This is a genomic window from Nicoliella sp. ESL1149 (genome assembly GCF_058107265.1).
Window position 1 is genome coordinate 461,372 of the sequence record NZ_JBYLUE010000002.1, and the last position, 230,686, is coordinate 692,057.

General features: G+C 36.5%; 170 protein-coding genes, 12 tRNA genes, 3 pseudogenes and 1 other annotated feature (2 of these 186 cut by a window edge). Of the genes and pseudogenes, 49 read left to right on the forward strand and 136 right to left on the reverse strand.

What is annotated here, in order from left to right; all coding sequences use genetic code 11:
* Nucleotides 1-587 carry the end of a M13 family metallopeptidase gene (locus AC3B6G_RS02460; RefSeq protein ID WP_489848850.1) on the forward strand. It extends 1,336 nt beyond the left edge of the window, so the window shows 587 of its 1,923 coding nt (coding positions 1,337-1,923); its start codon lies off the left edge, out of view; its stop codon occupies nucleotides 585-587.
* Nucleotides 588-638: 51 nt separating this feature from the next.
* Here the strand turns inward: AC3B6G_RS02460 and AC3B6G_RS02465 are convergent, their stop codons facing one another.
* The 3 genes from AC3B6G_RS02465 to AC3B6G_RS02475 all read right to left on the reverse strand — a co-directional run bounded on the left by AC3B6G_RS02465 (nucleotide 639) and on the right by AC3B6G_RS02475 (nucleotide 3,256).
* The gene (locus tag AC3B6G_RS02465; RefSeq protein WP_489848851.1) at nucleotides 639-860 is read right to left on the reverse strand and encodes a hypothetical protein; all 222 of its coding nucleotides are present in this window, start codon (nucleotides 858-860) and stop codon (nucleotides 639-641) included.
* Nucleotides 861-873: 13 nt separating this feature from the next.
* Complete coding sequence (locus tag AC3B6G_RS02470) at nucleotides 874-2,301, reverse strand: MFS transporter (protein ID WP_489848852.1); 1,428 nt, start codon at nucleotides 2,299-2,301, stop codon at nucleotides 874-876.
* A 76-nt stretch (nucleotides 2,302-2,377) separates the two neighbouring features.
* Nucleotides 2,378-3,256, reverse strand: coding sequence for an alpha/beta hydrolase (locus AC3B6G_RS02475; RefSeq protein WP_489848853.1), 879 nt, complete (start codon nucleotides 3,254-3,256; stop codon nucleotides 2,378-2,380).
* Nucleotides 3,257-3,401: 145 nt separating this feature from the next.
* Here AC3B6G_RS02475 and map point away from each other — a divergent pair, with 145 nt between their 5' ends.
* Entirely contained in the window at nucleotides 3,402-4,211 is an 810-nt protein-coding gene (map, locus tag AC3B6G_RS02480; protein ID WP_489848854.1) for a type I methionyl aminopeptidase, read from the forward strand.
* 57 nt (nucleotides 4,212-4,268) lie between these two features.
* Here the strand turns inward: map and AC3B6G_RS02485 are convergent, their stop codons facing one another.
* From AC3B6G_RS02485 to AC3B6G_RS02520, 8 genes and pseudogenes are all read right to left on the reverse strand, one after another.
* Nucleotides 4,269-4,883 (reverse strand): helix-turn-helix domain-containing protein, encoded by a 615-nt coding sequence (locus tag AC3B6G_RS02485; RefSeq protein WP_489848855.1) that lies wholly within the window; start codon nucleotides 4,881-4,883, stop codon nucleotides 4,269-4,271.
* A gap of 114 nt (nucleotides 4,884-4,997) precedes the next feature.
* Nucleotides 4,998-5,348, reverse strand: a complete 351-nt coding sequence (locus AC3B6G_RS02490) for a hypothetical protein (protein ID WP_489848856.1) — start codon at nucleotides 5,346-5,348, stop codon at nucleotides 4,998-5,000.
* Between the two features lie 160 nt (nucleotides 5,349-5,508).
* Nucleotides 5,509-6,162 carry a helix-turn-helix domain-containing protein gene (locus AC3B6G_RS02495; RefSeq protein WP_489848857.1) on the reverse strand — a complete coding sequence of 218 codons (654 nt, stop codon included), beginning with the start codon at nucleotides 6,160-6,162 and terminating at the stop codon, nucleotides 5,509-5,511.
* Between the two features lie 151 nt (nucleotides 6,163-6,313).
* Entirely contained in the window at nucleotides 6,314-7,252 is a 939-nt protein-coding gene (locus AC3B6G_RS02500) for a phosphoglycerate dehydrogenase (protein WP_489848858.1), read from the reverse strand.
* Nucleotides 7,218-8,909, reverse strand: a complete 1,692-nt coding sequence (locus AC3B6G_RS02505) for a BCCT family transporter (RefSeq protein ID WP_489849557.1) — start codon at nucleotides 8,907-8,909, stop codon at nucleotides 7,218-7,220. The genes AC3B6G_RS02500 and AC3B6G_RS02505 overlap by 35 nt, the downstream gene beginning before the upstream one ends.
* Nucleotides 8,910-9,121: 212 nt before the next feature.
* Nucleotides 9,122-9,679, reverse strand: coding sequence for a sugar O-acetyltransferase (locus AC3B6G_RS02510; protein WP_489848859.1), 558 nt, complete (start codon nucleotides 9,677-9,679; stop codon nucleotides 9,122-9,124).
* Between the two features lies 1 nt (nucleotide 9,680).
* Nucleotides 9,681-10,385 carry a ribonuclease H family protein gene (locus AC3B6G_RS02515; RefSeq protein ID WP_489848860.1) on the reverse strand — a complete coding sequence of 235 codons (705 nt, stop codon included), beginning with the start codon at nucleotides 10,383-10,385 and terminating at the stop codon, nucleotides 9,681-9,683.
* 63 nt (nucleotides 10,386-10,448) lie between these two features.
* A pseudogene (locus tag AC3B6G_RS02520) lies at nucleotides 10,449-10,598 on the reverse strand (ribonuclease H1 domain-containing protein); the annotation flags it as partial.
* Nucleotides 10,599-10,664: 66 nt separating this feature from the next.
* Here AC3B6G_RS02520 and AC3B6G_RS02525 point away from each other — a divergent pair.
* Nucleotides 10,665-11,099, forward strand: coding sequence for a hypothetical protein (locus tag AC3B6G_RS02525; RefSeq protein WP_489848861.1), 435 nt, complete (start codon nucleotides 10,665-10,667; stop codon nucleotides 11,097-11,099).
* Between the two features lie 30 nt (nucleotides 11,100-11,129).
* Here AC3B6G_RS02525 and AC3B6G_RS02530 read toward each other — a convergent pair whose 3' ends face one another.
* The 4 genes from AC3B6G_RS02530 to AC3B6G_RS02545 form a co-directional block, all read right to left on the reverse strand.
* Nucleotides 11,130-11,252, reverse strand: coding sequence for a hypothetical protein (locus AC3B6G_RS02530; RefSeq protein ID WP_489848862.1), 123 nt, complete (start codon nucleotides 11,250-11,252; stop codon nucleotides 11,130-11,132).
* Nucleotides 11,253-11,328: 76 nt separating this feature from the next.
* The gene (locus AC3B6G_RS02535; RefSeq protein ID WP_489848863.1) at nucleotides 11,329-11,508 is read right to left on the reverse strand and encodes a hypothetical protein; all 180 of its coding nucleotides are present in this window, start codon (nucleotides 11,506-11,508) and stop codon (nucleotides 11,329-11,331) included.
* Between the two features lies 1 nt (nucleotide 11,509).
* The gene (locus AC3B6G_RS02540; protein WP_489848864.1) at nucleotides 11,510-12,199 is read right to left on the reverse strand and encodes an NAD(P)H-dependent oxidoreductase; all 690 of its coding nucleotides are present in this window, start codon (nucleotides 12,197-12,199) and stop codon (nucleotides 11,510-11,512) included.
* 48 nt (nucleotides 12,200-12,247) lie between these two features.
* Nucleotides 12,248-13,018 carry a gamma-glutamyl-gamma-aminobutyrate hydrolase family protein gene (locus AC3B6G_RS02545; RefSeq protein ID WP_489848865.1) on the reverse strand — a complete coding sequence of 257 codons (771 nt, stop codon included), beginning with the start codon at nucleotides 13,016-13,018 and terminating at the stop codon, nucleotides 12,248-12,250.
* Between the two features lie 519 nt (nucleotides 13,019-13,537).
* On the opposite strand from AC3B6G_RS02545, the gene AC3B6G_RS02550 reads away from it, so the two are divergent.
* On the forward strand, nucleotides 13,538-13,741 hold the full coding sequence (locus AC3B6G_RS02550) for a cold-shock protein (protein WP_489848866.1): 204 nt from the start codon (nucleotides 13,538-13,540) through the stop codon (nucleotides 13,739-13,741).
* A 70-nt stretch (nucleotides 13,742-13,811) separates the two neighbouring features.
* On the opposite strand, the gene AC3B6G_RS02555 is transcribed toward AC3B6G_RS02550, so the two are convergent.
* Nucleotides 13,812-14,330, reverse strand: coding sequence for a TetR/AcrR family transcriptional regulator (locus AC3B6G_RS02555; protein ID WP_489848867.1), 519 nt, complete (start codon nucleotides 14,328-14,330; stop codon nucleotides 13,812-13,814).
* A 158-nt stretch (nucleotides 14,331-14,488) separates the two neighbouring features.
* On the opposite strand from AC3B6G_RS02555, the gene AC3B6G_RS02560 reads away from it, so the two are divergent.
* Entirely contained in the window at nucleotides 14,489-14,704 is a 216-nt protein-coding gene (locus tag AC3B6G_RS02560; protein ID WP_489848868.1) for a P8 family protein, read from the forward strand.
* Between the two features lie 50 nt (nucleotides 14,705-14,754).
* Here the strand turns inward: AC3B6G_RS02560 and AC3B6G_RS02565 are convergent, their stop codons facing one another.
* Nucleotides 14,755-15,066, reverse strand: coding sequence for a DUF7671 family protein (locus AC3B6G_RS02565; RefSeq protein ID WP_489848869.1), 312 nt, complete (start codon nucleotides 15,064-15,066; stop codon nucleotides 14,755-14,757).
* 74 nt (nucleotides 15,067-15,140) lie between these two features.
* Between AC3B6G_RS02565 and AC3B6G_RS02570 the strand changes: the two genes are divergently transcribed.
* Nucleotides 15,141-15,785: a DUF6198 family protein gene (locus AC3B6G_RS02570; RefSeq protein ID WP_489848870.1), complete on the forward strand. Its 645-nt coding sequence runs from the start codon at nucleotides 15,141-15,143 to the stop codon at nucleotides 15,783-15,785.
* Nucleotides 15,786-15,805: 20 nt separating this feature from the next.
* On the opposite strand, the gene AC3B6G_RS02575 is transcribed toward AC3B6G_RS02570, so the two are convergent.
* From AC3B6G_RS02575 to galE, 7 genes are all read right to left on the reverse strand, one after another.
* Nucleotides 15,806-17,542, reverse strand: a complete 1,737-nt coding sequence (locus tag AC3B6G_RS02575; RefSeq protein WP_489848871.1) for a hypothetical protein — start codon at nucleotides 17,540-17,542, stop codon at nucleotides 15,806-15,808.
* Nucleotides 17,539-19,296 carry a hypothetical protein gene (locus AC3B6G_RS02580; protein ID WP_489848872.1) on the reverse strand — a complete coding sequence of 586 codons (1,758 nt, stop codon included), beginning with the start codon at nucleotides 19,294-19,296 and terminating at the stop codon, nucleotides 17,539-17,541. The genes AC3B6G_RS02575 and AC3B6G_RS02580 overlap by 4 nt, the downstream gene beginning before the upstream one ends.
* A gap of 86 nt (nucleotides 19,297-19,382) precedes the next feature.
* A complete protein-coding gene (locus AC3B6G_RS02585) occupies nucleotides 19,383-20,324 on the reverse strand; it encodes a DMT family transporter (protein WP_489848873.1) in 942 nt (313 codons plus the stop codon).
* Nucleotides 20,325-20,444: 120 nt separating this feature from the next.
* Nucleotides 20,445-21,377 carry a DMT family transporter gene (locus AC3B6G_RS02590; protein WP_489848874.1) on the reverse strand — a complete coding sequence of 311 codons (933 nt, stop codon included), beginning with the start codon at nucleotides 21,375-21,377 and terminating at the stop codon, nucleotides 20,445-20,447.
* A gap of 67 nt (nucleotides 21,378-21,444) precedes the next feature.
* Nucleotides 21,445-22,830, reverse strand: coding sequence for an amino acid permease (locus tag AC3B6G_RS02595; RefSeq protein ID WP_489848875.1), 1,386 nt, complete (start codon nucleotides 22,828-22,830; stop codon nucleotides 21,445-21,447).
* A 268-nt stretch (nucleotides 22,831-23,098) separates the two neighbouring features.
* Nucleotides 23,099-23,998 carry an aldo/keto reductase gene (locus tag AC3B6G_RS02600; RefSeq protein ID WP_489848876.1) on the reverse strand — a complete coding sequence of 300 codons (900 nt, stop codon included), beginning with the start codon at nucleotides 23,996-23,998 and terminating at the stop codon, nucleotides 23,099-23,101.
* Nucleotides 23,999-24,076: 78 nt separating this feature from the next.
* Nucleotides 24,077-25,060 carry a UDP-glucose 4-epimerase GalE gene (gene galE, locus AC3B6G_RS02605; protein WP_489848877.1) on the reverse strand — a complete coding sequence of 328 codons (984 nt, stop codon included), beginning with the start codon at nucleotides 25,058-25,060 and terminating at the stop codon, nucleotides 24,077-24,079.
* A gap of 148 nt (nucleotides 25,061-25,208) precedes the next feature.
* On the opposite strand from galE, the gene AC3B6G_RS02610 reads away from it, so the two are divergent.
* Nucleotides 25,209-26,198 (forward strand): D-2-hydroxyacid dehydrogenase, encoded by a 990-nt coding sequence (locus AC3B6G_RS02610; RefSeq protein ID WP_489848878.1) that lies wholly within the window; start codon nucleotides 25,209-25,211, stop codon nucleotides 26,196-26,198.
* A 41-nt stretch (nucleotides 26,199-26,239) separates the two neighbouring features.
* Here AC3B6G_RS02610 and AC3B6G_RS02615 read toward each other — a convergent pair whose 3' ends face one another.
* The 18 genes from AC3B6G_RS02615 to AC3B6G_RS02700 all read right to left on the reverse strand — a co-directional run bounded on the left by AC3B6G_RS02615 (nucleotide 26,240) and on the right by AC3B6G_RS02700 (nucleotide 41,112).
* Nucleotides 26,240-26,983 carry a sulfite exporter TauE/SafE family protein gene (locus AC3B6G_RS02615; RefSeq protein WP_489848879.1) on the reverse strand — a complete coding sequence of 248 codons (744 nt, stop codon included), beginning with the start codon at nucleotides 26,981-26,983 and terminating at the stop codon, nucleotides 26,240-26,242.
* 104 nt (nucleotides 26,984-27,087) lie between these two features.
* Complete coding sequence (locus AC3B6G_RS02620; RefSeq protein WP_489848880.1) at nucleotides 27,088-27,915, reverse strand: energy-coupling factor transporter transmembrane component T family protein; 828 nt, start codon at nucleotides 27,913-27,915, stop codon at nucleotides 27,088-27,090.
* Nucleotides 27,908-29,611, reverse strand: coding sequence for an ABC transporter ATP-binding protein (locus AC3B6G_RS02625; RefSeq protein WP_489848881.1), 1,704 nt, complete (start codon nucleotides 29,609-29,611; stop codon nucleotides 27,908-27,910). Before AC3B6G_RS02625 ends, AC3B6G_RS02620 begins: the two co-directional genes overlap by 8 nt.
* A complete protein-coding gene (locus AC3B6G_RS02630; protein ID WP_489848882.1) occupies nucleotides 29,611-30,168 on the reverse strand; it encodes an ECF-type riboflavin transporter substrate-binding protein in 558 nt (185 codons plus the stop codon). The genes AC3B6G_RS02625 and AC3B6G_RS02630 overlap by 1 nt, the downstream gene beginning before the upstream one ends.
* A 60-nt stretch (nucleotides 30,169-30,228) precedes the next feature.
* The gene (locus AC3B6G_RS02635) at nucleotides 30,229-31,182 is read right to left on the reverse strand and encodes a DUF4097 family beta strand repeat-containing protein (protein ID WP_489848883.1); all 954 of its coding nucleotides are present in this window, start codon (nucleotides 31,180-31,182) and stop codon (nucleotides 30,229-30,231) included.
* A 79-nt stretch (nucleotides 31,183-31,261) separates the two neighbouring features.
* Nucleotides 31,262-32,500 carry a beta-ketoacyl-ACP synthase II gene (gene fabF / locus AC3B6G_RS02640; protein WP_489848884.1) on the reverse strand — a complete coding sequence of 413 codons (1,239 nt, stop codon included), beginning with the start codon at nucleotides 32,498-32,500 and terminating at the stop codon, nucleotides 31,262-31,264.
* A gap of 11 nt (nucleotides 32,501-32,511) precedes the next feature.
* Complete coding sequence (fabZ, locus tag AC3B6G_RS02645; RefSeq protein ID WP_489848885.1) at nucleotides 32,512-32,955, reverse strand: 3-hydroxyacyl-ACP dehydratase FabZ; 444 nt, start codon at nucleotides 32,953-32,955, stop codon at nucleotides 32,512-32,514.
* 14 nt (nucleotides 32,956-32,969) lie between these two features.
* Nucleotides 32,970-33,560, reverse strand: a complete 591-nt coding sequence (locus tag AC3B6G_RS02650) for a 4'-phosphopantetheinyl transferase family protein (protein WP_489848886.1) — start codon at nucleotides 33,558-33,560, stop codon at nucleotides 32,970-32,972.
* Nucleotides 33,561-33,562: 2 nt separating this feature from the next.
* On the reverse strand, nucleotides 33,563-34,327 hold the full coding sequence (gene fabI / locus AC3B6G_RS02655; protein ID WP_489848887.1) for an enoyl-ACP reductase FabI: 765 nt from the start codon (nucleotides 34,325-34,327) through the stop codon (nucleotides 33,563-33,565).
* 12 nt (nucleotides 34,328-34,339) lie between these two features.
* Complete coding sequence (gene accA, locus AC3B6G_RS02660; protein WP_489848888.1) at nucleotides 34,340-35,116, reverse strand: carboxyltransferase subunit alpha; 777 nt, start codon at nucleotides 35,114-35,116, stop codon at nucleotides 34,340-34,342.
* Complete coding sequence (locus AC3B6G_RS02665; RefSeq protein ID WP_489848889.1) at nucleotides 35,109-35,942, reverse strand: acetyl-CoA carboxylase carboxyltransferase subunit beta; 834 nt, start codon at nucleotides 35,940-35,942, stop codon at nucleotides 35,109-35,111. The genes accA and AC3B6G_RS02665 overlap by 8 nt, the downstream gene beginning before the upstream one ends.
* Nucleotides 35,929-37,308 (reverse strand): acetyl-CoA carboxylase biotin carboxylase subunit, encoded by a 1,380-nt coding sequence (locus tag AC3B6G_RS02670; protein ID WP_489848890.1) that lies wholly within the window; start codon nucleotides 37,306-37,308, stop codon nucleotides 35,929-35,931. Before AC3B6G_RS02670 ends, AC3B6G_RS02665 begins: the two co-directional genes overlap by 14 nt.
* 16 nt (nucleotides 37,309-37,324) lie before the next feature.
* Nucleotides 37,325-37,738, reverse strand: coding sequence for a 3-hydroxyacyl-ACP dehydratase FabZ family protein (locus AC3B6G_RS02675; RefSeq protein ID WP_489848891.1), 414 nt, complete (start codon nucleotides 37,736-37,738; stop codon nucleotides 37,325-37,327).
* Between the two features lie 2 nt (nucleotides 37,739-37,740).
* The gene (locus AC3B6G_RS02680) at nucleotides 37,741-38,169 is read right to left on the reverse strand and encodes an acetyl-CoA carboxylase biotin carboxyl carrier protein (RefSeq protein ID WP_489848892.1); all 429 of its coding nucleotides are present in this window, start codon (nucleotides 38,167-38,169) and stop codon (nucleotides 37,741-37,743) included.
* A gap of 25 nt (nucleotides 38,170-38,194) precedes the next feature.
* Complete coding sequence (fabG, locus tag AC3B6G_RS02685) at nucleotides 38,195-38,929, reverse strand: 3-oxoacyl-ACP reductase FabG (protein ID WP_489848893.1); 735 nt, start codon at nucleotides 38,927-38,929, stop codon at nucleotides 38,195-38,197.
* Complete coding sequence (locus AC3B6G_RS02690; protein WP_489848894.1) at nucleotides 38,929-39,837, reverse strand: ACP S-malonyltransferase; 909 nt, start codon at nucleotides 39,835-39,837, stop codon at nucleotides 38,929-38,931. The genes fabG and AC3B6G_RS02690 overlap by 1 nt, the downstream gene beginning before the upstream one ends.
* Before the next feature lie 24 nt (nucleotides 39,838-39,861).
* On the reverse strand, nucleotides 39,862-40,110 hold the full coding sequence (locus AC3B6G_RS02695) for an acyl carrier protein (RefSeq protein WP_489848895.1): 249 nt from the start codon (nucleotides 40,108-40,110) through the stop codon (nucleotides 39,862-39,864).
* Between the two features lie 27 nt (nucleotides 40,111-40,137).
* On the reverse strand, nucleotides 40,138-41,112 hold the full coding sequence (locus AC3B6G_RS02700; RefSeq protein ID WP_489848896.1) for a beta-ketoacyl-ACP synthase III: 975 nt from the start codon (nucleotides 41,110-41,112) through the stop codon (nucleotides 40,138-40,140).
* Nucleotides 41,113-41,416: 304 nt separating this feature from the next.
* Here AC3B6G_RS02700 and AC3B6G_RS02705 point away from each other — a divergent pair, with 304 nt between their 5' ends.
* Both AC3B6G_RS02705 and AC3B6G_RS02710 read left to right on the forward strand, forming a co-directional pair.
* Nucleotides 41,417-43,162, forward strand: coding sequence for a phospho-sugar mutase (locus AC3B6G_RS02705; protein ID WP_489848897.1), 1,746 nt, complete (start codon nucleotides 41,417-41,419; stop codon nucleotides 43,160-43,162).
* Nucleotides 43,163-43,217: 55 nt separating this feature from the next.
* Entirely contained in the window at nucleotides 43,218-44,429 is a 1,212-nt protein-coding gene (locus AC3B6G_RS02710; protein WP_489849558.1) for a DUF2075 domain-containing protein, read from the forward strand.
* A 33-nt stretch (nucleotides 44,430-44,462) separates the two neighbouring features.
* Here AC3B6G_RS02710 and AC3B6G_RS02715 read toward each other — a convergent pair whose 3' ends face one another.
* Complete coding sequence (locus AC3B6G_RS02715) at nucleotides 44,463-45,113, reverse strand: SDR family oxidoreductase (protein WP_489848898.1); 651 nt, start codon at nucleotides 45,111-45,113, stop codon at nucleotides 44,463-44,465.
* Nucleotides 45,114-45,277: 164 nt separating this feature from the next.
* Here AC3B6G_RS02715 and AC3B6G_RS02720 point away from each other — a divergent pair, with 164 nt between their 5' ends.
* Nucleotides 45,278-45,970 carry a GH25 family lysozyme gene (locus AC3B6G_RS02720; RefSeq protein WP_489848899.1) on the forward strand — a complete coding sequence of 231 codons (693 nt, stop codon included), beginning with the start codon at nucleotides 45,278-45,280 and terminating at the stop codon, nucleotides 45,968-45,970.
* A gap of 49 nt (nucleotides 45,971-46,019) precedes the next feature.
* Here AC3B6G_RS02720 and AC3B6G_RS02725 read toward each other — a convergent pair whose 3' ends face one another.
* Complete coding sequence (locus tag AC3B6G_RS02725; protein ID WP_489848900.1) at nucleotides 46,020-46,364, reverse strand: iron-sulfur cluster biosynthesis family protein; 345 nt, start codon at nucleotides 46,362-46,364, stop codon at nucleotides 46,020-46,022.
* A gap of 81 nt (nucleotides 46,365-46,445) precedes the next feature.
* Nucleotides 46,446-46,958 (reverse strand): methylated-DNA--[protein]-cysteine S-methyltransferase, encoded by a 513-nt coding sequence (locus AC3B6G_RS02730; protein WP_489848901.1) that lies wholly within the window; start codon nucleotides 46,956-46,958, stop codon nucleotides 46,446-46,448.
* 141 nt (nucleotides 46,959-47,099) lie between these two features.
* Between AC3B6G_RS02730 and AC3B6G_RS02735 the strand changes: the two genes are divergently transcribed.
* Nucleotides 47,100-48,251, forward strand: a complete 1,152-nt coding sequence (locus tag AC3B6G_RS02735) for a DUF3290 family protein (RefSeq protein ID WP_489848902.1) — start codon at nucleotides 47,100-47,102, stop codon at nucleotides 48,249-48,251.
* Between the two features lie 37 nt (nucleotides 48,252-48,288).
* Here the strand turns inward: AC3B6G_RS02735 and trhA are convergent, their stop codons facing one another.
* Nucleotides 48,289-48,933: a PAQR family membrane homeostasis protein TrhA gene (trhA, locus tag AC3B6G_RS02740; protein WP_489848903.1), complete on the reverse strand. Its 645-nt coding sequence runs from the start codon at nucleotides 48,931-48,933 to the stop codon at nucleotides 48,289-48,291.
* Between the two features lie 84 nt (nucleotides 48,934-49,017).
* Complete coding sequence (locus tag AC3B6G_RS02745) at nucleotides 49,018-49,434, reverse strand: aggregation-promoting factor C-terminal-like domain-containing protein (RefSeq protein ID WP_489848904.1); 417 nt, start codon at nucleotides 49,432-49,434, stop codon at nucleotides 49,018-49,020.
* Nucleotides 49,435-49,624: 190 nt separating this feature from the next.
* On the opposite strand from AC3B6G_RS02745, the gene AC3B6G_RS02750 reads away from it, so the two are divergent.
* The 6 genes from AC3B6G_RS02750 to AC3B6G_RS02775 all read left to right on the forward strand — a co-directional run bounded on the left by AC3B6G_RS02750 (nucleotide 49,625) and on the right by AC3B6G_RS02775 (nucleotide 55,786).
* The gene (locus AC3B6G_RS02750; protein ID WP_489848905.1) at nucleotides 49,625-50,530 is read left to right on the forward strand and encodes an ABC transporter ATP-binding protein; all 906 of its coding nucleotides are present in this window, start codon (nucleotides 49,625-49,627) and stop codon (nucleotides 50,528-50,530) included.
* Entirely contained in the window at nucleotides 50,530-51,282 is a 753-nt protein-coding gene (locus tag AC3B6G_RS02755) for a DUF2705 family protein (protein ID WP_489848906.1), read from the forward strand. Before AC3B6G_RS02750 ends, AC3B6G_RS02755 begins: the two co-directional genes overlap by 1 nt.
* A gap of 131 nt (nucleotides 51,283-51,413) precedes the next feature.
* The gene (locus AC3B6G_RS02760; RefSeq protein WP_489848907.1) at nucleotides 51,414-52,175 is read left to right on the forward strand and encodes a hypothetical protein; all 762 of its coding nucleotides are present in this window, start codon (nucleotides 51,414-51,416) and stop codon (nucleotides 52,173-52,175) included.
* Nucleotides 52,176-52,239: 64 nt separating this feature from the next.
* Entirely contained in the window at nucleotides 52,240-52,686 is a 447-nt protein-coding gene (locus tag AC3B6G_RS02765) for a MarR family winged helix-turn-helix transcriptional regulator (protein ID WP_489848908.1), read from the forward strand.
* Between the two features lie 162 nt (nucleotides 52,687-52,848).
* Nucleotides 52,849-54,267 carry an amino acid permease gene (locus AC3B6G_RS02770; protein ID WP_489848909.1) on the forward strand — a complete coding sequence of 473 codons (1,419 nt, stop codon included), beginning with the start codon at nucleotides 52,849-52,851 and terminating at the stop codon, nucleotides 54,265-54,267.
* Nucleotides 54,268-54,406: 139 nt separating this feature from the next.
* Nucleotides 54,407-55,786, forward strand: a complete 1,380-nt coding sequence (locus AC3B6G_RS02775; RefSeq protein ID WP_489848910.1) for an amino acid permease — start codon at nucleotides 54,407-54,409, stop codon at nucleotides 55,784-55,786.
* Between the two features lie 46 nt (nucleotides 55,787-55,832).
* On the opposite strand, the gene AC3B6G_RS02780 is transcribed toward AC3B6G_RS02775, so the two are convergent.
* From AC3B6G_RS02780 to AC3B6G_RS02840, 13 genes are all read right to left on the reverse strand, one after another.
* Nucleotides 55,833-56,399 (reverse strand): Fic/DOC family protein, encoded by a 567-nt coding sequence (locus AC3B6G_RS02780; RefSeq protein ID WP_489848911.1) that lies wholly within the window; start codon nucleotides 56,397-56,399, stop codon nucleotides 55,833-55,835.
* Between the two features lies 1 nt (nucleotide 56,400).
* Complete coding sequence (locus AC3B6G_RS02785; RefSeq protein WP_489848912.1) at nucleotides 56,401-56,853, reverse strand: hypothetical protein; 453 nt, start codon at nucleotides 56,851-56,853, stop codon at nucleotides 56,401-56,403.
* A 41-nt stretch (nucleotides 56,854-56,894) separates the two neighbouring features.
* Nucleotides 56,895-58,097, reverse strand: a complete 1,203-nt coding sequence (locus AC3B6G_RS02790; RefSeq protein WP_489848913.1) for an MFS transporter — start codon at nucleotides 58,095-58,097, stop codon at nucleotides 56,895-56,897.
* Nucleotides 58,098-58,167: 70 nt separating this feature from the next.
* Nucleotides 58,168-58,581: a hypothetical protein gene (locus tag AC3B6G_RS02795; protein WP_489848914.1), complete on the reverse strand. Its 414-nt coding sequence runs from the start codon at nucleotides 58,579-58,581 to the stop codon at nucleotides 58,168-58,170.
* Nucleotides 58,581-59,810, reverse strand: coding sequence for an MFS transporter (locus tag AC3B6G_RS02800; RefSeq protein ID WP_489849559.1), 1,230 nt, complete (start codon nucleotides 59,808-59,810; stop codon nucleotides 58,581-58,583). The genes AC3B6G_RS02795 and AC3B6G_RS02800 overlap by 1 nt, the downstream gene beginning before the upstream one ends.
* Before the next feature lie 98 nt (nucleotides 59,811-59,908).
* A complete protein-coding gene (locus tag AC3B6G_RS02805; protein ID WP_489848915.1) occupies nucleotides 59,909-82,567 on the reverse strand; it encodes a DUF5776 domain-containing protein in 22,659 nt (7,552 codons plus the stop codon).
* Between the two features lie 237 nt (nucleotides 82,568-82,804).
* The gene (locus AC3B6G_RS02810; protein WP_489849560.1) at nucleotides 82,805-83,011 is read right to left on the reverse strand and encodes a DUF5776 domain-containing protein; all 207 of its coding nucleotides are present in this window, start codon (nucleotides 83,009-83,011) and stop codon (nucleotides 82,805-82,807) included.
* Between the two features lie 195 nt (nucleotides 83,012-83,206).
* On the reverse strand, nucleotides 83,207-85,123 hold the full coding sequence (locus AC3B6G_RS02815) for a KxYKxGKxW signal peptide domain-containing protein (protein WP_489848916.1): 1,917 nt from the start codon (nucleotides 85,121-85,123) through the stop codon (nucleotides 83,207-83,209).
* Between the two features lie 255 nt (nucleotides 85,124-85,378).
* Nucleotides 85,379-101,674: a DUF5776 domain-containing protein gene (locus AC3B6G_RS02820; protein ID WP_489848917.1), complete on the reverse strand. Its 16,296-nt coding sequence runs from the start codon at nucleotides 101,672-101,674 to the stop codon at nucleotides 85,379-85,381.
* A 215-nt stretch (nucleotides 101,675-101,889) separates the two neighbouring features.
* Nucleotides 101,890-103,017, reverse strand: a complete 1,128-nt coding sequence (locus AC3B6G_RS02825; RefSeq protein ID WP_489848918.1) for a hypothetical protein — start codon at nucleotides 103,015-103,017, stop codon at nucleotides 101,890-101,892.
* An 18-nt stretch (nucleotides 103,018-103,035) separates the two neighbouring features.
* Nucleotides 103,036-104,124: a hypothetical protein gene (locus tag AC3B6G_RS02830; RefSeq protein WP_489848919.1), complete on the reverse strand. Its 1,089-nt coding sequence runs from the start codon at nucleotides 104,122-104,124 to the stop codon at nucleotides 103,036-103,038.
* Nucleotides 104,125-104,225: 101 nt separating this feature from the next.
* Nucleotides 104,226-105,902, reverse strand: a complete 1,677-nt coding sequence (ade, locus tag AC3B6G_RS02835) for an adenine deaminase (RefSeq protein ID WP_489848920.1) — start codon at nucleotides 105,900-105,902, stop codon at nucleotides 104,226-104,228.
* A gap of 71 nt (nucleotides 105,903-105,973) precedes the next feature.
* Nucleotides 105,974-106,870: a LysR family transcriptional regulator gene (locus tag AC3B6G_RS02840; protein ID WP_489848921.1), complete on the reverse strand. Its 897-nt coding sequence runs from the start codon at nucleotides 106,868-106,870 to the stop codon at nucleotides 105,974-105,976.
* Nucleotides 106,871-106,998: 128 nt separating this feature from the next.
* Here AC3B6G_RS02840 and AC3B6G_RS02845 point away from each other — a divergent pair, with 128 nt between their 5' ends.
* Nucleotides 106,999-108,621 carry a malolactic enzyme gene (locus AC3B6G_RS02845; protein ID WP_489848922.1) on the forward strand — a complete coding sequence of 541 codons (1,623 nt, stop codon included), beginning with the start codon at nucleotides 106,999-107,001 and terminating at the stop codon, nucleotides 108,619-108,621.
* A 60-nt stretch (nucleotides 108,622-108,681) separates the two neighbouring features.
* On the opposite strand, the gene AC3B6G_RS02850 is transcribed toward AC3B6G_RS02845, so the two are convergent.
* From AC3B6G_RS02850 to AC3B6G_RS02870, 5 genes are all read right to left on the reverse strand, one after another.
* A complete protein-coding gene (locus AC3B6G_RS02850) occupies nucleotides 108,682-117,483 on the reverse strand; it encodes a BspA family leucine-rich repeat surface protein (RefSeq protein ID WP_489848923.1) in 8,802 nt (2,933 codons plus the stop codon).
* 257 nt (nucleotides 117,484-117,740) lie between these two features.
* Entirely contained in the window at nucleotides 117,741-123,590 is a 5,850-nt protein-coding gene (locus tag AC3B6G_RS02855; RefSeq protein ID WP_489848924.1) for a BspA family leucine-rich repeat surface protein, read from the reverse strand.
* A 202-nt stretch (nucleotides 123,591-123,792) separates the two neighbouring features.
* On the reverse strand, nucleotides 123,793-125,415 hold the full coding sequence (locus AC3B6G_RS02860) for an ABC-F family ATP-binding cassette domain-containing protein (RefSeq protein WP_489848925.1): 1,623 nt from the start codon (nucleotides 125,413-125,415) through the stop codon (nucleotides 123,793-123,795).
* A gap of 197 nt (nucleotides 125,416-125,612) precedes the next feature.
* Nucleotides 125,613-126,911 (reverse strand): MFS transporter, encoded by a 1,299-nt coding sequence (locus tag AC3B6G_RS02865; RefSeq protein ID WP_489848926.1) that lies wholly within the window; start codon nucleotides 126,909-126,911, stop codon nucleotides 125,613-125,615.
* Nucleotides 126,912-127,317: 406 nt separating this feature from the next.
* Nucleotides 127,318-127,815 (reverse strand): hypothetical protein, encoded by a 498-nt coding sequence (locus AC3B6G_RS02870; RefSeq protein WP_489848927.1) that lies wholly within the window; start codon nucleotides 127,813-127,815, stop codon nucleotides 127,318-127,320.
* A 237-nt stretch (nucleotides 127,816-128,052) separates the two neighbouring features.
* On the opposite strand from AC3B6G_RS02870, the gene AC3B6G_RS02875 reads away from it, so the two are divergent.
* From AC3B6G_RS02875 to AC3B6G_RS02890, 4 genes are all read left to right on the forward strand, one after another.
* Nucleotides 128,053-129,390 carry a dihydrolipoyl dehydrogenase family protein gene (locus AC3B6G_RS02875; protein ID WP_489848928.1) on the forward strand — a complete coding sequence of 446 codons (1,338 nt, stop codon included), beginning with the start codon at nucleotides 128,053-128,055 and terminating at the stop codon, nucleotides 129,388-129,390.
* A 75-nt stretch (nucleotides 129,391-129,465) separates the two neighbouring features.
* Entirely contained in the window at nucleotides 129,466-130,809 is a 1,344-nt protein-coding gene (locus tag AC3B6G_RS02880) for a dihydrolipoyl dehydrogenase family protein (protein WP_489848929.1), read from the forward strand.
* 172 nt (nucleotides 130,810-130,981) lie between these two features.
* The gene (locus tag AC3B6G_RS02885) at nucleotides 130,982-131,407 is read left to right on the forward strand and encodes an Hsp20/alpha crystallin family protein (protein WP_489848930.1); all 426 of its coding nucleotides are present in this window, start codon (nucleotides 130,982-130,984) and stop codon (nucleotides 131,405-131,407) included.
* Nucleotides 131,408-131,493: 86 nt separating this feature from the next.
* Nucleotides 131,494-132,201 carry a DUF975 family protein gene (locus AC3B6G_RS02890; RefSeq protein ID WP_489848931.1) on the forward strand — a complete coding sequence of 236 codons (708 nt, stop codon included), beginning with the start codon at nucleotides 131,494-131,496 and terminating at the stop codon, nucleotides 132,199-132,201.
* A 76-nt stretch (nucleotides 132,202-132,277) separates the two neighbouring features.
* Here the strand turns inward: AC3B6G_RS02890 and AC3B6G_RS02895 are convergent, their stop codons facing one another.
* The 5 genes and pseudogenes from AC3B6G_RS02895 to AC3B6G_RS02915 form a co-directional block, all read right to left on the reverse strand.
* Nucleotides 132,278-132,583, reverse strand: coding sequence for a hypothetical protein (locus AC3B6G_RS02895; protein WP_489848932.1), 306 nt, complete (start codon nucleotides 132,581-132,583; stop codon nucleotides 132,278-132,280).
* A 280-nt stretch (nucleotides 132,584-132,863) separates the two neighbouring features.
* A pseudogene (locus tag AC3B6G_RS02900) lies at nucleotides 132,864-133,208 on the reverse strand (DUF488 domain-containing protein); the annotation flags it as partial.
* Nucleotides 133,209-133,511, reverse strand: coding sequence for a hypothetical protein (locus AC3B6G_RS02905; RefSeq protein ID WP_489848933.1), 303 nt, complete (start codon nucleotides 133,509-133,511; stop codon nucleotides 133,209-133,211).
* Nucleotides 133,512-133,592: 81 nt separating this feature from the next.
* Entirely contained in the window at nucleotides 133,593-134,033 is a 441-nt protein-coding gene (locus AC3B6G_RS02910) for a universal stress protein (RefSeq protein WP_489848934.1), read from the reverse strand.
* A gap of 13 nt (nucleotides 134,034-134,046) precedes the next feature.
* The gene (locus AC3B6G_RS02915) at nucleotides 134,047-135,624 is read right to left on the reverse strand and encodes an Nramp family divalent metal transporter (RefSeq protein ID WP_489849561.1); all 1,578 of its coding nucleotides are present in this window, start codon (nucleotides 135,622-135,624) and stop codon (nucleotides 134,047-134,049) included.
* Between the two features lie 265 nt (nucleotides 135,625-135,889).
* On the opposite strand from AC3B6G_RS02915, the gene AC3B6G_RS02920 reads away from it, so the two are divergent.
* Together AC3B6G_RS02920 and AC3B6G_RS02925 are read left to right on the forward strand one after the other, a co-directional pair.
* Nucleotides 135,890-137,266 (forward strand): class II fumarate hydratase, encoded by a 1,377-nt coding sequence (locus AC3B6G_RS02920; protein ID WP_489848935.1) that lies wholly within the window; start codon nucleotides 135,890-135,892, stop codon nucleotides 137,264-137,266.
* Nucleotides 137,267-137,508: 242 nt separating this feature from the next.
* Nucleotides 137,509-138,384: a metal ABC transporter solute-binding protein, Zn/Mn family gene (locus tag AC3B6G_RS02925; RefSeq protein ID WP_489848936.1), complete on the forward strand. Its 876-nt coding sequence runs from the start codon at nucleotides 137,509-137,511 to the stop codon at nucleotides 138,382-138,384.
* Between the two features lie 72 nt (nucleotides 138,385-138,456).
* On the opposite strand, the gene AC3B6G_RS02930 is transcribed toward AC3B6G_RS02925, so the two are convergent.
* The 4 genes from AC3B6G_RS02930 to AC3B6G_RS02945 all read right to left on the reverse strand — a co-directional run bounded on the left by AC3B6G_RS02930 (nucleotide 138,457) and on the right by AC3B6G_RS02945 (nucleotide 142,282).
* Nucleotides 138,457-139,821: a glutamate--cysteine ligase gene (locus tag AC3B6G_RS02930; protein ID WP_489848937.1), complete on the reverse strand. Its 1,365-nt coding sequence runs from the start codon at nucleotides 139,819-139,821 to the stop codon at nucleotides 138,457-138,459.
* A 358-nt stretch (nucleotides 139,822-140,179) separates the two neighbouring features.
* Nucleotides 140,180-140,857 (reverse strand): CPBP family intramembrane glutamic endopeptidase, encoded by a 678-nt coding sequence (locus AC3B6G_RS02935; RefSeq protein ID WP_489848938.1) that lies wholly within the window; start codon nucleotides 140,855-140,857, stop codon nucleotides 140,180-140,182.
* A 117-nt stretch (nucleotides 140,858-140,974) separates the two neighbouring features.
* Nucleotides 140,975-141,487, reverse strand: a complete 513-nt coding sequence (locus tag AC3B6G_RS02940) for a type 1 glutamine amidotransferase domain-containing protein (RefSeq protein WP_489848939.1) — start codon at nucleotides 141,485-141,487, stop codon at nucleotides 140,975-140,977.
* Between the two features lie 81 nt (nucleotides 141,488-141,568).
* Entirely contained in the window at nucleotides 141,569-142,282 is a 714-nt protein-coding gene (locus AC3B6G_RS02945) for a class I SAM-dependent methyltransferase (protein WP_489848940.1), read from the reverse strand.
* A 181-nt stretch (nucleotides 142,283-142,463) separates the two neighbouring features.
* On the opposite strand from AC3B6G_RS02945, the gene AC3B6G_RS02950 reads away from it, so the two are divergent.
* Nucleotides 142,464-143,426, forward strand: a complete 963-nt coding sequence (locus AC3B6G_RS02950; protein ID WP_489848941.1) for a biotin--[acetyl-CoA-carboxylase] ligase — start codon at nucleotides 142,464-142,466, stop codon at nucleotides 143,424-143,426.
* A gap of 40 nt (nucleotides 143,427-143,466) precedes the next feature.
* Here the strand turns inward: AC3B6G_RS02950 and thiD are convergent, their stop codons facing one another.
* Nucleotides 143,467-144,279: a bifunctional hydroxymethylpyrimidine kinase/phosphomethylpyrimidine kinase gene (thiD, locus tag AC3B6G_RS02955; RefSeq protein WP_489848942.1), complete on the reverse strand. Its 813-nt coding sequence runs from the start codon at nucleotides 144,277-144,279 to the stop codon at nucleotides 143,467-143,469.
* A 140-nt stretch (nucleotides 144,280-144,419) separates the two neighbouring features.
* On the opposite strand from thiD, the gene AC3B6G_RS02960 reads away from it, so the two are divergent.
* Nucleotides 144,420-144,971: a biotin transporter BioY gene (locus tag AC3B6G_RS02960; RefSeq protein WP_489848943.1), complete on the forward strand. Its 552-nt coding sequence runs from the start codon at nucleotides 144,420-144,422 to the stop codon at nucleotides 144,969-144,971.
* Nucleotides 144,972-145,013: 42 nt separating this feature from the next.
* On the opposite strand, the gene AC3B6G_RS02965 is transcribed toward AC3B6G_RS02960, so the two are convergent.
* Nucleotides 145,014-145,634, reverse strand: a complete 621-nt coding sequence (locus tag AC3B6G_RS02965; RefSeq protein WP_489848944.1) for a YdhK family protein — start codon at nucleotides 145,632-145,634, stop codon at nucleotides 145,014-145,016.
* 138 nt (nucleotides 145,635-145,772) lie between these two features.
* Between AC3B6G_RS02965 and AC3B6G_RS02970 the strand changes: the two genes are divergently transcribed.
* Nucleotides 145,773-146,642: a hypothetical protein gene (locus AC3B6G_RS02970; protein ID WP_489848945.1), complete on the forward strand. Its 870-nt coding sequence runs from the start codon at nucleotides 145,773-145,775 to the stop codon at nucleotides 146,640-146,642.
* Between the two features lie 71 nt (nucleotides 146,643-146,713).
* On the opposite strand, the gene budA is transcribed toward AC3B6G_RS02970, so the two are convergent.
* The 3 genes from budA to AC3B6G_RS02985 form a co-directional block, all read right to left on the reverse strand.
* Nucleotides 146,714-147,424 (reverse strand): acetolactate decarboxylase, encoded by a 711-nt coding sequence (gene budA, locus AC3B6G_RS02975; protein ID WP_489848946.1) that lies wholly within the window; start codon nucleotides 147,422-147,424, stop codon nucleotides 146,714-146,716.
* Nucleotides 147,425-147,555: 131 nt separating this feature from the next.
* Entirely contained in the window at nucleotides 147,556-148,116 is a 561-nt protein-coding gene (locus tag AC3B6G_RS02980) for an ECF transporter S component (protein WP_489848947.1), read from the reverse strand.
* Nucleotides 148,117-148,185: 69 nt separating this feature from the next.
* Entirely contained in the window at nucleotides 148,186-149,259 is a 1,074-nt protein-coding gene (locus tag AC3B6G_RS02985) for an NlpC/P60 family protein (RefSeq protein WP_489848948.1), read from the reverse strand.
* 432 nt (nucleotides 149,260-149,691) lie between these two features.
* On the opposite strand from AC3B6G_RS02985, the gene AC3B6G_RS02990 reads away from it, so the two are divergent.
* From AC3B6G_RS02990 to AC3B6G_RS03040, 11 genes are all read left to right on the forward strand, one after another.
* A tRNA-Asn gene (locus AC3B6G_RS02990) sits at nucleotides 149,692-149,763 on the forward strand.
* 35 nt (nucleotides 149,764-149,798) lie between these two features.
* Nucleotides 149,799-149,870 (forward strand) — tRNA-Asn (locus tag AC3B6G_RS02995).
* Nucleotides 149,871-149,904: 34 nt separating this feature from the next.
* A tRNA-Asn gene (locus AC3B6G_RS03000) sits at nucleotides 149,905-149,976 on the forward strand.
* Nucleotides 149,977-150,016: 40 nt separating this feature from the next.
* A tRNA-Asn gene (locus tag AC3B6G_RS03005) sits at nucleotides 150,017-150,088 on the forward strand.
* A 40-nt stretch (nucleotides 150,089-150,128) separates the two neighbouring features.
* Nucleotides 150,129-150,200 (forward strand) — tRNA-Asn (locus tag AC3B6G_RS03010).
* A gap of 36 nt (nucleotides 150,201-150,236) precedes the next feature.
* A tRNA-Asn gene (locus AC3B6G_RS03015) sits at nucleotides 150,237-150,308 on the forward strand.
* Nucleotides 150,309-150,348: 40 nt separating this feature from the next.
* A tRNA-Asn gene (locus tag AC3B6G_RS03020) sits at nucleotides 150,349-150,420 on the forward strand.
* A 36-nt stretch (nucleotides 150,421-150,456) separates the two neighbouring features.
* A tRNA-Asn gene (locus AC3B6G_RS03025) sits at nucleotides 150,457-150,528 on the forward strand.
* Between the two features lie 40 nt (nucleotides 150,529-150,568).
* Nucleotides 150,569-150,640: transfer RNA gene (locus AC3B6G_RS03030), tRNA-Asn, on the forward strand.
* Between the two features lie 36 nt (nucleotides 150,641-150,676).
* Nucleotides 150,677-150,748: transfer RNA gene (locus tag AC3B6G_RS03035), tRNA-Asn, on the forward strand.
* Nucleotides 150,749-150,786: 38 nt separating this feature from the next.
* Nucleotides 150,787-150,858: transfer RNA gene (locus AC3B6G_RS03040), tRNA-Asn, on the forward strand.
* 145 nt (nucleotides 150,859-151,003) lie between these two features.
* Here AC3B6G_RS03040 and AC3B6G_RS03045 read toward each other — a convergent pair.
* Nucleotides 151,004-151,258 carry a hypothetical protein gene (locus tag AC3B6G_RS03045; protein WP_489848949.1) on the reverse strand — a complete coding sequence of 85 codons (255 nt, stop codon included), beginning with the start codon at nucleotides 151,256-151,258 and terminating at the stop codon, nucleotides 151,004-151,006.
* A 140-nt stretch (nucleotides 151,259-151,398) separates the two neighbouring features.
* Here AC3B6G_RS03045 and AC3B6G_RS03050 point away from each other — a divergent pair, with 140 nt between their 5' ends.
* The 3 genes from AC3B6G_RS03050 (at nucleotide 151,399) to AC3B6G_RS03060 (ending at nucleotide 154,469) form a co-directional block, all read left to right on the forward strand.
* A complete protein-coding gene (locus AC3B6G_RS03050) occupies nucleotides 151,399-152,319 on the forward strand; it encodes a serine hydrolase (RefSeq protein ID WP_489848950.1) in 921 nt (306 codons plus the stop codon).
* Nucleotides 152,320-152,368: 49 nt separating this feature from the next.
* Nucleotides 152,369-152,600 (forward strand) — a binding site (T-box leader).
* A gap of 104 nt (nucleotides 152,601-152,704) precedes the next feature.
* Nucleotides 152,705-153,784 carry a methionine ABC transporter ATP-binding protein gene (locus AC3B6G_RS03055; protein WP_489848951.1) on the forward strand — a complete coding sequence of 360 codons (1,080 nt, stop codon included), beginning with the start codon at nucleotides 152,705-152,707 and terminating at the stop codon, nucleotides 153,782-153,784.
* Complete coding sequence (locus AC3B6G_RS03060; protein ID WP_489848952.1) at nucleotides 153,777-154,469, forward strand: methionine ABC transporter permease; 693 nt, start codon at nucleotides 153,777-153,779, stop codon at nucleotides 154,467-154,469. Before AC3B6G_RS03055 ends, AC3B6G_RS03060 begins: the two co-directional genes overlap by 8 nt.
* 53 nt (nucleotides 154,470-154,522) lie before the next feature.
* On the opposite strand, the gene AC3B6G_RS03065 is transcribed toward AC3B6G_RS03060, so the two are convergent.
* The 15 genes from AC3B6G_RS03065 to AC3B6G_RS03135 form a co-directional block, all read right to left on the reverse strand.
* Nucleotides 154,523-155,896, reverse strand: coding sequence for an amino acid permease (locus AC3B6G_RS03065; RefSeq protein ID WP_489848953.1), 1,374 nt, complete (start codon nucleotides 155,894-155,896; stop codon nucleotides 154,523-154,525).
* A 210-nt stretch (nucleotides 155,897-156,106) separates the two neighbouring features.
* Complete coding sequence (locus tag AC3B6G_RS03070) at nucleotides 156,107-157,480, reverse strand: amino acid permease (protein WP_489848954.1); 1,374 nt, start codon at nucleotides 157,478-157,480, stop codon at nucleotides 156,107-156,109.
* 170 nt (nucleotides 157,481-157,650) lie between these two features.
* Nucleotides 157,651-159,102 carry an ABC transporter substrate-binding protein/permease gene (locus tag AC3B6G_RS03075; RefSeq protein WP_489848955.1) on the reverse strand — a complete coding sequence of 484 codons (1,452 nt, stop codon included), beginning with the start codon at nucleotides 159,100-159,102 and terminating at the stop codon, nucleotides 157,651-157,653.
* A gap of 96 nt (nucleotides 159,103-159,198) precedes the next feature.
* On the reverse strand, nucleotides 159,199-160,335 hold the full coding sequence (gene argD, locus AC3B6G_RS03080) for an acetylornithine transaminase (RefSeq protein WP_489848956.1): 1,137 nt from the start codon (nucleotides 160,333-160,335) through the stop codon (nucleotides 159,199-159,201).
* An 11-nt stretch (nucleotides 160,336-160,346) separates the two neighbouring features.
* Nucleotides 160,347-161,072, reverse strand: coding sequence for an acetylglutamate kinase (gene argB, locus AC3B6G_RS03085; protein ID WP_489848957.1), 726 nt, complete (start codon nucleotides 161,070-161,072; stop codon nucleotides 160,347-160,349).
* A 5-nt stretch (nucleotides 161,073-161,077) separates the two neighbouring features.
* Complete coding sequence (gene argJ, locus AC3B6G_RS03090) at nucleotides 161,078-162,265, reverse strand: bifunctional glutamate N-acetyltransferase/amino-acid acetyltransferase ArgJ (protein WP_489848958.1); 1,188 nt, start codon at nucleotides 162,263-162,265, stop codon at nucleotides 161,078-161,080.
* Nucleotides 162,266-162,277: 12 nt separating this feature from the next.
* Nucleotides 162,278-163,306 carry an N-acetyl-gamma-glutamyl-phosphate reductase gene (argC, locus tag AC3B6G_RS03095; RefSeq protein WP_489848959.1) on the reverse strand — a complete coding sequence of 343 codons (1,029 nt, stop codon included), beginning with the start codon at nucleotides 163,304-163,306 and terminating at the stop codon, nucleotides 162,278-162,280.
* A 15-nt stretch (nucleotides 163,307-163,321) separates the two neighbouring features.
* On the reverse strand, nucleotides 163,322-164,359 hold the full coding sequence (gene argF / locus AC3B6G_RS03100; protein WP_489848960.1) for an ornithine carbamoyltransferase: 1,038 nt from the start codon (nucleotides 164,357-164,359) through the stop codon (nucleotides 163,322-163,324).
* Nucleotides 164,360-164,373: 14 nt separating this feature from the next.
* Complete coding sequence (gene carB, locus AC3B6G_RS03105) at nucleotides 164,374-167,532, reverse strand: carbamoyl-phosphate synthase large subunit (RefSeq protein WP_489848961.1); 3,159 nt, start codon at nucleotides 167,530-167,532, stop codon at nucleotides 164,374-164,376.
* Complete coding sequence (locus tag AC3B6G_RS03110; RefSeq protein ID WP_489848962.1) at nucleotides 167,532-168,620, reverse strand: carbamoyl phosphate synthase small subunit; 1,089 nt, start codon at nucleotides 168,618-168,620, stop codon at nucleotides 167,532-167,534. Before AC3B6G_RS03110 ends, carB begins: the two co-directional genes overlap by 1 nt.
* Nucleotides 168,621-168,764: 144 nt before the next feature.
* The gene (locus tag AC3B6G_RS03115) at nucleotides 168,765-169,499 is read right to left on the reverse strand and encodes an amino acid ABC transporter ATP-binding protein (protein WP_489848963.1); all 735 of its coding nucleotides are present in this window, start codon (nucleotides 169,497-169,499) and stop codon (nucleotides 168,765-168,767) included.
* Complete coding sequence (locus AC3B6G_RS03120) at nucleotides 169,483-170,961, reverse strand: ABC transporter substrate-binding protein/permease (protein WP_489848964.1); 1,479 nt, start codon at nucleotides 170,959-170,961, stop codon at nucleotides 169,483-169,485. Before AC3B6G_RS03120 ends, AC3B6G_RS03115 begins: the two co-directional genes overlap by 17 nt.
* The gene (argH, locus tag AC3B6G_RS03125; RefSeq protein ID WP_489848965.1) at nucleotides 170,954-172,354 is read right to left on the reverse strand and encodes an argininosuccinate lyase; all 1,401 of its coding nucleotides are present in this window, start codon (nucleotides 172,352-172,354) and stop codon (nucleotides 170,954-170,956) included. The genes AC3B6G_RS03120 and argH overlap by 8 nt, the downstream gene beginning before the upstream one ends.
* A complete protein-coding gene (locus AC3B6G_RS03130; RefSeq protein ID WP_489848966.1) occupies nucleotides 172,344-173,633 on the reverse strand; it encodes an argininosuccinate synthase in 1,290 nt (429 codons plus the stop codon). Before AC3B6G_RS03130 ends, argH begins: the two co-directional genes overlap by 11 nt.
* Before the next feature lie 671 nt (nucleotides 173,634-174,304).
* Nucleotides 174,305-175,720: a C69 family dipeptidase gene (locus AC3B6G_RS03135; RefSeq protein WP_489848967.1), complete on the reverse strand. Its 1,416-nt coding sequence runs from the start codon at nucleotides 175,718-175,720 to the stop codon at nucleotides 174,305-174,307.
* 131 nt (nucleotides 175,721-175,851) lie between these two features.
* On the opposite strand from AC3B6G_RS03135, the gene AC3B6G_RS03140 reads away from it, so the two are divergent.
* The 5 genes from AC3B6G_RS03140 (at nucleotide 175,852) to AC3B6G_RS03160 (ending at nucleotide 181,490) form a co-directional block, all read left to right on the forward strand.
* Nucleotides 175,852-176,889: an oxidoreductase gene (locus tag AC3B6G_RS03140; RefSeq protein WP_489848968.1), complete on the forward strand. Its 1,038-nt coding sequence runs from the start codon at nucleotides 175,852-175,854 to the stop codon at nucleotides 176,887-176,889.
* Entirely contained in the window at nucleotides 176,883-177,347 is a 465-nt protein-coding gene (locus AC3B6G_RS03145; protein ID WP_489848969.1) for a hypothetical protein, read from the forward strand. Before AC3B6G_RS03140 ends, AC3B6G_RS03145 begins: the two co-directional genes overlap by 7 nt.
* Before the next feature lie 235 nt (nucleotides 177,348-177,582).
* A complete protein-coding gene (locus AC3B6G_RS03150; RefSeq protein ID WP_489848970.1) occupies nucleotides 177,583-177,789 on the forward strand; it encodes a hypothetical protein in 207 nt (68 codons plus the stop codon).
* Between the two features lie 35 nt (nucleotides 177,790-177,824).
* Nucleotides 177,825-179,234, forward strand: a complete 1,410-nt coding sequence (locus AC3B6G_RS03155; protein WP_489848971.1) for an adhesin — start codon at nucleotides 177,825-177,827, stop codon at nucleotides 179,232-179,234.
* 153 nt (nucleotides 179,235-179,387) lie between these two features.
* Complete coding sequence (locus AC3B6G_RS03160; RefSeq protein ID WP_489848972.1) at nucleotides 179,388-181,490, forward strand: Cna B-type domain-containing protein; 2,103 nt, start codon at nucleotides 179,388-179,390, stop codon at nucleotides 181,488-181,490.
* A gap of 232 nt (nucleotides 181,491-181,722) precedes the next feature.
* Here AC3B6G_RS03160 and AC3B6G_RS03165 read toward each other — a convergent pair.
* The 8 genes and pseudogenes from AC3B6G_RS03165 to AC3B6G_RS03200 form a co-directional block, all read right to left on the reverse strand.
* Nucleotides 181,723-181,905, reverse strand: a pseudogene (locus AC3B6G_RS03165) (IS5/IS1182 family transposase); the annotation flags it as partial.
* A 249-nt stretch (nucleotides 181,906-182,154) separates the two neighbouring features.
* The gene (locus AC3B6G_RS03170) at nucleotides 182,155-182,352 is read right to left on the reverse strand and encodes a hypothetical protein (RefSeq protein ID WP_489848973.1); all 198 of its coding nucleotides are present in this window, start codon (nucleotides 182,350-182,352) and stop codon (nucleotides 182,155-182,157) included.
* Nucleotides 182,353-182,982: 630 nt separating this feature from the next.
* Nucleotides 182,983-184,215 carry an MFS transporter gene (locus AC3B6G_RS03175; protein ID WP_489848974.1) on the reverse strand — a complete coding sequence of 411 codons (1,233 nt, stop codon included), beginning with the start codon at nucleotides 184,213-184,215 and terminating at the stop codon, nucleotides 182,983-182,985.
* A 406-nt stretch (nucleotides 184,216-184,621) separates the two neighbouring features.
* Nucleotides 184,622-184,984 (reverse strand): TIGR02328 family protein, encoded by a 363-nt coding sequence (locus AC3B6G_RS03180; protein WP_489848975.1) that lies wholly within the window; start codon nucleotides 184,982-184,984, stop codon nucleotides 184,622-184,624.
* Between the two features lie 11 nt (nucleotides 184,985-184,995).
* Complete coding sequence (locus AC3B6G_RS03185; protein ID WP_489848976.1) at nucleotides 184,996-185,592, reverse strand: hypothetical protein; 597 nt, start codon at nucleotides 185,590-185,592, stop codon at nucleotides 184,996-184,998.
* Between the two features lie 15 nt (nucleotides 185,593-185,607).
* Nucleotides 185,608-186,999 carry a flavocytochrome c gene (locus AC3B6G_RS03190; RefSeq protein ID WP_489848977.1) on the reverse strand — a complete coding sequence of 464 codons (1,392 nt, stop codon included), beginning with the start codon at nucleotides 186,997-186,999 and terminating at the stop codon, nucleotides 185,608-185,610.
* A gap of 21 nt (nucleotides 187,000-187,020) precedes the next feature.
* A complete protein-coding gene (locus AC3B6G_RS03195) occupies nucleotides 187,021-187,722 on the reverse strand; it encodes a class A sortase (RefSeq protein ID WP_489848978.1) in 702 nt (233 codons plus the stop codon).
* Nucleotides 187,723-187,727: 5 nt separating this feature from the next.
* Nucleotides 187,728-188,351 (reverse strand): FadR/GntR family transcriptional regulator, encoded by a 624-nt coding sequence (locus AC3B6G_RS03200; RefSeq protein WP_489848979.1) that lies wholly within the window; start codon nucleotides 188,349-188,351, stop codon nucleotides 187,728-187,730.
* Nucleotides 188,352-188,457: 106 nt separating this feature from the next.
* Between AC3B6G_RS03200 and AC3B6G_RS03205 the strand changes: the two genes are divergently transcribed.
* On the forward strand, nucleotides 188,458-189,420 hold the full coding sequence (locus tag AC3B6G_RS03205) for a DMT family transporter (RefSeq protein ID WP_489848980.1): 963 nt from the start codon (nucleotides 188,458-188,460) through the stop codon (nucleotides 189,418-189,420).
* Between the two features lie 41 nt (nucleotides 189,421-189,461).
* On the opposite strand, the gene AC3B6G_RS03210 is transcribed toward AC3B6G_RS03205, so the two are convergent.
* The 10 genes from AC3B6G_RS03210 to yycF all read right to left on the reverse strand — a co-directional run bounded on the left by AC3B6G_RS03210 (nucleotide 189,462) and on the right by yycF (nucleotide 204,012).
* The gene (locus AC3B6G_RS03210; RefSeq protein WP_489848981.1) at nucleotides 189,462-193,367 is read right to left on the reverse strand and encodes an LPXTG cell wall anchor domain-containing protein; all 3,906 of its coding nucleotides are present in this window, start codon (nucleotides 193,365-193,367) and stop codon (nucleotides 189,462-189,464) included.
* A gap of 146 nt (nucleotides 193,368-193,513) precedes the next feature.
* Nucleotides 193,514-194,944, reverse strand: a complete 1,431-nt coding sequence (locus AC3B6G_RS03215) for an APC family permease (RefSeq protein WP_489848982.1) — start codon at nucleotides 194,942-194,944, stop codon at nucleotides 193,514-193,516.
* A gap of 14 nt (nucleotides 194,945-194,958) precedes the next feature.
* Entirely contained in the window at nucleotides 194,959-196,296 is a 1,338-nt protein-coding gene (locus AC3B6G_RS03220; protein ID WP_489848983.1) for an aspartate aminotransferase family protein, read from the reverse strand.
* A 186-nt stretch (nucleotides 196,297-196,482) separates the two neighbouring features.
* Complete coding sequence (gene rlmH / locus AC3B6G_RS03225; protein ID WP_489848984.1) at nucleotides 196,483-196,962, reverse strand: 23S rRNA (pseudouridine(1915)-N(3))-methyltransferase RlmH; 480 nt, start codon at nucleotides 196,960-196,962, stop codon at nucleotides 196,483-196,485.
* A 159-nt stretch (nucleotides 196,963-197,121) separates the two neighbouring features.
* A complete protein-coding gene (locus tag AC3B6G_RS03230) occupies nucleotides 197,122-198,366 on the reverse strand; it encodes a S1C family serine protease (protein ID WP_489848985.1) in 1,245 nt (414 codons plus the stop codon).
* 90 nt (nucleotides 198,367-198,456) lie between these two features.
* On the reverse strand, nucleotides 198,457-199,263 hold the full coding sequence (locus AC3B6G_RS03235; RefSeq protein WP_489848986.1) for an MBL fold metallo-hydrolase: 807 nt from the start codon (nucleotides 199,261-199,263) through the stop codon (nucleotides 198,457-198,459).
* A gap of 16 nt (nucleotides 199,264-199,279) precedes the next feature.
* Nucleotides 199,280-200,107, reverse strand: coding sequence for a two-component system regulatory protein YycI (locus AC3B6G_RS03240; RefSeq protein WP_489848987.1), 828 nt, complete (start codon nucleotides 200,105-200,107; stop codon nucleotides 199,280-199,282).
* 10 nt (nucleotides 200,108-200,117) lie between these two features.
* Nucleotides 200,118-201,422, reverse strand: coding sequence for a YycH family regulatory protein (locus tag AC3B6G_RS03245; protein ID WP_489848988.1), 1,305 nt, complete (start codon nucleotides 201,420-201,422; stop codon nucleotides 200,118-200,120).
* Entirely contained in the window at nucleotides 201,412-203,274 is a 1,863-nt protein-coding gene (gene walK, locus AC3B6G_RS03250; protein WP_489848989.1) for a cell wall metabolism sensor histidine kinase WalK, read from the reverse strand. Before walK ends, AC3B6G_RS03245 begins: the two co-directional genes overlap by 11 nt.
* A 30-nt stretch (nucleotides 203,275-203,304) precedes the next feature.
* A complete protein-coding gene (yycF, locus tag AC3B6G_RS03255; protein WP_489848990.1) occupies nucleotides 203,305-204,012 on the reverse strand; it encodes a response regulator YycF in 708 nt (235 codons plus the stop codon).
* 242 nt (nucleotides 204,013-204,254) lie between these two features.
* Between yycF and AC3B6G_RS03260 the strand changes: the two genes are divergently transcribed.
* Together AC3B6G_RS03260 and AC3B6G_RS03265 are read left to right on the forward strand one after the other, a co-directional pair.
* Nucleotides 204,255-204,327, forward strand: a tRNA-Lys gene (locus AC3B6G_RS03260).
* Nucleotides 204,328-204,585: 258 nt separating this feature from the next.
* Nucleotides 204,586-204,762, forward strand: coding sequence for a hypothetical protein (locus tag AC3B6G_RS03265; protein WP_489848991.1), 177 nt, complete (start codon nucleotides 204,586-204,588; stop codon nucleotides 204,760-204,762).
* 33 nt (nucleotides 204,763-204,795) lie between these two features.
* Here AC3B6G_RS03265 and purD read toward each other — a convergent pair whose 3' ends face one another.
* The 23 genes from purD to dnaN form a co-directional block, all read right to left on the reverse strand.
* Nucleotides 204,796-206,046, reverse strand: coding sequence for a phosphoribosylamine--glycine ligase (gene purD / locus AC3B6G_RS03270; RefSeq protein WP_489848992.1), 1,251 nt, complete (start codon nucleotides 206,044-206,046; stop codon nucleotides 204,796-204,798).
* Between the two features lie 17 nt (nucleotides 206,047-206,063).
* Nucleotides 206,064-207,596: a bifunctional phosphoribosylaminoimidazolecarboxamide formyltransferase/IMP cyclohydrolase gene (gene purH, locus AC3B6G_RS03275; protein WP_489848993.1), complete on the reverse strand. Its 1,533-nt coding sequence runs from the start codon at nucleotides 207,594-207,596 to the stop codon at nucleotides 206,064-206,066.
* Between the two features lies 1 nt (nucleotide 207,597).
* Nucleotides 207,598-208,173, reverse strand: a complete 576-nt coding sequence (gene purN / locus AC3B6G_RS03280; protein WP_489848994.1) for a phosphoribosylglycinamide formyltransferase — start codon at nucleotides 208,171-208,173, stop codon at nucleotides 207,598-207,600.
* Nucleotides 208,160-209,212, reverse strand: a complete 1,053-nt coding sequence (gene purM / locus AC3B6G_RS03285) for a phosphoribosylformylglycinamidine cyclo-ligase (protein ID WP_489848995.1) — start codon at nucleotides 209,210-209,212, stop codon at nucleotides 208,160-208,162. The genes purN and purM overlap by 14 nt, the downstream gene beginning before the upstream one ends.
* Nucleotides 209,205-210,653, reverse strand: coding sequence for an amidophosphoribosyltransferase (gene purF, locus AC3B6G_RS03290; protein ID WP_489848996.1), 1,449 nt, complete (start codon nucleotides 210,651-210,653; stop codon nucleotides 209,205-209,207). Before purF ends, purM begins: the two co-directional genes overlap by 8 nt.
* Nucleotides 210,629-212,854, reverse strand: a complete 2,226-nt coding sequence (gene purL, locus AC3B6G_RS03295; RefSeq protein WP_489848997.1) for a phosphoribosylformylglycinamidine synthase subunit PurL — start codon at nucleotides 212,852-212,854, stop codon at nucleotides 210,629-210,631. The genes purF and purL overlap by 25 nt, the downstream gene beginning before the upstream one ends.
* 4 nt (nucleotides 212,855-212,858) lie before the next feature.
* Entirely contained in the window at nucleotides 212,859-213,524 is a 666-nt protein-coding gene (gene purQ, locus AC3B6G_RS03300; RefSeq protein WP_489848998.1) for a phosphoribosylformylglycinamidine synthase subunit PurQ, read from the reverse strand.
* A 6-nt stretch (nucleotides 213,525-213,530) separates the two neighbouring features.
* Nucleotides 213,531-213,779: a phosphoribosylformylglycinamidine synthase subunit PurS gene (gene purS / locus AC3B6G_RS03305; RefSeq protein ID WP_489848999.1), complete on the reverse strand. Its 249-nt coding sequence runs from the start codon at nucleotides 213,777-213,779 to the stop codon at nucleotides 213,531-213,533.
* Nucleotides 213,780-213,793: 14 nt separating this feature from the next.
* Nucleotides 213,794-214,510 (reverse strand): phosphoribosylaminoimidazolesuccinocarboxamide synthase, encoded by a 717-nt coding sequence (gene purC, locus AC3B6G_RS03310; protein ID WP_489849562.1) that lies wholly within the window; start codon nucleotides 214,508-214,510, stop codon nucleotides 213,794-213,796.
* A gap of 11 nt (nucleotides 214,511-214,521) precedes the next feature.
* Nucleotides 214,522-215,643: a 5-(carboxyamino)imidazole ribonucleotide synthase gene (gene purK, locus AC3B6G_RS03315; RefSeq protein WP_489849000.1), complete on the reverse strand. Its 1,122-nt coding sequence runs from the start codon at nucleotides 215,641-215,643 to the stop codon at nucleotides 214,522-214,524.
* Nucleotides 215,627-216,109, reverse strand: coding sequence for a 5-(carboxyamino)imidazole ribonucleotide mutase (gene purE / locus AC3B6G_RS03320; RefSeq protein WP_489849001.1), 483 nt, complete (start codon nucleotides 216,107-216,109; stop codon nucleotides 215,627-215,629). The genes purK and purE overlap by 17 nt, the downstream gene beginning before the upstream one ends.
* A gap of 157 nt (nucleotides 216,110-216,266) precedes the next feature.
* On the reverse strand, nucleotides 216,267-217,649 hold the full coding sequence (gene dnaB / locus AC3B6G_RS03325) for a replicative DNA helicase (RefSeq protein ID WP_489849002.1): 1,383 nt from the start codon (nucleotides 217,647-217,649) through the stop codon (nucleotides 216,267-216,269).
* Nucleotides 217,650-217,715: 66 nt separating this feature from the next.
* Entirely contained in the window at nucleotides 217,716-218,168 is a 453-nt protein-coding gene (rplI, locus tag AC3B6G_RS03330) for a 50S ribosomal protein L9 (protein WP_489849003.1), read from the reverse strand.
* A 62-nt stretch (nucleotides 218,169-218,230) separates the two neighbouring features.
* On the reverse strand, nucleotides 218,231-220,276 hold the full coding sequence (locus tag AC3B6G_RS03335) for a DHH family phosphoesterase (protein WP_489849004.1): 2,046 nt from the start codon (nucleotides 220,274-220,276) through the stop codon (nucleotides 218,231-218,233).
* Between the two features lie 151 nt (nucleotides 220,277-220,427).
* A complete protein-coding gene (locus AC3B6G_RS03340) occupies nucleotides 220,428-222,167 on the reverse strand; it encodes a nuclease-related domain-containing protein (RefSeq protein WP_489849005.1) in 1,740 nt (579 codons plus the stop codon).
* Between the two features lie 230 nt (nucleotides 222,168-222,397).
* Nucleotides 222,398-222,631 carry a 30S ribosomal protein S18 gene (rpsR, locus tag AC3B6G_RS03345; RefSeq protein ID WP_489849006.1) on the reverse strand — a complete coding sequence of 78 codons (234 nt, stop codon included), beginning with the start codon at nucleotides 222,629-222,631 and terminating at the stop codon, nucleotides 222,398-222,400.
* Nucleotides 222,632-222,681: 50 nt separating this feature from the next.
* Nucleotides 222,682-223,317, reverse strand: coding sequence for a single-stranded DNA-binding protein (locus AC3B6G_RS03350; protein ID WP_489849007.1), 636 nt, complete (start codon nucleotides 223,315-223,317; stop codon nucleotides 222,682-222,684).
* Between the two features lie 44 nt (nucleotides 223,318-223,361).
* The gene (gene rpsF / locus AC3B6G_RS03355) at nucleotides 223,362-223,652 is read right to left on the reverse strand and encodes a 30S ribosomal protein S6 (RefSeq protein ID WP_489849008.1); all 291 of its coding nucleotides are present in this window, start codon (nucleotides 223,650-223,652) and stop codon (nucleotides 223,362-223,364) included.
* A 213-nt stretch (nucleotides 223,653-223,865) separates the two neighbouring features.
* Nucleotides 223,866-226,352 (reverse strand): DNA gyrase subunit A, encoded by a 2,487-nt coding sequence (gyrA, locus tag AC3B6G_RS03360; RefSeq protein ID WP_489849009.1) that lies wholly within the window; start codon nucleotides 226,350-226,352, stop codon nucleotides 223,866-223,868.
* 51 nt (nucleotides 226,353-226,403) lie between these two features.
* The gene (gene gyrB / locus AC3B6G_RS03365) at nucleotides 226,404-228,347 is read right to left on the reverse strand and encodes a DNA topoisomerase (ATP-hydrolyzing) subunit B (protein WP_489849010.1); all 1,944 of its coding nucleotides are present in this window, start codon (nucleotides 228,345-228,347) and stop codon (nucleotides 226,404-226,406) included.
* A 13-nt stretch (nucleotides 228,348-228,360) separates the two neighbouring features.
* Nucleotides 228,361-229,488: a DNA replication/repair protein RecF gene (gene recF, locus AC3B6G_RS03370; RefSeq protein WP_489849011.1), complete on the reverse strand. Its 1,128-nt coding sequence runs from the start codon at nucleotides 229,486-229,488 to the stop codon at nucleotides 228,361-228,363.
* Nucleotides 229,489-229,493: 5 nt separating this feature from the next.
* Nucleotides 229,494-229,718 (reverse strand): S4 domain-containing protein YaaA, encoded by a 225-nt coding sequence (gene yaaA / locus AC3B6G_RS03375; RefSeq protein ID WP_489849012.1) that lies wholly within the window; start codon nucleotides 229,716-229,718, stop codon nucleotides 229,494-229,496.
* Between the two features lie 219 nt (nucleotides 229,719-229,937).
* Nucleotides 229,938-230,686, reverse strand: the 3' portion of a protein-coding gene (gene dnaN, locus AC3B6G_RS03380) for a DNA polymerase III subunit beta (protein WP_489849013.1). Its footprint extends 388 nt past the window's final position; 749 of the gene's 1,137 nt are visible here — the last part of the coding sequence; its start codon lies off the right edge, out of view — the gene reads right to left on this strand; it ends in the stop codon at nucleotides 229,938-229,940.

Here is a 230,686-nt window from a genome sequence, read left to right on the forward strand (position 1 = left end):
TTAATGCTTATTACCATCCCTTCAAAAATATCATTGTCTTTCCTGCCGCTATTTTACAAGCTCCATTCTATAGTTTAAAGCAATCTTCTAGTCAAAATTATGGTGGGATTGGCGCCGTTATCGCTCATGAAATTTCCCATGCTTTTGATAATAATGGAGCCCAATTCGATGAATTTGGTAATCTTCATAACTGGTGGACTGAAGAAGACCATAAGCATTTTAAAGAACTAGCTCAAGATATGATCAATGAATTTGATGGCATCCCATTTGCCGGTGGAAAAGTTAATGGTAAACTGACTGTATCTGAAAACATTGCTGATGATGGTGGACTTAGTTGTGCTGAAGAAGCTGCTAAGGGTGAAAATGATGTTGATCTAGAAGCATTCTTTATCAATTGGGCCACAATTTGGCGGACAAAATCAACTGAACAAATCAAACAATTGTTACTATCAATTGATGTTCATGCCCCTGCTGAATTAAGAGCTAATGTGCAAGTTAAGAATTTAGACGATTTCTTCACTACTTTCAATATTAAAGATGGCGATGGTATGTACCTCGCTCCTGAATCAAGAGTTAAGATTTGGTAATTCAGTTCTACAAAATAAAAACAGCTTGGCGAATTAACGCCAAGCTGTTTTTTACATATCACAATGTTCATCTTTATTATTTTTCATTCGATGATGATCACGGAAATTAGTATAAACGTTAATTCCGGCTTCAATCACCATTCCACCACCCATGATTTTCATTGCAATCGCCATGTTATTCATATTCATTAAATCAGTACAAAATAAGAAATAAGCCATAACGATGTATAAAATCAAAAATAGTGAAGAAATAATTCTTGACTTACAACACATTTAAACCCCGTCCTTAGTCGTTTGATTTTGTATTCTTAATCATCAATGACATGATCAATCCGATGATCTGAAGAATTAAGAAGGTCACAAATACAACATGATAACTGTTTTGATGAGCTAATGCAATCGAAATGCCACTGCTTCTTTCACCGTCAAAGATATTTGTTAATAACAATGCGGCAACTGAAACTCCAGCAGAACCAAGGATTTGACGAACAGTCGTTGTAACAGCAGTTCCATCTGAAATGATATCTTTTGGCAATGAATTAGCTCCCATTGTCACAGCAGGCATCATAACAAAGGCATTTCCACCTTCGATCAGCATCGCTAATAAAATCATGATTGGTAAACTCAAGTTACTAGTAAATGATAGAACTAGCCACCCAAGAACAATCATTGACATCCCTGTTAATAATGTCTTCTTAAAACCAATCTTATCAGCTAATTTTCCAGTCCAGGGATTTAAAATACTTAAAAAGGCTGCTCCAGGAACTAACGCCATTCCAGAAATGAATGGTGACACCCCTAAAACGTCTTGATAATATAGTGGAAAAACAATCGTGGTTACAATTAAAGCAACGTATGAAATTCCAGTTAAAAGAACAGATAAATCATAGTTAAAGACCTTCAATACCCGTAATTGAAGCAATGGTTGTTTTAAATTGAATTGACGAATTACGAAAATGGCAATAAAAAGTAAACTAACGATTAAAATAATCGTTCCCATCGTCCAGTTAACGTTCTTCTTCCCAATCATGTTCACAACATAAAGCAATCCAATAAAGCCGACTAATAAGAATGTTGAAACATAATCTAACTTAGCTGGTTCATTAGGCATAACATCTTTGATTGCAAAGAAACTTAAAATCAAGATAATCGTTGCTGTAACAATAAAGAACACAAAGAGTCCGTGCCAGTCTGTCCACTTTAAGACAATTCCAGAGATAATTGGACCAAAGGCAAGTGCAGAACCCATTACCAAACCAGCTTTCCCCATTACACTACCACGATCTTTTTTAGGCGTAATATAGAGCAGAACTGATTGATATGATGGGAACAAGATTCCAACAGCAATCGCCTTTAAAATCCGTCCAAACATCATAATTGGAAACGATGGCGAAAATAAAATTATGATCGATCCAATATCAAATAAAGCTACCACCATGATGAACAACGTCTTAAAACTCATGTTCTTCAATAACCAAGGACTAATTGGCATCATGATACACATTACTAACATAAATGCAGTTGTTAACCATTGAACCGTTGTCGCTGAAATATGGAAATAACGCATAAACGTTGGATAAACAGTCGATAACGAAGATTGACTGATTGACATCGTAAAACTACCTAGTAATAAAATGAAGATGAACCAAGTTCGATTATATGGTTTCCCATGTAAATCGTAACTGACATGCTTATTTTCGGTATCATTACTCAAATTAATCATTCCTTTTTTGTAATCATTATAAATTAATAGTCGATTTAATTTTATAACTAATTTTCAAAAAAGTAAATTAATAGTTATCAAAAAGATATCTAGTTGCTTCTCTGTCAACGATTTGATTGTTTGGTAATTGACGATGAGCAGCATCATGGCCTGTTACTTCTAAATGTTGATAATAGCCATTCGATTTTTTACTAACAAGGTATTTTAATGATTCTGCAGAATTAGTAGTTACAATTCCATCTGAATTCGTCTTGTTCTTTAGATTACCGTAAATGTTTAAAAAGCCAACTCCATTGGGCATTTTTTTAGCATCACTTAGTAAAGATCGGTACCCAGGATAAAATGGATTAGCCTCACGCATAATCAATGGTTTCCCATTGGAATAGATTTTATTAGCGTTCGGCTTATCATCCATGTGTAAAATCCCATTGAATGGTGCCGCAATTGTTACCATTCGTTTTGGTTGTGGCATTGATTTACACTTAGTATTATTTGAAGCCGCGATAAAAAATACAACTGCTCCGCTTGATAAACCGACCGTATTGTAATGACGATAGTTATATTTTTGATGTAGGTGTTTTAGAATTTGATTGACCCAACTTGCTTGTTGATTCATAGGCGCTTCACTATTTGCCATTTCAATTTGAATCAACGGTTGATTATCATCTGAATGTAACTTTCCATGATAAGTAATCGTCCCATTTTTACTAATAATAACTTTTAAATACCCATTACCACCATTACGTTTAGCAACTGTTATCAGCCCATTTAAATCTTTTCCAGTTCCGTGAATTCCATGTAAATATAATGTTGGTAGATCCTTATTATTTTTCTTATTACTTGTTGTATTAGTTGATTGACTACCCCGGGCCAAATAAAATGCACACCCTAGTAGAATTACCACTAATAAAATCAGTACCGTCGTAACCTTATCTCTTCTTTTCAAGACTGTTCCCCCAAATTCACGTTTATAAACTTTTATAATTTTAACATTACTTCAAAAAAAATAAAAACTAAACCAACGTTATCATTAGCCAAAGCGTTCAAAAAGGAGTAAATTAGAAGAGAATAAATAAAAAGGAGTCGATATTTTGATTACTTTAAAATCACCACGCGAAATTAGAATGATGGAAAAATCTGGAGCAGTTTTAGCTGCTACCCACAAAGCTTTACGTAAAATCATTAAACCAGGAGTTGATACTTGGGAAATCGAGGAATTTGCTGACAAGTTCATCAAGGAACACAATGCATATCCTTCTGAAAAAGGATTCGATGGTTATAAGTTTGCTACTTGTATCTCAATTAACGATGAAGTTGCCCATGGAATTCCCCGAAAGGGACTAAAGTTAAAAGATGGCGACATCGTTAAAGTTGATATGTGTGTTAACAAGGATGGTTTTGAAAGTGATTCTTGTTGGTCATATGCTGTTGGTAAAGTTTCTCCTGAAGTTAAGAAGTTAATGGAAGTTACTAAAAAAGCACTATACTTAGGGATTGATCAAGCAGTCATTGGTAACCGAATTGGTGACATTGGGGCTGCAATTCAACATTATGTAGAAGATGAAAATCACATGGGTGATGTCAAAGAATTGATTGGCCATGGTATCCAACCATCCATCCACGAACAACCAAATGTTCCTAACTACGGTGAAGCTGGTCATGGACTCCGATTACGTGAAGGAATGACCATTACTGTTGAACCAATGGTTATCCTTGGTGGAACCTGGAAGATCAAGGATCGTTACGACAAGAAAGACGATTGGACTTACTACGTTTCTGCTGATGGTACTCCTGCTGCTCAATATGAACATACCTTTGCTATTACAAAGGACGGTCCAAAGATTTTAACTTCACAAGACCATGAAGCAGATAAGAAATACTTATTACCAGATGAAGATTAATACTAAATAAATAAGCCTGTTAACATTTAATACGAAAATGTTAACAGGCTTATTTACCTATGATTTTCTCTTCAAAACTGAAACCGGTAAAATTAAACTACCAATGAACATACCTAACGCAAATTCATAATTATTTTTATTAACTAATAAAACAATTATAAAAAGAATAAAAAAGAATAATGAAATTAAAATTGCCATCTTCATGTTAATTTTATTTAATAAGAAGTATTGCCAATTAAATTTCATTTTCAAAGAATTATCTTTATCGAATTTATCGAGTGAACTCATTGAAACAACATTTATCATCATTATCATAAATAAAATAAACGATTCAAAAGCTGAATTTGAAATGACAGGAAAAATTTCTTTTGTAAAAAAGAAAATCACTAATAAAACATCAATAATAAATAAACTCATTTTAACTGACTTCAATCCATTTTTTACATTTTTCTTTTCCATATATTCTCGCATTCCAGTATCCTCCTTTAGTAATGTATCTAATGAAACCCCATAAAAGTCACTAATTTTAATTAGACTTGCAATATCCGGATAACTCTTCTCATTCTCCCAACTGGAAACCGTTTGCCTTGTAATCAAAAATTTGTCTGCCACTTGATCCTGAGTTAATCCATGTTTTGTTCTTTGTTGTTTTAATCGTTCTCCAAATCTCATTGTAATAACCTCCTAAGATACTTTAATTATTACTTATCTTAAGGATTAAAAACAAGCAAAGAATCATTGCGTGTTGATATAATAACGTTTATATAATAAACAAATGTTTAATTATCATTTTATTTTACGAAGTAAAAATGCAAGAAGTGGAAGCACTAATAAAGAAACAAACATCCCAAACATAAACATTGCAAAATCTAAATATCCTAGTATCAGTGAAACAATAGCTACTATTAAAAAAGTAATTGGAATCAAAAAAGCGATTTTAACCATGTCCGTCCCTAATATAAATTTTTGCAGACGTGATGGGCGTTTCATAAAATTTAAAACTTCAAAGTTAGTCAATGCAAATATAGAAAAAGCGTTTATAATCATAACAATAAGCAAAACCCAACTCACTAGGTGTTCATTTGATAACTGGGTAATGAACTGTTTTAATATAAAAAAGATCACTAAATGGTCCAAAGATTCTAACTTCACAAGGCCATGAAGCAGATAAGAAATACTTATTACCAGACGAAAAATAAATTAAAAAACGACCCACTAACATTTAATTTGATGTTAACGGGTCGTTTTGTGTCTCAATTAATTTATGAATGAAATTTAATTTAATTATGATACTTAATTAGTTTTTATTAGATGATATACCTTTAAAAAGAGCTGTTACTGGTAAAGATAAAACCACAACTAGCGATAATAAAGTTCCCGTTTCATATCCTAATCGGAAAAAGAATGCAGGGGAAAAATTAAAAAGTGATATGAAAATAATTCCAGCAATTACAATAAAAATTAAAAGAACGAACAAATATTTTAAAGAACTAATCATAGCGAAAAGTCGTTGTCCATAAACCTTAATTGATAAAGCATTACTTTGTTCAAAATTACTTAATTTCAAAATTAAATATGCATTTAACCACATGACGATAATCAAAACGAGGTTAATCAAAGCCCCACCTGTTTGGATAGTAAATCTATCACCAAAATAAAACATTATTAACAATGCATCAATAATCAATAACCCCTTTTTGATTGGCTTTAATCCTTGTTGAACGTTATTTTTCTCCATGTATTCTCTCATTCCCGTATCCTCCTTTAATAATGTATCCAATGAAATTCCATAAAAATCACTAATTTTAATTAAGCTATTTATATCAGGATAGCTTTTTTCATTTTCCCAACTAGAAACTGTTTGTTGGGTAATCGAAAGCTTCTTTGCAATCTGTCCTTGGGTTAAATTATGTTCATTTCTTTGCTGTTTTAATCTTTCACCAAATCTCATAGTTTCCTCCTTTAAATATGTATCCATTATTACTATTATTAATCAATAAAAACAAACAAAGTTTCATTGTACGTTGATATAACAACGTTTCTTTGCTGAAATTTTACAAAAAGAAACCTCGTTAATTAAAAATTAACGAGGTTTTATAATGTTATTTAACTTCATTTACAGGGGTTAGTGGATTCTTACCATCCAACACTGCAAAGATATTATCGATTGCTTGATTTGAAATAACGTGTTGAGATTCAACAGAATCACCAGAACTATGTGGCGTCATAAAGACGTTATCTAATTTCCGAAGTTCACTATCCATTGGAAGTGGCTCCTTATCAAAGACATCGAGACCAGCACCGGCAATCTTATGATCCTTCAAAGCTTTGATCATCGCTGGTTCATCGACAACTGGACCTCGAGCAACGTTAATTAGATAAGCACTATCCTTCATCATTTCAAATTCTTTTTCACCAACGGCACCAATCGTACCATTAGTTGCTGGTAAATGAAGACTGATGTAATCAGATTCCTTAAACAAGGTATCCCAATCGACCATCTTACCATACTTAGTTTCACGAGGAGTCCGATTATAAATTAAGATGTTCCCGTCAAAACCGGAAAGCATTTGTTCAACCTTCTTACCGATATGACCGTAACCAACAATTCCAAAAGTCTTTCCACTAATTTCATGCGAAGGATTATGATTAGGATAATCATTATCACCTTCACGCATCTTCTTACTAGTAGTGTAAAGATGTTTGGATAGAATCAAGATGTCAGCAACCGTACTTTCAGCAACTGAGTTTTCATTTCCACCAGGAGTGTTGGTTACCCAAACTCCTTTTTTAGCAGCAAAATCTGCATCAATGTTGTTATAACCAACCCCAAAACGGGCAATAATTTTTAAATTAGGCATCTTATCATAAAGGTCATTTGGAAATTGGTCTACCATCATTACGATTCCATAAGCATCAGGACAAACCTTCAAAATGTTTTCAGCACTTTGGTCTCCCATTACAACTGGTTCGTAACCCTTTGCAATAATTTTATCTTTAATATAATTAATCGCTTTCGGATGGACGATTATTTTTTTCATGTTTTTCAGCTCGCTTTCTATTTCGTTTTGTTCTATATTGACGTTCCTTCTTTAACTTCTTTCGTTCAATTCGTGCCTCTCGTTTAATTCTTTCTCGATCAGAATTAAGCTCTTTTTTCTGTTTTCGCATAACACGCTTAGCTTCTTTTAAATCTGCAGATTGAACCCGTAATGTCTTTGCTGATTCATCACTACGCATCATTTTAACTAATGTATACATAATCAATGGCACTACGAACATTAAAGGAAATCCGGCTAATGTACAAAAAGTTTGAACGGTACTATAACCACCAACTAGAACTAAACTATATGAAAAAATCATAAAAATAACGACCCACGTCATTCTAGTAAATCGGCTTGGTTGTTCTTTTCTAGCAAGTGGTAAGCTTGTAAAAGATGATAACACAAAAGTCGATGAAGAGACAGTGGTTGCTAAAAAGACAAAACAAGAAACACAATAGATAAAGAACATTACATATTTAAATGGTAATGTCGAAATAACAGATGAAATGACAGCTGGTTGCCCTAATCCGGGCGTACTTAGAATATGAACTAAGTTCAAACGACCGGTTTTTTGCAACCAAAGTGAATAGCCACCAAAGATGGCACAAAAAGCAACACAGCCACCACAACCGTAAAGTAACATTCCACCAACAACTTGACGAATCGTTCTTCCACGTGAAATCCGTGCAATGAACAATCCCATGAATGGCATGTATGATAGCCACCATCCCCAATAAAAAATAATGTTTTGTTGGGTTAAGTCCGGTTTTCCATTTGGGACCGTATCGGTAGCCAGGGGAATAAATTTTTGAATTAACAAACCAACACTGTTGGTTTCGGAATTTAAGATATAAACAGTGGGCCCAACTAATAAAACGATCAATAGTAAAATAACGGCCGTCCAAATATGAGCACTACTTAGTTTATCAATTCCACCATTTAATCCCTTGAAAACAGTTAAAGCAAAGATAACGAACAAGATTGCAAATAACGCCGTTCTAAGCATCATATTATCAGGAATTCCCGTCAAACGACTTAAAACATTTGAGGTAATTGGAATTTCCAAACTAACGGAAGCTCCAACTCCTCCCATAATTCCAAAAACAACTAAGATGTTAACAATGTTCGATCCTATTTTTTGCCAAAGTTTATCACCATTGAATGCAACGATCGCATCACTCAATGATTGTATTTTTCCTTTTTTTACATACAAAATATAGGCAATTGCAATCGTGGGAGCTGCAAACATAATCCATGCCATTGGTCCCCAATTAAATTGATCCAACATATGGGCCATATTGTAAGCCTGGTTACTATATGGTTTCACCCCAAATGGCGGTTGTTGAATATAAGAAATAGGATCAGTTAAACTTAACATTAAAATACTGGCATCAATCGCAGTTGCAAAGACCATGCTTCCCCATGCAAAATTACTGTAAGCTGGTTTTTCATCTCGATCTCCCAGTTTAATTCGCCCAAAACGACTAAATAAAATATACATAAAGAAAACAAAGTTAATGACATAAATCCATAAATATGCCCATCCCATGCTCCCGCTGACGGTCTTTAATATGTAAGCTAGAAATCCCCGTAACGATGAACCACCAATCATTAATAGGATAGAAACAACAAAAAACAATACAACGGTAGGAATGAAAACTACCTTATCAATTCGATTACGTTTAAAAATGGTAAATCCTCCTCAGAAGATTTGAAATCGGATCAAAAGATCCTACAGAACACTCAAAAGTGTTTATGCGGCTATCCTAAGCCATTTCATCATGATCTGTTATTTTTTATCATGAGTCTTAGCACCTAAATGGCACTCATTTTTATTATACTAAATTTTTCTTAAATTCCAACAAACTATTCTTCGGGGAGTTCTTTTAAAACTTTTGCTGGATTTCCAACTAACACTACATTATCACCAAATGATTTTGTGACAACGGACCCCGCACCTACAACAACATTATTCCCTAAGGTTACTCCTGGTAAAATTGTAACGTGACCACCAAACCAACAGTCATTTCCAACCTTAATTGGAGCCCCATATTCAACATCTTGAGCCCGTTGTTTAGCTGATAATGGATGAATTGGTGTATACAATCCAACATCCGGACCAAAATAACAGTGGTTCCCAATCGTAATTGGACAAGTATCCAATAACGTTAAATTATAGTTCGCATAAAAATCATCACCAACATGGATATTATAACCATAATCAAAGTTAATCCCGTTCTCCACAAATAATCGTTTGCCTGCATCACCAAACCATTTAGCTAACTCTTGGTTAAAAACTTTATTATCAGTAATTTGATGAAGTTCTCCTAATCCATCTCTGACTAAACGACGTCTTTCTTGTAATTCTGGATCAAATTGTTGATAATTTTCTCCAGCCGTCATTTTTTCACGTTCAGTTGCCATTTTAATCATTCTCCTTTTCATTCATATTTAGTTTAACATCGTAATGCAATTTCTTTAATCCATTTGCAATTGATCTAACTGAGCTTCTAAATTCTGGAGCAACATCCAAGATTGATTTCTTTTTTAAGCTATCTGATGATTCCTGTTGAGTAGTTTTCTTCAAAGGTGGTTCTTTTTTAATTTCACTGTTTGAAGTTACCCTAGAAGTCGTTTTTTTTTGCCCAGATTTCATTTGATCCATTTCTTTGTTCAATAGTTCATCAACAAAGACATTTCCTTTATTATCAGCATGACCTTTCGTCCATTTCCAATGAATGTTAGTAAATTGAGGCAGTAGGTGAATTATGTCTTGCCACAGTTCAACGTTTTTAACATCCCCACCACTACTAGTTTTCCAACCACGTTTTTGCCAACCAAAAAGCCATTTTTTACTAATTGAATCTAAAACATAATGAGAATCACTTATCACAGTAATTTTTTCACGATTCAATTGATCGTCCAGTAATGATTGAAGAGCTGATAATAACGCCATAATTTCCATTCGATTATTGGTTGCTCCCCATTCACTTCCTGAATTACTTGTTTCTTGACCATTCCTGATAATCAAATAAGCCCAAGCAGCTTTATCATTCTTATGGACATGTTGGTTTTTCTTATTCCCCGTATTCCGAGATCCACCATCGGTATAAACAATAATTCCATTCATTTCATTGAAAAAATCTAACTGTTGAACCGTATTAGTTGAAGATTCTCCGTTTAAATAGGCTTCTGCGTCTTTTTTTATTGAAAAGCTTTTGAATTTAGCACCTTGAAAAGACTGAACCTGTTCTTTCGCCTCATCCCAAGTGTTGAAAATTCCCGTTTTTCGACCCTTTTTAACTGCGTAATATTTAGTGATTGTTAAAACACTCCTTAAAATATAGTAACATTGCTTTTATTAATTCCCTTAATATGCGAAAATAAAAATAAAAAGGGGAAGACTAACATGGCAAAACTAAACGTAAAATTAATCACTGTCAAACAAGCATGGGCAATGTTAAAAGATAAAAAAGCACAACGTAATGAACGGTTCCCCAATCTTGAAATGCAAGGTAAATATATCTTAGCTGATCACAAATTAACCCGTAAAAGAGAAGCTTTTAAAATCAGACGGCATACCTTTCTAAAACGTCAAGTTAAATCATACGTTGCATTTGATTCTGACAATGGTCAAACGTTATGGTTACATAATTTTGCCAGCCTTTCTGAAGCTTTGTTCTGGTTAGATACCGGTTTAAAAATCAATGATTCCGATAGTCATTCATCATATCATCAATGGAAGGTCCAACATGAAACGGAAATCAATATGATGAAGGATCAATTACGACAAATTTCTCACCATAAACATGTCCGAGCAGGGAACCATCAATTAAATAAATAAAAAAGTCCAGCACTTAGCTGGACTTTTTATTTATTTAGCAGGACTTTGCTTTAAGAATTTTTGTAACTTAGAAACTTCATCACGTTTTTGTTTACGTTTATTCTTGTTAATTGGACGACGGCCTTGAACACCGTTTGGATGTGCGATACGCATAATGTATTACTCCTTTATAAATAGAATTATTAATTATCTGTTTAATTATAATACAAATAACTGTTAGAAATCAAATTCACCATTTCATAGGGCTCCAACTTCGGCCATCAAGCTCATCTTCAGCCTGTTCAATTCGTTTTTGTTGTTCTTTAACAATTTGACGAGCCTGGACTAAAGTTGCTTTTTCAATGAAGCCGATTTTTTGAGTACTTAAACGACTTAATTCGTTGATAGCCCATTCATTATTATCAACCATTTTAATCCTCCTGTCGTTTTATTAATTTTAATTGCGCTTTTAAATCAGATAAGTGCGTTTGATTCTGCTTAATTTGATCAGCAACTAATCTTAGGATCATTTGATCATTATCGTTGGGGAATTTTATTTCTTTCAATTCTTGTAAAATAAAATCTTGGGCATTTTTAAACCCAATGGCATTCCCCGTCAATAAATATTGACGATAGCTTACCGTTAACCGTTGTTTTTCAATAGGCGTTTGATAAGCAAATTGATCAACTATGAACGGAGTTAAATATATCATTTGAGCTCGCTTAGCAAGGGCTTGAAATGGAAGTAATAGCGAACTTAAAGGGTAAGTTTCTCTTTGGCCAGGTGCATATTGTTTTTCTGGCACCCCAATCGAAGTAACAATTCCAAACTGTTTTTCCATTAAACAACCATCCTCTTCAGGATATGTAAATGCTCTAGTTAAAACTTTGTCTTCCCATTCTTTTAGAATTGCTGGCGCACTATACCAATATAATGGAAATTGAAAAATAATTCGATCATGCACCATTAATAATTGTTGTTCTTTTTTTTCATCAAATTCCATATTTTGATTCAAAACGTGCCAAGTGACATCAGCTAAATTTACTTGACTATCATGTAAAAATTTTTGTGTTCCAGAATCTTCTATTTCTGGATGAGCAACTATAATTAGTGTTTTCAATGTTAACCCTCTTTCAAATAAAAAAGCCAAACGACTTTTCATTTGGCTTTAATTATTAGCGTATTTAATTTTATTTTCATTTCTTTCGCAACGTTTGAAGAAACTCTTAAAGATATCCATTGATTTTTCATCTTTAGATGCAAGTTGTTCTGGATGCCATTGCACTGCTTGAATCGAACCATCAGCAGTTTCAATTCCCTCAATCAATCCATCTGTAGCTTTAGCACTGACTTTCAAACCAGTCCCCACTCGTTTGATTGCTTGGTGGTGATATGAATTAACACCCACATGATTAGAATTAACTGCTTGATACAACTTACTATTTGGTGCAATTTCAACTTCATGAGTAGCTTTTTCAGACTTACCAACTTGAAAATGAGCAATTGCATCATCGGAATATTTTTCATACTGAGTAGCCAAATTTTGATAAAGGCTTCCCCCAAATACAACATTAATGATTTGCAAGCCACGACAGATTCCAAGGATTGGTTTTTTACTTCTAAAAGCAGCTCGAATCAATTTAGTTTCAAATTGATCGCGCAATGGCGACTTACCAGGCATACAGCTAATTTTCTCATATTGAAGTGGTTTTTCACCATACAAACGTGTATCAACATCTCCGCCACCGGTAATAATAACTCCATCAACCATGTCAAGCATACTTTGAATTAAATCCTCAGAGTTAGTTTCTGGTAAAATTACCGGTGTAATCCCATTTAACATACAAATGTTCAATACGGATTCTGGTAATTCAAATTCATCCATCTTAAAACTAGCAACATTCTTATTACTTTTCTGAGTGGTTATTCCAATTCTCATATACTTGATCTCCTTTATCGTTTTCACTTGTTTAATTCATCATTAAACTCCTTCAAAATATTTATTAGTTGATACTATTTTAATAGATTTTCTAATAAAAGCAAGTATCGTTTCTTCATACATCTAGCCTTAAAATGATTGGAGCGCTACTATCCATAAAGAATATCAATGCTTTTATTTCTTGAATTAACATTACTAATGCTAACAGTTAATTTTCCGATTAGAAAAAATTTATATTCTCTTTTTAGATCTAAAATTTTAAAAAAGCTTTTACATCAATGTTACAACTTATTAAACTTCCTATTTTTAATTAAATGTCGTTATTTTCAGTTCTTCAGCGTACTTTTTACTTTGACATCTATCTTCTTTCATGCTAATATGTATCTAACGTGTTACAAAGGTTTCGAGTTATTAAGGTCAATTGTTTTATAATATAATGAACGATTTATTACTCCTTATTAGATTCAAGCTTTATAGGAACATGTAAAAATATATTTTTATATAGGAGGTTTCATTATTATGGAACAAGGTACTGTTAAATGGTTCAACGCAGATAAGGGTTACGGATTTATTACTACTGACAACGGTGACGTTTTCGTTCACTACTCAGCTATCAACAAAGACGGCTTCAAGACTTTAGACGAAGGTCAAAAAGTTACTTTAGATGTTGAACAAGGTGACCGTGGCCCACAAGCTGCTAACGTTACTCCAGTTGAAGACTAATTATTAGTTTAAACTAAAATAAAAAAACTCTTTAGCAAATGCTAAAGAGTTTTTTTATGTCTAAATTTAATTATTTAAAACGCATATATTTAGAAATGAATAAAACGACTGAATCAACGTCTTCTTTCATTCCCTCTCGACTCCATTCGATCAATAAATCAGAAATCCCTCCAGCAAACATTGCTGCTAATAAATTTGTAGAATGATGACGAACCGGAACTACCCCTTCTTCAATCAACTGTTGAACAAAATATCTTAAACGTTCCCGCATTAAATCGGTTAAATTGTTTTTAACGATAGCATCCAATGAATCTTTATCGTCTCTTATCAACTGAAAAAAAATGTTTAAAATATCATACATCTGATGTGTAGGATTTGTTAAGAGTTGTTGCAAAAAAGAAGTGTACATAATATCAAAATGATAACGAACTAAATCTTCTTTTGTATGAAAATTACGATAAAAAGTCATTCGCGATGTATTTGTCTTTTTACAAATCTCTTTAACTGTTATTTTATCGTAGCTCTTTGTTTGCATTAATTTAAAAAAGCATATAACAATATTACTTTTCGTCGCTACTTTATCTCGCATCTTCACTTCTCCGTTCTATTAACAAAATCGTTTAATATCATTATAATACAAAAAACACAAAAAACCTTAAGCAAAAATGAGTCAAATCACTATACAAAAATAACAAAAATGATATAATATTCAATGAGTTTTATATAAACATTTAGGAGGAATTCATTATGGCAAGTTTTGAAGAAGACACTGCACTTGATAGAAAGATGAGTGAATTATTTGATTGGAGCGACAGTAATACACCTGTTCGTGACGCCCTTTGGGATCACTTTATGGAAAATAACAACCATAGTACAGATGAAACTGAAAAGCAAATGGCTCCATTCGAAGACATGTCCGATGATGAAATTAAGTCTAAGGCTGAAGAATTATTAAAGAAATAATTTGAGCTCCGTTTATTATTAAGAAACTCAAACAAAAGACACTTAATTTTTTAATTAAGTGCCTTTTTTAGTTTTGCTACGATTTCTTCATCTAAATACGCACTCGTGAACCTTTGCATTGGGGTATATTGATGACGTTTATTAAATCTAACTGGTTCAGTTGCAATTACCGCAACCATTAAATCGTTCTCCGTCAAAAAAATTTGTCCATCTTTTTTAAACTTTCCTCTTGAATGTTTACCAGTTCGCCAATCATGAAATTTAACTGTTCCTGTTGGATCCTTCTTGACTACATATTGCCCTGAAGCATCAGCCTCGACAGGCACTCCAATATATCTAGTTACTTTATATTGCCCTTTCACCTTTATCAACCCCATTTTTTTATTTTATCATTATTATATGAAGGGAATGATTAATCATTCAAAAAAATAATTCAATGTCGACAAGAATTATTGCATTAATTGTTGGCCTACTAATCAATGCCCTTGGAAATGGTTTTACAATTACTTCTAAATGTGGATCTGGAATTTGGACTGCTGCTGCCGTAAATTTAAACCACATCTTCCATTGGCAACTAGGCTTTATCATTTTTGGATTTGGCTTATTTAACATCATTGCTAATCAATTATTAATTAAACACCTTGATTGGTTCCGTTTAATTGGTGAATTAATATATGTCCTTTTTTTTAGCTACTTAATTAATTTTTTTACTAATCTTCTTACAACATTAGGATTAGGTCAATTATCGCTTCCTTGGCGAATATTTATGGCATTATTAGGGGTAACGATGTTTTGTACTGCAATTTCATTATACCAAAGAGCAAACATTTTTATGCATCCCAATGATGATATGAGTAATCTTTTAAGATTCAAGTGGGTTCACGGAAGTGCGATCTTATCACAATTTATCGATATGATAATTCCAATTGTCATTATAATTGTTTGTTTTATAGCCACTAACCAAATTGAATCTGTTGGAATTGGAACTATTTATTCTGTTCTTTGTAATGGAATTCTTATTAAATTTGCTGATGACCACGTTTGTCCCCGATTAATTCATAACTTTAGTGCCAGAGATTAAAAATGTTGATTAGCAATTAACTAATCAACATTTTTTCTTTTTCTTATAAAAATAATCAAAAGCACAACCCAACTAACATTTGCAATCAACATTAACAATTTGAACCACCAACTAGGTACATATCTAACAACTAACTCATTCTTACCAGGTTTAGCGTTCACGTTTACGACGCCAATTTGCGAGGTCTTAGGATGATTAATAGTACTGCCATTTAACATTACATGTGTATGCGCATATTTAATAATTGGAATAGCTGTTCTTTTATAACTGATTGAATTATTATTCCAACTAATGTGAAGCCCATCGTTATTGACCCATTTTTTCACATTATTTTGAGATGGTCGTAAATTAAATTGATTTCTAACAATTTGGCTTCCATATGCATGATAGGGATGAAATGGAAAGTATTGATCTGGTTTCAAATAATGTTTAACTGGAAGATAATCAGGAGTACTTTTAGTAATATCTTTGAGTGCTAACGATAAATTAGCGGAATTTAAATCATGACGAAGTTGAGTTCCACTTGTAATGTGAAAATCAACATTATAATCGTTTTGAACGGCTTCGTTAGACTTCCAACCATTTTGAATCCCATCATTTATGGTTAAATAAGTTGTCGTTAAAGATCCCAGAATAAATATCCCAGCAATCCACGGTTTTAACCGCTCAAAATCAGGAAATGGGGTTCGATCTCTCATGATCATACCAACACTCAATGCTAATAAAATAAAAGCTACTACATCCAAACGTTTAGGCATTTGAAGATAATAATTTAGCCCCGGAAAAATTTGTCCAATCACTTTCCAAGGAATTAAATTTGATGAAATAATCAAAAAGCCCAATCCGGTAAGTGAAACAATTCTAAAATCACGTTTTAAATTCTTCCAGAAAAAAACAACGTATAATAAAATCAAAGCAAACATGATGCTGTCTAATACATTTAATGTATCCGGACTTGCATTTCCAAATAATCTTAATGCATCTTCACTTAATGGAGTAGCAGGCGCAACAGATAAGAGGTGATTAGAAGTCATTACTTCTAACATTCCTCCCCATACGTTGGCTGATAATACCACGAACCACAAAAATGCTTTTCCAGTATTAATCAGCATTGAACGACGTTTATCGGCAAATTTGTGAAACCCACTAATCCAAAACGGTAATATTGCCAAACTTCCGATCAAGGCACTTAACATATGCACCTGGAAAATAATTACAATTCCAAATGCCAAACTAATATAATCAACTTTTCCATTGATAAGACCACTACAACTCATAAATACCAATGGTAAAATTGCAGCACCCCATCCAGTAAATTGTTGACCAACTAACCAAACTAAGATTGGCGTGGAAAACATGTAAATCAATCCAACAATCAAACTTCCCCGTTGACTAACAGAAAATTTTCGAGAAAGATGATACATCGTACTACCACTAATTAATAAAATTAAAAAAGAATTTAAAATCTGAAAATTAATCCAATTGTGGGTAAGTAGTAATAATAACCCATTTAAATAAGCAAAGTTTGCCCCATAGAGTGGGTTTACAATCCTTCCAGATGAACTAAAACCAAAAAATGACTGAAAGTAATTAAAATGCCCAGTTTTTATCTGCATTGCTGTATCATAAAAACGATTCATGTGAAAAATGGAGTCTACCCCAATAATATCAGCATGGTTGAGGATTTGGGGCATTACGATTATTAATGAAATAATCGCAATCAGTAGATAGGGCCTCCATAATTGGTGCTTTTTCATATTTCTTTTACTCCATTAAAAAATACCTTAACAAAAATTACGACGATTAAACTAAGCCAGGTAAACATTGTGATTAACATCAACAGCTTAAAGTATCGGCTAGGATGATAAATCAACTCTAACCGATTAATCCCCGGTTTAGAACGGACTTGCACTTTACCGACTTTGGTCAATCGATACTTTTTTGCACGTTTTCCATTAACTAAAATTTCCGTATGATAATATTTAACAACTGGAATAGAATCTAATGCAGTTTTCTTTTGATGATTATTCCACTTGACCATTAAATGACCCTTATCATTTACCCATTTAGTCACCTTTCGTTTCTGAGCAATCAATTGATCATTGGTTAAGTGATATGGATGTAAATCATTGTAATTATCAGCCGTTACGGGTTGCTTAGTTGGTAAATAATCCGGAGTTGCCTTTGTAATCATATTCAAACCTAATTCTAAATTTTTACTGTGATAAGAATCCCGAATTTGGTTAGCATCGTCACTATGATAATGTAACAACCAAATCGGTTGACTAATTACATGATTAGAATAGTAATTTGCAATCCGATGTTCCAACTGACCATTTACATTTCGCCAACCAACAAACAACATGATTAGCAAAATCAACACTTTTACAGTTGTATCTAGCTGTGAATTTTCAAGTTTAAAACTCGTGTGACTCAAAATCATTCCTAAGGACAAAAGCAATAAAATAACCGCAACAACAATAAATCTTTTTGGCATTTGAATCGTATATGTAATACTTGGAAAACGATTTGCTAATTGGTTCCATGGAAATAATTTAGAAGAGATAAATAGTAATAATAGTCCTGAAATTGTAAATGCTTTAATTTGATAACTGGTCTTCTTCCAATACAAAAGTAGATAAACCAACACGATCAGAAAAACAAACAAGTAAACAAAACTAATTCGATCAATCATTCGATTTGAAGTTATTCCCACCGCATTCAACCTCATATTCGTTTGGGGAAATACAGGGATCAAATTATTATGATAAAATGCTTCTAACATTCCACCCCATACGTTGCCGGTCAACAATAATGTTAATCCAGCAGCGATAATTAAATGAAAAATCATTTTTATTTTTTGATTGGAACGAATCCACGCAAATAAAAAGAGCGGAATCAAAGCAGTAACCCCAATTACACTACTCATTAAATGAGTTTGTAAGATTGCTGTCATTGCAAGCGCTAATGGAATAATCCTAATATTAAAATGATTTACCATGTGGCTTCCTGACATAATTACAAACGGTAAAACTGCTGCTCCCCAACCAGTGAATTGTTCATCCAATACCCATACCATAATTGGCGTTGAAAGCATATAAAGCCCCGCCACAGGTAATGCAATCCCAACTTTAACTTTATTGATTCGGCAAAGATGATACATTCCACCTCCACCAATGATCAATACGATTAAAGCATCCAAAATTTCAAAGCGGAACCAGGTTCCCGATAGTAGTAAAATAAAACCATTGAAATAAGCAATTGCTGGTCCATACAATGCATTTACAATTCGCCCGGTTTGGTTAAAACCAAATACTGAAGCGAAATAGCTATAGTGACCAGTTTTAATTTGCATTGCTGTATCGTAAAAGCGATTCATATGAAAAAGTGAGTCAACACCTGGAATAAAAGCGCCACTCATCATTTGAGGTAATAAAATAAAGATTGCCATTGCTAAAATTACGATATATGGCAATGATAATAAGCCGAAGTTCTTTAACTGTTTTGGCATTTACAAACACCCTTTTTACACAAAAATAGTACCATATTGAAATGGTACTACTTTTTCAATTTTTTAGATAGTAATCTAATCATTTTTTAATTTATTTTAGAATCAATTCCATAATCAATTTTGCGGTGGAAATATTGAAGAAGATAAATCGCAATAATAACCAAAACCGCTCCAATAACTTCAATCAAGTTCACCTTTAAACTAAAGAAGACAATACTTAAAATGAAAGTTACAACTGGTTGCGTCGCATCAACTAAACTAACTACCTCAGAACTAGCAAACTTAGATGCATGCAAAAGTAAGCTAAATGGTAAAATTGTTCCTAACAAAATAATGGCAGCCAAACCTAATACAATTCCAGTATTCAGTTTAGGAGCAGCAACCCAAATCGGATGATTGATATTAAAGAAGATTCCAGCAATTAAAGAACCCCAACCTAACACGATCATTGGTGGGTTCTTGCTAGCAATTTTTCGTGGTAATACAACGTATAAAGCAGCTGTAATTCCTGAACCAATCCCCCATAATAATGAATCTAATGGGATGGATAACTTAGAAAAGTCTCCCTTTGTAATTGCTAGGAAAACACCAACTAATGCAATTCCAAACACTAATAAGTCACTAGGGTGTGGGCGTTTGTGTTGGAAAATAATTCCACCAATTACAATAAATATTGGTGATAGATATTGTAAAATCGTTGAAGCAGAAGCATTCCCGTTTTGAACACTCATATAGAATGTTAATAGGTTCGCACCTAATCCAAAAATTCCATAAGCTACTAGCCAAATAATTGAATTTCTAGATTTAAACACGTCAAAGATCTGTTTCTTATACATACAAGCCGAAATGACCAATAATACAATTCCGGCAATAATCGTTCTAGTTGATAAGAACCATGCAGCAGGTAAATCTTCATCTTGCGAAACGAACTGAAGTACCGCTCCAGAAACTCCCCATAACGCTGAAGCTAAGATTGCCCATAAAATACCCTTTGTTGCATCAACACTAGTTGATCCTTCTTGATTCATAATTACACTCCTAAATTGAAATATTACTTAAAAACATACAGTTATAATTTTACCACATGTTAACTTTACTCACATTAAGAAATAAAAAATAAGTATCCTTTCGGATACTTATTTTTTAAATTATTCTAAGAATGTTTTGTTTTTCTTTCGGTGACTTCTTTGTAAGAGGTAAATTGAGAAAATAACTAGGACTGCTCCAAATGCTTCAACCCAATCTAATGCAAGACCTAAGAAAATAACACTAATAACAAAGGTCATAACTGGTTCAACGGCATCAACAATACTTAACACTTCTGAACTAGCAAATCTTAAACTATAAATCATTGATGAAAATGCACCAATGGTCCCAATCAAGATAACTCCACCAATCCCTAAAACAATTGTTGAGTTGATTTCTGGGGCCCCGCTCCAGAATGGTTGATAACTATTGAAAAGAATTCCAGCAATTAATGTTCCCCAACCTAAAACAACAAATGGTGAATGTTTTTCACTCAATGCCTTAGGAACAGAGTAGTAAACCCCTGCCGAAACAGCAGATAAAAGTCCCCAGATAATAGAGGCAAGCGGAATCGATAACTCGTTCAAATCACCCTTAGTAACGGATAAGAAAATTCCAACTAAGGCAATCAAGAAGACGATAATATCATCCTTCATTGGTTTTCTGTGTAAAAATAAAATTCCAAATAAAACAATGAACAATGGTGCTAGGTATTGCAAAATGGTAGCTGCAGCAGCGTTACCAGTTTGAATACTCATGTAAAATGTTGACATGTTCATTGCTAACCCAAAGATACTATATATCAAAAGTAACATGACTTGTCGTTTTGATTTAAAAATATCAAAAATATGAGAACGAACTTGAATCGCTCCAATAATCAAAAGTAAAACTCCGGCAAACAATGTCCGAACTGATAAGAACCAGATGGCAGGAACATTTTCGTTCTTGGCAACTAATTGCATTAATGCTCCAGAAACCGCCCATAATGTCGAAGCGATTGCAGACCACATGATTCCCTTAAGGACTGTGGATTTACCTTGTGTTGATTTTTCCATAACTTACTTAACAACTCCATTTTATTTATTAATTCTATCTTAAAACAATTTTTTTAGCTTGTATAGTCTACTTATCCGCCAAACTGTGCTTCATTCCATAACTTAAGTATAGGCAGATTCCAATTAGGAACCAAATTCCAGCAGCGATCCAAGTTGTTTTTGGTAATTGGGTTGAAATAAACGCAATTAGAACTGCTGAGATAATTGGCAGTACCGGATAAAGAGGGACTTTGAACCCATCGTGAGCCAAATCAGTTCGTTTTCTAAGTGGTAATACCCCAAGTGAAACAAAGAAGAAAGCAATTAAAGTTCCAATATTAACTAAACTAGCTAATTCATCAAGCGAGATCAATCCACTCATAATACAAATAACAATTGTTACTAAGACTAAAGCATTTTTGGGAACGTTGTGTCGGTTAGTTTTCCAAAGAAAATGAGGTAGTAAACCATCCCGACCCATGGAATAAATTAATCTTGAACCACCATAAATCATGTTCAACATCATTGTGAACATTCCAATCAAAGCTCCAACTGCGATTATGCCCGAAATTGAATTCAAATTAGCAATGTTCAAAGCAAATGAAACTGGATCTGGGACGTTTAAATGGGTATACTTAACCATTCCCGTTAATACCAATGAAACAGCGATGTATAGGGCAGTACAAACAACTAACGTTCCAATAATTCCAATTGGCATCGAACGTTGTGGGTTCTTTGCTTCCCCAGCAGAAGATGACACACAATCAAATCCAAGGTATGCAAAGAAAACTAGTGACGCTCCGTGAAAGACTCCGCTTGCCCCAAATGGCATAAATGGTGACCAATTAGCTGGTTTAACGTAAAAGGCACCAACAACAACGAATAAAATAACAATGGCAACTTTTATTAAAACAATAATATTGTTCAAACGAACCGAAGTTGTATTTCCAGCCATCAATAAGAAAGCAATGACTAACACGATTATGACAGCAAATAAATTAAAGTAGGTCCCATGACTTGGATCATAAAATCCACTTAGCGAATGCGGAATGGTAATTCCAAATCCCTTTAAAAGAGCTTGGAAGTACGCAGACCATCCGGTCGCAACAGTGGCAACCGATAAAATATATTCAAGCAATAAACTCCAACCAAGAACCCAACCAATTCCTTCACCGAAGATTACACTTCCGTATGAATAAGCACTCCCTGAAACTGGTAAAGCAGAAGAGAACTCAGCATAGCACATCGCACTTAATAAACAAATGATCGTGGCAACGATAAATGATAAACTAATTGCCGGACCTGCAGTTTCAGCCGCAACCGTTCCTGGAAGAATAAAAATTCCTGCTCCAATTACCGTTCCAATTCCCATTAACACTAAATCTTTTGCATTTAATGTTCGCTCAAGTTGATTCTCTGGATTTGTATACCGAGCAATCGATTCTTTTCTCGTTATATTCCCAATTAAACTCATATTTAGACCTCCTTAACTTACAAAAAAAAGGGAAACCACATCTAATGCGGTTTCCCTACCACACTAGAAAATAACTTGAAGCTACCTTCTAGTGTTTGAAGTAATTATCATGAAAGCGATATTTCTCCCTAAACTAGTAAATAGCTGCTAGCATTATTAAAGAAGAAATTATTATTCAAACGCATTTTCATGATGACTACCTCTCTCCGTTTTTGTTGTTTCCAATTTTACAGGAAAAGAAAAGTTAATGCAAGATTTACTTTCTTTACTAATCCTTATAGTTTGCTGGAGAATCATCCCACTTATCAACATCATCAGGAGCACCCTTAGGGTTATTCCATTTGAACATATCATAAGTTAAGGTTCTTTTATCTTGATCTAAACTATCAATTTTTTTAACATCATCAGAACTTAATTCAAAGTCAAAAATATCACTATTTTGAATGATTCTCTTTTCATGAGCAGACTTTGGAATTGTAATGATATGATTTTGCCAATCCCAACGTAAAATAATTTGAGCTGCGGATTTGTTATACTTATTGGCAATTTCATTAATTGTAGGATCGTTCAAAGCAGCTCCGCCACCAAGTGGAGACCAGGCTTCAACTTGAATTCCGTAATGATTATCGAATTTAATAATATCCTTATCTTGGCAAAGTGGATTGTATTCCATTTGATTTACAGCTGGCGTTACCGTTGCATGATCTAATAGATTCTTCATCCGTTTATTATTAAAGTTAGAAACCCCAATTGCTCGAACTAACCCTTCATGATACAAATGTTCCATGGCTTTCCAAGTATCAATGTACTTATCATCAACTGGCCAATGCATCAAATAAAGATCAAAGTATGATTGGTCCAAACGTTTCAATTGCCCCTTAATGGCATGAATCGTAGAATCATATCCTTGATCTCCATTGAATACTTTCGTTGTTAAAAAAATATCCTTTCGATTTAAGTTATTTTCTTCAAGTGCTTCTTTAAGTCCGGCACCAACACCGGCTTCATTTCCATATTGTTTAGCAGTATCAATTAAACGATAACCATTTTTGATTGCTGCCTTTACAGATTCCTTTGCGGAATTATTATCCGTCTTCCATACCCCTAAACCTAAGCGAGGCATTTCAACACCGTTATTTAACTTTGTGGTTGTTCTTAATCCGTCCATCAATAAAAACCTCCTTAATGTTAATCTACAATTGCCATTATAGAAAACATTTCCAGGAGGTTTCAAGTAATCTGCTTATTAATATCCGTTGGGATGCTTTTTTGTCCATTGCCATGCATCAGCAATAATTTTATCCATATCATCATATTTTGGCTGCCAATTAAGTTCTTTTCTTGCTTTTGTAGAATCAGCAACTAATTTAGCCGGATCTCCAGGTCGACGGGGAGCAAACTTACTAGGAATTGGTTTCCCAGTTACTTTACGAGCTGCTTTTAAAATGTCTAAATTTGAAAAACCAGTCGAAGAACCAATATTATAAGCATCGGACTTATTAGTGCTTAATAGTTTTTCCATCGCTAAAATATGAGCATCGGCTAAATCAACAACATGCACATAATCACGAACGTTGGTCCCATCATTAGTTGGATAGTCATCACCATAAATTTGGAGCTCTTTTCTTTGACCATTTGCAACTTGAAGAACGATTGGAATCAAATGCGTCTCCGGATGATGAACTTCGCCGATCGAAGCATCTAAACTTGCTCCCCCAACATTAAAATAGCGCAACGCAATCGATTTAATGCCATCTCCGACATCAGCCCAATGCGTCATTTGTTCCATCATCAACTTGCTTTGCCCATAAGTGTTAGTTGGATGTTTAGGAGCATCTTCTTTAATTGGTAATTGATCTGGTTGTCCATAAACTGATGCTGAGGACGAAAAAATTAGATTTTTAATATTATAATGGTGCATCGCTTTTAAAAGTTGTAACATTCCATACACGTTATTATCAAAATAATTCAGGGGTTGACTCATTGAATCCTTAACGATTGATTTAGCTGCAAAGTGCATTACACAAGTGATATTTTCATTTTCAAAAACTCTTGATAGATCCTCTAGATTACGCATATCGCCGTGAAAAAAATCTGCTCGGGAATTCACGGCACTTCGATGACCGGTTGAAAGATTATCTAAAACTGCAACTGAATAATCTTTTTGGAGCAAATTTTGAACGGTTTGAGAACCAATATAACCTGCTCCACCGATAACTAAAACTGTCATTCTTACACATCCTTAACTATATGTATCTTTTATTATCAAAGAAAATCCTCTTTTTCGCAACCTTCTATAAATAATCAATTCTATTTCTTAAAGAAATAAGCTATACTATACCTAATTCTATCCAATTTATTGCAAAGGAGTTTGAACTATGAAAATTTTAATGTATAGCGTTCGTCCAGATGAACAACCAGCCATTGACCAATGGGCTGCTCAAAACCATGTTGAAGTTGATACCAATAGCGAAGAAATTGATGCTGAAAACGTCAAAGAAGCTAAAGGGTATGATGGTATCTCAGTTCTTCAAACTGGCGATGCCAAAGATGAAGCAATCTTTAAACAACTTCATGATTTTGGAATTAAACAAATGGCCGTCAGAAGTACCGGTTATGAAAATTATGCGATTGATACCGCCAAAAAGTACGGAATTACTATCACAAACGTGCCTGCGTACTCTCCCCGGTCAGTTGCTGAAATGACATTGACCCATACAATGATGGCGCTTCGTCATCTGCCTAAAATTATGAAACAAAATCAAGAACATGATTTTAGTTGGGCTGGTCTAGAAGCTCCTGAAATTCATAATCTTACTGTTGGAATCGTTGGGGTTGGTAAAATTGGCTATACCGTTGCGAGAATTTTTAAAGCATTAGGAGCAACCGTTATTGGTAACGATATTTATCACCGTCCAGATGTGCAGGATACTCTTGAATATGTCGATTTACCAACCCTTCTTAAAACTGCTGATGTTATAACAATGCACACGCCTTTATTACCAGATACGACCCACTTAATTAGTGCAAAAGAATTTAAAATGATGAAAAATAGCGCCATTTTTATTAACGCTTCACGAGGAGGCGTGGTAAATACTGCTGATTTAATTGATGCTTTAAAGGATCATGAAATCGCAGCAGCTGGTTTAGATACAATTGAGGATGAAGCTGATATTTTTGGTCGCAATTTAAAAAATCAAAAAATTGATAATCCCTACCTAGATCAATTATTAGCTATGGATAACGTTTCTTTAACTCCTCACGTTGGTTTTTATACCGATATGGCTGTTAAAAACATGGTCGTAATTGCATTAGATAATGCAAAAGCTATTATTGAAGGTAAAACACCGTTCAGTCCAGTTAACTGATTTAAATAATAAAAAACGATCCTCAAAAACGAGGATCGTTTTTATATTCCAATGTGGTAGGCTTTCATGAATAAATAAATCGCTAACCCAAATGTACAAATTGAAATAACAACCTTTAATTTTTCTTTATTAACGTGGCGAACAATGATCGGACCAATGTATCCACCTAATAACATTCCCAATCCTAAAGAAGGAACGATTGCCCAATTAATTTCATGAGCAGTAATAAAAATTGTAATACTAGATAAAGAAGCTCCTAAAATAACAATATTTCTGACGGAACTATTGACTCGAAAAGAAGCATGACTAATCACAGCTAATAGGGCTAAAAATAAAACACCAGAAGCTGCCCCAAAATAACCACAATAAATTCCAAGAATAAACATTGCAATTGCTGAAAATAGATCAATCCAAAACAATTGCTTTTTAGTATGATGATGTCTTTTATGCTTCTTATTTGGTCTTAAAATCAATCCTGCAGCAATTAAAATAAAAAAAGGGACGATTTTAGCAAATGAAGCATTCGATTCAACAGAAACAACTTTTGCTCCCACAAATCCGCCCAGCATAACAAGAAAGAAAAAAATCAACGTTGTTTTCCAATATCCTTTAAGATCTTTTGCCGATTCTGGAATTGAACCTAAACCAAGAAAGACCTGTGATGTTAAATTAGTCATATTTGCAACTACTGGTGGTAATCCCATAATCAAAAGAGCCGGATACGAAATCAATGAAGCAATCCCAATCACGGTCCCAAAAATTCCAGATAAAAAGCCAATAATCAAATAAAGTAGACTTTGTAAAATAATAACGATTCACTCCTATAAATTAGATGCAATCCTCATTATAAGACGAATCGTTATTTTTCGATACAAATTTATTAAAATAATTAAAATGGTTTATAAAAACGACCATGGTCTAAAAACATGAACCAAATCCCAACGATAACAATCAATAACGTTAATAATAGCATTAAATAATCATTTCGTCGCATTGGCTGTTGCATGTACCAGCTCCGTTTTTTCCCATTTCCAAAGCGCCGTAATTCCATTGCCTGACTAATCACTTCAATTTTATCTAAACTGGTAAATATTAAGGGCATAATAATTTGGGTTGCACCCTTTAACCTTTGGGATAATTTTCCTTTTTTGGACATTTCATATCCGCGGGCTTGTTGAGCATCACTTATTTCCTTATAGTCCGATTGAATGTCAGGAATGTACCGTAAAGATAAGGAAACAGCATAACTAATCCGATATGGAACCTTTAAACGATTTAAGCTTGCAGCAAACTCACTTGGATTTGTGGTAATCAAGAAAATCAGTGCTAATGGTACCATCACAACATATTTCAAAGCTAAGTTAAATTCATAGAATAACTGCTCCCACGTCAGCGTGAAGTAACCACCCGTTCCAAGAATAATATGGGTAGTACCATATAATGCTGTTCCATGCATTGGTGAAAAAATAAAGACCATGATCAAGTTTAAAATTGCAAATGAAATAATGATACTAACCACTAATTTTACTTGTTGCCATTTAATATGGGCTTGTTTGAATAAAATTAACGATAATATCAATACTCCAATGATGAACCGTGGATCATAACTTACCATTGCAATAATTGAAATAGCTAAAAAAAACACTAATTTAGTACTACCAGTTAAACGATGAAGCCAAGTCGTCCCGTGATCGTACCCAAACAAATTATTATTCATCTTCTCCACCACCTAGTTCGTATTTAATCACGCTTTTGGTAAAACTTAATGGATCTAAATTAAAGCGTTGTGCTAAGGTGAATAAACTGGTTGGTAATAAATTAGCTGCTCGACATAAATTCTGGTTAGATAATACTTTTGATGGTTGAGCATCAGCTAAGATTTTTTCATTGCCTAATACCACCGTTCGATTGGCATATTCTAACATCAAATGCATATCATGTGTAATAAATATCATTGTCATCCCATCATGATTTAATTTCATTAGAAATTGCATCATTTGATTATAGTGTTGAAAATCTTGCCCTGCAGTTGGTTCATCTAAAATCAATATTTTAGGTTTTAAAACTAAGATACTGGCAATCGTAACCCGTTTCTTTTGACCAAAGCTAAGAGCAGAAATTGGCCAATTCCGATATGGATATAATCCACAAATCTTTAAAGCTGCTTCCACTCGTTGTTTAATCTCAGATTTACTAAAGCCACGTAGTTTAAGTCCTAAGCCAACTTCATCGCGAATCATTACTTTACTAATCATCTTATCGGGATCTTGCATAATATAACCGATTTCATCAGCACGTTCTTTAATCGATTGATCAGATAACGATTCCCCTGCTAATTTCATGGAACCAGATTGTGGTTTAATGAATCCCGCAATCAATTTGCTTAAGGTTGTCTTACCAATCCCATTTCGACCAACAATTGCTAACCGTTCTCCCTGATTCACAGTTAAATTAAAATCATTTAAGATTGGATGTTGCTGGTCATATTTAAAGTCCAAATGATTTATTTCCAATAACGGTTTGGCTTCAATTTGTTTCACATGTAACTTTTGATCATCGATATGTTGTAGTGATTGCGCTAAGTTTGGAGCGCTAATCTTTTTAGGATCATCAACGTGTTCTACATTTTCTAAATCAACATGCGCAGCTTTTAATGCTTCTAAATATAATGGTTCCCGTAATCCTAATTCATTTAAGATAGATTTCTTTAGGATCACTTCTGGTTTATCATCGGCAACGATTTTACCGTCATTCAAAACGATCAACCGATCAATTGGTTGTGTTAAGACCGCCTCTATTCGATGTTCAATGATAATCATCGTTTGATGGTATTGTTGCTGCAAATCATTAATTAATTGCATTGTTTGATGTCCAGTTGCTGGATCTAAAGCTGCTAGTGGTTCGTCAAAAAGCATCGTTTCAGCATTATCGATCAACACCCCAGCCATTGCGACCCGTTGTTTTTGGCCACCAGAAAGAGCTTGGGGCGCTTGGTCTAATAAATCTACAATAGAAAGATTTTGGGCCCATTTTTTGACATCTTGATGCATTTTATCAACATCATCATCGTCATTTTCCTCTCCAAATGCAATATCTTCAGCTGTCGTTAAGCCAACAAATTGATTATTGGAGTCCTGTAAAACTGTTCCTACTTTTAATGACAATTCTGCAATACTGGATTTAGGAACGTCAATTCCATCTACCAAAACTTGACCTTTTAATTCCCCTTCAATTGCGTGTGGAATTAATCCATTGATTAAGTTCCCAAGCGTTGATTTTCCCGATCCGGAAGGGCCAGCAATTAAAACGCGTTCCCCCTTATTAATAGTTAAATTAATATTTTTTAACGTCGGTTCTGCCTGACTATAATACTGAAAAGTAACATCTTTAAATTGAATTTGTGGTTTTACCATTATTCTTTTCTTAAACTACCTTTCTTCGTTCTTGAAGCAGCGTAAGCAATCAATAAAATCGTTCCAATTACACCTGTTGATAAACTATTAGTGATTGCAGAAACGATTCCCTGCAAATATACTTTATTTGCTGGTTCTGAATAAATCAAAATATCACCAGTCGGCGCGATCAATGCCCACCCGATAATATTAACGATTACTTGATATACATTATAAAAAACAATTTTACCAATTCCAAAATAACCTTCCCGAATTTTGATGATATTCTTTAAGAATCCCATCATCATCCCTACAAATCCAGTTGTAATCACCCATGACCACCAAGGCATCCCAAATTGAGTAAAGTCATTTAATGCATGGCCTAAAAAACCAATCATAAATCCAGCTAATGGACCATATAAAACTGCAATAAAACCTAGAAAACCATACGAACTATCAATATTTGTGTTTGGAATAAACGTTGGAATTGAAACCCACCGTTTTAAGAGGAATAAAATTGCTGTTCCAATTCCAATTGCAACTACCGTCTGAATTTTGAGATGTTGTCTTTTCTTCAAATCAGTCACCTTTTTCATTCTATTTCAACGTTTTCAATCAATAATTTTAATCATATCGACTTAATTTACAAAAGTCAATTTCCCTCTTTTAACGTTAATATCTCCATTATCAGTATAAAATGAATAATACCGTGCCGAACCGGTGGGAAGGTTGTTAAATACATTTGCATTCCCATTATCACTATAAGAATTAATCAATGCAATTTTAGGATAATCTATCCATCCAGTTATATCCCCATCATTCGTCAGTACCTTAAAAAGATGAGCTGAATTTTGATGTTTAAAATAAACATGCCCTTCATTCGTCTTTAACCATAACTTATTCCACTTTACTAAATTCAAATTAACATTGCTACTATCACTTATAATTTGACTAGGCCGCCTTGTAAAAAGAGAATTATTAATATTAATTGTTCCACTACTCGTTGTGAGGTTTAACATTGTTGCACGGACATCATTAAAATTGATCTGACCTTGCTTATTATTGATCAACAGTTGGTGATCACTAGTAAAATTATCAAAATTTAAATTCCCTGAACCAGCAATCAATTCTAATTTCTTAATCCACAAGTTTTTAATCTGGACGTCCCCTGTTACATTAGGATTCTTACGAATCAAATAATGTAATTGACGCCCACGTTTTACATAGATCGTAATTTTTTGATCCATTATTTTACGACTGGAAAAACGAAAGGGACGAATTCGGGTATCTTGATCAGCAGAAAGGATAATTTTCTTTCCAATCTGTTTTATGTGAACCCGCTTATTTTTTTGAGCTTTTACAACAATTCGATTAGTATTTCCTTTTTCTATGTTAACTGGCAAATTCGCATCTAAATGAATTGAAGAGAAAGGATGGACTGTTCTGGTGTAGTGCTGTTCAGTTGATTTAAGCTGATATTCAGTCTTAATACCATGATAATAATATAACGGAAGTCGCCAAATTATGATTCCTAAAATAATAATAATTATTACAATTGCCAACAACCATTTATTTACTCGTTTTACCCTCAACGTTCCACCCTCTTATGTATAAAAAGGCATTGATCCAAATCTAATTTGGTCAATGCCTAAATTTTATAGATCATTAATTCTATTTTACTCTTCTAAATGCTAAAACAGCATTATGACCACCGAAACCAAGAGAATTACTTAATGCAAAATCAACATCATGCGATTTCTTGTTTTCATCGGTAACTAAATCAACTTTAACTTCTGGATCCTTATTTTCTAGACCAACGTTAACAGGCATTTGGTTTCTTTGAAGTGCTCCAACTAAAATAACAGCTTCTAATCCACCAGCAGCTCCTAAAGCATGACCAGTTTGGCCCTTAGTCGAACTTACCTTAACATGATCATTATCTTCATTAAATAAAGTGTAAATTCCATTAGATTCGGAAGAATCATTTCCATGAGTTGAAGTTCCATGAGCATTGATGTAATCAACATCATCTAATCCCATATCACTTTCCGCAATTGCTTGTTTCATCGCTCCAATTGCGCCACTTCCATCAGGACGAGGTGCGGTTAAATGAAATGCATCACTAGTGGTTCCATAACCAGTAACTTCAGCTAAGATGTTTGCCCCACGGTCAAGAGCATGTTGGTATTCTTCGAGGACTAAAGTCCCAGCACCTTCACCCATAACGAAACCGTTACGATCTTTATCAAATGGAATCGAAGCTCGCTTAGGATCCTTGGTGTCCGATAAAGCAGTTAATGAAGCAAAACCAGAAATTCCTAATTCGTTAATGGAGGCTTCACTTCCCCCACAAATCATGTAAGTTGCCTTACCTAATTTAATATGTTCAAAAGCATCTCCAATTGCATTAGTTCCAGTTGCACAAGCTGTAACAACAGCTTCAGAAACATTCCGTGCATCTAAATTGATTGAAATATTACCAGCAGCCATATTAATAATTGAGTTGGTAACAAAGAATGGTGAAACCCTTTTTGGCCCTTTATCATGCATCTTGATGGCTTGTTCTTGGATCGTAGTTAAACCACCAATTCCAGATCCATAGATAACTCCAAGATCTTCAGGCTTATATTCACCCTTCTTCAGACCAGCCATTTCCATTGCTTCCATTGCTGAATAAACAGCATAACGAGAAAAGTCATCCATTCGTTTGGAAACTTTTTTAGGAAGTCTTTTCAATGGATCAAAGTCTTTAACTTCAGCCGCATTGGTAATCCCAGTATCAGTTGCATCAAAATGAGTAATTGGTGCAATTCCAATTTTGTTTGCAAAAATATTGTCTAAGAAAGTTTTTGAATCATTACCTAACGGTGTAACGGCTCCGATTCCAACTACAGCAACACGATGTTCCATAAATGGACCTCCTATTTTCTCTTAACGTCTGGTACGATGAATGATAATTCAGCTTGGCTAACTTTTTTATCTTCAACATAAGCTGCACAATCAACAATTCCCATGTTGCTACGTTGCTTTTTCATCGTAACCTTAAACTTCAAAACGTCACCAGGACGAACGATTTTTCTAAACTTAGCTCCACTAATGGAACCTAAGTAAGCAGTTTTATCTTTGTATTTCTCACTCTTTAAAATTAAAATTGATGCAACTTGAGCCATTGCTTCAATTTGTAATACACCAGGCATAACTGGATTCCCAGGAAAATGTCCTTGGAAATAGTTTTCGTTAATCGTAACGTTCTTAGTTGCAACGATTGATTCATCTGGATTTAATTCGTCAACCTTATCAATAAATAAAATTGGATAACGATTAGGAATTAAATCCATAATTTCAGTAGTATCTAAAACAGCCATTTTAATATTTCCTCCTAGTTTTGTGCAACAGCATATTGAGCAATCGTACCAACGTACTGATCACCAATATTTAACGGTGAAAGTTTAATCAAGCGTCCATAACGTTTCGCATATGCAAAGTTCTTTAAATCGATTTGCATACTTCGAACACCACCTGGTAATCCCATTCCAGTTAACTTTAAAACGGCTTCTTTGATTGTCCAGATTTTAAAAGTCATCCTAACTTGTTCATCATCAGATAGTGTTTTCAAATAATTCAACTCATCTCTTCTAAAACCACCTTTAATGCGGCGATAATCAAATGGACGAATTTTTTCAATGTCCGCACCAATTTCATAACGAGCAGTAGCAAGCACCACCATATCGTAAGAATCAGCAATATTATATTGAAAAGCACCCGACTTTAAACTAGGTTTCCCATGGGCTCCATAATTAAACTTTTTTCGATCATACGTTTCTCTAACATCAACGCCTAAATAGTCAGCTAATAAAAAGTGACCAACGATCGACTGCCGTTTATTGTATTTTTGATTAGATAATTGATACTTATCAAAAACAGATCGATAACGTAGGTTTTGAATTGTATCACTATAAATTGTAACCATAATTAAATGATTAAATGAACCCCATTATCAACATAAATTACATCCCCTGTTACACCGCTAGAAAGGTCACTCAATAAGAAGGCAGCAGTGTTACCAACATCTTCAGGTGTAACACTCTTACCGTTTACAGTAAATCCTTCGGACATCTTCAATAGATCACTATGGTGTTTGATTCCAGTTACCGCAAGTGTCTTAATAGCACCTGCAGAAATAGCATTTACTCGAATGTTCTTTTCTTTTCCTAATTCAGCTGCAAGATAACGAACTTCAGCTTCAAGTGCAGCCTTAGCAACCCCCATCATGTTGTAGTTAGGAATTGCTCTAACTGAACCAATGTAAGTTAAGGTCATGATACTGCCACCTTCGTTCATAATTGCACTTGCATAACGAGAAGCTGAAATAAAGGAGTAGGCACTAATGTCTTGAGCCAAATTATAACCATCTTTTTTAACGTTCTTAACACCGTTTTCAAGGGTTTCTTTATCAGCAAAGGCAATGGCATGAATCAAACCATCAATGTTACCAACCTTGTCATGAATTTCTTTGAATGTATTTTCAACATTACTATCATCAGCAACGTCACATTCAAACATCAATTGACCATCTTCAGTAATTTTATCCAATTGGCGCTTTAGACGTTCGTTTTGGTAAGTTAAAATGACTTCAGCACCTTGTGATTTAAGAGCTTTGTAACAACCGAAAGCAATACTACGCTTGTTGGCAACACCCATAACAACAAATTTTTTACCTTTTAATAAGTCTGACATTTTTTCTACTCCCTAATTAAAATTTCGATATCTTTGATGACGATTACTTAATAGTTCATCAACTGACATTTTTTGTAATTTTTTAAATTCATTACTAACCGTTAATTTAAATTTTTTTAAATCTGAATCATTTTGTACTTCTGGAATGATTTTATCAATAATATTCTCTTTTAACAAATCTTCGGGAGTTAGACCCATTTGTTCAGCAGCTTCTCTAGCTTTACTAGAATCTTTCCATAAAATGGTAGCGTAACCCTCTGGAGATAAAACAGAATAAATACTGTTTTCAAAACTCCAAACTTGATCACCGACCGCTAAAGCAAGTGCACCACCACTACCACCTTCACCAACGATGACACTAAGGTATGGAACCGTTAAATTTAATCCTTGAATAATTAATTGAGCGATCATATATCCTTGACCGTGATATTCGGCATCCATTCCTGGATAAGCTCCAGGGGTGTTGATCAACGTTAAGATGGGGCGGTTGAACTTCTCGGCTTGTTTCATTAGTCGTAGAGCTTTTCGATAACCATCTGGTTCAGCGGAACCAAAATGTCTTTCAACATTTTCTTGGGTCGTAAGTCCTTTTTGAATCCCCACGATTGTCACTGCTTGACCATTAATCATCCCAATTCCAGCATAAACAGCAGGATCATCACCATAACAATGATCTCCATGAAGTTCGATGAAGTCCTCTGTAATTCCGGAAACTAGCTCTTGAATCGTTATTTTATCACTACTTCTAGCTGCTAAAACCCGATCATAAGCTGATTTTGGCTTAGTCATATGAACCCTCCTTATGCATTCTCAACAATCGTGACAAGAAACTCTTAAGCTCAGGGCGGCGAACAATGGCGTCCAAGAACCCATTCTTAAGTAACGTTTCCGCTTGTTGAAAATCTTTAGGTGGAATTTGTTGAATCGTCTTTTCAATGACTCTTCTTCCGGCAAATCCGATCAAAGCATGCGGCTCACTGATCATAATATCACCTTCCATGGCAAAACTAGCGGTAACTCCACCCGTTGTTGGATCAGTGAGGACAGAAATATATAATAATCCGGCTTTACTATGGTCAGCAACTGCTAGCGACACTTTTGCCATCTGCATCAAAGAGTGAACTCCTTCTTGCATTCTAGCACCTCCGGAGGCAGTAAATACTATTACGGGCAATTTCTCAATAGTGCATCTTTCAAATAGACGAGTCAGCTTTTCACCAGTTGCGGTTCCCAGGCTTCCCATAATGAATCGCCAATCCATCACTGCAATTCCGACTTTTTGACCATCAATAGTTCCAATTCCAGTTAACGGATTTTCATTCAATTCAGTTACTTTTCGTGCCTTTTCCAATTTTCCAACATATTTAGCGTCCTTTTGATAACTCTGAGGAGCTTTAATATCTTGATCAATTGGTTCGAATTCATCACAAATCATTTTAATTCTAGTTTGCGAACCAATCCGAAAACCAAAATGACAATTAGGACATTCAGAGTATGGACCTAATTGCTTATAATAGAAACTCTTTTCACAAATTGGGCATTTGACCCACAGGCCATCCGGAATTTGATTCATTCGCTCAGCTAAGGTCTTTGCATCTTCATTATTGTTCTTCATTTGTCTTTTTCAACCACGCTTTCAAAAATGATTGTTCAATGTATAAATTATTAAAATCACTTTCTTGGAAATGTTTATCAGCTAAAAGGTCAAGTAAGAATTGGCGATTAGTTTTAACTCCTTCGATCTGGAATTCCTTAATCACCCGTAACATCTTATTAACACCCTGCTTTTTAGTTGGCATATGAACAATAATCTTAGCAATCATTGAGTCATAGAAGGGAGAAATCAAATCGCCTTCAACAACCCCTGAATCAATTCGAACTCCCTTGGTGCCGACTGGAAAGTTCAGCTTAGTAATCCGTCCTGGCGAAGGCATAAATCCATGAGCTGGATCTTCTGCATTGATTCGACATTCTAACGCATAGCCGTTAACGTGAATTTGAGCTTGCGTAAATGGTAAGTCCTCACCGGCAGCAACTATAATTTGGGCTTTGATCAATTCAACATTCGAAACTTCTTCAGTAACTGTGTGTTCAACTTGGAGCCGTGCATTCATTTCCATAAAGTAAAAATGACCAGTCGTTTCATCCATTAGGAATTCCACCGTTCCAGTATTTTCATACCCAATTGAAAGGGCGGCCTTAGTAATCAATTTCCCTAGATGTTGACGGGTTTCTTCACTTACTTGCGCACAAGGACTTTCTTCCAAAATTTTTTGATGTGCCCGTTGAAGTGAACAGTCACGTTCAGGGAAATAAACCGCATGCCCATTTGAATCCGCAATTAATTGCATTTCAATATGTTTAGCATTGCTTAAGTCTTTTTCCATGTAGAGCGTGTCATCACCAAATGATAATCTGGCTTCACGTTTTGTATCTAAGTATATTGCTTCAAGTTGATCCGCAGTGTTGACCTGACGAATCCCCTTTCCACCACCACCAGCAGCTGCTTTAAGCATCACCGGATAACCAATTTCATCCGCCAGTTTCTTTGCCTCTGCTAAACTTTGAATTGCCCCATCACTACCGGGAATGGTTGGAACCCCATTTTTTTGCATTGTTTCCTTGGCATGAGACTTATTTCCAACTAAATCAATTACTTCTGAACTAGGACCAATGAACTTAATATGGCATTTTTCACAAATTTCTGCGAACTCAGCATTTTCAGATAAGAACCCATAACCGGGATAGATTGCTTCACTACCGGTCAAACATGCCGCATCAATAATTGCCTGCATATTTAAGTATGATTGGGCTGGTTCAGGTCCACCGATACAAACAGTTTCATCCGCCATCTTAACGAATAAGCTGTTCTTATCAGCAGTTGAGTAAACGGCAACCGCTTTAATTCCTAATTCATGTAAGGAACGAATTACTTGAACAGCAATTTCGCCACGGTTGGCGATTAAAACTTTTTTAAACATCTATCTCCTACGCTTTCTATTCGATTGCAAAAACTAGGTCAGCAGTACAAATCTCTTCACCAGAGCGATTAACGGTACAATGACCAACTCCTAAATGTTGTTTTAATTTAGTTAATTCAACATAAAGTTCTAGTTTATCACCAGGGCGAAAAGCATCTTTAAACTCAGCAGAACGAATTCCACCGAAAAAGACATTTTTGCCCTTGTATTCTGGCATTGAAAGTAAAGCAACGACTCCAGTTTGAGCTAAACATTCCAAAATAATTGGTTTAGGCATCTCAGGATGACCTTCTTGAGAAGAAAAGAACCATTCATTGATCGTTAGCAACTTAATTGCTCGCGAAAATTTACCTGGTTCCACTTCTTCAATTTTATCAATCATCTGAAACGGAAAACGTTGCGGAATAAAATCACTAACTTTATATTCCAAAACTAATCCTCCTCAACGTCAAAAATAGGTTGATCGTATTCAACCATTTCCCCATCATTAACAAGTTTTTTTGTAATCGTCCCAGTAACAGAACTCTTAACTTCATTAATGACCTTCATCGCTTCGATGACACAAACGGTTTCCCCTTTTTTAACGTGATCGCCAACTTCTTTATAAACTGGCTTTTTAGGGCTAGGGGCAAAATAAACAAGACCTACTAGTGGAGCCTTAATTTTAGCACCACTAGCAGCAGGTTGTTTAGGCGCAGTGGTTTGAGAATCAGCTCTCTTTTCATTGGACTGAGCGGGAGCGATTGGTTGTTCCTTTGGACGATCCAATTTACTAAAATAAACCTGACCGTCAACTCGTAATTCTTTCAAACTTGAATTATCGAATTCCTTTAATAATTGTTCGATTTCTTTGGCGTCCATTTTTGAAAAATCTCCTACTTGTTAATTAAATTGTCAGACCACCATCGATGGTGATTACTTGACCAGTAATGTATTGATTGTTCAATAGAAAAGCAACAACATCAGCAATTTCTGCTGGCTTTGCAAAACGACCGAGCGGAATTTGTTTAGACCACTTTTCAACGTTCTTATCGCTCAGTTTAGCAGTCATAGCTGTTTCAACCATTCCAGGAGCAACGGCGTTACAACGGATTCCACGAAGAGCACCTTCTTGAGCAGTAGTCTTAGTTAAACCGACGATTCCAGCTTTACTGGCAGAATAGTTCGCTTGACCAATATTTCCGTGAAGACCAGAAATACTGGACATATTCACAATGGCACCCTTTCGTTTCTTTTGCATAACTTTCATCGCATACTTAGTAACATTAAAAGTACCAACTAAGTTTGTCTTCAAGACCTTTTCAAAAGAATCTTCTTTCATTCGAGTTAATAACTTATCATCGGTAATTCCGGCATTATTAACAACGGCATCGATCGTGCCAAACTTCTCAACGATTGCATCGATCATGAACTTAGCTTCATCATCCTTAGCAACATCTCCGACCACAATTTCCATGTCTTGGTCAAAGTTCTTGTTAAATTCTTTGATTTCATCATCACTTAAATCGCGGTGAGAATTAATAATAACTTGATTCTTGGGATCTTTAGCTAAGCGTTGAGCTGTTGCTAAACCAATTCCTTTCATACTTCCAGTTACTAAAATTACGTTTTTTTCAGTCATTATGAGTTGGCCTCCAAATCATTGATTGCTTGTTGCAATGTTTCAACACTATCAACGTGATAGGTTGGTGCTTTAACAGTCTTTTTTGCTAACTTACTAAGCGTTTCACCAGGACCAATTTCAATAAATGCATCGATTGGATTTTCCTGGTTCAATTTTTCTAGGTCTTGTCTAAAATGCGTTGGGGTCACTAATTGTTTTACCAACGTATCCTTTAAATTAGATTTTGTAAATGGTTCGACAAGTGTATTACTCATCACAGTAACCTTTGGTTCTGCAAAATCAACACTTGTTAAACGATCAGCTAATTTATCACTTGCTAACTGCATTAAAGGAGTATGAGATGCAACTCGAACATTTAAAGGAACAATTCTTTTTACACCAGCAGCCTTTAGAGCATCGGTTGCTTGAGCAACTCCTTCGGCAGTTCCACCAATTACAGTTTGTTTAGCAGTATTAAAATTAGCTGGATAAACATTATCAATCTGCTTACAAATATCTTCAACAACTTTAGCATCGGTTCTCAATACAGCAGCCATTTTACCTGGATTTTGTTTTCCCGCTTCATCCATATACTTTGAACGATCAGCAACTAATTTTAGTCCTGAACTAAAAGATAGTGCTTCAGCAGAAACCAAAGCACTATACTCGCCCAGACTCAACCCAAGCATTGATGATGGTGCAGGAATTTTTCCATCTAATAGACGGGTAATACCAACACTCATCGTCAAAATTGCAACTTGAGTATTTACTGGATTATCAAAATTTTCTGGATTTGCAAGGTTTAAATTCAAGGTAGCTGAGGCTTGATCTACAGTTTCCCGATACTTTGTTTCGGTCTGATATAAGTCTTGGCCCATTTTTGCAAATTGACTTCCCTGACCACTAAATAAATAACAAAGATTCAAACTTAAAACCTCCAAAAAGAAAAACTATTTAGCGTCAACTTGTTTTGCAACGTAGTCAACTAATTCTTGAACAGTAGTCATATCATTATCAGTATCGATTTCGATATCGTATTCATCTTCCAAATCATCAATAATTTCAAAAATGTCTAAACTATCTAAATCTAAGTCATCCTTGAAGTTAGTTTCTAACTTAATGTCGTCAGCATTAACGTCATCAGTTTGGTCTTCTACAATACCCTTAATTTTATCAAAAATTTCATTCTTATCAGCCATAATTATATACACTCCATATCTTTTATTTTAAAATTTTACAATAACAGTTCCAACAGTTAAACCGCCACCAAACCCTGATAGGGCAATGGTGTCACCATGATTTATTTTACCAGCTTTTACTAGTTCATCCAATAGAATTGGTTCACTAGCAGTGCCGGTATTACCATATTGATCGATATTAACTGGGAAACGTTCATCAAAGTCTAAATGCATTCGACGAGCAACACTCTTAATGATTCGAACATTGGCTTGATGCAACACAAACTTATCAATATCATCAATTGAAATTCCAGCACGTTTGGCAGCAATTTTAATTGATTCTGGTGCAGAATGGGTTGCAAAGTCATAAACTTTTCGCCCATCTTGATGCACATAGTAATCTTGATCATCTTTTTGATCATTGAACGGACTTTCATCCTTAATATGTCCAGCAGTCAAATAGTGGCCTAAATTACCATATGTTTGTGAATGTTCCGCTAAGAATTGACCAGCACCATCATTAGATACCAAGACACCACCAGCACCATCGCCGAACAATACAGCCGTTGAGCGGTCGTGCCAATCAATCAATTTACTCATCTTTTCAGCACCAATTAAAATGCCCTTTGAATGGGGACGAGTAGCCAATAGCGAATGTAACACATCTAAACCCATAACGAATCCCGAACAAGCGGAACTAATATCAAATGCCATCGCATTTTTTGCATCAATTTCACCCTGAACAGTTGCTGCGGTAGCAGGAAACTGATTGTCAGGTGACATTGAAGTAACGATTAGAAAATCAATTTCTTCAGCTTGTGCGTGAGCCTTGATTAAAAGTTGCTTAGCAACATTTGCCGCGAGCGAAGTAGTTGTTTCTGTCGTTGCGATATGTCGTTGCGCAATTCCAGTTCGACGACGAATCCATTCATCAGAAGTATCCATCATATGAGTAAGATCCTCATTAGTAACTACCTTGTCAGGAACAGACGAGGCGGTAGCGATAATTGAAAAAGGACTCATAATTACTCCTTTAGTATCAAAGTGATACCTTTTTAATTTAGCATGTTGTAAATCAAATATATTACAAATAATATCGTAACCGATTTATTGTAAAATATCCAATTACTAACGATTTATTATAACATAAACAGCTCATTGATACATATTTTCCTAAGAAGGAGCTCCTATTTAAATATTGATGTGATTTTGTTATAAAATCAAACATCTGTAACACTCCTAACTCAAGTACTTGTAATTGACTTAAAAAAAGCACTTAACTATAATCAAGTTAGTACCAATATACCTTAATTAAAGGATGTTTATTATGGATAAAACAATTCAAGAAACTTACAACAATTGGACATCTCAAATCGATATGCCAGTTGAATTAAAAGCAGAATTAAATGAAATGAAAAACGATGACGAAAAGTTAACAGATGCATTTAGCGGTTTCTTATCATTTGGAACTGCTGGAATGCGTGGATTGATTGGAGCTGGAACCAACCGCATCAATACATATACGGTTCGTCAAGCTGCAGAAGGCTTAGCCCGATTAATGGATCAACTAGATGATAAAATCAAACAACGTGGAGTTGCAATTAGTTTTGATTCTCGTTATGGTTCCAAAGAATTTGCCTACCAATCTGCGATGGTATTGGGACATCATAACATCCCAACATTCGTTTTTGATGGGATTCGTCCTACTCCTGAATTATCATTTGCAATCCGTCATTTACATACATATGCCGGAATCATGATTACTGCCAGTCACAATCCAAAACAATACAATGGATTTAAGATTTATGGTCCTGATGGTGGCCAAATGCCCCCAAAGGAATCAGATCTAACCACGAAGTACGTTCGTGAAGCAAATGATTTATTTGCAATTCCGGTTACTCGGGTCAAAGAATTACGAAAACAAGGTTTATTGTCCATTATTGGTGAGGAAGTAGACCAAGCTTATCTTGATGAAGCTAAGAAAGTTAACGTTGATCATGAATTGATCGAACGAGTTGGTAAACATCTAAAATTTGTTTACTCGCCTCTTCACGGAACTGGAAAGATTTTAGCCCGTCGAGCACTCGAAACAGCTGGATTTGAAAATTACGTCATCGTTCCTGAACAAGCAGTTGCTGATCCTGAATTTCCAACGGTTACTCATCCAAATCCAGAATTTAAGGAAGCCTTCGATTTAGCAATTAAACTTGGTAAAAAAGTTGATGCTGATGTTTTGATCGAAACTGATCCTGATGCCGATCGGTTAGGTGCTGCTGTTCGTCAACCAAACGGTGATTACAAATTAATGACCGGAAATCAAATTGCAAGTGTAATGTTGAATTATATCTTACATGCAAAACAAAAGGCTAATGATCTCCCTGAAAATGGAATCATCGTAAAATCAATCGTTTCCACTGAATTAGCAACTAAAATTGCAGCAAATTACAATATCCCAACCAAAAATGTTCTAACTGGTTTTAAATTTATTGCTGAACAAATCAAGAACTACGAAGCAAACCATGATCACACTTTTCTATTCGGTTTCGAAGAAAGTTATGGATACTTAATTCGGCCTTTTGTGCGGGATAAAGATGCCATCCAATCAACGATGTTACTTGCCGAAATTGCTGCATACTACAAGGATCGCAATATGACTCTTTATGATGGATTACAAGAAATGTATCAACAATACGGCTATTTTGAGGAACAAACGATTTCCAAGATGTTCGAAGGAATCGATGGTTCTAAGAAAATGGCTCACATCATGGAGGAAGTTCGGGAAAATCCATTTACTGAATTCAATGGTCAAAAAGTTATTTCAACCGAAGATTTCTTAACTCAAACGAAGACTGATGAAAACGGCAAGACCAGTCAAATCGATTTACCTAAATCTAATGTTTTGAAATTCTGGTTAGAAGATGGAACTTGGTTAACGATTAGACCTTCTGGAACGGAACCAAAGGTTAAATTCTATATTGGAACGAATGATAAATCTGAAGCAGCTGCTCAAAAGAGACTCGATTCTTACGTTGAAGCTGTCGAAAAATTAATTGAAAAATTAATCATGAACTAAATTATTTAAGAAAACGACTTTTTAAGTCGTTTTCTTTGTAAGGAGATGAAATCAAATCGATAATCATGCAATTGATAAGTTAGCTCCGGACCATCACCAACTAACAAATGAACAAACTAAATTGATTCAAAAGATTGAACAGTTCACATCAGATCATCTTCACGATCAAAAGCACGCCGTTTTCACAATTTATGGTGATGCTGGAACTGGAAAAAGTGTTATTTTAAGTCAACTCTTTTATGATTTTCAACAATTACGAAAGCAACAAGGACCTTTTCAGGATACCCACAACTACTTTCTAGTCAATCATCCCGAAATTTTAAAAGTTTACAAACAAATTGCTGGAGACGAAAAGAATGTTTTAAAAAAGAACTTTAATCGCCCGACTTCATTCATTAATCAAATGAATAAAATGAATGGTCATTCTGATATTACAATTATTGACGAAGCCCATCTCTTGTTATCAAGAAGAGATGCATACAATAATTTTACGCAAAATAACCAATTACTAGAAATTATCAAACGCAGTCAAGTCACAATTATTGTTTTTGATCCACGCCAAGTTCTAAGGACCAAAAGCTTTTGGAGTACTAAACGCTTAAAAGCATTGTTGAAGCCTTATACTAACGGTGAGTACCACTTAACCCATCAATTTAGAATGAGTTGCAGCGATGAATTGGTTAAATGGATCAATAACTTTACTGATGGAAAATTAAGCCCCATTCCACAAAATGCTGATGATAATTATGATTTTCGAATTTTTGATGATGCTGAAGAGATGCGCCAATTAATTGTTAAAAGAAATCAAGAATTTGGATTATCACGAATTGTCTCAACATCTGGATACCCATCAACACTAGATGGTGGTCAACATTTTATCCAAGAAGGTCGGTTTAAAATGCCATGGGATCAGTATAACTATACCCAAATTCCTTGGGCTGAAAAACCGGAAACAATCAATGAAGTCGGTTCAATGTACACTTGTCAGGGATTTGACTTGAACTATGTCGGTTTAATTTTAGGGCCACCAATTTTATATCGTAATCAACACATTGATGTTGACCTCAGCAAGTATACTGACGTTGAGTCCCTCAAAAAACGACCTGACATCCCTGATCAAAAAGAATTCACTCAAATTAAAAAACAACTGATTTTAAATTCTGTTAATGTTTTGATGAAGCGTGGCGTCAAAGGATTATATATTTTTGCTCATGATTCCGAACTCAGAAAAGCACTTCTTGATTCGTATCAACAAATCAAACACTAAAAAAAGACCAGTTGTAACTGGTCTTTTTTGATTTTAAAGTTCTTTGATTGGCGTGTTTCCATCAGTAATAACAATTGTTTTACGAATCGTTCTTTTATTATTTAATATTTGAACTAACACTTGGGCAACATTAGAACGTGAAATTGATGAATCAGCAGATAATTCTTTGGGATCAAGATCTACTTTTTGACTAGGTTCATCATTTGAAAGCGTCGTTGGACGGATAATCGTATATTCTAATTTTGAACGACGTAAAAATTCATCCGCATAATGTTTAGCGATAAAGTAACCTTGTAACCCACTTTGCGGCCATAACTTACGATTATCACTATGAGCGGCGCTAACCATTAAGTAACGATTTACGTTAGCTTGCTCTGCTGCTTCCATCGTTTTGATCGCTCCATCTAAATCAATTGATAATGTTTTATCATCGCCTGTGTTCCCACCAGAACCAGCTGTAAAAATAATTGCATCTACAGCAGACCGTTTAAAAACGGTTGCCATTTCTTCTGGCATTGAATTTAAATCAAATTCAATTAGATCAATATTAGACAAATCCGCCCATTCAGTTAAATCGTTTTTTTGGCGTACTCCTGCTAAAACATGATATCCAGCTTGTGCTAATTGAGGAACTAACTTTTGACCCACGTGGCCATGAGCTCCAACTACAAATATATTCTTCATTTAACCCAACCTCCAATTATGATTTAAATTGCGTTTACATTTTAACAGTTGGAGCACTTAAAACCAATTAATTTAGCTTTGTAACGATTCGTAATATAGATGAAACTTCAATGTATTATAAATAGACTATAATTGACTTTGAAAGTAACTTAGGAGGAATCATTTTGAAAAGCGTTAAAAATTTATTTTTTATTTTAGTTGCTGTTGCTGCATTTTTTGCTGTCAAACCCCAAACGAATGCTAATGCTGCCGCTACTGGTAATAAAATTGCTGATGTTTCACAGTATCAAGGAAACATCAATTGGGCAAAGGCCTCAACTGATTTAAGATATGTAATCATTAGAGTTCAACACGGAACTCAATATTTAGATAGTAAACAAGCATACAACTCAAGACAGGCCGTTCGTTACGGAGTTCCTTTTGGGGTTTACGCTTTTTCTAACTTTAATAGTAAAGCTGATGCAATTCGTGAAGCAAAGGCCTTTTATCAACGAAGTAACAAGAAGACCAATTTCTATGTATTGGATGATGAAATTCATCGTAAAGACGCTTTTAGTTCTGAAAAGACGTACATTAACGCCTGGATCAGTACAATGAAGAGCTTAACGAATAAACCTTTGATCTTATATTCCGGTGAAAACTTTGCTAAAACTCATGGAATTAATGCCATTAGTTTTGATGGATATTGGATCGCTAATTATTCTCATAAACCAGCAATCAAAACTGATTTATGGCAATACACTAGTAAGGGAACGGTTAGTGGTATCAAAGGACGAGTTGATCTAAGTAAAATTACTAACCCTAGTAAAGTTGCTGATTGGTTCACTCATTCTAACGATGATAATATTACTGAATAGTTTGAATCATAAGAAAAATGGAATCGAATTAAAATTCGATTCCATTTTTTTATCTTTTATCAACGATTTGAATTCCGCGATCAATCTCACCATCAGAAGATAATAACGTCAATTGATTGGCTAAAACATCTAATTTCAAATTGTCCTCATCCAAATAAGTTCCAGAGTACCCCTTATAGTAAAAGTCACCGATATTAGTCTCTAATTTATCATCGTACCCCTTTGCTTCTGCATCGGGAGCAACGGCAATGACATCGAAATCAATATCCATTGAACAAGAACCTTCTTTTGAATAGTCCCCAACTCCATCATCTAAACTTAATAATAGTTTAGCTGGGCCTTGAATTTCTTTATTAATTTTTTGCTTTGCAGCATCAGTAACTGTCATTTTCATTATTAATAACCTCCTCGAATAAACACAGTATCAATAATACCAATTCTTTTATCCAAGTCAATTAAATTGCATACAAGTTAATTAATTATGCATATCATTGATTCCATCTAATGATTCTAATTTTCGCAATAAGCTTTCAAATTCCTGCCCACCTCGAATTCTATCATCATTAACAATAACCCGATGAAGCGGGACAACCATCATAATCGGACAAGTTGCTAATGCATTGATAACTGCATTCCGATTTCCAATCTTAATTTGATTCATTAATTGATTCAAATCAATTGTTTTTCCATATTTGATTTGTTGAACTGCATGCCAAACCCTTTGTTCAACCTCATCTCCAACATTATCAAAATCTAGTTGCAATTCAAAATCCATTCGTTGCCCCATGAGGTATTCATTAATTTCTTGTTTACACTTAGCAGTTCGTTGTTCTTGGTATCGAAACTCAAATTTTTCCTTAGAATAAAAATCAAAGACCTCAGATACCCCTACATTAGGATTGGAGATAAAGTTCAACCCGAAATCACTTACGGTAAAGAAAAATTTTTTATTATTAAATTCAAAGGTATCCCAATATATCCGTTTCATTTTATTCCTCTCATTTTCAAATTCACTTATTAATATTTTACCATAGTTTAATTCCATAGTTGTAAATCCAACTTGCGAATTGTCTTTTGTTAATAAAGCGATATAATAATTTATGAAAAAATATTTTTGTGAGGGATAAATATGAATCTATATTCGTATAAGTATTTAACGCAGAATTTTAATTCTGCAAACTTAATTATGTTAATTGCAATTATTATTTTTGCAATTGCCGTTCTCTTTTTTGGAATTATGTACTTAAAGGATCGTACTAACATTAAGTACCGAACCCCATTTATCATTGTTGCATTTTTTGTTGTCATGCTATTTGCTATCCAAGTCAGTAACATCTATGATCAATCAAATAGTAATGCCCAAAATAGTCAAACTGCTACAATCTTAAAAAGTATCAGCAAAAAAGAACATGTTCCATTAGATAAAATCTACGCTAATTCAACAACGTTAACGAATGGAATGACAATTAAGGCTGGTAATAAATATTATCAAGCTAATTTTAATAATGATTTTAGTGGATACAGTTTAACCCCAACTTCTTTAGTCTATAACAAACCTAATTATGTTGAACACCAAGGTTTTAACTTCGCTAGTATCTTGAACAATGAATATTTCGTCATTGGCTTAAAACTTTTAATTGGTTTTACCATGTTAGTAATTCAAATCAACTTGTCTGGTAAGGGAAACCTAATGCCTGCCAATGCAATTGATCAACTCCAAAACTATGTTTTAGGGGGAATTATTGGTGGAATGATTTATAGTCAGGCCGTCACGATCATTCAATTCTTTGTCGTTCTCTTAATTTGGTCGATTATTATTTTTGGAAGTAAACTTCTAATTCAGCAATCGAAGTTCTTTAAACGTGTCTTAACCGGAAATCCACAACCAATTATTCAGAATGGGAAAATCAACGTTGCCAAAGCACTTCAAAATGGAATGACCGGTGAAGATTTAGCATTTAAACTTCGTCAACAAAACGTTGCTAATTTTGAAGATGTTAAGAGTGGTATTCTGGAACAAAATGGTCAATTAACATTAACCGGATTTGGAACTGAATCATTAAGTTATCCTGTGATTACAGATACTAGAATCAACGAATCAGTTCTTAAACGTAATCACCATGATGATGAATGGTTAGAAAACGAATTGAAGAAGCAAAACAAATCAATTGATCAAATTTATCTTGGACAATTCATTGATGATAAATTAGTTTTAGTTAGTTACCCTGAACATAAAGCTAGCATTCACGAACGGTTATCAAAAATGAATAAAGACATCTAAACAAAAAGATTGCGGTGATAAACCATCGCAATCTTTTTTATACATAAAAATAAATCGAAAAATACATCAAAATCGTTCCAGCTAAAACGAATATATGCCAAATTACATGGCCAAAAGGAATCTGTTTAAAACTATAAATAACGGCGCCTAATGTAAAGGCAATCCCACCTTCTAATAGGAGGGAAAAACCAGCCCAGCCAAGACCATCAATCAATTGTTTGATTCCTAAAACACATAGCCATCCCATTAGTACGTATATACAGGTAGAAGCGACTTTATAACGTCCCATCCAAATTGATTTATAAACGATCCCCATAATCGTTAATGTCCAAATAATGCCAAATAATGTCCAACCAAGCCAGCCACCAATTGTAACTAAACAGTAGGGTGTATAGGTCCCAGCAATTAATAAATAAATGGCTGAATGATCAAAGATTTGAAAAACATGTTCAGCAGACGTAAAAAATAGGCTATGGAACAACGTGGAGGCGAAATAAAACAAGATTAAAATTGCCCCATAAATTGAAAACGTTGTTATTCGCATCGCGCCTCCCTCATGAGCTCCATGAACGATTAAAACAACTGCGCCTGCAATACTAAGTAAAATCCCTAAGCCATGAGTAATAGCACTAAATATCTCATTAATGATTAAATATTGTCGATTTTTTGCTAAATCTTTCATATTTATCGATCCCTTTATTATTGAATAACTTATTATAACAAAAAAAGCACTTCTGAAAATCAGAAGTGCTTAATTAAATTAATTTTAGTACCAGTTAGTACTTAACCAGTGCTTTTTAGCATTAGCCCATGAACCATAACGACTCTTAACATATTTATCAGCAGCCTTTTCTTGATTCAAAGCTGAATAGTTACCGTGTAATAAACTTGTCTTTAATTGGTACTTACCATAGTAAAGACCATTGTGAGCAGAATATGAACCATGTGATTCATGACTTGCAATCCACTTCTTAGCGGCTGCATTACTTGATGATAATTTTTGATTTAATTTAGCAATTGCTTTCTTTTGATAAGCACTGCTTGTTTTCTTTTGGTTTAATTTAATACTTACATTAGTAGCAGCGGATGCACTAGTATTTGAACTCACAGCAGTTGTGCAAACGAATGCAACGGCCATGGTAACGATAGTAAGAATGATTGCTAGTGACTTATTAATTTTCATTATATTATTTCTCCCCCTAAATATGTAACAACAGTTAATACTTTAACAATCCCATCTTACGAGAAGATTAGAGAAATGTTACAGAAATGTTAAAGAGTATTGCATTTTGCAATGAATTCCGTTTGACGATGAAATTAGTTTTGTGATATAGTTAGTTACATCAGTAATTAACTAGTTAAAGGAGAAAGTTATGTATACTCTTAAAATTAAAGATTTAAATAAGTATTATGGACGAAATCAAGTCTTATTCAACGTTAGTTTTAACATTCCACAGGGTAAAATCGTTGGTCTAATTGGTCCCAACGGTGCTGGAAAATCAACCATCATGAAAACAATCGTTGGATTAACTAACTATAAAGATGGTGATATTCAAATTAACGGGATTCATTTGGACGCTCATCATCGAAAAGCTTTAAAAAACGTTGGGACTATGATCGAAACCCCCGCTCTTTACGATAATTTAACCGGGTATGAGAACTTAAAGTTATTTAATGAAGGTAAATTTAATTCCCAAGAAATGGATCAAATTGCAAAAGAAACCCAAATTGATCAGTTTTGGCATAAAAAAGCTAAAAAATATTCATTAGGAATGCGCCAACGATTGGGGATTGCACTTACCATGATCAATCATCCCAAGTTGTTGATTTTAGATGAACCAATGAATGGATTGGATCCCCAATCAACCCATGATTTACGAGATTTATTATTGAAGTTAGCTCAACGTGGCATTAGTATCCTTATTTCAAGTCATTTATTAGATGAATTAGCTCGAATTGCTGATGATTATGTTGTCATTAATCATGGACATGTAATTAAACAAGCTAAAGCGAGTGCTTTCTTGAATAATGATGAAAAGCAAATCATGATCAATACAAGCGATAACACTAAGGCGCAACAAGTTTTAGTTAACAGTGGCCTAAAAGTTACCCTTAATGATCATAAAATCAATATCATTAATCATGCTGATAACTTAAACCAAGCCTTGGTTGCTTTAGTCCAAAATAACGTTCAGATCAAGGATGTAAATAGTCAACAAGCCGACTTAGAAACAACATTATTAAAAACTTTAAATCAAAATAATCAGGAGGAAGCATAATGTTTACCTTATTAAGACAAGAAAATTATAAATTAATGAAGGGCAAAACGATTAAAGTAACATTTGCAATAATGATTTTATATCAAGTTTTAGTCATGTTCTTAACTAAGAAATACAATTTTATGAGTGTTAAAAGTTATTTCATCGAATTGGGAAACGCTGATCAAATCATTGCTTTAATGATGGTCATTGTTGCAAGTACCATTATTACTAATGAATTTGTTAATAAAACCATCAAAAACCTATTGGACAGACAGTTCAGTAGAGGTCAGGTCTTCATTAGTAAATTATTAGCATTAATTGAAGTGTATGTATGTTTAAATCTTTTAAACCTCATCATGACTGGCATTGCCAAGTTAACAGTATTTAGTAAATTTGATTTTACTAGTAGTATTACTCATGAAATGTTCAAAACTTTAGGTGCTGATTCACTATACGTATTAATTCTAATTAGTTTAGTAATTTTAATCAGTAACATTGCTAAGAGTTCCGGTGGAGCAATTGGAATCGGGGTTGCATTCATTTTCGCTTCTCAAATTATTAGTCAGTTATTGACCCTTGTAATTAAAAAAGTTAATTTTCTAAAATGGAATCCTTTCAACTTCTTCCAAGTTAATAGTCAATTAGAATATGGAAAAGCATTTCGTACTTTAACAAAATTAACGGATAATCAAATGATCATCGGAACGATTATTTATGCCATCATTTTCTATTTAATTGCATACTGGATTTTCCAAAAACGAAACATCTAAAACATCAAGTCATAAAAAAAGTTTGAACCATTTAATTAATTATGGTTTAAACTTTTTTTAGTATATTGATTCCTACTTGTTTCGTGGTAAACTTATTGGCATGTAGAATTATTTTTAAGGGAGCCCTTTTTATGATTGGTCTGTTATTTAAGGAATTATTTCGCAAATGGAAATTAATCATTCTATTTGTCATCATTACAGTAGCCTATGCTTTTTTAATTGGATATTTTGGAAAGCATAATAATTTAATTATTGCTGGTAATTATTTAAACACGATGGGATCTTCAAGTTCCCTCATTTCATTTATGATGATGGTATTTGCTAGCTTAGCGTTTGCCGGGAATAAAACGCGAAATGCATTATTTAAAGCTGGTGAAAAGCACAGCACATTAGCAATCTTCATTGCTCAAATGCTATCGATTGTAATCGAATATCTAATTTTGACTGCCGTAAATGTTGGAACCGTAATCTTTACCTACTATGATATTTACAAAAGTAATGTTATTAGTGTTCACCACTTAAAAGTATTATTAACCGCGATCCATGCAAATGCTTACTACATGTTCTTAGTTCTTCCATTCATTATTTTAATTACACTTGGTATCAAGAGCAGTATCAGGGCAGTCGCAAGTGGAGTGGCAACTGGTTATGTTAGTCAACTATTAGCATGGCCATTTATGCTTTGGATCTATAGAATTCGGTTCTTAAAATGGAATCCTTTCAATCCAATGATGATTCAAAGCCAAATTGTTAGCCCCATCAACCATACATTAACAAAATTGCACAATAATGAGGCAATGGCTGGGGTCATCATTTATGGAATCATCTACCTTTGTTTAATTCTTTGGATTTTTGGCCGGCGCCAAAAATTTCATAAGCTCCAAAATAATTAATTGACTGATATATCTGGTGTGATAGAATGATGATACAGTACATTAATGACAGAGGGTGACATGAATGGAATATAGTACCGATCTGAACAATATGTTATGTTTTCAAATCTCCCGTGCCCACCAATTGTACAATAAGTTTTATCAAGACACTTTAAAGAAGTTTAATTTAACTTATGTTCAATATGTAACTCTTCTTTCACTTTGGAAGGAAGATAACGTTACAGTAAATCACCTTAGTGGTGAGTTAGGTTTGACAAATGGGACGCTTACCCCACTACTAAAACGGCTTGAAACTGCCGGGTGGATCGAACGGAACCGTGATAAACGTGATGAACGACGCGTGTTGGTATCCCTTACTACACATGGTAAAGATATGCAAAAAGAAGTTGTTCCTGCTGTAAACACTTGTTTACAAGCATTATCTTATAATAAGGAACAATATCGAGAAGCACTCGATGCCATCGCCGATGTTCAAAGACGCTTAAAAACCGAAATTAATGATCGAAAATAAAGACATCCTTTCAAGGGTGTCTTTTTATTATCCCATTTTGGGTTTAAAATAAAGATATTGTGGTTTGTATCTTTTTTTCAATCATGATAATATTTTAGAACGGCAATCAGTCGTTAGATGATTTATCATCTAGAAAAAATTTAATAAGGTGGGATCTTATCAATGGCAAACAAAGATGAAGAACTAGAACGTAAGCTATCACCACGTCACATGCAAATGATTGCATTAGGTGGAACAATTGGTGTGGGATTGTTTATGGGTTCTGCTTCTACAATTAGTTGGACTGGGCCTTCCGTGTTATTGGATTATGCTTTAGCCGGTCTGTTCCTGTACTTTATCATGAGAGCATTAGGTGAAATGCTGTATGTCCATCCAATTAGTGGTTCGTTTTCTCAATTTGCAAGTGTCTATATGCACCCAGTTTTTGGTTATTTAACCGCTTGGAGTAACATTTTCCAATGGGTACTGGTTGGAATGAGTGAAGTTATTGCAATTGGAACGTATTGTAATTTCTGGTTCCCTCACTTACCCGGTTGGGTTCCTGGAATTATCGCTTTAGTTTCCTTAGCTCTTGCCAACTTAGTTTCAGTTAAGTCTTTTGGCGAACTAGAATACTGGTTCGCATTAATTAAAGTTATTACAATTATCTTGATGATCGTTGCCGGCTTAGGAGTTATTCTCTTTGGTTTCGGAAATGGTGGTCACCCCGTTGGTTTTAGTAATCTTTGGAAATACGGATTCTTTGCTGGTGGTTTAAAAGGCTTCCTATTTGCTCTTGCCATTGTTTTAGGATCATACCAAGGGGTTGAATTAATCGGGGTTACTGCTGGTGAAGCTGCTAATCCTCGTAAATCTATCGTAGAAGCAATTCAATCAACAATTGGTCGAATCTTAATCTTCTACATTGGTGCAATTTTCGTTATCGTTACCGTTTATCCTTGGGACAAGTTAGGCGAAGTTGGTTCACCATTCGTTTCAACTTTTGCTAAGATTGGAATTACTTCAGCTGCAGGAATCATTAACTTTGTTGTCTTAACGGCTGCATTGTCTGGTTCTAACTCAGCAATCTATAGTTCTAGTCGAATGACTTACCTTCTATCTCAAGAAGGTAAGTTACCTAAGAAATTCTTGCGATTAACCAGTAGTGGAGTTCCATTCTATACTGTTCTAGCCGTAACTGGTGGGATTTTCATTGGGGTTATCTTGAATATTGTTTTACCATTATTCATGCATGATGCAGATAAAATTTTTGTGCTAGTTTATAGTTCCAGTATTTTACCTGGAATGGTCCCATGGTTCGTTATCTTAGTTAGTGATATGAAATTCAGAAAAGAATTAACTCCTGAACAACTCAAGAAACATCCATTTAAGATGCCTTTGGCTCCATACACCAACTACATTACATTGTTCGTATTAGCTGTTACCGTTGTCTTTATGTTAATTAATGACGATACTAGAATCCCGGTTATTATTGGGGCAATCTTCTTAGCATTAATGACCGTTCTTTACTTCACTAGATATTATAAAGAAGATAAAGAAAAAGGCATCGATAAATCTAAGATTTTTAGAGACGATGTTTAAATTCCAAAAATAAATTTAATTCAAAACAGTTGTCTGTATAAAATAGACAGCTGTTTTTATTTTATGCACATTTTCTTGACGCCAAAACAAAATTAAGTGTACAATGTAATTAATATTTAAATGAGGTTGTGTGAAATTTATGTCAAAAGATAATAAGAAACTAAACCGAAGCCTTAGTCCTCGTCATATGCAAATGATTGCATTGGGTGGAACGATTGGAGTCGGTTTATTTATGGGTTCTGCATCAACGATTGGTTGGACTGGACCTTCCGTTCTATTAGATTATGGAATTGCTGGTATTTTCCTATACCTAGTTATGAGAGCATTAGGTGAAATGGTTTATGTTCATCCCGTTACTGGATCATTTGCCCAATTTGGAGACATGTACATCCACCCAGTTGTTGGCTACCTAACCGAATGGAGTAATGTTTTTCAATACATTGTTGTTGGAATGAGTGAAGTGATTGCCATTGGAACCTATTGTCACTTCTGGTGGCCTAACTTACCAGGCTGGATTCCTGGTTTAGTTGCTATTATTTCCCTTTGTGTTGCTAATTTGATTTCCGTTGGAGCATTTGGGGAATTAGAATATTGGTTCGCATTAATTAAGGTCGTAACAATCGTATTGATGATTATTGCTGGACTAGGAATCATCATCTTTGGTTTTGGTCACGGAATGCATCCCGTTGGAATTAGTAACATTTGGAAGTACGGCTTTTTTACTGGTGGTGTTAAAGGTTTCTTCTTCGCTCTTTCCATCGTTTGTGCTTCTTATCAAGGGATTGAATTGATTGGAGTCACTGCTGGTGAAGCAGAAAATCCTAAAAAATCATTGGTTGAAGCAATTCAATCAACAGTTGGACGGATTTTAATCTTCTATATCGGAGCAATTTTTGTTATCTTAAGTATTTATCCATGGGATAAATTAGGTGAAGTTGGTTCCCCATTCGTTTCTACCTTTGCTAAATTAGGAATTACTGCCGCAGCTGGAATCATCAACTTTGTTGTTCTAACTGCTGCTTTATCTGGAACGAACTCTGGAATTTACAGTGCCAGTCGGATGTCATACTTATTAGCAGAACATCACCAATTACCTAAATTCTTCTTGAAACTTAACAAACATGGGGTGCCATTCGTATCCGTCATTGCCATTTCATTAGGAATTTTCATCGGAGTCATTTTAAACTTCATTCTCCCACTCTTCTTTAAAGGGGCCAATGAATTATTCGTTATGGTTTACAGTTCCAGTGTTCTTCCTGGAATGGTCCCATGGTTCGTAATTTTGATCAGTCAAATTAGGTACAGAAAACTTCATCCAGAAGAAGAAAAGGATCATCCATTTAAGATGCCTTTATCTCCAATTAGTAATTACGTAACAATCTTCTTCTTACTGCTTACATTAATTTTTATGTTCTTTAATGATGAAACTAGAACTCCACTATTAATTGGAGTTGCATTCCTAGTTATCATGACCATCATTTATTTCACTACTCATCATGGTAAAGAAGCTAAAAATTAATAATTAACAATAAAAAAGCGACCTTATTGGGTCGCTTTTTTTGATATTAAATTATGTTATTAGTTAACCAATTTGCCATTTGTTTAGAATCATCAGCAGTAACCGCAGCCATATATTTCTTATAATCATTCTTATTATTGGGATTAATAACTAAATTAAGGCCCTTTTGCTTAGCTAATATTCTAATAAAGAGCCGATTAGTTCTTCCATTCCCTTCTCTAAACGGATGAAATTCATTTATATCTAAAGATAAATGAGCTAAATCATTAATCAAAGACACATTGGAACTATATTTGGTCTTTATAATGGCTTTGATGTTCCTGTTAAGGTATGGGAGTGCTAAATCAAAACGTTGATATTGGAAAAAGGAATGACCAGCTTTTTCAAAATTACCAGTGCGATAATTACCTGCCCATGAATATAACTCTTTGAATAATTGATAATGGATCTGGTTCAAATCTTCAACGTTAGTTATTTTATAGGTGTCCATTAATTGATGACTCACTTTAACAACTAATAAATTCTCAACTTCTTTTAACCGTTCTTCATCATGAATATTATATTTATTAATTAGAGTATGATCATCATATTCGGTATCTGATATCCAACTCATGTTAGTTCTCCTTAAATTTAGCTCTTAATTCATCTAAAAACTTTGGTGTAGATTGATCAAACGAAGCTTTTAACATTATAATATCTTCTTTAATAGGATGATATCCTTCATAAATATTCGACAATGTTGAGTCACGGGCATCCCAATAATCATTTTCATTTTTGAACTTCACACCCATAATCGTTAGTTCTTTTAAACTTGTTCGTTCGATAAATCTTGTTTCTTCTTCAGCAGGAGAAATGTCATTAGTTTCTGCACAATGAATTAAAATATTGATATCAACATCAGTATATTTACAAATATTGATTAAAAATTCTAAAGATCTTTGCTTAAAATCATTCCTTAAAGCATTATCAATAGTCTTATTAGGCACATTTAATTGATTAGCTAACTCAATCGGATCAATCTGTTTATCTGAATTTTTTTCCAAAATTGCCCTTAATGTCATTTTCATTTTAATAATCTCCTTAGCAATTTGAAAAAGTTCGAAATAAATTATTCATTTAATAATTGTTTCAAATTCTTCAATTTTGTCTTTAAGATAATAAAGTTAAATATCAAAATGACTCCTGCTAATATAAAAACAGCCCGATAGCCAAAATAATTAGAAATAATCCCGCCACCTAATGAACCAATCACGGCCCCAATTGCTTGAGCTCCTTGATTTAAACTAAACGCCATTCCTGTTAATTCATCTGGAGTTCCCTTAGCATAAACGGTTTGGATCGATGGAAATACGGCTGCATTCCCAATCCCATTGATGAACCGAAAGAAACCGAGCATAATGATTCCGGTAGCTAGTCCCTGTGGGAAGTAAGATAAGAGCATTACAACGAACCCAATTAACAAAACCCGGCTGGCCCCATGTCGATCTCCATAGTGACCTATAAACGGTGATGTTATGACCATCGCAATCCCTGGTAAAGCGGCAATCAATCCAGATACAACTGCAATTGGACCATGATTATTCATCAACTGCTTAACGAACAACGTTAGAATCGGAAATACAAAATTAACAGCTGCTTGAACAATCATTGTAATTACAAGCATCCAGATAACTAATCCTTGGTTCGGAAATTGTTTAAAAATCTTTAACCCAGTTGCGTCCACGTGATTAGGATCTGGTTTAAAGTTTTCCGTTACTGAGGTAAAAGTAAGGATAAAGAAGCTAAAAAGTAACGCTCCAGTAATCATAAATGTTAGTCGAATCGATAAATAGTTAACCAATAATCCACCAAAAATAGGTCCAATCAGAAAACCACTGGTATATCCGGTCGATAATAAACTTAATGAGTATTGAGCCTTATTCCGGGGGACCTGAGTCGCGATTAATGCAATTGAATTGGGAATCACTCCATCAAAAAATCCCTGTAGTAATCTCAATAAAATAAACTGCCACACGTTAGTTACAAACGCCATTAAAAAAATGGAAATCGCAGAACCTAACGATGTTTGAAGAATCATTCGTTTCCGACCGTGTTGATCAGCAAAACGTCCCCATAATGGTGCGGTAAAAGCCACCACTAAAAAAGAAGCTGCATATACGATTCCACTCAATAATGATAATTGTCCATGATTAAAGTTTCCCAGTTGAGTAATATATAACGACATAAATGGGATTACTTCATTAAAAGCTAGTCCAGTAATGAACGTTCCAAATAATAAAATGTATAGATTTCGTTGCCATTTGTCTTTCATTCAAATACTTCCTTTCAAATAAGAAACGGTAATAAGATCGAAACATCTTATTACCGTTTCTTATTAAATTTTAATCAATTTCTTTTTCGTACCCATTTACCAATACTAATGAATTATCATCCTGATGATTTTCAAAACGACGGTGAAGTAAACTAATGTAGTATTCAATCAAATAGCCCACCGTCATTTCCTGGTGAAAATGCTTTTGAGCTTCTTCACGATGGTGGTCAAAATTATCAAGGAACACATTAATATCCTTATCTAAAAAGGTATCATAAGGTTCTTCAGCATCAAAAGTTTCACTATCCGGATGGAAGGAATCATATTTTGCAATATACAAGCCTTGATTTTCAGCCTTATATTGACTTTGGTAAAGTAATTTATATAACTCTTTTTTATCAACATCTTTAGCATATTGAGCTAAAGTATCATCGTTAATTCCACTATCTGGAACTTCAACGATCCATTTATTTTTCTTGGGCATTACAAGTCCTCCTCATTCGTTTCATGGCTGTTCCAACGTAATGAAGGAACCTTCCATACAATTAATAACAAGTTCAATGCTAACACGATTGCATTGAAAATAAAAACCCCACTATAATCAAATAGATTTGAAATAAATCCACCAATTATCGCACCAATGACTGCTCCGAACGCTTGAGCCGATTGGTTCAAACTAAATGCCATCCCCGTTAAATTGGCGGGCGTATTCTTAGCTAACAACGTCTGAATTGTAGGATATATCGCTGCATTGGATGCTCCGACTAGAAACCTTAAAATACCCAGAATTATAATACTAGTCGTTAAAGCTTGCGGGAAGTATAAGATTGCTGAAGCAAATAAACCAAATAAAAGGATTTTATTAGTTCCTTTTAAATCACCCATTCGGCCCCAAAACGATGAGGTCATGAACATCGAGATTCCTGGCAAAGAAGAAATAATTCCCGCCACAACGGTAATTGGTCCTCGATTATGCATTAATTCTTTAACTAACAAACTAATAATTGGATAAATTGAATATAATCCCATTTGGACAATAATCGTTGAACCTAATAACCAACGCGTAAATGTTTTGTTAGGAAAACCCTTCAATAAATGCCAATCAAACATTGCCGTTTTATTTGGATTGGGATTGTGATAGTGTTCGTGAACGAAGAATAATGTTAAGAAAAATGATGATAATAACAAGACACCCGTAATCAAAAACGTGATTCGAATCGTAAAGATTTGAGCAAGAAAACCACCTAAAATCGGACCAATTAAATTTCCACCAATATAGCCAGTTGTAATGACACCCATTGCATAACCCTCATGCTCTTTAGGCGTTTCTGTAGCAACCAAAGCAGTTGAATTGGGAATTACTCCCGCAAAGAAACCTTGTAATGTTCGCAATAAAATTAACTGCCACGCATTCGATACTAACCCCATGAGCCCAATCGTGATTGCTGATCCCAATGATGTTTGAAGGACCATTCTTTTTCGACCATGACGGTCAGCAAACCGACCCCAAAAAGGAGCAGTGATTGCAACAACCAAAAATGATGCAGAATAAACAATTCCACTTAAAATTGATAGTTCACCACGACTATAATGGCCAAGTTCACTGACATATAAAGATAGGAATGGAATTACTTCACTAAAACCAATTCCGTCAATAAATGTTCCGAACCAAAGGATCCAAAGTGTTTTTCGCCAACTATCTTGCGCCAATATCGGTCATCCTTTCAAAAACAATATATTTTTCATTATAGCACACAAAAAAGAAACCCCATCCTTGATGAGGTTTCTTTTGCGTTAAATTATTAACTTAGTTATTCATTAATGTATTTAACGTACTTCTTGTTGGCAGTTATATACTGACCGTTTCCAATGTAGAAACGAGTAATGCCGTTAACCTTAACGATCTTTTGAACGTTAACTTTGGTTCCTCTTCTCAAATGACGAATTCCAGAAGCGCCAAAGATTGAACTGTTGTGAACTAGAAGTCCACCACGGTTAATAACCTTAACGGCCTTAGCAGAACTATCACCCTTTTGATAATAAGCATTTCCAACGTAAGCAGGATTAGTGGTAATGTAACCACGAGTTTGACCATTACCATTGTCGAAGAACTTGCTTTCAACAAGATAACGAACCATTCCGTTCTTATCCTTTTCAACTTTAAGAACCTTAAATTCGTAAGCATCGAAACGTTTCCGAGCATCCAATTTAACCCTTCTACCATCAACAGTAAAGAAGGATGAATCGTGTAGGAATGCTTCCTTATTCTTCAAGTAGATATAAAGTGGACTCTTCTTCAACTTCCGGTTAAATCCATCAATATAACCAATTTGATAGCCAACGCTTTTACCTTTCAAGCTATTTACAGCTCCGGCTTGTGGATGAGCATATTCAACACCTTCACGGGCATCAGCATAACCTTGGTTATATGAGTGGTTAGAATCTAATGCAGCATCTCGACCTTGGTCTTGACCAGCATTTCTAGCACCTGTGAGATAATCGTTAGCATTCTTAACTCCAAGTTGATAGTTAGGATCAGTACTATTGGTTGCCTTACCAGCTAATTCATCATCGTAACCGTTCTTAGCAGCGTTATAAGCACTGTTGTAAGTTGGATTACTACTGTCTTCGTTTGGCTTACCATTAATGAAGTCTTCGGCTCCATTATTAGCAGCATTTGAAGCAGCTGAGCTATTGTTGTTATTTGAAGGTACATAAGGAACATAAGCATCAGAACTAGCAATGGACTTAGCAGTTGAGTCGGCACTAGCAGCAATGCTGTATCGACTATTAGCAACACTAGCAGCACTGGCAGCAATTGAAGCTTCGGAATTGAAGGCAACGTTAGCACTATTTGCCCGAGCGTAATCAGTCTTAGCATCACTAGCAGCACTGTTAGCAATAATTGCTTCAGAACTAGCAATTGCATTGTAAGAAGCAGCAGCACTGGTATTACCAGCATTAGCAGCACTAGCAGCTGCTTTGGCAGCGCTATTTACAACACTAGCAGCACTAGTAGCAATACTGTTATGAGATTCAGCAGCACTGGTAGCAACACTAGCAGCAATACTATCAACATTAGCAGCAGAACTTGCACTTTGAGCAACGCTAGCAGCTGACTTAGCAACACTAGTTGCACTTGATGCAATTACTTGAGCACTCTTGATTGCAGAGTTACTATCCTTTGCAGCAATACTATTAACATCATTTGCAAAACTGTTGGCAGCTGAAGCGTTTGCATTAGCTTGACTAACCGCTGAACTCAAGTTACCAGAAGCTGAAGTAATGGCAGCATGATAAGTATTAGCAGAAAAGGCATTAGCGCTAGCGATACTTGCAGCACTGCTTGCTTCAGAACTAGCATTATTTGCATTAGAAGCAACACTAGATTGAACACTAGCGGCACTAGCAGCAGTTGAACCAGCAATTACTGCAGCAGAAGCAGCTTTACTTGCAATGGTTGAATCATTGTCAGCTCGACTTGCATCACTTTCAGCAATCGAAGCAGCGCTAGATGCAACAACTGAAGCACTATTAGCAATTGAAGCAGCGCTTCTAGCACTATCAGCAGCATTTTTAGCAGCTCGACTATCACCCTTGTCAGCAGCACTAATGGCAATGCTATCAGCGATAGAAGCCTCTTTAGCGGCACTATTCGCAACACTAGCAGCACTAGTTGCAGTAGTCTTAGCACTTTGAGCTTGACTGTTAGCATTATCAGCAGCACTAGTTGCAGAACTTGCAATTGCAGCATCACTCTTAGCATCGGAATCAGCAGAACTGATTACAGTGTTTTGAGGATATTGTGATGCAATGGAGTTAGCTTGACTAGCAGCTGAGTTGGCCTTGCTGTTTGAACTATTAGCACCAGAAGTTGCGGAACTAGCAATTGAGGCAGCTTTACTTGCATCATCTGCATTGGTAGTTGCTCCAGAAGCAGCGGTTGAAGCTGCACTGTTATCACTATCAGTAGCACTAGCATTATCATTAGCACCAGCGGCATCACTAGCTGTCGAACTAGCAATTGCAGCTGATCTAGCAGCTGATCTAGCGATTGAAGAATCATTAGCAGCACGACTAGCATCACTCTTAGCAGCCGATGCAGCATTAGAAGCAGCGGTTGAAGCACTCTTAGCAGTACTTTGAGCAGCACTAGCAGCACTGGCGGCACTGGATGCTAATGAACCATTTCCAGCAATTGCTGCACTTGAAGCAATACTGTTATCACTTTGAGCTGCAGCAGCAGCACTAGATGCAATGATTACGGCAGCACTTGCAGTACTCTTTTGACTTTGAGCGTTGCTGTTAGCTGAATCAGCATCATTTGTTGCTGAATTAGCAGTAGAAGCAGCACTATCAGCCATCGAAGCAGCTGAATTAATGATGTTATTGGCTGGGTACTTAGAAGCCATTGAATCAGCTTGGCTTGCATCAGATGAAGCAGTACTGTTTGATTGGTTTGCACCTGAAGTTGCGGCACTTGCAGAAGCAGCAGCACGAGATGCAGCAGAAGCATCGCTATTAATGTTAGAAGCAGCACTTGCAGCACCACTAGCTGCACTGGATGCAGCATTAGAATCATTGTTAGCAGCAGAAGCATTTGATGCAGCAGAAGAAGCATTTGCAATTACGATTGATGCAGCCTTAGCAGCAGCTTCATCAGAAGCAGCTCTGGATTCAGCAGAAGTAGTTGCAGCACGAGCAGCACTTGCAGCCGTTGATTGAGCATTGATAATAGCGGCTTGGTTATCAGCATCATTAGCTGCACTATTAGCAAGAGAACTATTACCAGCTGCAGCAGCTGAACTTGCAATCGCGTTATCACTATTCAATGCAGCACTTGCAATCGCAGCGTTACTCTTAGCAGCTTGAGCACTACTATCAGCAGCAGAAGCAGCACTCTTAGCAATAGTGGCATCACTAGCTGCACTGCTTATTACGTTCATAGCAGAACTGATCGTCTTAGCAGCAGAACTCATGGTACTATTCTTAGGATTTGCGGATACCAACGAATTAACAGTTGAAGCATCGTTGTTAGCTGAACTAGCAATTGGAGTAATTGCACTAGAATCAGAACCTGCCTTAGCATCATTTGATGAAGCAATGCTTGCATCACTACTGATATTAGCCATGTTAGCGGAAGCACTAGTTGCAGTGCTATTAGCACGGCTACCATTATTAGCTGCATCAGAAGCATTGGAGGCAGCACTAGCATCACTTGAAGCAGCACTAGCAGCACTCTTAGCAGTTGATGATGCAGAACTTGCAGTACTGTTAGCTGCAGAAGCAGTTGAAGCAGCGGATGAAGCATCAGAAGTTGCTGCAGATGCTGCAGACTCAGCGGAACTTGCTCGTGAGGCAGCACTTGAAGCAGTGCTACTATCACCATTAGCGGCAGCAGAACTAGCAATCGATGCAGCATCAGAAGCGGCATTAGCAGCGGAACTAGCGATTGACTTATCATGTTGGGCTTTACTGTTAGCGGAAGATGCAGTAGAGGAAGCAGTTGAAGCAGCGGATGAAGCGTTGCTTGCAATTGAGGCTTCGCTAGCAGCCTTAGAAGCAGCACTCTTTGCGGCACTGTTATTAGTATTATTAGCAATACTCTTAGCAGCGGAGGCAGCCTTAGATGCTTGACTATTTGAACTATTTGCACCTGAAGATGCAATACTTGCAGCACTATCATTTGAAGAAGCTTCACTAGCAGCAGATGAGGCATTAGAAGTTGCACTTGAAGCACCACTAGCAGCAGAACTAGCCTTACTTCTGTTAGCATCAGCAGAACTAGCAGCAGATGCTACGGATTCGGCACTAGCAGCAGCACTGGCAGCAGAACTAGCAATGATTGAATCAGCACGTGCCTTTGAATCAGCAACACTAGCGGAATCAGCAGCTGAATGAGCAGCACTTTCTTCACTAGCAGCAGATTGAGCAGCAGCATGAGCAGCATCAGCCGCACTCTTAGCTGCTTGAGGATTTTGAGCTTTAGCAGCAGCGGAAGCAGCAGAACTAGCACTTTGGGCAGCATTATTTGCAGCATTAGCACTAGATGCATAAGCTGAAGCAATTGACTTAGCATTTTGAGCAGCATTGTTTGCAGAATGAGCATCATTAGTAGCCTCACTTGCAACTGAGTTAGCAGAGCTTACAACGCCAGCAGCAGAACTGATAATTGAATCAGTTGGGTTGTTGTTAGCCATTGATTGCGCAGCACTGTTGTTAGCTGAAGCAGTACTACTTGAAATGTTAGCACCACTAGTAGCAGAACTAGCATCACTAGCATACTTAGATGCATCATTAGCGTCACTATCCGCATTCTTAGCTGCAGCACTAGCAGCACTGGCAGCATTCGATGCTCTATTACTTGAGATAGAAGCATTAGCACTATCATCATTAGCATGAGATTGAGCATCATCAGCAGCATTCGATGCTACAGAAGCAGCACTTTCTGCCTTAGAAGCGGCAGAACTAGCAATACTTTCAGCATTTGATGCAGCGGAACTTGCTTGACTAGCAGCATTTTGAGCACTTGATGCAGAATTAGAAGCATCACTAGCAGCACTGGCAGCAGACTTAGCAGCTGATTCGTATGAACTAGCAGCACTATTATTACCAGCATCGGCAGCACTTGATGCAGCAGAGGAAGCCTTTGCGGCATTGGATGCTTCACTAGCAGCATTTGAACTAGCTGCACTAGCTGAAGCAGCTGCAGATGCAGCGGACTTAGCAGCCGTTGATGCACTATCATTAGCAGATTTAGCATCACTAGCAGCGGAACTAGCAACGGCACTTGCAGATGATGCAGTTGAAGCATCACTTGCAATTGCAGAATCAGTAGGATGAGTTTGAGCATTACTGTTGATAAGACTGTTCATGTTTGAAGCAATGCTATTTGCAGAAGCGGCAGCATTGTTAGCACTAGAAGCATTATCAGCATTATTACTTGCACCAGAAGCATTGTTCTTTGCGCCACTGTTCATGGAGTTAGCAGCTGAGTTAGCAGAACTTGCCCCATTAGCAGCACTCGATGCAGCAGAAGCAGCACTTGATGCAGCACTATTAGTAGAAGCTACAGAACTGGCTTCACTCTTAGCATCATTTTGAGCACTCTTCACATCGGCAGCAGCAGAACTGGCAACCGTTGAATCGTTGTTAGCACGAGCATGATCTGACTTAGCAGCAGATGCAGCACTTTCAGCGATACTAGTAGCTGTACTTGCGGCAGCACTAGCAGATTGAGCGCTAGCAGTTGCTTTAGAAGCAGCACTTTGATCACCATTATTGGCAGCACTGGCAGCGGCACTAGCGGCAGCATTGGCAGCACTAGCAGCAGATTTAGCATCATCCTTAGCACTTTGAGCAGTAGAGTTAGCAGCATCAGCAGCTGAGCTAGCAGTAGCAGCATCTGAAGCAGCTGAACTAGCAACATTGGAGTCGCTATTAGCTCTCGAAGCTGCACTTTGGATGATAGCGTTGCTGGAGTTAAGCGTAGCAATAGAAGTTACCACACTAGTTTCACTTGAAGCTAAGCTACTAGATGAGTTAGCAGAAACATTGGCGGAACTAGCTTGAGCACTTTCAGAGGAAGCCACCTTAGCAGCACTTTCAGCAGCAGAAGCATTATCGTTAGCACCAGAAGCAGCGGCACTAGCACTCTTAGCACCAGAAGCGGCAGCACTAGCAGCATTAGCTGACTTAACGGCATCTGAAGCAACTGAAGCAGCAGCTTTAGCAGCAGCAGAATCCGATTCAGCACGTGATTCAGCTGAAGCAGCGGATTGATTAGCAATCGAAGCAGCAGTTGAAGCAGCTTGAGCACTCTTAACTGCTGAATTAGCTGAATCAGCAGCACTAGCGGCAGCAGCTGGATCATTGTTCTTAGCAGCAGTAGAGGCAGCGGTTGAAGCGACTTGAGCACTCTTAACTGCGTTATCAGCACTAATAGCAGCGGAACTAGCAGCAGATTTTGCACTGGCAGCAGCGGAGTTTGCAATACTTGCATCACTAGCGGCTGAACTAGCAACGGCATTAGCAGAACTAACCTTAGCAGCATCAGAACTGATTACTGAATTGGATGGGTTTTGGCTTGCAATTGACTTAGCGGCACTGTTTGCTTGTGAAGCTTGGTTAGATGAGTCATCAGTACCGGAGGTTGCAGTTGAAGCACTGGCAGCATGAGCTGAAGCAGCACTAGCAGACTTGTCAGCATCATTTGCAATACTGGTTGCAGCATTCGCAGCATTAGATGCTCGACCACTTTCACCACTAGCATTAGAGGCATCCTTAGCAGCCTTCGAAGTTGCGGAATCGTTAGTATCGGAAGCAATGCTGTTAGCATTTTGAGCAGCACTATCAGCGGAACTAGCAATGGAAGCAGCCTTAGAAGCCGCAATACTTGCTGATTCTGCAGAACTCTTAGCAGAGTTAGCAGAATTGTTAGCAGCAGAAGCAGCCGCAGCAGCACTGGAAGCTTGACTTGAGAAGTCATTAGCAGCAGAGGCATGTCCTTGAGCAGCTTCACTAGAAGCCCGACTAGCAAGTGAGTTAGCATTTGATGCTGCTGAACTAGCAGCAATTGAAGCACTAGCGGCAGCAGAGCTTGCACTCTTGGCAGCACTATTGTCATTTGAAGCATCATTATTAGCAGAGCCAGCAATTGAAGCATCATTGCTTGCATCAGAGGCAGCACTAGCAGCCTTGGAAGCATCACTCTTGATATCAGCATCATTTGGATGGTTCGAAGCAATCGAAGCGGCTTCGGATGCTGCAGAAGCAGCGCTAGAAGCATTATTGGAAGCTTCAGAAGCACTGGATCCAGCAGCAGAAGTACTGTTGTTAGCACCACTAGCAGCAGATTGAGCAGCAGCAGATGAACTACCAGCTGAAGCACTTTGACTGTTAGCAGAACTAGCAGTTGATTGAGCAGCACTGGTGGTTGATGCAGCGGAACTAGCAGCAGAACTGGAAATTATGATGTTTGCAGATTCAGCAGCGGCAGCGGAACTAGCGATTGAAGAATCAACTTTAGCTTGAGTAGCAGCAGATTGAGCAACACTAGAAGCACTGGATGCATTTGTTGATTGAGCAGAAGCATCTTTATCAGCATTAGAAGCAACTGCAGCAGCAGCACTGGCAATACTGTTGGCACTTGAAACCCCGGCAAGGTCACCTGCGTTAGCTGCAGAACTAGCAGCAATCGCAGCACTTGATGCAGCATTACGAGCAGAAGCAGCAGTACTTGCATCAGCATTAGCAGCACTGGTTGCAGAATCAGCAGCACTAGCAGCACTGGTTGCAGCATTTCTTTGTGATTGCGCATCATTAGAAGCTGAAGCAGCGTCAGAAGCAGCGGAAGTAATTGAACTTACAGCTGATGACACAACACTGTTAGCTGGGTTTTGACTAGCAATCGCATTTGCAGAGTTAGCAATTGATTGTGCGATTGAATTACTACTATTAGCATCTGAAGCAGCACTGGAAGCAACGGAAGCATCCTTATCAGCATTGTTAGAAATCTTACCAGCAGTAGCAGATGCTGAACCAGCAGCATTAGAAGCATTGGAAGCATCACTAGCAGCAGACTTAGCACTGTTGGTTGCTCCACTTGCATCGGAAGCATTTTGAGCAGCCCGTGAAGCAATTGAAGCAGCTGAACTAGCAATTGCAGCATCACTAGATGCACGAACTGATGCAGATTGAGCGTCAGAAGCAGCACTAGATGCATTATTAGCAGCTTGAGAAGCAATACTATCAGCAGAAGCAGCTGAATTAGTTGCACTATCAACGGCACTAGAGTCGTAAGGGTTAACATTGATTAAACTATTAACGGTTGAATCTGCGGCAGCAGCATTGGATGCAGCAGCAGAAGCAGTACTCTTAGCAACATCAGCACTGGATTTAGCAGCACTAGCTTGTTGAGATGCAATATTAGCATCGGAAGTAGCGGATGAAACCACGGAAGCAGCACTGGAAATTACTGCAGCATCACTGCTAATTGCTGAGTTACTTGGATTATTAGAAGCAATTGACTTAGCAGCAGAAGAAGCAGAGCTTACGACATTTGAAGCACTGTTAGCTTGTGAAGTGGATTGACTAGCACCATCAGAAGCAACAGATGCGATACTATCATATTTGGCAGCACTATTAGCTTGATCATTAGCATCACTAGCAGCATTAGAAGCACGACCAGAATTCATTGAAGCATTCGTTGAATTATCGATCTTAGCAGCTTTTGATTGAGCATCACTAGCAGCTTTAGAAGCATCATTTCTAGCAGAACTAGCAATTGAAGCATCATTACTTGCAGCACTGGCAGCAGAACTAGCAATGCTAGATCCGTTATCAGCATCTGAACGAGCACTTGAAGCAGCATTAGATGCATCACTTGCAATTGAAGCAGCTGATTTAGCAGCAGAACTAGCAGCGGAAGCACCAGAATTATCACCAGCAGCAGCAGCACTGGATGCAGCGGAAGCATCACTCTTAGCAGCGGAGGCTGCAGAGCTAGCAGTGCTGTTAATTGAATTTGCTTTACTTGCTGCAGCAGAGGCTGCAGAAGCTGCACTAGATGCAATTGAGTTTTGTTTACTTGCATCGTTATTTGCACTGGATGCTGTTGAAGCAGCACTAGATGCAGTCGAAGCATCTGAACTCAATGGATCTACCCCTGGATGAGTCTTAGCAGCTGAACTAGCAATGGAAGCTGCAGATGAAGCATCATCGTTAGCTTTGCTTGCGGCACTGTTAGCACTAGAAGCTTCACTAGATGAACCATTAGCAGCAGCTGAACTATTAGCAGCATTGCTGTTATCTTTATTTGCCGAACTAGCATTAGCTGAAGCAGATGAAGCAGCACTAGCAGCCTTAGATGCATCACTGGCAGCACCACTAGCAGCATTAGATGCTGCATTCGCAGCACTCGATGCATTGTCAAAGGTAGTCTTAGCATCTTTAGCAGCGTTGGAAGCAACTACAGAAGCTGAACTAGCAACTACTTCAGCACTCGATGCATTGATTACCGCAGCACTGGCATTGGCACCATCAGTCTTAGCTTGGGTAGCAGCAGAACTAGCATCACTGGCAGCATTGTTTGCAGTACGAGCATAACTATCACCATCTGAGAATTTACCAGCAGCGTACGCAGATGAAGCGTCAGAATTAGCAATCGAAGCAGCAGAGTTAGCAGAGTTAACAACAGAATCTTGAGCACTAGCATCGTTAGAAGCTGAATCAGCAGCACTCTTAGCACTTTGAGCAATTGAGTTAGCGGTTGAAGCGTCACTAGCAGCTGAACTGGCAACGGAATTGTCAGAACTGATCTTAGTAGCAGCGTTAGAGATAACGGCATTGCTTGGGTAGTTAGAAGCCAAACTATTAATAGAACCGTTATAACCACTAGCTAAGCTCTTAGAATCTTGAGCTCCACTGTTGGCTTCACTAGCTTGCTTAGCATAACTATCTGCATTGGAAGCATCAGTACCTGTTTGACTAGCAATTGGGTTAGTTTGAGCGGCCGCACTGGATGCAGTATTGGATGCACTTGATGCAGCACTGTTACCAGATTTAGCATCGGATGAATTTGCACTAGAAGTTGCAGAACTGATTGCACTTGATTGAGCACTAGCAGCACTATTAGCAGAACTGGCATCGGAAGCAGCGGAACTAGCAGTATTGTTAGCAGCAGCGGCTTTAGATTCAGCAGCGGAACCAGAAGCAGCAGCATTGGAAGCATCTGCAGAAGCACTAGATGCGTTAGATGCATCTGACTTGATCCGAGCAGCAGCACTAGATGCAGCACTCGCAGCACTGGATGCAGCAGAACTATTGTTAGCATTGGCAGCTGAACTTTCAGCAGCGGAAGCAGAACTAGCATCAGAAGCAGCAGATTTAGCATCTGCATTGGCACTGGATGCAATTGAATTAGCACTAGATGCAGCACTGGATGCTTGGGAAGCATCCTTAGATGCACTACTTGCATCACTAGCGGCACTAGATGCGGCACTAGCAGCTGAAGCAGCTTTACTTGCGTCACTAGCAATTGAAGAATTATTTGAATTTTGAGAAGCAATGATTGATGCATTTTGAGCAGCACTTCTTGCATTAGAAGCATTGGCACTAGCTTCACTAGCATCTTTACTTGCAGCAGATGAATTGCTGTTAGCTTCACTACTACTATTGTTAGCACCACTAGCAGCAGATGAAGCAGCGGAACTAGCATCAGGAACAACACTATTAGCAGATGAAGTTGCACTGTTGGCACTTGAAATACCACTTGCAATTGCTGACTTAGCAGCAGAAGCAGCGTTTGAAGCATCACTGGCTACGGATGAGGCTACTGAATTATCACTAGCAGCCCGAGTTGCAGCACTAGTTGCCTTCTGGGCAGCAGAGTTGGCAGCGTTAGATTCATCAGCAGCCTTGCTGGCAGCACTGTGAGCAATTGAAGCTTGATCAGAAGCTCTTGCAGCATCGGAATCAGCAGCAGAACCATTTCCATCACTGGCAGCCTTGCTGGCAGCAGATGCATAACTGTTAGCAGAACTGGCAGCTTCACTTGCGGCAGTACTTGCTGAATTGGCTGCATTGGCAGCAGAATCAGCAGCACTCTTAGCAGAGTTAGCGTCACTAGATGCACTTGTAGCATCATTGGAGGCTGAACTAGCAATTGCACTATCAGAATTAATTGCACTGGATGCACTCGATACAACTGAGTTCCCACTATTGTTACTATTTAAGCTATTCACTTCAGAACTAGCTGAAGCAATTGACTTATTATCATTAGAAGCAGCAGCGGAAGCAGCACTAGCTTGGCTAGACTTCAAAGAAGCATCATTAGCATTGTTATCAGCTGCTTTAGCAGCACCACTAGCTGCGGAATTATCGCTATTAGCAGAACTAGCATCGCTACCGGCAGCAGAAGCTTTACCACTATTAGCGGCTGATGAAGCAGCGGAGTTAGCGGAGCTAGCAGCACTATTGGCACTGGATGCGGCACTATTGTTGGCACTAGTATCGCTAGCTGCAGAACTTGCTTCACTAGCAGCGGAACTACCATCAGTATTAGCTGAAGAAGCAGTGCTGGCAGCAGAAGAAGCATCACTGGCAGCAGAACTAGCAATACTTGCTTCCTTAGAAGCAGTTGAATTATCACCGCTCTTAGCGGCAGATGAGGCAGCTGCAGAAGCACTGGATGCAATAGTGCTATCATTGTTAGCCTGACTAGCAGCGGAATTTGCCTTGGCAGAATCAGAATCAGCTCGACTAGCAGCGGAACTTGCTTTAGCACTGTTACTTTGAGCAGCACTATTGGCACTGTTGGCAGCACTAGCAGCACTGGATGCAGCACTAGCAGCACTCTTAGCAGCGGAGTTAGCTGGGTTGTTAGAAGCAGTTGAGTTAGCGTCATCAGCGGCTTTGCTTGCAGCACTGGCAGCGGAACTAGCTGAACTAGCATCAGAATCAGCTGAAGCTGAAGCACTATTGGCACTTGAAGCGTGACTACGTGCGTTACTTGCATCTGAACCATCACCGTTTGCAGCCTTAGAAGCATCAGCAGAGGCGGAACTAGCAGCAGAACTAGCTGAACTAGCTTCACTATTTACTGAATCAGCATGAGCAGCACTTTCGGCTGATTTAGCATCAGCAGCAGCACTGGAAGCAGCATTAGAATCAATAATTGCTTGACTGGCAGCACTCTTGGCAGCATCACTAGCACTCTTAGCTGATTGAATGGCAGCAGAGTTAGCACTAGCTGCTGACTTAGCAGCGGAACTTGCGGAACTAGCTAATGAAGCAGCAGATGAAGCGGCAGAACTGTCACCATTGTTAGCAGCACTTGAGGCTGCAGAAGCAGCACTCTTAGCAGCACTAGCAGCACTTGATGCAGCTGAAGAAGTTGCACTAGCAGCGCTATTAGCAGAGTCAGCTGCTGAAGCAGCACTGGATGCCTTTGAGTTTTGTTCGCTTGCATCACTATTAGCAGCAGATGCTTTAGTAGCAGCTGAACTAGCATTAGAAGCATCACTAGCAACGGCAGAATTACCAGAAGCTAAACTAGCAATTGAGTTTGCTTCACTTGCAGCGGAACTTGCAATGGCATTGTTACTGTTAGCACCAGAAGCAGCACTGGATGCAGTTGAAGCATCACTATCAGCACTGTTAGGGAAACCAGAAGCAGTAGATTTAGCATCACTGGCAGCAGAACTTGCGTCGCTGTTGGCACTATTAGCAGAACTAGTTGCACTACCTGCAGAAGCAGCATTAGCAGCAGCATCGGAAGCAACCTTAGCAGCGGAACTAGCAATCTTGGAATCGTTAGCAGCACGATCAGAAGCCGATTGAGCAGAAGCAGCAGCGTTAGATGCAGTGGATGCAGCAGATGATGCAATTGAATCGGCAGAAGCGGCAGCTGAGGCAGCACTACTTAATGAACTCAAAGCCTTAGACTTAGTAGCAGCATCAGCAGAACTATCATTTGCGGCAGCAGCAGCACTTTTAGCAGCAGCATTAGCAGTTGAAGCGGTACTATTAGCACTATCAGCAGCACTCTTAGCAGCATCAGCAGCACTCTTAGCAGAACTGGCGTCGTTAGAAGCAATCGAAGCATCAGAAGTAGCTGAATTTACGATTGAAGTTGCACTTGAAATCGTAGCACTATCACTTTGAACAGCTGAATTACTTGGAAGATTCTTAGCAGCACTAGAAACAGCAGCACTAGCTGAACTTACAACGTTAGATGAAGCATCTGCTCCAGACTTGGATGCAGAAGCACTAGCAGAAGCAATTGAGGCAATGCTGTCATAACTATCAGCACTAGCAGCATTATTAGCAGCATCAGAAGCGGCATTTGATGCCCGACCAGAGTTAGCGGAGGTATCAGATGGATCTAAGCTACCTGCTGAGGATTGAGCAGCACTGTTGGCAGAACTGGCAATCGATGCAGCAGAACTAGCAGTGGAGGCAGCATCAGAAGCAGCACTGGCGGCAGAACTAGCATCACTTGATGCAGAACTGGCAGCGGAACGAGCACTGGCAGCAGCACTGGAATCATTAGATGCAATTGAATCAGCTGATGAGGCAATGCTTGCAGCAGATGAAGCAGCGGAACTATCACCCTTAGCAGCAGCACTGGATGCGGCACTAGCAGCAGAACTTGCAATTGATGCAGCGGAACTTGCGGCAGTACTTGCAGAATTTGCAGCACTAGATGCAGCACTAGCAGCCTTCGAAGCATCGCTAGCCTTCGAAGCATCTGAACTTGCTTGACTAGCAGCAGAACTTGCTTGACTAGCAGCAGAACTTGCTGTAGAAGCAGCAGAACTCATTGCAGATGAAGCATTAGGATACTTGCTTCCTGCAGAACTAGCAGTGGATGATGCTTGAGAAGCATTGGATGCAGCATTGGATGCAGCGGAACTTGCGGCACTAGCAGCACTGGAAGCCTTAGAGGCATCAGATGAAGCTCCAGAAGCATGAGAATCAGCAGAACTAGCGTTTGAACTAGTTGCGGATGACTTACCAGAAGCATCGGCAGCATGGCTACCAGCCGCACTAGCTGCAGAACTATTAGCACTGTTTTCACTGGATGCAAAGCTGTAAGTATCATTAGCGTCCTTAGCTGCACTAGAGGCAACTGTAGAAGCAGATTCAGCAGAATTAGCAGCAGAAGAAGCGGCGTTAACAGCTGAACTAGCAACTTCAGAATCATTAGCAGCAGCACTAGCAGCGGAATTAGCTGACTTAGCAGCCATTGAAGCAGCACGTGCATAACTGTTACCTTCTGAAGTCTTACCACCAGCATAAGCAGTTGAAGCAGCAGCACTGGCAGAGTTAGCAGCGGAGTTAGCAGAATTTACGATTGAATCTTGTTGACTAGCATCAGCAGAAGCATTATCAGCACTTTGTTTAGCAGCAGATGCAATGGCATTGGCAGAAGATGCAACACTTGCTGCTGAGTTAGCAATTGAATTATCAGATGATACTCGAGTATTGGCACTAGTTACCACTGAATTACCGGGGAAGTTAGAAGCCATACTACTCATGGCAGTACTGTCTGAGTTGGTTTGACTATCCGAATCACTGGCACCGCTGTTGGCAATGCTTGCACTTGAAGCATACTTATCAGCATTTGATGTATTCGCACCAGTAGCACTGGCATCAGTGTTTGCCTTAGAAGCATCACTGGAAGCAGCAGATGAAGCACTCGATGCGGCACTATTACCAGATTTAGCTTCGGATGAAGCTTGACTGGAAGTAGGAGCAGGTTGAGCACTTGAATTAGCACTAGCATCACTAGTTGCAGAACTGGCAGTCGATGCAGCACTAGATGCAGTAGAAGCAGCAGAACTAGCAGTTGAGGCAGCATTAGATGCATCGGCAGAAGCTTTGGAAGCATCAGAGGCAGCACTCTTAGCATTAGAAGCGTCAGACTTAATTCGATCAGCAGCGCTTGATGCAGCACTAGCAGCGCTTGATGCAGCGGAACTATTGTTAGCCTTGGCAGCTGAAGATTCAGCAGCTGAGGCTGAACTAGCATCAGCAGAAGCACTATTAGCATCGTTAGCAGCACTAGATGCAATTGCATTAGCACTGGAGGCAGCACTAGCAGCACTGGATGCTTGTTTGGAAGATTCACTGGCTACACTAGATGCACTGTTGGCAGCTGAAGCAGCACTAGCAGCTGATTTAGCATCACTAGCAATCTTAGAATTCGTTGGATTGTCAGAAGCAATACTTGCGGCATTAGATGCAGCAGCATTAGCTGAACTAGCAGCAGCGGAAGCAGCAGAACTAGCGGACTTAGCGGAAGCTGCACTGTCACTAGCAGTACTGTTATCATTACTTGCGGCACTGGCAGCAGAAGCTGCACTATCACTAGCAGATGGCACTACACTATTTGCGGATGAAGTTTGACTATTAGCACTAGAAATTCCATTGGAAATAGCAGCGGAAGCAGCACTGGCAGCAGTAGAAGCATCGTTAGCAGCACTAGATGCAACTGATTGATCCTTATTAGCACGTTGAGCAGCAGAAGTTGCAGCTTGAGCAGCGGAGTTTGCAGCATTAGATGCTGAAGCAGCATCTGAAGCAGCACTGGCAGCCTTAGCAGCAGCAGAACTAGCAGCAGATGCATCTGCTGCATCTGATTTAGCATTGCTATCACTAGCAGCCTTCTTAGCATAACTATCGGCTTCAGAAGCAGCATTGGAAGCAGCGGTACTTGCATCAGTAGCGGACTTAGCAGCAGATGCGGCAGCATCCTTAGCACTTTGTGCATCTGAGTTAGCAATTGACGCATCAGATGAAGCAGAACTAGTTACGGCTTCATCAGAGTTAATAGCACTAGAAGCACTCGTTACGACTGGATTACTACTATTGTTACTGTTTAAGCTATTAACTTCAGAACTGGCAGAATCAACACTGCTACTATCAATAACGGTTTGACCAGCAGCAGAGTTAGCAATTGAAGCTTGCTTAGAGGCATCAGTAGCATTGTTATTTGCAGCTGTTGCAGCAGATGATGCAATAATGTTTGAACTATCAGCAGCACTTGAGGCAGCTGAAGCCTTTCCTGAATTTGCACCATTAGCAGCTTTACTTGCGGCAGAATTAGCACTGGAGGCAGTACTATTTGCCGCACTGGCAGAAGCACTGGCAGCACTAGCAGCAGAGTTTGCTGAACTGGCAGCCTTACTTTCATCACTAGCGGCACTGTTTGCTGAACTAGCATCACTAGATGCGGATTTAGCATCAGCAGCGGCATCAGAAGCAGCCTTTGATGCACTATCGGCAGCAGTACTATCATTACTTGCAATGGCGGACTTAGCAGCAGAGGAAGCACTGGATGCAATTGAGTTATCTTCAGAAGCTTTACTTGCAGCACTCGCTGCCTTGGAAGCATCATTGGAAGCATTGCTTGCGGCATTGTTTGCTATACTTGCTTGAGAACTAGCGATACTTGCTTGAGAACTAGCATCATTAGCAGCAGAGGATGCTTCACTGGCAGCCTTAGATGCATCAGAATTATCTGGGTCATCAGAAGCGGCGGCACTAGCATCATCGGCAGCGCTCTTAGCTGAAGATGCATTTTTACTTGCGTCACTAGCAGTACTATCAGCTGCTTTAGCTGAACTGGCAGCAGAGGAAGCAGTACTGTTAGCTGAACTGGCATCACTTGGAATTGCAGAAGCAGCGGAGCTAGTTACAACATTGTCAGAAGCAATGCTAGTCGCATAACTTGCGGATCTTGCAGCACTTGAAATAACATCGCTGTCACTTTGAGCACGGGCAGAAGCTGAGTTAGCTGAAATAACAGCAGTTGATGCAGCTTGGCTTTCCTTAGCAGCAGTGCTACTATCAGCAGATGCTTTTGCAGCAGCAGCTTTAGCACTATCATCAGCAGTTTTAGCAGCAGCAGCACTACCACTCTTAGCAGCTTCACTAGCTGCTGAAGCATATGATGATGCCGCGGAAGCTTCATTTGAAGCATCAGTTGCAGCACTTGTCGCAGCAGCGGCAGCACTTGAAGCTGCAGAGCTTGCAGAATGAGCATCAGCAGAAGCACTAGTTGCATCAGTAGCGGCCTTACTTGCAACACTTGAAGCACTTGCAACATCTTCAGAAGCACTCTTTACAACTGCATTGGAAGGATTAGCACTAGCCATACTACTCATTGAAGCAGAATCAGGATTGATTGAGTTTGCAATTGAGTTTGATCCAGCAGTCGAAGCAGAACTGGCCACAGAGGAAGCTTTTGCAGCATTGTCTGAATCTGTCTTGGCACCTGCAGCGGAATTAGCAGCGGATGAAGCATCACTATTGGCACTGGAAGCGGCACTGGAAGCTTCGGAAGCTTTTCCGCCGGCATTACCAGCAGTGGAAGCGGAACTTGCGGTGCTATTAGCGGAATTAGCAGATGTTGCAGCTTTACTTGCATCACTGTTAGCGGAATTAGCAGATGATGCAGCTTTACTTGCATCGCTAGCATCAGAAGCAGCTTTACTTGCGGCGGAACTTGCGGAACTTAAAGCATCGCTAGCATCAGAAGCTGCAGAACTAGCTAAACTTGCAGCTTTACTTGCATCACTGTGATTACCACTCTTAGCAGCATTACTTGCATCAGCAGAAGCACTGGATGCAATAATTGCATCATTTGAAGCACGACTGGCAGCGGAACTAGCAGCGGAACTTTCTGTATTAGCAGCAGTAGAAGCAGCGTTAGCAGAAGAACTTTGAGCACTAGCTATACTTGCAGCATCACTAGCAGCCTTACTAGCAGCATTTGCTGAACTAGCTGCATCGGAAGCGGCATCAGCAGCACTCTTAGCATTAGAATCAGTTGGATTATCTGAAGCATACTTACTTGCAGCAGATGCAATTGAATTTGCTGAACTAGCTGCATCACTAGCAGCCTTATTAGCAGATTCAGCTGAAATAGCAGCATCACTAGCAGCTTTGGAATCATCAGCAGCTTTGGATGATGCACTAGCGGCGTTACTAGAATCAGAACTATTTCCACTAGCTGCGGAAGCAGCCTTTGAAGCAGCGGAACTGGCAGTTGAACTGGCAGAACCAGCCGTACTATTTTCACTGCTTGTAGCTTCAGAACTTGCATCACTGGCATAGCTAATTTCATTAATAATTGCTTTTGAAGCAGTTGCACTATCATCAGCAACTTGTTTAGCATATGATGAAGCAGATGAATAATCATTGCTTAAAGCAGTTGATGCATCGGACGCAGCTTTGTTAGCAGTAATTACAGCAGCACTATTATCATTATTGATTTTAGTAATAGCATTAGTTGCACTTGTTGCAGTTGCAGAGGCTGCGGCAATTTGTGTTTTAGCAGTATTGCTAATCAATGCAGCAGCAGAAATTGCAGCTGATGTTGAGTTCGCATATGATGATTTAGCAGCTGAATCTAATGAACCATCAGCACTTGCAGAGTTGGCAACCGAAGTTTCTGTTGCAATAACATTATTAGCAGATGAAGCAGCAAGCGATTGTTCATTAATAATCGCATTAGCTGAATTGTATGCTGAGTTTAATGGAACAATTTCAGCACTAATTGATGACGCAAGTGTTGAAGCTGAAAAATTAGCAACAGAAGCACTACTTGCAGCAGAACTCATATTATCATTGAGTGACTTAGCGTCGGCAGCAGCTTTACTTCCATCAGAAATGGCATTGCTTGCAACAACGTATTCAGAGTTTGCAGATGCCTTAGCACTTGCGATTGAAGAATTACTTGGATATAGACTAGCAATACTATTAACTTCATTGTTAGCTGAATTTGCACTCTTAGTCATATCTGAGAAACCACTAGTTTGTGCAGAAGCACTAGTGTTGGCATTTGACACTCCAGCTGAATATACGGAACGTTGAGCAGCATTAACTTCGCTTTGGGCATTTTGAATTGCAGTACTTGCACTTGAAACAGCTGCTGAATAAGTACTAAATGCACTGGATTCAGCTTTTACATTTTGAGCATAACTATCAACATCAGAAGCGTTACTTGCCGCAGTACTTGCTTGCAAAGCAGCTTGGGCTCTTGCACTAGCGGCACTAGTAGCATTAGATGCTTGAGCATATGACGTTGCCAAAGAAGCATAAACAGCAGCATTACTATTAGCAGCTGAAATGCTAGTTAATAAAGCATCGGCAGATGCTTGATTCTTATCCATAGCTGCTTGTTCAGATGAAGCAGAAGCTGAATTACTTGTAGCAACACTGTATTCTGCAGAAGCAACTGAAGCTGCCGAAGAAGCAGTACTGGATGCATTAGCAATTATGGAGTCCTTAGGATATGAGCTTGCAAATGAATCAATTACTGTTTTATCAGTATTAATAGATGCACTAGCGGAAGAGGCTGAAGTTACACTAGCAGCAATACTACCACTTTCAGTAGCAGCACTGGATGCAACAGAATGAATGTAACTATCATCAGCATTAGCCTTTGTAGCAGCTGTATCAGCTTGTCCAGCTGGTTGGTTCTTGAATCCTAATTTATAACCATTGATGTATGATTGAACAAAGTTAGATGTCTTAGCATAGATAGAATTATCAAAGGTCGTGTCATCTTGACCTTGATTGAATCCAGCTTGGAATTGCTTACCAGATTCATAATCATCTTTAACAGATGTAGTAATTGTTGTACCATCACCACGATCATAACTATATGATGTGTTATTAGTATCATCAGATTGATTATTTTGTCCGTCATTTTGGTCTTGTAAACCTTGGTAATAAGGAGCTACGTAACGAGCAACTTCCTTAACACTTTTAGCAGTTCTTAATCTTGCAATAACTAAGAAGTTCATGTCATTAGCTGGAATTGCTTCTGGTAATTTATAGGACCAATTACCATTGGCATCAGCAACAACTTCATAAACCTTACCATTCTTATCTTCTGAAGTATCCCCAGATGCCTGATCAAAAGCTGTATTATCAGAGTCGGTCGCATTACCATCAGTAATGAACTTATTTTGATTATTAGTATTATCAACAAATGCAATGTGGGCATTTGGTGTTGCATAACCAGAAATAACTTGACTATTTGGATCATACTTAATGTTATCTAGGTCTAAGTCATCAATATGAGATAACTTAAGATAATGAGTAGCATTTAATTGAGCTTGGGTAAGATTATAAGTAGCCTTTGGAGTTGTAAATCCATCAGTACCATTATAAGTATCTCCAGAAGCAGCATTGGTAGCGTTAACTAATTCCCCGTTAATACCGGTACCGTTAAAGATTGTATTTCCTTGACTACCATCAAGTAACAATAGTTGTGGGTCATAAACATTCACAGTACCACCGGCTTTAAGTAAGGTTAAACCAGAAACTGTACCATCAGAAACAATACTTAAAGTACCATTAATGGAATCATCTTTTTTAGACCCGATATTAATAGCCCCGGTACTTACTAAAGTCCCAGTTTGGGTTCCCATGTTTTTAGCATTAACATTAATTGAACCATATTTATCAACATTAACAGCTGCAGTTTCCTGTTGTTGATTCCCACCAATTGTGTAATTATCATTTAAGTCTAAAACAGGAATAGCCGCAATCCCCATATTATGAGCATCAACATTAATATTTATTGAAGCACCAGTATCAACATTTAAAGTACCACCAGTACTAAATGCAATGGCAACAGGTAAATTAGTGGCACTATTAGCACCTGGAGCTGGGGTAGTAGGAGTAATGTTTAATTGACCCCCACCCCTAACAGTAACGGTCATTGGAGCAACACCACTAGTATTACCAGCAACAATCGCACCATTAGTAGTTCTGTTAACAGATTCGTTACCACCATTACCATTAGCAACTTGGATGTTTACAATCGCATTCTTACCAATCGTTACATCATTACTAGTTGTACCAAGTAAAGTAATGGCATTCCCACCAGAAATTTGTTGATTATAGTTAACTCCATCCAAAAAGTTAGCTTTATTAATATCAAAACCATCACTGGTACCACCATTTTGTTTACCACCAGAATAGTCTTGATTATTCATAATAATAGTGCTTCCTATAACATTATCATCAGTGGAGTGAATACTACCGAAATCAATTCCAACAGTTCCACCGTTCCAGTCAGATGTAAAGGTTTGACCATTAAAGTTAATATTATCAAGATTTAAATTCAAACGATAGGTGTTATTAGTAGAACCAGTAACATTTCCTAAAATTCCGGAAGCATTATTCCCTTTAAGATTTAAATTTTGGAAAGTAACAGTATCCTTGGGAGTATAAATCTCATTACCATTACTATCTTTCTTTCCAGTATCAATAACATTAGTATCCTGCATAGCATAGAAAGTACTAGTAAAGTCAATTTGATGTTTTTGACCACCGTCGCTTAAACCATTAATGGTAATTGAACGAGGCGCACTAAAACTCTCAGTTCCACCAGTAGTATCTTGAATATCAGCATCAACATTAATATAGCGAACCCTAGAATCATTCATTGCAGCTTGGAAATCAGCAATCGTAGTTACATTTGCGGTAGAATCAGCTGCATTAGGATCCCAGGATCCACCAGAAGTATATCCTGCTGCACCTTGCAAACTACTATACAAACTACCAGTAGCTGAAGTCATACTTGAAGCGGCTGAACTTGCTGTAGTTGCAACAGAAGTTGCAGAATTTGTAGTTGAAGTTTGATTACTCATAAAAGTAGCTAATGATGCCATCACAGAAGAATTATTAGAATTACTTTCTGCACTTTGAACCGCAGCATTGGCATAAGCTGAAGCCGTAACAACATCATTATAAGCTAAACTATATTTAACATATTCCTTACTAGTAGCTTGGTAATATGCCCATAAGTTATTAGCCTTATCAGTTCCACCAACAGCATTACTATGGTCTGATTCACCAAGAGCATCAGAAGTCATTGATGCTCCTTGGTAGCGTTCAGTTCGAATGTATGCTGAACTAACGTAAGCAGCCATTGAAGCAATATTTGTTGCCATGCTAGAAGCAGCAGATGAAATAGCTTCAGATGATGCTTGAAGAGAAGAAAGAGTTGTAGTAGCAGAATTACTACCAGTTACTACTTGGTTATTTTGATTATCAGTCCCATCACGCAACGTTACTTGCATCCGTTGAATTAAATTATCGTACAATGAACTTGCACTACCTGATTTAAGTTCAATATTAACGTCACTTTGGGTAATGTTATTGTTTGCGTATAATTGATTTAATTCATCACTAGTCATTGATGGAAGTGCATTGGATGAGTTACTTCCATTACTGTTTTCAACAGCACTATTGTTGGAATTAGTAGCGGATGTGTTTGAGTTCACATTTACACTATTATTGGAATTATTTGATTCCGCATCAAAAACAGCACTAATCAAAGAATCAGTGTTTGCATTAGATTCAACGCTATTACTGGAAACATTACTTTCAACTGAAGCAACCGGTGTTGAAGAGGTACTACTTGAATCAACAGAACTACTTTCTACATTGTTACTGCTTGAACTATCTGAATTTACAGAAGCACTTTCAACAGCTTTAACACTTGAACTTGTTGTATTTGAACTGTTATTAGTATCAGTTGAGGTACTGCTTTGAACTGCACTAGAGCTATCGTTAGTCTTTGAACCACTCTCAACTGCACTCTCAGTTGATTGTTCAGTAGTTGCATAACTACCTTGGACACTTACGGCTTGGTCAGCACTATTAGCATTAACTGAACTAGTCGTTGCTTTGGTCACACTAGTAGCACTTGTTGTTGCTTCTGGTGTAGAAGCACTTTCGTTTGCGGTCGTCGAACCACTATCTTTACTAGTGTTTAAATCACTATTAGTTGTATCGGCATTAACTCCAGTTTTAGCACTGAAGTAACCCCCAACACCTAATGCTCCGAAAAAGGCCATTGAAACAATTACCCATTGTTTCTTAACCTTCTTCATAAACTTCTTATCTCTTACTTTACGATATTGGAATTTATTATATTGCATAAAAACAACTCCCCATTCCTTTATAAATCATATCTAAATAGCTTAGACGTTATGTAACTTAAAACAAAAAACATAAAAGTAAACACTTGCACACAATTAATAATAACATTTTACAAGATAAATTTCTTTAATTTGATTTATAATTTCCAAAATTATCCACACAAAAAGGACACCTAAATAAACCTTTAGACATCCTCTTTAATTGAAATTATCTGAAAATAATTAATCGGAATTCTATTAATTTATTTCCTTAACAAATTTCTTATTAGCAGTAATATACTTACCGTTTCCAATATAGAAACAAGTGATTCCGTTAACTTTCACAATCTTTTGAACATTAATCTGGGTTGCTTTTCTTAAATGACGAACTGCTCTGAAATCAAAATTAGAACTGTTATGAACTAATATTCCGCCTTGATTAATGACTTTAACTGATTTGGCAATGTTTTCACCCTTTTAATAATAAACATTCTCAACATAGCTAGGAAAAATGATTAAGCTTTTTGATTGAATTTGTATACTATTTTAATTACCATCAGTTATTTAAACCCTTAAATGAGAATTAATTAAAATTTTATCTGCCAAAAATAAAAAGAACTTGCCATAGACATTGAATCTAGAAAACAAGTTCTTTTCAAATTATAAAGGACGATTTGAAAGATATGATTTAAGACCTGATAAGTAACCGCCATGTTTTAGTACTAATCGAGTCGCATTGCCTTGAGTAACAATGCGTTTAATGAGAAGTTTTCTTCCAGCGTGAAAGGTTTTTAAATGTTGGTGGATATCACGATGAAAGTCGACATATTTATGTTTTTGGGCTGATAATTTTAGATAAACAACATAATAACGACCAACTTTACGAAAACATTTTAAACTATGGACATATTTAGAAGCCTTAAATTTTGAAGAATTTCCTTGAATTGGGTTTTTATTAGTTTTAGGAGTAACTATAATCGATCCATCAGCTGGATCACTATTATATGAATTCATGGAATTAGAATTAGTCGATGAAGCATGCGAATTCTTGGAATTAGCGCTAGATTTAGCAGCTGAATTAGCTGAACTAACGACACTTGAAGCACTACTGATTGCTGAATTAATTGTAATTACCGCATTGCTAATGGTATCAATTGCACTCTTTGCATTACTCAATGCATCACTAGCAGAATCAGCAGCTTGACTAGCGGCTGTACTATAGGCGTTAGCTTGACTAATATCATCTTGAATTGATGCAGCTGCAGTTGATTCCGCCTTAGCATATGATCCAGCTCTACTTAAGTTACTTCCCGTTGCACTTAAGCTAGCTAAAGCCTTAGCAGCTGATTGAGCAATACTGTTTTCTTTTGATGCATCAGAATTTAAACTAGCAATTGAACTATTATCACTTGAGATCGTTTTTTGTGCCGAACTAGCTAACATATTAGCACTGGTAATCACTGAGTTAGCTGAGATAGCAACTGATGTGGCTGAACTAAAGGCACTTGAAGCTGAGCTAATATTAATATTTTTAGCATCATGACTAATTTTAGCAAAGCTAGTTTGGGCATTTGAAATAGCTTTAGAATCAGCAATACCACTACTAGCAATAGTATTAACACTACTTGATACTAAAATATTGCTACTTGAAGTATTACTAGTTGCACTTGAAACATTACTAGTTTGACTAGCAGCATTCGAAGTAATCTTTGCACTGGAATCAGTCGAACTGGCTAAATCATCATAAATTTTTGGTAACGTTTCCCAAGTTCCAGATAATGAACCATCATTTTTTAATCCGGTTTTAAGCGTATCAATATTATAAAAATTACTCATATTGTTTAGAGTAAACATACTAGAGATTGCCTTAAAGTTATCAGGAAAAATCAATTTTGTAAGATTTGAATTCATTGAAATTGCATTTGCCATTCTTAAAACATTATTAACGTCTAAACCAGTTAAATCAAGAGTCTTAAGATTAACAAATGGCTTAAAAAGCATTTGTGATCCCTTAGGAGCAATTGCGTTATTAAATGAAATGCTATCAACATCTTTAAAGTGATTAATTAAGTTTTGATCAGTAACTCTAGATGACATCGTACCACCATAAATAGTTAAATGATGATTATCTAGTGTCCATTTAGCACTCCCCCACGTACCTGACATAGGTGTTTCTGAAGCAATAACTTGAGTTAAATTAGCTGAACTATTAGCAGCTGCACTAGAAGTATTTAAACTTGTTACATCACTACGAGTCGTTGGTGATTTAGCTTGTGCACTAGTGCTTGAGTTTTGTCCACTACTATTATTACTGTTACTATTTACATTGCTATTAATTATGGAGCTAGAACTATTCTTGGTACTAATATTCGAACTAATATTACTTGATGGTTTTCCTTCAGTTGTAACTAATTGACTAACATTATCGTTTACCGTATCAGCAAAAGCCTTGTTCTGCAATATCGATCCACCAGCTAATAATGCAAAAGAAGCAGCACCTAGAACGAGCCATTGTTTTTTTACTTTATGTAATTTCTTTTTAGTGTTAACTTTTTTAAATTGATTTTTGTTATACATGTTAAAGCCCTCTTTGTTCAAAACTTAGATTAGCTCCTTATTTAGTATAACACTTTCTTTTCGATTGAAACTGGAAAGAAATTGCAAAAAGCTATGAACGAACAAATTAAAAAAGCCCGTAAACTATTAAGTCATAAATCAAGAAATTATTTTTATTTGAAAAAGTAACCACACAAAAAAGACTCCCAAATTTTATTTGGAAGTCTTTTTTGATTGAAATTATCTGATAACGCTTAGTAATAATTAGAAATTATATTAATTTACATACTTAACAAATTTCTTATTAGCAGTAATATACTTACCATTTCCAATATAGAAACGAGTGATTCCGTTAACTTTCACAATCTTTTGAACATTAATCTGGGTTCCTTTTCTTAAATGACGAACTGCTCTGGAATCAAAATTAGAACTGTTGTGAACTAATATTCCACCTTGATTAATGACTTTAACTGATTTAGCACTACTTTCACCCTTTTGATAATAAGCATTTCCAATATAACTAGGATTAGTTGTTAAGTAACCTCTTGTTTGACCATTACCGTTGTCGAAGAACTTACTTTCAACGTAGTAACGAACCATTCCATTTTTATCACGAGAAACCTTTAAGACCTTAAATTCATAAGCATCAAATCTCTTCCGTGAATTAAGCGCTACTTTACGTCCATCAACGGTAAAGAATGCTCCACCATGTAAGAACATCTTCTTATCCTTCAAATAAATGTAAAGTGGATCACTCTTCAATTTATTGTTGAATCCATTAATATACCCAATTTGATACCCAACACTTCGGCCCTTCAATGAATTAACAGCCTCAGTTTTTGCCTTCGCAGCAGCAATTCCTTGGGTTGCATCCTCGTATCCATGATTATAAGAGAAGTTGGCACTATTATCTTTTCTGATACCAGCAGCATTGGCACCTTTCAAATAATCGTTTCCGTTCTTAACCCCTATCTTATAACTAGGATCATTATTATTCTTATCGACCTTACCATTTAAGACGCCATCGAACCCACTTTGAGCAGCAGAATATTGTTGATCATAAGCACTACGTTCTGCAGGTGACAATTGACTTGTGTCATTCTTCTTCCCATCAATAAAGTCTCTAGCCCCATTAGCTGTTGATGAAGGAGCAATGGATGCAGGTGTGTATGAAGTAGGCGCATACGATGAAGGCGTAACTGATGATGGAACATATGGTGCTGGTCTATTCGCATCTGAACTAGCAATTGAAACAGCTGTTGAAGTAGCACTAGAAGCTACAGATGCAGCACTAGAAGCCTTAACAGAAGCACTAGATGCGATTACCGATGCAGAAGTAAAGGTACTGTTGGCACTGTTAACGATAATGTAATCGGACTTAGCAGCACTAGCGGCACTGTTGGCAGAACTGATAGCGGCACTAGCAATCGAATTATAAGTGGAAGCAGCGGAACTGTTTCCAGCATTAGCAGCAGAAGCAGCAGCACTATTGGCACTATTCGCAGCACTAGCTGCTTTGGAAGCAATTGAATTTTCTGCACTAGCTTGGCTATTAGCAATTGATGCCGTTGAACTTGCAATTGAAGCAGTGTTACTTGCAGATGAAGCTTCACTAGCAGCGGAACTAGCGGTTGAAGCAGCGGAACTTGCAATTGACGCCGCACTGTGAGCAGCTGGATTACTATCATTAGAAGCAGCACTATTAGCCTTACTTGCGTTGGAACTAGCAGCTGAATTATTGCTTGCCGCAGAACTAGCATTTGAACTAACGGATCCATTGGCAGATGACATTGAACCAGCTGTTGAACTAGCGGCACTAGCTGCAGAACTAGCTCCATTGGATGCACTTGATGCTGTTGAACTAGCTGAAGAAGCATGACTAGCTGCTGATGATTGAGCACTCACAGCATTAGATGCAGCGGAGTTAGCAGAGTTAGCAGCACTATTAGCACTTGAAGCCGCATTATTGGCACTTGAAGCCATGGATTCAGCAGTACTTGCGGCACTTGCGGCTTTACTACCGTCTTCATTAGCAGAACTAGCAGCGGCAGAAGCAGACTTAGCATCAGAAGCAGCGGAACTTGCAATTTTTGCATCACTTGAAGCCGCAGAATCATTACCACTATCAGCCGCTTTACTTGCAGCGGAACTTGCAGATGAAGCGATTGAGTTATCAGTAGCTGCTTTACTTGCAGCAGAACTAGCAATTGAACTATCAGAGTTAGCTCGACTTGCTGCGGATGAAGCGGCTGAGTTAGCTGAACTAGCAATACTATTAGCGGAACCTGCTGCGGATGCTGCACTCTTAGCAGCACTAGCAGCACTCTTAGCAGCAGAATTATTCGGTACTAGCGAAGCAATTGAACTGGCAGCATTAGCTGCCTTACTTGCGGCACTATTAGCACTCGAAGCATTCGATGCTGCAGATGAAGCAGCATTAGAAGCACTCTTGGCCTTTGAATCATTACTCTTCGCATTACTAGTGTTAGAACTGTCACCACTAGCTGCCTTAGATGCACCTGAAGCGGCAGAACTAGCTGCAGAACTAGCAGAACTAGCCGTACTGTTAGCATCAGATCCACCACTAATTACTGATGTAGCTGCGGAATTAGCTGAATTAGCAGCACTGTTAGCACTGGATGCGGCACTATTAGCACTTGAGGCAGCGGATGCAGCGGAGTTAGCGGCACTAGCAGCTTTGCTCCCATCAGCATTAGCAGAACTAGCTGCGGATGAAGCTGAATTTGCATCAGAAGCAGCGGAACTGGCAATACTTGCCGCACTTGAAGCAGTTGAAGTATCACCATTAGCGGCTGCTTTACTTGCGGCGGAACTGGCTGATGAAGCAATTGAGCTGTCTTCAGAAGCTTTACTTGCGGCAGAACTAGCTACAGAACTGTCTGAGTTAGCTCGACTAGCAGCTGATGAAGCAGCTGAGTTAGCTGAACTTGCGGCACTATTGGCTGAACTAGCAATGCTGGCAGCACTATTAGCGGCACTGGCAGCACTGGATGCTGCAGAATTATTTGATGCTGATGAAGCAATTGAATCAGCAGAACTAGCAGCTTTACTTGCAGCACTGTTAGCACTTGAAGCGCTTGATGCTGCAGATGAAGCACTATTATCAGCACTGGATGCTTTAGAAGCATTGCTCTTTGCATTACTGGTGTTAGAACTGTCACCACTGGCAGCATTCGAAGCTCCAGAAGCAGCTTTACTTGCGGCAGAACTAGCAGAACTTGCGGTACTATTAGCACTATTTCCGCCACTGATTATGGATGATGCAGCAGAATTAGCGGAATTAGCAGCACTGTTAGCACTGGAAGCGGCACTATTGGCACTCGAAGCAGCAGAAGCAGCCGAGTTAGCGGCACTGTTAGCCTTACTTCCATCATCATTTGCTGATTTAGCATCACTGGCAGCTGACTTAGCATCTGAATCAGCAGCACTTGCGGCACTAGCAGCACTGGAAGCGGCGGAACTATCACCCTTTGAAGCCGCAGAACTAGCAGCTGAACTTGCGGCTGAAGCAATTGAACTATCTGCAGATGCCTTACTTGCAGCTGAACTAGCTTTAGAATTATCTGAGTTAGCTCGACTAGCTGCGGATGAGGCTGCAGAATTGGCAGAATTAGCAGCACTATTAGCTGAACTTGCAGCAGAAGCCGCACTTGAAGCAGCGCTAGCGGCACTATTAGCAGCTGAGTTATTAGATGCTGATGAGGCAATTGAACTAGCCTCACTGGCAGCTTTACTTGCGGAACTATTAGCATTAGAAGCGTCAGAGGCAGCAGATGAAGCAGCACTAGATGCACTATTGGCACTAGCTGCATTACTTTTAGCATTGCTAGAATCAGAACTATCACCACTAGCAGCCCTTGATGCTTCAGAAGCTGCCGAACTAGCAGTCGAATTAGCGGATGAAGCAGTACTATTAGCACTTGAAGCAGCATTCGTATTAGCTGCCGCATTTGAAGCGGCATTGGATGCGACAATTGCCGCATCGTTAGCTAATTTAGCGTCACTTGCTGCCCGTACTGAAGCAGATTGAGCAGCAGATGCAGCAGCAGATGCATTTGTTTCTGCAGATGAAGCAATTAAATCTTCAGCTTTAGCCTTGTTAGCAGCGGAAGTTGCTGAAGTGTATTCATAAGGAACGGTACTACTTAAACTATCAACAATAGCTTTAGCTGATTTAGCAGCAGCAGCAGCACTGTTAGCAATTACGGCAGCATTATCAGCAGATTTCTTTGCATTGTTAGCATCATTAGATGCAATTTGTGCATCTGAATCAGCTGATGAAATTTGTGCATTTGCACTATTAATTATGGCAGTATCACTAGCAACAGATGAATTAGATGGGAATTGACTCTTAATCTTATCGGCATTAGAACCGGCTGCACTAGCAATTGTTGAAGCGCTATTGGCAATTGAAGTCGAATCACTAGCCCCATTGGATGCAATCGAGGCAACTGAATCATAGCTATCGGCATTAGAAGCATGGGCGCTAGCATCATGTTCAGCATTAGAAGCCCGACCAGAGTTGATCGTTCCATTAGATGAATCCATGCTGGCAGCCTTAGATTGAGCATTATCAGCAGCTGAACTAGCAATACTATTAGCATCACTTGCCTTTGAAGCAGCCGCACTTGCAGCGGAAGCGGCACTCGAAGCAATGCTAGATCCTTTATCAGCAGCAGAACGAGCACTAGCAGCTGCACTCGAATCAGCATTAGCAGATGCTGCGGCAGAACTAGCAGCTGAACTAGCAGCAGTAGCTCCAGAAGCATCTCCCTTAGCAGCAGCGCTTGAAGCGGCACTAGCAGCACTCTTAGCAGCAGAAGCTTCAGACGCAGCTTTACTACTAATTGAATTAGCAGCACTAGCCTCACTTGAAGCATCGCTAGCAGCACTGGATGCTAGTGACTTAGCAGATGAAGCAATTGAATTAGCACTCCCGGCATCGGAAGCAGCACTAGCAGCATTAGAAGCATCAGATGCAATTTCAGGATCAACAGCTGGATTATTAGCAGTAGAACTAGCAATCGACTTTGCAATCGAAGCAGCACTGGAAGCCCCACTAGCAGCATTACTTGCAGCACTAGCGGCACTCGAAGCTTCACTTGATGAATGATTTGCATCAGAAGCGTTACTGGAAGCTTCGCTATTATCATTATTGGCAGCACTGGCATTCGATGCAGCCGATGAAGCATCACTAGCAGCCTTAGAAGCATTATTAGCAGCTCCGGAAGCAGCTGATGATCCTTCAGAATCATTATTAGAAGCACTATTAAATGTAATCTTAGCATCAGAAACAGCGTTTGAAGCCACAACTGAATCAGACTCAGCCGTCTTTGCAGCATTTGAAGCTACAATTACAGCTGAACTAGCATTAGTACCATCAATTTGGGCTTGATTAGCTGCTGAAGTAGCATCAGTGGCTGCATTTGATGCGGTCCGCGCATAACTATCACCATCAGCATACTTACCAGCTGCATAAGCAGATGATGCTGAAGCACTGGCAACGGATGCAGCAGAATTAGCAGAATTAACAACTGCATTTTCAACACTTGCATCGTTAGCAGCTGAATCAGCAATTGTCTTTGCGCTAGAAGCAATTGCATTAGCAGAAATAGCATCCTTAGCAGCATTACTTGCTACAACATTATCAGAATTAATCTTACTTGCGGCACTAGTTACGACTGTATTATCAGGGTTCCCAGAAGCGATACTATTAATTTGATTATTAATACTAGATGCTAAACTACTTGAACTTTGCGTACTGACATTAGCTTCACTAGCTAATTTAGCATAACTATCAGCATTAGAAGCATCTGTTGTAGCCTGGCTTGCAATTGGATTTGTTCCAGTTGCGGCACTTGAAGCAGCATTTGAAGCACTTGAAGCTTCGCTATTCCCTGAACTAGCAGTTGAGGAATTAGCACTGGATGTTGCTGAACTATCAGCACTAGAACCATTGTTGGCAGTGCTATTAGCTGAACTGGCAGTACTATTAGCTGAACTGGCATCTGATGATGCGGAATCTGCGGCTGAGGCAGCACTAGAGGCATTGTTAGATGCACTATTAGCTGCGTTGTTAGCAGCTGAGGCAGCACTTGAAGCAATCGAAGCATCAGAAGTAATTCGACTAGCGGCACTAGCAGCATCACTGGCAGCACTAGAGGCATCGGCACTGTTATTGGCAGCAGCAGCGGAACTTTCTGCTGCTGAAGCAGAACTTTCTGCCTTGGAAGCGATAATTACATCAGCATTAGCACTTGAAACAATTGAATCAGCACTGGAAACCGCACTGGAATCTTGATTTGCAGCGGCGGAAGCTGAGGCTGCCTTCTTGGCAGCACTTGAAGCAACGCTAGCAGCACTTGAAGCTAAACTGGCGTTACTTGCAATTGATGAATCGGTTGGATTTTGCGATGCAATGCTAGCAGCATTTTGAGCAGCATTTCTAGCTGAAGATGCATTAGCACTGGCTTCAGAAGCAGCTTTGCTAGCAGCGATCGAAGCACTGTTTGCAGTGTTGCTGGCAGCATTAGCACTATTAACAGCAGCGGAAGCAGATGAAGTAGCAGCTGGAACAACATCATTAGCTGATGAAGTAGTACTGTTAGCACTAGAAATTGCACTCGCAATAGCAGAACTAGCATCAGTGGCAGCTTTACTTGCATCACTAGCGGCGCTAGATGCTAATGATTGATCCTTAGCAGCTCGTTGAGCAGCACTAATTGCTTTTTGAGCAGCTGAGTTCGCTGCATCTGAAGCAGTAGAAGCTGTAGCAGCTTGATTACTTGCAATTATAGCTTCAGCAGTGGCTTTACTTGCAGCTGTACTAGCATCAGCAGCATCGCTAGCTGCTTTGGCAGCCGAAGCATAACTATCAGCGGCAGAAGCAGCAGCACTAGCAGCTGTACTAGCAGTATTAGCAGCAGAAGCTGCTAATCCAGCAGCGCTCTTGGCACTGTTGGCATCGCTAGATGCACTAGTTGCGTCATTGGATGCAGAAGATGCAATCGCACTATCAGAATGAATGGCACTAGAAGCACTTGACACAATGGAATTATTACTATTATTACTATTCAAACTATTAACAGCGGAACTAGCTGCCTTAACGGCAGCATTGTCACCAGAAGCTGCTTGCGATGAAGCACTGGCTTCACTAGATGCTTTGGATGCAGCATTAGCATTATCATTAGCACCTTTAGCAGCTCCACTTGCATTTTGGTTATCGTTGTTTGCAGAGTTAGCAGCATTCGATGCATCAGAAGCTGCCTTAGAAGCGTCACCACTGTTAGCAGCTTTACTTGCATTACTTGCGGCATTTGAAGCGGCACTACTATCAGCAGCAGCCTTACTATTTGCCGCACTAGCTGAATCAGCAGCACTCTTGGCATCACTAGCAGCTTTACTGCCATCAGCGTTTGCTGAATTAGCATCTGAAGTAGCAGATTTGGCATCGCTAGCAGCTTTACTTGCATCGCTAGCATAACTGGAAGCTGCAGAGTTATCACCCTTGGCAGCAGCAGAACTAGCAGCAGCGGAATCACTAGATGCAGCGGAACTATCGGCAGCAGCTTTACTTGCCGCAGAACTGGCCTTTGCAGAATCGGAATTTGCTCGGCTAGCAGCTGACGAAGCAGCGGAATTAGCACTCTTAGCTGCACTGGCTGCACTTGAAGCATCACTGGCAGCCTTGCTTGCATCACTAGCGGCACTGTTGGCTGATGAATTATTAGATGCTGAAGATGCAATTGAACTGGCCTTGCTTGCTGTTGACCCAGCGGCACTAGCAGCACTTGAAGCAGCGGAACTATCGCTAGCAGCATTACTAGAAGCACTGTTAGCACTAGAAGCCTCGCTCTTAGCATTACTTGCATCAGAATCATTTCCACTAGCTGCTTTTGAAGCATCAGAAGCAGCAGAACTGGCAGCAGAGTTTGCAGATGAAGCATCATTATTGGCACTGTTACCACCATTGATGATATCGTTTGCACTCTTAGCAGCGGAACTAGCATCATTAGCAGCATTAGAAATAACTGTATTGTCAGATTCAGCCCGACTTTGAGCTGATTTAGCTTTAGCAGCTGCTGAATCAGCGGCTATACTTTCAGTAGCAGCCTTACTATTATCAGCAGAGGCTTGGGCAGCAGCGGATGATGCAATCGTATTTGCATCGTTAGCACTAGAAGTATCACCCTTATCAGCATCACTTTTAGCAGCAGAAGCTGCACTAGAAGCAATCGAAGCTTCAGAACTAGCATCGTTAGCAGCACTGTTCGTTGCAGCAGCAGCACTGGAAGCAGCAGAACTAGCTGAATTAGCATCACTTGATGCTGAATTAGCATCATTGGCAGCTGAACTGGCTAAACTAGCTGCACTGGAAATTGCTTCTGAAGCACTCTTAACGGCTGAGTTAGCAGGATTTGCACTCGAAATACTATTAACTGCTGAAGAATCAGGAATGATTGAATTAGCAATGGCACTAGATCCAGTCGAACTAGCTAAACTAGTAGCAGCAGAAGCACTCCTTGCTCTACTGTCTGCATTGTCTGCTCCACTATTGTTATTAGAAGCATCATTCTTAGCAGCTGAAGCATTGTTGGCAGCACTTGATGCATCATTAGCAGCACTGGAAGCATCATTACCACCATTAGCGGCATCAGAAGCCTTACTTGCAGCACTGGAAGCGGCTTTACTTGCGTCAGCAGCATTGCTATTCGCAGCACTGGCTGAATCAGCAGCACTCTTAGCATCACTGGCTGCTTTACTTCCATCAGCATTTGCAGAATCAGCGTCGGAAGCTGCACTCGAAGCATCTGCAGCGGCTTTACTTGCGTCACTAGCGTAACTGGATGCAGCTGATGAATCACCATTGGCAGCTGCAGAACTTGCTGCTGAAGAATCACTAGAAGCGGCTGAACTATCAGCAGCGGCTTTACTTGCCGCAGAACTAGCTTTAACTGAATCAGCGTTGGCTCGACTAGCTGCACTCGAAGCTGCAGAACTAGCACTCTTAGCATCACTAGCTTCACTAGCAGCCTTGGAAGCGGCATTACTTGCATCGCTGGCAGCACTATTAGCGGATGAATTATCAGATGCAGAAGAAGCAATTGATTTAGCGGTGCTTGCAGCCGCACTAGCAGCGGAAGCAGCACTAGAAGCAGCGGAACTAGCAGTAGAAGCGTTCGTTGAATCATTAGCCGCACTGGAAGCTTCGCTCTTGGCATTACTTGCATCAGAACTATTTCCACTAGCTGCTTTCGAAGCATCAGAAGCGGCGGAACTAGCAGTAGAACTAGCAGATGATGCCGACTTATTAGCGTTTGAGCCACCATTTACGTTATCTTGAGCACTTTGGGCAGCGGCACTGGCAGCAGAAGCGGCACTAGAAATAACTGCATTATCAGATTCAGCACGGGTTTGAGCTGATTTAGCCTTAGTAGCAGCCGAATCAGCAGCTTTACTTTCTGTAGACGCCTTATCATTATCAGCAGAAGCTTGGGCAGCTGCAGAACTGGCGGTTGTATTTGCAATATCAGCAGCCGAAGTATTTCCCTTGGAAGCATCACTCTTGGCAACAGAAGCGGCACTAGAAGCAATCGAAGCTTCTGTACTTGCATCGTTGGCGGCACTATTGGTTGCAGCTGCGGCACTGGAAGCTGCAGAACTAGCAGAGTTAGCATCACTGGATGCTGATGTTGCATCCTTAGCGGCAGAACTGGCAGTACTAGATGCATTTGCAATTGAATCAGCGGCACTCTTTACTGCGGCATTAGATGGATTGTTACTTGCCAAACTCTTGATTGCAGTTGAAGCTGAGTTAACAGAAGTGGCAATTGAATTCGATCCAGTTGCACTAGCTAAATTAGCGGCAGCGGAAGCACTCTTGGCTTTACTATCTGCACTATCGGCTCCACTAATGGCATTAGAAGCATCATTCTTAGCAGAAGAAGCGCTGTTGGCAGCACTGGATGCATCACTTGCAGCACTCGAAGCGTCATTGCCACCATTGGCGGCATCAGAAGCCTTACTTGCGGCACTGGAAGCGTCATTACTATCTGCTGCCGCATTACTATTCGCAGCACTAGCGGAATCAGCGGCACTCTTGGCATCACTAGCTGCTTTACTACCATCAGAGTTTGCGGAGTTAGCATCGCTTTCAGCTGATTTAGCATCAGATGCAGCTGCACTAGCAGAACTGGCATAACTAGAAGCTGCTGAAGAATCTCCATTGGCAGCAGCTGAACTTGCAGCAGATGAATAACTAGCAGCCGCGGAACTATCGTCAGCTGCCTTGCTGGCTGCAGAACTAGCCTTCGCTGAATCTGAGTTAGCACGACTAGCAGCAGATGAAGCTGCTGAACTAGCACTCTTAGCATCGCTAGCTTCACTAGCAGCCTTGGAAGCAGCATTACTTGCATCGCTAGCAGCATTATTAGCGGATGAATTATCGGATGCTGATGAGGCTATTGATTTAGCAGTACTTGCAGCTGCACTGGCAGCAGAAGCAGCACTAGATGCGGCAGAACTGTCATTAGAAGCGTTCGTTGAATCACTAGCCGCACTGGAAGCTTCACTTTTGGCATTACTTGCATCAGAACTATCACCACTAGCTGCTTTACTTGCAGCAGAAGCGGCAGAACTAGCAGCTGAAGATGCAGCTGATGCTGAGTTGTTAGCATCATTACCACTAGCAATATTATTAGAAGCAGAAACTTCAGCTTGGTGAATTGCTTTCGCAGCACTGTCAATTGCTGAACTATCAGCAATGGCACGATCTGCGGCAGATGAAGCCTTAACTACTGCATCATCGGCAGCTTTACTTTCACTTTCAGCATTAGTTTGATCAGCTAAGGCTGCAGCATTCGCATCAGAAGCTGCTTTTTCAGCTGAAGACATCGACGCTGAATCATAATTGGAAGCAGAAGCTAGTGAAGTGATAACCGCTGATTCACTAGTAACAATGGTTGATTGTTTGTTAGCATCTGCTGCATAACTATTTGCATTGGCAGCTGCTTTACTTGCAGCAACACTGGCACTATTAGCATCACTTGATGCTAAAGTAGCATCTGCAGCAGCGTTACTTGCAACAGCTGATTCACTAGTTGCAATTGAAGAAGCACTTTGAACAGCAGCATTACTACCGTGAGATTTATCCATATCACTAATTGCAGCTGAATCGGGGTTGATTGATTGGGCAATTGAGTTGGCACCAGCGTTCGATGCAGAGCTAGCTTCACTAGAATACTTCTTAGCATCAGCAGAAGCACTATCTGCTCCACTCTTTGCATTTGAGGCTGCGTTATTAGCATTGCTTGCTTCATTTGATGCGGCGCTTGCTTCACTAGAGGCAGAACTCTTTGCTCCACCACCATTGGCAGCATTAGATGCATTATTGGCAGCAGATGATGCTGCACTACTTTCGACAGCAGCTTTACTATTTGCCGTACTTGCTGCATCAGCAGCACTCTTGGCATCACTAGCAGCCTTACTACCATCGGCAGCGGCATTGCTTGCGTTAGTAGCAGCACTACTCCCATCGGCAGCAGCATTACTTGCGTCACTGGCATAACTTGATGCAGCTGAACTATCACCCTTAGCGGCTGCGGAACTAGCAGCAGCGGAAGCGCTAGAGGCAGCAGTACTATCAGCAGCTGCTTTACTTGCAGCAGAACTGGCAGCGGACGAATCATCATTAGCCCGTTTAGCAGCGGATGAAGCAGCGGAACTAGCATTAGAGGCATCACTAGCTGCACTCTTAGCAGCAGAAGCAGCATTTGAGGCATCACTAGCTGCACTCTTGGCAGCAGAATTATCAGAAGAATTAGAAGCAATTGAAGCTGCTTTGCTTGCTGCTTCACTAGCAGCACTAGCTGCACTTGAAGCCGCAGAACTATCATTAGATGCATTCGTTGAATTGCTATTAGCATCTGAAGCTTCGCTCTTTGCATTGCTTGAATCTGAATTGTCACCACTGGCTGCTCTACTTGCAGCAGAAGCCGCAGAACTAGCAGTTGATGAGGCAGATGATGCTGATTTATTGGCATCATTACCACTTGCAATGTTACTAGAAGCGGAAACTTCAGCTTCATGAATAGCTTTAGCGGCACTATCAATTGCTGAACTATCGGCAATAGCACGTTTAGCAGCAGATGATGCAGCAATTACAGCCGCATTGGCAGCAGTACTTTCATTTTCAGCATTAGTTTGATCAGCTTTTGCAGCAACGGCAGCAGATGATGCAGATGAAACAGCTTTAGATACAGCCTCAGAATCATAACTACTTGCAGAAGCTAATGAAGTAACAATTGCAGATTCGCTGTTGGCAATTGAAGCTTGAGAATCAGCATCCTTAGCGTAACTATTTGCGTTTTCGGCAGCAGTACTTGCAACAACACTGGCAGAACTGGCATCACTTGATGCTGAAGTAGCATCCTTGGCAGCACTACTTGCCACAGCTGACTCACTCGTTGCAATTGAGGAAGCACTAATTACGGAACTATTACTTGCATATGATTTATCCATACTATTGATTGCGGATGAATCAGGATTAATAGAATCAGCGATCGAGCTTGCACCAGCTGCAGAGGCTGAACTAGCTTCACTAGAATACTTTTTAGCATCTGCAGAAGCACTATTGGCACCACTTGCATTATTAGAGGCAGCATTATGAGCTGCATTGGCAGCACTGGATGCGGCACTAGCATTGCTTGAAGCAGCACTCTTAGCAGAACCTCCATTAGCCCCATTAGCAGCGGAACTTGCATCATTTGAGGCACTGGAAGCAGCGTTAGAAGCTGATTTAGCAGCTGAAGCAGCACTATTTGCAGCACTATTTGCACTACTTAGCGTAGCAGAAGCAAGTGAAGCATTGGTAATCTCAGCACTGGCTAAAGAAGCGTAATAACTAGCACTAGCAGCATCACTATTAGATGGACCGAAATCACTTTCCTTAGCTTCAGAATTATCATTGGAAGTAACGTTATTAGCATATGAAGATGCTAATGCAGCATCACTCTTAACAGCCGTTGAGGCAGAGTTATAAGCAACAGCCGCACTGGAGGCAGCTGTTGAATTGGTTTGAGCAATAGAATTTTCTTGGGAAGCAATCGTACTTTGTGCAATATACTTGGATGCAGCAGTACTCATTGCAGCCGATTGAGCTTTGGCAGCAGAATCACCAGCACTAGCCATTGACGCCACAGTACTAGCTTCACTTGAAATTTCAGCGGATTCAGCAGATGCTTTAGCGTTTGCATCAGAAGCATCCTTGGCATTACTGGAAATGGCAGTGGAAGCAGAACTCATTTCGGAACTAGCAGAGCTGGCGAAAGAAGCCATACTTGATTCAGCAGCAGAGGCAGAGGAAGTAGCTGAGTTAGCGGAATTAATTGCTGCTTGGTTAATTGGCGTAATGGCGTTGTTATTCGCATTATTATTAATGGTACCAGGAGTGGTACTTCCTGGAATTGGAATCGTTGGTGCATTTGGTGAAGGATTAATGATTTGACCACTATTAGTTGTATTCCCATTATTATCAGCGGCGGTTTCTTCAACCGTTGAAACAAAGTAGTGAGCAGTAACTGAAATCGTATTGGACGATTGCATTAAACTAGCAGGAAATAGATATTCAAAATGAATCTTTTGACTATCGCCCCTACTCTTAACAACTTTCATTGGAATTGTATAAGTATAGGTCTGACCATCACCATCGGTATCTTCAGTTGGCGTATCAACTATTCCCTTACCATTATTAGCTTGGAGTTGTTTAGTACCATTAATAACCACACTAATATAAATTGGTTGATTAGTTAACGTATCAGGAATTTGAGACAAATTATCCAAATCCAAATCATCACTAATGAGATATTTGTCGTTACCATATTTTTGAATGTTCAATGGTCCATCAAAGTTAGCAGATGGAGCTGGACTGAATGCTAAATACTTAGATACAGTAATTGAATTATTGTCCCCTGGTAAATTTTCAAATTGTTTATCCTGAGCATTGTAATAAGTAATCGTTCCACTAGAAGGAATTTGAATAGCATAGTAAGCACCCTTAGCATTCCCTTGATTATTAACACTTACAGAATAAGCGTTAAATGGGGCGTTAGTGATAATCCCCGCAGATTGTTTTTTGCTGGGGTCGCTATGTGATGTATCTAGATCAAAGACAACGTTTCTCCCCGGATTATTAATATTTATAGTATTGTTGCTTCCAGTTTGAAGCAGAGTTGGATTACTAGTCCCATCTGATAATAACTCCATATTTCCTTGATTAATAACATTTAAACTAGCCCCATCACCCAATTGAAGAACATATGGTTGGCCAGTTCCTTGAACTTTATCAGCCGTGAATTTAATTAATCCACCAGTTTGAGATGTAATCGTTCCACCAACATACCCAATAATATGTCCATATTCGCCTAAATCATTACCATTAACGTTAAATTGTCCATTATTTTGAACAGTTAAAGTTCCTTCAACATCAACTGGATAAGGAGCCGGTTTATTATTCAAGTCAATATTAACCTGACCACCATCAACATACATATTAGCTCCCTTAGCAAGATAAAGGGCATTTGTTCCATAGGCTCCATCAGCATCTTCATCACCCGTTTGACCATCACCTGGTGTGATATTTAGAGTCCCATAGATATAGGCATCTCCTTTAGCGTACAAACCTTGAGCTCGTTTATCAGAAGACCCATGTTCAATATCAGGTTTATCATGATTAGCTTCCCCATTAGGAGTTAAATTAACAGTTGCTCCCTTTTCAACAGTAAATCCACCAGCGAGTTCAAGAACATTTCCATTATAAGTTTGGCCTGTATAAGTAGCATCAGATAGAATTGTTAATGAATTAGCTTGCATGTTACGTTGACCAGTATCGGCACTATGATTACTAGTATCATTAGAAATTGCATTAGATGGAACAGTGTAACTATCTACACTAGATACATTAACTTTTCCGCTTACAAAAACATTTCCCGTAACATCGACCAATTGAGAACCCGTATAATTTATATTGTTAATATAAATAGGTATGCTAGTCATACTATTGAAATTACTGCCTCCAGAAGCACTCGTATCATCAGTAACCAATCCCCATCCATTAGTACCATAAACATTTTGATTCATTGATGTATAGGATTTAATACCAGTTATGTTATAACTTACTCCAGCATAATCAATATTAGCCCAGCTGCCATTAGATTGTAGTCCATTTATAACAAAATCTCTTGTGGAATCATTTTTAGTAACTATAGGATAAGTATCACTATCGCCATAATTTTGACCAGCATCAGCCAAATTAATATTTCCAATCACATTAATATGATAAACATTAGCATTTCTCACCGCAGCATCAAAAGCACTTGCGTCCGAAACGTTAACAGTAGCGTTAGTTGTAGATGCAACATTGCTATCGTTACCAGCTACAGTGGCGTTAGAATATGCCGTTGAAGTCGTTGAGTATTCACTATTAATATTAACAACCGCATTACTAGCAAGAATATAAGCATTGGAAGCTAAGACCGCATATGATGAATTAACACTCGACAACCGGGTAATATCATTACTGTAATCGCTCGCATTCAAATTAGAAATTCCCTTTCCATCATTGTCAGCAACTGAAGCTGCTGAGCTAGTGGCTATAGCATATGATGCAATTGCAACTGAAGCAGAAGAAAGTGAAGCATAATTACTACTCATTGCACTGTACGAATCGATCATCGCACTATTTTTGTTTGCAAAACTCATGGCAGAAGAAACAGCATTCATCATACTAGCAAGTGAAACTCCTAAAGAAGAAATGCTTGAAGCACTAGCTTTAATACTCGAAATTGAAGTTTCCATACTACTCTTGCTATCACTAACTGGATCGCCATCACGGAATTGAATTGCAGCTGGATCAATGTCCATTAAAGAAGCGACCTTTGATGCTAGTTCAGAATTAGAACCGGAAATTGAAAATGATTGGTTAGCGTTAGAACTTTCTTGATAATCAGAGCTGCTAACAGCATCTTGTCCTTTACTATCTGAACTAACTGCAAGTTGGTTATTATTAGAATTAACATTAGTCGATTGGCTAGCATAAGATGTATTTTCACTTAAAGAATTAGAACTAACCGATGTCGAATAGTTTCGAGAAACACTTGAGGTAACACTACTCAATCTATTAATTGCAGAATTGTTCACACTAGTATTAGTGCTGCTGCTTGATGTAACATTCATTGAATCATTACTCGAAGAAGCAACATTGTTATTATCGCTTTCACTAACACTGCTATATGATGTTGATGATTGCACATTATTAGTAGCGGAAGTAGTGGAAGATTCATTAATTGAATTACTTGAACTGTTCTCTGTACTTGATGAATTAGCATCAGATGTTGTCGTTGTTGTATCAGCATGGACACCAGTCTTGGAACTGAAGAAGCCTCCAACTCCTAAAGCACCAAAGAACGCCATTGAAACAACTACCCATTGTTTCTTGATTTTCTTCATGATTTTTTTATCTTGCACTTTACGGTACTGAAATTTATTGTATTGCATAAAATCTTCCCCCTATGTGACGCTCTATGTAAACCTTTATACCAATTTTTTGAATTATTTATAATATATAACTTAATAATAACATCATGATTATAATAAATCTTATTTTTTATCTATTTTATACAAAAAACGTTCTCAGCTCGCAGATTTCATCTACGGAGCTGAGAACGCTTCATAATTCAATTCATAAATCAATAATTGTTTCACATGTAACATTACCAAATTTTATTTGTACTTAGCAACTCAACACCACGATTGACTAATAAATAACTTCGTCCAGTATTATCAAATGATAAGCCTTCAAATTCACGTCTAGTTTTAAAACCTTGCCAATGAACGTCGGTTTTCTTTAAATGACCAACTTTATTAGCAGGTACTGATAGAATTGATGCATCGGAGACAAAATAAAGTCGGTTCGTCTTGGGACTATAAGCCATTGATTGTGTAATGTATCCTGGAGCATGACGAATTCCCTGTCTAATCAATTTAAAATGCGCAGAATGTTGGGTAATTCTACCCTTATAAATTTTAATCGTTCCCTTTTTAAGCTTGCTATTTTTATTAAATGTACAAGCATAAGTGTATGCATTTCCATTCTTATCAAAAGTTAATACATCATTCATTCCATAACCTTGTTTACTAAACTTAAACGTTACTTTATGCATTGGGTTCAATTTCTTAAAACTAATTTGTTGGGCATTGGCATGGTTTTGAGCTCCAGGGCCAATTCCTAAAATCCAAATTTGTTTGTTCTTCGGATTATAAGATAAAGATTGCCCATGACCCATTTTGAACTTAGGTCCTATTTTTACCGCATTGCGAACTAACCGTTCATCTTTAGTCATTGGATGATGATGGTGATGCTTAGAAAATACTCTTCTTAGAAGATCCATTTTCTTTTTGTCTTTGTCGACGCCTAACGCTCTTAATTGTTTTAAGTCAAATCGACAAACCCAACCAATTTTCCCACGGACTGAATTATTATAAGCCACAAAAGCAAAGTGCGCATCAGGAGTAACAACAACGGCCTGCGGATTATTATAATGTTGAACATGGCCTGCTCCACCCGGTAAAAACAGCATAGTTTTAAACTTTACGCCATTATTCCCGCTAATCTCATTTGCTTTCTTTTCAAATGGATTTTTACTGTAATTTTTTACATATTTATAATCATATGGTTGTTTTGTATGATTAACATTATTAACGGTTTTAAAATTGTTTAGATTTACATTTTTAACCGCATAACCATGTTGATGATGAACTGACATTGCACTAGCAGTTATGCTACTTAATGATGAAAGTATTAAAAATAATATGGTAAATATATATCCAATTTTCTTCATTTAAATTCAAACTCACTTTTAATTATTTTTTGATTGCATAATTTCAGGGTATCTATTTAATAGAAGAAAACGGGTTCCCTTATTATTAAATGCCATTCCTTTAAATTCACGTTGACTATTAAAAATCGTGTTAGTTAAATCACTGACATGCATATGATTCAACTTGTTAACTGGTAATGATAATAAAGCATCATCAGAAACTAAATATAAACGGTTATTTCTTGGATCATAAGCCATTGACTTAGGTGTTGTTCCTGGAGCATGACGGATAACCGTTTGCATCCTTTCAAATTTAGCTTGTTTCTTAGTTACAGTTCCACGATATAAAACAATGCTTCCCTTAGGTCCATTATGGCCACCGTTACTTTGAGCATAAGAGTAAGCGTTTCCTTTCTTATCAAATGCTAACGTGTTAACACCATTACCCGTTAAACCTTTCACTTTAGTATTAGTGGTTGGTTTTAAAGTACTTAAACTAATTGATTTCACATAATCAGTTGAGCTACTATTCCTTGGACTGCCCGAAAGCCATAATTGATCCTTCTTAGCATTATAGGCCAGAGTTTGTTTAGCACCACCCTTAAATGTAGGTCCAACTTTAAGATCAGAAGAGCTACTTGAAACATATGTCTTCGTTAAGTAGTCTAAATCAAATCTGACAATGAAATTATAATCTGAACTATTATTATAATTACCATGCGCATTATACAAAACATAGGCATATTCTTCATCCGGAGTAATTACCATTGATTGGGGAGAAGGCCAATTAGTAGGGAGCGCTAACTTAGTTCCAAATGTCATTAATTGACCACTACTAGCCGTCATAACATCAAAAGGAACCCCAGTTGAATATCCTTGATTATGAATTGTAATATTACTATTATTCACCAAATTTATTTTTTTACTAGTTTGTTTCTTAATTGGTTTTGCTTTTTTAGTTACTTTTTTTACTGGATGCGGTTTTTGAGCCGTCTTCTTAACCGGCTGCGTTTTTTTGACCGTCTTAACGGCATGAGGAGCGGTCGCTTTAGCATTTGCATTGGAATCAATCAGCATCGTTCCAGCAAGTGTTAATACTGCTAAGCCACTCAAAAATGATTTCTTCATAAAAGGTTCCTCCATAAGACAATAATATTTTCATTATAATATAAAATAAAACGATTGGAAATAAAAAATCTAATTGGAATGGCCAATTAGATTGCTTTTAGTTATTTAATTTGAACTGAAATAAATTTTTGTTGATCAAAATCATATAAACCACGATCAGTTAATTTTAACGTTGGAATGACATCTAATGATAAAAATGACAATGTAATGAATGGATCAAAGTCAATATCATGACTAATTTGTTGATAAGCTTTTGTGATTGCGGTTAATTGTTTACTTGCTTCTTGCCAAGGTTGGTTGGACATTAACCCAGCGACTGCAAGGGGCATCGTTGCTAAGACTTGATCATTATCGACCACGCTAATTCCACCCCCAACACGAGTGATTTCTTGCACGGCTCGATCAATAGCTTCATCATTCGTTCCTACTGCTAAAATATTATGGGAATCATGGGAGATTGTCATTGCAACAGCTCCCTTTTGAAGCTTAAAACCGTGAACTAAGCCAATCCCGATTTTTCCTAAATCATGATGACGTTCAATCGAAACCATTTTTAAGATATCATGATTTAAATCAGCAACAAAGTGTCCATCTTGAACTGGTACCTTTTCAATTAAATGATCAGTATCGATATGGTTCGGATGAACCCCAATCACATTACATTTGGGTTCATTTCCAGTCAATGGCAATGCTAAATCAGCTAATTTTGTATGATGATTAACCGTATTCTTATCAAATGGTAATGGTTTGGTATTAAAGTCAGCATCGCTAATCAAATGTCCCTTCTTCATCACTGCTTGAACATCTACTAGATAAGGATTATTAACAACTACTAAATCAGCCTGATAACCTGTTGCTAATGCTCCAAGATGTTCTACCTTGTGGGCTAGAGCAGCGTTAAAACTTCCCATTAAGTAGGCAACTTCTGGTCGAATGCCGTATTCAATCGCTAACCGAATACAACAATCAACGCCTCCTTCATCTAAAATGGTATTTACCAGTTTATCATCAGTACATAATGAAAATCGTTGCGCATTCCCCTCATTAACAACTTGAATTGTATTTTGAAGATCTCGTTCTACCGTTCCTTCACGTAAGAATAAATGAAAACCGGCTTTAAGACGATCTTTCATTTGTTCAGCAGTGGTACACTCATGGTCAGTACTGATTCCAACTTGACGATAAACATCTAACGAATGGCGATCTAAACCAGCCCCATGACCGTCAACTTGATATCCACGATTTAAAGCATCATTAATTTTTGCCATTATTTTAGGATCACGCCGTTGAACGGCAGGGAAATCCATCACCTCAGCCAATCCTTTTACTTCTGGTTCATCATAAAGCGGCGCCAAATCTTTTGCTTCTAGCGTTGCCCCATTATCCTCAAATGAAGTTGCTGGAACTGATGATGACAACATGATAAATGAATCTAGTGGCGTTTGCCGTGCATCTTTGATCATGTATTCAATTCCCTTGATTCCCATTACGTTCGCAATTTCATGTGGATCAGTAAAGATAGCGGTCGTTCCTCTTGGCATAATTACTTTTGCTAATTCGGAAGGAACTAATAGGGAACTTTCAATATGAACATGGCTATCAATAAATCCTGGAACTATAAATTTTTCACCATAGTCAAGGGTTTGTTCAGCCTCCATTGGTTGATTTCCAGTGGCAACAATCATTCCATCATTAATCCAAAGTGTGTTTGCTTCGAATTCGCGGGTAAATACGTTTAAGACATGCTTTGCTTTGACACATAAATCAACTGATTTCATCTTATTTAGCTCCCATTAATTTTAAGTTGTTTCTATTATTAACTAGTTCTATTTGCTTGTCAATTTGAAATCTATTCTTTAAAACTAACGTCCTCAATTCCATCATGAATGCAATCAAATACTTTTTGTTGCCACTCATCAAAATAGTGAGATTTTCGATAAGCAATACTAATGTTAAACTTCGGTGCATTAACATCTTTGAGTGGTAAAGAAACTACGTTTGCATTTTCAATTGGAATTAATTCCGTGAAGAATCCGATCCCTACGTTATTAGCAATCATATTAATAATGGTTGGCATTTCATCAGATCTAAAAATAACGTTTGGCTGAATATCATTACTTCTAGATAGGATATCAAAAGCATAGTTATTCACAAATCCACGTTTAAATTGAATAAAATCATGTTGAGCTAAATCAGAAAACGAAACGGCTTTTTGGTTCGCTAATGGATTATCCTTTGAAACATAAACTCGAAATGGTTGTTGATCAAAGACTTCATTGACAATCCCAGTTTGATCCATGGTATCGATCATCCCCAATAACGCAATGTCAATATCGCCCTTTTGTAAATCTTTTAGAATCGTTGCAGATCCTTCTTCAATTGTTGTAATATGGCTCAATAAACCTGCATTCTTCAATTGTTTGGCAACTGGGGTAAAATAATTATTTTCAATTAATGGTGGTAAGCCAATTACCATCTTATTTTGAGCCATTTCTTTAATTTCACGATGGGCTAAATCATAATGACGCAGGATTGCTTGAACATGTTTTAAAAATTGTTTTCCGGCATCAGTTACTTCAAGGGCACTTGTATGATGACGACTTAGTAGTTTAGCCCCCATTTCGTTTTCCAATCGCTTTACTGCAAAGGTGATCGTCGGTTGACTAACGTTAAAATCTTTGGCGACCTTTGAAAAATGTTTCACTTCAACCAATCGATTAAAATATTCCAAATCGCGAATGTTCATTTTATTCACTTCCCAATCTTATATAAATATATTTTATCATATCAATAGGTTTTGACTATCATTTTTAATTAATATATCATATGAATTGTTAATATAACTTACAAATTAATTTAAAAAGGAGTTTAATTATGGGATACAATATTTTAAATGATCCATTCAAAAACAAAGGAACTGCCTTTACTGAACAAGAACGAAAAGACCTTGGATTACAAGGTTTATTACCTCCTACTGTTCAAACACTTGATCAACAAGTTGAACAAACTTATGCTCAATTTCAATCTAAGACTTCTGATTTAGAAAAACGCCTTTTCTTAATGGAAATCTTTAACGAAAATCGTGTTCTTTACTACAAGTTATTCAGTGAACACGTGGTTGAATTCATGCCAATCGTTTACGATCCAACAATTGCTGAATCCATCGAAAACTACAGTCACTTATACGTTCAACCTCAAAACGCTACTTTCTTATCAATCGATGACCAAGACGATATGCGTCAAGAATTAATCAATGCTGCCGATGGTCGTGATATTAAATTAGTTGTTGTTACTGATGCCGAAGGAATTTTAGGAATTGGTGACTGGGGAACTCAAGGGGTTGACATTGCTACTGGTAAGTTAATGGTTTACACTGCCGCTGCTGGAATCGATCCTAGTCAAGTTCTTCCTGTATCCTTAGATGCTGGTACTAACAACCAAGAATTACTAGATGATCCTTTGTACTTAGGTAACCACCACAAACGAGTTTACGGTGAAAAGTACCATGCCTTCGTTGATAAGTTCGTTGAAACTGTTGAAGACTTATTTGATGACATGTACCTTCACTTTGAAGACTTTGGTCGTGATAACGCCGCTGTTATCTTAGACAAGTACAAAGACAAGTACACGGTCTTCAATGATGATATTCAAGGAACTGGAATTATCGTTCTTGCAGGTATCTTAGGTGCCTTGAACATTTCTAAGGAAAAATTAACTGATCAACGTTACCTATGTTTTGGTGCTGGAACTGCCGGTGCTGGAATTGTTGGTCGGGTTTGTGAAGAATTCGTTCAAGCTGGTTTAACTCCAGAAGAAGCTAAGAAACACTTCTACTTAGTTGATAAACAAGGTTTATTATTCGATGATGACCCTACTTTAACTCCAGAACAAAAGAAGTTCGCTCGGAGTCGTTCTGAATTCTCCAACCCTGATGATTTAAAGGACTTAGCTTCCGTTGTGAAGGAAATCCACCCTACAATTATGGTTGGGACTTCTACTCAACATGGTGCCTTTACTGAAGATATTGTTAAAGAAATGGCTGCGCATACTGAACGCCCAATCATCTTCCCAATTTCTAACCCAACTAAGTTAGCCGAAGCTACTGCTGCTGACTTACTTAAATGGACTGATGGAAAAGCATTGATTGGAACTGGAATTCCAGCTGCTGACGTTGACTACAATGGTACTACTTACGCTATTGGTCAAGCTAACAATGCATTAGTTTACCCTGGTTTAGGTTTAGGTGTGATTGCCGTAGGTGCCACTGTCTTAAACGATGAAATGATTTCAGCTGCTGCTCATTCATTAGGTGGTATCGTTGATCCTGATGCTCCCGGTGCCGCAATCTTACCTCCAGTTAACAAGTTGGATCAATTCTCCTTAACAGTTGCTAAGGCCGTTGCCCAAAGTGCAATTGACCAAGGTTTAGCCGACAAAGACGTTACTGACGTTGATAAAGCAATTAAAGATACTGTTTGGACTCCAGAATACAAATAAAATTTAATTAATAGCAAAAGCCCCGCTGAGATTAAATCTCAACGGGGCTTTTTTAATAAATTATTTTACATACTTAACGAATTTCTTATTAGCAGTGATATATTTACCATTTCCAATGTAGAAACGAGTTACTCCATTATGTTTAACAATGGATTTAACGTTCAACTTAGTTCCACGACTCAAGTGTTTTACGGATTCATCATTTAATGAAGCGTCATCATGAACAAGAATTCCACGATGATAAATGACCTTAACTAGAGGTTTAGAACCTTGTTTAATATGATCAGATTTTTGATAGTAAGCATTCCCAACAAATTTAGCTCTGGTTGTAATATAACCAATTTGCTTGCCCTTACCAGTTTGATTCTTAAAGAAGTCAGTGTAAACCTTGTAGCGTACATAACCATCTGGATTCATGTGAATACTTAAGACCTTAAATTCATAAGCCCGATGACGTGGACGAGCAGTAAATTTGTACTTTCGACCATCAACAGTAAAGAATGTCAAATGATGTAAGAACATTGTCCGATCTTTCAAGTAAACATATAGTGGTTGTTTCTTTAATTTCTGGTTAAATCCGGCAACGTATCCAATTTGATAACCAAGTGACTTATTACTTAAATCACTAATAGCACCCTTTTCTGGATTAGCGTCATGCATTCCGTCCTTAGCGTCATGATAACCATGATCAAAGGTATGATTACTTTTATCATTAGGGTTAACAATGGCATTACTGGCAGCCGTTTTGGCACCATGAATGTACTCATTACTTTCATTTGAACGATCATGAGCACTAGCGGAATTAGCAGAAGTTGATGCAGAACCATTTTCTGGAACAATATTGTTTGATGGAACAACATTTGATCCTGGAACAACATCACTGTTGGATGGGGTTGGAGCAGGTGCTGGAGTTGGAGTAGCAGCACTAGATGCTGTGCTAGCAGCAGATGAAGCAGCACTGGCGGCACTAGATGCTGCGCTAGCCGCGGATGAAGCATCGCTACTTAAACTAGCAAGTGAGGCATTATGCTTCTTAGCGTCGCTAGCCGCGGATGAAGCAGCGTTACTTGCGGAACTAGCAATTGCTGATGCACTTGATGCAATCGAAGCATCTTTAGAAGCATCAGATTCATCACCACTTTGTGCAGCGGAACTAGCTGCACTAGCTGCAGATGAAGCTATTGATTTAGCTGAACTAGCAGCAGCGGAAGCTGAACTAGCAATGCTGTTATCACTACTTGTTGCTGAAGCTGCGGAACTAGCCGCACTGGCAGCAGATGAAGCAATACTTGCATTACTAGAAGCAATGCTTGCTTGTTTAGAAGCTTCACTGGCGGCAGAACTGGCAGTTGAGTTTGCACTAGCATGCTTGTGAGCTTCACTGGCAGCGGAGCTAGCAATACTGTTATCACTATTAGCAGAGGATGCTTCACTAGAAGCAGCACTGTTAATGGAATTAGCAGATGAATTAATTGAACTAGCGGCAGAAGAATCAGTTGGAATGTTATCAGCCGACTTAGCAGCAGAACTAGCATCACTAGCAGCAGAACTAGCATCGCTGGCTGCTCGACTAGCGGCACTAGCGGCATTATTAGCACTGGATGCGATTGAAGATGCAGAGCTGGCTGCGGTATTTGCAGAACTAGCTATTGAAGCTGCTGAACTAGCTGTCGATGCTGCAGAACTGGCATTGGAAGCTTCACTTGAGGCTGTGGAAGCAGCTGATGCAGCAGCACTGGAGGCACTGGAGGCGATTGAAGCATCGTTACTTGCAGTGCTACTATCACCATTTTGAGCTGCTTTACTGGCATCAGAAGCAGCGGAACTGGCAATACTTGCTGCACTGGAGGCAGCACTGGCTGCACTGGAGGCAGCGGAGTTAGCAGAACTGGCTGCACTGGAAGCAGAACTAGCATCATTTGATGCACTAGAAGCAGCGGAATTAGCGGAGCTAGCATCACTGGCTGCACTAGAGGCAGTTGAAGCGTCTTTGCTTGCAGCAGAATTACCACCAGGAATTGATGAAGCAGTGCTAGATGCAGCACTCGCATTACTGGAGGCAGCACTAGCATTACTAGAGGCAGCGGAAGAATTACTATTTGCAGCGGATGAAGCTGAATTAGCGGAACTAGATGCTGATGAAGCAATTGAACTAGCGGAACTAGCAGTACTGCTACTAGATCCAGCAGCGGATGCTGAATCAGATGCTTTACTTGCATCAGAAGCCGCATGTGATGCATCAGATGCTTTACTGTTGGCAGCACTAGCAGAATCAATTACTACCTTAGCATTACTACTATCAATTGCGGCTTGAGAAGAAGCAGTACTTGCTTTAGCAGAAGCACTGGAAGCAATTGAAGCAGCAGTAGAGGCAGCGTTGCTAGCACTATTAGCACTAGATTCAGCATCAGAAGCAATTTTAGCCTCACTAGATGCTTTAGAAACATCCCCACTCTTAGCTGCAGAACTGGCAGCTGAAGCAGCACTAGAGGCAATAGAATTTTCTGAACTAGCAATTGAAGCAGCAGCAGAGGCAGAAGCAGCAGCACTAGATGCATCGTTAGCAGCAGATGATGCTTCACTTGCATGAGCTGAAGCTGCACTAGCTGCACTAGAGGCAATTGACATTGCACTCGAAGCTTCAGAAGCAGCTGAACTGGCAGCTGAATTGTTTGGCACTAATGAAGCGGTGCTTTCGGCATTACTTCCATCTGTATCAGCAGAAGATTTAGATGAACCCGCACCACTGGCATCGTTACTTGCATTAGCAGCGGAACTGGCAGCGGCTTTACTATTCGTTGAAGCTGCAGTTGAGTTAGCAGCAGCAGAATTATTAGCACCTGCAGCAGCGGAAGCAGCACTAGAAGCAGTACTTGCATAACTAGCGGCAGAAGCAATTGAATTATTGTTAGTTGCAATGCTAATTTGAACCTTTGCATTACTACTATCCGCAGATGCTTGGTTAGCATATGAAGAAGCAGATTTAGCATAACTTTCTGCAGCACTACGTGCACCATTAGCATTAATACTGTCAATAGAAGCTTGAGTAGAAGCTGATGCTGCAATTGATGATGCTTTAGAAGCAGCAGTACTTAATCCAGCTGCAGCATCAGAGTTAGCAGTTGAAATGGCAGCAGAAGCAATTGAATTTTGGTTACTAGCATCTTTAGCGGCTGAACTAGCAATTGAATTTTCTGATGATGCTCCAGAAGCAGCAGTAGAAGCGCTTGCTGCATCATTGGAAGCATCACTAGCATAGCTAGATGATATTAAAGCAGCAGTTGATGCAGTGTTAGCAGCACTCGATGCTAATGAATCACCAGAAGCTTCACTTGCTGTACTCTTAGCAGCATTGGCAGCACTAGCAGCACTGGAAGCAGAACTACCAGCTCCATCAGATCCAGTTGCATCATTTTGAGCACTATTAGCAGATGAACTAGCACTAGTATTAGCTGTATTAGCAGCTGTACTATCATTTTCAGCACTAGCAGCACTAGCTGAAGCTGAAGCAGCAGAACTAATGGCCGATGCCATTGATTTAGCAGCACTATCAGCAGATTGAGCACTAGTTTGATCACTAATTGCATTTTTAACTGCATTAGAAGCTGAGGTTACCGCAGTTTGTGCTTTAGGAACTAAACCACTAATGGCACTGGAAGCATTCGTTACTGTTGTATTATCAGTTGTTGCAGAATTAGCAGCGGTACTTGCAGTATTAATATAGCTTGATGCGGCTGTATTGTCTCCTGCTGAAAGTGCTGAATTGGCTTGTGAAACTGCACTTGATACAGCAGTAGATTGAGCTGCAGCATCTTGAGCAGCAGACGATGCACTTGCATATGCACTTGAAACAACACTAGCAACTGAACTGGCATATGATTCAGCTGAAGAAGCAACTATACTTTCAGCAGCGGCAGAAGCAGCAGCGGTTGAAGCAATTGCCTTAGCAGAATCAATTAATGAACCACTTGCGCCAGCAGAAATCAACGAATTAACTTCACTAGCAGCAGAACTAGCAGCTGCAGAAGCACTAGATGCATTAGTTGAATCAGTAGCTGCATTTTGAGAAGCTATCGTTGCATTAGATGCATCACCAGATATTATTGCTTCATTACTTTGAGCAGCAGAATTTTGAGCTGATGCAGAGGCATTAATACTATCGGCTGTACTTGCAGCTTGGGCTACACTAGCAGCAGATGATGCCGTACTTGCAGCATTATGAGCAGCTGTACTTGCAGCTTGAGCTGATTGAACAGCATCCTTAGCGGCATTAGAAGCATCATTTGCAGATGTCTTGGCTGCAGCAGCGGATTTTGCAGCAGTTGATGCGGCAGCACTTGCAGCTGATGCAGCAGCAGCATCTGAGGATGCAGCAGTTGATTCAGCAGCGGTCGAAGCACTATTAGCTTCAGCAGAGGCTTTAGCAGCAGCACTGGATGCATTAGCCGAAGCAGTAGAAGCAGCTGTACTTGCGGCAGCGGCAGAAGTGTTCGCAGCAGCAGCAGAGGCTTTAGCCTTAGAAGCTGCATCAGAAGCAGCATCTGCACTCTTAACGGCGTTAGATGCATCACTTGCAGCTGATTTAGCCTTAGCGGCAGCAGAAGATGCAACACTGTTGGTTGGATCAGCAGAAGCAGCACTAGCGGCATCAGAAGAAGCCGTATTAGCGTTATTAGAATCAGTTGGCACATTAGAAATGATTCCGGGAACCGTATTGGCATTACTAGTTGCTGAAGAAGCAGCATCTGATGCGGCCTTACTATCTGCACTAGCATTCGAACTATCATCCTTAGCACTATTAGCTTGACCACTTGCGGGAGCAACATCACTATCAGCAGAACTTGCATAAGCCGCAGCAAAAGAAGCTGCATTAGCTGAATCAATTGCAATTGAGGCATTACTTTCATCAGCAATCGCTTGTTTAGCAGCTGATGATATTATGCCGGACAATGTTGCAATTTCAGCTGATGCACTGGATGCCGCCGTACTTGCCGATTCAGCAGATGCTTGACTACTTGTCATCGTTGATTCAACTGAACTCGTCTTTGTACCATCAGCAGGAGATACAGCACCAGATAACGCCGTACTATTAGTTGGAACGTCTCCATTATCCTTATTAGCAGTTGATGCATTATCGGATAAGATCTTAGCTTCACTAGACATTGCAGAAGCTGCACTCGATGCAATAGATGCTTGAGTACTAGCATCACTGGCTAAGCTACTTAAGGCCGTACTAGCACTATCAGCGGTACTCTTAGCAGTAGACATTGCTGAATTACCACTATTAATGGCATCACTAGCCATGCTATTAATTGAATTAGCAATTGATTGAGCAGATGTAGCAGTGCTACTGGTTTTAGTATGAGCACTGGATGCACTAGTATTAGAAGTATTGGCTGTACCAGAATCTGCACTAGCAGAATTGGAATTCTTAGTCGCATCACTAGCAGCACTACTAATGGCTTTTGAAGTAGATGAAGCGACGGAAGAAGCAGTAGATGCTAATGAAATCGCACTACTTTGGCTACTATAAGTGCTAGCAAAACTACTTACGGTACTAGAAGCGAAGGAACAAGCCGAAGATGCGGTAGATGCAGCCGCGCTTATTGCTGCATGACTGTTTGCTACATTCGGCGTAAAAATATCAATAATCGATTGTGCATCTGCACTTGCTGAAGTGGCAGCGTTGCTAGCTGCTGTATTCATTGCGTCAGCTGAAGCAGTATTTCCAGCTTTACTATAACTACCAGCAGCTGAAGCATCATCAGAAGCTATAGTAGCTTCTGAATTAGCCGCACTAGCATAACTACTTGCACTATCCGTAATACTATTCATTTGTTTACTCAAATTACTTGCTTCAACACTAAGCGATGAAGTCAAAGTTGCCACACTACTTGCAACATAACTAGCATTACTAATAGCAATATTTTCTGAACTAATAAACGTATTATTACCAATATAGTTGCTTGCCTCACTCATGATATGTTGCGCACTTGCAGCAATACTATCTTCATATGATTTAGCTGAAGCTGTGGCAGCTGCAATTGATTGGACAGCAATCGAAACAAAACTAGCCATTGCTGACGCTGCACTGGCATTGCTATTTGCGTTACTTGCAGCAGAAGCTGCATGTCCAGCTGGCGTATCAGCAGGTATACTATAAAGAACGTAGTCAGCAGGATCAAACGATCTTCCACCACCATTTAAAATTTTATATGGACTTTGATCGCTTTCACCGTGCTTATACCAATTAGCATTAAAAAGATAATCTTGAGCAGCATTACCACTACCGAAGATAGTATTCTTTCCAATTATAAGTTCTTTCAATGCATATAAAAGATTAAATATGTTGGCACCATAATTTGATTTTCTTGTATCAAAATTAGCCATGTTAATTTTATTCAAATGGTAGTCACTATTAAACATATTTGCCATATCGGTAACGTTAGAGGTATCAAAACTACTTAAGTCTAGGTATTGTAGAAGGTTACCTGTGGCATAATTAACTCCAGCGAACATACTATCCATATTAGTAACTTTGGAAGTATTAAAGTTATTCAGATTTAAAGATGCAAGCTTAGGTTCATTTTCGAACATTCTAGCCATATTGGTAACATTTTGTGTATTCCAATGACTAAGGTCCAGTTTAGTTATCGACGTTAATCCGTTAAATGTATCGGACATGTCTGTGACATTACCAACATTCCACTTTTGAACTGTTTCAATTGTGGCATCATCCATCGTAGAGTCATTATCGAATAATCCATTCATCGTTTTAACGTTACTAGTATCCCACTTACTAAAATCAAGGCCATTTAATTTACTATCACCTTGGAATGTATTACTCATGTTGCTAATACTATTAGTATTCCATTTAGATACATCTAAATAAGGCAATGAAGTACATCCTTGGAACATGCCTTCCATGTCCCCATCAGTTCTACCATTGATATTTGAAGCAACTTTCCATGTAGACGTATCTAGGCTATTTAATGCACCATCGTTCCAAAACATTGATTGTAATTGATTATCATTTTGTAGATCCCAATTTTGAGTAATACCAGTTAAACTATTACAGTTAAAAAACATTGTTGCTGTAGTAGTAACTTTTGACGTATTCCAACTACTTGCATCTAAAGTCTTTAAACTTTGGTTATTAAAGAACATTAAATTCATCTTAGTAACATTAGCCGTGTTCCAGCCATCAACATCAATAGTTTGAAGTTGGTTTTGTCCTTGAAACATTTGTGACATATCAGTAACTTTTGATGTATTCCAATAATCACCATGAGTATGCAAGTCTAAGTGAGTAATACTAGAACCATCTGTGTAGAACATATTACTCATATTAGTAACGTTAGAAGTATTTAAATCATCAATTCCTGGTAATGCGTCTGCAACCTTATATCCAAGAAAGTTATCATGCGCGAACATTCCAGACATATCAGTAACTTTTGAAGTATCCCACGTGCTAAAACCAGTAATTTGTGGTGTTAATATATTGGAAAGCATCCCCGCCATGTTAACTACATTAGAAACATCAAGTCCAGAGACATCTACTTCTTGAACATGTTTCATGTAATCAGACCATTTACTCAATAAGTTAGAAGAATCTACAGGGGCCTTTACATTATTTTTAAAGGTCAATGTATGGATATCTCCATTAACACTATGGAAACTATCAATAATTGATTGGGGTAAAACATTAGTAATGTACCCGCCATCGATAGTAACATCACCGTTTGAAGTAATTTGAATTAAAGCTGAATTACTATCACTAGGAATCCAATGTCCAGTATATGGATTAGCATGAAAGTTTCCATTTTGATCATCATTTAAACCATCTCTAAAAGAAACTTCTCCTGCTAAAACGTTTGCTTTTGATTGATCACTTAAAGCGTTTTGAGCAGTTGTACTAGCAATCATAATTGCTAAACTAGCGTCTGCTTTGGCTGATTGAATTGCATTGCTAGCACTTGAGTAGTCAAAACCATTCGCACTTGTGTTTGCATTTACTGAACTTCCATTGGCAGAAATCAAACTACTGGTACTATCGATAAATGATTGAGCAGAACTATTTAATGAATTAGCACTACTTGCCATACTACTTTGCATTGCTGCATCAGAAGCTAATTTAGCGAAACTGGCCTCAGCAATAGCAATGGATGCATTTTGTGAAGCAATCGTACTAGAATCAATAGTAATCCCAGCTGCACTAGCCATTGAATTCATTTGACTAACTTCCGCACTAATACTTTGGGCATAAGAAGCACTCATACTATTAATTGCATTAGCAGCGGATTGAGCAGCAGAAGAGTCCTCGCTAGTATTACTACTAGTACTATTTGAATTACTAGTATTAGAGGAACTACTACTGATCGAAGAACTAGATGAATTAGAGCTTGTTGAGCTTGAATTTGATGATGAATTCATTGAACTCGAATTACTAGAACTGTTGTTCGTTGAAGAATTAGTTGTACTAGTACTATTAGAATTAGTGCTTGTTGAACTATTTTCTTCTGACCCAGATGAAACAGCAGCATTACTACTATTTGTCGTCGTTACACTACTAGAAACGTTATCACTAGTTGATGGAGCACTATTTGTACTAACTTCACTAGTTGTATTAGAGACATTAGAACTTTCCGTATTTGAATTTGTTTGCGTCGTACCAGTGTCTTTACTAGTACTATGGTTAGTAGCATTTTCTGTAACATCAGCATGGACCTGTTCGTGGCCGTTAAATGCTGCTCCAGCACCTAATGCCCCCATTAAAGCAATTGAAACAACTACCCATTGTTTCTTAACCTTTTTCATTATTTTTTTATCGTTTAATTTTTTAAATTGATATTTATTGTACATAAGAATTGCTCCTTTAACTCACAAAACTATTTTTTAAATCTATGTATACTCATTTTTACCCAAATCAATATTAACATATTTAATCATGCATGGTATAAAAAAGCACTCTATTTTATTTAAAATAATGTTATTTAAAAATACCATTACTATCGCATTCAATAACATTTTAATGATAAGTAATGTTTTTTGAAATCAAAAATAAAAACCGAACGTTTAATAGCGTTCGATTTTTATTTTATTTAGTATAATTTATAACATTATTTAACATATTTTACGAACTTTTTGTTAGCTGTAATATATTGACCATCACCAACATAAAATCTTGTTATTCCATGGTATTTAACAATTGATTTTACTCTTAATCTGCTTCCAGAAGATAAATGCTTAACTGATTCACCTTTTAAAGCAACATCCCTATGCAATAAAATACCTCGTTTATAGATAACTTTCACTTGGGGTTGAATTCCACGTTTTAAATGATCCTTTTTTTGATAATAAGCATTCCCGATAAAACTAGTTCTAGTTGTGATATAACCAATTTGTTTCCCTTGACCGGTTTGATTGTCAAAGAAATCAGTATATACCTTATATCGAACATAACCACTCTTGTTAACATGAATCCCTAATACTTTAAATTCGTAAGCATTATGGCGAGGTCGCGGTGTGAATCTAAATTGACGTCCTTCAGCCGTGAAAATGCTAATTTTATGCAAAAACATTGTTCGATACTTAAGATAAATATACAAAGGTTGCGTTTTAAGTTTTTGATTAAATCCAACTGCATACCCAATTCGATATCCTAATGATTTATTACTTAAATTACTAATGGCACCCTTTTTAGGATTGGCCGCTTGCATTCCTTGAATTGCATCTTGATAACCATTGTTGTAAGAAGAATTTTTTGATGCTTTCTTCTCATTATTAGCAGCTGCCTTCGCCCCTTTAATATATTCATTAGAAGCTATACTTGATGTTTCATGTGTAAAGCTATTTGCACTATTTATTTCCGGAATTCCATTATTTTGAGAAGGAATCGCAGCTGAAGTAGAATCACTGGATTTTGGAACAGGGTACGGGTTAGGACTTGGCGTCGAAGAAGCCAAGCTCTTAGCAACACTGGCTGCCGAACTAGCTAAACTGGCAGCAGAATTAGCATCAGAACTGGCACTAGCGGCCTGACTAGCTAAACTAGATGCAGCTACTTGGTGTTTATTGGAATCATCTGCAGCAATTGATGCTGCATTACTTGCCGATTGGGCAGCCGAATTAGCAGAACTAGCACTAGATGCTAGTGATGAAGCTAATGAGGAATCACCATTTTGAGCAGCAGAACTAGCGGCACTAGCAGCACTGGAAGCAATCGAATTTTCACTAGAAGCAACACTAGATGCAGAACTTGCCGTACTGCTATCACTACTAATGGCACTGGCTGCCGAACTAGTGGCACTAGCGTATGAACTAGCTAAAGAAGCCGCTTTAGATGCAGAATCAGCAGCACTGGAAGCTGTACTAGCAGCAGAACTGATTCCCGTATTATTATTGGCTGAAGCAATACTTTTAGCTTCACTTGCAGCAGAACTAGCAGTACTGCTGCTAACATTAGCAGCAGAAGCAGAATTTGACGCTGCTGTGCTACTTTCATTAGCAGAAGCTGCATTTGAATTAATGATTACTTGATCTGATGAAATATGGTTAGCTGCACTCGATGCAGCTGTTGAATCAGAAGCTGCGTTGCTAGCATAACCTGCTGCTATAGAAGCAGCAATCGCTTCACTTTTAGCACTATCAGCGGCCTTACTTGCTGCATCAGCGGCAGAACTGGCAGCATTTGCATCAGTACTTGCTGTAGCTGCAGCTGTAGACTGAACAATCCCATCAGCTGCGGCATTAGATGCATCTGTTGCAGCCTTACTTGCATCTATTGCAGCATTTGAAGCAGCAGTTTCAGCTGAAGCAGCAGCACTATCATCACCATTTCTAGCAGCTGAACTTGCCGCAGCTGCTGCACTAGATGCTTTTGTACTTGCTGTTGAAGCTGCCGCACTAGCAGCATTAGCCTTCAAACTATCAGCTGCTGCAGCCGAAGCAGCTGATTGAGCAGCACTAGATGCACTAGTGGCATTATTTGAAGCAATAATTGCAGCAGCACTAGCATTAGCAGCATCTGTTGCAGCTTTGCTTGCTGCTGCGTTATTTGAAACCAACGAAGCAATGCTCATAGCTGAACTAGCAGCATTTGCAGCTGAATTTGCAGAGTTAGTGGCAGCACTAGCATTACTATTAGCAGAAGTTACAACATCACTAACAGAAGACGATGTATTGGATGCATTAATACTATCGGTATTGGCTGATTGGCTATTATTTTCGGCAGCCTTAGAAGCATCATTGGCTTTACTAGAAGAAATATCTGCATTATTAGCTTTGGAAGCGGCGATGGAATTATTATTAATGATAACGATGATGTTATTTGCAGATGATTCATCAGCAATTGCTTGAGATGTAGCATTTTTTACACTGTTAATGTATCCATCAATTGCTTGTGAATTTGCAGTGGCTGAGTTACTAAAATATTGAGCCGATTTAACCTCATTAGACAACTTAGTTTCAGTATCAGAAGCAGAAGTTCCCTCATTTCTAGAGACTTCACCTGATAGGACCGCTGCATCACTAATAACATCTTGGTTATAGCTACTTGCTTGTTGAACGTTATTAGCCAAACTCTTCAACTGAGCAGCAATTGAATTAACTGCTTCTCCCGCAGAGCTCTTTTGTGCCTGAGCATCATTATTCAAACTAGCTAACGATGCATTGGCATTACTAATTGCAATCGAAGCAGAGCTAATAATCGCATTGCCACTATTAACCCCCGCTTTAGACAGGTCATTAACAGAATTAGCCGCTGCAATCCCCGCATCAACAATGTTTGAAGTGACACTAGCAGCAGAACTTGCTGAAGAAGAATTACTATTTTTGGCATTTGCATTCGTTGAAGTGGTATTAGCATCACTAGCTGCAGTACTTGCCGCCGGAAGTGCCGATGATGCAACTGATGAAGCAGTTGAAGCCATAACAGTTGCACTACTCAAACTGTCATAATTGGAATTGAAATCACTTGTGGCATTATTAGCGGCAATAATTGCTTCACTAGCAGCTGTCGAATAGTCAGCTGCTTGTTGACTTGGAACGGTAATCGTATCAATAATTGACGACACATCTGAAGCAAAACTAGAAGCTGAAGAATAATCTGCACTAGCAGAGGCAGTGTATGCATCAGCAGTACTTTGAGCAGTTTGACTTGCTGCTTCTTTTTCTGAAGTAGTTTTATTAGGATCATACATTGCAGCATTGGCAATACTAGTGTATTTACCTGCTTCTTCAGCATTTGACCAAGCTGCACTAGCTGCACTATTAGCTGAACTAGCAAAACTATTAGCAGAATCAATCAACGAGCCTAGTGACTTATTTTCAGCACTAATTAAACTATTATAATAAGAAGTAGCTGAAGCGGCACTAGAAGCAATATAACTGGCATTATTGATATATGAATTCCAATCCTGCATTGATGGATTCCCGCTTAAAAAGTTTTTAGCAGAAGACATTACATTTTCTGCACTAGTTGCAATGGAATCCTCATAACTTTTAGCCTCTGAAGCTGCGGCGGAAATCGCATTTGCTACACTTGAAATAACCACTGCATCACTAGCAGCAGAACTAGCGGTGCTAGTAGCACTTGATGCTGCTGCAGCAGCGGATGAAGGGACTGCCGGGTTAGCCTTAAATAAAACATAACGATTAGGCTTTTGAGCATTCCCATCTAAAATTGTCGAGGTCTTAGACTGATCAGAACCGTATACATACCAATCATCGCTGGCCCAACTAGGATAACCAATGGTATTCCGATTTAAAATCGTATTTGCTCCAATCGTGACATCATTCACTCCAGTCCCACCAAGCATCCAACTGGTATTGGCATGGGTAGTATCGAAGTTAGCAATGTTTAAACGCGTTAAAGAACTATCATTAGCGAACATTACTCCCATTTCAGTAACCTTATCAGTATTAAAACTACTTAGATCAAGATTAGTGAGCGAACCATTGTTAGCAAACATTCCATTCATATTAGTTGCATTACTAGTATCCCAATCGCTAACGTCAATATTAGTAACGGCAGCAAGACCGTTAAATGTATTAGCCATATTATCAAAAGCTTTTGTGTTCCAACCTTTAACATCTAAATTAGTTATTTTAGAATCGGCTTGAAACATTCCAGCCATATTTCCATTAGTTGATGTTACATTCTTTGCAAGATTCCAATTACTGGTATCTAGATTCTGTAATTGATGATCACCATCAAACATATATGAAGTATTAGTAACATTTTGTAAATTAAAATTTTGTTTGATCGTTTGTAAATTACTATCCTGACCAAACATGTTAGATGTATTAGTAACTTTACTGGTATTAAATGAACCTAAGTCCAACGTTTGTAAAGCATAATCTTGAAAAAACATGAGGTTCATATTAGTTGCACTATCAGTCTGCCAATTAGAAACATTTAAATCAGATAACTTAAACATTCCTTGAAATAATTGGCTTAAATCTGCTACTTTTCCAACATTCCAGTTCTTTAAATCAAGAGTCGTAATTGATGAATCATTATAAAACATGTTAGATAAAGTGGTAACCTTACTAGTATCCCAATCTGCCATTCCTGGCAATGCTTCCCCAGTTAGATTTCGATCTCCGGCAAACATCCCCGCCATGTTAGTAACATTACTAGTATTAAAGTTATTTAATCCTTTAATTTGGGGAGTGTTAATTAAAGAAGAGAACATATTTTGCATATTAGTAGTATTACTAGTGTTTAAGCCACTAACATCTAAACTTTGTAAATGATCTAATTTTCCCCACCAAATACTGGAATCAAAAAAATAAGAAGCGTTAACAGGCGCCGTAACATTCTTAATCGTGATTGTTTTAATATAAACATTTGGTTGATCACGAATCGCACTTGGCACATTATTATTATTAAATTGATTGGACCACATATCCATGGTTCCATTTTCAATCGTTAAATTCCCATTACTATCTAGATTATATTCAGCAGCAGAGGAATCATTAGGGTTCCATGACCATCTACCAGAAACCGAAGAAGTATTGTAGTTTATGTTTCCATTCCCATCACGAAGCTCGACTTGACTACCATTAACTAGCGAAGTCGCCGTCGATTGATCGCTCATTGCTAAACTTGCTTCGATGGATGCAGTAGTAATTGCTGCACTAGCAACGGATTGAGCAGATTTAACTAATGATGCATTGGTACTAGTTTGCTCATCCTCACTATTTGTCTCAACACTTACGGTACTAACAGTTGAATTTAAGGTTCTAACTTGGCTTTTAGAATTGATACTGTTTATAAAGCCAGATGCAGAACTAATAATCACCATTTGATTAGAAGTCGCTTCGTTAGCCAAACTTGCATTCGCAACTAAACTAGATAGAACTGATTCAACTGAAGTAATTGAACTGTTTTGAGCTGATGCAGTTGTTGAATCAACCGTTATTCCAGCGGCACTGGCAAACACATTCATTTCACTCATTGCAGCACTAATACTCTGAGTATAAGCGGAACTTATATTTATAGTTGCATTTGCAGCTGAATTGGCAGCCGATGAATAATTATTACCACTATTTTGGTTATTATTAGAATCATCTTTCGAATTATCACTACCATTCGAAATTTCACTCGTTGTAGACGAAGTAGAATTAATTGAGCTTGAAGAAGCCATTGTTGAACTATTTTCACTTGACCCATTAGAAATTGTATTTTCCGCTGAACTAGAAGTTGAAACATTCCTACTATTTTCTGTCGAACTACTTTGCGTCGTCGAATTATTCAAATTAGAACTAGTCTGATTTGAAGTAGTAACGTCAGTTGATGTACTAGTATTGGTTTTAACATCAGCATAAGCATTATGCTGACCGCTAAAAGCAGCCCCAGCTCCCATAGCTCCCATTAATGCAATTGAAACAACTACCCATTGTTTCTTTACTTTTTTCATTACTTTTTTATCATTTAATTTTTTAAATTGATATTTGTTATACATATAATATTTTCACCTCAATTAAATTTTAGAAGTTTACTTTTTTAAAATTAATATTTATTTTTAGAATTTTGTGAACTTATAATATCATTACTAAAAAAATAATTCACACGATATGATTTATTATAATATGTTACCAAATAAAAAAGCTCATTTAGTATAAAACTAAACAAACTTTTATAAAATGAATGACATCTAATTTTGATTAATATAATTGTGCAACTTGTTTTTGAATATCTAAATTATCTAAAAATTCATTATAAGTTGTATCTGCGCGATCAACAATTCCCTTATCTGAAACTTCAATAATATGATTAGCAATCGTTTGGATAAATTGGTGATCATGGGAAGTAAAAATAATTGAGCTTGGGTATTTAATTAAACTATCGTTCAATGCGGTAATTGATTCCATATCTAAATGATTAGTAGGATCATCAAATAATAATACATTTGCCTTGGCTAACATCATTTTAGATAACATGCAACGAACTTTTTCGCCTCCAGATAACACGCCAACTTTCTTATTTACCGCATCCCCAGTAAATAACATCCGCCCCAAAAAACTCCGAATGAAAGTGTTATCACTTTCGTCCTTATTAGCAAATTGACGTAACCAATCCATGATTGGCATCTCACCATCTTGAAATTCAGCATTAAAATTCTTTGGTAAATAGGAACGTTTCGTCGTTTGTCCCCAAGTAACTGTCCCATTATCTGGTTCAACTTGACCAGCAATAATTTGCATCAACGTTGTCGTTGCTAAATCGTTACGACTAATTAACGCTGTCTTTTCTCCTGGACGTAAAGTAAAAGTAACGTTATCTAATATTTTGACCCCATCAATCGTTTTTGAGACCTTGTCCACCCGTAAAAGATCATTACCCAGTTCACGTTCTGTTTCAAAATTAATGAATGGATACTTTCGTAATGATGGCTTAATGTCATCCAACGATATCTTATCTAATTGTTTTTTCCGCGAAGTGGCCTGCTTTGACTTAGAAGCATTGGCACTAAAACGGGCAATGAATTCTTTTAATTCTTTAATTTGATCTTCTTTTTTGGCATTCGAATCAGCTTTCATCTTTGCTGCTAACTGACTAGACTTCAACCAAAAATCATAATTTCCCACATACATTTGAATTCGTTGAAAATCAACATCACACATCATCGTACAAACTTGATTTAAGAAATATCGATCATGAGAAACAACGATCACAATATTAGGATAGTCAGCTAAAAAGTTTTGTAACCATTCAACCGTATGATTATCTAACCCATTAGTCGGTTCATCTAGTAGTAAGATATCAGGTTTACCAAACAATGCTTGTGCTAAAAGGACCTTCACCTTTTGACTTTCCGTTAATTCACTCATCTTCATTCCATGCATTGATTCAGGAATTCCAAGACTTTGCAATAATTGAGATGCTTCAGAATCAGCATTCCAACCATCCATTTCAGCAAACTCGCTTTCTAATTTAGCAGCTTCAACCCCATCTTCATCAGAAAAATCTGGTTTAGCATATAAAGCATCCTTCTTCTTCATGATATCGTAAAGTTTCTTATATCCCATAATAACGGTATCTAACACCGTGAATTCTTCAAAAGCATAATGATCTTGACTTAAGCTAGACATCCGTTCATTTTCACCAATTGAAATATGCCCACTAGTGGGCTCAATCTTCCCCTCTAATAATTTCAGAAAAGTCGATTTTCCAGCCCCGTTCGCACCAATTACTCCATAACAGTTTCCAGGGGTAAATTTTAAATTAACGTTTTCATATAACTTCTTTCCAGAAAAATGAAGTCCCATATCAGTAACTGTAATCATTTGTTTTCCTCCTATAACGATTCGTTTATACATAGCAAAGCGCCCTTCTGGTTCAAATGAATCAGACGGACGTCGTTTTAATTCGTTCAAATTAAATCTAAGTGTACTTACAATACCATAATTATGCATAATTCTAAAGAAAGAAAAAAGAAACTGTTTAAAATTTAACAGTTTCTTCCTATAATATTATTTAAAATTTAATCAACGTTTTGATGATTTGTTTCTTCCCCAAATATCCAAACCATGATTCCAGCAATAATTGAAATTGCTCCCATGGTAATAAAAATCCAAATTGGTGAAGCAATCGAAAGCATCCAGGTAACAACAATTGGCATTGCTACAGTACAAAGCTTGGAGATTCCATTAGCAACTCCTACACATCTAAAGCGGAACTTCGTACTAAATAGTTCAGTAACATATACCGCAACCACACTGGCCATCAAAACATAAAGGGCAACATTAAGCAAAAAACCAATAATTTCAACACCCATAATCGTTGTTTGTTGAGCATAGATAAAACCAAGAACGGCAGAACAGAAGAATGCGGTCACAATAACTGGTTTTCGTCCAATTCGATCAACCATAAATGAACCTACCGCACAGCCAATTGGAGCTCCCATCAACATAATTGCAGAAGCAAAAAGTGAATTATGCATGTTGATTCCCCGTTGTACCAACAATGTTGGTACCCATGAAGTAAAGGTGTATTGACAAATAATAGTTGCGGAAACTGCAATCGTTGCGATGATCAAGTTCATCCATACTGGATGATGTTTAATTTCATTTTCTTTCGTTTCTTGTTTTACAGATTCGTTATCATTAATTTCCATTTGATCAATGACTGTTTTAGCATCATCATAACGACCATGCTTAATCAACCAACGAGCAGATTCTGGAATGTCACGACGCAAGAACCAAATAATGCTTGCCAAAATACCAATCAAGATGAACATAATTCGCCAACCAAATACAGGAATAATGAAGCTAGAAATCATGATGGTAACAGGAGCTCCAAAGTTAGCAATCATCGATACAATTGCACACCATTTACCACGACTATGAACCGGTGCAAATTCATTTACCATAGAATAACCAGTCACAATTTCAGAACCCAAACCGATGCTAGCGATTAACCTAAATATCGTTAGAACAGTCACATTCGGAGCAAAAGCAGCTAAGAAAGTAAAAACGCCAAACAAAATTAAATTCATTTGATAAGCAACTCTTCTTCCTTTGATATCCCCAATCACACCAGCTAAAATCGAACCAATGAAAAGACCTAAGAATCCACTAGAAAGAAAATAAGCATTTTGCTGGGCGTTCGCCCAATGTGTACTTACGATTGAACCTGAAACCGCACTCGCCATATAAACATCAATTGCATCCAAAAACATTCCGGCAGATACTAAACCAACAATTTTATAAAATAGCTTTGATTCCTTAGCCCGATTTACTTCATTCATCATCATTGTTTCTGTACTAATATTTGCTTCCATAATTCAAACCCCAATTCTTAATTTTTTTAACAAAAAAAACGTCCTTAAGAATTAACACTAACTAATTAATGTTAATTCTTAAGGACGTTTACACGTGGTACCACCTTTATTCACTAGTTCTTTACAGGACTAATCTCGACAAGTACGGTGCTATTCAAATAGCATTTATACTCAGACTTAGATAAAGGTAGTCATACCTGAATCCCTCGAAAAGGATCCAATCAATAAATGCCTTTCAAAATTAAGATACTATGTCATTTCACCAGACTGACACTCGCTAAAAGAATCTTAAATTTTTAATACTCATTTATCATTATTTTTAATCTTACTGCTTGTTTAATTGATTTTTATTATACATGATTATTAATATAAGTCAACCTTAAATTAGAAAAAATGATTTTAAACTCTAAGCAGGTGTTATTTCACGACTTAAATCATCATCAGTAGCTTGATTATGAAGAATATCATTATTAATCGCAGACTTGATTTCAGTTTCAGTATTCAACGGGCCAGTTAAAATATAACCATTGATAAAATTAGAATAATCAGAAGGATTATAATTTTTACCAAAATGTTCCTTAAAATAATGATTAACTAATTCAAAGAATTCATTATCCAATCTGTAGTCCAAAATCCCCATCTCACCTACATATTGATCATACGCTTTAACTGCAGCTTCATTAACTTTTTGATCATCACTCTTATCACCATGTAAGTAAACGTTGATGATATCATCAATGAAATAATAAGTTAAATTATTCCCAAAACGAGGATTCTTTTCGTGAATTAAATTCATTACCAAATTCAAATAAGGGGATTGATAGGCATTTTTTAATAAACTATCCCGCACTTCAGCGTTAATATTGTTAACACTGCTAAAAGAATCTAAAACAACTTTTTCCATATTTATTCGCTCCTTCTATCTCCAGCCATTAAATGACTCCAACAATTTTTCACCAACTATTGATAGTAGATCTATTTATAATATATCACATTTTTACGGTTTTATCTTTTAATCTAAAAATATTTTTTGATATGCCTAATAAAATCCATTTAAATCCTCACAATACAAATAGATTGTAAACGATATATTATGATGATAATATGAATTTAGATTAAATTATTAAAGGGAGATATTGATATGACAAACAACTATGATTATGATGTCTTATATATTGGTGCCGGGCACGGAACCTTTGATGGTGCAATTCCCCTTGCTGCGAGTGGTAAAAAAGTTGGTATTATTGAAGCTGAAGCAATTGGAGGAACTTGTCCTAACTGGGGCTGTAACGCTAAAATTGCCCTCGATGCCCCCGTTACTTTAGTTCATAAACAAAGACGACTAGAAAGTGAATTGAATGGCGAACTAAACTCCGTTAATTGGGCTGGCAACATGAATCATAAACATGCTGTCATTGATGATCTTCCAGGAGCCATTAAGGGAATGTTGGATAAAGTTGGAATTGAAGTTATCATGGGATACGGTAAGCTAACTGATCCACATACCATTGAAGTTAATGGTGAAAGTAAAACTGCAGATAAAATTGTTATTGCTTCTGGATTACATCCTAATAAGTTAGCCATTCCTGGGACCGAATTTGGTAAAAACAGTAAAGACTTTTTAGCTCTTGATGAAATGCCAAAGCGCATCGCAATTATTGGTTCTGGATATATTAGTATGGAATTTGCGACAATTGCAAATGCTGCAAATGCTGATGTTACGGTTCTTATGCATGGTGACACAGCTCTACGTCAATTCTATCAACCATATGCTAAAGATTTAATGGCTAAGATGGAAAAAGATGGCATTAAATTCATTCCTAATTCAAAGGTTGCTGCTTTTGAACAAAATGGTGACCAGTTCACTGTTAAATATGGTGATGGCCAAGAATTAACAACTGATTATATTTTAGATGCTACTGGACGGAAACCAAACGTTAAAGGCTTTGGCCTCGATGAAGTTGGTGTTAAATATGATAACCATGGAATTATTGTTAACGATCATCTTAAAACTAGCGTTGATAATATTTATGCTTCAGGTGATGTTATTAATAGTAAAGAACCAAAATTAACCCCTACTGCTGTTTTTGAAAGTACCTATTTAATGCAGTTATTCACAGGAGCAACTACTGATCCAATCGATTTTCCTAATGTTCCAACAGTTAGTTTTACCTCACCTCGCTTAGCTGAGGTCGGCGTACCTGTTGCTGAGGCTGAAAACAGCAGTGAGTACAAAGTCGTTAAAAGTGATTTAACTAAAGATTGGTATTATCAAGCTGATAAGGAAAATGTTGCAAAACGGGCATTAGTCTTTGATAAAGCTGGCCATTTGGTTGGTGCAACCGAATTAAGTGATAAGGCTGATGATGCAATTGACTCAGTCCTTCCTGCAATTGAACTTAAATTAAACAAGCAACAAATCGGCAGAATGATTTATCTCTTCCCTACAATTGCGAGCGACGTTTGGGCAAACTTATAGTTTTAAAATAATTAAAGAGCGCTAATCAACGCTCCTTTTTAATAAATAAGAAATAGAAAAATGGAGGAAGTATTAATGAAAGCAAAGAACTCACAATATGATTACGACGTATTATTTATTGGAGCTGGACACGCATCTGATGGTGCTGTTCCGCTTGCAAAACGTGGTTACAAAGTAGCTAAGATTGAAGCAGATCGGGTTGGTGGAACATGTACCAACTACGCATGTAACGCCAAAATCGTTTTAGATGGTCCGGTTGAAACAATGAGAACTCAACAACGGACGAAAGATATCGTTCAAGGTGCTCTTCATTTGAACTGGGAAAACAACATGAAGTACAAACATGAAGTTATCGATCCTCTTGCTGCTGGGATGGAAAAGAAATTCAACAAACAAGGAATCGATGTGATTCATGGCTGGGCTAAATTTGTTGACCAACATACTTTAGATGTTGATGGTCATAAATACACTGCTGATAAAATCGTAATTGCAACTGGTCTTCACCCTAATCAATTAGATATTCCTGGAACTGAACTTGCTCATGACAGCAAGGCCTTCTTAGACTTAGACAAGTTACCAAAAAACATTGCCGTAATTGGCTCTAGTTACATCAGTATGGAATTTGCTACGATAGCAAGTGAATTTGGTAGTGAAGTTACCGTTCTGATGCACGGTGATCGGGCACTGCGTAAATTCTACGGTCCTTTTGTTCAAAAAGTAATGACTGAAATGGAAGCTAATGGAGTGACTTTCTTTAAGAACGCTAATGTTCAAGCATTCGAAAAAGATGGTGACCAACTTTACGTTAAATATGGTGATAATGAAAAATTACCAACTGATTGGATTCTAGATGCAACTGGTCGTAATCCTAACCTAACAGGATATGGATTAGATGAAATGGGAATAAAATATGACAATAAGGGCATTATTGTTAATGGTAAAATGCAAACTAACTATGACAACATTTTTGCTGCTGGTGATGTTGCTAAAACAACTGATCCTAAGTTGACCCCTACTGCTACTCACCATTCTAAATACATTGCTCATTACATCATGGGTGATACCGACAAACCAATGAAACCATTTGTTATGCCCACAGTGACCTTTACATCGCCTCGAATTGCTGAAGCTGGTATCTCAGTCGATGAAGCCAAAGCTCATCCTGATAAATATACGATCAACGAAGCAGATGTTACTAATGATTGGTTCCGCGAAATCAATAATGATCAAATCGGCGATCAAATTTTTATCTATGATAAGGAAGGTAAATTAGTTGGCGCAACTGAAGTTAGCGAACGCGCACAAGATTTAGTTAATTCTGTGCTTCCAGCAATTGCTTTGAAGTTAACGCCAGAAGAAACTGAACAAATTTGCCCGCTTTTCCCCTCAATCATGCACGAAGGTTGGAAAAAATTATAGTTATTAAAATTTTATTTAGCACTCTAAATTTAGAGTGCTAAATTTTTGCATTCTCATTTAAAAGGTCTAATATAGAAAATGTAAAGAGGAACAAGAGAATAAAACAAATGATAGGTGTTCCGCTTTACCTACTAAATTAAAAATAAAAATTATAATAAAGGGGTTTTTGATTATGGCTAATGAATTAAATCGTAGAGATAATGACTTATTCGATCCAATGGATGATTTCTTTGGTAACTTCGGTAAGAGTTTATTCAATACTGTTGCTACTAATCAAATGAAGACCGATATCGTTGATAAGAAAGATCATTTTGAAGTTAAGGCTGAATTACCTGGTTTCAAGAAGAATGATATTCACCTTAGTTACAGTGATAACACACTAAAGATTCATGCTGTTCACGACTTAACTAAGGAAAATAAGGACGAAGATGGTAACATCTTACGTCAAGAACGTTCATCAAGTAATATCAATCGTCAATTCTATCTTCCAAACGTTGATAACAGTAAGATTGAAGCAAACTACGATGGTGGAATGCTTACATTGAACTTACCTAAGGTTGCTAAGGAAGATAAGAATCAAGAAATTGATATCAAATAATTCTTAAACGAATAAAACGCGCTAGATTGTATCGCATTGCAATCTAGCGCGTTTTTATGTAGTATAGGAATTGAGGTGAATTATATATGACAAGAGCACAAATGAAAAAAGTTGTTAAAGAAAAATTAAATAATCACTTTGGCTTCTTTTTCGTATTATTTTTACCCTACTTTATTTTGTATGCTGTGGGGCAATCAGTAAGTTATACCAATGTTAATGTTAATACCTATCCTGACAATTTTATGACAGGTTTTTATAATGGTATCTACAGTTCTGTTTTTAGCTTAAGATTAACATTCTTATTCGAAATTTTAGCAGGATTAGCATTAGTTGGAATCATGTATGTTTGTATCGACGTTGCCAGAAATAAGGATGATTACCTTCATGGTTTTCATAAGTCATCAACTATTTTGAAGGGCGGCTACTTACTTCCCGCAATTTGTATTGGTTTTTTGACTTATTTATTTACATTCTTATGGATGTTCCTTCTTATCATACCTGGAATCATCAAGAGTCTGGCATATTCACAAGCTCAATACATTTATCGTGATGCTTTAGATCGTGGTGAAAAGATTGGTTATCTTGAAGCCATTACCAGAAGCCGTCAATTAATGGATGGTCATAAATGGGAATTCTTTATTTTAAACTTAAGTTTCATTTGGTGGTACTTACTAGTGGGAATTACCGCTGGAATTGCTGGTTTTTACGTTTTCCCTTACGTCCAATTAACATTTGCTGATTACTACAATCAACTAGTTGAAAATGCTGATAATCAAACTGCTTCAACCAACTAAAAATATAAAAAAAGAGTACCCTGTTATGGTACTCTTTTTTTATACAATAAGAATTTGATTATAACAATATAATATTCTAATCTGCATCTGATATATGACCATTCTTATAAACATTATAGTAGCCGATAAGTCCGGTATAACCCTTCTTTTTTAGATTAATGTTTTCGATCTGACACAAATAATGATTCTTGTACTTTTTAACTCCAATGTAAAAAGTATGTTTTGCTTGCTTTAACTTCTTTTTGTTTTTACTATGATACAACTTATTAAACAAAGCTGTTCTTGCTTGATTAGGCGTATTGATTTTATGATTAGCACTTGCTGTTATGCTATATCCACTTAGTAAAAACAATAAAAGTGACGAAACTAATAATTTTTTCATATATTGATTCTCCTCAGTTTTTGATCATTATAATAAGTTTATAAACTAAATGCTATCTCTATTTTAAAATTTTCATTAATTGATAATGGTCTAAAGCCTTTTTAATATTTCCATAATAAAACTTATTATTATCTATTTTTAACCCAAATTGATCTAAATCGATGTTATGATCTCTTATCAATTTAACTAATTGAGGCAATTCCTTATCTCGATTAGTCGCTCCATCATTATACATATAATCAATTAAAGATAAATCACATTCCTTTAAATTTAATTTATCAATTAAATATTTTTGTAAAGCAACTGCATTATTATGTTTAACGTTTTTAGCACCATAAAGCAAAATGACATTCTCATCGTTTAGATGTTGTTTAATTAAAGCAAGAAAATCAGGCATCATTGAATTTTGTGATAATTCTTTGAAATAGTGTTCCTCAAATTCAGGATAACGCGCATCAACGTGTTGAAACCATTCTCGTAATTCATTAGACGGAGCAATAATTTTAGCCCAATCATCCAATTGAGCAGCTTGTTTCGATATCCCACGAGCCCATTTACGATCAACTAGGATTCGATAGCCTTTCATATCAAATGGTTTCGTATATATCCTTTCAATTTTTAACATTTAGCCTTCTTCTTTCCATTTATCTACTCTTCCATCATTATTCACCACATACATTCCTAAATCTGTCCCCAATGCATCTTTTTTAACTACCTGAATAATAAATCGTTTTCGATACATATCAAGGTATCTTGGTGCTAAAAAAGTTTCTGGAAAATGGTGTTCCAATAATTGAAAAGCTTTTTCAAATGAGTTAATCGTACCATCAAAAGCATGGCTTTCCGTCCAAAAATAACCATATTCTCCACGATATTCAGTTCTTAAACTATCTTTATGTTTCTCAACAATTTTAATTAATCCATTCATGGACTTTCCTCCAAAAAAATAAGCTGCTTAGATTGATAATTCAATCCTAGCAGCTTATTTATTTAATTTCTATTGATATGATTAACGAATAACCATAACTGAAATTGGTGCATATTGAGTCATGTAAGCAGCTTGACTACCAAAATGACGCGCAAGACCACGTTTAGAGCGAGCCCCAATAATTAAAAGATCAGGTTCAACATGGGGAATAATATCTTTAACAATTGCTTCTCCAGCATTTCCAGAAGAAATTACAGAACTAACGTGTTTTACGCCAGCATTTTTTGCTTCTGCTTCATACTTTTCCATGTGTTTAACTAAATCTTCACGTTTACCATGAACATAGTTAGGTGATAATTCTTCGTAAACATTAACATCTTCATCTTCAAGAACTGATGCTAAAATTAATTGGGCATCATCTTCTTTTGCCTTAGTAATAGCGTAATGAAATGCTAATAATGCATCAGAAGAGTCATCAACACCAACTAAAATTCTTTGAAAATCTTCGTTTCCTTTGTCCATGTTTTAACATCTCCTATTTGTGTTCTTTGGCAGCTTTTTCTTCTAACATTTCACCACGAGTTTGGCCTTCAGAATCAATCTTGTTAGCAGTTCTCATCATTTCATATAGAGTCCAAGCTAATAAAGCAATAATTCCAATTGCTAAACAAACAGCAATGATAAATGAAGTATGGGTTTGAGCTGCAGTTGGGTTGTCACCATAAAAACCAGCGACTGAATCAGGCAAGTTCTTAATGTTCAAACCAATTAAGGCAATAACAGAAATCCAACCAAGAATCTTGATCCAAAGCGTATTCTTGAATTGTCCCATTTCTTTTTCATTATTAGTCAAAAGAAGTAATGGCAACATTGAGAATGGTAAAGCTAAGGATAAGAAAATTTGTGAGTTTTCCATTAAATCGTTCAAAGCTTCATGTTCTTGAATAGCAGAATCTCCACTAGTCATGGCAACACAAATCAAAACAGGAATAACGGAAAGTAAACGAGTAATTAAACGACGAGCCCATAAAGGCATCTTCATGTGAATGAAACCTTCCATGATAACTTGTCCACTTAAGGTTCCTGTAATAGTTGAGTTTTGTCCTGAAGCTAACAAAGCAACAGCAAATAATGTTGATAATACTCCAGACTTAGCAACACTAATTAAAAGTGGATTACTCAAAGTCTTAGTATTGTTCAAAGCATCGAATAAACCAAAGAATGATGAATCCTTAACGGCACCAGTCTTAAATACGGCAACCCCCATAATAAGTAACAATGCATTAACAAAGAATGCAAAAGTTAATTGAATATTGGAGTCCCAAGTAGTGAACTTAACAGTCCGGTGAACATCTTCTGGATCGTTAACATCATACTTACGAGTTTGAGAAATAGATGAGTGAAGGTATAAATTATGTGGCATAACGGTTGCCCCAATAATCCCTAAAGAACCAGATAATGGGTTAATTCCACCGATAGTAGGGCTACTCTTTAAAGTATCTACACTTGGAATTAAGCCCTTAAATACGCCACCCCAGTTAGGGTTTGATAATGCAACTTGGTAACCAAACACAACTAAGATAACAATAATTAAACAAACAACGATCGCTTCAATCTTTCTGAAACCAATCTTAGTAAGTAACAATAATAGTAAAACATCAAATACGGTAATAAATACGGCTAAGATCAATGGAATATGGAACAGCAAGTTCAAAGCAATCGCACCACCAATAACTTCGGCAATATCGGTCGCCATAATCGCAAATTCAGTCATGATCCATAAAACAATTCCTAAAGCTTTACTTGTTCGTGCACGGATAGCTTGAGCTAAATCCATTCTTGTCACAATCCCAAGTTTAGCAGCCATGTATTGCAATAACATCGCAACCAAACTTGAAAGCAAGATAATCGACATAAGTAAGTATTGGAAACTTTGACCCCCAGTAATAGAAGTCGACCAGTTACCTGGATCCATATATCCAACGGCAACTAACGCACCAGGTCCAGAATATGCAAATAATGTTTTCCAGAACCCCCAGTCCTTTGGCACAGCAACAGAACTGTTAATTTCTTCTAGTGATGGGCCATTAGCATAGTGAATTAAACTGTGCATGCCACCCTTTTTTGAAGCTTTTTCACTCACGGTGAATTCCACCTTTCTTAATCTAAATGCTTTTACATTTAATCCAACTCACATTGTACACTAGATTTAAAGAAAATTAAACATTTTTTATACTCTCCTAAAAATTTAATTACATAGCATCGAATTAAATCGTTTATTTAGCTTAATTCTGAATTTAATATCCCTTATATAGTAGCTTTTTGATATACTGAGAGCAGAAACATACCACAAATCTAAGCAGAAAGTTGGGTAAATAATGAAATTTAGAATTGAAGAAGACGCTCTTGGAGAAGTTAAAGTTCCAGCAAATGTTCTTTGGGGGCCTCAAACTGAACGAAGTCATAATAACTTTAAAATTGGTCAAACAATGCCAATCAATGTTATTAGAGCCCTTTTACAAATTAAAAAAGCTGCTGCTATCGTTAATCAACAACTAAATAATATCGATGATGATAAAGCGGAAGCAATCGTAAAAGCTGTTGACGAAATTCTAAATAATGATTACCACGAACAGTTTCCATTGGTTGTTTTCCAAACCGGAAGTGGGACTCAAACGAATATGAACGTGAATGAAGTTATTGCTCATCTTTCTAAAAAATTAACGCCAACTGTTAAAATTCATCCTAACGATGATGTTAATCGTTCGCAAAGTTCTAATGACACCTTTCCAACAGCGATGATGATGACTGCCTACCAAGCAACTGAAAAGTTATTACCTACTTTAAAATCTCTGATTGCCGCTTTAATGGAAAAGGCAGATAAATACCATGATGTTGTTAAAATTGGTCGAACCCATTTACAAGATGCCACACCTATTACTGTTGGCGAGGAAATCAGTGGTTGGGCGAATGCTTTACAACATGATTATCAATTTATTCAAAATGCTAAAAGTTCACTCCTTGAATTACCAATTGGTGGAACGGCCGTTGGGACTGGATTAAATACTCCAAACGGCTTTGATAAAAAGATGGTTAAACAATTGAGTAAACAATTGGACGTTGATTTTAAGGTTGCACCTAACAAATTCCAGGGCCTTGCTAATCATTCTGGAATCACGATGGTTCACAGTGCCTTTAAGACGCTTGCAACTGATTTAATCAAGGTTGGCAATGACATTCGATTCTTAGCCAGTGGACCGCGTGCCGGTTATAATGAATTAAATATTCCTAGTAACGAACCTGGCTCGTCAATCATGCCCGGAAAGGTTAATCCCACTCAAATCGAGGCTTTAACGATGGTCTGTGCTCAAGTAATGGGACATGATACCACGATTAGTTTTGCTAATAGCCAAGGTAACTTTGAAATGAACGTTTATAAACCCATTATCATTGCAGACTTCTTAGACAGTGCGAACTTACTAAATGAAACATTAGCTTCTGTAAATGAACACCTTGTTAAGGGACTAAGTGTCAATCGTGATCGAATGAATCAACTAGTTCATCAATCATTAATGCTAGTAACTGCCCTTAGCCCACATATTGGTTATGAACGAAGTGCTCATATTGCCCAAAGTGCTTTAAAAAATCACCAAACATTAAAAGAGGCTGCCCTTGCTGATGGCGTAACAGAAGATGAATTCAATCAATGGATTGATCCAAAGGCAATGACTAATATCGATAAACAGGATAATTAATAATGAAAAAAATCATTCAAAACACTAATAATAAAACTCACTTTTATCATCATTTTCAACTAAAAGAAAAAGCTTCCGCCTTATTATGGTCGGGAATTATTACGGTTGGCATTTTCATTCTAAAGTCTTTATAATTGCTTTTTAATTTTGAATGTGGCAGAATAACTGATGTAAGAATTTACTTACTTTTTATAAGTCGATTTAAAAAGGAGCGTTTCATTATCAATTCATTTTGGAAACATTTGAAAACTATTTTATTAAGTTTTATCGTTGTCATTGGTGGCGGATTATTGTTATCAGGTTGTGGAGACAAATCTCAATCATCAAAACAAATTAACGTTGTTTCTTCCGTTAATTTTTATGGTCAAGCTGCAAAAGCTGTTTTAGGAAATTATGGACATGTTACATCCATTATTAACAATGCCAACGTTGATCCCCATTCATATGAACCAACAACAAGCGTTGCTAAAAAAATCACTAAGGCTAACTTTGTGATTGCCAACGGTGTCAACTATGACAAATGGATGGATTCTTTAGTTAACAGTAACGGTCAAAATGTAAAATACATCAAGGTCGGTAATTTGTTACATAAGAGCAACAACGCCAATCCCCATCTTTGGTACAATGAAAACACCATGCCTAAGTTAGTTAAAGAACTTGCTAAAGATTTTGGTAAAAAGGATCCTAAGCATAAAAAAGCGTTTGAAAAGAATGCTCAAAAATACATTGATTCTTTAAAGCCAATGCGTGATGCAATCGCTAACCAAAAGACAAAGAGTCATGGAGCTAAGGTTGCAGTTAGTGAACCAGTATTTGACTATTCACTTCAAGCAATGGGCTACAAAGTTGCTGATAATGATTTTGCTAAATCAATTGAAGATGAAACTGATCCATCCCCTGCTGCAATTCAAAACCTTCACAAGGCAATTCAAAAACATCAAATTAAATTCTTTGTCTTCAATACCCAAACTGGCGATAAAATTGTAAAGAACATGGTCAAATTAGCTGAAAAGAATAAGATTCCAGTTATTCGAGTTACTGAAACCATGCCTAACAATCAAAAGACTTATAAGAGTTGGATGATGAGCCAATATAAAGAATTAGATAATTTAAAATAAATTGAGTTCAATTTAATACCAAATCAAAAAAAGCTTAAGAAACGGCATCCACTCCGTCTCTTAAGCTTTTTATTATGATTTAAAGGTATCGCGGAACAAAAACTTCTTAAGGTCATCAGCTGTTGGTTGCTTACCTTCAGTATTGAATCCTTCAAATGGCCGTAACCCAATCAAAGCACTTTTTTGATATTCAGAACCTAATTTAACCGCATATTCAGCCAATGAATTATTATTGATATGTTCACATAGTTGAGCACATGGTGTCATCTCAGGATGTTTTACACGAATTTTCATTTGTCGTAAAACTTCTTTGTATTCTGGTCCTGCTTGAATTAAATCAACGTATAAATCTAATCGTTCCAAAAATGCTTCTGCTTGAACTTGGTAAGTACATTCATCTGGTTTTTCTAAGGCGACCTTATTATTCATTTTGTTAGAGCGAATTAAGGTCTTTTCAACTTCTTCCTTCTTCAAAACTGGGTTCATGATAAAGTAACTAGCCATTAAACGAATAAACTTCAGTTCGCTACTTGTAATTCCAATCGAACTGAATGGATTTAAATCTAACATTCTTAATTCCAAGTATTGAATTCCGTTCTTCTTCAAGTCATCTAAATCTTTTCCACCACGAAAACGAATTGGTCCCTGACCTTCAGACTCACGAATCAATAATTTATCCTTGACTGCCTGGCGAATTGAATGAATATAGCCGTCAATAGATGTGTAATCGACTAAGAACTTAGCTCCATATCCATATTCATCAGTTTGTCGTAAACTCCTTACTAAATGATTTAATGGTTTTTGATCATCGTTATAAAAATTAGCTTCTGCCAATGGACTAGCTCCAAATAGATAGGTTAATAACCAGCGATAACGAACAAATTCTTGTCCGACTCGGGAATATAAATAATTCTTAGCCGCTTGTTCTGAATCAAACAAATCACTAAAATTTTGATGAATCAATTTTGCAATATGGCCATGGATACTAAGGTTAATATGTAACCCACAAGGCAGTGCTTCTGACATTCCATGATGTAACTTGACCCACTTAACTAAGAAATCACGTTTTTCTTTTGTCGCATCAGTAATCAAATCATTATGTTTTACCTTTGGCATAATTGGTGGCATTGATAATGGCCATAAAATTTCGCCTGGGGCTAACGCATTTCTTAGTGTATTGTTAATTCGATATAAATATTGCATTGCATCCTGAGGACTATCAGCAGCCGGTGTAACCACTTCAGTCATTGCAATTAGGAAATCTTCTGTAATCCAGGGATTGCTATGTGCATCCCCAATCGTATCTGGATATGGTTCCATACTTAAATGACCCTTTTTATCAGCCCGATCCATTTCGACCTCAATTCCCATTCGGAAATCTGATGTACTTGCAACGGCTTCTTTTTCAAAAATTAATTGTCCGATTCTACTAAACATTTGTTGACCCTCCTAATATTTCCAAATAGATAAAAAAAGCACCCTTAATCTCATTACGAGAAAAAGGGTGCTTCTGCACGGTACCACCTTATCCATCGAACATTAAAACGTCCGACCTTACGTGCGGCGATAAATAATTATCGCGATACGTTGACACTTGGTAACGGGTGTGACCGGTGAAGTTTACTATTGTTTCAACTTACTAACTAAAGAATGATAACGTTTCAATCCTTTTAATGTATTCTTCCACCAACCAATACTCGCTTAAAAAAAAAGATAACGCTGTTCTTATCATCGTCATTTATCTATCTAATTGTTAAAGATTATAAACCAATCTTTATAAAAGTCAATCCTAATTTTATAGATAGGTCAAAATTAATCCTAATGAGGCAAAGACATTAATTATAAAATGTAACAACATCGATGTTTTCAAATTGCCAGTTTTCTTGTAAACAAATGCTAATGCCATTCCCATTACAAAGTAAACACCAAACGTTAAAATATTACTTTGAGCATGCGCAAACGCAAAAACGATTCCACTAACAATAATTGGCAACACCCATTTTTCAGGTTTAAAGAAGGCATTCATTAAATAGCCCCGAAAAATCGTTTCTTCTAGGATTGGAGTGAAAAAAACCATTCCAATTACCATTACGATCAATACCGTATGACTAGAAGAAACCATACTATTAATTGCTTCTTGATTTTTAGATGTTCCCGTATGATAAACGACCTTACTTAAATTCAAAAGAACTACTTCTGAAAAAACAATTACAAGATACGCCCCAATTACCCATAAGATATTTTGCATCTTAAACTTCCGCGGTTTAAAATCACTATCCCTTCGATAACAATAAGTAACCGCTGTGATCAACAATGCATAAGCAAGATAAAAACCAACAATGCCAATTATTTGCATCATGCTAGTTGATTTCATAGTTAACAATAATGGAATTGATACACACTCTGTTAATCCAATAAATAAAATTAATAGTCCAATTCGATTGAACCATTCACCAACTGATAATTTTTTCATCTAAATTCTCCTTTTTAATTCACCCGATTATAACATAAAACAAAAATAGCGGCTTTGCCGAAACAAAGTCGCTATTCATGCATGTAATAATATTAATTTTTAGTAACGGTTAAATAACTATTTTAAGATGTTTACGATTTCACGGTTAAAGTCTTCCATATCATCTGGAGTTCGACTAGTAACCAATGAATGTTTCTTATCAACAACAACTGGTTGATCTTTAACTATTGCTCCTGCATAGTATAAATCAGGACGAACAGTTAAGTAAGAAGTTAATGTTAATTCATTAGCTAATCCAGTTTGGATAAATAATTGAGGACCGTGACAAATAGCCAATACAGGTTTATTGCTAATTAAGAAGTCCTTAGTCAAATTGATATAACGATCATCAGCACGTAATTGATCAGGTGAAAAACCACCAGGAATGAACAATGCATCATAATCACTTAGAGCAACTTCATCAATTGACTTGTCAACGTGTTCCTTATCGCCATGCTTACCCTCAATGGTACTACCAGCTTTATCGCTAATAATATCGACTTGATGACCAGCATCTTCTAAGGCCTTTTTAGGAGCAGTCAATTCTACATCTTCGTACATATTTGTAACAATTGCAGCAATCTTACTCATAAAAAATTCCTCCTTTGAATCCAGTAACTATCTTACATTATTAATGATAGCTAAATTCAAAAGCAGCTTCAAACATTTTGCTTACTTCTTTTGGGAATCTTTTTTAGTTTCAGTTCGGGCCTTCTTCTTCACTACAATTGGTTGATAACCCATTAATAATTGATATTCTGGTCTAGCTAAATAGACCTCAACCATTTTATCCTGAGAAAAGAGATATTGCGCAATTTGCATCGCTTTTTTCTTTGGCATAACGATCAAAGCAGTTCCTTTAGGAGCTAATACACGAATTGCCTCTTGGAACCCATCTTGGTAATTACTTTCTCGACTACTTGCAAAGCGACTCGTTGCCGTAGGCATAATCGAAATAACGTTAAAATAATCGGTTGGATAAGGTAAATAACGAACATCCCCATGATTCAGCTTAATGCGTGAAATATCACTATCACGCTTAGCATTTACCTTTGCTTCTTTTGTATAATCATCAAAATCTTCTTCAAACCCATCAACAAATGCAGATTTAGCTTGATTGGTCAATTCTACTAACCCGTATCCACGTTTAGTGGCTAAGTCTAGTGCATGCATATCAGAACTAATTTTTTGATCTTTGATCAAAGCATTAATTAAATGATAACGGTAAATATTCCGAACGATTGTCATGATAAAAACAATCACGGCTAAAACACCAACAACTATTGATAAAAAATTATGTAGGGCAAACATCACAATTGCAACTAAAACACTAATCGTTAATATGTTGGGTTTATAGATTCCATAATGTCTTAAATTTTTGAACATTTAAAAACAATCCCCTTAAATATGTATTTCAACTCTCTATTATAACAAACTAAATAATGAATATCTGGTAATATCGCTTAATTATAATTAAGAATTTCTAATCATTCCCCTAATGATATTTAAAAAATGCTTTTTTTATATGCTATGATATAAGCAATAAGGAATCAAAAGGGGATTTATCATGTCAAAAAAGCAGCTCCTAAATATTTTTTTGAACCATCAAAATGAGTGGTTATCTGGTAACCAACTAGCTGAACAGTTACAAATTAGTCGAACCATGATCTGGAAAAATATTAATTCCTTAAAAGAATCTGGTTATCAAATTGAACGGAAGCACAGTTTAGGCTATCGTTATTTAGGAACAACAACTTTAAGCGCTGAAACCATTGCTCATTTATGTAGTCAAGACGTTTCTGTCAAATGCTTTGGTACCATTGATTCAACTAATAAATATGCTAAAAATTTGGTTAATGAAAAAGTCATTTCTAAACCAACAATCATCATTGCCAACCAGCAAACAGCTGGTTATGGCAGACGGGGCCGTAGTTTTTATTCCCCAGCTAATTCGGGATTATACCTGACCATTATTGTTCCAAATGTTTCAAATCCAATTAACCCCGGGCTATTAACCACAACCACAGCTGTTACCGTTGTAAATGGATTAAAAAAATCATTCCCCAAAATCCAATTTGGTTTAAAATGGATCAATGACATTTGGATCAACGATCGAAAAGTTGCTGGAATTATGACTGAAACAATTATGGATATTGAAACAATGCAACCTACCTCCATTATTGTTGGGATTGGGATCAATCTATCGACAGAAAATTTTCCAAAAACGATTACTCAACCAGTAACCGCTATCACAAATAAAACCGTCAATCGAAATCAAATTGCTGCTAACATCATCAATCAATTTTTAAAAAGTTACCCAACTTATAAAGATGGGACTGAAATGAATGAATATCGTAAATTATCAGTCGTAATTGGACATCAAGTTACCATCAATATAAATCGGAAAACATTAACAGGAATTGTTAAAAATATTGATGATAACGGAGCTTTAATATTAGAAGATAATGAACACCAAATTCAACATATCACGGCCGGTGAAGTAACAAAGGTCAGACTCAAAAACAAGTAAAAAGTTATCCAATCTTTAACTGATTTGGATAACTTTTTTATTATATCTTTAACGAAGAACCTTCTGATCCCCAATGATTAAGCGGACCATTTTCATGTCCAACTTTAATTTCGTGTTGTAAGATTATATTTAAATATTTTTTACCTATTTTAACTGATTCTTCAACAGATTTTTCCTTAGCTAATTCAGCAGTAATTACTGCTGATAATGTATCACCCGTTCCATGTTTTCTTTTGGAATCAACGTGTTTACCATTTAGCCAAAAACTTTTTCCGTTTGATAAGCGGACAAAATCAGAACTATCTGGAGAGTTCAAACGTCCCCCCTTAATGATCACATTTTTTGATCCCTTGATTTGAATTTGCTCAGCGGCGCTTTCAATGTCTTCTGTGGTATTTAATTCATGCCCCACAATAATCTCTGCTTCTGGTAAATTAGGGGTAACTACGTCAGCAATCGGTATCAATTGATTTACAATTACTTCAATTGTCTCATCATCAAATAACCTTACCCCGTCTCGATTTACCATGACTGGATCCACCACGATCTTTCCAAAAGAATAATGATTTAAATTTTGAATTACCGTCTTAACATGATCCACATTAAATAAAACTCCCGTTTTTACTGCTTTAATTTTATAATCAGCAGCGATTGCATTAAATTGATCATCTATCATCTTCAAAGGCAATGGATAAGCGGACTTTACCCCAATTGTGTTTTGAGCTGTGACACCTACGATAACGTTCGTACTAAAAACATGACAAGCTTGAAAAGTTTTCATATCAGCCATCATGCCAGCCCCACCTCCAGAATCAGTTCCTGCGACCGTCATTACTTCTGGAAACTCACTCATTTTCATCACCCTAACCAAATCAGTTTAACCATTATTTTAACAGTAAAAAAAACGGAAAGGAACCATTGCTTTTTAATTTTGTTAAAGGTATAATTTTTCTAGTTAACCGATTTAAAATAATAGTTAACTAAGGAGAAAATATGAAAGTTAAAGATATAACTCAGATTGGATTAATGGTTGCTCTAATAATTGTTTTAGGCTTTATTCCTGGAATCTCAGTTGCTTTTTTACCAGTTCCAATCGTCTTACAGAATTTTAGTATTTTACTAGTCAGCTTACTATTAGGGGCTAAACGGGGAACGATTGCGGTTGCGATTTTTTTACTACTTGCAGCGATTGGATTACCAGTGTTATCAGGATTTCGAGGAGGAATTATAACTGTTCTAGGTCCTACTGGAGGATACTTATTAGCATGGTTATTAACCCCGGTTGTTTTATCAGGGATTATTTACCTAATTAGAAAAATACTTAATAAAGCACTTAATTTTGGATGGTTATACATTGCATCATTAATCACAATGATAGGAATGACTTATCCTGTTGGTTCTATCTGGCTTCACCTTGAAACTAAGATGCCATTTTGGACAGCATTATCTAGTAATTTTATCTTTGTTCCCGGAGAACTAATTAAATGTTTAGTTGCCGTTTTAATTTTCCAGCGATTACACAAAATATCATTATTTGCAAAATAAAAAGTTGAAACCTTAAACAAGGTCTCAACTTTTTATTTTTAATTATTTATCAGCCATTAATTCTGATTGAGCAAGCCATTTATGATTAGTAACTTCCATCTTAGAATTCGTTGGTTTGTAATTAATCATATAAGCTGGTCCATTGCTAATTTTAACAATTTTACCTTTAGCACCTTTCATTCCACTCATGTGATCAGCTTCAATGATAATATTAGAACCAACTTTGTGGTTACCTTTAATTTCTTGGGCAACTAAATATTTATGATTCTTAACCATTTTATGGGTCTTAGTATCAGTAAAGTTAACTGTATAAAGTTTAGAATCATATGCACCAACAACAGTCCCTTTAGCGTTCATCATTCCTGGCATGTGGTTAGCCATAACCATGATCTTACTACCAGCCTTGAACTTAGCATCCTTGGTCATTTTGAGACCCTTAGGAGCACTGGATCCATGCATCTTCATTTGCATTCCGTTTATTGACATGCCTTTCATATTTTTCATTGAAGAAGAACTTCCCATTTTCATAGATGAACTCATCTTCATTGAACTACTATGAATGCTTGATGACTTCTTGCTACTACTATTAGAACTAGAGCAGGCTGCTAAACCTAATGCCATTCCAGCAACCAATACTCCGGATAATACCTTATTTAACTTCATAAATCTAATCCCCTTTTTGTGTATTTCAATTTTATATTACTCGATTTTTATATCGTACACAAACAATACGCTTTTAATTTAGTAATTATTTGAGGTATGATACAATGAATAATATCAAGTAATTAGGGGGAATCATTCTTGAAAAAAGGACTAAGTATTATTACATTAGCAGCTAGTTTAATGATGGGTGTTTCTGCTATCAGTTCAACTAACGCTAATGCTAAAGCAAAGTATGGCTCTAGCTACTGGAACCAAGCTCGTTACGTAAAAGTAAAGAGTTCTGTTGCCGCCAAGGAATATAAGGTAACTCAAAAGAACAAGAAATTAAACTTAACTAAAAAAGTTATTAAAAAGGCCCACATTAAATCAGGAACTGAATTAACAGCTCGTAGTATGGGAAACGGAATGTGGCAAGTTATTAGTCAAAAGTATCCAAGTAGTAATAAGGGTGTTTGGATTGTTCAAGAAAAAAACACTAAGTGGTTCAAATTAACTAAGGCTCCTAAAACTACTAACACATACAAGACTGTGGCTTCAGAGTACTCTCGGGTAAGTTCTGATTCAATCAGTACTGATGCTAACAAACCATCTGTAGCATATGCACCATTTGGTTTTAAGCCAATCACATTAACCAGCGGAGTTACTATTGACGCTGGTCATGAATATCGGGTTTATTCAGACACTAGTAAGAACGAATGGGTAGTTACTGTTAATGGTAAGAACTATTCTCTTCCTAAGCAAAATAATTACACATTCACAACTGCTAATTCTCAATATGCACCTAATAGTAACAATGCAAACATCAATTCATTGTATGCTCCAAATGACGCCCATGCATTAGTTCCTAGTGGCTATTCTCCACAAAATGGTCGTCTTTGGGTTCAATACAATAGTGACGGATCTATTAAACAATATTACTTCTACACGAACCAAAGTAAGAGTAATACTGGTTGGGTGAAAGCTAAAGTTCAAACTCAAAACGGTAAATCAACAATCGTTCCAGAATAACATTTAAATATTTTTATATAAAAAACTGATTTCAAATTTGAAATCAGTTTTTTTAGTCTTAAATTAATCTTTTATTCGGCATGATCAATTGCACCAGCAATATCATCTTTTGAAAAATCATGATGACGATATTCTTCGTTATCATTAGGCAATGATTGTTCAAATTTTTTAAATGGTTGAAAACTCATTTCTCCTTCAAAACCATTAAAATCTAAAACGTGCCCCCCTTGGCTATGGTCTGCAGCCAAAAAATGTAAATGAAATCCACCAACAGCAATTCCATTAAAAATTTGAGGAGCGTAGTACCCTAACAAGGTTCCTTTCTTATCGCTACCATCAAAAACAACTTGTTGATCTGCTACAGCAGCCAATCCTGGGTATGGTTTACTTTGTTTCTTTACAGAACGGGTTTTAATTTGTTTGAAAATTCCAGTTAATTTAACTGAGAATAAAATATTTTGATAATCCACATGTTCAAATACTTTTTTAGAAAGGTTTTCATTACTAATCCCATCAACCTTAGTTGGCTTCTGATAATTAGCAAAATGAATGTTTCCAAAAGGCAAAGTAAAATTACTACCAAGTTCGATTACTTCTCCTTTGACGTTAACTTGGTATGGGTGACCATCTAATACGATCAATTCACCGTCTAGACCTTCACCTGTTCCAATTCCTGTATCACCATGACGCATAAATTCGTCCATTGACATTGTTCCATCAAATAAACCCGGAACCAATAATGCCAAAGTACCATGTTGAAATAATGTATCAGTTTTACTCATTATTATCGCCTCCAATATTAATGATATCATAGATTTTTTATTTCATAATTTAACTACGTCTTAATAAATAAAATAAAAAGACCATTTCTAAAAAGAAATGATCTCAAAATGATTAATTAAAAATGATTTGATTATGACTTTACTACTTTACTTTTCTTTAACAACTTATCAATTTGAACAACGAATGGATCACTAAATACCCAAATTGAAATTAAATGAACAATAAATAATGTTACTAACATTCCCATTGAATAACTAGCATATCCTCTTTGGAACCAGTCCCAAACAAATGTAATTACAGCTGATAGAATTGCCCCTAAACTTAAAGTAATATGATTATATTTTTTATAACCCGTTGCTGCAAAACCAATTTCATAGCCGAGTCCAGATATAATTCCATCGACAATTGCCATTACTCCAAATTGACTACCAACCAGCATTTCAACAATTGCAGCAAGGACTTCACCACATAGTGCTGCCCCAGGACGACGTAAAAGCATTGCTGCTAAAGGAGCTGCGAACATCCATAATCCACCTAATAATGCACTTCCAACTGGTTGTAATCCAATCGGTGTAAGCAAAATTTGAAGACCATTACTTAGAAAATCAGTTAAAAAGAAAATTAATCCACAAGCAATTGAAATTAAAGTTAATAAAATAATTGATCTTAAATCCCACTTTTTCTTCTCCATACTATTCTCTCCTAAATAAAAAGAACTCACTCCTATCAGAAGTGAATTCTAATTGATAGTTGTTACTATTTATTTTACCACACGTCTAACTGTTCCATTAAACTTAGTTGACCAATATTTATCTAATAAAGATGAAACCCCAACTCCACCAGTATCAGATGATGGAGAATCATGAATAAATAAATGATCACCTAGATATAAACCAACGTGACAAAAGGCTCCTTCGCCCTTTGCATTAAAGAAGAAAATGTCACCACGCTTCATGTTAGAAGGTGATACCTTGGTCCCTAAATTCTTTAATGTATAAGTTGTTGCACTAACAGGTCCAAGTGTAACCCCTGCTTTAGCATACATAAAATGAACAAATGAAGAACAATCAAAGCGGCGAGCTGCAATACTTGCAGCAGTTCTTCCGCCACCCCAAGAATATTTAGATTTTCCAATCAAACTTTCACCAGTTGCGATTGCTTTTTCAATCTTAGCATTATTACCCTTTAAAGAACTTAAATTGAAACTCATATTGTTAGCAGCAATCCAATATTGTTTTCCATTATCAGCAGTGAAACGATAAAATCCCTTCTTTAGGTTAGTATCTTTTCTCATATCAACATTGTACCAATTACCACTCAATCCCAAACTACTAGTTGTTCCAATCTTACGAGAACCACTAGTGTTATCAGGAGCGCTAAATACAGGAACATTTTTACTAGTTACCTGCATTTTATAGTCCATTGAAGATGTATAAGCAACTTTTTGGTTAAATGCATCTGCACTTACCCAACCACTAGTAGTTCGATAATAAACATCACCGTCAACACTAGCTATTCTAGCAACCGTTAATTTCTTATTATAGAAAGAAGTCGTTGTTAAACCCTTTTTACCAGTTCCTGGTTTAGTATAAAAAGGCATATTTTTTGAAGTTACGACCTTAACAGCTTTAAATGGTTCATTATAATCTTTTCCCTGATCAGGGGCGCTATTAATAACTTCATTATTATTTTTCTCAACATTTTGTGAATCTTGACTGTTCTGATTACTTTGATCCGTTGTTTGAGTAGTTGATGCCTGACTATTATCATCTGCATGAACATAATTTGTAGTTAGAGCTAATCCGCAAACTAATGTTCCAAACGTTAATGCCATTTTTATTTTATTATTAATAATTATTCACTCCTATATATTCGTTATCATTATTAACTTCATTCTATCTGAAATATAAATAATAGCAACGGATTTTAAGTAAATTTCATCTTTTTGTAAAAAAAGTATTGACGATTTATAAAAAATAGATTATAGTTATATCAACATCAAAAAACGAAATGGAAAAGGAAGTGAAACGAAATGTTAAAATATGATATGATTAAATGCAAATCATTATCTAATGCCAATACTAATAACAATAATAATAATAATAATTGTTGTTAGTATGGGTATATTTTAACATGTCGTTTAAACTTGTTAGTATCCATACTTCAGATTAAGTTCTGATTGTGGGTACTTTTTTATTAGCTTAGTAGTAAGCCAATTAAAGAACCGATGATTAGAATGTAATCTAATCATCGGTTCTTTTGTTTTTGTCCAGTAGTTCAATGGTAGAATACCGCACTGTTAATGCGTAGGTTGCTGGTTCGAGTCCAGCTTGGACAGTTCCTCCTCGGGGGATATGTTAATTCACAAGTTTTTGCTCTGTAGTTCAATGGTAGAATACCGCACTGTTAATGCGTAGGTTACTGGTTCGAGTCCAGTCAGAGCAGTTCCCCATTTAGGGATCAATAATTCACAAGTTTTTGCTCTGTAGTTCAATGGTAGAATACCGCACTGTTAATGCGTAGGTTACTGGTTCGAGTCCAGTCAGAGCAGTTCTCCCCGTTCGGGAGATCATTAATTCAATAACTTTTCTTGCTCTGTAGTTCAATGGTAGAATACCGCACTGTTAATGCGTAGGTTACTGGTTCGAGTCCAGTCAGAGCAGTTCTCCCCGTTCGGGAGATCATTAATTCAATAACTTTTCTTGCTCTGTAGTTCAATGGTAGAATACCGCACTGTTAATGCGTAGGTTACTGGTTCGAGTCCAGTCAGAGCAGTTCCCCGTTCGGGGATCATTAATTCAATAACCTTTTTGCTCTGTAGTTCAATGGTAGAATACCGCACTGTTAATGCGTAGGTTACTGGTTCGAGTCCAGTCAGAGCAGTTCTCCCCGTTCGGGAGATCATTAATTCAATAACTTTTCTTGCTCTGTAGTTCAATGGTAGAATACCGCACTGTTAATGCGTAGGTTACTGGTTCGAGTCCAGTCAGAGCAGTTCCCCGTTCGGGGATCATTAATTCAATAACCTTTTTGCTCTGTAGTTCAATGGTAGAATACCGCACTGTTAATGCGTAGGTTACTGGTTCGAGTCCAGTCAGAGCAGTTCTCCCCGTTCGGGAGATCATTAATTCAATAACTTTTCTTGCTCTGTAGTTCAATGGTAGAATACCGCACTGTTAATGCGTAGGTTACTGGTTCGAGTCCAGTCAGAGCAGTTCCCCGTTCGGGGATCATTAATTCAATAACCTTTTTGCTCTGTAGTTCAATGGTAGAATACCGCACTGTTAATGCGTAGGTTACTGGTTCGAGTCCAGTCAGAGCAGTTCCCCCATTCGGGAGATCAATAATTCAATAACCTTTTTGCTCTGTAGTTCAATGGTAGAATACCGCACTGTTAATGCGTAGGTTACTGGTTCGAGTCCAGTCAGAGCAGTTGTTTCATTTTGAAACAAACTAAACTCTCAAAGGAACTCCCTTAATTGGGAGTTTTTTTGATTGTTTAATAATATTCATATGAACAAATAATTTTTTCATTTATTACAAACTGTTATAAAAAAAGATGCCCTTCTGGCATCTTTTTATTGTTGAATCGATTTTAACGCATGGGTGAAGCAGTTCAACGAACAATTAATTTCTCGCGTAATAATATCAAAATTATAATCAACATCTTTTTCACTTAATTGATCTAGCGGTTTCGTCTCAACTTCATTGATAAACCGATCAATATCTTTAATGACATTACTTTTTTCGTTAACTCCATCCAACGCATTAATAATGTGTGAACGACTTTTTTTGAGTTGCTTTAAAATATCTTGTTGACGTTCTTTTTTCATTTTCTAATACCCCTTTTATAAATAGTTATGATTATCTAGTACACGATATATCATTTAAGATATAATTGCAATTATTTAAACTTCTTACGCTATTATCAATGCTATAATAAAGGCATTATATTTGATTGGAGATTGTTAAATTGGAAAATTGGTTAAGAAAAATCATATTGTTCATTACAGTTTTTACAATGGGTGCCCCAATGATACATACTGGTATCGGTCCCCATACCAGTAATATTTCTCTACCAAGAGCCAAATCAGCAATCGCCTTTGATAGTGATGACAATAGTAATAATTATTTGTATGAAAAAAATATTGATAAGCCAATGCGAGTAGCTTCTTTATCGAAGTTAATGACGCTATATTTAGCAATAAAAAAAGCCAAAGCCAATAATGGTTGGAACGACGTTGTTAACACTAACAATCCTGCTCTTCGCAAACTCAGTTATAATATGACGGATGGCGGTGGATTTAAATTTATTCGTGGTCATACGTATACAGTTCGCCAATTATATGAGGCCGCCCTAATCCTTTCGTCTAACAATGCTGCCATTGCATTAGGCAATTGGACTTCTGGAAACGATAAAAAATTTGTTGATTCAATGAACCAACAAGCAAAAGATTGGAAAATCAACGCTAAATTCATTTCCGCATCTGGACTCGATAATAGTGATTTAATCCATTACGGGTTAAGAGTTGAAGGTAATCGTTCTGCTGGAAACATGCTTTCTGCGAGAGCGATGGCTGTAATCGTCAAACACTTATTAAAAGAATATCCTCAAATTATTAATCAATCAAAAGTTGGTAACACAACTGTGGCTGGACAAAAATTATATAACTATAATGAAATGCTTCCTGGTCGTCCATATTATGACAAAAACCTATATGTTGATGGATTAAAAACTGGTTATACCCCCGCTGCTGGATATTGTTTTGCCGGAAGTAGTAAAAAACCAGGTCATGATCGATTAATAACCATTATTATTAATGATAATCATGTTTTTAGTGACACTGCTAAATTGATGAAATCAATTTATAAAGCGAACGATTCAAACAATTAGATTGACTTTGTTCTGAATCCTGTTAAAATAAAGACAATTAATTAACTGAGTAAACAAATTGATCAGGAAAGTAATTATTCGAAATGGTTAAGAAAATCTACGTTTGCTGAAAGTAGATCGATTTTTAGATAATGAAAATGACCTGTGATTGGCATCACTGATATTTAAGTGATGATGGGGTGGCATTCCATTACTAATGCACGCGTTGTTATGACGTTAGTGAGGGAATCTCCATAAGGAGATTCTAAATTAGAATGGTATCACGGAAGCCCGTTTCTATTAAATTAGAAATGGGCTTTTTTGTTTTCTCAGTTAAAAACCTATCCGAGAAACTATTAAAAAATTTTTTGGAAAACATTAAGTAAAAAATTAAGGAGTGGTAAGAATGGCATTAATTGATTTAAAAGATATTGACGTTACTTTTAAACGTAAAAAACAAGTGACTACCGCCGTTCAAGATGTTTCATTACAAATTGAACAAGGTGATGTTTATGGAATCGTTGGTTACTCAGGTGCTGGTAAAAGTACTTTAGTTCGGGTTATTAATAGATTACAAGAACCTACGAGTGGTCAAGTCACTGTTGATGGTAAGGATATGCTAAAGTTATCCAACTCAGAGCTTCGCCAAGAACGCCAAAACATTGGAATCATTTTCCAACATTTTAATTTAATGAATGAACGAACAATTGCTGGAAATGTTGATTATCCGTTAGCTCATAAGGGAATTAGTAAAAAAGAAAGAAAAGAAAAAGTTAACAAGTTATTAGACTTAGTTGGCCTTAGTGACAAACATAATTTTTATCCTGCCCAACTATCTGGTGGTCAAAAACAACGGGTTGCAATTGCTAGAGCATTAGCTAATGATCCTAAAATTCTAATTAGTGATGAAGCAACAAGTGCACTAGATCCTAAAACGACCCAATCCATATTAAAGTTACTTAAAAAACTAAATCAAGATTTAAACCTTACCATCGTTTTAATTACTCACGAAATGGATGCCGTTAAATCTATTTGTAACAAAGTTGCAGTTATGGATTATGGTAAAATCGTTGAAAAAGGAAATTTAATTGACGTCTTTAGTCATCCTAAGAGTCAATTAACAAAAGACTTCATTGCTACTACCACTCAAGTTAAACCAGCATTACAAAGATTAAGTCATCAAAAAGAGCTTTTGAATTTACCTGCAGATCAAAGAATTGTTTCTCTTAAATACATTGGTAGCAGTACTGATACCCCTATCATCATTGATTTATTTAAGAAGTTCAATGTGACTGCTAGTATCATCTTTGGAAACGTTGAATTTATCCAAGATACTCCCCTTGGAAACTTAATCGTTAATATGTCTGGGGCAAAAAGCGATTTAGCTGATGCTAAAAAATATTTAGCAGAAAATGATGTTACTTATGAAGAAATTGACTTAAAACAAGTCGCAGAACAAGAAAAGGAGGAAGAAGCTAATGAGTAGTTTATTTAGTCATTACTTTCCAAATGTTGTTACAATGATTCCTGATTTTATTCAAGGAACTTGGGAAACGATTTATATGACCTTTATCTCAGCCCTTGTTTCTGGAATCTGTGGAATTTTAATTGGAGTTATATTAGTAATCACTGCCCCTGGTGGAATTGCTGCTAATCGAACTTGTTATCAAGTTTTAGATAAAATTGTCAACTTGTTCCGTTCAATTCCATTCATTATTTTGCTAGCCGTCATCGCACCATTTACTAGAATTGTTGTTGGAACTACTATTGGTACTACTGCTGCAATCGTCCCATTAATTATTGCTTGTACACCTTTTTATGCTAGACAGGTACAAAATGCATTGCTTGATGTTGACGAAGGAATTGTTGAAGCAGCTCAATCTATGGGTTCTAGTAATATCGGAATTATCTTTCGGGTATATTTAAAAGAAGGTTTACCATCTTTGATTCGTTCTTCAGTTCTTACATTGATTAGTTTAATCAGTTTAACTGCAATGGCTGGAACTGTTGGTGGTGGTGGTTTAGGTAACCTAGCCATCTCTGTTGGTTATCAAAGATTTGAAAATGACGTTGTCTTCATGTCATTGATTTTAATTTTAGTTCTAGTTTTCTTAATTCAAATCATTGGAGACTTCTTAGCTCGTAAGACAGACCATTTAAACAATAAATAATTTATAAAAAGAGGCCTTAAGAATTAACTTAAGGTCTCTTTTTTTGGTAAAAATTAAGCTTTTCGTTCTTTAAAGTAAATCAATCCACCAAATCCGATTGCCCAAACTAATGAACCAATTGCACCAATTGTATCTTCTGGAACAACTAATAAACTAATATAAATCCCAATAAAGAATAAAATCGTCAACGGACTAGTTAATTTATAACCTGGCATCTTAAATCCATCAGATAAGAAATCATTGGATTGACGGTACTTTCGATGTGCAAGCAACGTTAGGATATAGACAAAGATATTCATATCACTAGATGCCCCAGCAACCATCATGAATAAGGATGATATTTCAGATGATATCGACATGATGGGGGTAATTAAAATAAATAATGAAGATATGATAATTGATGTTGCTGGAACCCCATTTTTGGATATTTTAACAAAGTGGCGATATAAAAAACTAGTTGGTTTCAATTCACTCGATAATTGATAAAAATGTCGTCCTGCAGAAAAAATAATACTATTAATGGCAGATGCTGCTGCTGTTAAAACAACAAAATTAATAATTCCTGCAGCAGTCGATAATCCAGCGATTTTAAAAACATCAACGAACGGACTTTGCGAAGGAATTAATGTCCTCCAAGGAATAATTCCCATAATAGCAACCAATGAACCTACATAAAAAATCAAAATTCTGATTAAAGTTTCATTAACAGATTTTTTGATAACTTTATGTGGATCTTTTGATTCTCCAATTGTAATACTAACGGATTCAATTCCTAGAAAAGCAAAGAAAACCATTGGAAATGCTGAAAAGAAACTAAAAGGTCCGTGGGGAAATAATTGAAAATGATTAAAGATATTACCAAATGAAGCATGTCCCACATTCGTTCTCGTATGTAATATCATCATAAATATTCCTGTAACGATTAAAGCAACTATCGCAATAATTTTGATCATTGAGAACCAAAATTCAGCTTCTCCAAACAGCCGAGCAGCAATTAAATTAATTCCACAAAGAACAATTAAGAAAACAACTTCTATCAACCATGCTGGAATGGTCGGAAACCAAAATTGAACATACGTTGCAACCGCAGTTAATTCTGCCATACAGGCAAAAATTAACCCTAGCCAATAGGTCCAGCCACTAAATAATCCAGCCGATTTACCTAAGTATTTACTAATGAAGGCTACAAAAGTATGCTTTTCAGGATCAGAATATAACATTTCACCAATTGAACGCATCATTAGGAAAAAGAAAAAGCCTAAAATCATATAAACTATCAATATCGAAGGTCCTGTTTGGGCAATTGTTTCTCCAGATCCTAAAAATAATCCAGTTCCAATCGTTCCTCCAATAGCAATCATTTGAACATGCCGATTACTTAATGACCTTATTGTACCATCTGAATTTCTTTTGTTTCCCTTTGCCATTGTTACATCCCCTATCATCCATTCTCTTCTAATATTTTAATTAATGATTTTATATATCAATAAAATTAATTATAGAAAGCATAACATAAATATATCTGATTTTAAATCTAAATATTAAATTTAGCTAAAATATGTGATAAAACATAACATCGCAATTTTGATATAAAAAAAGAGTGCCTCGATCATTGAATCGAACTACTCTTTTTGAAACTATGCTTTGCGTTCTTTTAAATATACTAATCCACCGAAGATAACAGCCCAACTTAGAGCCCCAACAGCCCCAACTGTATCTCCAGGAATAAATAATAAACTAAGATAAATCACAATGAAGAATAGAATCGTCAAAGGACTAGTTAAGTTATAGAATGGCATTTTGAATCCGTCAGAAAGAAAATCATTTGATTGACGATACTTTCTGTGAGCCAACATCGTTAATGCATAAACGAAGATATACATGTCACTAGATGCCCCGGCAACGATTTCAAAAACAGATGAAGTTGCCGAAGAAACGGACATCAATGGAGTAATTAAGATAATTGCGGCTGATAATACAATTGCGGCTGCTGGAACTCCCCGTTTTGAAATTTTAGCAAAGTTCCGGTGAAGAAAACTATCTGCATGCATTTCGTCAGCTAATTGGTAAAAGTGACGTCCAGCCGAGAATATAATACTGTTAATTGAAGATGAAGCAGATGTTAAAACGACAAAGTTAATAACACTTGCGGCTGCTGATAATCCAGCAATCTTGAATACTTCAACAAATGGACTTTGGGTTGGTGATAAAGTTCTCCATGGAATAATTCCCATGATGGCAATCAAAGCACCAATATAGAAAATCAAAATTCTTAACAAAGTTTCGTTAACTGATTTTTTAATTACAGCATGGGGATTTCTTGATTCACCAATTGTGATACTAACAAATTCAATTCCTTGGAATGCGAAGAATACCATTGGGAAGGCAGAGATGAAATTAAACCCACCATTAGGAAATAGTTTAAAGTGATCAAACAAATTTCCAATCGAAGCGTGTCCAGCATTGGTTGGCGTATGAGCAACCATCATGAAAATCCCAGTTGCAATCAATGCCACAATAGCAATAATTTTAATCATTGCAAACCAGAATTCAGTTTCACCAAATACCTTAGCTGCAATTAAATTCAAACTACATAAAATTGCCAAGAAAACAATTTCAATCAACCATGCTGGAATTGCCGGGAACCAGAATTGAACATAAGTCGCAACTGCAGTTAATTCAGCCATTGCTGCGAATAACAATCCTAACCAATAAGTCCAACCACTGAAGAATCCAGTCGGTTTTCCTAAGTACTTAGTAATAAAGGATACAAAAGTATGTTGAGATGGATCTGAATAAAACATTTCTCCAATCGCTCTCATCATTAAGAAGAAGAAGAATCCTAAAATTAAATATACTAGTAATACTGATGGCCCTGTCTTAGAAATAGTTGTTCCAGAACCTAAAAACAGTCCAGTTCCAATGGTTCCACCAATTGCAATCATTTGAACATGACGGTTACTTAAACCTCTTACTGTTCCATCAGAATTCTTTTTAAGTTGATCTGCCATTGTAACATCTCCTAACATATACGTTTAACTTTTAAATCATAATTTCTAATAAAAGTTAACGAATTATTAAATTAATAGAATAATATCACAATTATCAAACGATTAAAAGAAAAAAATGATAATTATTCGTATTTAGTTGTAAATACATGTCATTTCTTTTTACATATTCCTTAATTCGTCTTTGATAGCCGTTTTTCATAATATTTCATAATTCTGGATAAAATAAACGTAATAACAAAATAAATCACCATAATAACTACAATTGGTGCGACTCCTTGATAAGTATTCGATTGCACGATTTTCATTTGGTACATTAATTCACCAACCCCAATCGTAGATGCAAGCGAACTATCCTTGATCAATGTAATGAATTCATTACCTAATGCTGGCCAAATATTCTTAAATGCTTGAGGTAGGATCACTGATTGCATTGTCTGTGAATTAGATAATCCTAATGATAAAGCAGCTTCATTTTGCCCCTTTGGAATTGAATTAATCCCACTTCTGATGATTTCGGCAACATATGCCCCAGAATTAATTCCAATTGCAATCGTTCCTGCCGTCACAGCTGAAACGTTCACAAATGTTCCTAATCCAAAATAGAAAAACATAATTTGAACTAGTGCTGGCGTCCCCCGAATAAATTCAATATAAACAACTGCAATTGAATGAAGGAACCAATTATGACTTAACCGCATTAAGCCAAAGCAGATTCCAAGGATGATTCCCATAATGATGCCAATTACTGAAATAATTAAAGTGTATTTCAATCCTTTGATAAAGTAAGCCCGATATTGATACATTTGTTGCCAAACAGAAAGTTTCTTATCTTTGATCGTTCCCATTTGCTTAGTTGCCAATGGTAAAAATTGTTTTTCAAAAGCGTTATGTTGATTGGCTTTTTTAATTACTTGGTTGGCAACGTTAACTAGTGATTTTGCTCCTTTATGAAACGCAACAACGTTTTGTGAATTCTTTGTATTGAAATGTGCATCAATTGCCTTAATGCCACTAGTATTAGCAACATATGCTTTAGCTGTCGCACTTTCCACCGCAATCGCTTTAATTTTATTAGTTTTTAATGCCAATACTAAATCACTAACACTTTCCATTCCTTTAATTGAAGGATGAGAAATTTGTTGTTTTACTAAATCATATTGAATGCTTCCAGTCTGAGCTCCTACCGATTGATTTGCTAAGTCCTTATAAGACTTGATTTTATTATCATTAGAATTAACTACTAAATCTTGACCATCTGAATAGTAGGGGATCGTAAAATCAACACTTTTAGCTCTTTCAGGTGTTTTACTAATCCCGGAAATTGCCATGTCGATCTTACCAGTTTGCAGGCCAACCAATAAAGAATCAAAACTCATTGCCTTGATTTTTAACTTAACACCCATCTTTTTAGCAATTTTTTCGCCAAGCGTTATATCTGCTCCCATTACCTTTTCTTTCCCATTTACGTTTTTAGTGAACTCATATGGTGGATAATCAGGTTCAGTTCCTAACACCAAGGTCCCTTTTTGTTTGATTTTTTGTAGATAATTATCGCTACTAGTCGTTTTACTTGCTTGAACACTAGTTGTTGTCCAAATTATTCCCAAAAATATTACCGTCATTAAAAGTATTATTTTTCCCAGAGATCTTTTTTTAATCATCTTAATCATTCCTTTTCTAAAAAAACTTCTTGTTAAAATCCAAGAAGTTCTTTAAGACTAATATTTTTCTAAAATATTTTTTATTTTATTAATTGCTTCTTTTAACGCACTCATTTCAATTATTAATGGTGGTAATAATCTTAGAGTGTTTCCACGAGCTGAAAGCGTTAAAATTCCTTCTGATTGTAAGGCTGTAATTACTTCACTCACTGGAACATTTTGGTTTAAATGAATTCCAATCATGAAACCCTTTCCACTAATTCCATTAACGGAATGTAATGGCAAAATGTCTTGATTTAAAAGATTCCACAATTGACTTGATTTATCCTTAACTCCATCTAATAATTCTGGTGTTAATTGATCTAAAACAGCATTAGCTGATGCCATTACAACTTTGTTTCCCCCAAAAGTGTTTCCATGATCTCCTGGTTTAAAAGCTGCTGCCACTTTTTCTTTAGCTAACATTGCACCAACTGGTAATCCATTTGCTAATCCTTTTGCAACCGTAATAATATCTGGGCTTAAATCAAATTGTTCGAAAGCAAATTTAAAACCAGTCCGGCCCATTCCTGATTGAACTTCATCAATAATTAGAATGGTATTAGTTTCATGACACTTAGATTGTAATTTTTGGAGCCAATCATAACCGCCAACATTGACCCCGCCTTCACCTTGGACAACTTCTAAAATTACAGCAGCAATTTCGTCATTGATTAAGTTCAATGAATCGTCATCGTTATATTTACCAAAGCTAATTTCCGGAACTAATGGACTAAACCCCTCTTTAATGTGGGGATAGCCAGTGACTGATAAAGAACCATAAGTCCTCCCGTGAAAACCATTATCAAAAGCAACTAATTTTTGCTTTTGGGTGGCTTTATGAGCTAATTTAATTGCGGCTTCATTAGCTTCTGTTCCAGAATTACAAAAAAATGCTAAATAATTTGGTGGACAAAGTTTTTCAGCCACTTGTTCTGCTTTACTATTAAGATATAGATTTGATGTATGCCAAATATGATTCAGCTGTTCTTGAACTGCTGAATGAATCTTTTGATTACTATAGCCTAAATTACAAACCCCAATTCCACTTGTTAAATCAATATATTCTTTTCCATTAGAATCTAACAAATGATAATCGTGTCCATCTACAATTTCAATTGGGAATTGTTGGTAAGTATGAATTAATTTTGTCATGTTTACGCCTCCTATTTTACGATCATCGTTCCTGTTTTCATTAAATCATTTGTTATTGAAATTTGGTTAATACCATTTTTTAATGCTTCAAAAGCTGCCTTTACTTTTGGAATCATTCCGTTAGTCAACGTTTTATCATCAACTAACTGCTCTGCAAGTTTTCGATTTAACTGTTCAATCGGTTTGTTATCAACAAACACATTTGAAACGTCAGTTAAAAAAATTAATTTTTGTGCGTGTAATAACTCTGCTAATGCTGCTGCAGCAGTGTCAGCATTAACATTCAACATTTGGCCATTAGGATCAAATGCAATTGATGCACATAAGCCGACGGAATCGTTGGTTTTTTCTTTAATGTATTCAGCATCAATTTTATTTACGTTCCCAACTTCGCCATAAAGATGCTTATCAATATAATTTCCGAACATAAAACGATGCGATTGAGCATTTAACATTGTGCTTAGAATATGATGTTGCTGAAATTGTCGCTGGAGTTCTGGTTGAATAATATGAGTCAAAACATTATCGGTAATTGACATCATCTGGGGATTCGTAACTCTAATTCCATTAATTTTTTGGGGTTCTTGACCAATAAATTCACCACATTCAGAAATTAAATTACCACCACCATGGACTAAAATGATTGATTCCCCATTTGCCTGGAGTTGTTCAATATCATTAAAAAAACGCGGGTTCAATTTAGCAACCATATTGCCACCAATCTTAATTACAATCATCTTCATCACTCCTCATATGCCGAATTAATTTCGACATATTTATAGGTCAAATCACAACCCCAAGCAATTCCATCGTAATTACCTGTATTTAAATCTACCGTAATCTCGATATTATGGTTCTTTAAAGCTTTCCGAACTTGTTGAAGATCAATTGACTGTAATTTACTATGCTTAATAATTTCAATATTTTGAATCGAAATTGCTAGGTTATCTGGATCGATTTGGGCATCAGTTTGACCAATCGCTTGAACAATTCGTCCCCAATTAGCATCTTCTCCATTGATCATGGCTTTAATTAAATTTGAGCCAACAATTGCCTTCGCAACTTGATTCGCATCTGCTTGACTTTGAGCATTTTTAACAGTTGCTTCAATAAATTTAGAAGCTCCTTCACCATCTTTAGCCACCATTTTAGCCATTTCAGTAATCACAAACGTGAACGCATGGCTAAATTGTTCAAATTCTGAACTATCTTCCGTTAATTCATTATTTTGTGCCGCTCCATTGGCTAATGCAATTACCATGTCATTCGTTGACATACAACCATCAACCGTAATCTGATTAAATGAACTCACGATTTTAGAACTTAATAGCTTTTGCAATGTATTTTTGGCAATTTTTGCATCTGTTAAGATAAAACCTAGCGTGGTTCCCATGTTCGGGTGAATCATTCCTGATCCCTTTGCAAAACCAGTTATAATAACTGGTTTATTACCGATTTCGAGACTCACACAAATTTTTTTAGTTGTTGTATCAGTCGTAATAATTGCATCAGGAACTTTCAATGATTCAGATAATGTTAGGTTATCTAATCCGCTTTGAAATTTATCCATTTGAAGTTGTTTTCCAATGATTCCGGTAGAAGCGACCCCAACTAAATTTGAATCGATTTTTAATTTATTAGCAACTGCTTTCACTTCATTTTGAGAGTTTTTAATTCCTTGATCTCCAGTAAATGAATTAGCATTCCCACTGTTGATAACAAGAGCCTTCAATTGATGTCCTGCATTAATTTGATGCTTAGTTACTTGAACAGGTGCTGCTGGAAATTGGTTCTTTGTATAAACCCCTGCTGCTGAACATATCGAATCTGATACGATCCAACAAAAATCTAGTTGGTCACTTTTTTTAAAGCCAGCATGAATTGCATCTGCTTTGAAGCCTTTTGGCCATTGAAATTTAATTTCATTCATTTTTCTTCCCTCCTAAGGTAGGATTGGACTTAGTTCCAATCCCGTTGTCTCTTTAAACGAAAATAATTGATTAAAGTTTTGAATTGCTTGTCCTGCGGCACCCTTTATCATGTTATCAATAACACAACCCACTAATAAGTATTTAGTCACTGGATTGAACACTAATCCGATGTGACATTCATTCGTTCCCACGACATTTTTAATTGTTGGTAACTTATCGTTTAGTATCTTTATGAACGGACTATTTTTAAAAGTTTCTGCAAATTGATCCTGAATTTGTTCCTCAGAAACATCAGCTTTAACCTTCACATATATTGAACTCATGATTCCTCTATCAATTGGAACTAAAGTGGTCATAAATTGAATGTGGTCGATTTTTTTATTCCACTTTTTTAATAAAGCCATCACTTCTGGAATATGTTTATGCTGATTTGGTTTGTAAATTTGTAAATTATTTTGGGCTTGAATAAAATGTGAAGACTCTGTCAATTTTTTCCCAGCTCCTGACAGTCCAGACTTAGCATCAATTATGATGTTATCTAAATCAATTAGGTCATTTTGAACTAATGGTGCTAAACCTAATAAAACAGAAGTAGCATAGCATCCTGGATTAGCAACGTATTTCTTTCCCTGATTCTTCATTAAGTCAGCTAGGCCATAATATGACTGATCTAATTCTTCTTCTTCAGCAGCTGGTTTGGAATACCATTGTTGATATTGAGTGGCATCCTTTAAACGAAAGTCGCCTGAGAGGTCAATTACTGGAAATGATTTTTGCAAAAATGGTCGAGCTAGTTTAGATGTAACTCCTGCTGGCGTCGCAAAAAACAATGCATCATTGTGATCCATAATAACGTTTGAATCATATGGAAAAACAATTCCTTCGTCATAAGTGTATTGATCAGCCAATTCTTTTAATAAAGTTGGCTTTTGTAAATCATGTTTATAAAAATTGATTTGAGATACTTCAGGATGTTGTTTTAATAATCCATACAACACCATTCCCGCATATCCGGTAATTCCTACAATTGCAACTTTCATTTTTAGTCTGCCTCCCTAAATTTTTGGAATATACATCTTCCCGAGTGTTACAGCCATCATTGCTTTAATTCCATGTTTCCGGTTTTCTGCTTCATCAAATTGCCGAGCATATTTGCTATTGAAAACTTCATCTGTAATTTCCATCTCAGATAAACCATATTTTTCGAACATTTCTTGGCCAACTTCCGTTTTCGTATCATGAAATGCTGGTAAACAGTGCATTACAATTAACTTACCATCAATATTGCCAGTCATTTTTAAAGCCTTCATGTTAACTTGATACGGTTTTAATAAGTCGATTCTTTCTTTCCAATTATCTTCACCCATTGAAACCCAAACATCAGTTGTAACAACGTTGGCATCTTTTAAACCTTCTTGGAGATCAGAAGTTGTTTGAATTTTAGCACCACTTTGTTCAGCATATTTCTTAGCAATTTGAAGTACTTTATCTGATGGTAATAATGATTCTGGTCCAACAATTGCAACATCAACACCAACCATTGCACAACCTACTAACAAACTACTGGCTACGTTATTTCTACCGTCTCCCAAGTACGCTAACTTAAGGCCATCTAAAGTGCCAAAATTTTCTTTAATTGTCATCAAATCTGGAATCGTTTGAGTTGGATGCCAATCATCAGTTAACCCATTCCAAACGGGAACTCCAGAATATTCTACTAGTTCTTCAACATCAGATTGTTTATATCCCCGAAATTCAATTCCATCGTACATACTTCCCAAAACTTTAGCGGTATCAATAACAGATTCTTTATGAGCCAAATGAATATCGTTTTTACCAAGAAATACTGGATTAGCACCAAGTTCAAATGCCGCCGTGGTAAATGCTGATCTTGTTCTCGTGGAATTCTTTTCGAATAGTAATGCGATGTTTTTATCTTGCAAATATTTTGTTGGATTACCACTTTGCTTTTCGGCTTTTAAATGTAATCCAAAATCAACTAGGTAATTCATTTCAGCAGGTGTAAGGTCTGTTTCTGCTAAAATACTTTTCCCATAAAATTGATTACTAAAAAATTGATTATCTTTTTTCATAATAAAATCTCCCTTTATAATGGTTGAATTTCAAATGCCTGACTTTCTAGAACTGTTAATAAAGCCGCTAGAGTGTCTAATGAAGTAAATAGTGGAACTTCATTTTCAATTGCATCGAAACGCATTTCGTTATTTTTAAAACTATTTCTTTGATCATCGTTTACCGTATTCATTACAATTTGTAATCGTTGATCCTTTAAAGCCATCGTTACCTGTTCAGTTGTTAATGATGTTGTTGTAATATTGTTATCATTTAAATATCTTGCAGTTGAACTATCTCCACTAATTTGGAAGCCTAAAGTTCTAAAACGAACTGCCAAATCTAAACCTTCCTTTAAATCAGAATTGGAAAGTGATAAAAAGATAGTACCAATTTTAGGAATTTTAATTCCACTGGCTACGAATGCTTTATCCAAAGCTTTGGTAAATGTTCTGTCAGTCCCCATCACTTCTCCAGTTGATTTCATTTCTGGCCCTAATAGGTTAGCTACTCCTGGCAACTTACTAAAACTAAATACTGGTGCTTTTACTGAAACATGATTAGATTCTGGAACTAAGCCATCTTGATATCCCAAATCAGCTAATTTTTTATCTAAGATGACTTCTGTTGCTAATTGCGCCATCGAAATTCCTGTCACTTTGGATAAAAAGGGAACCGTTCTAGAAGCACGTGGATTAACTTCAATTACATAAGCTTTTTGATCATGAATAACGAATTGGACATTCATTAATCCAACAACATTTAACTCTTTTCCCAATGCAACAGCATCCTGAACGATTTGTTCCTTTACGTTAGAAAGCATGTTTTGAGGTGGGTAAACGCCCATTGAATCTCCAGAATGAACCCCGGCTCTTTCAATGTGTTCAATAATCCCTGGAATAATAACGTTCTTTCCATCACCAATAATATCAACTTCCGCCTCAGAACCAGTCAAGTAGGAATCAATTAAGACCGGATGGTCATTTGATACTTTCACCGCTCGATTCATGTAGTCTCGTAGTTCCTCATCAGAAACGATGATTTCCATCGCACGGCCACCTAAGACATATGAAGGCCGAATTAAAATTGGATAACCAACCTCATTTGCGGCTTGAACAGCACCATCAACAGTCGTAGCGGTTTTTCCATTTGGCTGTGGTAAGTTCAATTTATCAATTACTTCCCCAAATAGTTTTCGATCTTCACTTCTATTAATGTCTTCAAGCGTTGTTCCCAAAATTTTAATGCCCCGTTCTGCTAACGGTTTCGCCAAATTAATGGCGGTTTGTCCGCCGAATTGAACGATTACTCCTTCTGGTTTCTCAAGCTCAACTATGTTCAAAACATCTTCTAATGTTAATGGTTCAAAATATAATTTATCAGAAATTGAAAAATCAGTTGAAACAGTTTCCGGATTAGAATTCATAATAATGGACTCATAACCAGCTTTTTTCATCGCTTCAACACAATGAACCGTCGCATAATCAAATTCCACGCCCTGACCAATTCTAATTGGACCAGATCCAATAACTAAAATTGAAGGTTTTGAAGTAACTTGGGATTCATTATCGTTTTCATAAGTGCTGTAATAATAAGGCGTTTGTGATGTAAATTCACCAGCAACCGTATCAACCATTTTAAAAACTGGCGTAATATTTGCTTCTTCCCGAATTTGTTTAACTTCATCGGCTGATTGATGCCATAACTTGCCAATTGTGTTATCTAAAAAGCCATTTTGCTTAGCAACTTGTAAAATTGCATCAGTCTGGTTTTGCTGTAATTCCAGTTCAATTTCAATCAAATGTTGTAACTTATATAAGAAGAATTCATTGATTTGAGTAATTGAGTGAATCTGATTAACACTGATTTGTCTTCTTAATAATTCACAGATTACAAATAGTCTGTTATCTTTAGCTGGAACTAAGTCATTCAATAAAACCTTAGTATCAATCTTTGTTAGTGCATCATCAGCGACATAATCAAGACCGATTTCTAGTGAACGAACCGCCTTTAATAATGATTCTTCAAAGTTCCGTCCAATGGCCATCACTTCACCAGTGGCTTTCATTTGGGTCCCCAGATTATGATCACCATCAGGAAACTTATCAAATGGCCATCTGGGGATTTTAGTAACGATATAATCTAAAGCGGGTTCAAATTCTGCTAAAGTGGTTCCAGTAATTGGATTCTTAATTTCGTCTAATCCTAAACCAACCGCAATTTTCGCAGCTGTTTTAGCAATTGGATAACCAGTTGCTTTGGAAGCTAAAGCTGACGAACGTGAAACCCGTGGATTAACTTCAATAATGTAATATTGATCACTATATTGATCAAGAGCCATTTGAACATTACAACCGCCCTCAATTTTTAAAGCCCGAATAATCTTTAAGGCCGCATCCCGTAACATCTGATAATCACGATCTGATAATGTTTGAGTTGGTGAAACGACGATTGAATCTCCAGTATGAATTCCAACCGGATCAACGTTTTCCATTGATGCAACAATCAAAGCGTTATCCTTTGCATCTCGCATTACTTCAAATTCAATTTCTTTGAATCCAGCAATTGAACGTTCCACCAAAATTTGACTAACCGGGGATAGTTCTAATCCATTCAAAACAATTTCTTTGAATTCATCTTGGTCATGAGCAAAGCCGCCTCCTGTTCCACCCATTGTGTACGCTGGACGGATGACAACTGGGAAACCAACTTGTTTCACAAATTGATTTGCTTCATCTAAAGTGGTTGCAATCATTGATTCTGGAATTGGTTCATCGATTCGTTGCATTAATTGCTTGAATTGTTCCCGATCTTCAGCTTCTTCAATTGCATTTAATTTAGTTCCTAATAGTTCGATTTTTAATTCAGTTAAAATTCCTGAATCCGCTAATTCTTTAGCCATATTTAAACCAGTTTGACCACCCAAAGTAGGTAAAATCGCATCTGGCAATTCTTTTCTGATAATTTTAGAAACAAATGCTAAGGTCAACGGTTCAATAAAAACCTTATCCGCAATTTCTTTATCAGTCATGATAGTTGCTGGATTCGAGTTAACCAAAATAACTTCATAACCTGCTTCGCGAAGTGCTAAACATGCTTGCGATCCTGAATAATCAAACTCAGCTGCTTGCCCAATTATGATTGGACCGGAGCCAATCACTAATATCTTTTTAATATCAGTTCTTTTTGGCATTAGAACATCCCTTCTTTCTTTTCATCCTGACAAATCTGAATAAAACGAGCAAAAAGATGTTGCGCATCGTGGGGACCAGGAGAGGCATCTGGATGAAATTGAACTGAAAAAGCATTTTTGTCCTTCAGACGAACGCCTTCTACAACGTGATCATTAATTTCTTGATGAGTCACAATTAAATTAGTCGTATCAAGAGATTGTAAATCAACTGCATATCCATGATTTTGAGAAGTAAAGTTGCAATTGGTCTTGCCAACTTCACTAACCGCATGATTAAATCCCCGATGACCAAATTTCATTTTGTATGTTTTGGCTCCATTTGCTAAGGCAAATAATTGATGGCCTAAACAAATTCCCATTAATGGATAATGTTCCTGTAATTGTTTAATGGTTGGTAATGCAAATTGATATTGCATTGGATCTCCAGGACCATTAGATAATAAAATGCCATCTGGATGACATTCCATTATTTCATCTGCACTCGTTTTTCCTGGAAAAACAATTACGTTCGCTCCGTGTTGACTTAAGTTCTTTACGATTGATTCTTTTAATCCAAAATCTAGCAAAGCAATCTTAACGCCATCTTGAGGGACTTGATAAACAGCCTTCGTTGCCGCTTGATTTGCTTTGGCTTCTAAAATTGGTAAATATGTTTTATTAAATTGTTCTTTGATCCACTCACTGTTCAAATCACTAACGATTACAGCTGGCATGGATCCTTCGTCACGAATTTCCTTCGTTAACTTTCTTGTGTCGATTCCACTAATTCCTGGTAAATCCTCTTGTTCTGCATATTGTTCTAATGTCATAACAGAACGATAATTGCTTGGATGCTTAGCTAATTCATGGACAATAATAGCGTCTACAGCGGGATGAATACTTTCTGAATCATCCTTATTAATGCCATAATTACCAATTAATGGATATGTAAAAACCATCGATTGTCCGTAATAGCTAGGGTCAGTGATCGTCTCTTGATAACCAGTCATTCCAGTACTAAAAACTACTTCTGTGTAAACATCTTTAGTAGAACCGAAACCGTTACCAGGATACACTGAGCCATTAGCAAGCACTAAATAGCGTTTCATTGTAATCCTCCTAATGTTATTAAGATCAATTGCAATTAAATACTTTTAAGTTACCCACTCATTACGTCTAATCAATGGTTCATTTAAATTGCAAATTAATTAAATTCTAATTGTTTTAATGATCGATCATACCTCACTTAAGTGTTAAATCATTTTAGATAAAAATTCTTGAGCTGACTTTGTTTTTGGACGTTCAAAGAATTCTGCCGGCGTTGCTTTTTCTTTGATCGTGCCATCATTCATGTACCAAATTTGGTTCGAAACTTGTTTTGCAAATTCCATTTCATGGGTAACGATAATCATCGTCATCTTTTCTTGAGCTAACTTTTTCATTACCTTTAGAACTTCTCCAACCATTTGGGGATCCAAAGCAGAAGTTGGTTCATCGAACAACATTACTTCTGGATGCATGGCTAACGCTCTAACAATGGCAATCCGTTGAGCTTGTCCACCAGATAAGCTACTAGGATAAACATTCGCCTTATCTTCTAGCCCAACTGTTTTTAACAATTGCATTGCTTCATCTTCAGCCTTTTGTTTTGACATCTTTTTTACTTTAATTGGGGCCAAAGTGATGTTTTCTAAAACCGTTTTATTATTGAAGAGGTTAAAGCTTTGAAAAACCATTCCCATCTTGCTTCTTAACTTGATCAATTCTTTTTTGGAACTATGAGTTAAATCATCACCGTTCAATAGTACCTTGCCAGAAGTTGGCGCCCCTAACATGTTCAAGCACCGAATAAAAGTACTTTTTCCAACCCCAGAAGGACCGATTAGCGAAATTACATCACCATTATTAACGGTGGCATTAACATCTTTAAAAATCACATGATTTTTGAATTCTTTGGTTAAATTTTCAATTTTAATTAGTGCTGTCATGATTCATCTTCCCTTCTGCAAACTTCATCAATCTTGATAAAATAAATGTAACGATGAAGTAAATCACCATAATTACGGCAATTGGTGCGACTCCTTGGTAAGTGTTAGATTGAACGATTCTCATTTGATACATTAGTTCGCCAACTCCAATCGTAGATACTAATGAACTATCCTTGATCAAAGTAATAAATTCATTTCCTAATGCAGGCCAAATGTTCTTAAACGCTTGTGGTAAAATAATCGATTGCATCGTTTGAACTGGAGAAAGCCCTAATGATAAAGCCGCTTCATCTTGACCCTTATCAATCGAAGTAATTCCACCTCTAATAATTTCAGCAACGTAAGCTCCAGAGTTGATCCCAATTGCCAACGTCCCAGCCGTCAATGCAGAAACATTAACGATTGCTCCTAATCCAAAGTACATAAACATAATTTGAACTAATGAAGGGGTCCCCCGAATAAATTCGATGTAAACAACGGCAATCGCATGAAGGAACCAGTTGTGACTTAGTCTCATTAAGGCTAAGAGAACTCCTAAGATAATCCCAATGATGACCCCAAAGATAGAAATAATTAAGGTATATTTCAATCCCTTTAAGAACAATCCTTTATATTGCCACATTTGTGCTAAAACAGATTGTTGTTTTTTGTTGTTAGGCATTTCTTTGATTGCAGTTGGAATATATTTATTTACGTATAAATTATTCTTTTGAACATTTGCAACCGTTTTGTTAGCGGAGTTCACCAATGATTGTGCACCCTTATGAAAGGCAATCATATTATTAGAATCACCATCTTTTAACCCAGATGGAATGGTTGCTAAACCAGGATTATGGTTAGCATAAGCCTTAGCAACCGCGGTGTTCATTGCGACAGCCTTTACTTTATTTGCCTTCAACGCAATGATTAAGTCATCATTGCTTTCAATTCCGTCTAATTTAGATGACTTCATATCACCCTTTACAACATCATATTGAACAGAACCTAACTGAGCCCCTACTGTTGAATGGGCTAAGTCCTTATATGAATGAATTTTATCTTGATCTGATTTATTAATGATAAAACTCAATCCTGATTTGTAGTAAGTGTTACTAAAGTCAGTGCTCTTAGCTCTTTCAGGTGTTTTGTTAAGCCCTGCAATAACCATGTCAACTTTACCAGTATCTAGAGCAACTAAGAGGGAATCAAATCCCATGTTCTTGATTTTTAACTTAACTCCCATGTCTTTAGCAACTTGTTTTCCTAATTCAATATCGGAACCATAAGTTTTACCACCCTTACTAAATTCATAAGGAGGATAATCAGGTGCTGTTCCCATCACTAATGTTCCCTTTTTCTTGATGTTTTGTAGATAATGGTCGGTAGTTTTAGCATTAGCTGATGGCGTCGTAGCAAATGCGATTCCTAATACGGATACAAAAACCGCTAATAACATCATTAATTTATGTTTCATGTTATTCATTTATTTCGTCCCCTTTAGACAATTCTTCTTTCGCAACTTTAATTTGATGGTTAACGGAAGCAAATCCAGTTCCACCAAACGATGTTCGTCTTTCAACTGCAACTTCTGGTTTTAAATCATTATAAACATCATCTTCAATCAGTTCTGAGTATTGTTTCATTTCAGATAAACTCAAATCTTGCAAGTTAATCTGCTTAACAATACAATCATAAACCATTTTCCCAACGATTCCATGGGCTTCTCTAAATGGCATTCCTTTCGTAGCAAGGTAATCTGCTAATTCAGTAGCATTTGAAAAATCATTAGTTGTAGCATCATACATATTTTCTTTTTTAATCGTGATTCCTTGAATCATGTGAGTAAAGATTTTTAACGTTGGAATAATTGTTTTATAAGTATCAAAAACACCTTCCTTGTCTTCTTGGAGATCTTTATTATAGGCTAATGGTAATGATTTCATCGTACTTAACAATCCGGTTAAATGACCGTAGATCCGACCAACTTTCCCCCGAATCAATTCGGCCATATCTGGATTTTTCTTTTGGGGCATGATTGAACTTCCGGTCGTATAAGCATCACTAATTTCAATATAATTGAACTCATAACTAGCCCACATACTGATTTCTTCACAGAACCGGGAAAGATGCAACATCATGATTGAGGAATTGCTGAGAAATTCAATTGCAAAATCCCGATCCGAAACAGCATCCAATGAGTTCGCATAAACTTCATCAAAGCCTAATTCTTTTGCTGTCATATGACGATCGATCGGAAAGGTTGTTCCTGCTAAAGCAGCTGCACCTAATGGTGAAATATCAGTATGCTTTTGGTTAAATTCGAACCGTTCATAATCCCGTTTGAACATTTGGTAATAAGCCATCAAGTAATGCCCGTATGAAATGGGTTGAGCATGTTGGAGATGAGTATAACCTGGCATAATCGTTTCAACATTATCTTCAGCTAATTGAACTAACGTTGTCATCAAAGCGTTTAACAATTTCAAAACTTCAGGTAACCGATTCTTCAAGTAAAGATGGAAATCAACTGCCACTTGGTCATTTCTTGAACGAGCCGTGTGTAGCTTTCCAGCAACTGGACCAATCTTTTCTGTCAAGATACTTTCAATGTTCATATGAATATCTTCATTACTAACATCAAATTTCAATTGACCATTTTGAAGTTCGTTTTGAATTTCTAATAATCCTTCTTCGATTTGTTTAGCATCATCTTCACTAATAATTTTAGTTTTAGCTAACATGTGAAGATGGGCTAACGAACCAGCAATATCTTCGGCAGCCATTTGTTGATCAAAATAAATTGAAGCCCCAAATTGATCAACTTCCTTACTTGTTGGGGTTTGAAACCGGCCACCCCAAAGTTTTTTATTTGTCATCTTTTTTCTCCTTGCTTGCAACTTTCACGTGTTCTTTTTCTTTTGCATTTTGTTTATTGATACTATCAACTAATGCATGTTGATGATTCTTCATTTGCACTTGAGAATAAACAGTTGTTGGTAAGCTCCATAACTTAATGAATCCTGCTGAAGCTAATTGGTCGAATGAATCAGCAGAAGTATAAGTTGCTAAATCATCATCGTAAAGGGAGTTATTTGACTTTCTACCAAGTACAATAATGTTCCCCTTGAATAACTTCAATTTAATCGTTCCACTAACAACCTGTTGAGTACTATCAACGAATTGTTGAAGAGCGGTCATCAATGGTGAGAACCACAAAGCGTCGTATACTAATTCACTCATCTTTTTATCAATGATTGGTTTGAAGTGAGCAACATCTTTTTCTAATGTTAAATCTTCTAATTCTTCGTGGGCCTTAAGTAAAACAAAAGCAGCTGGGGTTTCGTAAACTTCTCTTGATTTGATTCCAACTAACCGGTTTTCGATGTGGTCAATTCTACCAATGCCATGTTTTCCAGCAATGACGTTCAAGGTTTGAATGATTTCTTTAAATGACATTGCCTTACCATCTAAAGTAGTCGGGATTCCTTTTTCAAAGTTCAATTCAACGATCGTTGGAGTATCTGGGGTCTTTTCCAACGGGTTGGTGATTGCAAAGGCATCTTCTGGAGCTGGGTTCCAAGGATTTTCAAGAACCCCACATTCGTTTGCTCTTCCCCAAATGTTAGCATCGATTGAGTATGGTGAATCTAAATCAATTGGAATTGGAATGTTGTTATCCTTAGCGTATTCGATTTCTTCTTCTCTGGACCAGTGCCAATCTCTAACGGGAGTTAGAACTTCTAAACTTGGATCAAGATTTTTAACAGCTGTTTCAAATCTAACTTGGTCATTTCCTTTTCCAGTACAACCATGAGCAACAGCTACGGCACCTTCTTGATGAGCAACTTGAACTAATTTCTTACTGATCAATGGTCTTGATAATGCGGAAACACAAGGATAAGCATCTTCGTACATTAAGTTCCCTTTTAAAGCATAAGTAAGGTAATCATCAGCAAATTCATCTAGACCATCAATCATGTAGCACTTAGATGCCCCTACCTTCAAAGCTTTATCCTTAACCTTCTTTAAATCTTTTCCTTCACCAACATTGATACAACAAGCAATTACGTCGTATCCCTTGTTACTTAACCATGCCACTGCAACTGATGTGTCTAAACCGCCTGAATATGCTAATACTACTTTTTGTTTTGTCATTTTAATCATCCTTTTCTTTTCTAATGTTTATTATCTAATTTAACTAATTTAATTTTTATTCATAACGCTTTACTTACTTCGCATTGTGAATTCCTCCTTGTGTATAAAAAAAGTCCTCTTGGAATAAATTCCAAGAGGACGAAATAATCGTGGTGCCACCTCATTTTCTAATGTTCTCGCGAACACTAGCTCATTAAGTTAATAACTTAAGCTGTAACGTTGCTAACGCTTACCACTACTCATTTCGTGGCGAACTCCCCAGGACGAACGATTTAACGGATAAGGCTTTCAGCGGGTCACCTTAATCTCTGTTAGTGTTAAATCTTATAAACTGGTTCATCGTTTATTATATTATTTTCCAGGAAACAAAAAATCGTCCCCTTGGAATAAATTCCAAGAGGACGATTTCATCGCGGTGCCACCTCATTTTCTAATCCCTTCGCAAAGATTAGCTCATCAAGTCTAAAACTTGAGTGATAACGGAACCACCGATTATTTCTTAAAAACTCGAAACAATGACTCACAGGCACGATCTAGTCATCTATCATATTCCAATCTCACATTTCTTGGAACTTTCTGTGAATGACGCGCAACTAGAATTCCTGCTCAACATCTTATATTTTTGGATTGACATAATCATAACCCATTAAAAAAAATAATGCAACCTTTTTTTATAATCTATCTCCAGTTCCAAATTTAACATGGGATAAATTAATGGCTTGTTTAATCAAACTACTATTCAACAACTTACTTCTATTAGTAACTTCATTCGCTGTTTTGATCGATTCTGTTGTTAGTAGATCAGTTAATTTTTGGCCATCTAAATTCTTTGCCTTTTTATCAATTGATAGAATTCTTTGAATCGCATATGACTGACAATCTTCTCGATAATGATTAATTTCACTAATAAAATCATGATAATGAGGTTCAACAATTGCTGAAATCGTTTTATATAACCAATAAGCGCTATCCAATGAAACTTCTTTCCCTGCAACTTTGTAATTAGCAGGAACATCATCGATGTTAGCATAAAAAGGAACGTATGGACTGTAAGCTAAGAATCCTAAAGCAACCCATTCAATTGCTGCATACTTAGGCTCCACATCATTTCTAATTTGTAAAATATGAGAAATTTGATTTCTGTCTAAAGCAATTGGCCGGTAAGTTGGTGTTTCAAATTCTTTAGGATTCGTGAACGGATCATATGGTGTTTGTTGATAATGAGATGAAAGATAGTATTCAACATCATCAATCGTTAGTTTGCGGTTTGCCCGTTGAATAAATGGTAAATTTTGACTAGTTGGTTCTTGTTCACCACCGGGGGTAAACAATTTTTGACCATACCATACACGCGGTGTATTGTAATGAGCATCATCTTCAGTATGGGTACCAACAATATTTCTAAAGTTAAAGTGTTTCGAATCTAAATTCAAATGATGTTCATCAACAAATGATTTTAAATCAGCAGAGTACATAAAGTTATCAGGATCATCAAAATCAACATTTTGGATACTGATTTGGTTGGCAATTACTGCATAAGCATCATCTGGAATTCTTTGCGCTACCCAATGATGACCACCAGCAGTTTCAAGATACCAAATTTCATCTTTGTCAGAAAAAGAAATCCCGTTGCTTTGGCCAGTTCCGTATTTTTCAATTAAAGATCCTAAGCGTTTTACCCCTTCACGAGCACTATTAATGTATGGTAGTACAATCGTTAACATACTATCTTCATTAATTCCATCCGTAACTAAGGGATCATAACCCAGAAAACGTTGGTTACTATATGTGGTTTCTGTTGAACTCATAGCAACGTTTTTTTCATTAATTCCAGCTTCTTCATAAAATGGATGTTGAATTGGATCTGGTTCACAGGTATATCGATAAGCATGCGTTGGTAAAGGAATCTTCACCCCTGTTTCTTGTGAAACATATATATTATCTTTACTATCTGAAGCTTTTCTAACCTGAAAAGTCTTCGGTCCAATTGGTTCATATCCATCTTCATTTCTAGCAATAATGGTCGAACCATCAAAACTAGCATCTTTTCCAACTAAAATTGATGTACATGATAATTCTTTTCTCATTTTTATCACCCCTACTACTAATTATTATGCTCTTTTATAACTATTAATTCACTTAAAAGTGCTTTTAACTGAAGTTGATCATTAAATCATTTATACTAATCAATACTAAGTAAATGAAAGGATGGATAACTTTGAGCAAACTACTATCACCGATTGATATTGCACAATTGCACCTAAAGAATCATGTTGTTATGTCTCCAATGTGTACATATCAAGTAACTAAAGAAGATGGAATTCCAGAAGCATTTCACTTCGTCCATTATGGAGCACGGGCGATCAGTGAAGTTGGCATGATCATAACAGAATCCACAGCAGTTGATCCAAATGGGAGAATTTCAAAAAATGATTTAGGTTTATGGTCAGATAAACAAGTTCCTGAATTTACCAAATTAGTTTCAAGCCTTCATCATTTTGGAACTAAAGTTGGTATTCAACTTAACCATGCCGGACGAAAAGCAGAAAATGCCCAACAGCCAGTTGCGCCAAGTGCAATTTCTTATAGTGATAAATACAAACAACCCCAGGAACTAACGATTGATCAAATTAATACTATTCGTGATGAATTTATAACTGCTGCTAAGCGAGCTCAAGCTACTGGAGCAGATATGATTGAAATTCATGGTGCTCATGGATATTTATTAGATCAATTCATGTCAAAGTTAACTAATCATCGAACCGATGATTATGGAGGAACTTTAAAAAATCGTTATCGTTTAATGCATGAAATCATCACTGCAATTCGTAAATTTTATTCTGGTTCATTATGGGTAAGACTATCATTAACTGACTATGATGAAACAGGAATTCAAAATACAATTGAAGATTGGCAACAAATTGGTAAATGGTTGGAAATGGATGGTGTCGACTTGATTGATGTTTCAACAGGTGGATTAATTGATAGTAAACCAAATATTCCAGTTTATGATGGCTATCAAACCCCATTTGCAACTAAAATGAAAAAAGCTGTCAAGATCCCCGTTTCAACAGTCGGCTTACTTGATAATCCAGGTCTATGTGAATCCATTTTACAAAATAATCAAGCCGATTTAATCCTTGAAGGACGCGCCTTTTTAAGAAATACGAACTGGTTAAGTGATGCTGCTCATGAGTTACATGATCATAATTTCAAAGCATTTAATGAATCATATCAACGAGGACAAAAATGGTAGAAATAAACGGGATTGAATTGGCTCAGGCAATTCAAAAACAAAACAGAAAAAAATTTAGCCAATTTCAAATTGTCAACATTGATATTAGAGAACTCAATAATGAACCAGAGCTAATAATAGAAATTCAAAATAAATTAAATCAAAAAATTGAGCAACTAATTTTAATTGCTGAACGTCAAGAAACAAATCGACACAATGTTCATTTAACCCTCTTTAATGATCAAAAGATTTTCTCCGAAACATATAAAACAGCACGTGGAAATTATGTTAATGCAAATCATCAATTAGCTGAACGATTAAAACATACAAATTTAGTTCCCGAAAATTTATATGTTATTCAAGATGCTGATGGGCGTCCTGGAATTGATTTCATTAAAATTGATAGTTTTATAGATGCTTTAAATACGCTAATGCTAATTAGTGAATTGTTCCAATCAATCATCGAAAAAATGAACTAATATCTGACCTCTTCTAGTCTGTGAAGAGGTCTTTTTAGATTAAAAATTGGATTTAACTTAAATGAACCTTAATTTAAATTAGCCCTTTTCTAAATATGATAAACATTCCCTTATAAACGGCTTAAACTGCTTTTAATGAATCTTTTTTTCAAATATACTGTTTGTAATTCATAGGAATCAACTATGAATACAAAATCAAAAATTTAAATTTAACAAAGAAAAGGAAGATTCAATTATGAAAAAATCAACAAAACAAATTTTATCAACGATCGTTTTAGGAGCATCCCTCTTCGGATTCTTCACTACTCCAAATGATTCAACAAACTCAACTACTGCCAATGCAGCCACTACCAAACAACACGGTAAACCTAAAGACAAGCCAAAAGGGAAACCTAAAGGTAAGCCCAAAGGCAAGATGCCAGCCAAACATGCAAAACACTAAAAGTGTTTAATGTTCGTTTGAAAGGATGGATTAAAATGAAAATATTTCGTAAAAAAACATTAGCAACCGTTTTACTTAGCACGACATTATTAGGTTTTACAACCATGTCAACTAGTGATCTAGATCAAATGATTGCTAACGCTGCTACAATTACTGCTAAATCAAATCAAGATGGTAATGTTCCTGCTAAACCAAGTGGCAGTGGTAATTCTAGTGCTAGCAGCGCTAAACTGTCTGGTTCTAAAACAATTTCTAAAAAGAAAACGCTAAGTTATACTAAAGCTAGTTCCAAAAAGGATAACCAATCAGCTATCTATGTTAAAAAAGGTGGTAATCTAACCACTAATAAGGTTACCGTTAACAAAACTGGTAATACCACAAGTGAAGATAACAGTAATTTTTACGGTCAAAATGCAGGAATCCTGACCACCAAAAATGGTAAGACAACCCTTAATAACCTAACTGAGACTACAAATGCTAATGGTGCAAATGGTGTCTTCTCAACTGGTAGTAATGCGACCGTTAAAATTAACAAGGCTAACATCAATACTTACAAAAATTCTTCTCGAGGCTTAGATGCAACCCAAAAAGGAACCATTATTGCTAATGACACTAATATCACCACTCGTGGAAGCCATTCTGCTACCTTAGCTAATGATCGTGGTGGTGGTACCGTTAAATTAACTAAGGGAACTCTCAAAACAGCTGGTGACGGTTCTCCAATCGTCTACTCTACAGGTAATATTAGTATCGATAATGTTACTGGAAACGCAACTGGAGCTGAAGCAGCCGTTATTGAAGGAGCAAACAGTATTTCTTCAACTGATTCTAATTTAACTGGAAATAAAAATAACGGTGTTATGCTCTACCAAAGTATGTCCGGTGATGCTGAAGAAGGAACTGCCAACTTTAGTATGAATGGTGGTAGTTTAACCTCTAATGCCAAAGATGGTTCAAAGGGAACTACTAATAACACCGGCGCCCTCTTTTATGTAACAAATACAAAGGCAAACATTAGTTTAAACAATGTTAAACTAAATAACGCATCTGATACTTTAATTCGCCTTGCTAGTGATCGTTGGGGAACTAGTGGTAAAAATGGTGGAGACCTAACTTTCACTGCAACAGGTCAAACTTTAAACGGGAACGTCTTAGTTGATAAAAACAGCTCATTAAACTTGAAATTAACTAATAATACTACTCTAAACGGTAGTATCAACAGCGATAATACTTCAGGTACTTCCAACCTAACCCTTGACAGTACAAGTAAGTGGAATGTCACAAAGACATCATACTTATCTGCTTTCAATGGTTCTCAAAGTTCAATTAATAACATTTCTTCCAATGGGCATAATGTTTACTACGATAAATCAAACAGTGCTAACTCATGGTTGAACGGTAAAACTTACACCCTTAGCGGAGGTGGTCAATTAATCGCTAAATAATAAATCTCATCTTCCAAATCTCATAAATATAATCTCTCAAAAATAGTTCCACCTTATAAGGTGGAACTATTTTTTTGTAATATAATTAAATTTTTCATATAATTAATTTTATGATATAAATATATATTTACCTTCCTATAAAGAGGTGGTTCAATGAAAAAAAACGGTATATATATGTTCTTATTATGCTTGTCTTTTATATTTTGTTTATTCGCTTTTTCAAGTTCGGTTCATGCTGATAATATAACAACAAATAATCGGACTGAACAAGTAAATAACAATTCGGATTCAAACAATAATGACGGTTCAGTTACTGATGATAATAGTAACAATCAGACTGAAAATGATCCCAATAATAAATCAGAAAATAGTAATTCTATCTCTACTAACAATTCAAATAGTGCTACTAATAATGAAAATGGGACAGACTATAATAATACTAGTGATTCTACTACTAGTAATGAAAATAATAGTCCTAACCAAGATCAAAACAATCTCACTAATAGTTCAAGTAGTAGTGATAGCATTAACAATAATTCCAGTTCAGATAATAACAACCCTAGTAACTCTAATAATGTGAACGGAAATGTAGCAACTGGAACCGATTTAGGTGATCAATATATTTCTACCGTAAAGTTAACCGATGAAAATGGCAACAGTACTAACAACAATACTTATACCTTTTACAGTGATATAAAAGCTAATATAACCTTTAACATTCAAAATCGACAAGTGCATGCTGGTGACTATCTGACTATCCATCTCCCTAGTGTTTTTAAGTTCCACAGTCTCAATAGTTTTGTTCTTAAACCATGGCATGGAAGTTCAGTATCAATTGCCACAGCATATCCGGGAGAAAATAATACTCTAAAAGTCGTTTTCAATAATAATGTTAATGATATGCAAAATATTTCTGGAGAAATCAATCTTTGGATCAATTGGGTAGATTCAATTAAAAACCAATCTATAACCAATCCAATTAATACTAATTGGGGTCATGGAATCACCATTCCAGTTAATTATGGTGGTAACGGTTCTCCTGCGAATACTAGACCTGTTACCAAATGGACAACTAACCCTTCTAGCAGAAGTATTACTTGGAACGTTATCTTAGATGGTAATAATATTAAGATTGATAATGCTAAGTTTATAGATGTTTTAGGTTCAAATGAACTCGTAAATTATAATGAACCAATTACAATTGGTGATGTTAATTATGATAGTAATGGTAATTTTAGTTATGCTACTAACGTTCATAATATCAACGTAACCAAAAACCTAAAAGGTTTTGAATATGACTTTCCTAGTGAGCTTAATCATCCTGTTATTATCACGTATACAGTTGACTTAATCGATAATGGTCAACAAGAACACTATACAAACGGGGGTTCATTGAGTGGTTCTAACATTAACACCGTCCCAATCGATGCTAGTACAGTCGTAAGTAGTGGAAACGGGAACGCTGGTGGCAATGTTGCTTTTACCAATGTTAAGGTCATAAAAAAATGGGATGATAACAATAATAGTGCTAATGAGCGTCCTAGTAATATCACTATAAAGTTATTAGCTAACGGCCAAATTGTTCAAACACAGATTATTGCTGGTAATACTGATACCTGGAGTTATGATTTTACAAACTTAGTTAAAACAGATTCAACTGGGAAAACCATTAACTACTCGATCGATGAAGTAAATGTTCCTAACTATACAAAACAAATCGATGGATATACTATTAAAAATACTTATAGTCCTGGTGGTACCCCTGTTAATCCGGTGAACCCAGTCAATCCAGTTACTCCTGTTAATCCGGTCAATCCTATTACGCCTGTTAATCCAATTAACCCAATCATACCTGTTAACCCGGTAATTCCAGTAAATCCGATCAACCCGATAATTCCGGTTGATCCTACACCGGTAAAACCCGTTTATCCGATAATTCCAGTTAACCCAAATCATCATGTTATTCCTGCTGACCATAATAATAACAAAAAGAAACATAAACCAAATAATCCTAATACTACTAATAAATTAACTAATAAAAAAAATGTTGTTCCTACAACATTCAACCATAAACAAAATAATTCAAATCATTCTGACTCATCAGAAAAAACTAATAAAACACATCAATTAGCTCAAACTGGTGAACAAAATGATTTATTAGTTCAGATTATTGGAATGATATTATTATTAATTGATTTAGCAATTATTATGGTTACTAAAAAAGACAATAAGAATATATTCAAAAAAGGACTGTGAAATAAGTTCCTAAAAAATGACAATTACCAAAAATATTTTGGTGATTGTCATTTTTTGTAAATATTTATAATGATTAGTAGCTTACAATACCAATTTTTTATATTCATTGCCATTAATACGATGACAGTTTCTTTTTTCACCTTATCAATTTCACGAACTGAGAAAAAATTGAAACGTAACCTGCATCTGTTAAACGTATTTACCCTAAAGTACAATCGGTACTTTGTTTCTTTAAGAATGGAATTAACGTTCTAGTATCAGTGGGACTTTGAAAAATATCATAATTAGTTATGAATTAATTATTAGTAGCGATTTGTAGATTATAAGCTGTTTTTAGTTGCCAATTTAACATGGAATCTTATTTAACTCGCATAAAAGTTACATCGTGATTGATTTTAGAATAACTATTACGTGAACCATAAGTTTGGTACTGCTTTTGATGTGATTGAAACTTATCATGATGGAAACCTAAGTTTCTTTTAATTGATTTAATTTTTCAACGTTTACGTTTATCAGGGTTGGTACTGATTAAAGAATTATTTTGAATTTGATCGTTCAATTATCCTAACTTAATTTCTATCATAATGATAATTTTATCTAACATCTCTAAATCAATGAACCTGCCTGGTTCCCAATAATAGTTGCCCTAACCATTTCATTGTTTTTACCTGGTTAGCACGGTATCTTCAGTATTTGGTTCATTTTTAATTTTAAAAGTAATCATCCCATAAGTATTTCTTTTGATCGTGTATTCATCATTATCTTTAGCATCTTCAATCTTCACTCTAACTTGGGATAAGCGTGGTAATGAAAAGATGTTTTCAGCAACTGGGAGAATAAGCAATTGCTGGATTATCATCATTTAAAATATCCTTAGCAATATATTCTGATTCGAACCATGCTGTAGGAGTTAATTTTAGTACATGTTCCAAATATATTATCACCTTCTCTAAGGAAACTTTTTTACTAGCTAATGCTAATCATGGCACCGTGCCAAGTTGCATGTCCACTACCTAACATCATTACATCATATTTTTTCATCCTAACTCTCATCTTTTTATTTAATATCCTCATATCATTGGGGATATATAAAATATCGGGAAATATTACAACATTTACGATTTGACTTAACATTATTTTAATTTTATTGATATAGTTAATAAAAAAGAGCACTCAAAGAGTGCTCTTTTTTCCCCAAAATTGATACTGATGTTAATCTTCCTCAAAAATGTAATAGTCATATCAATGTGCTATACATCATTTTAATGACCATCATGATAATCATCAATCTAACTTTAATAATATCATTAAAATAATGATTTCTCAAAATTAATATAAATAAAATTAAACATCATAAAAATGTAACTTGTTACATGATACAAGTTATATGTAACAATCATTTCATTAGACTTATTTAAAAAACAATTCAAATTATTGAACAATAAAAAACCACTTTTTCAAATTGAAAAAGTGGTTAATGTATTTTGATTTTTTATTGATGAATCGTATATTTATTTCGTTTATTTGAAACATTTGGCGTATGACTGATGCTTTGGAAAATTGCCAAAACAATCATTAAGATGATTAATAATAACCCAAACATTCCAATTCCAGGAGCAATTCCACCTAATGGAGAAAAACCACCTAAGAAGTTAACAACTGTTGGTGAGAAAGCAGTTCCGATATTAGCACCAACCAACAAAATTGAATTAGCAAGGGCATTAGATCCCTTAGGAGCTGCAACTTCCATCAAGTTGAATAAGTAGTTTCCAGCTAATGGAAAGGCACATCCAATGATCATAACAGAGACGATCAACATTGGGAAAGTCGTTGCATAGTTCATTAAAATCGTTCCAACGGCTAAGAAAACCACTCCCAATGTAAAGACAAATCGTTTAATCACATCGTAAATCTTACCAAACATAAAGCCCATTACCATACTAGTTAAGGTAAAAATAGTAATAACGAAACTAGCATCAGTAGCGGAACCCATCTTGTTGCCAACCACAATGGATGGGGTCAAAATACTTACAATAGCCATTCCCATGGTTAAAATCCCACAGAAGATTCCAGCAGCAATGACTTTAAAATTAACCTTTGGTTTGGCAGCATCTTGTGGTTCAGCTTGGGATACTTGAGTTGCGGCATCATCAGTAAATGGTGGCACTACGAACCAGAACAATGCTAAGACAGCAAAAATTGCTGCGTATGACAAGAATGAAAATTGCCAACTGATGTTCAACATGAATCCAATTGAAAGGTTCATAATACATAAACCAATTTGTTCAAATGAACTCCGGTTTCCCAGCATTTGGGAACGATCATCACCGCTATAGAACAAGTTAACCATCGTAATCGCTAACGAGTTCAAGAGACCAATTCCAATCCCGAAGACGATCCGAGAAAGCAATATGATCCAAAGATTAGGAATGAACGATGGGATGATCCCTGAAATCCCCATGATCAATAGTCCTAATCCAATACAGTTCTTCATGCCCAATTTACGTGAAATCGATGCAGAGAACAATAAAACAATAAATGCCGGTATTTGTTGAATGGTAGCAATCGTATCAACTAATGAAGAAGGGTAATTTGAAAAAGTCTTCTCCATCGCGGGTAACGCCGGCGAAATTGCAGTACCAACAGTAATAACTAATGATACTGCAAGAATTGAAAATCGATGGAACAACGTTTTAGCGTTCCAACTATTCTTATCTTTAGCCATGTCTTACAACTCCTATTGTGAATTTATTAACACTCAATCATTATTGTACTACCAGTCTTAAGATTATGTTAATATTTTGCTTTAAATCGCTAGAGTTTGTGAGTAGAAAATAGTTCAGAAACGTTTTCAATTCTCCCAACCATTTTTGAAAACTTATTAACTTGATTACATATAATAATTTAATCCATCAAGACGGATATAAGTATTTAAATTAATGCTATTATTATTTTAGAGCTAACATTTTAATCTTTATTAGATTTGATATTTAAGCATGTATTAACATTTTGGTTTATAATTTTTTAATTCTTTTATCATTTATACAAAAGAGCTCTCCTCTATTTTATTAGCAGAGAGCTCTTTTTACATTCTATTATCACCGACCTGGGAAAAACTCATCAATTTGTTGTTACAATTCAATTCCCTTATTTTTTAAATTATTTAGACATACTGCTAAATATTCATCATTATGTTCTGGATAAATTGGTGAAGTTAAAGGAACGGATTCTAAATTATGATACTCTTCACATGAATTTCCACGAAATAGCGGATCTAACCATCGTTCATCAGGATGATAACCACGATTCTTCATCTCAGTCATCACTAACATATGAAATTGATATAGTTTATAAGGTGAATGCGCAAAAACATAATTAACGGTTGAATGTTTTTTCCCCCACCCATTACCACGGAGAGCACAAACTTCACGATGTTGGCCTAATAATTGTTGCCGGGGCAATTTGCTTATTAAATCTTGATGCCAAAGGCGCATATTGATCGCTCCTATTTATTTTTATTTTTTTCATTGAATTTCTTTAACATTTCTAATGCAGCTCCACCAAGACCACCTTCGTCATTGTCATCGTCGTCTTGGTAGTCAGTTGCATCAGAATATTGATCTGGATGTTTCCATTGATCATAGGCTAAAACGTAATCTTCATCAATTTGACGTTGCGCTTTTTCATAAAAAGCCCGATTACGTTCCATTACATAACCAGCTAATGCCTTTTGTTCATCTGGAACAGCAGGCCGATCATTATCCTTATCATCAACAATTTTAACATTATGAATATCAATAATTTCATAATCCTTGATTTTATTATAGCCAACACCCTTTTTATATTGACTTACCTTACCAGTAAAACTAATCATATCTCCTTCATGCAGTTCTCCTAAGTCAATAAAGAGTTGGGTATAATGAACCCACAGATGATCAGTAACAAAATTACCATCTTTATCATGCAAGTCTAATAATAAAATGGTTGCTTGATAATAGTAACCATCTTCATCATCATATTCTTCCGCAAAACCCAATCTGGTCATTTTACCAATCAATGTATATTCTTTATTCGGTTCTAAATCTTTTAAACCATTTCTCATTTTTAAAACTTCTTTCTATTTTTGAAGATATTGGAAGGCAGTTTGGGCAGCTTTACGACCAAAAATCACGGTTTCAGCAATTGAATTCCCACCAATCCGGTTATGGCCATGTAATCCCCCAGCCACTTCTCCACCAGCAAATAATCCAGAAATTACATTCCCTTTATTATCAAATACTTCCGTCATTGCATTCACCCTTAGTCCACCCATTGTATAGTGCACTGCAGGTGAAACATGAATTGCAAAAAACGGTGCCGTTTCAATTTTACGATCCATTCCAGTTGTCCGATTATATTCAGCATCTTTTTGCTCAACAACATTTTGATTCCATTTAGTCACTGTTCTTTTAAGTTGATTGGCATCTACATCAATATTATCCGCTAATTCAGTTAAACTTTTTCCATGAACAACTAATCCAATTGAGTCATAGAAATTAATCGATCCAACTTGATTTCGAATTCCCTGGTCTAGAATTAAATACGCACTTTTAGTTGGTAAATTATTAATTGCAGCGGTTACCTTATCACGAGTGGTCAACTCATCAACAAATCGTTTCCCATTCTTATCAACTAAAATAGCTCCTTCACCACGAATTGCTTCAGGAATTAAGAATGCATGATCTCCATCTTGTTGGACCGTCGGATGAACTTGAATCTGATCCATATCCGTCAAAGCAGCTCCTGCATCAGTTGCTAACTTTAATCCATCACCAGTGGCTCCATCTTGATTCGTTGTCCGATAATGAACTAAATCTGGTCGATATTTTCCAATAATTTCTTTACTAGCGCCAAAACCACCAGTTGCTAAAATAACCGCGTTCCCAGTAACTGTTTTAACCTGTTCATTCGGAAAGTTAATTTTCACTCCACTAATTCGATCATTATCTTTCAATAACTTAGTGACATTTGCATGATTAAAAACTGGGATTGCAGCTTTTTCAATCATCTTTAAAAAACTAGTTACCAAAAATGCTCCAATCGGTGCGCCATTACTGGGGCGATGCGTTCTTTTAGTGTGCATTCCACCGGTAATTGTTAAATCATCTAATTCGATGCCACGTTGTGCTAACCAATCAACAGCTAATGCTGCATGGCTAGTAAAGTAATTTAGCATGGCCTGATTATTATACTTTCCACCACCAATAAAAGTATCTTGATAAAATTTTTCATAGGTATCAACAATATGATGTTGTAATTGGACATCCGTTTCGGCAGCATTCATTCCGGAAGAAGCCCTTGTCGAATTTCCCCCTAACCGGGGCATTTTTTCAAAAACAACTGGTTTCAATCCCAATTCATGGGCTTGAAGGGCTGCAACTAATCCGGTTGACCCCGAACCAATAATAATTACATCATAATGATCCTTCAATTCTGCTATTAGTGTAGTTTGAAATACATACTTTCCCATTTAATGATTCCTTTCATAAATTTATTTTTTGTAACCTTTTAAAACATCATGGTTATTGGTCGTCTTCCCCATTTCATTAAAAACGTTTTGAGGAGCATGCTTCATCTTCATTACTTTTACTAATTTCCCCTGGAGTAATAGGCGTTTGCTACCACTATCATTACACGTTATTAACGTTATTCTAGCATCTTTAGTATTGTTAATTACATTCACGGCATATGGACTTATAATTTTCCTAACATTTAAACGATACTGATAAACTTTTTTCATATCTGTTAAATAAATTGATTCACCAATCTGAGCATGATTATAAAGTGGCGTAAATAACGCTTTCGGATTCAACATATGATGCCCAGCCAAAGGATAGTTACCGCTACCCATCTGTTGATCAGGACGCATGGTTCCAGCGGCTAGCATCAAAGTCTCACTATCAATTCCTAAAGCAATCGGCAAATGCAATCCTACTGATGGCATTATAATTTGTCCAACAGGATAAATCTTTTTCCCACTTAAACGGGCTTTGATAACCTGATTCATATTAACTGCCTTAACTTGACTCATATTGTAATTTACACGTTTATGCTGATTTGCTTTTACACTCTGCCGAGTGATTTGGGGATGATAACTAGTAACTAAAGCTGTTTTAATTGGTTCTTCAAAAATTAACGCTAATCCAGTTATTGTTAATCCAATTATCAATAGCCAAACAATCCATCGTTTCATTTTCATCACCTACCGAATTGGTTATTTAATTCGATTGCTCCTTGTGCCTTTCTTTCTAATAATAATTGAAATAATTGATTATGTAATTCCGTGTTACCACGATATTGTTCGTTTTCAACAACTAAATTGCTAATATAATTTTTCCAAGGTAATTGAAGTTCTCGATACCAACTAATTAGATATTCATTCCCACTCATTTTTACCATTAATTGGTGAAATTTAATATCAGCATCAATATAATCGTCAAAATGACCATCTTCTAATAATTGATTCCGCCGAACTAAATTAGCCTTTAAAATCATCCATTGATCATCATCAACATCAGCAGAAGTTAATTCTCGAATGGCTTCATCTTCTAACATTTTCACTGTAGACCGTAACTTCCGTTGTTGTTCAGGATGGGACACTTGTTGTTGGACAAACGTCCCCGCTCCTTGTTTAATAACAACTGCTCCAGAATGAGCTAATACCTGCATTGATTCTCGAATCGTTGAGCGACCACACTTCAATATCTCCATCCATTGGCCTTCTGTTGGTAACTTTGCCCCATCTTTTAGTTGATGTTCTTCGATGTAATTTAAAATTGCTTGAATTGTTTTTGTTCCCAAATCAATCTTATTTGTTTTCATTAATAGACTCCCTTTTAAATCCAGATTTATTTTACATCAATATTCATCAGATGTATACTTAAAACGTCAGATGAATTTACATATTTTGAAAGGAGCAATTCATAAATTGCGAAAAACGTTAATTTACGTCTTAATCTCGACCTTCATGTTCAGTTCAATGGAAATTGCACTGAAGGGGGCCGACGGAGCTTTTGCTCCACTCCAATTGAACTTTTTACGATTCTTAATTGGAGGAATTTTGCTATTACCATTAGCAATTAAACGCTTTAAAAAATTTAACTACTCGATTGAGAAAAAAGATGTTGGGGTTTTTCTCCTAACCGGGTTCATGTGTGTGATTTTAAGTATGACGTTATATGAAATGGCAATTAATTATGACGAGGCTTCGACCGTTGCAGTTGTCTTCAGTTGTAATCCCGTTTTTTCAATCCTATTTGCCGCATGGTTACTTCATGAAAAAATCGGTCGATTGAATTTAATCTGTATGATTATTTCACTTGCTGGTTTGTTAGTTATCGTTGATCCATTTAAATTAACTAATCCAATCGGTTTAGCATTATCAATTGGAGCTGCCATTACATTTGGATTATATAGTATTATTTCACGTTGGTCATCATTAGTTAGTGGATTTGACGGTTTAAGCATGACTTGTTATACCTTTATTGCTGGTTCATTAGAATTGATGATTGTAATTCTAATTTCTAAGATTCCAGCTATTGCAACTGGAATGCGGAACGTTGAATTCTTAAGACCATTTGCTAATACACCAATGTTTCAAAATGTTAACTTTCATTACTTCTGGTTACTATTCTTCATCAGTGTTTGTGTTACCGGTGGTGGATTTGCATTTTACTTCTTAGCAATGGATACCGGTGGAGTTTCAATGGCATCACTTGTCTTCTTCATTAAACCAGGTTTAGCTCCGATTCTTGCTGCATTGATTCTAGGAGAAAATATTGCAGCAAATACAATTGTTGGGATTATTATTATCCTAATTAGTTCGGTTATAACGTTTAGAGGGAACCAAATTAAAACAAAGAACTCTTCAATGACCGATTCAGAAGAATAGAAAAAGCTAGTTAGAATTAATTTCTAACTAGCCTTTTTATTTTATTTATGATTTTTCTTGGGTTTGAATAACCTTAAAATGAAACTAGCAATCGCTAACAATATTAGTCCAACTATTCCTTGATGATTAGCCTCATGTGAATCACCGGTTTGAGGTAATTTAGCACTTTTAGCTTTGGACGATTGAACTGTTGTTGTTAATTGATCAGGTTTAGGAACTCTACCAACACCAGTGATTGGTCCATGCATCTTATCATTTGGTTGATGGAAATTACCATTTGGAACCTTATGAGTAGTTGATGAACGCCAATTATTATGGTGCGATTTACTACTATGATTATTATTCATCCCTGAATAACTACTTGATTTAGAATGATGACGCATTGAAGAACTAGAACTACTAGATGCACTGTGACTAGCAGTACTACTGTTACTCGATGAATTCGAACTTGCTGAACTATTCGAGCCAGAAGAACTATTTCCTGAACTTGGAACAGGAGTTGGATATGGAGATGGTGTTGGGTTCGGATTAGGTTCTGGACTTGGATTAGGTTGTGGTGTTGGCGAAGGAGATGGTGTTGGATTTGATCCCTTTTTATTCAACACAATATAAACATCTTTATATAATCCAAACATCAAGTGATTATTAGTCAATGAATCATCATGAAATACTTCTTCGTTATAATCACTAGCATTTGCATCAATGTTTAAATAATTAGTATTTAAATCCTTTAGTTTTATTCCAACACGATTCCAATTATCCGCACCATAGTTCCAAAAATGATTATTTCCTAGAACACTATCGACCGTATCTTTGCCATATCCATTAACCGTAAATTCATGTCCTAAATCATGTCCATTATCATCAACATAGTGAACTGTTAACTTATGTTCAGTAACCGCTGGATCATATGGCAATAAGTAAATCGCATCTGTTAAGAAACGATTATTTTCAACGTCATAATTAATTTGATCCTTTGCAACATATACAAAACGATTATATTTACTAGGAAATTGATAACCATTTCCTAACTTAAAGACCCCGTCAGCTTGTTTAGTCATGTGAATGAAATTATTAACATCAAAAGTATTTGGATCATACGTAATGTCATCGAACTCTTCACGATAAATTAATTGTCCAGTTAACGCATCAATAAATGGAACGTTCAATTGAACGGAATGTTTAATTGCATCCCCATTCGTCATGTAAACAGCAACCGTATTATCAGTACCAGTAGGACCATACGGATGCATTTCCGTATTTACTGCGTAACTAATACTACTATCGTCAGCTCCAACAATCCAACTCGCAATCCGTTGCCCACCTTCTTTGGAAGCATCTTTTTGATAATTATAATTAGCATATGTCGTTTGTAATGAGTAATCATAATCCCAACCGTTAGGAGCAGCAAATAAATCTTGAGTTTGGGAATCTACATCACTAGGTGTAGATCCATTTTCAGAGTCTTTTCCATATCGACTTAATTTAAACATTTTAGCAGCTGGGTCATAATAGATTCGATCCTCAGTATAAGCTGTGATGTGCTTATCTCCGCCGTTGATCAAATTATTAGTTAATTGTCCATTACTATCATTAGCATCCAAATATCTCAAATCAATATCATATTTTTGAGCATAATTATTAATGGAACCAATGTAATAGTCGTTTTTCCCATTTACTTTAGCTAACTGTTGACTGTCCTTTTCAAAAGATAATGGTGTTGTAGAATCAGCATTTGCATAGTAATTACCGTCTTTATAAACAGCCAATCCATTGCTAGATTTTAGTACGTTAACTCCCATTGGATAAAATAATTTACCATTATTACCATCAGGAACATAGTACCCTTCAACACCATTGACTTTATCATATATGGCACCTGGATAATATTCGGCCAATTTATCAACAGTATATTGAACTCCATTATCAGAAGTGATTCCTAGTCCATAGGTGTTGTTCGTAACCTTAATTCTTACTGGACCATCTTTTGTAATTTGAATTAGATAATCGTTTTCTCCATTGTTACTGTCATTCGTAGAAAAGCCGTCAAAACTCCAGGGACTTTCTTGAAGAAATGTATTAACCGGAATCTTACTTTTATTTGAGTTATTAGGATTATTAGATATCTTCCAATCTTTAATTGTTCGATAATTAATTGCTCCATGCCCATTATCTAATCCGGTTTGATTGTAATTACTAGCATTATATGGGCTATAAGGATCATTATAATATGCACTTGGATCATACCCAGATCCATCGGCATTTTTAGGGCCCCAAAATCTAAAATCAAAATAAATATTAGGAACACCAACTAAGTCGGACGGGCTTGGATCAAATGACTGATAAAAAACAATTGGTATTGGGTTATTAGGATTAGAATTATCCCATTTTAAATATGTTTGCGTGTCGTCCATTGTCCATAAATGATGACTTAAATCAGTACCATCAGGACCATTAGTGTCATTCCCTAAATTTCCATCCTTGTCGATTCCTAATAATGCTTGAATATTAATTCCATTAGATAAGAATTCGTTTTTAGGATCTTCCAGTGGATCATCATTCGCATTAGTAGATGGAAATTGAATATTATATTTATGGATTGTGAAAGTACTTTCTTCACCATAATTACCACTAATTGTAATCGTAGCGTTGTATGAATGTTTACCATCAACTGATTTAACAATGATTGGCAACTTCTGCGTAATTTCCTTGTATTCAAGTGGAATATCTATCTCGCTAGGATTAGTTTCAGTTGTATTAGCCTCATAAGTAGGAGTTGATATGTTGGGCACAATATTAAAATATTTAGATTCATTCAATTTATTAAATGGTGTTTGATAATCAACTGGATTACCTACTGCCCCATTACTAATTCCACCATCAATCCAATGTTTAATTCCATCTTTATCTGTGTAGTAATACTTAATATGAGCATAGGCATCACTTTGTTTAAGAGTGATCGTATCATTATTATCAAAGAACCCATGATTTAGAATTGCATAGATATAATCCCCATTAGAATCTACTTGATTAGCAATCTGTTCTGGCGTAAACCCATTATAATGAGGAACCAAATCTTTGTAATACAACTTTATTGGCTCACCATCAAAACCTAAACTAACAGTAAATGCTTGTTCTAAAATTCCATTTTCATCACTTCCATTTGCATAAGGAATTGCTTTTCCATTCTTATCAACAAATCGAAGTTTGTAATTTACTGTATGTGAACTTTCTGAAGGTTGGAAATCACCAGCATCAAAGGTATTATCATTATTGAAAGATTGATGAGTTGTTGGGTTCAATAATTGATTTCCTTGAATCAATACTTGTTGTTGATTAGGAAGTGTTACTACTTGTCCATTACTACCAATAACAACATAAGGATAAGTTTCATATTTTCCCCTTAATTGAATCAATATTTGTTGATCTTCACCATTATTAACCATCTTAACGTTTTGATCATCGTCAGCATCTCCACTTCGGTTAGTAATGACTGAACTATCGTTACTATTAGTGGATGAATTATTAATATTATAAGAATCATCATTATCTGATGATGAATTAGAATCATTTTCAGATGTAGATTGGGCCGCACTATTTTCATCTCCATAGTCACCCACAATTCTATAATCTGCAAACATTTCAGATACTTCACTACTGTCACTATTTTTAGAAGCAGCATTCATTTCATTATTATCTAAGTTAGATGATTGAGCTTGACTGTTATTATTATCTGTATCATCATCGTTTTGGAGGTCTTCTCCGGAAGCAGTAATCGATGTTGAGGCCGTTGAATCAGCATGAACGGTATGTTGTCCGTATCCACCAGTGATCGTTAAAAAGCTAATCCCAGCAAATGCTCCCAAAGCAAGTTGTCCTTTTTTTAATTCATTTTTTATTTTAAGATTTAAAGTATGTTCATTGCTCTGATATTTTATGTATTTCATTTTAATACGTGCCCCCTGCTATGGATCTTCACGTCATTATTATAACATTAATAATCTAAATAATATTGTAAATTGTTTTTTATGTAAATAAATAGCTATCATTATATAAAAATATAATGATAGCTATTTATTATTTATCTATCTTGTTATTTATCCGTCTTATTAATCGAAGAATGCTTAGCTCCATAAGTAAAGTAAATAATAACTCCAATTATGAACCAAACAAAAGCATATGATTTAGCTTGCCAATCAAGGCCATAGAAGATAACTAGAGATCCAATAAAACCAAGGGCAGGAAAGATCGGATATAGTGGTGCTCTAAAGCTTGCAACTGGTAAGTCTTTTCCTTCACGACGGTGAAGTGGATACATTGCTAATGAAGCAAACATGAATGCAATCAATGTCCCAGTTGAAATCAATTGAGCCAAGAAAGTGAATGGGAAGATTCCACCCATAACAACTCCAACAATTGTAATTGCCCAAAGAGCAGCACTAGGAACTTTGTTCTTGTTCAATTTAGAAACGAACTTAGGAAGCATGTGGTCACGGCCGAATGAGTAGATCAAACGAGAACCAGCCATCATCATCCCAATCAAAGCAGCAAGCATTCCAAGAACAGCAACTGCTTGAACAACGAAAGCAATGATAACATGACCTTGTTGACGAAGAGCCCAACCAACTGGTTCAGCATTATTAGCATAGGAAGTGTATTTAAACATCCCAACTAATACAAGTGAAACAGCAATGAATAATACAGTTCCAATTACTAATGAACCAAGAATTCCACGTGGCATCGTTTTTTGAGGATCCTTTGCTTCTGCAGAGTTTGATGCAATAGAATCAAATCCAATGTATGAAAGGAAGATGGTTGAAACTCCGGCATAGATACCACCCCAACCACCAAATTGAGTTCCAGCAGAAGTCATGTGGGGTTTGGGAATGAATGGGAAGTAGTTACTCATCTTAATTGCAGTTGCCCCAACAAAAATAAATACCAAAATAGCAATCAATTTAGCAAGAACTAAGACATTCGTTAACTTAGAGGTGTTTTCATCACCGTGGAACAATACAAAGGCAACGATACATACAACAATAACGGCTAAAATATCAACAATTCCGCCATTAGTGCCAAGTGGATAAGCAAGATAATTAGGAAGCTTAATATTGAATGTCGTTAATAATCCTTGAACGTTAGACGATAATCCGGCCGCAACGAATGGGACCGCAATAATATATTCAGCTAACAAGGCCCAACCAACGATCCAGCCCCACATTTTACCAAATAACACACTGATCCAAGAATATGCAGACCCTGCAAATGGTAATGCAGAAGCCATTTCAGCATAATTCATTGCAACTAATCCGGCAACCACTGCCGCTAAAATGAATGAAATAACAACTGCTGGTCCAGTATATTCAGCAGCAACCAATCCTGGTAAAGTAAAAATTGAAGTGGAAAGAATCGTTCCTAACCCCAATGCTAAGAAATCTTTGACCGTCATTGTTTTCTTTAATTGTTTATCTTTTTGTTGAAAAGTTCTAAAATCCGCTTTCGCGTTGATTTGTTTCCAATCCATAAATTACTCTCTCCTTACCAGCCAATTTTTTGACTTGGTTTTTCTAGTTTCCCATCAGCAAGTTCTTGCATTACTTGAGCAATTGTTTCAAGTCCACGTTTTAAGTCTTCCTCCTTTATTACTAAAGGTGGTTGAAACCGTAATGTATTTCCACGAACTGTAATCATTAATACACCTAATTCACATAAGCGAGTGATTATTTGAGTTGCCGCAGTTGAATCTGCATCACCGGTTGAAGGATCAACAATGTCGATTCCACCGTTCAATCCATATAATCTAACATCACCGATAAAGTAAAATTTTTCTTGAAGTTGTTTAAAAAATTCTTTAGCATAAGAACCTAACTTCGCACTTCTTTGAACTAATTTTTCATCTTCAATTACATCTAAAGTAGCGTTAGCAGCAGCCGTAGTTACAGGATTACCAGCAGTTGTAAATACGTTACCAGGAGCTCCCAATGCATCAATTACTTCTTGTCTTCCAATTACAGCACTTAACGGTAATCCAGATGCAACTGATTTCCCTACGGCAATTAAATCAGGTTCAATTCCAGGAAAATTATCAATCGACCACATTTTCCCGGTTCTACCCATTCCCTGATTAACTTCATCAACAGCTAATAAAATCCCATTATCTTTTGCAAACTTCGCAACCATTTCTAAATAACGTTGAGGAGCTTTAGCAAAACCACCGTCTCCCTGAATTGCTTCAATTTCAATTAAAGCCGTTTCATCAGCAGGAAGATATGTATCGAATGGTAATTTAAAATCTGCAAACATCCGATCGATAAATTGTTCTTCAGATTCATTATCTCGCCGATACCAAGGACTAGGAAATGGAACTTTCACAACACTAGGCACCAATGGTCCCATATTTCGCGTCATGTTCAAACTTACCCCAGACATTGTCATGGAACCATATGTAGAACCATGATAAGCACCGGTGAAACTAACAATATACTGACGTTGAGTATATGCACGTGCAAATTTCATAATTGCATCATTCGCATCAGATCCGGAATTACCCCAAGCAACTTTAACTGGTCCAGACATGGGAGCTAATTTAGCTAACCGTCTTGATAATTCAATCTCCGGTTCATTAGCAAAATATGCAGGCGTGTATTGAATTAATTTTTCAGCTTGGTCTTGAATTGCTTTCACAACATGTGGATGAGAATGTCCGGTGTTGGTTGAAGAAGCACTTGATAGAAAATCAATGTATTCTTTTCCATTAGCATCTTTTAAAATGGCACCCTTCCCACTTGCAATTACAATATCAAAAAATGGAATTCGAGCGGCATTCGCTAAATGTTTTTGTTCATCATCAAGCAATGCTTCATTCTGGTCACTCATTTACATCTCCTCCTTAATACTTTCTTAAATGTTATTGACAATTATACTTACTCTTCATGCAATAAAGCAATAGTTTTGCAATTACTATTATTGATAGATATATTATATTTTACGATTTAAATGTTGAATCAAAATAATAAAAAAACTTTAATCCTTCATTATGAAGAACTAAAGTTTTAAAATGGACTATTTATGATATGGACTCCCTTCATTAATCATGAACGCCCGATAAATTTGTTCAGTCAACACTAATCGCATTAATTGATGGGGTAACGTGAAACGGCCGAACGAAATTTGAGTATCAGCCCTTTTCAATACTTCTGGCGCTAACCCTAATGAACCTCCAATTACAAATGTAATATCAGAATGTCCATAGGTCGTCAATTGATTAATTTCTTTTGCGAATTCTTCAGAAGAACGTTCCTTCCCCAAAATCGCTAATGCATATACATATTCACGATCACTAATTTTACTTAAAATCCGGCTACCCTCTTTTTCCATCACTTGATCCATTTGGGATTGACTTAGTGATTCTGGAGCTTTTTCATCTGGGACTTCAATAATATTAAATTTACAAAAACGAGAAAGTCTTTTTGCATATTCTGCAATTCCTGCTTTAAAATATTTTTCCTTTAACTTCCCTACTACTACTAGTTTTATATTCATTTTATCCTCATTTCAATAGTTATCCACAGGGTTGTGGATAACCACAATATTTAGTATATGAATTTTTGTTCGACACTATCTGTTGATTAAATCAATTTGATATATAAAAAGAGAAATGTCATTACACATTTCTCTTTTGTGTGTTTCACATGAAACATTCTATTGTTGAACACCTTTGCCAAACTTAATTTGACTATTTTGTTCTGTCAATTTAACATCAGTTGTTTGACGCTTGCCATCTCGATAATAAGTTAGTGAAATCGTATCGCCAATTTTATGTTGATATAATTGTTCACGGATCTTACCTTCATCCGTAATTTTATGACCATCAATGGCAGTAATAACGTCATACTTGTGTAACTTGGCTTGACTTGCAGGAGTATTATTGATCACTTTCATCACCACTGCTCCTTCTGTAACGGAACTAGGTAATTTTAAGATACTCTTTTGATCCTTAACTGGAACATTTGCCAAATCAACATATTGAACTCCTAATGCTGGTCGAACTACTTTTCCATTTTTAATCAACTGATTAATAATTCGAATCACTTCATTACTTGGAATTGCAAATCCCATTCCTTCAACACTTGTTCCTTCACTATCTGAAGCTAGTTTCATCGAATTAATTCCAATCACTTGACCGGCCAAGTTAATTAAAGGTCCTCCTGAATTACCAGGATTGATTGCGGCATCAGTTTGAATTACTGATGAATCATTTCCGGTGGCTTGACCATTTTCATTTGTCTGGGGAACTTGACGCTTCTTAGCTGAAATAATTCCCTGAGTTAAGGAAGAAGCATACGATGATCCTAGTGGTGAACCAATCGCTAACGCTGTTTCACCGACTTTAATATCATTTGAATCACCAAAAGTGGCAATCGTTTTTACTGGAGTCCCATTAATCTTTAAAACCGCTAAATCAGTTACAGAATCTTTTCCAACTAATTTAGCTTCCATTTTCTGTCCATTACTTAAAACGACTTCCACAGCAGATGCTCCAGCAACAACGTGATTGTTGGTAACAATGAAAGCTGCTCCATTGCTCTTTTTATAAATAACTCCGGAACCTTCACTATTCGTTTCTAAGGTTCCGCTTCCTTGTTTTTTGTTTGTGAAGCCAAATAAAGAAGCAAATTCATCACTAGTTGATCCAGAACGTTTCAGATTAATAACTGAAACAACTGAATTTTTAACACTGTTAAATGCTTTTTCAGTTTGCGTTTGAACATTAACGTGCAATTTACTAGTTTGAGTTGTTCCTCCATTATTTGATCCATTAGGAACTGTCATTTCTTGATTAAAAGGATCGTTATTTTGAAAATAAGATATCCCCCCATAAGCGATTCCACCACCTAAAAAACCAGCTACTAATGAAGTAATTCCAACTTTAGTTACAATATTCATTTTTTTGCGACGAAGCGCTTCACCTCTTTTTTCTTATTATTATAAATAAAACCAATCGTTAAAGGAACTACTTTTGGACAAAATTAACTTTTATAAATCTAAAAATTTTGTTGGTTCCTCAACATCAGTATCATAAACATTCACATCACGTCCATCGATGATGTCATGTTTTTTTAGAATTTTATCCACTGTTTCATGAGCTAATTTACGCGTGTTATTTTCGTGACTTCGGTGTGAAATAAAAACTGCTTCAGTATTATTACCGATTATATTACACATAACATTAGCTTCATCTTCAGTTCCCATGTGACCCACGTCACTTAAAATTCGTTGTTTCAAATCCCAAGAATAACTTCCATTCCATAACATATCAACATCATAATTACATTCTAAAACATAGCAATTAGCATTACTGATCAAGTTTTGATTTCGTTCAGATACATATCCAGTATCCGTAATAATTGCGACCTTCTTCCCATATGCTTTTAAAACATAGCACTGGGGTTCATTAGCATCATGGGAAACCCCAAAACTAATAACGGTTATATCTCCGAATTTTTCAATACTACCAACTGGAAAGATACATTTTTGAGATTGTGGAACCTTACCAATAATATGCCTCATTCCAGCCCAAGTACCTTCATTAGCGTACACCTTTAATTTGGGACATCGTCGCGCTAAAATGCCAACACTTTTACTGTGATCAGAATGTTCATGGGTAACAAATAACATATCAATCTGACTTAAATCACGATCAATTTCATTTAATAAGTGGTTAATCTTTTTGCCACTTAATCCCGCATCAATCAGAATGCGATGCTGTGGGGTTTCAATATAGGTAACATTTCCATCACTACCACTAGATAGGACACAAACCCGCATTGTTGCTTCTTGCATTTAATTCATTGTCTCCTTAGTTGTTATTCAACGAATCTGTTAAATCATTATTATTGATAACAGAACCATTAAACGCATTAATATACTTAATTTGGACTTCGTTTGAGTTATTAGGAGTAATTGCAATTAACCAGGTTGGAATATAAATATAATTTTTCTTAATTGAAACTAATTTTGTATATGCTAAATGCATCCATTTAATCTTAGAATTATTAGGAATTTCATTATATTGATACAAGGCTGTTAATGCTTTTTCTCCTGAGATAACATCAGATTTTTCACGTAACGGACGAACCCCATCTAAATATCTTTGAGTATATCCAGTCAACATGTTTTTATTATTTATTGTAAATCGGATTTGAGCATTCGTTGAAAATAAAATGTTGTTATATGTCTTTTGGACATAAACAATCGTATTTTTAGTCGATAAATTATGACAGTATTGATAATTCTTACCAAGAGGAACAAAATCGCCATTTTTAATTAATTGATCTAAATTTTGCCGTGCTTTTTCATTATAAATGGCCATTGGACGTTTCAAAGTACTTTTGACTTCGTGATTAGCATCATCATAGTGAACATTTTGATTATTTAAATCTGACAAATGATTTTTTAAAGCATCATTTTGAGTTGCTGATAAATAATACCCACTGGTAATTTTCTTACTAACATAATTAGGAACCGTGATCTGATCATTTCGCATTTCTTTAATAACAGTTGAATTATTATCATTGGCGATACTTTCGTTTTGGACATTTACATTTTTACGATAATTAGAAAAAAGAACAATATCAAGTACAACAAATGCGACTAAAAATATAATTTGAATTCTTTTAAAGTCCATCGTTATTCTCCTATCTTTCTAATAGTTCATTATAATTCAACCATTGCCCATTAATCTTGATATACCAACTTGGAACAAGTTTTACGACTAGCTTTGAATTTTTTGTGTACTCCCAGCGATAGCCGATATCAATATTTTGAATTTTAGATTTCTTGTAACCACGACTAACTAAATTATTAATAACGGTTTGCGTCGCCGGTAATTGATATTGATGATTCGTTGTTGGCGTTGGAATTTGCAATGTCTTCAATGAGAAATTCATTCGATACGATAATCCGTTAATAATCTTAATTCTAAATAAACCAGCATTATCATTACTAAAAATCGGAAAACCTTCAACATACATTCGATAATCGTATTGATGTTGTTTTTCATTAAAGTCAAAAAAATGCATATTATCTAAAATAATGCCACTATCTAATAACCGTTGATAATTTTGGTTTAAAATATTACTCAAACCTCTATTATTCACATTGGCCTGATCATCAATAAAATTAACGTTTCCATTATCATGAAAAATAATTTGTTTAGCAGACTGATCATTATATGCCGTTAAATTACGCTTTTTCTTCACGTTTATATTTTGAGCATCACCCATTAAACGTAACACATAGTAATTTTGAGCTTGGTTTGTAATCAAATACGAATACTGAGGTAAATTTATTTTACCATCAACAGAGATATCATAATTATGGTTATAATACTTAAAAGTAACCTGATTTTTTTCAATTCGTTTATCATTTAAGATTTGGTTGATCTTATTTAAATCATTATTCTTGAAATTCAATTGGTATACCCGTGATTTCGCACCATAAAAAAGATACATTATTCCCCTTTTATTTAGTGGCAAAACAATTCTATCAATGCGATTATTATTATTGATATCGAACCTACTATTAAATACTTTTTGGATCAACGAAAGCGTAACACTATTGGTATAGCTTAAAACTAAACTATTATCACGATTCAATAGTTGTAAGCCCTTTTGAGAATTAATCTGACCAACATCCCTTAACTTAAAATCACGACTACGAACTAATTCATTTCTAATTTCATTGATCATATTAACTGAAGGATTTATCAATAAATTTTGTTTACCATTTTTATTTTCCACTAATTGAGTTGGTGAATAAATACTACTAATTGGGCGTGTTGTTAAATTGTTTTTACTTGCTGTACTATTAGAACTTTTTTGAATATTATTCTCATAATGAGATGGATTTATCCACATTAAAACAGAAAAAACAACACTGATAATTATCGCTAAAGTTAATAAAGGAGTTATTAGGTTATTCAAAATTCTTCTAATTTTCATCCCAAAGATCCTCCTCAATTGGTTCATATGGTAGTGCAATATAGAATGTGGAACCCTTTCCTTCTTTACTTTCAGCCCAAATTCTACCACCAAGAGATTCAATTACATCTTTAGAAATGGACAATCCCAGCCCACTTCCTCCTTGAGCACGAGCACGGGCTTTATCAACACGGTAAAACCGATCAAAAATATGTGGAATTGCCGAACGCGGAATCCCCATCCCCTGGTCAGCAATACTTAAAATGATTTTATTATTGGTGTCATAAAGTGAACAGGTAATCGTTCCACCCTTTGGTGAATACTTCATTGCGTTATTAATTAAATTATCAATAACTTGAGTAAATCGATCAGTATCCAATTCAGCCCATAGATCACGTTTTGTAAAATGACGGACAATTTTATAGTCAACATTTTTAGTGTCGATTTTAGCTTCAGTATTATCACCCTTTTTTAAAATCATATCGAATTGATTCAAAATATAATTAAATAACTCATTAATATTAACCATTTCCATATTTAATTTTTGAGTTCCAGAATCGATTCTTGACAATGTTAATAAATCGTTGATCATTCTAATCATCCGATTCGTTTCATCCTGAGCAACTTTTAAGAAATCAGGAGCAACTTCTTTATCCTTCCAGGCACCGTCTAAAAGTGATTCCAAATAAGAATGGACACTGGTCAAAGGGGTTCTTAATTCGTGAGACACATTTGAAACGAATTGTTTCCGATCATTATCAATTTTTTGTTGTTCAGTAATATCACTAAGCACACAGACAAGTCCGTTAATAAAACCAGATTCCCGTTGAATTAATGAAAAATGCGCTCTAACGATCAATTGTTCATCGTCTTTAGATAAATTAATCTTTAACTCATCAGGATTTTCAATTAAATCACGTAAAACATGGTCTTTTCTAATATCTAAGACATCCAAAATAGACTTCCCAATCAAATCATTTTCACTCATATTCAAGAAGTTCTCAGCTTCATAATTAGCAATAATGATGTTTCCCTTCCGATTGGTTGCTAAAACTCCATCGGTCATATTACTAAGAACAGAATCTAATCGACGACGTTCAGATTCAGTCGTTTCCTGAGACTGTTCAACTCGAACGGATAAATTATTAACAGCTGAAGCCAATTGGCCTAATTCATCACCATCATATACTTTCACATGTCCAGAATAATTTCCCTGTGCAATGTTTAAAGTTTCACGCTTCATTTCATCAATTGGTCGCGTAATTGCTCTTGAAATAACAATTGACATCACAATTCCTAAAATAATTGCAACTAAAGAAGCCAATAAATAAATTACCGTTGTTCCATTTAAAGTTTGATAAACTGGTCCTAAACTAGCGTGAATATATGCAACTCCAACTAGTTCATTATTAGAACTCTTGATCAATGGAGTAATTCTGGTGTAATACCTTCCCCCATCGTCAGAACGATACGTTTTACTAATAATTCTTGAATTATAGATAGAATTCTTTACGTCACGATTTAGCGTTTTTTGCCCGACAATTAATTGATTATTAACCTGATTAGTTCCCCGAATAGTTCCGTTATTATCGATGACTTGTACCTGAATCGAGTTTGTATTGTCCACATCTGATAATAATGATCGAATTCTGGTATTCGATTTATTCAAGTTCTTACTCGTTAATTGGTCGATCAAAGAATTATTAATATAAGTTGGTAATTGCACTTGTTTTTCAAATGCAGCCACGTTTCTTTTTTCCAGTTGGGTCACAAAAATAGATCCCACAACTTCTAGCGTGATCAACAACATTAATACGAACACAAACGCAATCTTAAAATGAATTGACTTAAAAAATCTTATCCGTTTATTCAACTTTCAACGGCTCCTTCAAAATTTGATCAATTATTCTTTATCTGAATCCCGAAGATAATATCCTACTCCGCGCCGCGTAACCAAACGGACAGGATGACTAGGATTATCCTCAATTTTTTCTCTTAAACGACGCACTGTAACATCAACCGTTCGAACATCACCAAAATAGTCATAACCCCAAACGGTTTGTAGCAAATGTTCACGCGTCATCACTTGGCCGATATGTTGTGCCAAGTAGTGTAATAATTCAAATTCTCGATGCGTTAATTCAATATTATCGCCATTTTTAGTTACTGAATAAGCTTGGGGATGAATTACTAAATCACCAATTTGAATATCTTTATTTCCATTATCATCATCACTAGAATTACTATTAGCGGATTGACGACGTAAATTAGCTTTGACTCGAGCTACCAATTCACGATTAGAAAATGGTTTGGTAACGTAATCATCAGCACCAAGTTCCAGACCTAGAACTTTATCTAGTTCTGAATCTTTCGCTGTTACCATGATAATTGGTGTATCATGTGTTTTTCGGACTTCTCGAGCAACCTCAAGCCCATCAACTTTAGGAAGCATTAAGTCTAAAATGATCAAATCTGGATTCTCTTCCTTAACTTTTTCAAGGGCTTCCGCGCCATCGTAAGCAACAACTACGTCATATCCCTCTTTAACTAAATTAAACTTTTCAATATCAGTAATTGGTTTTTCATCATCAACAACTAAAATTTTTTTCATTTTTTAAATACACACCTTTTTAATTAAATCGATTCTTTTTTATGTTTTTTATTTACAAATTATTATTTTTAGGATTATATTATTTAAGTCGGACATTTATTCCAATGCCCAGGTGTTAATTATATCACGGTCAACATTTTACTTCATTTATATCGAAAAAAGTTTAAAAAAAGTGTTGACTTATATTGATAATAAATGTTATTATATATCTTGTCGTTGAGATATGACGTATTAAATCTTATGGGCAGTTAGCTCAGCTGGCAGAGCAACGGACTCTTAATCCGTGGGTCCAGGGTTCGATCCCCTGACTGCCCATTACTAAAAAGTCGATAACCAATTGGTTATCGGCTTTTTCTTTATGTAACTTAATTATAAAAATAAAAAAGCAGCGGATTAAATCCACTGCTCATGTAATGTTTTATCGGATTCATTTCCAAAAATGAATTCAATGACTAATATAGCAAATGTTTCCCCAATTGTCTAAGATTATCGTGATAAAAATCAATAAACTTGCTATATTATTAACTTTTTAACTATAATGATGATAATTATTGGCAAAGGGAGTCTAGTACTGTGAATTTTAAAACAATCTGTAGTTGGATATTAACAATTATCTTCGCTTGTGGAATTATTTTCGAAGCTTATCAAATTTTTGACCAAGGCAATTCATCTGCAATCAATATTATTTTACTAATTATTTTCTTTATTTTAACTTTTACATTCTCAACGTTAGCAAAAATCAAACGATAATAAAAAATGGACATCCAAAAGATGTCCATTTTTTTATTTAAATGCCTTACTACCAATGTCAGTTCTGAATTCATAGTCATTAGAATCAACATTCTTGGCAATTTCATTGTTTACATATTGTTGAGCCGCTTTTAAATTATCAGCTTTGGTAGAAACCATCATAATTCGACCACCATGACTAAGCATTTGACCATTTACATTTTCAACTCCAGCATAACTTAACATTAAGTTAGAATCACTAAATTGAGGTAATTTCAAATGGTCAGGATGATTCTTGGGATAACCCTTGGCAGCTAGAACGGTTCCAAGATAAAAGCTACTGTCTTGCCATTTAGCAACCAGTTTATCACCGTTCAACAATGACAAAATCAATTCACCAAAATCACTTTCTAATTGAGGTAAAATGACCTGGGTTTCTGGATCACCCATTCGGACATTGAACTCAATTACTTTAGTCCCATCAGCAGTTTGCATTAAACCAGCATAAAGGAATCCCGTAAATGGTTGATTCCGATTCTTCATTTCAGTCAAAACCGGCTTAATAATATCGTTAATTGCGTTAGTAACAATTGAAGAACTAAATTGTGGACATGGACTATAAGCACCCATACCACCGGTATTTGGCCCCTTATCATCATTTAATTGGCGTTTATGATCTTGAGCAATTGGCATTGGCACAATTTCAGTTCCATTTGCCATTACAATTAAGGAGAATTCTTGACCAGATAAGTAATCTTCAATGATCAATTCCGTTTGCGGAAATTTTTCAAATAGTTCCTTTACATCATTAACAGCAGCATCCTTATCTTGAGCAATCATAACTCCTTTACCACCAGCTAAACCGTTTGCTTTGATCACGATTGGCATTTCTTGATCCTTAATATAGGCAATTGCTGAATCAGCATCAGCAAATTCATGATAAGCGGCCGTTGCGACTCCTTGAGCTTGCATTATTCGTTTAGCAAATGCTTTAGAACTTTCCAATTGCGCTGCCTGCTTACTCGGTCCCCAAATCGTTAGATCATGAGATTGAAAAGCATCAACGATTCCAGCGGAAAGTGGTTGCTCTGGACCGACAACAGTACAAGTAATTTTTTCATCTTTGGCAAACTGAACCAACTTATCAAAATCCATTTCATCAATGTTAACAGTTGAAACGCGTGGCATTTGATCCATCATTGGGTTCCCTGGAGCCACAATCACCTCGCGTTGTTCATTCTTTGCGAGTGTTTGGGCTAATACATATTCACGACCACCGGAACCAATTAAGAGCCATTTTTCCATTTTGTTCACCTCAAAAATTAATGTTTAAAGTGACGAGCACCACTAAATACTAAAGCAATTCCGTATTCGTTTGCTTTATCAATTGAATCTTGATCACGAATACTACCACCTGGTTCAACAATTGCTTTAATCCCATTTTTTGCAGCAAATTCAACACAATCATCCATTGGGAAGAAAGCATCAGAAGCTAAAATGGCATCCTTGTAGTTCTTCTTAACCTTTGCCTTATCGATTGCAATTTTAGTAGAATCAATTCGGTTTGGTTGACCAGCACCAACTCCTAATGTTTGGTTAGCAGTAGTAACGATAATTGCATTACTCTTAACGTGTTTAACAGCGTTTTGACCAAATGCTAAGGCCTTTAATTGAGCTTCAGTAGGTTGAGCTTTAGAAACGACCTTGAAGTTATCTGGAGTTTCATGAAGTAAATCACGAGTTTGAACGAGCATTCCACCAAGAACACTAACTTCATCATGACCATTCTTATCAATTGGTCCGAATGGAACTGTCAAAAGACGAATGTTTTTCTTCTTAGCTAAGACATCATAAGCTTCATCAGTAAATGAAGGTGCAATCACGATTTCCAAGAAAATAGAATGCATTTTTTTAGCGGTTTCTAAGTCAACTTCTCTGTTCAATGCCACGATTCCACCAAAAATCGACATGGTATCGGATTCGTAAGCGCGGTCCCAAGCAGTATCTAAGTTATCAGCAATTCCAATTCCACATGGGTTCATGTGCTTCAAAGCAACCACGGCTGGTTGACCAGCAAATTCAGCAATGATTCTTAAAGCAGCATCGGCATCACGAACGTTATTGTATGATAATGCCTTTCCATGTAATTGTTTAGCGTTAGCTAAGGAATACTTTTCAGGAATTGGATCACGATAGTAAGCAGCTTGTTGGTGACTGTTTTCACCATAACGCATGTTTTCAACCTTTTCGAAGGTCATCGTTAATTTTTCAGGGAATGGTTCTTTAGTTAAGTATTTTGCAATCAAAGCATCATAAGCAGCAGTATGTCTGAAGACCTTTGCAGCTAAATGACGATGATAATCAGCGTCTAACTTGTTTTCGTCATAGCGCTTTAAGAATTCTGCATAATCGTTCCGGTCAGTGATGACGATAACGTCTTTTGAATTCTTAGCGGCAGCTCTTAACATGGATGGACCACCGATATCAATATTTTCAATTGCTTCTTCGTCAGTAACATCTGGTTTTTCAATTGTTTGTTTGAATGGGTAAAGGTTAACACAAACTAAATCAATTGGGTTGATGTTATCTTCTTTCAATTGACGCATATGTTCTGGATTATCACGTTTAGCTAAAATTCCAGCATGAATCCGTGGGTGAAGAGTTTTAACCCGACCATCAAGCATTTCTTTAAAATGAGTGATATCTTCAACAGCGGTTGCTTTTACCCCACCATCTTGAAGGGTCTTTAAAGTTCCACCAGTTGAAACAACTTCATAGCTTCTTTTTTCCAATTCCTTTGCAAAATCAACAATGCCGGTCTTATCTGAAACACTTAGTAACGCTAATTTTTTCATGTTAGAGTTCTCCTTTATTTATCAAATCAAGAATCGTTGCAGGATACAATTGATGTTCAACACCATGAATCCGCATTGCTAAATCATCTAAACTATCATCTGAATGTCTGGGAACGCTTCTTTGGGCAATAATTTGACCCGTATCAATCCCAGAATCGATATAGTGAATTGTGACACCAGTTTCTGGAACGTTAGCTTCATAAGCATCTTCAATCCCATGCCGTCCAGGAAACTTAGGTAGTAATGCTGGATGAATATTTAAAATTCGTTTTGGATAGGCCTGTAATAAGGTTTCACCAATGATACGCATATAACCAGCTAAGAAAATTGCTTTTACGTTTTCAGCGTGGAGATGCTTTAAAATAATTCCTTCTCGTTCTGCTTTTGAAACCCCCTTATGAGCTTCAATTACTAAGGATGGAACTCCGAATTTCGCTGCACGTTTTAAAACATGTGCATCAGCATGATCACAAACCAACAATTTAATTTCAATTGGAAGGTCAGCTTTGGCTATCGCTTCAAAGTTAGTTCCGTTCCCGGAAGCAAAAATTGCGACTGGTAATTTACCATTCGACACGTTTATCACTTCCTTTCACGATTTTACCGATTTGATAGTATTCCTGATCAGTTGCTGATAATTTCTTTTCAACTTCTGAATACTTATCCTTTGGAACTACCAAAACCATTCCAATTCCCTGGTTAAAGACATGATCCATATTAGCGGTATCCAAATGCCCCCATTCTTTCAAGGATTTGAACAATTGAGGAAGGTCCCAACTACTTCGGTCGATTTTAGCAGTTAAGTTATCCGGAATGACTCGTGAAAGATTTCCAGCAATGCCACCACCAGTTATATTGGCGCTGGCATGAACTAAATCGGCTTTGATCAACGGACTAACGGTGTGATAATACAACTTCGTTGGGGTTAATAACTCTTCAATCAATGGTTTCTTAAAGCCTGGATAGACTTTATTCAAATCAAGATTAGCATCCTTAATGATTTTGCGAACCAGTGAGAAACCATTCGAATGAACACCGCTTGATTTCAAACCAACTAAGACATCACCCTCACGAACCTTATCAGCACCAAGTAGGTTATCATGATCCCCAATTCCAACGGCAAACCCACTCAAATCGTAATCACCATTGGTGTAAATCCCAGGCATTTCAGCCATCTCACCACCAATTAGTGACAAGCCAGCTTGTTTACAACCTTCGGCAATTCCCTTTACGATTGTTTTAATTTGATCAGGATTTAATTTTCCAACCCCAATGTAGTCAAGGAAAAATAAAGGATCAGCACCTTGCGCTAAAATATCGTTGGCACACATTGCCACAAGGTCAATTCCAATCGTATCGTGTTTGTCAGCCTTTAAAGCTAGTAATAATTTAGTTCCAACACCATCGGTTCCTGAAACCAACACTGGATTGGAATACTTCTTAAAACTACTCAATAAGCTGTATTCTGCTCCAAAACCTCCTAATCCCTCTAAGACATTAGAATCTTGGGTCGTCTTAACAATTTTTTTGATGTTGTCGACAGCTTTTTCACCATTGGCAATGTTAACACCAGCGGCTTGGTATTGATCATCCATTGAATTCATCCTTTCAGTCATAAAGATGCAACCGTTCTGCTTCTTTTTTATAACCTGCTTCGTAGTCATATAATGGCGTTGGATACTTCCCATCAAAGTAAGCTGTACATAAGCCATGATATTGGTTATCGCATTTCAACCCGATTGAATCAATTAACCCTTCAACACTAAGGTAACCAAGAGAGTCAGCCCCAATTTGTTTTCGAATTCCTTCGATGTCATAATTTGCACCAATTAATTCACTTGGCTTTTGAATATCGATTCCGTAAAAACATGGGAATTTCAAATCTGGTGAAGCAATTCGAACGTGAATCGACTTTGCACCGGCATCCCGTAATAATTTAACAATAAAGCGACTTGTCGTTCCACGAACGATCGAATCATCAACTAAAACAATATTCTTACCCTCAACCACTGGTTTTACAACGGATAACTTCATTGAAACTCCGCGTTCCCGCTTGGCTTGGGTAGGTTCAATAAACGTCCGCGCCACATATTGATTCTTGATCATTCCCATATCGTAAGGAATCCCACTTTCTTGAGCGTAACCAATCGCAGCAGATAGTGAAGAGTTAGGAACTCCAATTACAACATCAGCATCAACCGGATGTTCACGAGCAACTCGTGCTCCCATCCGCTTTCTAGCCTCATGAACACTAACGCCATGGATTACGGAATCGGGACGAGCAAAATAGATGTATTCCATTGAACAAACCGTCAATTCCGTCTTCGTGGTAAAATGATCAATTTTAACGCCATCTTTATTAACTTGAACGACTTCACCAGGTTGTAAGTCACGAATGAAGTGAGCACGTACTTGATCTAAAGCACAAGTTTCACTACAGATAATAATGGCTCCATCATCACGTTTTCCCATTACTAATGGCCGGAGACCATTTGGATCAGAAACTCCATACATGGCATCCTTAGTCATCAAAACATAAGCAAATCCACCATGCATCTGGTTAGCAGCATCTTTGATCTTGTCCATAAAGGTATCTTTCGTACTAACTTCAATCAAGTCACCAAATAATTCGCTATCTGAATCTGATTGAAACTTAGTCCCTAACTTGGTCAACTTAGCCTTTAAAGTATCAGCATTCGTTAAATTTCCGTTATGGGATAATGCAAAATGTGTATTTGTATTTTCAAAAAGAAATGGTTGAATATTCTTTAATGAATGACTACCTGCAGTTGCATAACGAATATGACCAATTCCAGAATGACCAGGTAAGGTACCTAAATCATCTAAATTGCTAAAAACTTGGGTCAATAATCCTAGACCACGATGACGATGGATTTGACCTTTATCATCAAAAGTAGCAATTCCAGCTCCCTCTTGACCACGATGTTGCAATGCATGTAAACCATCATGAACTAGTTGAGCAGCGTCATTTTGTTTACTTCCGAATAGGCCAAAAACACCACATTCATCATTTAGGCTTTTGACTTCATTGAGCATTCTAATCCTTCTTCCCATGTTGTTCTAAGCTCCTTGATGGAAGTATGAACTTCGTCATCTTGGAGGGATAAATTAAATTCATCATTACTAGTTGTTTTACCTAACAGAGTAACGTTATTGCCCATTAATTCTTCAAATTCATCTTGTTTAGCGGCATCAACTGATACAACGAAACGAGATTGAGTTTCAGAAAAGAGTTGAACACCAGTTAAATCACTTTGCCCATCAAAACCAAGTTGATTCTTGAAAAGCATTTCACCAAGGGCAGTAATTAAGCCACCCTCACTAATATCATGAACCCCGGTAACGAGCTTGTTCTCAATGGCTTCATGAACTAGTTTTTGATTCTTAGCTTCGGTATCTAAGGACCAATGTTGAATTCGACCACTGATCTTACCAGCTTGCAACTTTTGAATTTCACTGCCGTTGAAATCATCATAAGTCTTACCAAGAACGTAAACTAATTGATCAGCCTTTGGAATATAGGAAGTCATTATGTTTTCGTTCTTTTCGATCAAACCAACCATCCCAATAACTGGGGTTGGGTAAATAGCTTCATTATCAGTTTCATTATAAAGGGAAACGTTTCCCCCAATGACTGGGGCATCGAATTCTTGGCAAGCCTTTGAAATTCCTTCGGCCGACTTACTCATTTCATAGTAACTTTCGCCATCATCGGGGTTCCCAAAGTTCAAACAGTCGGTAATTCCCAGTGGAATGGCTCCACCAGCGACAATATTCCTAGCAGCTTCAGCAACCGCAATTTGACCACCCTTGAAAGGATCAAGGTAAATATAACGTGAGTTACAATCAATTGTCATGGCAAGCGACTTATTAGTGTTTCGAACCCGCACAATAGCGGAGTCACTACCTGGTTCAAGAACCGTATTGGCTTGAACCCGACTATCGTATTGACGAAAAACAGATTTTTTGGAAGCAATTGTTGGCGATGCTAACACTTGCTTGATCGTTGCTGTTAAATCAGTGTACTTAGGCATGAAATCGGCAGCTGGATTCTTTAAACGGTCTGGTTCAACAACTGGATGTTCATATTCTGGAACATCATCAACTAAGGACTTCGTTGGAATATCACAAACCAACTTTCCGTGTTGACTCAAACGGTATTGACCATCATTATTAACGTGTCCAATGACAACGGCGTTCAAACCGTATTTTTCAAAAACATCCAAGACAGTTTGTTCAGCACCCTTTTTAATACATAAAATCATTCGTTCTTGTGATTCAGAAAGCATGATTTCATAAGGAGTCATCCCCTTTTCCCGTTGAGGAACTAAATCAAGGTTCAAATCAACCCCACTGTTTGCCTTAGCAGCCATTTCAGCAGTCGATGAAACTACTCCAGCAGCTCCCATATCTTGAATTCCGACCAAGATATCCTTATGATGACGAGTAATTTCCAAACAAGCATCAACTAATAGTTTTTCAGTAAATGGATCCCCAACTTGAACCGCGGAACGATCGGCTTCCTCTTCTTCACTGAATTGACTAGAAGCAAAGGTAGCCCCATTAATTCCATCACGACCGGTTTTAGCACCAACGTAGATGATTGAATTTCCAGTTCCCTTTGCTCGACCAGCTTCAAGGTCTTCTTGTTCCATTAAACCAACACACATAACGTTGACCAACGGATTTCCGTTATAGCAAGGATCAAAACTAATTTCACCACCAACGGTTGGAATTCCAATACAGTTTCCGTAACCGGCAATTCCAGCAACCACTTGGTCCAATAAGAACCGGTTCTTAGGATGACTAAGTTCCCCAAAACGGAGACTATCTAAAGAAGCGATTGGCTTAGCACCCATTGAGAAAATATCTCTAATGATTCCCCCGACACCGGTAGCAGCACCTTCATATGGTTCAACAAAACTAGGATGGTTATGACTTTCAGCCTTAAAGACAACGGCTTGACCATCATTAATGTCTAAAACTCCGGCTCCTTCACCGGGTCCTGCGATAACTCGAGAACCCTTGGTCCAGAATTTTCTTAAAATTGGTTTGGAGTTTTTGTATGAACAATGTTCACTCCACATCCCAGAATATAAACCAGTTTCAGTGAAGTTTGGTAATCGATGAAGTAACTTATTACAAATTAAATCGTATTCCCCATCGGTTAGACCCCAATCACGATAAATCTTACGTTCTTTAATTTCTTCTGGGGAAAGTTCAACCATTTTTTTCAATGTCCTAGCTCCTTACTTGATTTAATAAAGATTGGAATAATTTCAAACCGTCGGTGCTTCCTAAGATTTCTTCAACCGCTCTTTCAGGATGAGGCATCATTCCTAAAACGTTTCCTTCACGGTTTGTAATTCCAGCAATGTCGTCATAACTACCGTTCGGATTATTCTTGTAGGTAAAGACGATTTGATGATTAGCTTTTAGTTCCTTTAAAGTTGCTTCATCACAGTAATAATTTCCTTCACCATGAGCAATCGGAATTGTAATATCTTCATTTTCCTTATATTCATTAGTGAAACGGGTGTGATTATTAACAACTTTTAAAGGTTCCCATTCAGAAATAAATTGCATGTTGGTATTGTGTTGTAAAGTTCCAGGAAGTAAACCTGCTTCAGTCAAGATTTGAAAACCATTGCAGACCCCTAAAACCGTTTTACCAGCTTTAGCCATGTCTTTAACGGCGGGCATAATGGGAGCAAAACGAGCAATTGCCCCACTCCGAAGGTAATCACCGTATGAAAAACCACCGGGAATCAATACTCCATCAAAGCCATCCAACTTAGTATCGTTCGATGAAACCATTTCAACATCTTGTTTTAAGTCGTCATTAATTGCGTGGTACATATCCCAGTCACAGTTGGAACCTGGAAAACTAATTACCGCAAACTTCATCGTTAACTATCCTTTCTTGATTTCGTAGTGATAAGTTTCCATATTTTGATTTACCAAAAGATCTTTACAAATGGAATCAATCACCTTTTCGGCAGCATCTTGATCATCCTTATCGATCTTAACTTCAAAGTACTTTCCTAATGAAATTGAATCGATCGATTTGTAGTCCAAACGATGAAGTGCGCTTTTAATCGCTTCACCTTGGGGGTCTAAAATTGATGGTTTATGGGTAACGTAAATTTTAGCTAAGTACATTGCAAAAATCCTTTCTAGTCGAGTGCCTTTTGTAGTTTATGGAGAATTTCAAGATAACCAGTCATCATATTACCAGTTTGTTTTCTGAAAACATCCTTATCTAATGATTCTTTAGTATCAGCATCTAATAACCGACAAGAATCAGGAGAAATTTCGTCAGCTAAAACGATCTTACCGTCATCAGTTAACCCAAATTCAACTTTAAAATCAACAAGGATTACATTAACGGACTTGAATAACTTAATTAAAAGTTGGTTAACCTTAAAAGCAACCTGGCGCATTTCAATAAGTTGATCTTCAGTCGCAATGTCTAATGCTTGGGCATCAGAATCATTTACGAGCGGATCGTGAAGTTCATCACTCTTAAAGAAATATTCAACAACAGGTTGCTTTAATTCTTGGAGATATTTAGTTCCAAAACGTTTTTGAAAATGACCAGAAGCTAAGTTCCGAATAACAACTTCCAAAGGAATCATCTTTACCTTTAGATTCAATTGATCAGTATCAGAAATTCGTTTTACAAAGTGGGTGCTAATTCCATTCTTTTTTAGGTATTCAAAAATTAAACTAGAGATCTGGTTATTAACCGCACCCTTGTTATCAATTAATTCATTTCGAACCCCATCACCAGCAGTGGTGTGGTTAGTATAGTGAACCTTCAATACTGATGGATCATCAGTTGTGTATAATTGTTTTGTTTTTCCTTCGGCTACTAATGTCATTTTTAAAATCCTTTCTAGATTTATTCAAATTCCTTAATTGAGTTCAACATTGAATCAAAATCATCACCAATTACAGTAATGTGACCCATTTTTCGTTGGGGACGAATTTCAGCTTTTCCATAGTCATGAAAATGCCATTCAGGATGATTTGGTAATTCTTTTCGCGCTTTAGTAAGGTCATCACCCAATAAGTTGACCATGACAGCCTTATGATCTTGAGTAATTTCTGGAATCGCTAAACCACAAATACTTCTAATGTGAGCATCGAACTGCGAAACGTTACACCCTTCAATTGAAAAGTGCCCAGAGTTATGAGGACGCGGAGCTAGTTCATTAACAAGTAATTCGCCATTTGCTAGAACGAACATTTCAACTCCTAAGACCCCGACTAATTTCAAGCTATCGGCAATTTTTTGCACAATTTGACTAGCCTTTTGATGAACTTGGTCATCAACCCGAGCCGGAATAATACTAGTGTGTAAAATATGGTGCTTATGAATATTCTCACTTAATGGAAAGGCAAACGTTTTTCCAGTATAGTCACGAGTAACCATCATTGAAACTTCTTTAACGAATGGCTGTTTTTGTTCATAGATCCATTCAATGTTATTAAGTTCTTTTTCAGCATTAACGACATCATCATGATTATTGATATCAATTTGACCGTGACCATCATAGCCACCTTCACAGGTCTTTAAAATCCCAGGATAACCAATTTTAGTTACCGCAGCTTCTAAATCAGCTTGATTATTTACCGCAGCATAATTAGTTACTGGAATGCCATTTTGACGCAAGAAATTTTTTTCACGGATTCGATGACTCGTAATCGTTAATTCATTAATAGCTTGTGGAACGTCAACTTCACCAGTTAGCTTTGCTAAGGCGTCTTGGTCAACGTTTTCAAATTCATAAGTTAAAACATCTGCTTTTTGAGCTAATTTTTGTAATGCAGCTTCATCGTCGTAATCAGCAACGATTTGAAAATCAGATACTTGTGCTGCAGGTGCATCTGGGGTTGGATCTAAAATCCCCACTTTATATCCCATATACTTAGCAGCAATTGCCATCATTTGACCTAATTGGCCACCACCTAAAATTCCAATTGTTGAAGGCGGTAAAATTGTTTTAATTGAGTTGGTCATTGCTTTTAATCGCCTCTTCGGTTTGTTGTTTTCTGAAATCAACTAATTTTTGAGCAACTTCTTCATTTTGTAAACCAATGATTTGAGCAGCTAAAAGGGCTGCGTTCTTTGCCCCAGCCTTACCAATTGCAACTGTAGCAACTGGAATCCCAGAAGGCATTTGAACCATCGATAACAATGAATCCATTCCATTCAAAGCTTTGGTTTGAACTGGAATCCCGATTACAGGGAGGGTGGTATTAGCAGCCATCATCCCAGGAAGATGAGCAGCTCCACCAGCAGCAGCAATAATCGCTTTATAATGTTCGTCTTTTGCACTTTGACCAAATGTTTGTAATTGGTTTGGCATCCGATGTGCGGAAATTACATGTTTATCATAGCTGACGCCCAGTTGATCCAACATCTCAGCTGTATCTTTTACTACTGGCCAATCAGAAATGGAACCCATCACGATTGCGACGTCCATTCAGATCACTCCTTTAACTTTTCTAACAATATAATGATAACAAGCTAAATTATTCTCGTCAATCAAAACACGAACTATTATCATTAAAAATATTTTAATTGTTCGATAGAATCAAAAATAAAAAGACATGATTAATTATCATGTCTTTTTAATCTCCCTAGCCATTCATTTGAGCTGGAGCTGGACTAACGAACTTATTATAAGCTTTTTGGAACAATAGATTCACAGTTCCTCGTGCTCCAGAACGGTTCTTTTCTATAATGACTTCAACTGGACAAATGTTGTTATCGTCAATCTTTTGTTCATTTCCATCATCATCGCTATCGTTATCTCTTTCGTAATAATCTTCACGATACAAGAACGAAACAATATCAGCATCTTGTTCAATTGAACCAGATTCTCGAATATCAGAAAGAACAGGTCGTTTATCTTGTCGTTGTTCAACTCCACGAGAAAGTTGAGATAACGCAATTACAGGAACTTCTAATTCTTTAGCTAATTTTTTTAATTGTCGCGAAATCATTGAGACTTCTTGTTGACGATTTTCATGATTTCCACTTTCAATCAATTGCAAATAATCAATTACGATCAAACCAAGATTCTCATTTTCTTTTGCTAATCGTCGACACTTAGCTTGAATTTCAGCCATTCTAATACCTGGAGTATCATCAATATACACTTGGGTTTTTTTAAGAGCTTGCCCTGCAAAACTAACACTATTAAACTCCTCTTGAGTCAACTGACCAGTTCTTACGTGGTAAGCATCAACGTTAGCACTGGCACAAAGCATCCGGTTAACCAATGATTCAGCTCCCATTTCTAGACTAAAAATAGCGACCGCCTTTTTTGATTCTAACGCTACATTTCGAGCGATATTTAGAGCGAACGCAGTTTTACCAACGGCTGGTCGAGCAGCAATAATAATCAATTCGCCATCATGTAACCCGGTCGTGATATTATCTAAATCATTATATCCAGTTGATAATCCAGTCACGGATTCTGGTTTATCTCTTAGTTTTTCGATCTCTTTAATTGATTTAGTAACGACATCTTCAATTTGTTTAAATCCAGAACGATTAAGGTTTTCACCAACTCTTAAAATATCGCTTTCAGCATTGGCTAAAAGTTCATCCACATTTTCACTACCATCGTATCCAGCAGTGACAATATTAGTTGCTGCCGAAATTAATTTTCGACTGATCGACTTGTCACGAACAATCTTAGCATAATAAACAGCATTCGCAGCTGTTGGTGTATATTGGGCCAAATCAGTTAAATATTGAACGCCACCAACATCATCAATTTTTTTCTTATCTTTTAAATAGTTAGTAATCGTAATCAAATCAATGGGTTGTTCATCATTGTCCAACTCCTCCATTGCTTTGAAAATAATTTGATGAGAATGGGTATAAAAATCATCAGCCCGAAGATACTGCAAAGATTCTTGTAACGAGTCTGTATTTAAGAATATCGATCCTAAAACAGCTTTTTCAGCATCAATACTTTGAGGGGGGATTCGGTTAATTGATTCACTATTCATATTTATAATTCCTTTTTAATCTAAAAAAGACCGGTTTCCCAGTCTTTTTGCTAGCTAACTACTAAATTATTGTTCTTTAACGTGAACTCGAATCGTCGCGGTCACAGAAGGATGGATTTTAACACTAACGTTAGTGTATCCCAAAGAACGAATTGGTTCAGATAGTTCAACGTCTTGTTTCTTTAATTTAATTCCGTATTGATCTTGTAATCCTTGAACGATCTTTTTACTTGGAATTGAACCGAAGAGACGACCATCAGTACCTGACTTAGCTGTAAATTCAACGACTGTTTTGTCATCTTCAATTTTAGCTTTAAGTTCTTTAGCGTGAGCTAATTCTTCAGCTTCATCACGTTTTTCAGCACGCTTCTCTGCATTTAATTGACTAATAGCGGAATTAGTTGCTGCTTTAGCCATATTTCGTTTAATTAAGAAGTTTTGCGCATATCCATCTGGGACATTCTTAACTTCTCCTCTTTTACCTTTTCCACGTACATCTTGTAAGAAAATAACTTTCATCGAGACCAGCTCCTTTTATATCTATAATCTAATTTAACAAAAATTCACTGAAATTACTACTATTATTCATCATCATCATCGGAATCATCATCAGGGGTTTCTTCTGCTAATACTTCTTGAATGGTTTTAATTAACATTGGTTTAACTTCAGAAACGGATTTATCACTAATCTGGGTTGCGCCACTTGCTAAGTGACCTCCACCACCAAGGCGTTCCATAATGATTTGAACGTTCACATCACCATCACTTCGAGCAGAAATTCCAACCTTACCATCAGGACGATTACTAATAACGAAGGAAGCTTTTACTCCCTGCATCGTTAATAATGAATCTGCTGCTTGAGCAGCCGTTACCGGATCATAAGTTTTATCATTCTCACCAGCAATTAATGCTAGTTGACGATTAGCATCAATAAATTCAACTCTTGAAATTAAATGATTCCTTGAAATATAAGCATCAACATTTTCACGCATTAACGATTGCATTACATTTGAATCAGCTCCGGCAGATCTCAAGTAACTAGCAGCATCAAACGTTCTTGTCCCGGCTTCCATTGAAAATGACTTTGTATCAACAAAAATTCCGGTCAATAACGCAGTTGCTTCAAGGCGATTGATTGGTTCCTTGTCTTGAGATTGATATTCTAATAATTCCGTTACTAACTCACTTGCGGATGAAGCATAAGGTTCGATGTAAACCAAAATTGGATTCTCAGGGAATTCTTCACCACGACGATGATGATCAATGACAACCACCCGATTCTCCAATCGATTATACAGTGCCCGCGAAATACTCATTGATGGTTTCGAATGATCGACCATGATCAAAAGACTATTATCTGTAGCTTTTTTGAGTGCTTCATCAGGAGTAATGATTGAATCATAAATATCAGGATATTTTTTGGTTAACTCTAATAATCTTTGGACATCAGAATGAATCTGGGTTTGATCGATCACGATCCAACATTGTTTATTATTCATCTTGGCCATTCGGTGAATCCCCATACAGGAACCAATGGCATCCATATCAGGACGAGAATGTCCTTGAACAAAAATTTGATCAGATTCTTTAATAATTTCTTGAAGGGCTTGAGCAGTCATTCTAGCTCTAACTCGAGTCCGTTTTTCCATTGGATTAGTCTTTCCACCATAAAAACGAGCTTCTTGATCTCGAGCCTTTACAACAACTTGATCTCCACCTCGGCCAAGTGCTAAGTCTAAATCACTTTGAGCTTGTTGAGCTAATTGGTTCAGATTTTGATCATCATAAGCAATCCCAATACTTAACGTTAAAGGATAATTATGTCTGGAAGTACTTTCACGAATCTTATCTAAAATTTCAAATTTATCTTCTTCGATTTCACGTAATGATTCTGCATATGCAACCATCAAAAAATGGTCATCATCAATTTGTTTCAAATAAACATGAAATTTTTCAGCCCAAACTGATAGTTCATTCGTAACGTAACTCCGTAGATTAGAAATATCTTGGTCAGTCATTGATTGCGTAATTTCATCATAGTTATCCAAGAAAATTTCTCCAATTGAAATTTTCTCACTATTATAACGCTCTTCAATTTCATAATAGTTCGTAACATCCATCATGTACACAGTATGAAATTCCCTTTGAATCAACATTGAAAAATGATGATGATTCCAAGTCACTTCGTTGCTGTCCTTTGAGTTCCAATTTTGATTGACTAATGATTTTAATCCAGGTGCTACGTCCCCAAGTTGTTCTCCTAAAATATGTTCATCACCAAAATAAGGCTGAAGATATGGATTGACCCAATCAATTTGTTCTTTATCATTCAAAATTAAAATTCCAACTGGCATTTCTAACATCGTTTCTCGTTCGCCACGATGAATTCGATATGATAAGTCTGATAAGTATTGATTAGCATTATCACTTAAGCGGTTCATTAACTTGAAATTATAAGCTAAAATTCCACTAAGAATCAAAAGAAGAATTACTCCTAATGCCCAACTTTCTAAAAAGGTAATAACTGTACTAAAAATTACTAAAAAAGACATAAAAATAGTGATCCATCTTAAAAAACGATTCGATAAAAACGGTGGTAAGTTAAAAAATCTTCTTTTCTTTTTCATGACACGCCTCTTCGTTTTTGTCTGAATAAAATAATTATCTATATTATTTTATCACACTTTAAGAAAGTGATAAAAAGACCGTGTAATATATAAAAATAACAAAACGCACGACCATTGATTTAGATGATCATGCGTCAAAAATGAAATTTTTTCAATCAGATATAACGCTTTCTACCCAAGCGTCTAATCGATTTAAAAATTGAAGATATTGATTCATTGAGGCTAAATAACCTGACATTCTGTTATTTTCTGGTTGTGGGCCTAAAATATCATGATTATATTTCTTTTCGTTGATTTGTAATTCTCTAAAAAGTTCTCCAAGACGATCAATTTCATCTGGAGTTAATTTTTTAATAGTTTCATTATTATCATAGTTATCAATTATCCATTTTAAGCATCCGTTCATTGGGGCTGCTTCAACTCTCCAGTTCTTATGTACAGATTCATCTTGATAATCAGCCTTATCTTGATAATAATCATCATGATGGTTAGCTATATCGTCCCTATAAATTAAAGGCGAATGAACGATATTTCCAAGCATCTTTTCTTCAATAACTTCACGATTAAACTTAAACTTATTTCCATTTTGAAAACTATTTCTGATGTTATAAATAATCGCTAACTTATGTTGATAAGTTTGTCGACTAATATTATTGTACCCGTTATGCAATTGAGGATTTCCCTTTTGAATGGTACTAATATAGTCATTTGGAATCTGAACTTCTTTATCACCAATTGGATTATATGATTTAATCAATGGATTTTTCTTATCGGTCAATAAGTCAATTTGATCCGCTTTATAATATTTAACCTCAATCGCAAAAATTCCCCATCGACAAATTAAAATTAAATCAATTTGATTACTACTTTCTTGTGATTTTTGACTATATCGGAACGGAATATCAATATCTGAAATAATCTTGAAATGACTTTCATAATTCTTAAGATTAAGTTTTTTAAATTCATTTTCAATTTCTTTTTGAACTTCAATTTCAGCTTCAAATCCATCATTTTGTTTATAAAATTTATTATAAATATCACTCTTAAATAATTGAAAATCATCGTTATGAAGTAACTGGTGGAACTTTTCACGATTTTTCTTAATTTTTTTAATAATTCTCCTCGAATAATCAATTAAATCAACTGTTCCATTTTTAAAAGCAACTGTTTTATATTTTTTGGAAAGTTTATTAAAATCACTGTTAGTCATTTTAACATTACTAATCATTCCCGAAAATTGAAAATTAAAATCAGTTATTTTATTATTTTCAGGAATTATTTGAAGCTCTGATTCAGGAGCAGCAGTCTGTTCATTTAACTTTGCTTCCAGTGAATTATAATTAGCGATGTCACTTTTATGTTGAACTTCAGCACTTTGTTGTAAATCTTTATATTTAGATTGAATGTTTCGTAATTCTTTTTTAGATTCATTAGCAGAACGCTTTAAGTTATTATAAATTCTCTCTAATTTTGTATATTTAGCTGCATCATAGTTCCGTTGATTAATAATGCTTTGCCACTGAGCATTTGCTTTATTTTGATGTTCGATAAACTTGGTAGCCAATGAATTATAACTATCTTTTTCAACACTAGTTTGTTCACTAACGGCATTTTTAAGATCTGTATTTTGTCTTCTTAAGATATCGATAATTTCATTTGTAACGGTTTTTTGTTTATTGAACTTATCATTGAATCGATTTTGCTTAGCATTTCCTTCCTTTCTAATAATATTAAGAATTTCATTTGTAATCTTTTGTTGTTGGCGAATCTTATTATTAAACTCTTCCTGCAGATCTTCAGAAAGGTGTTTTTGATCCCTTAATTGTTGTTTTAAAATGGTGAGTTGTCTCCTTAACCTTTTATTATCTTGTTTTTGCACATCCAAACCCATTTTCTCACCTCACTAGATTAAAATGTTAAATATTTTAAACCATGTTTATATATGTATTTGACATAACCTTCATAATGTTAATATTACTCTAAATATCAGGTTATATCTAAGAATTAGTCAATTTAATCAATAACTTAGAATCTAAATTGATTTTTATAAAAAAAGAGTCTCTAATTATCAGAATCAATCTAACAATTATAAGACTCAGAATTTACTTATCATGTGCAAAATTAGTCTTCAGTAACGAATGGCATTAAGCCCATGATACGTGCACGCTTAATAGCGATAGTTAGCTTACGTTGGTTCTTGGCACTAGTACCAGTAACACGACGTGGTAAAATCTTACCTCTTTCTGAAGTAAAACGATTTAATAATTGAACATCTTTATAGTCGATGTAATCAATGTGATTAGCAGCAATATAATCCATCTTACGACGACGACGTCCGCCTCTTCTTTGTGGCATGTTAAAAACCTCCCCATATCTTTTCTTTTTTAATTAAATAATATTTAATATTAAAATGGCAAGTCATCATCAGCAATGTCAATGTCATCACCCTTACCAGCAAACGGATCCTTATTATTTCCATCATCATTTTTTGGTGAATGATTTTGTTTGGAATTAAATGAATCTCCTTTATTAGAAGAATGCTGAAACGGATCAGACTCATCAAATGATTTTGAGCCTTTCCAACTACCATTATTGTCATTGTTTTTTGACTTATCAAAAGGAGATTCACTGTTTCTATGAGGAGTAGGATTATTATAACTACCATTATTACTGTTATAACGATCATTACCATTGTTAAAATCACCGTTATTTTCGTTAGAAGCATTTCGTGATTCTAGGAACGACCAGTTTTCAACGTTAATATCAGTTGTATAAACTCTTACTCCGTCTCTTTCATAACTGCCAGTTTGAATTGAACCATCAATTCCAACTAAGCTGCCCTTATGAAAGAAATTAGCGAAACTTTCTGCAGATTTTCCCCAAATAGTACAGCTAATAAAATCTGTTTGGCGTTCACCATTACTATCCTTAAAGCGTCTATCAACAGCAAGGGTAAATCTACCAACAGCTCTGCCGCTTTGGGTATATCGCAAATCAACATCCCGTGTTAAACGACCAGTTAAAATTGCTCGATTAATCATGTCGAAAACCCCTTTCATACGTCAAAACTATTTCAATGATTAAATTAACGGTTAACGATCATGTGACGTAAAATATCGTCACTGTACTTAGATAAACGATCAAATTCGTTTAAAGAAGTATCGTCAGAAGTTGTTAAATTAACGATGTGGTATAAACCTTCATTATAGCCCTTAATTTCATAAGCTAAACGAAGCTTCTTCCAATCTTTTGAATCAATAATCTTAGCACCATTATCAGTCAAGATCTTATCAAAACGATCGACTAATTCTTTCTTAGCTGATTCGTTTAAATCAGGACGAATGATGTAAGTAATTTCATATTTGCGTTCTTCCATGAATTACACCTCCCTGTGGACTTTAGACCCTTCAAACAATTTTGAAAGGTAAGGAGAATATGGAGGAATCCTCTCATATTCACAAAAGAAAATTATAGCATATCTATTTTCAATAATCAATTTTCACTGAAATGTTAATTTGCGACTATATAGTATATACGAAAACAAATCTATTTCTTAATTAAAAAAGATGGGAAATATCCCATCTTTTAATTATTCCTCATCTTTTGAATCATTACTTTTTTCATCTTCTGGATCTTCTTGAGGAACCTTTGCCATTGTGGCAACTTGAGAACCATCATCAATTCGAATCAAATGGACTCCCAAGGTAACCCGACTAGATTCAGAAACATTGGAGGCATGGAAACGAATCGTAACCCCTTTATCGGTAATCAACATAATATCATCGTCAGCTAACACGGTTGCAAAACCACTTAAATGACCATTCTTAGCATTCATATTGATAGTCTTGATTCCTTTTCCACCACGACCACGTAATGCATATTCATTCGCAGGTGTCCGCTTTCCAAATCCCTTTTCAGTGATTACAAAAATATCACTCTTTGGATCCAAGATATCAACACCAACAACGTAATCTTTATCACGCAAATGGATTCCGCGAACTCCACTTGCAGTCCGACCCATTGAACGAACATCTATTGATCTAAAGCTTGCAGCGTAGCCATTATGAGTTCCAATAATCATGTTTTGATCTTCACTAATAATTGAAACACCAATCAATTCATCGTCTTCCTTCAAATGAATTGACTTAAGACCATTACTTCTAATATTCACAAATTCGCTTACGGCAGTTCGTTTAACAATTCCATGGAGGGTCGTAAAGAAGAGGTACTTATCGTTATCATGAGCGTCAGCTGAAATGTTAATTACAGTTTGCACCTTTTCACCAGCAGCAATCCCCAATAAATTAATAATTGGAATCCCTTTTGCTAAACGTCCATATTCGGGAACTTCATAGCCCTTCATCTTGTAAACTTTACCAGTATTGGTAAAGAAGAGAAGTGTATCGTGAGTAGAAGTAGCAATCAAGTGTTCAATAAAGTCATCATTATGGACTTCCATCCCTTGAACTCCCCGACCACCACGATTTTGCGTCTTAAATTCTGATGTTGGCATTCGCTTAATGTAACCATTATGTGTTAATGTGACCATCACATCTTCTTCAGCAATTAAGTCTTCGTCTTCGATACTCAATGCTTCTCCGACCATTAACTTAGTTCTACGTTCATCACCAAAGCGATCTTGAATCTTCAATAATTCTTCATAGATAATTTCGTTAACCTTTTCACGACTAGCTAAGATAGCCTTCAATTCAGCAATCAATGCAACTTGGTGTTTATGTTCTTCTTGCACCTTTTCAATTTCAAGACCGGTCAATCTAACTAAACGCATGTCCAAGATAGCCTGAGCTTGCTTTTCATCTAAATCGTAGAGATGGAGTAACTGGTCCTTGGCAACCGCACCAGTTTGGGAACTCTTAATAATCTTGATGATTTCATCAATGTGGTTAAGTGCAACCAATAATCCTTGTAAGATGTGGTCACGATTTTCAGCCCGCTTTAAATCATGGGCCGTCCGGCGTTTGATAACTTCAACTTGATGTTCCAAGTAGTAAGTTAAAATCTGTTTTAGACTTAACACCTTAGGAGTTCCGTCAACAATCGCTAACATATTAAAACTAAATGAGGTTTGAAGTAACGTCATCTTATAAAGATTGTTCAATACAACTTCAGCACTAGCGTCACGACGAACATCGATCGTTACTCGCATTCCTTCACGGTCAGATTCATCCTTAACGTCAGTAATTCCTTCAAGACGTTTTTCACGAACTAAGTTAGCAATTCTTTCAACTAACTTCGCTTTATTTACCATGTATGGTAATTCAGTCGCTACGATTTGTTGGCGACCGGTTTTAGTTTCTTCAATGTCAACTTTAGCCCGTAAAACGATACTACCACGACCAGTTTCATATGCTTTACGAATTCCAGACTTTCCCATTACGATTCCACCAGTAGGAAAATCAGGTCCAGGTAAAGCTTCCATCAAATCAGCTGTTGTCGCATCTGGATTCTTCATCAAAATGTGCAAAGCACTAATTACTTCACTTAAATTATGAGTTGGAATATTCGTGGCCATCCCAACCGCAATTCCAGAAGCACCGTTTACTAATAAGTTAGGAAAACGGGAAGGCAAAACTTTTGGTTCACGTTCCGTCCCATCATAGTTTGGTTGGAAATCAACAGTATCTTTATTAATATCCCGAAGCATTTCCATTGCAATCTTGCTCAAACGGGCTTCGGTATAACGCATGGCAGCGGCCCCATCACCGTCGACAGAACCAAAGTTACCGTGACCATCAACCAACATGTAACGATAACTAAAGTCTTGCGCCATTCGAACCATGGATTCGTAAACTGCACTATCTCCATGGGGATGATATTTCCCTAAAACGTCTCCCACAATTCTGGCAGACTTCTTATAGGGCTTATCAGGAGTAACCCCTAATTCATTCATATCGTATAAAATCCGTCTATGAACCGGTTTCAAACCGTCACGAACATCAGGAAGTGCTCGAGCCACAATAACACTCATTGCATAATCCAAAAATGACGTTCTCATTTTTTGTGATAAATCAACATCAGTAATTCGATGGTTAGTTAAATTCTTATCATCTGACAACTGCTTTTGCCCCCATTCATTTTCATCTTAAACATCAGCAAATCAAGTTCATTAAACATCCAAGTTTTCAACGAATGTGGCATTTTCTTCAATGAACTTCCGACGTGGTTCAACTTTACTTCCCATTAACATTTCAAATACCTTTGAAGCTGAAGAAGCACTTTCAGAATCGACTCGTAATAACCTTCTGGTATCTGGATTCATCGTGGTTTCCCAAAGTTGTTCCGCATCCATTTCTCCTAGCCCTTTGTAACGTTGAATGCTTGGTTTAGGGGATGCTGGTAACTGGCTTTCCAACCGATGTAATTCTTCATCACTATCGATGTAACGTTGCATTTTACCCTGACGTAAACGATAAAGAGGTGGTTGGGCAATGTATACATATCCAGCATCTAACATTGGACGCATGTAATTATAAATCAACGTTAATAATAAGATTTGAATATGAGCTCCATCAACATCGGCATCGGTCATGATAATTAATTTATGGTAATTGACCTTGGTGATGTCAAAATCATCTCCAAAACCAGTTCCCATTGCAGTAAATAATGACCGAATTTCTTCATTTGCTAAGATTCGATCCATACTAGCTTTTTCAACGTTCAAAATCTTTCCCCGAATTGGTAAAATAGCTTGCGTTAAACGAGAACGGCCCTGCTTGGCAGAACCACCAGCAGAGTCCCCTTCGACAATGAATAACTCAGAAATATCGGGATCCTTACTGGTATTATTTGCTAACTTACCAGGAAGGTTCGTAATTTCCAAACCACTCTTCTGTCTAGTAACTTCACGGGCCCGTTTTGCAGCAACTCGAGCTTTAGAAGCAATCAATCCCTTGTCAACGATTCGACGAGCAGTAGTGGGGTTTTCCATTAAGAAACGGGTAAAGTGATCACTGAAAATGTGGTCAACCGCAGTTCTGGCATCAGAATTCCCTAACTTTGTCTTGGTCTGACCTTCAAATTGAGGATCAGGATGTTTAATACTGATTACAGCCGTTAGTCCTTCACGAACATCGGGACCAGATAACTTAACATTCTTTTCTTTAATTAAGTTATTCTTCTTAGCATAATCATTGATGACCCGTGTTAGAGCTCGTTTGAAACCCTCTTCGTGGGTTCCACCTTCGATGGTATGAATATTATTAGTGAAAGTTAATAAATTACTATGGTAGTCATCTGTGTATTGAAGAGCCACTTCGACCGTAATATCATTTTCTTTTCCTTCAACATAAATTGGTTCATCGAATAAAACATCTTTATGTTCATCAAGATATTCAACATAATGACGAATTCCACCCTCGTATAAAAAGTCATCTTCAATTGGCTTTTCAGGACGTTTATCAGTAATGGAAATTCTCAATCCCTTATTTAAGAAAGCGAGTTCTCGAATTCGGTTAATCAAAATATGAATATCATAAGTCGTTGTTTCAGTGAAAATATCAGGATCTGGGACAAAATGAACTTTCGTTCCATGTTCTTCTTCTGGAACTTCTCCCAAAAATTTCATTGGGGTTTTGACATGGCCACGTTCAAAGTCCATGTAATAACGTTTTCCATCACGAGTAACCGTAACATCTAGTTCGGTCGAAAGAGCATTAACAACGGATGCCCCAACCCCGTGAAGTCCCCCAGAAACTTTGTAACCGCCACCACCGAACTTACCTCCGGCATGTAAGACCGTAAAAATAGTTTCTAGTGCTGGTTTTCCAGTTTTTGTCATTGTATCAGTTGGAATTCCACGACCATTATCAGTAACGGTAATACTATTATCTTTTTCCACAATCACATGAATAGTATCAGCAAAACCTGCTAAAGCTTCATCGATTCCGTTATCTACAATTTCCCATACTAAGTGGTGTAAACCTTGTCCACTAGTGGAACCAATATACATCCCTGGTCGTTTTCGAACTGCTTCAAGTCCCTCTAGAACTTGAATTTGACTTGCATTATATTTCCGTGCAGCCGCTTCTTTTTGGCGTTCTTCGTCAGTCACTGTAGTTCCTCCTTTATTCCAATCCTGATTCTTCTTCTATCGTTCCATCCTTAACGTGAAACAACGTTGGATTATTAATCAAATCGCGTGCGACCCCACTCAAACTGGTCGTAGTCAAAAACGTCTGGACCTTATTTTGAATCGCTTTTAATAGATGTGTTTGGCGAGCATCATCTAATTCTGATAACACATCATCTAATAAGAGGACAGGATATTCATTCGTTTCCGCCTTCATCAAATCAATCTCTGCCAATTTCACAGATAAAGCCGTCGTTCTTTGTTGTCCTTGAGATCCATATACTTGAACGTCTTTTTGATTGATTTGAAACTTTAAATCATCACGATGAGGACCAATGATCGTTGTTCCTTGATGAATTTCGCGATCTCTTTCCTGTTGATATCCATTCTTTAATGCTTCATAGATGGTCTTAACGTCGGTTAATTCAGCTTTTTTTAAACTAGTTTGATACTTAAAAGTTAACTTTTCCTTTGCTTGGGAAATTTCTTGATGAACATCAGCCGCACATTTTTCCAACTTTTTCAGTAATTCTAGTCTCTGAAAAATAATTTGAGATCCATAACTTGCTAATTGATCAGATAAAACATCCAAGTAAACCGTATCATTGACCCGATTGGATTGAAAATCCTTCAAATAACGATTCCTTTGTCCCAACACTTTTTGATATTGAGCAGTATTAAATAAGTATTTATTACTCATCTGACCAAACTCAATATTCATAAACTGACGTCTTTGTTGGGGAGAACCTTTGACGATTTTTAAATCTTCAGGCGCAAATAAAATCACATTCAATTCTCCAACATAAGATGATAATTTGGCTTGTTCAATGTGATTAACCTTTGCTTTTTTTCCTTTTTTGCTTAAATCTAATTCCAATTTTAAGTCGTGGGTCTGCTTTACAACCGTTGTCTTTAGTTGGGCCGTGTCATGATTCCACCCAATTAATTCCCGATTATTATTAGTTCTATGACTTTTCGTTAAAGCCAGAACATAAATCGATTCCAAAAGATTTGTTTTCCCTTGAGCATTGTCACCAATCAAAATATTAACTGAATTATCAAACGTTAAATCAACTTGTTCATAATTACGAAAATTATGAAGAGATAATTCTCTCAATCTCATATTTGCTAATCCTGTTCTGAACGAATAAAGAACATTCCAATGTCTGGAATGGAAACATTATCACCATCAACCAATTTTTTGCCACGTCGATTTTCGGGTTCATCGTTCAACATCACGGTATTGTTATGCAAATACCATTTTGCTTGCCCTCCGGTACTAATTACGCCTTCTTCTTTAAGCATTTGACCTAAAGTAATATATGGTGCTTTAATCAAAACAGTTTTTTTCACTATTTCACCCACCTTTTATAACTATAATTATACGCCTGATTCGCTTAAAAGTACATATTTAACAGGAATTAAGCCATTTTAGCTATTTTAATTTAAATACACATTATCGACCAAAAAAGCGTATAACAAGCAAATTTAGTCTTTTTTGATAAGAATCAGTTCAAATAAAAAACCGTCACATTTAAGTGACGGTTCAAAAGTCATTTATTTTATTATCAATTAAAATGTCCGAACTGGTGTAATCAATTGAACAAATGATTGATCCTCATCTTCACTAGGCAACAGTGTAAAAGGCCGTAATGGAGATGTGAAGGAAAGTTTAATCATAGTTTTTCCAAATGAACGAAGCGCATCTTTCATATAATCTGGATTGAATGAAATTTCTAATTCATCACCAGTAGCTTCTTCAAGTTCCAATTCTTCTTCCACGTTCCCAACATCCGGAGAATCACCAGTTAATTTAATTTTTTTAGCATCAACATTAATCGATAATTTAACAACGTTATTTCGAGAAGCATGGGATAACAAGGAAGCTCGATCAATCGATGCTAATAAATCAGTAGCTTGTAATTGAAATTCAGTACTACTATTTTCAGGGATCAAACGAGAAGTATCAGGATAATTTCCTTCTAGTAACCGAGAGTAAAATGCTGTTTCACCTAAAATAAACAACACTTGATTTTCAGAAACCCGCATTTGAAGATTTTGATGTTCTTCAATCATTCGTTCTAGCTCAACTAAACTTTTTCCAGGAACAATAATGTCACAAGTTTGGTCATTGCTATTCAACTTAACTTTTCGTTGACTTAATCGATGGCTGTCAGTAGCAACCGCCATTAATTCATTTTCTTTCAAAACAAAGTGAACTCCAGTTAAAATTGGGCGGCTTTCTTGGTTTGATACGGCAATGACAGTTTGTCCAATAACTTCTTTAAAAACATCTCCATCAATATCGACCGATTTGTCAG

What these genes read in the sequence shown, in the direction of transcription:
- budA (WP_489848946.1), bottom strand. Translation starts at nt 147,424, where the DNA reads ATGAGTAAAACTGATACATTATTTCAACATGGTACTTTGGCATTATTG.
- galE (WP_489848877.1), bottom strand. Translation starts at nt 25,060, where the DNA reads ATGACAGTTTTAGTTATCGGTGGAGCAGGTTATATTGGTTCTCAAACC.
- AC3B6G_RS02500 (WP_489848858.1), bottom strand. Translation starts at nt 7,252, where the DNA reads ATGAAAAAAATAATCGTCCATCCGAAAGCGATTAATTATATTAAAGAT.
- rpsR (WP_489849006.1), bottom strand. Translation starts at nt 222,631, where the DNA reads ATGCCACAAAGAAGAGGCGGACGTCGTCGTCGTAAGATGGATTATATT.
- fabF (WP_489848884.1), bottom strand. Translation starts at nt 32,500, where the DNA reads ATGGAACATCGTGTTGCTGTAGTTGGAATCGGAGCCGTTACACCGTTA.
- fabI (WP_489848887.1), bottom strand. Translation starts at nt 34,327, where the DNA reads ATGTCAGACTTATTAAAAGGTAAAAAATTTGTTGTTATGGGTGTTGCC.
- AC3B6G_RS02610 (WP_489848878.1), top strand. Translation starts at nt 25,209, where the DNA reads ATGAAAATTTTAATGTATAGCGTTCGTCCAGATGAACAACCAGCCATT.
- AC3B6G_RS02700 (WP_489848896.1), bottom strand. Translation starts at nt 41,112, where the DNA reads ATGAGTCCTTTTTCAATTATCGCTACCGCCTCGTCTGTTCCTGACAAG.
- AC3B6G_RS02650 (WP_489848886.1), bottom strand. Translation starts at nt 33,560, where the DNA reads ATGGTTACAATTTATAGTGATACAATTCAAAACCTACGTTATCGATCT.
- AC3B6G_RS02680 (WP_489848892.1), bottom strand. Translation starts at nt 38,169, where the DNA reads ATGGACGCCAAAGAAATCGAACAATTATTAAAGGAATTCGATAATTCA.
- AC3B6G_RS02785 (WP_489848912.1), bottom strand. Translation starts at nt 56,853, where the DNA reads ATGAAAATGACATTAAGGGCAATTTTGGAAAAAAATTCAGATAAACAG.
- AC3B6G_RS02850 (WP_489848923.1), bottom strand. Translation starts at nt 117,483, where the DNA reads ATGTACAATAAATATCAATTTAAAAAATTAAACGATAAAAAAATAATG.
- AC3B6G_RS02915 (WP_489849561.1), bottom strand. Translation starts at nt 135,624, where the DNA reads ATGCACAGTTTAATTCACTATGCTAATGGCCCATCACTAGAAGAAATT.
- AC3B6G_RS02865 (WP_489848926.1), bottom strand. Translation starts at nt 126,911, where the DNA reads ATGGAAGCAAATATTAGTACAGAAACAATGATGATGAATGAAGTAAAT.
- AC3B6G_RS02930 (WP_489848937.1), bottom strand. Translation starts at nt 139,821, where the DNA reads ATGTTTAGTAGAATCGGACAATTAATTTTTGAAAAAGAAGCCGTTGCA.
- AC3B6G_RS03075 (WP_489848955.1), bottom strand. Translation starts at nt 159,102, where the DNA reads ATGACGGTAATATTTTTGGGAATAATTTGGACAACAACTAGTGTTCAA.
- AC3B6G_RS02590 (WP_489848874.1), bottom strand. Translation starts at nt 21,377, where the DNA reads ATGGAAAAATCAACACAAGGTAAATCCACAGTCCTTAAGGGAATCATG.
- AC3B6G_RS02665 (WP_489848889.1), bottom strand. Translation starts at nt 35,942, where the DNA reads ATGAAGAACAATAATGAAGATGCAAAGACCTTAGCTGAGCGAATGAAT.
- argB (WP_489848957.1), bottom strand. Translation starts at nt 161,072, where the DNA reads ATGATTGTAATTAAGATTGGTGGCAATATGGTTGCTAAATTGAACCCG.
- AC3B6G_RS03120 (WP_489848964.1), bottom strand. Translation starts at nt 170,961, where the DNA reads ATGAATAACATGAAACATAAATTAATGATGTTATTAGCGGTTTTTGTA.
- purD (WP_489848992.1), bottom strand. Translation starts at nt 206,046, where the DNA reads ATGGAAAAATGGCTCTTAATTGGTTCCGGTGGTCGTGAATATGTATTA.
- AC3B6G_RS02535 (WP_489848863.1), bottom strand. Translation starts at nt 11,508, where the DNA reads ATGGTTGATAATAATGAATGGGCTATCAACGAATTAAGTCGTTTAAGT.
- AC3B6G_RS02580 (WP_489848872.1), bottom strand. Translation starts at nt 19,296, where the DNA reads ATGCCAAAACAGTTAAAGAACTTCGGCTTATTATCATTGCCATATATC.
- AC3B6G_RS03180 (WP_489848975.1), bottom strand. Translation starts at nt 184,984, where the DNA reads ATGCGCCTTTGGCATCAAGATTTAATAAGCAAATTGCCCCGGCAACAA.
- purQ (WP_489848998.1), bottom strand. Translation starts at nt 213,524, where the DNA reads ATGAAGTTTGCGGTAATTAGTTTTCCAGGTTCCAACTGTGACTGGGAT.
- AC3B6G_RS02550 (WP_489848866.1), top strand. Translation starts at nt 13,538, where the DNA reads ATGGAACAAGGTACTGTTAAATGGTTCAACGCAGATAAGGGTTACGGA.
- AC3B6G_RS03175 (WP_489848974.1), bottom strand. Translation starts at nt 184,215, where the DNA reads ATGGCTAAAGATAAGAATAGTTGGAACGCTAAAACGTTGTTCCATCGA.
- AC3B6G_RS02730 (WP_489848901.1), bottom strand. Translation starts at nt 46,958, where the DNA reads ATGAAACGGATATATTGGGATACCTTTGAATTTAATAATAAAAAATTT.
- fabZ (WP_489848885.1), bottom strand. Translation starts at nt 32,955, where the DNA reads ATGGCTGTTTTAGATACTACTGAAATTATGGATTTAATTCCTAATCGT.
- AC3B6G_RS02895 (WP_489848932.1), bottom strand. Translation starts at nt 132,583, where the DNA reads ATGAAAAAATTATTAGTTTCGTCACTTTTATTGTTTTTACTAAGTGGA.
- AC3B6G_RS02825 (WP_489848918.1), bottom strand. Translation starts at nt 103,017, where the DNA reads ATGAAGAAAATTGGATATATATTTACCATATTATTTTTAATACTTTCA.
- AC3B6G_RS02760 (WP_489848907.1), top strand. Translation starts at nt 51,414, where the DNA reads ATGATTGGTCTGTTATTTAAGGAATTATTTCGCAAATGGAAATTAATC.
- AC3B6G_RS02555 (WP_489848867.1), bottom strand. Translation starts at nt 14,330, where the DNA reads ATGCGAGATAAAGTAGCGACGAAAAGTAATATTGTTATATGCTTTTTT.
- AC3B6G_RS02960 (WP_489848943.1), top strand. Translation starts at nt 144,420, where the DNA reads ATGAAAGTTAAAGATATAACTCAGATTGGATTAATGGTTGCTCTAATA.
- AC3B6G_RS03190 (WP_489848977.1), bottom strand. Translation starts at nt 186,999, where the DNA reads ATGGGAAAGTATGTATTTCAAACTACACTAATAGCAGAATTGAAGGAT.
- AC3B6G_RS02775 (WP_489848910.1), top strand. Translation starts at nt 54,407, where the DNA reads ATGTCAAAAGATAATAAGAAACTAAACCGAAGCCTTAGTCCTCGTCAT.
- argH (WP_489848965.1), bottom strand. Translation starts at nt 172,354, where the DNA reads ATGACAAATAAAAAACTTTGGGGTGGCCGGTTTCAAACCCCAACAAGT.
- AC3B6G_RS03215 (WP_489848982.1), bottom strand. Translation starts at nt 194,944, where the DNA reads ATGGATTGGAAACAAATCAACGCGAAAGCGGATTTTAGAACTTTTCAA.
- AC3B6G_RS02525 (WP_489848861.1), top strand. Translation starts at nt 10,665, where the DNA reads ATGGCAAAACTAAACGTAAAATTAATCACTGTCAAACAAGCATGGGCA.
- AC3B6G_RS03195 (WP_489848978.1), bottom strand. Translation starts at nt 187,722, where the DNA reads ATGAAACGATGGATTGTTTGGCTATTGATAATTGGATTAACAATAACT.
- purK (WP_489849000.1), bottom strand. Translation starts at nt 215,643, where the DNA reads ATGACCAACTCAATTAAAACAATTTTACCGCCTTCAACAATTGGAATT.
- AC3B6G_RS02780 (WP_489848911.1), bottom strand. Translation starts at nt 56,399, where the DNA reads ATGAGTTGGATATCAGATACCGAATATGATGATCATACTCTAATTAAT.
- AC3B6G_RS03155 (WP_489848971.1), top strand. Translation starts at nt 177,825, where the DNA reads ATGAAAATATTTCGTAAAAAAACATTAGCAACCGTTTTACTTAGCACG.
- AC3B6G_RS02770 (WP_489848909.1), top strand. Translation starts at nt 52,849, where the DNA reads ATGGCAAACAAAGATGAAGAACTAGAACGTAAGCTATCACCACGTCAC.
- AC3B6G_RS02820 (WP_489848917.1), bottom strand. Translation starts at nt 101,674, where the DNA reads ATGCAATACAATAAATTTCAGTACCGTAAAGTGCAAGATAAAAAAATC.
- AC3B6G_RS02805 (WP_489848915.1), bottom strand. Translation starts at nt 82,567, where the DNA reads ATGCAATATAATAAATTCCAATATCGTAAAGTAAGAGATAAGAAGTTT.
- AC3B6G_RS02585 (WP_489848873.1), bottom strand. Translation starts at nt 20,324, where the DNA reads ATGAATCAAGAAGGATCAACTAGTGTTGATGCAACAAAGGGTATTTTA.
- carB (WP_489848961.1), bottom strand. Translation starts at nt 167,532, where the DNA reads ATGCCAAAAAGAACTGATATTAAAAAGATATTAGTGATTGGCTCCGGT.
- AC3B6G_RS02885 (WP_489848930.1), top strand. Translation starts at nt 130,982, where the DNA reads ATGGCTAATGAATTAAATCGTAGAGATAATGACTTATTCGATCCAATG.
- AC3B6G_RS02940 (WP_489848939.1), bottom strand. Translation starts at nt 141,487, where the DNA reads ATGAGTAAGATTGCTGCAATTGTTACAAATATGTACGAAGATGTAGAA.
- AC3B6G_RS02875 (WP_489848928.1), top strand. Translation starts at nt 128,053, where the DNA reads ATGACAAACAACTATGATTATGATGTCTTATATATTGGTGCCGGGCAC.
- AC3B6G_RS02595 (WP_489848875.1), bottom strand. Translation starts at nt 22,830, where the DNA reads ATGAGTTTAATTGGGAATATAACGAGAAAAGAATCGATTGCTCGGTAT.
- AC3B6G_RS02905 (WP_489848933.1), bottom strand. Translation starts at nt 133,511, where the DNA reads ATGAATGGATTAATTAAAATTGTTGAGAAACATAAAGATAGTTTAAGA.
- argJ (WP_489848958.1), bottom strand. Translation starts at nt 162,265, where the DNA reads ATGAATGAAATTAAATTTCAATGGCCAAAAGGCTTCAAAGCAGATGCA.
- AC3B6G_RS02985 (WP_489848948.1), bottom strand. Translation starts at nt 149,259, where the DNA reads ATGGCATTAACGTTTGGAACATTAGTTTGCGGATTAGCTCTAACTACA.
- fabG (WP_489848893.1), bottom strand. Translation starts at nt 38,929, where the DNA reads ATGACTGAAAAAAACGTAATTTTAGTAACTGGAAGTATGAAAGGAATT.
- rplI (WP_489849003.1), bottom strand. Translation starts at nt 218,168, where the DNA reads ATGAAAGTTATTTTCTTACAAGATGTACGTGGAAAAGGTAAAAGAGGA.
- purE (WP_489849001.1), bottom strand. Translation starts at nt 216,109, where the DNA reads ATGGACGTCGCAATCGTGATGGGTTCCATTTCTGATTGGCCAGTAGTA.
- purF (WP_489848996.1), bottom strand. Translation starts at nt 210,653, where the DNA reads ATGCTCAATGAAGTCAAAAGCCTAAATGATGAATGTGGTGTTTTTGGC.
- AC3B6G_RS03045 (WP_489848949.1), bottom strand. Translation starts at nt 151,258, where the DNA reads ATGAAAAAAGAACGTCAACAAGATATTTTAAAGCAACTCAAAAAAAGT.
- AC3B6G_RS03245 (WP_489848988.1), bottom strand. Translation starts at nt 201,422, where the DNA reads ATGAAAATTAGAAGAATTTTGAATAACCTAATAACTCCTTTATTAACT.
- AC3B6G_RS03145 (WP_489848969.1), top strand. Translation starts at nt 176,883, where the DNA reads ATGGTAGAAATAAACGGGATTGAATTGGCTCAGGCAATTCAAAAACAA.
- purM (WP_489848995.1), bottom strand. Translation starts at nt 209,212, where the DNA reads ATGACTGAAAGGATGAATTCAATGGATGATCAATACCAAGCCGCTGGT.
- AC3B6G_RS02620 (WP_489848880.1), bottom strand. Translation starts at nt 27,915, where the DNA reads ATGAATAATAATTTGTTTGGGTACGATCACGGGACGACTTGGCTTCAT.
- AC3B6G_RS03065 (WP_489848953.1), bottom strand. Translation starts at nt 155,896, where the DNA reads ATGGCAAAGGGAAACAAAAGAAATTCAGATGGTACAATAAGGTCATTA.
- AC3B6G_RS03335 (WP_489849004.1), bottom strand. Translation starts at nt 220,276, where the DNA reads ATGAAAAAGAAAAGAAGATTTTTTAACTTACCACCGTTTTTATCGAAT.
- yycF (WP_489848990.1), bottom strand. Translation starts at nt 204,012, where the DNA reads ATGAAAAAAATTTTAGTTGTTGATGATGAAAAACCAATTACTGATATT.
- AC3B6G_RS02715 (WP_489848898.1), bottom strand. Translation starts at nt 45,113, where the DNA reads ATGAAGAATATATTTGTAGTTGGAGCTCATGGCCACGTGGGTCAAAAG.
- AC3B6G_RS03160 (WP_489848972.1), top strand. Translation starts at nt 179,388, where the DNA reads ATGAAAAAAAACGGTATATATATGTTCTTATTATGCTTGTCTTTTATA.
- AC3B6G_RS03135 (WP_489848967.1), bottom strand. Translation starts at nt 175,720, where the DNA reads ATGAGAAAAGAATTATCATGTACATCAATTTTAGTTGGAAAAGATGCT.
- AC3B6G_RS02845 (WP_489848922.1), top strand. Translation starts at nt 106,999, where the DNA reads ATGGGATACAATATTTTAAATGATCCATTCAAAAACAAAGGAACTGCC.
- AC3B6G_RS02855 (WP_489848924.1), bottom strand. Translation starts at nt 123,590, where the DNA reads ATGTATAACAAATATCAATTTAAAAAATTAAATGATAAAAAAGTAATG.
- AC3B6G_RS02840 (WP_489848921.1), bottom strand. Translation starts at nt 106,870, where the DNA reads ATGAACATTCGCGATTTGGAATATTTTAATCGATTGGTTGAAGTGAAA.
- AC3B6G_RS03115 (WP_489848963.1), bottom strand. Translation starts at nt 169,499, where the DNA reads ATGACAGCACTAATTAAAATTGAAAATTTAACCAAAGAATTCAAAAAT.
- AC3B6G_RS02950 (WP_489848941.1), top strand. Translation starts at nt 142,464, where the DNA reads ATGTCAAAAAAGCAGCTCCTAAATATTTTTTTGAACCATCAAAATGAG.
- AC3B6G_RS02750 (WP_489848905.1), top strand. Translation starts at nt 49,625, where the DNA reads ATGTATACTCTTAAAATTAAAGATTTAAATAAGTATTATGGACGAAAT.
- rlmH (WP_489848984.1), bottom strand. Translation starts at nt 196,962, where the DNA reads ATGAATATAAAACTAGTAGTAGTAGGGAAGTTAAAGGAAAAATATTTT.
- argD (WP_489848956.1), bottom strand. Translation starts at nt 160,335, where the DNA reads ATGACAAAATTAATTCATACTTACCAACAATTCCCAATTGAAATTGTA.
- AC3B6G_RS03220 (WP_489848983.1), bottom strand. Translation starts at nt 196,296, where the DNA reads ATGAGTGACCAGAATGAAGCATTGCTTGATGATGAACAAAAACATTTA.
- AC3B6G_RS02790 (WP_489848913.1), bottom strand. Translation starts at nt 58,097, where the DNA reads ATGAAAGACAAATGGCAACGAAATCTATACATTTTATTATTTGGAACG.
- argC (WP_489848959.1), bottom strand. Translation starts at nt 163,306, where the DNA reads ATGAAAGTTGCAATTGTAGGAATTACCGGATATGCGGGAATGGTGTTG.
- AC3B6G_RS03210 (WP_489848981.1), bottom strand. Translation starts at nt 193,367, where the DNA reads ATGAAATACATAAAATATCAGAGCAATGAACATACTTTAAATCTTAAA.
- thiD (WP_489848942.1), bottom strand. Translation starts at nt 144,279, where the DNA reads ATGAGTGAGTTTCCAGAAGTAATGACGGTCGCAGGAACTGATTCTGGA.
- AC3B6G_RS03185 (WP_489848976.1), bottom strand. Translation starts at nt 185,592, where the DNA reads ATGAGAAATGGTTTAAAAGATTTAGAACCGAATAAAGAATATACATTG.
- purS (WP_489848999.1), bottom strand. Translation starts at nt 213,779, where the DNA reads ATGTACTTAGCTAAAATTTACGTTACCCATAAACCATCAATTTTAGAC.
- recF (WP_489849011.1), bottom strand. Translation starts at nt 229,488, where the DNA reads ATGAGATTGAGAGAATTATCTCTTCATAATTTTCGTAATTATGAACAA.
- trhA (WP_489848903.1), bottom strand. Translation starts at nt 48,933, where the DNA reads ATGAAAGATTTAGCAAAAAATCGACAATATTTAATCATTAATGAGATA.
- AC3B6G_RS02575 (WP_489848871.1), bottom strand. Translation starts at nt 17,542, where the DNA reads ATGAAAAAGCACCAATTATGGAGGCCCTATCTACTGATTGCGATTATT.
- AC3B6G_RS03150 (WP_489848970.1), top strand. Translation starts at nt 177,583, where the DNA reads ATGAAAAAATCAACAAAACAAATTTTATCAACGATCGTTTTAGGAGCA.
- rpsF (WP_489849008.1), bottom strand. Translation starts at nt 223,652, where the DNA reads ATGGAAGAACGCAAATATGAAATTACTTACATCATTCGTCCTGATTTA.
- AC3B6G_RS03340 (WP_489849005.1), bottom strand. Translation starts at nt 222,167, where the DNA reads ATGGGTTTGGATGTGCAAAAACAAGATAATAAAAGGTTAAGGAGACAA.
- AC3B6G_RS02560 (WP_489848868.1), top strand. Translation starts at nt 14,489, where the DNA reads ATGGCAAGTTTTGAAGAAGACACTGCACTTGATAGAAAGATGAGTGAA.
- AC3B6G_RS02745 (WP_489848904.1), bottom strand. Translation starts at nt 49,434, where the DNA reads ATGAAAATTAATAAGTCACTAGCAATCATTCTTACTATCGTTACCATG.
- AC3B6G_RS02880 (WP_489848929.1), top strand. Translation starts at nt 129,466, where the DNA reads ATGAAAGCAAAGAACTCACAATATGATTACGACGTATTATTTATTGGA.
- AC3B6G_RS02705 (WP_489848897.1), top strand. Translation starts at nt 41,417, where the DNA reads ATGGATAAAACAATTCAAGAAACTTACAACAATTGGACATCTCAAATC.
- AC3B6G_RS02725 (WP_489848900.1), bottom strand. Translation starts at nt 46,364, where the DNA reads ATGAAAATGACAGTTACTGATGCTGCAAAGCAAAAAATTAATAAAGAA.
- AC3B6G_RS02465 (WP_489848851.1), bottom strand. Translation starts at nt 860, where the DNA reads ATGTGTTGTAAGTCAAGAATTATTTCTTCACTATTTTTGATTTTATAC.
- AC3B6G_RS02870 (WP_489848927.1), bottom strand. Translation starts at nt 127,815, where the DNA reads ATGGAAAAAGTTGTTTTAGATTCTTTTAGCAGTGTTAACAATATTAAC.
- argF (WP_489848960.1), bottom strand. Translation starts at nt 164,359, where the DNA reads ATGAAAAAAGATAATCAATTTTTTAGTAATCAATTTTATGGGAAAAGT.
- AC3B6G_RS02570 (WP_489848870.1), top strand. Translation starts at nt 15,141, where the DNA reads ATGTCGACAAGAATTATTGCATTAATTGTTGGCCTACTAATCAATGCC.
- AC3B6G_RS02510 (WP_489848859.1), bottom strand. Translation starts at nt 9,679, where the DNA reads ATGGCAACTGAACGTGAAAAAATGACGGCTGGAGAAAATTATCAACAA.
- AC3B6G_RS02980 (WP_489848947.1), bottom strand. Translation starts at nt 148,116, where the DNA reads ATGGAGAAGAAAAAGTGGGATTTAAGATCAATTATTTTATTAACTTTA.
- AC3B6G_RS02625 (WP_489848881.1), bottom strand. Translation starts at nt 29,611, where the DNA reads ATGGTAAAACCACAAATTCAATTTAAAGATGTTACTTTTCAGTATTAT.
- AC3B6G_RS03130 (WP_489848966.1), bottom strand. Translation starts at nt 173,633, where the DNA reads ATGACAAAACAAAAAGTAGTATTAGCATATTCAGGCGGTTTAGACACA.
- AC3B6G_RS03200 (WP_489848979.1), bottom strand. Translation starts at nt 188,351, where the DNA reads ATGAAAACAAATAAGATTGATTTGGGAACAAAAACAATTCAAGCAATT.
- AC3B6G_RS02545 (WP_489848865.1), bottom strand. Translation starts at nt 13,018, where the DNA reads ATGAGAATTGGAATAACCACTCAGAAAAGTAATAAGAATGTTGCTAGT.
- AC3B6G_RS03240 (WP_489848987.1), bottom strand. Translation starts at nt 200,107, where the DNA reads ATGGACTTTAAAAGAATTCAAATTATATTTTTAGTCGCATTTGTTGTA.
- AC3B6G_RS02945 (WP_489848940.1), bottom strand. Translation starts at nt 142,282, where the DNA reads ATGTTCAAAAATTTAAGACATTATGGAATCTATAAACCCAACATATTA.
- AC3B6G_RS02795 (WP_489848914.1), bottom strand. Translation starts at nt 58,581, where the DNA reads ATGCCCAAGAAAAATAAATGGATCGTTGAAGTTCCAGATAGTGGAATT.
- ade (WP_489848920.1), bottom strand. Translation starts at nt 105,902, where the DNA reads ATGAAATCAGTTGATTTATGTGTCAAAGCAAAGCATGTCTTAAACGTA.
- AC3B6G_RS03230 (WP_489848985.1), bottom strand. Translation starts at nt 198,366, where the DNA reads ATGAATATTGTAACTAAAGTTGGAATTACTTCATTAGTAGCTGGTTTT.
- AC3B6G_RS03060 (WP_489848952.1), top strand. Translation starts at nt 153,777, where the DNA reads ATGAGTAGTTTATTTAGTCATTACTTTCCAAATGTTGTTACAATGATT.
- AC3B6G_RS02695 (WP_489848895.1), bottom strand. Translation starts at nt 40,110, where the DNA reads ATGGCTGATAAGAATGAAATTTTTGATAAAATTAAGGGTATTGTAGAA.
- AC3B6G_RS02765 (WP_489848908.1), top strand. Translation starts at nt 52,240, where the DNA reads ATGGAATATAGTACCGATCTGAACAATATGTTATGTTTTCAAATCTCC.
- accA (WP_489848888.1), bottom strand. Translation starts at nt 35,116, where the DNA reads ATGACTAAGCCAAAATCAGCTTATGATCGGGTTTTAGCAGCTAGAAGT.
- AC3B6G_RS03110 (WP_489848962.1), bottom strand. Translation starts at nt 168,620, where the DNA reads ATGAAACGCTATTTAGTGCTTGCTAATGGCTCAGTGTATCCTGGTAAC.
- AC3B6G_RS02910 (WP_489848934.1), bottom strand. Translation starts at nt 134,033, where the DNA reads ATGGACAAAGGAAACGAAGATTTTCAAAGAATTTTAGTTGGTGTTGAT.
- AC3B6G_RS02920 (WP_489848935.1), top strand. Translation starts at nt 135,890, where the DNA reads ATGAAATTTAGAATTGAAGAAGACGCTCTTGGAGAAGTTAAAGTTCCA.
- AC3B6G_RS02735 (WP_489848902.1), top strand. Translation starts at nt 47,100, where the DNA reads ATGAATCTATATTCGTATAAGTATTTAACGCAGAATTTTAATTCTGCA.
- AC3B6G_RS03055 (WP_489848951.1), top strand. Translation starts at nt 152,705, where the DNA reads ATGGCATTAATTGATTTAAAAGATATTGACGTTACTTTTAAACGTAAA.
- AC3B6G_RS03170 (WP_489848973.1), bottom strand. Translation starts at nt 182,352, where the DNA reads ATGATGATAATCCAGCAATTGCTTATTCTCCCAGTTGCTGAAAACATC.
- AC3B6G_RS02530 (WP_489848862.1), bottom strand. Translation starts at nt 11,252, where the DNA reads ATGCGTATCGCACATCCAAACGGTGTTCAAGGCCGTCGTCCAATTAAC.
- AC3B6G_RS02935 (WP_489848938.1), bottom strand. Translation starts at nt 140,857, where the DNA reads ATGAAAAAATTATCAGTTGGTGAATGGTTCAATCGAATTGGACTATTA.
- AC3B6G_RS02965 (WP_489848944.1), bottom strand. Translation starts at nt 145,634, where the DNA reads ATGAAGTTAAATAAGGTATTATCCGGAGTATTGGTTGCTGGAATGGCA.
- AC3B6G_RS02495 (WP_489848857.1), bottom strand. Translation starts at nt 6,162, where the DNA reads ATGAGATTTGGTGAAAGATTAAAACAGCAAAGAAATGAACATAATTTA.
- AC3B6G_RS02755 (WP_489848906.1), top strand. Translation starts at nt 50,530, where the DNA reads ATGTTTACCTTATTAAGACAAGAAAATTATAAATTAATGAAGGGCAAA.
- AC3B6G_RS02670 (WP_489848890.1), bottom strand. Translation starts at nt 37,308, where the DNA reads ATGTTTAAAAAAGTTTTAATCGCCAACCGTGGCGAAATTGCTGTTCAA.
- purH (WP_489848993.1), bottom strand. Translation starts at nt 207,596, where the DNA reads ATGAAAAAATTAGCGTTACTAAGTGTTTCAGATAAGACCGGCATTGTT.
- AC3B6G_RS02600 (WP_489848876.1), bottom strand. Translation starts at nt 23,998, where the DNA reads ATGGACGGATTAAGAACAACCACAAAGTTAAATAACGGTGTTGAAATG.
- AC3B6G_RS02515 (WP_489848860.1), bottom strand. Translation starts at nt 10,385, where the DNA reads ATGAATGGAATTATTGTTTATACCGATGGTGGATCTCGGAATACGGGG.
- AC3B6G_RS02815 (WP_489848916.1), bottom strand. Translation starts at nt 85,123, where the DNA reads ATGTATAACAAAAATCAATTTAAAAAAGTTAACACTAAAAAGAAATTA.
- AC3B6G_RS02890 (WP_489848931.1), top strand. Translation starts at nt 131,494, where the DNA reads ATGACAAGAGCACAAATGAAAAAAGTTGTTAAAGAAAAATTAAATAAT.
- AC3B6G_RS02860 (WP_489848925.1), bottom strand. Translation starts at nt 125,415, where the DNA reads ATGATTACAGTTACTGATATGGGACTTCATTTTTCTGGAAAGAAGTTA.
- AC3B6G_RS03350 (WP_489849007.1), bottom strand. Translation starts at nt 223,317, where the DNA reads ATGATTAATCGAGCAATTTTAACTGGTCGTTTAACACGGGATGTTGAT.
- AC3B6G_RS02830 (WP_489848919.1), bottom strand. Translation starts at nt 104,124, where the DNA reads ATGAAGAAATCATTTTTGAGTGGCTTAGCAGTATTAACACTTGCTGGA.
- AC3B6G_RS02485 (WP_489848855.1), bottom strand. Translation starts at nt 4,883, where the DNA reads ATGAGATTTGGAGAACGATTAAAACAACAAAGAACAAAACATGGATTA.
- dnaB (WP_489849002.1), bottom strand. Translation starts at nt 217,649, where the DNA reads ATGAATAGTGAATCAATTAACCGAATCCCCCCTCAAAGTATTGATGCT.
- AC3B6G_RS03235 (WP_489848986.1), bottom strand. Translation starts at nt 199,263, where the DNA reads ATGCAAGAAGCAACAATGCGGGTTTGTGTCCTATCTAGTGGTAGTGAT.
- AC3B6G_RS03070 (WP_489848954.1), bottom strand. Translation starts at nt 157,480, where the DNA reads ATGGCAGATCAACTTAAAAAGAATTCTGATGGAACAGTAAGAGGTTTA.